At 60.2% G+C, this 229114-nt stretch carries 212 protein-coding genes, 7 tRNA genes, 1 rRNA gene and 2 pseudogenes (1 of these 222 cut by a window edge); 113 read left to right on the plus strand and 109 right to left on the minus strand.

Going from position 1 to position 229114, the window contains the following annotated elements:
* The first annotated feature begins 2 nt into the window (after positions 1 to 2).
* From rrf to JFT58_RS13205, 4 genes are all read left to right on the plus strand, one after another.
* Positions 3 to 118: ribosomal RNA gene (gene rrf / locus JFT58_RS13190) — 5S ribosomal RNA — on the plus strand.
* Between the two features lie 191 nt (positions 119 to 309).
* On the plus strand, positions 310 to 969 hold the full coding sequence (locus JFT58_RS13195) for a paraquat-inducible protein A (protein ID WP_034128130.1): 660 nt from the start codon (positions 310 to 312) through the stop codon (positions 967 to 969).
* Entirely contained in the window at positions 956 to 1579 is a 624-nt protein-coding gene (locus tag JFT58_RS13200) for a paraquat-inducible protein A (protein WP_054897181.1), read from the plus strand. Before JFT58_RS13195 ends, JFT58_RS13200 begins: the two co-directional genes overlap by 14 nt.
* Positions 1572 to 3875 (plus strand): PqiB family protein, encoded by a 2304-nt coding sequence (locus tag JFT58_RS13205; RefSeq protein ID WP_054897180.1) that lies wholly within the window; start codon positions 1572 to 1574, stop codon positions 3873 to 3875. Before JFT58_RS13200 ends, JFT58_RS13205 begins: the two co-directional genes overlap by 8 nt.
* Positions 3876 to 4062: 187 nt before the next feature.
* On the opposite strand, the gene mksF is transcribed toward JFT58_RS13205, so the two are convergent.
* The 3 genes from mksF to mksB are packed head-to-tail and all read right to left on the minus strand — an operon-like array spanning position 4063 to position 8874.
* Positions 4063 to 6903, minus strand: a complete 2841-nt coding sequence (gene mksF / locus JFT58_RS13210; RefSeq protein ID WP_057977435.1) for an Mks condensin complex protein MksF — start codon at positions 6901 to 6903, stop codon at positions 4063 to 4065.
* Entirely contained in the window at positions 6900 to 7607 is a 708-nt protein-coding gene (gene mksE / locus JFT58_RS13215; protein WP_003188281.1) for an Mks condensin complex protein MksE, read from the minus strand. Before mksE ends, mksF begins: the two co-directional genes overlap by 4 nt.
* Positions 7597 to 8874, minus strand: coding sequence for an Mks condensin complex protein MksB (mksB, locus tag JFT58_RS13220; protein ID WP_032893713.1), 1278 nt, complete (start codon positions 8872 to 8874; stop codon positions 7597 to 7599). The genes mksE and mksB overlap by 11 nt, the downstream gene beginning before the upstream one ends.
* 187 nt (positions 8875 to 9061) lie before the next feature.
* Here mksB and JFT58_RS13225 point away from each other — a divergent pair, with 187 nt between their 5' ends.
* Positions 9062 to 9808 carry a hypothetical protein gene (locus tag JFT58_RS13225; RefSeq protein WP_054897178.1) on the plus strand — a complete coding sequence of 249 codons (747 nt, stop codon included), beginning with the start codon at positions 9062 to 9064 and terminating at the stop codon, positions 9806 to 9808.
* Positions 9801 to 10253 carry a ribosomal protein S18-alanine N-acetyltransferase gene (gene rimI, locus JFT58_RS13230; protein ID WP_054897177.1) on the plus strand — a complete coding sequence of 151 codons (453 nt, stop codon included), beginning with the start codon at positions 9801 to 9803 and terminating at the stop codon, positions 10251 to 10253. Before JFT58_RS13225 ends, rimI begins: the two co-directional genes overlap by 8 nt.
* A 119-nt stretch (positions 10254 to 10372) precedes the next feature.
* Here rimI and JFT58_RS13235 read toward each other — a convergent pair whose 3' ends face one another.
* Positions 10373 to 10777 carry a hypothetical protein gene (locus tag JFT58_RS13235; protein ID WP_054897176.1) on the minus strand — a complete coding sequence of 135 codons (405 nt, stop codon included), beginning with the start codon at positions 10775 to 10777 and terminating at the stop codon, positions 10373 to 10375.
* A gap of 138 nt (positions 10778 to 10915) precedes the next feature.
* Between JFT58_RS13235 and can the strand changes: the two genes are divergently transcribed.
* Positions 10916 to 11560: a carbonate dehydratase gene (gene can, locus JFT58_RS13240; protein WP_003188288.1), complete on the plus strand. Its 645-nt coding sequence runs from the start codon at positions 10916 to 10918 to the stop codon at positions 11558 to 11560.
* Here the strand turns inward: can and JFT58_RS13245 are convergent.
* From JFT58_RS13245 to acpA, 3 genes are all read right to left on the minus strand, one after another.
* Positions 11557 to 12081, minus strand: coding sequence for a hypothetical protein (locus JFT58_RS13245; protein WP_034128124.1), 525 nt, complete (start codon positions 12079 to 12081; stop codon positions 11557 to 11559). The two genes, can and JFT58_RS13245, sit on opposite strands and share 4 nt — an antisense overlap.
* Before the next feature lie 135 nt (positions 12082 to 12216).
* Positions 12217 to 13386 (minus strand): hypothetical protein, encoded by a 1170-nt coding sequence (locus tag JFT58_RS13250; protein ID WP_054897175.1) that lies wholly within the window; start codon positions 13384 to 13386, stop codon positions 12217 to 12219.
* 119 nt (positions 13387 to 13505) lie between these two features.
* Entirely contained in the window at positions 13506 to 15206 is a 1701-nt protein-coding gene (acpA, locus tag JFT58_RS13255) for an acid phosphatase (protein WP_103299329.1), read from the minus strand.
* Between the two features lie 155 nt (positions 15207 to 15361).
* Here acpA and JFT58_RS13260 point away from each other — a divergent pair, with 155 nt between their 5' ends.
* Both JFT58_RS13260 and JFT58_RS13265 read left to right on the plus strand, forming a co-directional pair.
* A complete protein-coding gene (locus tag JFT58_RS13260; protein WP_032893707.1) occupies positions 15362 to 15652 on the plus strand; it encodes a nucleotidyltransferase family protein in 291 nt (96 codons plus the stop codon).
* An 81-nt stretch (positions 15653 to 15733) separates the two neighbouring features.
* On the plus strand, positions 15734 to 15979 hold the full coding sequence (locus JFT58_RS13265; RefSeq protein WP_435531706.1) for a HepT-like ribonuclease domain-containing protein: 246 nt from the start codon (positions 15734 to 15736) through the stop codon (positions 15977 to 15979).
* A gap of 38 nt (positions 15980 to 16017) precedes the next feature.
* Here the strand turns inward: JFT58_RS13265 and JFT58_RS13270 are convergent, their stop codons facing one another.
* On the minus strand, positions 16018 to 17436 hold the full coding sequence (locus tag JFT58_RS13270; RefSeq protein ID WP_003188294.1) for a short-chain fatty acid transporter: 1419 nt from the start codon (positions 17434 to 17436) through the stop codon (positions 16018 to 16020).
* Between the two features lie 186 nt (positions 17437 to 17622).
* Here JFT58_RS13270 and JFT58_RS13275 point away from each other — a divergent pair, with 186 nt between their 5' ends.
* Positions 17623 to 18912 (plus strand): MFS transporter, encoded by a 1290-nt coding sequence (locus JFT58_RS13275; RefSeq protein ID WP_054897172.1) that lies wholly within the window; start codon positions 17623 to 17625, stop codon positions 18910 to 18912.
* Between the two features lie 3 nt (positions 18913 to 18915).
* Here the strand turns inward: JFT58_RS13275 and JFT58_RS13280 are convergent, their stop codons facing one another.
* Positions 18916 to 20286, minus strand: a complete 1371-nt coding sequence (locus tag JFT58_RS13280) for a GntT/GntP/DsdX family permease (RefSeq protein WP_060764118.1) — start codon at positions 20284 to 20286, stop codon at positions 18916 to 18918.
* A gap of 217 nt (positions 20287 to 20503) precedes the next feature.
* Here JFT58_RS13280 and JFT58_RS13285 point away from each other — a divergent pair, with 217 nt between their 5' ends.
* From JFT58_RS13285 to JFT58_RS13300, 4 genes are all read left to right on the plus strand, one after another.
* On the plus strand, positions 20504 to 21409 hold the full coding sequence (locus JFT58_RS13285; RefSeq protein WP_054897170.1) for a cation diffusion facilitator family transporter: 906 nt from the start codon (positions 20504 to 20506) through the stop codon (positions 21407 to 21409).
* A 109-nt stretch (positions 21410 to 21518) separates the two neighbouring features.
* On the plus strand, positions 21519 to 22745 hold the full coding sequence (locus JFT58_RS13290; protein ID WP_054897169.1) for a TolC family protein: 1227 nt from the start codon (positions 21519 to 21521) through the stop codon (positions 22743 to 22745).
* Between the two features lie 19 nt (positions 22746 to 22764).
* A complete protein-coding gene (locus tag JFT58_RS13295; protein ID WP_054897168.1) occupies positions 22765 to 23871 on the plus strand; it encodes an efflux RND transporter periplasmic adaptor subunit in 1107 nt (368 codons plus the stop codon).
* Between the two features lie 18 nt (positions 23872 to 23889).
* Entirely contained in the window at positions 23890 to 27033 is a 3144-nt protein-coding gene (locus JFT58_RS13300; protein ID WP_054897167.1) for a CusA/CzcA family heavy metal efflux RND transporter, read from the plus strand.
* 143 nt (positions 27034 to 27176) lie between these two features.
* Here JFT58_RS13300 and JFT58_RS13305 read toward each other — a convergent pair whose 3' ends face one another.
* The 3 genes from JFT58_RS13305 to JFT58_RS13315 form a co-directional block, all read right to left on the minus strand.
* Positions 27177 to 28568, minus strand: a complete 1392-nt coding sequence (locus JFT58_RS13305; RefSeq protein ID WP_054897166.1) for a heavy metal sensor histidine kinase — start codon at positions 28566 to 28568, stop codon at positions 27177 to 27179.
* A complete protein-coding gene (locus tag JFT58_RS13310; RefSeq protein ID WP_014716797.1) occupies positions 28565 to 29239 on the minus strand; it encodes a heavy metal response regulator transcription factor in 675 nt (224 codons plus the stop codon). The genes JFT58_RS13305 and JFT58_RS13310 overlap by 4 nt, the downstream gene beginning before the upstream one ends.
* Positions 29240 to 29575: 336 nt before the next feature.
* Positions 29576 to 30895, minus strand: coding sequence for an OprD family porin (locus JFT58_RS13315; RefSeq protein WP_054897183.1), 1320 nt, complete (start codon positions 30893 to 30895; stop codon positions 29576 to 29578).
* Between the two features lie 226 nt (positions 30896 to 31121).
* On the opposite strand from JFT58_RS13315, the gene JFT58_RS13320 reads away from it, so the two are divergent.
* The 4 genes and pseudogenes from JFT58_RS13320 (at position 31122) to JFT58_RS13330 (ending at position 33503) form a co-directional block, all read left to right on the plus strand.
* Positions 31122 to 31454, plus strand: coding sequence for a DUF2790 domain-containing protein (locus tag JFT58_RS13320; protein ID WP_014716799.1), 333 nt, complete (start codon positions 31122 to 31124; stop codon positions 31452 to 31454).
* A 186-nt stretch (positions 31455 to 31640) separates the two neighbouring features.
* Positions 31641 to 32327, plus strand: a pseudogene (locus JFT58_RS30755) (PAS domain-containing protein); the annotation flags it as partial.
* 108 nt (positions 32328 to 32435) lie between these two features.
* Positions 32436 to 32867, plus strand: a pseudogene (locus tag JFT58_RS30760) (methyl-accepting chemotaxis protein); the annotation flags it as partial.
* A gap of 60 nt (positions 32868 to 32927) precedes the next feature.
* Complete coding sequence (locus JFT58_RS13330; RefSeq protein ID WP_034128112.1) at positions 32928 to 33503, plus strand: flavin reductase family protein; 576 nt, start codon at positions 32928 to 32930, stop codon at positions 33501 to 33503.
* Between the two features lie 167 nt (positions 33504 to 33670).
* Here the strand turns inward: JFT58_RS13330 and JFT58_RS13335 are convergent, their stop codons facing one another.
* Positions 33671 to 34480 (minus strand): AraC family transcriptional regulator, encoded by an 810-nt coding sequence (locus JFT58_RS13335; protein ID WP_034128111.1) that lies wholly within the window; start codon positions 34478 to 34480, stop codon positions 33671 to 33673.
* Between the two features lie 162 nt (positions 34481 to 34642).
* Here JFT58_RS13335 and ddlA point away from each other — a divergent pair, with 162 nt between their 5' ends.
* Complete coding sequence (ddlA, locus tag JFT58_RS13340) at positions 34643 to 35740, plus strand: D-alanine--D-alanine ligase (RefSeq protein ID WP_054897164.1); 1098 nt, start codon at positions 34643 to 34645, stop codon at positions 35738 to 35740.
* A 22-nt stretch (positions 35741 to 35762) separates the two neighbouring features.
* Here the strand turns inward: ddlA and JFT58_RS13345 are convergent, their stop codons facing one another.
* From JFT58_RS13345 to JFT58_RS13370, 6 genes are all read right to left on the minus strand, one after another.
* A complete protein-coding gene (locus JFT58_RS13345) occupies positions 35763 to 36077 on the minus strand; it encodes a helix-turn-helix domain-containing protein (RefSeq protein WP_019817027.1) in 315 nt (104 codons plus the stop codon).
* Positions 36064 to 36306, minus strand: coding sequence for a hypothetical protein (locus tag JFT58_RS13350; protein ID WP_197986766.1), 243 nt, complete (start codon positions 36304 to 36306; stop codon positions 36064 to 36066). Before JFT58_RS13350 ends, JFT58_RS13345 begins: the two co-directional genes overlap by 14 nt.
* Positions 36307 to 36577: 271 nt before the next feature.
* Complete coding sequence (gene ggt / locus JFT58_RS13355) at positions 36578 to 38407, minus strand: gamma-glutamyltransferase (RefSeq protein WP_054897162.1); 1830 nt, start codon at positions 38405 to 38407, stop codon at positions 36578 to 36580.
* A gap of 38 nt (positions 38408 to 38445) precedes the next feature.
* A complete protein-coding gene (locus JFT58_RS13360) occupies positions 38446 to 39225 on the minus strand; it encodes a PhzF family phenazine biosynthesis protein (protein WP_054897161.1) in 780 nt (259 codons plus the stop codon).
* Positions 39226 to 39353: 128 nt separating this feature from the next.
* Positions 39354 to 39430, minus strand: a tRNA-Met gene (locus JFT58_RS13365).
* A gap of 235 nt (positions 39431 to 39665) precedes the next feature.
* Positions 39666 to 40217: an RNA polymerase sigma factor gene (locus tag JFT58_RS13370; RefSeq protein WP_054897146.1), complete on the minus strand. Its 552-nt coding sequence runs from the start codon at positions 40215 to 40217 to the stop codon at positions 39666 to 39668.
* Positions 40218 to 40480: 263 nt separating this feature from the next.
* Here JFT58_RS13370 and JFT58_RS13375 point away from each other — a divergent pair, with 263 nt between their 5' ends.
* Genes JFT58_RS13375 through sctU form a run of 11 tightly spaced genes read left to right on the plus strand, consistent with a single transcriptional unit; the run spans position 40481 to position 50623 of the window.
* Positions 40481 to 41536: a TyeA family type III secretion system gatekeeper subunit gene (locus JFT58_RS13375; protein ID WP_054897145.1), complete on the plus strand. Its 1056-nt coding sequence runs from the start codon at positions 40481 to 40483 to the stop codon at positions 41534 to 41536.
* Entirely contained in the window at positions 41533 to 43626 is a 2094-nt protein-coding gene (gene sctV / locus JFT58_RS13380) for a type III secretion system export apparatus subunit SctV (protein ID WP_054921797.1), read from the plus strand. Before JFT58_RS13375 ends, sctV begins: the two co-directional genes overlap by 4 nt.
* Positions 43627 to 43663: 37 nt before the next feature.
* Positions 43664 to 44569 (plus strand): FHA domain-containing protein, encoded by a 906-nt coding sequence (locus JFT58_RS13385; protein WP_054897143.1) that lies wholly within the window; start codon positions 43664 to 43666, stop codon positions 44567 to 44569.
* The gene (locus JFT58_RS13390) at positions 44566 to 45924 is read left to right on the plus strand and encodes a FliI/YscN family ATPase (protein ID WP_034128102.1); all 1359 of its coding nucleotides are present in this window, start codon (positions 44566 to 44568) and stop codon (positions 45922 to 45924) included. The genes JFT58_RS13385 and JFT58_RS13390 overlap by 4 nt, the downstream gene beginning before the upstream one ends.
* Entirely contained in the window at positions 45911 to 46339 is a 429-nt protein-coding gene (gene sctO, locus JFT58_RS13395) for a type III secretion system stalk subunit SctO (RefSeq protein ID WP_054897142.1), read from the plus strand. The genes JFT58_RS13390 and sctO overlap by 14 nt, the downstream gene beginning before the upstream one ends.
* Positions 46336 to 46791 carry a type III secretion system HrpP C-terminal domain-containing protein gene (locus JFT58_RS13400; RefSeq protein WP_054897141.1) on the plus strand — a complete coding sequence of 152 codons (456 nt, stop codon included), beginning with the start codon at positions 46336 to 46338 and terminating at the stop codon, positions 46789 to 46791. The genes sctO and JFT58_RS13400 overlap by 4 nt, the downstream gene beginning before the upstream one ends.
* Before the next feature lie 2 nt (positions 46792 to 46793).
* Entirely contained in the window at positions 46794 to 47807 is a 1014-nt protein-coding gene (locus JFT58_RS13405; RefSeq protein WP_034128099.1) for a FliM/FliN family flagellar motor switch protein, read from the plus strand.
* On the plus strand, positions 47804 to 48460 hold the full coding sequence (gene sctR / locus JFT58_RS13410; protein WP_034128098.1) for a type III secretion system export apparatus subunit SctR: 657 nt from the start codon (positions 47804 to 47806) through the stop codon (positions 48458 to 48460). The genes JFT58_RS13405 and sctR overlap by 4 nt, the downstream gene beginning before the upstream one ends.
* A 7-nt stretch (positions 48461 to 48467) precedes the next feature.
* Positions 48468 to 48731 carry a type III secretion system export apparatus subunit SctS gene (gene sctS / locus JFT58_RS13415; RefSeq protein WP_034128097.1) on the plus strand — a complete coding sequence of 88 codons (264 nt, stop codon included), beginning with the start codon at positions 48468 to 48470 and terminating at the stop codon, positions 48729 to 48731.
* A gap of 9 nt (positions 48732 to 48740) precedes the next feature.
* Complete coding sequence (sctT, locus tag JFT58_RS13420) at positions 48741 to 49529, plus strand: type III secretion system export apparatus subunit SctT (protein WP_054897140.1); 789 nt, start codon at positions 48741 to 48743, stop codon at positions 49527 to 49529.
* Complete coding sequence (gene sctU / locus JFT58_RS13425) at positions 49526 to 50623, plus strand: type III secretion system export apparatus subunit SctU (RefSeq protein WP_034128095.1); 1098 nt, start codon at positions 49526 to 49528, stop codon at positions 50621 to 50623. Before sctT ends, sctU begins: the two co-directional genes overlap by 4 nt.
* On the opposite strand, the gene JFT58_RS13430 is transcribed toward sctU, so the two are convergent.
* The 19 genes from JFT58_RS13430 to JFT58_RS13520 form a co-directional block, all read right to left on the minus strand.
* Positions 50624 to 50989: a hypothetical protein gene (locus JFT58_RS13430; RefSeq protein WP_034128094.1), complete on the minus strand. Its 366-nt coding sequence runs from the start codon at positions 50987 to 50989 to the stop codon at positions 50624 to 50626.
* Positions 50986 to 51189 (minus strand): HrpT family type III secretion system protein, encoded by a 204-nt coding sequence (gene hrpT, locus JFT58_RS13435; RefSeq protein WP_054897139.1) that lies wholly within the window; start codon positions 51187 to 51189, stop codon positions 50986 to 50988. The genes JFT58_RS13430 and hrpT overlap by 4 nt, the downstream gene beginning before the upstream one ends.
* On the minus strand, positions 51186 to 53324 hold the full coding sequence (gene sctC, locus JFT58_RS13440) for a type III secretion system outer membrane ring subunit SctC (RefSeq protein ID WP_054897138.1): 2139 nt from the start codon (positions 53322 to 53324) through the stop codon (positions 51186 to 51188). The genes hrpT and sctC overlap by 4 nt, the downstream gene beginning before the upstream one ends.
* A 14-nt stretch (positions 53325 to 53338) precedes the next feature.
* Positions 53339 to 53728 carry a type III secretion system chaperone gene (locus JFT58_RS13445; RefSeq protein ID WP_034128091.1) on the minus strand — a complete coding sequence of 130 codons (390 nt, stop codon included), beginning with the start codon at positions 53726 to 53728 and terminating at the stop codon, positions 53339 to 53341.
* A 1-nt stretch (position 53729) separates the two neighbouring features.
* On the minus strand, positions 53730 to 53948 hold the full coding sequence (locus tag JFT58_RS13450; RefSeq protein WP_034128090.1) for a hypothetical protein: 219 nt from the start codon (positions 53946 to 53948) through the stop codon (positions 53730 to 53732).
* A 104-nt stretch (positions 53949 to 54052) separates the two neighbouring features.
* Entirely contained in the window at positions 54053 to 54625 is a 573-nt protein-coding gene (gene sctL / locus JFT58_RS13455; protein WP_054897137.1) for a type III secretion system stator protein SctL, read from the minus strand.
* Between the two features lie 24 nt (positions 54626 to 54649).
* Positions 54650 to 55192 carry a hypothetical protein gene (locus JFT58_RS13460; protein ID WP_054897136.1) on the minus strand — a complete coding sequence of 181 codons (543 nt, stop codon included), beginning with the start codon at positions 55190 to 55192 and terminating at the stop codon, positions 54650 to 54652.
* Positions 55185 to 55973, minus strand: coding sequence for a type III secretion system inner membrane ring lipoprotein SctJ (gene sctJ / locus JFT58_RS13465; RefSeq protein ID WP_054897135.1), 789 nt, complete (start codon positions 55971 to 55973; stop codon positions 55185 to 55187). Before sctJ ends, JFT58_RS13460 begins: the two co-directional genes overlap by 8 nt.
* Before the next feature lie 6 nt (positions 55974 to 55979).
* Positions 55980 to 56342 carry a hypothetical protein gene (locus JFT58_RS13470; RefSeq protein ID WP_054897134.1) on the minus strand — a complete coding sequence of 121 codons (363 nt, stop codon included), beginning with the start codon at positions 56340 to 56342 and terminating at the stop codon, positions 55980 to 55982.
* Between the two features lie 53 nt (positions 56343 to 56395).
* Positions 56396 to 56563, minus strand: a complete 168-nt coding sequence (locus JFT58_RS13475; RefSeq protein ID WP_034128085.1) for a hypothetical protein — start codon at positions 56561 to 56563, stop codon at positions 56396 to 56398.
* 181 nt (positions 56564 to 56744) lie between these two features.
* A complete protein-coding gene (locus JFT58_RS13480; protein WP_054897133.1) occupies positions 56745 to 57662 on the minus strand; it encodes a sigma 54-interacting transcriptional regulator in 918 nt (305 codons plus the stop codon).
* A gap of 370 nt (positions 57663 to 58032) precedes the next feature.
* On the minus strand, positions 58033 to 59133 hold the full coding sequence (ychF, locus tag JFT58_RS13485; protein WP_014716830.1) for a redox-regulated ATPase YchF: 1101 nt from the start codon (positions 59131 to 59133) through the stop codon (positions 58033 to 58035).
* 22 nt (positions 59134 to 59155) lie between these two features.
* On the minus strand, positions 59156 to 59740 hold the full coding sequence (pth, locus tag JFT58_RS13490; RefSeq protein ID WP_003188350.1) for an aminoacyl-tRNA hydrolase: 585 nt from the start codon (positions 59738 to 59740) through the stop codon (positions 59156 to 59158).
* A gap of 167 nt (positions 59741 to 59907) precedes the next feature.
* Entirely contained in the window at positions 59908 to 60507 is a 600-nt protein-coding gene (locus JFT58_RS13495; RefSeq protein ID WP_003188351.1) for a 50S ribosomal protein L25/general stress protein Ctc, read from the minus strand.
* A gap of 137 nt (positions 60508 to 60644) precedes the next feature.
* The gene (locus JFT58_RS13500; protein WP_003171603.1) at positions 60645 to 61586 is read right to left on the minus strand and encodes a ribose-phosphate pyrophosphokinase; all 942 of its coding nucleotides are present in this window, start codon (positions 61584 to 61586) and stop codon (positions 60645 to 60647) included.
* Positions 61587 to 61632: 46 nt separating this feature from the next.
* A tRNA-Gln gene (locus JFT58_RS13505) sits at positions 61633 to 61707 on the minus strand.
* Positions 61708 to 61744: 37 nt separating this feature from the next.
* Positions 61745 to 62548: a 4-(cytidine 5'-diphospho)-2-C-methyl-D-erythritol kinase gene (ispE, locus tag JFT58_RS13510; RefSeq protein ID WP_186353529.1), complete on the minus strand. Its 804-nt coding sequence runs from the start codon at positions 62546 to 62548 to the stop codon at positions 61745 to 61747.
* A 49-nt stretch (positions 62549 to 62597) separates the two neighbouring features.
* Positions 62598 to 63215, minus strand: coding sequence for a lipoprotein insertase outer membrane protein LolB (gene lolB / locus JFT58_RS13515; protein ID WP_032893661.1), 618 nt, complete (start codon positions 63213 to 63215; stop codon positions 62598 to 62600).
* A 4-nt stretch (positions 63216 to 63219) separates the two neighbouring features.
* A complete protein-coding gene (locus tag JFT58_RS13520) occupies positions 63220 to 64944 on the minus strand; it encodes a tetratricopeptide repeat protein (protein ID WP_034128082.1) in 1725 nt (574 codons plus the stop codon).
* Between the two features lie 316 nt (positions 64945 to 65260).
* Here JFT58_RS13520 and hemA point away from each other — a divergent pair, with 316 nt between their 5' ends.
* From hemA to JFT58_RS13550, 6 genes are all read left to right on the plus strand, one after another.
* A complete protein-coding gene (gene hemA / locus JFT58_RS13525) occupies positions 65261 to 66550 on the plus strand; it encodes a glutamyl-tRNA reductase (RefSeq protein WP_003188356.1) in 1290 nt (429 codons plus the stop codon).
* Positions 66547 to 67629, plus strand: a complete 1083-nt coding sequence (gene prfA / locus JFT58_RS13530) for a peptide chain release factor 1 (protein ID WP_054896862.1) — start codon at positions 66547 to 66549, stop codon at positions 67627 to 67629. The genes hemA and prfA overlap by 4 nt, the downstream gene beginning before the upstream one ends.
* Entirely contained in the window at positions 67630 to 68460 is an 831-nt protein-coding gene (gene prmC / locus JFT58_RS13535) for a peptide chain release factor N(5)-glutamine methyltransferase (RefSeq protein WP_054896863.1), read from the plus strand.
* The gene (locus tag JFT58_RS13540; RefSeq protein WP_054896864.1) at positions 68454 to 69209 is read left to right on the plus strand and encodes a molybdopterin-synthase adenylyltransferase MoeB; all 756 of its coding nucleotides are present in this window, start codon (positions 68454 to 68456) and stop codon (positions 69207 to 69209) included. The genes prmC and JFT58_RS13540 overlap by 7 nt, the downstream gene beginning before the upstream one ends.
* Positions 69202 to 69996: a glutamate racemase gene (gene murI / locus JFT58_RS13545; protein WP_034128078.1), complete on the plus strand. Its 795-nt coding sequence runs from the start codon at positions 69202 to 69204 to the stop codon at positions 69994 to 69996. The genes JFT58_RS13540 and murI overlap by 8 nt, the downstream gene beginning before the upstream one ends.
* Before the next feature lie 111 nt (positions 69997 to 70107).
* On the plus strand, positions 70108 to 70626 hold the full coding sequence (locus tag JFT58_RS13550) for an acyloxyacyl hydrolase (protein ID WP_014716838.1): 519 nt from the start codon (positions 70108 to 70110) through the stop codon (positions 70624 to 70626).
* Positions 70627 to 70733: 107 nt separating this feature from the next.
* Here JFT58_RS13550 and JFT58_RS13555 read toward each other — a convergent pair whose 3' ends face one another.
* The 12 genes from JFT58_RS13555 to JFT58_RS13610 all read right to left on the minus strand — a co-directional run bounded on the left by JFT58_RS13555 (position 70734) and on the right by JFT58_RS13610 (position 80723).
* Positions 70734 to 71036, minus strand: coding sequence for a YkgJ family cysteine cluster protein (locus tag JFT58_RS13555; RefSeq protein ID WP_003188364.1), 303 nt, complete (start codon positions 71034 to 71036; stop codon positions 70734 to 70736).
* 54 nt (positions 71037 to 71090) lie between these two features.
* A complete protein-coding gene (locus JFT58_RS13560; RefSeq protein WP_054896865.1) occupies positions 71091 to 71582 on the minus strand; it encodes a DUF2878 domain-containing protein in 492 nt (163 codons plus the stop codon).
* Positions 71575 to 72846 carry an SAM-dependent methyltransferase gene (locus tag JFT58_RS13565; RefSeq protein ID WP_054896866.1) on the minus strand — a complete coding sequence of 424 codons (1272 nt, stop codon included), beginning with the start codon at positions 72844 to 72846 and terminating at the stop codon, positions 71575 to 71577. The genes JFT58_RS13560 and JFT58_RS13565 overlap by 8 nt, the downstream gene beginning before the upstream one ends.
* A complete protein-coding gene (locus JFT58_RS13570) occupies positions 72833 to 73642 on the minus strand; it encodes a DUF1365 domain-containing protein (RefSeq protein ID WP_054896867.1) in 810 nt (269 codons plus the stop codon). The genes JFT58_RS13565 and JFT58_RS13570 overlap by 14 nt, the downstream gene beginning before the upstream one ends.
* Complete coding sequence (locus tag JFT58_RS13575) at positions 73639 to 74886, minus strand: NAD(P)/FAD-dependent oxidoreductase (protein WP_054896868.1); 1248 nt, start codon at positions 74884 to 74886, stop codon at positions 73639 to 73641. The genes JFT58_RS13570 and JFT58_RS13575 overlap by 4 nt, the downstream gene beginning before the upstream one ends.
* On the minus strand, positions 74883 to 75665 hold the full coding sequence (locus JFT58_RS13580; RefSeq protein WP_054896869.1) for an SDR family NAD(P)-dependent oxidoreductase: 783 nt from the start codon (positions 75663 to 75665) through the stop codon (positions 74883 to 74885). Before JFT58_RS13580 ends, JFT58_RS13575 begins: the two co-directional genes overlap by 4 nt.
* A complete protein-coding gene (locus JFT58_RS13585; RefSeq protein ID WP_054896870.1) occupies positions 75662 to 76084 on the minus strand; it encodes a nuclear transport factor 2 family protein in 423 nt (140 codons plus the stop codon). Before JFT58_RS13585 ends, JFT58_RS13580 begins: the two co-directional genes overlap by 4 nt.
* Entirely contained in the window at positions 76077 to 77519 is a 1443-nt protein-coding gene (phrB, locus tag JFT58_RS13590) for a deoxyribodipyrimidine photo-lyase (RefSeq protein WP_054896871.1), read from the minus strand. Before phrB ends, JFT58_RS13585 begins: the two co-directional genes overlap by 8 nt.
* Positions 77520 to 78449 carry a MerR family transcriptional regulator gene (locus JFT58_RS13595; RefSeq protein ID WP_034128070.1) on the minus strand — a complete coding sequence of 310 codons (930 nt, stop codon included), beginning with the start codon at positions 78447 to 78449 and terminating at the stop codon, positions 77520 to 77522. It abuts the gene before it with no gap.
* A 3-nt stretch (positions 78450 to 78452) separates the two neighbouring features.
* On the minus strand, positions 78453 to 79412 hold the full coding sequence (locus tag JFT58_RS13600) for a YbgA family protein (RefSeq protein WP_054896872.1): 960 nt from the start codon (positions 79410 to 79412) through the stop codon (positions 78453 to 78455).
* A gap of 112 nt (positions 79413 to 79524) precedes the next feature.
* A complete protein-coding gene (locus JFT58_RS13605) occupies positions 79525 to 79740 on the minus strand; it encodes a TIGR02450 family Trp-rich protein (protein WP_054896873.1) in 216 nt (71 codons plus the stop codon).
* Positions 79737 to 80723, minus strand: a complete 987-nt coding sequence (locus JFT58_RS13610; RefSeq protein WP_014716849.1) for an NAD(P)/FAD-dependent oxidoreductase — start codon at positions 80721 to 80723, stop codon at positions 79737 to 79739. The genes JFT58_RS13605 and JFT58_RS13610 overlap by 4 nt, the downstream gene beginning before the upstream one ends.
* Positions 80724 to 80935: 212 nt before the next feature.
* On the opposite strand from JFT58_RS13610, the gene JFT58_RS13615 reads away from it, so the two are divergent.
* Complete coding sequence (locus JFT58_RS13615; protein WP_054896874.1) at positions 80936 to 81835, plus strand: TIGR01777 family oxidoreductase; 900 nt, start codon at positions 80936 to 80938, stop codon at positions 81833 to 81835.
* A gap of 14 nt (positions 81836 to 81849) precedes the next feature.
* On the plus strand, positions 81850 to 82875 hold the full coding sequence (gene hemH / locus JFT58_RS13620; RefSeq protein WP_054896875.1) for a ferrochelatase: 1026 nt from the start codon (positions 81850 to 81852) through the stop codon (positions 82873 to 82875).
* A gap of 524 nt (positions 82876 to 83399) precedes the next feature.
* Here hemH and JFT58_RS13625 read toward each other — a convergent pair.
* Positions 83400 to 85493, minus strand: coding sequence for a TonB-dependent siderophore receptor (locus tag JFT58_RS13625; RefSeq protein WP_054896876.1), 2094 nt, complete (start codon positions 85491 to 85493; stop codon positions 83400 to 83402).
* Between the two features lie 112 nt (positions 85494 to 85605).
* Positions 85606 to 86766, minus strand: coding sequence for a Do family serine endopeptidase AlgW (gene algW, locus JFT58_RS13630; RefSeq protein ID WP_054896877.1), 1161 nt, complete (start codon positions 86764 to 86766; stop codon positions 85606 to 85608).
* Positions 86767 to 86867: 101 nt separating this feature from the next.
* On the opposite strand from algW, the gene JFT58_RS13635 reads away from it, so the two are divergent.
* The 3 genes from JFT58_RS13635 to cysN all read left to right on the plus strand — a co-directional run bounded on the left by JFT58_RS13635 (position 86868) and on the right by cysN (position 90705).
* Positions 86868 to 87626 carry a Nif3-like dinuclear metal center hexameric protein gene (locus JFT58_RS13635; RefSeq protein WP_054896878.1) on the plus strand — a complete coding sequence of 253 codons (759 nt, stop codon included), beginning with the start codon at positions 86868 to 86870 and terminating at the stop codon, positions 87624 to 87626.
* 253 nt (positions 87627 to 87879) lie between these two features.
* Complete coding sequence (cysD, locus tag JFT58_RS13640; protein ID WP_054896879.1) at positions 87880 to 88797, plus strand: sulfate adenylyltransferase subunit CysD; 918 nt, start codon at positions 87880 to 87882, stop codon at positions 88795 to 88797.
* Between the two features lie 9 nt (positions 88798 to 88806).
* Positions 88807 to 90705 (plus strand): sulfate adenylyltransferase subunit CysN, encoded by a 1899-nt coding sequence (gene cysN, locus JFT58_RS13645; RefSeq protein ID WP_054896880.1) that lies wholly within the window; start codon positions 88807 to 88809, stop codon positions 90703 to 90705.
* A 192-nt stretch (positions 90706 to 90897) separates the two neighbouring features.
* On the opposite strand, the gene JFT58_RS13650 is transcribed toward cysN, so the two are convergent.
* The 3 genes from JFT58_RS13650 to JFT58_RS13660 form a co-directional block, all read right to left on the minus strand.
* Positions 90898 to 91797 (minus strand): acyltransferase, encoded by a 900-nt coding sequence (locus tag JFT58_RS13650; RefSeq protein WP_034128062.1) that lies wholly within the window; start codon positions 91795 to 91797, stop codon positions 90898 to 90900.
* Entirely contained in the window at positions 91798 to 93897 is a 2100-nt protein-coding gene (pta, locus tag JFT58_RS13655; RefSeq protein ID WP_003188396.1) for a phosphate acetyltransferase, read from the minus strand.
* Between the two features lie 79 nt (positions 93898 to 93976).
* The gene (locus tag JFT58_RS13660; protein WP_102666761.1) at positions 93977 to 94264 is read right to left on the minus strand and encodes a DUF3565 domain-containing protein; all 288 of its coding nucleotides are present in this window, start codon (positions 94262 to 94264) and stop codon (positions 93977 to 93979) included.
* Here JFT58_RS13660 and JFT58_RS13665 point away from each other — a divergent pair.
* Complete coding sequence (locus JFT58_RS13665; RefSeq protein ID WP_003188398.1) at positions 94263 to 94748, plus strand: FKBP-type peptidyl-prolyl cis-trans isomerase; 486 nt, start codon at positions 94263 to 94265, stop codon at positions 94746 to 94748. The two genes, JFT58_RS13660 and JFT58_RS13665, sit on opposite strands and share 2 nt — an antisense overlap.
* Before the next feature lie 279 nt (positions 94749 to 95027).
* On the opposite strand, the gene rpsT is transcribed toward JFT58_RS13665, so the two are convergent.
* The gene (gene rpsT / locus JFT58_RS13670; RefSeq protein WP_003188401.1) at positions 95028 to 95306 is read right to left on the minus strand and encodes a 30S ribosomal protein S20; all 279 of its coding nucleotides are present in this window, start codon (positions 95304 to 95306) and stop codon (positions 95028 to 95030) included.
* A gap of 253 nt (positions 95307 to 95559) precedes the next feature.
* Between rpsT and murJ the strand changes: the two genes are divergently transcribed.
* From murJ to ispH, 6 genes are all read left to right on the plus strand, one after another.
* The gene (gene murJ, locus JFT58_RS13675; RefSeq protein WP_034128060.1) at positions 95560 to 97098 is read left to right on the plus strand and encodes a murein biosynthesis integral membrane protein MurJ; all 1539 of its coding nucleotides are present in this window, start codon (positions 95560 to 95562) and stop codon (positions 97096 to 97098) included.
* A gap of 119 nt (positions 97099 to 97217) precedes the next feature.
* Positions 97218 to 98156 carry a bifunctional riboflavin kinase/FAD synthetase gene (gene ribF / locus JFT58_RS13680; protein ID WP_003188404.1) on the plus strand — a complete coding sequence of 313 codons (939 nt, stop codon included), beginning with the start codon at positions 97218 to 97220 and terminating at the stop codon, positions 98154 to 98156.
* A gap of 14 nt (positions 98157 to 98170) precedes the next feature.
* A complete protein-coding gene (gene ileS / locus JFT58_RS13685) occupies positions 98171 to 101002 on the plus strand; it encodes an isoleucine--tRNA ligase (RefSeq protein ID WP_054896881.1) in 2832 nt (943 codons plus the stop codon).
* Positions 100995 to 101507, plus strand: a complete 513-nt coding sequence (gene lspA, locus JFT58_RS13690) for a signal peptidase II (RefSeq protein WP_003188406.1) — start codon at positions 100995 to 100997, stop codon at positions 101505 to 101507. Before ileS ends, lspA begins: the two co-directional genes overlap by 8 nt.
* 7 nt (positions 101508 to 101514) lie before the next feature.
* Positions 101515 to 101952, plus strand: coding sequence for an FKBP-type peptidyl-prolyl cis-trans isomerase (locus tag JFT58_RS13695; RefSeq protein ID WP_169918885.1), 438 nt, complete (start codon positions 101515 to 101517; stop codon positions 101950 to 101952).
* A gap of 181 nt (positions 101953 to 102133) precedes the next feature.
* Positions 102134 to 103081 (plus strand): 4-hydroxy-3-methylbut-2-enyl diphosphate reductase, encoded by a 948-nt coding sequence (gene ispH, locus JFT58_RS13700; RefSeq protein ID WP_032893637.1) that lies wholly within the window; start codon positions 102134 to 102136, stop codon positions 103079 to 103081.
* On the opposite strand, the gene JFT58_RS13705 is transcribed toward ispH, so the two are convergent.
* Positions 103035 to 103616 (minus strand): GspH/FimT family pseudopilin, encoded by a 582-nt coding sequence (locus JFT58_RS13705; protein WP_054896883.1) that lies wholly within the window; start codon positions 103614 to 103616, stop codon positions 103035 to 103037. The genes ispH and JFT58_RS13705 overlap by 47 nt on opposite strands.
* A gap of 197 nt (positions 103617 to 103813) precedes the next feature.
* Between JFT58_RS13705 and pilV the strand changes: the two genes are divergently transcribed.
* Genes pilV through thiO form a run of 5 tightly spaced genes read left to right on the plus strand, consistent with a single transcriptional unit; the run spans position 103814 to position 107121 of the window.
* Complete coding sequence (pilV, locus tag JFT58_RS13710; protein WP_034128056.1) at positions 103814 to 104296, plus strand: type IV pilus modification protein PilV; 483 nt, start codon at positions 103814 to 103816, stop codon at positions 104294 to 104296.
* Complete coding sequence (locus JFT58_RS13715; protein WP_054896884.1) at positions 104293 to 105000, plus strand: PilW family protein; 708 nt, start codon at positions 104293 to 104295, stop codon at positions 104998 to 105000. Before pilV ends, JFT58_RS13715 begins: the two co-directional genes overlap by 4 nt.
* A gap of 5 nt (positions 105001 to 105005) precedes the next feature.
* Positions 105006 to 105536 carry a pilus assembly PilX family protein gene (locus tag JFT58_RS13720; RefSeq protein ID WP_034128054.1) on the plus strand — a complete coding sequence of 177 codons (531 nt, stop codon included), beginning with the start codon at positions 105006 to 105008 and terminating at the stop codon, positions 105534 to 105536.
* A gap of 11 nt (positions 105537 to 105547) precedes the next feature.
* Complete coding sequence (locus JFT58_RS13725) at positions 105548 to 105952, plus strand: type IV pilin protein (protein WP_054896885.1); 405 nt, start codon at positions 105548 to 105550, stop codon at positions 105950 to 105952.
* Positions 105953 to 106011: 59 nt separating this feature from the next.
* The gene (gene thiO, locus JFT58_RS13730; RefSeq protein WP_054896886.1) at positions 106012 to 107121 is read left to right on the plus strand and encodes a glycine oxidase ThiO; all 1110 of its coding nucleotides are present in this window, start codon (positions 106012 to 106014) and stop codon (positions 107119 to 107121) included.
* Here thiO and JFT58_RS13735 read toward each other — a convergent pair.
* Together JFT58_RS13735 and JFT58_RS13740 are read right to left on the minus strand one after the other, a co-directional pair.
* Positions 107108 to 107341 carry a PP0621 family protein gene (locus JFT58_RS13735; RefSeq protein WP_054896887.1) on the minus strand — a complete coding sequence of 78 codons (234 nt, stop codon included), beginning with the start codon at positions 107339 to 107341 and terminating at the stop codon, positions 107108 to 107110. The two genes, thiO and JFT58_RS13735, sit on opposite strands and share 14 nt — an antisense overlap.
* A gap of 127 nt (positions 107342 to 107468) precedes the next feature.
* On the minus strand, positions 107469 to 108494 hold the full coding sequence (locus JFT58_RS13740; protein WP_034128050.1) for an outer membrane protein assembly factor BamD: 1026 nt from the start codon (positions 108492 to 108494) through the stop codon (positions 107469 to 107471).
* Between the two features lie 149 nt (positions 108495 to 108643).
* On the opposite strand from JFT58_RS13740, the gene rluD reads away from it, so the two are divergent.
* The 7 genes from rluD (at position 108644) to JFT58_RS13775 (ending at position 113737) form a co-directional block, all read left to right on the plus strand.
* Entirely contained in the window at positions 108644 to 109606 is a 963-nt protein-coding gene (gene rluD, locus JFT58_RS13745) for a 23S rRNA pseudouridine(1911/1915/1917) synthase RluD (RefSeq protein WP_003188422.1), read from the plus strand.
* Positions 109603 to 110328 (plus strand): peptidoglycan editing factor PgeF, encoded by a 726-nt coding sequence (gene pgeF / locus JFT58_RS13750; protein WP_034128049.1) that lies wholly within the window; start codon positions 109603 to 109605, stop codon positions 110326 to 110328. The genes rluD and pgeF overlap by 4 nt, the downstream gene beginning before the upstream one ends.
* 135 nt (positions 110329 to 110463) lie before the next feature.
* Positions 110464 to 113028 (plus strand): ATP-dependent chaperone ClpB, encoded by a 2565-nt coding sequence (clpB, locus tag JFT58_RS13755; RefSeq protein ID WP_003188426.1) that lies wholly within the window; start codon positions 110464 to 110466, stop codon positions 113026 to 113028.
* A 295-nt stretch (positions 113029 to 113323) separates the two neighbouring features.
* A tRNA-Asn gene (locus tag JFT58_RS13760) sits at positions 113324 to 113399 on the plus strand.
* A gap of 9 nt (positions 113400 to 113408) precedes the next feature.
* Positions 113409 to 113485, plus strand: a tRNA-Pro gene (locus tag JFT58_RS13765).
* 5 nt (positions 113486 to 113490) lie between these two features.
* Positions 113491 to 113566: transfer RNA gene (locus JFT58_RS13770), tRNA-Lys, on the plus strand.
* A 94-nt stretch (positions 113567 to 113660) separates the two neighbouring features.
* Positions 113661 to 113737: transfer RNA gene (locus JFT58_RS13775), tRNA-Pro, on the plus strand.
* A gap of 128 nt (positions 113738 to 113865) precedes the next feature.
* Here the strand turns inward: JFT58_RS13775 and JFT58_RS13780 are convergent.
* The 3 genes from JFT58_RS13780 to JFT58_RS13790 are packed head-to-tail and all read right to left on the minus strand — an operon-like array spanning position 113866 to position 116082.
* On the minus strand, positions 113866 to 115164 hold the full coding sequence (locus JFT58_RS13780; RefSeq protein WP_054896888.1) for an NAD(P)/FAD-dependent oxidoreductase: 1299 nt from the start codon (positions 115162 to 115164) through the stop codon (positions 113866 to 113868).
* A 60-nt stretch (positions 115165 to 115224) separates the two neighbouring features.
* Positions 115225 to 115398, minus strand: a complete 174-nt coding sequence (locus JFT58_RS13785; RefSeq protein WP_034126248.1) for a DUF3094 family protein — start codon at positions 115396 to 115398, stop codon at positions 115225 to 115227.
* A 54-nt stretch (positions 115399 to 115452) separates the two neighbouring features.
* A complete protein-coding gene (locus tag JFT58_RS13790) occupies positions 115453 to 116082 on the minus strand; it encodes a DUF1780 domain-containing protein (protein ID WP_003188431.1) in 630 nt (209 codons plus the stop codon).
* A 128-nt stretch (positions 116083 to 116210) separates the two neighbouring features.
* Between JFT58_RS13790 and JFT58_RS13795 the strand changes: the two genes are divergently transcribed.
* Together JFT58_RS13795 and JFT58_RS13800 are read left to right on the plus strand one after the other, a co-directional pair.
* Positions 116211 to 116900, plus strand: a complete 690-nt coding sequence (locus JFT58_RS13795; protein ID WP_038448869.1) for an energy-coupling factor ABC transporter permease — start codon at positions 116211 to 116213, stop codon at positions 116898 to 116900.
* A gap of 64 nt (positions 116901 to 116964) precedes the next feature.
* Positions 116965 to 117180 carry a hypothetical protein gene (locus tag JFT58_RS13800; RefSeq protein ID WP_034126250.1) on the plus strand — a complete coding sequence of 72 codons (216 nt, stop codon included), beginning with the start codon at positions 116965 to 116967 and terminating at the stop codon, positions 117178 to 117180.
* Here the strand turns inward: JFT58_RS13800 and yacG are convergent.
* From yacG to JFT58_RS13820, 4 genes are read right to left on the minus strand one after another with little or no spacing between them, the layout of a single operon-like run.
* Positions 117177 to 117377 (minus strand): DNA gyrase inhibitor YacG, encoded by a 201-nt coding sequence (gene yacG, locus JFT58_RS13805; RefSeq protein WP_003188437.1) that lies wholly within the window; start codon positions 117375 to 117377, stop codon positions 117177 to 117179. The two genes, JFT58_RS13800 and yacG, sit on opposite strands and share 4 nt — an antisense overlap.
* A complete protein-coding gene (gene coaE, locus JFT58_RS13810) occupies positions 117374 to 117997 on the minus strand; it encodes a dephospho-CoA kinase (RefSeq protein ID WP_054896889.1) in 624 nt (207 codons plus the stop codon). The genes yacG and coaE overlap by 4 nt, the downstream gene beginning before the upstream one ends.
* Entirely contained in the window at positions 117994 to 118860 is an 867-nt protein-coding gene (locus JFT58_RS13815) for a prepilin peptidase (protein WP_198834394.1), read from the minus strand. Before JFT58_RS13815 ends, coaE begins: the two co-directional genes overlap by 4 nt.
* Positions 118857 to 120065, minus strand: a complete 1209-nt coding sequence (locus JFT58_RS13820; protein ID WP_054896891.1) for a type II secretion system F family protein — start codon at positions 120063 to 120065, stop codon at positions 118857 to 118859. The genes JFT58_RS13815 and JFT58_RS13820 overlap by 4 nt, the downstream gene beginning before the upstream one ends.
* A gap of 201 nt (positions 120066 to 120266) precedes the next feature.
* Between JFT58_RS13820 and JFT58_RS13825 the strand changes: the two genes are divergently transcribed.
* The 3 genes from JFT58_RS13825 (at position 120267) to JFT58_RS13835 (ending at position 121275) form a co-directional block, all read left to right on the plus strand.
* Positions 120267 to 120680, plus strand: a complete 414-nt coding sequence (locus JFT58_RS13825) for a pilin (RefSeq protein ID WP_054896892.1) — start codon at positions 120267 to 120269, stop codon at positions 120678 to 120680.
* A gap of 64 nt (positions 120681 to 120744) precedes the next feature.
* A tRNA-Thr gene (locus tag JFT58_RS13830) sits at positions 120745 to 120820 on the plus strand.
* 149 nt (positions 120821 to 120969) lie between these two features.
* On the plus strand, positions 120970 to 121275 hold the full coding sequence (locus tag JFT58_RS13835; RefSeq protein WP_034126255.1) for a DUF6388 family protein: 306 nt from the start codon (positions 120970 to 120972) through the stop codon (positions 121273 to 121275).
* A gap of 170 nt (positions 121276 to 121445) precedes the next feature.
* Here JFT58_RS13835 and nadC read toward each other — a convergent pair whose 3' ends face one another.
* Positions 121446 to 122294: a carboxylating nicotinate-nucleotide diphosphorylase gene (gene nadC / locus JFT58_RS13840; protein WP_034126256.1), complete on the minus strand. Its 849-nt coding sequence runs from the start codon at positions 122292 to 122294 to the stop codon at positions 121446 to 121448.
* Positions 122295 to 122539: 245 nt separating this feature from the next.
* Here nadC and JFT58_RS13845 point away from each other — a divergent pair, with 245 nt between their 5' ends.
* The 5 genes from JFT58_RS13845 (at position 122540) to JFT58_RS13865 (ending at position 128994) form a co-directional block, all read left to right on the plus strand.
* On the plus strand, positions 122540 to 124687 hold the full coding sequence (locus JFT58_RS13845) for a DUF1631 domain-containing protein (protein WP_054896893.1): 2148 nt from the start codon (positions 122540 to 122542) through the stop codon (positions 124685 to 124687).
* A 61-nt stretch (positions 124688 to 124748) separates the two neighbouring features.
* Positions 124749 to 125312 carry a 1,6-anhydro-N-acetylmuramyl-L-alanine amidase AmpD gene (gene ampD / locus JFT58_RS13850; RefSeq protein ID WP_054896894.1) on the plus strand — a complete coding sequence of 188 codons (564 nt, stop codon included), beginning with the start codon at positions 124749 to 124751 and terminating at the stop codon, positions 125310 to 125312.
* Complete coding sequence (gene ampE / locus JFT58_RS13855; RefSeq protein ID WP_034126259.1) at positions 125309 to 126145, plus strand: regulatory signaling modulator protein AmpE; 837 nt, start codon at positions 125309 to 125311, stop codon at positions 126143 to 126145. The genes ampD and ampE overlap by 4 nt, the downstream gene beginning before the upstream one ends.
* Before the next feature lie 1590 nt (positions 126146 to 127735).
* A complete protein-coding gene (locus JFT58_RS30765) occupies positions 127736 to 128440 on the plus strand; it encodes a methyl-accepting chemotaxis protein (RefSeq protein WP_371264140.1) in 705 nt (234 codons plus the stop codon).
* A gap of 125 nt (positions 128441 to 128565) precedes the next feature.
* On the plus strand, positions 128566 to 128994 hold the full coding sequence (locus JFT58_RS13865; protein ID WP_054896896.1) for a hypothetical protein: 429 nt from the start codon (positions 128566 to 128568) through the stop codon (positions 128992 to 128994).
* Here JFT58_RS13865 and JFT58_RS13870 read toward each other — a convergent pair.
* Both JFT58_RS13870 and cra read right to left on the minus strand, forming a co-directional pair.
* Positions 128941 to 129717: a TatD family hydrolase gene (locus JFT58_RS13870; RefSeq protein ID WP_034126262.1), complete on the minus strand. Its 777-nt coding sequence runs from the start codon at positions 129715 to 129717 to the stop codon at positions 128941 to 128943. The two genes, JFT58_RS13865 and JFT58_RS13870, sit on opposite strands and share 54 nt — an antisense overlap.
* Positions 129718 to 129719: 2 nt before the next feature.
* Entirely contained in the window at positions 129720 to 130715 is a 996-nt protein-coding gene (cra, locus tag JFT58_RS13875; RefSeq protein ID WP_034126263.1) for a catabolite repressor/activator, read from the minus strand.
* Between the two features lie 284 nt (positions 130716 to 130999).
* Here cra and ptsP point away from each other — a divergent pair, with 284 nt between their 5' ends.
* The 4 genes from ptsP to JFT58_RS13895 all read left to right on the plus strand — a co-directional run bounded on the left by ptsP (position 131000) and on the right by JFT58_RS13895 (position 138247).
* The gene (gene ptsP, locus JFT58_RS13880; RefSeq protein ID WP_054896897.1) at positions 131000 to 133858 is read left to right on the plus strand and encodes a phosphoenolpyruvate--protein phosphotransferase; all 2859 of its coding nucleotides are present in this window, start codon (positions 131000 to 131002) and stop codon (positions 133856 to 133858) included.
* Entirely contained in the window at positions 133859 to 134779 is a 921-nt protein-coding gene (gene pfkB / locus JFT58_RS13885; protein ID WP_054896898.1) for a 1-phosphofructokinase, read from the plus strand.
* A gap of 11 nt (positions 134780 to 134790) precedes the next feature.
* On the plus strand, positions 134791 to 136500 hold the full coding sequence (locus JFT58_RS13890) for a fructose-specific PTS transporter subunit EIIC (RefSeq protein ID WP_198834395.1): 1710 nt from the start codon (positions 134791 to 134793) through the stop codon (positions 136498 to 136500).
* Between the two features lie 205 nt (positions 136501 to 136705).
* The gene (locus tag JFT58_RS13895) at positions 136706 to 138247 is read left to right on the plus strand and encodes an alkaline phosphatase D family protein (RefSeq protein WP_054896900.1); all 1542 of its coding nucleotides are present in this window, start codon (positions 136706 to 136708) and stop codon (positions 138245 to 138247) included.
* A gap of 116 nt (positions 138248 to 138363) precedes the next feature.
* On the opposite strand, the gene JFT58_RS13900 is transcribed toward JFT58_RS13895, so the two are convergent.
* Together JFT58_RS13900 and JFT58_RS13905 are read right to left on the minus strand one after the other, a co-directional pair.
* Positions 138364 to 140889 carry a PepSY domain-containing protein gene (locus JFT58_RS13900; protein ID WP_054896901.1) on the minus strand — a complete coding sequence of 842 codons (2526 nt, stop codon included), beginning with the start codon at positions 140887 to 140889 and terminating at the stop codon, positions 138364 to 138366.
* Between the two features lie 123 nt (positions 140890 to 141012).
* Complete coding sequence (locus JFT58_RS13905) at positions 141013 to 143298, minus strand: TonB-dependent receptor (RefSeq protein WP_054896902.1); 2286 nt, start codon at positions 143296 to 143298, stop codon at positions 141013 to 141015.
* Positions 143299 to 143503: 205 nt separating this feature from the next.
* Here JFT58_RS13905 and JFT58_RS13910 point away from each other — a divergent pair, with 205 nt between their 5' ends.
* Together JFT58_RS13910 and JFT58_RS13915 are read left to right on the plus strand one after the other, a co-directional pair.
* Positions 143504 to 144184: a Fe2+-dependent dioxygenase gene (locus JFT58_RS13910; protein WP_054896903.1), complete on the plus strand. Its 681-nt coding sequence runs from the start codon at positions 143504 to 143506 to the stop codon at positions 144182 to 144184.
* A gap of 2 nt (positions 144185 to 144186) precedes the next feature.
* Positions 144187 to 144930, plus strand: coding sequence for a tetratricopeptide repeat protein (locus JFT58_RS13915; RefSeq protein ID WP_054896904.1), 744 nt, complete (start codon positions 144187 to 144189; stop codon positions 144928 to 144930).
* Between the two features lie 121 nt (positions 144931 to 145051).
* Here JFT58_RS13915 and JFT58_RS13920 read toward each other — a convergent pair whose 3' ends face one another.
* From JFT58_RS13920 to JFT58_RS13940, 5 genes are all read right to left on the minus strand, one after another.
* Positions 145052 to 146215, minus strand: a complete 1164-nt coding sequence (locus JFT58_RS13920) for a type III PLP-dependent enzyme (protein ID WP_014716890.1) — start codon at positions 146213 to 146215, stop codon at positions 145052 to 145054.
* A 444-nt stretch (positions 146216 to 146659) separates the two neighbouring features.
* Positions 146660 to 147817 (minus strand): osmoprotectant ABC transporter ATP-binding protein OsmV, encoded by a 1158-nt coding sequence (locus tag JFT58_RS13925; RefSeq protein ID WP_198834396.1) that lies wholly within the window; start codon positions 147815 to 147817, stop codon positions 146660 to 146662.
* Complete coding sequence (locus tag JFT58_RS13930; RefSeq protein WP_003188473.1) at positions 147814 to 148467, minus strand: ABC transporter permease; 654 nt, start codon at positions 148465 to 148467, stop codon at positions 147814 to 147816. The genes JFT58_RS13925 and JFT58_RS13930 overlap by 4 nt, the downstream gene beginning before the upstream one ends.
* A 12-nt stretch (positions 148468 to 148479) precedes the next feature.
* Positions 148480 to 149373: a glycine betaine ABC transporter substrate-binding protein gene (locus JFT58_RS13935; RefSeq protein ID WP_054896906.1), complete on the minus strand. Its 894-nt coding sequence runs from the start codon at positions 149371 to 149373 to the stop codon at positions 148480 to 148482.
* 20 nt (positions 149374 to 149393) lie between these two features.
* The gene (locus tag JFT58_RS13940) at positions 149394 to 150110 is read right to left on the minus strand and encodes an ABC transporter permease (protein ID WP_003188475.1); all 717 of its coding nucleotides are present in this window, start codon (positions 150108 to 150110) and stop codon (positions 149394 to 149396) included.
* A 331-nt stretch (positions 150111 to 150441) separates the two neighbouring features.
* Between JFT58_RS13940 and JFT58_RS13945 the strand changes: the two genes are divergently transcribed.
* The 3 genes from JFT58_RS13945 to JFT58_RS13955 all read left to right on the plus strand — a co-directional run bounded on the left by JFT58_RS13945 (position 150442) and on the right by JFT58_RS13955 (position 152774).
* Positions 150442 to 152025 carry a peptide chain release factor 3 gene (locus JFT58_RS13945; RefSeq protein ID WP_034126275.1) on the plus strand — a complete coding sequence of 528 codons (1584 nt, stop codon included), beginning with the start codon at positions 150442 to 150444 and terminating at the stop codon, positions 152023 to 152025.
* A gap of 153 nt (positions 152026 to 152178) precedes the next feature.
* Positions 152179 to 152424 carry a hypothetical protein gene (locus JFT58_RS13950; protein ID WP_034126276.1) on the plus strand — a complete coding sequence of 82 codons (246 nt, stop codon included), beginning with the start codon at positions 152179 to 152181 and terminating at the stop codon, positions 152422 to 152424.
* Positions 152425 to 152519: 95 nt separating this feature from the next.
* Positions 152520 to 152774, plus strand: coding sequence for a hypothetical protein (locus JFT58_RS13955; RefSeq protein ID WP_034126277.1), 255 nt, complete (start codon positions 152520 to 152522; stop codon positions 152772 to 152774).
* A gap of 79 nt (positions 152775 to 152853) precedes the next feature.
* Here the strand turns inward: JFT58_RS13955 and JFT58_RS13960 are convergent, their stop codons facing one another.
* The 13 genes from JFT58_RS13960 to JFT58_RS14020 form a co-directional block, all read right to left on the minus strand.
* Positions 152854 to 155112 (minus strand): TonB-dependent siderophore receptor, encoded by a 2259-nt coding sequence (locus JFT58_RS13960; RefSeq protein WP_054896907.1) that lies wholly within the window; start codon positions 155110 to 155112, stop codon positions 152854 to 152856.
* A gap of 317 nt (positions 155113 to 155429) precedes the next feature.
* Positions 155430 to 156401 carry a peptide ABC transporter ATP-binding protein gene (locus JFT58_RS13965; RefSeq protein ID WP_003188483.1) on the minus strand — a complete coding sequence of 324 codons (972 nt, stop codon included), beginning with the start codon at positions 156399 to 156401 and terminating at the stop codon, positions 155430 to 155432.
* A complete protein-coding gene (locus JFT58_RS13970) occupies positions 156401 to 157369 on the minus strand; it encodes an ABC transporter ATP-binding protein (RefSeq protein WP_034126279.1) in 969 nt (322 codons plus the stop codon). The genes JFT58_RS13965 and JFT58_RS13970 overlap by 1 nt, the downstream gene beginning before the upstream one ends.
* Positions 157370 to 157379: 10 nt before the next feature.
* Positions 157380 to 158291, minus strand: coding sequence for an ABC transporter permease subunit (locus JFT58_RS13975; RefSeq protein ID WP_003188486.1), 912 nt, complete (start codon positions 158289 to 158291; stop codon positions 157380 to 157382).
* 10 nt (positions 158292 to 158301) lie between these two features.
* Positions 158302 to 159312: an ABC transporter permease subunit gene (locus JFT58_RS13980; RefSeq protein WP_054896910.1), complete on the minus strand. Its 1011-nt coding sequence runs from the start codon at positions 159310 to 159312 to the stop codon at positions 158302 to 158304.
* Positions 159313 to 159388: 76 nt separating this feature from the next.
* On the minus strand, positions 159389 to 160987 hold the full coding sequence (locus JFT58_RS13985; RefSeq protein WP_032893592.1) for an ABC transporter substrate-binding protein: 1599 nt from the start codon (positions 160985 to 160987) through the stop codon (positions 159389 to 159391).
* Between the two features lie 80 nt (positions 160988 to 161067).
* Positions 161068 to 162462: an OprD family outer membrane porin gene (locus tag JFT58_RS13990; protein ID WP_003188488.1), complete on the minus strand. Its 1395-nt coding sequence runs from the start codon at positions 162460 to 162462 to the stop codon at positions 161068 to 161070.
* A gap of 171 nt (positions 162463 to 162633) precedes the next feature.
* Positions 162634 to 164187 (minus strand): ABC transporter substrate-binding protein, encoded by a 1554-nt coding sequence (locus JFT58_RS13995; RefSeq protein WP_371262624.1) that lies wholly within the window; start codon positions 164185 to 164187, stop codon positions 162634 to 162636.
* A 356-nt stretch (positions 164188 to 164543) separates the two neighbouring features.
* Complete coding sequence (locus tag JFT58_RS14000; protein WP_034126282.1) at positions 164544 to 166172, minus strand: ABC transporter substrate-binding protein; 1629 nt, start codon at positions 166170 to 166172, stop codon at positions 164544 to 164546.
* 258 nt (positions 166173 to 166430) lie between these two features.
* Positions 166431 to 168032: an ABC transporter substrate-binding protein gene (locus JFT58_RS14005; RefSeq protein WP_054896908.1), complete on the minus strand. Its 1602-nt coding sequence runs from the start codon at positions 168030 to 168032 to the stop codon at positions 166431 to 166433.
* 97 nt (positions 168033 to 168129) lie between these two features.
* Positions 168130 to 171474 (minus strand): dermonecrotic toxin domain-containing protein, encoded by a 3345-nt coding sequence (locus tag JFT58_RS14010; protein ID WP_054896909.1) that lies wholly within the window; start codon positions 171472 to 171474, stop codon positions 168130 to 168132.
* Positions 171475 to 171658: 184 nt separating this feature from the next.
* Positions 171659 to 172372, minus strand: a complete 714-nt coding sequence (locus JFT58_RS14015; protein ID WP_034126285.1) for an SIMPL domain-containing protein — start codon at positions 172370 to 172372, stop codon at positions 171659 to 171661.
* 125 nt (positions 172373 to 172497) lie between these two features.
* Positions 172498 to 174945, minus strand: a complete 2448-nt coding sequence (locus JFT58_RS14020) for a dermonecrotic toxin domain-containing protein (RefSeq protein WP_140915332.1) — start codon at positions 174943 to 174945, stop codon at positions 172498 to 172500.
* A gap of 214 nt (positions 174946 to 175159) precedes the next feature.
* Here JFT58_RS14020 and JFT58_RS14025 point away from each other — a divergent pair, with 214 nt between their 5' ends.
* The 3 genes from JFT58_RS14025 (at position 175160) to JFT58_RS14035 (ending at position 178799) form a co-directional block, all read left to right on the plus strand.
* Positions 175160 to 176422: an ATP-binding protein gene (locus JFT58_RS14025; protein ID WP_003188495.1), complete on the plus strand. Its 1263-nt coding sequence runs from the start codon at positions 175160 to 175162 to the stop codon at positions 176420 to 176422.
* Entirely contained in the window at positions 176415 to 176975 is a 561-nt protein-coding gene (locus tag JFT58_RS14030; RefSeq protein WP_003171731.1) for a response regulator transcription factor, read from the plus strand. Before JFT58_RS14025 ends, JFT58_RS14030 begins: the two co-directional genes overlap by 8 nt.
* A gap of 99 nt (positions 176976 to 177074) precedes the next feature.
* Positions 177075 to 178799 (plus strand): ABC transporter ATP-binding protein/permease, encoded by a 1725-nt coding sequence (locus tag JFT58_RS14035; RefSeq protein WP_054897034.1) that lies wholly within the window; start codon positions 177075 to 177077, stop codon positions 178797 to 178799.
* Positions 178800 to 178994: 195 nt separating this feature from the next.
* Here JFT58_RS14035 and JFT58_RS14040 read toward each other — a convergent pair whose 3' ends face one another.
* Positions 178995 to 179432 carry a YhcB family protein gene (locus JFT58_RS14040; protein WP_003171734.1) on the minus strand — a complete coding sequence of 146 codons (438 nt, stop codon included), beginning with the start codon at positions 179430 to 179432 and terminating at the stop codon, positions 178995 to 178997.
* A 145-nt stretch (positions 179433 to 179577) separates the two neighbouring features.
* On the opposite strand from JFT58_RS14040, the gene JFT58_RS14045 reads away from it, so the two are divergent.
* The 3 genes from JFT58_RS14045 (at position 179578) to zapE (ending at position 182753) form a co-directional block, all read left to right on the plus strand.
* Entirely contained in the window at positions 179578 to 180207 is a 630-nt protein-coding gene (locus JFT58_RS14045) for an alpha/beta hydrolase (RefSeq protein WP_054897033.1), read from the plus strand.
* A 16-nt stretch (positions 180208 to 180223) separates the two neighbouring features.
* Positions 180224 to 181579 carry a tryptophan--tRNA ligase gene (locus tag JFT58_RS14050; RefSeq protein WP_054897032.1) on the plus strand — a complete coding sequence of 452 codons (1356 nt, stop codon included), beginning with the start codon at positions 180224 to 180226 and terminating at the stop codon, positions 181577 to 181579.
* Positions 181580 to 181658: 79 nt separating this feature from the next.
* Positions 181659 to 182753, plus strand: a complete 1095-nt coding sequence (zapE, locus tag JFT58_RS14055) for a cell division protein ZapE (RefSeq protein ID WP_003188500.1) — start codon at positions 181659 to 181661, stop codon at positions 182751 to 182753.
* A 139-nt stretch (positions 182754 to 182892) separates the two neighbouring features.
* On the opposite strand, the gene JFT58_RS14060 is transcribed toward zapE, so the two are convergent.
* Entirely contained in the window at positions 182893 to 183813 is a 921-nt protein-coding gene (locus JFT58_RS14060) for a GlxA family transcriptional regulator (protein ID WP_169918830.1), read from the minus strand.
* A gap of 220 nt (positions 183814 to 184033) precedes the next feature.
* On the opposite strand from JFT58_RS14060, the gene JFT58_RS14065 reads away from it, so the two are divergent.
* Positions 184034 to 185170 carry an acyl-CoA dehydrogenase family protein gene (locus JFT58_RS14065; RefSeq protein WP_054897031.1) on the plus strand — a complete coding sequence of 379 codons (1137 nt, stop codon included), beginning with the start codon at positions 184034 to 184036 and terminating at the stop codon, positions 185168 to 185170.
* A 144-nt stretch (positions 185171 to 185314) separates the two neighbouring features.
* Here the strand turns inward: JFT58_RS14065 and JFT58_RS14070 are convergent, their stop codons facing one another.
* On the minus strand, positions 185315 to 186355 hold the full coding sequence (locus JFT58_RS14070) for an NADP(H)-dependent aldo-keto reductase (RefSeq protein ID WP_054919333.1): 1041 nt from the start codon (positions 186353 to 186355) through the stop codon (positions 185315 to 185317).
* Positions 186356 to 186605: 250 nt separating this feature from the next.
* On the opposite strand from JFT58_RS14070, the gene rplM reads away from it, so the two are divergent.
* From rplM to JFT58_RS14110, 8 genes are all read left to right on the plus strand, one after another.
* Positions 186606 to 187034, plus strand: coding sequence for a 50S ribosomal protein L13 (gene rplM, locus JFT58_RS14075; protein ID WP_003188508.1), 429 nt, complete (start codon positions 186606 to 186608; stop codon positions 187032 to 187034).
* Positions 187035 to 187048: 14 nt separating this feature from the next.
* Positions 187049 to 187441 (plus strand): 30S ribosomal protein S9, encoded by a 393-nt coding sequence (rpsI, locus tag JFT58_RS14080; protein WP_002555064.1) that lies wholly within the window; start codon positions 187049 to 187051, stop codon positions 187439 to 187441.
* A 266-nt stretch (positions 187442 to 187707) separates the two neighbouring features.
* Positions 187708 to 188301: a ubiquinol-cytochrome c reductase iron-sulfur subunit gene (gene petA, locus JFT58_RS14085; protein WP_003188524.1), complete on the plus strand. Its 594-nt coding sequence runs from the start codon at positions 187708 to 187710 to the stop codon at positions 188299 to 188301.
* The gene (locus tag JFT58_RS14090) at positions 188301 to 189512 is read left to right on the plus strand and encodes a cytochrome b (protein WP_003188526.1); all 1212 of its coding nucleotides are present in this window, start codon (positions 188301 to 188303) and stop codon (positions 189510 to 189512) included. The genes petA and JFT58_RS14090 overlap by 1 nt, the downstream gene beginning before the upstream one ends.
* Positions 189512 to 190291 carry a cytochrome c1 gene (locus JFT58_RS14095; protein ID WP_014716911.1) on the plus strand — a complete coding sequence of 260 codons (780 nt, stop codon included), beginning with the start codon at positions 189512 to 189514 and terminating at the stop codon, positions 190289 to 190291. Before JFT58_RS14090 ends, JFT58_RS14095 begins: the two co-directional genes overlap by 1 nt.
* A gap of 148 nt (positions 190292 to 190439) precedes the next feature.
* Positions 190440 to 191057, plus strand: a complete 618-nt coding sequence (locus tag JFT58_RS14100) for a glutathione S-transferase N-terminal domain-containing protein (protein WP_003188529.1) — start codon at positions 190440 to 190442, stop codon at positions 191055 to 191057.
* Positions 191058 to 191074: 17 nt separating this feature from the next.
* Positions 191075 to 191494, plus strand: a complete 420-nt coding sequence (locus tag JFT58_RS14105) for a ClpXP protease specificity-enhancing factor (protein ID WP_014716912.1) — start codon at positions 191075 to 191077, stop codon at positions 191492 to 191494.
* Positions 191495 to 191653: 159 nt separating this feature from the next.
* On the plus strand, positions 191654 to 192403 hold the full coding sequence (locus tag JFT58_RS14110; RefSeq protein WP_054897029.1) for a FadR/GntR family transcriptional regulator: 750 nt from the start codon (positions 191654 to 191656) through the stop codon (positions 192401 to 192403).
* Between the two features lie 141 nt (positions 192404 to 192544).
* Here JFT58_RS14110 and JFT58_RS14115 read toward each other — a convergent pair whose 3' ends face one another.
* The gene (locus JFT58_RS14115) at positions 192545 to 193702 is read right to left on the minus strand and encodes a hypothetical protein (protein ID WP_054897028.1); all 1158 of its coding nucleotides are present in this window, start codon (positions 193700 to 193702) and stop codon (positions 192545 to 192547) included.
* 233 nt (positions 193703 to 193935) lie between these two features.
* Between JFT58_RS14115 and kdgD the strand changes: the two genes are divergently transcribed.
* The 5 genes from kdgD to JFT58_RS14140 all read left to right on the plus strand — a co-directional run bounded on the left by kdgD (position 193936) and on the right by JFT58_RS14140 (position 200620).
* Positions 193936 to 194847, plus strand: coding sequence for a 5-dehydro-4-deoxyglucarate dehydratase (gene kdgD / locus JFT58_RS14120; RefSeq protein WP_003188537.1), 912 nt, complete (start codon positions 193936 to 193938; stop codon positions 194845 to 194847).
* Between the two features lie 54 nt (positions 194848 to 194901).
* Positions 194902 to 196347 carry an aldehyde dehydrogenase family protein gene (locus JFT58_RS14125; protein WP_054897027.1) on the plus strand — a complete coding sequence of 482 codons (1446 nt, stop codon included), beginning with the start codon at positions 194902 to 194904 and terminating at the stop codon, positions 196345 to 196347.
* Between the two features lie 183 nt (positions 196348 to 196530).
* Positions 196531 to 197895: an MFS transporter gene (locus JFT58_RS14130; RefSeq protein ID WP_003188541.1), complete on the plus strand. Its 1365-nt coding sequence runs from the start codon at positions 196531 to 196533 to the stop codon at positions 197893 to 197895.
* 10 nt (positions 197896 to 197905) lie between these two features.
* Complete coding sequence (gene garD, locus JFT58_RS14135; protein ID WP_054897026.1) at positions 197906 to 199459, plus strand: galactarate dehydratase; 1554 nt, start codon at positions 197906 to 197908, stop codon at positions 199457 to 199459.
* A 219-nt stretch (positions 199460 to 199678) separates the two neighbouring features.
* Complete coding sequence (locus JFT58_RS14140; protein WP_034126295.1) at positions 199679 to 200620, plus strand: AEC family transporter; 942 nt, start codon at positions 199679 to 199681, stop codon at positions 200618 to 200620.
* A 124-nt stretch (positions 200621 to 200744) separates the two neighbouring features.
* On the opposite strand, the gene JFT58_RS14145 is transcribed toward JFT58_RS14140, so the two are convergent.
* The 6 genes from JFT58_RS14145 to gatC all read right to left on the minus strand — a co-directional run bounded on the left by JFT58_RS14145 (position 200745) and on the right by gatC (position 205944).
* Positions 200745 to 201128 carry a carboxymuconolactone decarboxylase family protein gene (locus JFT58_RS14145; RefSeq protein ID WP_034126296.1) on the minus strand — a complete coding sequence of 128 codons (384 nt, stop codon included), beginning with the start codon at positions 201126 to 201128 and terminating at the stop codon, positions 200745 to 200747.
* The gene (locus JFT58_RS14150; RefSeq protein ID WP_054897025.1) at positions 201125 to 202204 is read right to left on the minus strand and encodes a calcium/sodium antiporter; all 1080 of its coding nucleotides are present in this window, start codon (positions 202202 to 202204) and stop codon (positions 201125 to 201127) included. Before JFT58_RS14150 ends, JFT58_RS14145 begins: the two co-directional genes overlap by 4 nt.
* Positions 202205 to 202230: 26 nt before the next feature.
* Positions 202231 to 202602 (minus strand): septal ring lytic transglycosylase RlpA family protein, encoded by a 372-nt coding sequence (locus tag JFT58_RS14155; RefSeq protein ID WP_054897024.1) that lies wholly within the window; start codon positions 202600 to 202602, stop codon positions 202231 to 202233.
* Positions 202603 to 202732: 130 nt separating this feature from the next.
* On the minus strand, positions 202733 to 204178 hold the full coding sequence (gene gatB, locus JFT58_RS14160; protein WP_054897023.1) for an Asp-tRNA(Asn)/Glu-tRNA(Gln) amidotransferase subunit GatB: 1446 nt from the start codon (positions 204176 to 204178) through the stop codon (positions 202733 to 202735).
* 10 nt (positions 204179 to 204188) lie between these two features.
* Positions 204189 to 205640, minus strand: a complete 1452-nt coding sequence (gatA, locus tag JFT58_RS14165) for an Asp-tRNA(Asn)/Glu-tRNA(Gln) amidotransferase subunit GatA (RefSeq protein ID WP_014716920.1) — start codon at positions 205638 to 205640, stop codon at positions 204189 to 204191.
* A gap of 16 nt (positions 205641 to 205656) precedes the next feature.
* A complete protein-coding gene (gene gatC, locus JFT58_RS14170) occupies positions 205657 to 205944 on the minus strand; it encodes an Asp-tRNA(Asn)/Glu-tRNA(Gln) amidotransferase subunit GatC (protein ID WP_003188556.1) in 288 nt (95 codons plus the stop codon).
* 210 nt (positions 205945 to 206154) lie between these two features.
* Here gatC and mreB point away from each other — a divergent pair, with 210 nt between their 5' ends.
* From mreB to tldD, 8 genes are all read left to right on the plus strand, one after another.
* On the plus strand, positions 206155 to 207192 hold the full coding sequence (gene mreB / locus JFT58_RS14175; RefSeq protein ID WP_002555108.1) for a rod shape-determining protein MreB: 1038 nt from the start codon (positions 206155 to 206157) through the stop codon (positions 207190 to 207192).
* A gap of 139 nt (positions 207193 to 207331) precedes the next feature.
* Complete coding sequence (mreC, locus tag JFT58_RS14180) at positions 207332 to 208405, plus strand: rod shape-determining protein MreC (RefSeq protein WP_072447076.1); 1074 nt, start codon at positions 207332 to 207334, stop codon at positions 208403 to 208405.
* The gene (mreD, locus tag JFT58_RS14185; protein ID WP_003188558.1) at positions 208405 to 208893 is read left to right on the plus strand and encodes a rod shape-determining protein MreD; all 489 of its coding nucleotides are present in this window, start codon (positions 208405 to 208407) and stop codon (positions 208891 to 208893) included. Before mreC ends, mreD begins: the two co-directional genes overlap by 1 nt.
* Positions 208894 to 208944: 51 nt before the next feature.
* Positions 208945 to 209541 carry a Maf family protein gene (locus JFT58_RS14190; RefSeq protein WP_054897022.1) on the plus strand — a complete coding sequence of 199 codons (597 nt, stop codon included), beginning with the start codon at positions 208945 to 208947 and terminating at the stop codon, positions 209539 to 209541.
* Positions 209542 to 209611: 70 nt separating this feature from the next.
* Positions 209612 to 211069, plus strand: coding sequence for a ribonuclease G (gene rng / locus JFT58_RS14195; protein ID WP_003188562.1), 1458 nt, complete (start codon positions 209612 to 209614; stop codon positions 211067 to 211069).
* Between the two features lie 78 nt (positions 211070 to 211147).
* A complete protein-coding gene (locus JFT58_RS14200) occupies positions 211148 to 214963 on the plus strand; it encodes a YhdP family protein (protein WP_054897021.1) in 3816 nt (1271 codons plus the stop codon).
* 48 nt (positions 214964 to 215011) lie between these two features.
* A complete protein-coding gene (locus JFT58_RS14205) occupies positions 215012 to 215860 on the plus strand; it encodes a carbon-nitrogen hydrolase family protein (protein ID WP_054897020.1) in 849 nt (282 codons plus the stop codon).
* Between the two features lie 16 nt (positions 215861 to 215876).
* Positions 215877 to 217319, plus strand: coding sequence for a metalloprotease TldD (gene tldD, locus JFT58_RS14210; protein WP_003188566.1), 1443 nt, complete (start codon positions 215877 to 215879; stop codon positions 217317 to 217319).
* Between the two features lie 45 nt (positions 217320 to 217364).
* Here the strand turns inward: tldD and yjgA are convergent, their stop codons facing one another.
* Positions 217365 to 217886: a ribosome biogenesis factor YjgA gene (yjgA, locus tag JFT58_RS14215; RefSeq protein WP_003188568.1), complete on the minus strand. Its 522-nt coding sequence runs from the start codon at positions 217884 to 217886 to the stop codon at positions 217365 to 217367.
* A 108-nt stretch (positions 217887 to 217994) separates the two neighbouring features.
* Between yjgA and pmbA the strand changes: the two genes are divergently transcribed.
* The 6 genes from pmbA (at position 217995) to JFT58_RS14245 (ending at position 223247) form a co-directional block, all read left to right on the plus strand.
* A complete protein-coding gene (pmbA, locus tag JFT58_RS14220) occupies positions 217995 to 219341 on the plus strand; it encodes a metalloprotease PmbA (RefSeq protein WP_034126305.1) in 1347 nt (448 codons plus the stop codon).
* 146 nt (positions 219342 to 219487) lie between these two features.
* The gene (locus JFT58_RS14225; protein WP_003188570.1) at positions 219488 to 219883 is read left to right on the plus strand and encodes a hypothetical protein; all 396 of its coding nucleotides are present in this window, start codon (positions 219488 to 219490) and stop codon (positions 219881 to 219883) included.
* Entirely contained in the window at positions 219876 to 221252 is a 1377-nt protein-coding gene (locus JFT58_RS14230; protein ID WP_198834397.1) for a class II fumarate hydratase, read from the plus strand. Before JFT58_RS14225 ends, JFT58_RS14230 begins: the two co-directional genes overlap by 8 nt.
* Before the next feature lie 27 nt (positions 221253 to 221279).
* Positions 221280 to 221708: a hypothetical protein gene (locus tag JFT58_RS14235; protein WP_054897018.1), complete on the plus strand. Its 429-nt coding sequence runs from the start codon at positions 221280 to 221282 to the stop codon at positions 221706 to 221708.
* A gap of 1 nt (position 221709) precedes the next feature.
* Positions 221710 to 222321 (plus strand): superoxide dismutase, encoded by a 612-nt coding sequence (locus JFT58_RS14240; RefSeq protein WP_054897017.1) that lies wholly within the window; start codon positions 221710 to 221712, stop codon positions 222319 to 222321.
* A 32-nt stretch (positions 222322 to 222353) separates the two neighbouring features.
* Positions 222354 to 223247 (plus strand): ZIP family metal transporter, encoded by an 894-nt coding sequence (locus JFT58_RS14245; RefSeq protein WP_054897016.1) that lies wholly within the window; start codon positions 222354 to 222356, stop codon positions 223245 to 223247.
* Positions 223248 to 223364: 117 nt separating this feature from the next.
* Here the strand turns inward: JFT58_RS14245 and JFT58_RS14250 are convergent, their stop codons facing one another.
* From JFT58_RS14250 to JFT58_RS14290, 9 genes are all read right to left on the minus strand, one after another.
* A complete protein-coding gene (locus tag JFT58_RS14250) occupies positions 223365 to 223637 on the minus strand; it encodes an HPr family phosphocarrier protein (protein WP_003188577.1) in 273 nt (90 codons plus the stop codon).
* A gap of 16 nt (positions 223638 to 223653) precedes the next feature.
* Positions 223654 to 224511, minus strand: coding sequence for an RNase adapter RapZ (gene rapZ, locus JFT58_RS14255; protein WP_034126310.1), 858 nt, complete (start codon positions 224509 to 224511; stop codon positions 223654 to 223656).
* 2 nt (positions 224512 to 224513) lie between these two features.
* Positions 224514 to 224978: a PTS IIA-like nitrogen regulatory protein PtsN gene (gene ptsN, locus JFT58_RS14260; RefSeq protein ID WP_034126311.1), complete on the minus strand. Its 465-nt coding sequence runs from the start codon at positions 224976 to 224978 to the stop codon at positions 224514 to 224516.
* A 10-nt stretch (positions 224979 to 224988) separates the two neighbouring features.
* Positions 224989 to 225294 (minus strand): ribosome hibernation-promoting factor, HPF/YfiA family, encoded by a 306-nt coding sequence (gene hpf / locus JFT58_RS14265; RefSeq protein ID WP_003171804.1) that lies wholly within the window; start codon positions 225292 to 225294, stop codon positions 224989 to 224991.
* Positions 225295 to 225369: 75 nt separating this feature from the next.
* On the minus strand, positions 225370 to 226863 hold the full coding sequence (locus tag JFT58_RS14270; protein WP_034126312.1) for an RNA polymerase factor sigma-54: 1494 nt from the start codon (positions 226861 to 226863) through the stop codon (positions 225370 to 225372).
* Between the two features lie 184 nt (positions 226864 to 227047).
* On the minus strand, positions 227048 to 227773 hold the full coding sequence (lptB, locus tag JFT58_RS14275) for an LPS export ABC transporter ATP-binding protein (protein WP_003188582.1): 726 nt from the start codon (positions 227771 to 227773) through the stop codon (positions 227048 to 227050).
* Positions 227773 to 228306 (minus strand): lipopolysaccharide transport periplasmic protein LptA, encoded by a 534-nt coding sequence (gene lptA, locus JFT58_RS14280; RefSeq protein ID WP_032893554.1) that lies wholly within the window; start codon positions 228304 to 228306, stop codon positions 227773 to 227775. The genes lptB and lptA overlap by 1 nt, the downstream gene beginning before the upstream one ends.
* Positions 228293 to 228865: an LPS export ABC transporter periplasmic protein LptC gene (gene lptC, locus JFT58_RS14285; RefSeq protein WP_014716937.1), complete on the minus strand. Its 573-nt coding sequence runs from the start codon at positions 228863 to 228865 to the stop codon at positions 228293 to 228295. The genes lptA and lptC overlap by 14 nt, the downstream gene beginning before the upstream one ends.
* Before the next feature lie 8 nt (positions 228866 to 228873).
* Positions 228874 to 229114: the 3' portion of a KdsC family phosphatase gene (locus JFT58_RS14290; protein ID WP_054897015.1), read on the minus strand. It continues 284 nt past the right edge of the window; 241 of the gene's 525 nt are visible here — the last part of the coding sequence; its start codon lies beyond the right edge, outside the window; it ends in the stop codon at positions 228874 to 228876.

Genomic DNA, 229114 nt, shown 5'->3' on the forward strand with positions numbered 1-229114 from the left:
TTCTTGACGACCATAGAGCATTGGAACCACCTGATCCCATCCCGAACTCAGCAGTGAAACGATGCATCGCCGATGGTAGTGTGGGGTTTCCCCATGTGAGAGTAGGTCATCGTCAAGATTAAATTCCAAAACCCCAATTGCGAAAGCAGTTGGGGTTTTGTTTTGGGCGCTCGAAAAGTGTCCACCTTGTCCCCGTACACCTGTGCGCCCCAACCTCCGACTTGACTGCCCCGACAAATTTGCACAGTTATTTCTGAGCGACACCACTAGAATAGCCACCTAATCATTTTTAGAGTCAGAGCCCTATCTATGCCCGATCCGGTTGATGCCCACGAGGTATCGGATTTACCGCTAGACGATCTGGTGGCATGCCATGAGTGCGACTTGCTGATGCGCAAACCAACGCTCGCCCTCGGCGAAAAAGCTCAATGCCCACGCTGCGGCTACGAGCTATACGCTCACCGTCACAATGTGGTCGAGCGCAGTCTCGCCTTGGTACTGGCAGCCCTGCTGCTGTACGTCCCCGCGAACTTTTTGCCCATCATGCAGCTCAATCTACTCGGGCAGTCTTCGGAGGACACCGTGTGGAGCGGCGTTGTTGGCCTGTTCGATACGGGTATGCAAGGCGTTGCCGCCGTGGTGTTCCTGTGCAGCATGGGCATCCCCTTGCTCAAGCTTCTGTGCCAGTTGGCAGTGCTGCTCAGTATTCGCTGGAACATAGGGCGCAATTACGGGCTGCTGCTATATCGCATCTACCACCACATGAAGGACTGGGGGATGTTGGAGGTCTACTTGATGGGTGTGCTGGTGGCGATCGTAAAGCTCGCCGACATGGCCTCCATCACAATTGGCCTGGGTCTGGTCTGCTTCGTGAGTCTATTAATGGTTCAAGTTCTGCTTGAGGTGGTGATGTCGCCCCATCAGATCTGGCAAGCGCTGTCAGGAGAGGATGACCATGCGGGCGATTGATGCAGGTATTCTGATTTGTACCGAATGCCATGAGTTGAACAAGCAGGAAGCGGATAGCGAGGAGCAGCTCTGCACACGTTGTGGCGCGTTGATCCATGCCCGTCGCCCCAATAGCCTTACACGTACCTGGGCGCTATTGATCACCGCGGCGATCCTGTATATCCCCGCTAACCTGTTACCCATCATGACGGTCAGCTCCCTTGGCCAAGGCGACCCCAGCACCATCATGTCGGGTGTCATCCAACTGGTGCAGCACGGGATGTTTCCTATCGCTGCCGTGGTGTTCATCGCCAGTATCCTGGTACCTACCTTCAAGTTGGTCGGCATTGGCCTGCTGCTGTTCTCGGTGCAGCGTCACCAACCGCTGTCCGCGCAACAACGCATTGTGATGTATCGCTTTATCGAGTTCATTGGGCGTTGGTCCATGCTGGATATCTTCGTGATCGCCATCCTGGTGGCGCTCGTTAACTTTGGGCGGCTAGCCAGTATCGAGGCCAACCTCGGCGCTGCGGCGTTCGCCAGTGTGGTGATCTTGACGATGTTTGCCGCAGTAACTTTCGATCCCCGACTGATTTGGGATAACACGGAGTCGGACGACGACCATGAGTGATTTGCCTAAAGCTAAAACCCGCCCAGCCTCTAACTGGTCGGCCATTTGGGTGCTGCCCCTGATTGCCCTGATCATCGGTGGCTGGCTGGGGTGGCGTGCCTATTCCCAGCAAGGTATCGAGATTCAAGTTCGCTTTGAAAGCGGCGAAGGTATTCAGGTCAACAAGACCGAAGTGGTCTACAAAGGCATGACCGTGGGCAAGGTCAAAACCCTGGCCCTGGATGACGAAGGCAGCAATCGCGGGGTGATCGCCACCATCGAGATGAACAAGGACGTGGAGCAGTACCTCAAGACCAACACCCGCTTCTGGTTGGTCAAGCCCAGCGTCAGCCTTGCCGGTATCACCGGCCTGGAAACCCTGGTTTCAGGTAACTACATCGCCGCCAGCCCCGGTGATGGCGAGCCCACGCGCAAGTTCAAGGCGCTCTCCGAAGAGCCGCCGTTATCCGACGCCAAGCCCGGCTTGCACCTGACCCTCAAGGCCGATCGCCTGGGCTCGTTGAACCGTGGCAGTCCGGTGTTCTACAAGCAGATCCAGGTCGGTCAGGTCAAAAGCTACCTGCTGTCTGAAGACCAGAGCACCGTCGAGGTCAAGGTCTATATCGAGCCGACCTATGCCAACCTGGTGCGCAAACACACGCGTTTCTGGAATGCCAGCGGCATCAGTATCGACGCCAACCTTTCCGGCTTGAAAGTGCGCAGCGAATCCCTCTCCAGCATTGTCGCCGGTGGTATCGCTTTCGCCACGCCGGAAAACCGCAAAGACAGCCCGCCCACCGACCCGAGCCTGCCTTTCCGCCTATACGAAGATTTCGATGCCGCCGCAGCGGGGATCAAGGTCAAGGTCAAGCTCACCGACTTTGAAGGCCTGCAGGCCGGGCGTACGCCGGTCATGTACAAAGGCATCCAGGTCGGTAGCCTGAAAACCCTGAAGATCGACGCGGACCTGTCCAGCGCCAGCGCCGAGCTGACCCTCGATCCGTTGGCTGAAGACTACCTGGTCGAAGACACGCAATTCTGGGTGGTCAAACCGTCCATCTCCCTGGCGGGCATCACCGGCCTGGAGGCCTTGGTCAAGGGCAACTACATCGCGATTCGCCCAGGCGACAAAGGCACCCCGCCACAACGCGAATACGTAGCCCGCGCCAAGGCGCCACCTTTGGACCTACGTTCCCCGGGCCTGCACATGGTGTTGCTCACCGACAGCCTGGGCTCGTTGGATGTCGGCAGCCCGATTCTGTACAAACAGGTCAAAGTCGGTTCGGTGCAGAGCTACCAGTTTTCACGCAAGAAAAAACAACTGGTGATCGGCGTTCATATCGAGAAGGAATACGAAAGCCTGGTCAACGGCTCGACGCGCTTCTGGAATGCCAGCGGCGTCACCCTCACGGGCGGGCTCACCGGCGGTATCCAGGTCAAAAGCGAATCCCTGGCCAGCCTGATGGCGGGCGGTATCGCCTTCGAAACGCCGGAACCGAACGTGCCATTGAAACATCGCATCCCGCGCTTTCGCCTGTATGCCGACCGAGATGCCGCCAACCAGCACGGCACTCTGGTGACCATCAAAGTCGACCGCGCCGACGGCCTGAGCGCCGGCACACCGGTGCGCTTCAAGGGGCTGGATGTGGGCAAGATCGAGAGTGTCGAACTCAGTGCCGACATGCAGTCGGTGCTGCTCAAGGCGCGTATCACTCAGGTTGCGGACCGCATTGCGCGTACGGGCAGCCAGTTCTGGGTGGTCAAGCCGGAACTGGGGCTGATGAAGACGGCTAACCTGGAGACCCTGGTCACTGGCCAATACATCGAGGTGCAACCGGCCGCGAAAAACGCCGGCCCGCAGAAGAGCTTTGTCGCCCTGACCCAGCCGCCTGAAACCGTGCATCAGGAAGCTGGCCTGAGCCTCACACTCAGCGCCGCCCGCCGTGGTTCGTTGAAGGAAGGGGTACCGGTCACCTACCGTGAAGTGACGGTCGGCAAAGTCACCGGCTATGAGCTGGGCCAGACCGCCGACCGTGTGTTGGTGCACATCCTGATCGAGCCCAAGTACGCACCTCTGGTACGCAGTGGCAGCCGCTTCTGGAACACCAGCGGCTTTGGCCTCGACTTCGGCTTGTTCAAGGGCGCGACCGTGCGTACCGAGTCCCTTGAAACGCTGGTGGCCGGCGGCATCGCCTTTGCCACCCCGGATGGCGAGCGCATGGGTAACCCGGCACGGCCGCAGCAGACGTTCCCGTTGTTCGACAAGTTTGAGGATGAATGGCTGACCTGGGCGCCTAAGATTCCACTCGGTAAATAAACCGAGGCGCGGCTATCGCGGGCAAGCCCGGCTCCCACAGGGATATGCATTTTCAGCAAGTATGCATTCCAACTGTGGGAGCCGGGCTTGCCCGCGATGAGGCCCACAAACACACCGCAAATCCCAAGCCGAAAAAAAGGCCGCGATCCCAAAAGATCGCGGCCTTTTTGCCTTTCAGTACAGCCCGTCAGACTTCATCCAGCTCCGGCTCGTCCGCCTGCACATTCATCGTCGCCTTCACCACATCATGGCGACGGATGTACTTCCAGTCCGCCTCATCAATGTAGATCCCGTTCGGCCCGCTGCCGCCCTCCAGGTCAATCGCCACCTGGGCGGACACCTGCGGCTTCACACTCGCCAGGATCGGTACAAAGCCCAATTGCAGGCTGGTTTCCAGCAGTGCTGCCTGGTTCTTCTCATCGATGTCTGCCGCTTCATCGAGGTAGTACGGCAAGCGCACGCGACCGGCCTGGTCGCGGTCCATCAGGTGCAGCAACAAGTACATGTTGGTCAGCGCCTTGATGGTCATGGTAGTGCCGTTGGACGCAGCGCCGTCGATGTCGGTATGGATCACCGGCTGGCCGTTGACCTTGGTGATTTCGAACGCCAATTCGAACAAGTCCTTGAGGCCCAACTGGTTATGGTTGGCGGCTACCAGGCGAGCCAGGTATTCCTTGGCTTCTTCGTTCTTGTTGTCCTGTTCGGCGCTCTGGCTGAGGTCGAACACCGAGAGGGTCTCGCCTTCTTCATACTGACCGGCACTGTGGATGATCTGGTCGATATGCTTGAGCGCTTCCTTGTTCGGCGCCAGTACGATGCGGAAGCTTTGCAGGTTGGAGACCTGGCGCTTGTTGATCTCACGGTTGAACAGCGCCAACTGGTGTTCCAGGCTGTCGTAGTCACTACGGATGTTGCGCAGGGTACGGGCGATGTCGGTGACCGCTGCACGGCGCGCCTTGCCGAGGGTCAGCGCCTCGTCGGTACGGTGCGCATAGGCGTTGATCAGCAGTTGCAGACGACGCTCGACATCATCCTCACTGTCGAACTTGGCCACGCCCTTGAGACGCACCTGGGCGTACAGCGCTTCGATCTGGCCATCGGCGCGCAGCAAACCCTGCCAGCTGTCCTGATAGTCATTGAGCAGCGGCAGCAGGTTGTCCATGGAGTCGTCGACCGGGTCCATGAACGGCGTGCCGAACGGCAGGTCCGCCGGCAACAGCTGACGACGGCGCAATGCGTCATCCAGCGTGCGTTGCTTGGCTTCCATATCGCCGATCTGACGGCCGACCAGTTGCAGCTTGGCCGACAGTTGCTGGACGCGCTCGGTAAAGGCATCGCTGGAACGCTTCAACTCGTCCTGGGCCGCTTCCATCTGCGCCAGGTTTTCCAGCTTCTCGCCTTCTTCGGCGCTCAGGGTCTGGGTGCGGCGGAAGTCTTCCAGGGCCTTTTGGGCATCCAGTACCTGCTGGTACAGCGCTTCGGTCTGGGTCTTGCTTGCGGCGCGGTCGGACGCCACGGCCTGCTGGGTTTTCAGTTGCTTGAGCTCTTTTTCCAGGCGCTCTTTCTGGTCACGCAACGCGGCGCGATCCGCCAGGGCTTGCAGTGCCGGCGGCTCGATGTGCGAGATGTCGATGGACAGCCCCGGCACCTCAAAGCGCTCGCCCTTGAAGCCATCGAGAATCTGCTCCAGGGATTTGACCCACTGGCCGTCCTCGTCCAGCGTGATGCCATGTTCGCCCAGCGGCAGGCTGAACAGCGAGCTGTTGAACAGGCGCATCAGGCGCTCGACATCCTGCTGCGAAAATTCTTCGCGCAGCTTGGCGTAGCTGTTGTTGTCCGCGTGATCGAGTTGCTGCTTGACCGACTTCAAGCGCTTTTCCAGGTCGCGCAGGCGTTCTTCCAAGTCCTCGGCGCTGAACTGTCGCGACTGCGCCAAGGCGCCCGCCAGTTCATCGTGGGCATCCTTGGCGGCGAGCAATTGCTGCTCCAGCATCTTGACGTCATCCACCAGGGCAAAGCGGTGCTTGAGCACCGACAACTCGCCCAACCAACGCTGGATGCCACTGATTTCCCGCTCCAGGCGCATCAGCTCCTGTGTGCCGCCGCGCTGGTCGTTTTGCAGCGCGTCCTGCTCGTTGCGGTAGTGTTCGGCCTGGATGGTCAGCTCTTCCTTGCGCGCACTGGCGTAGTCCGACCAGGTGCCCAGCAACGAATCCAGCAGCGGTGACAGGCGATGCAGTTTGCCGCGCAGGGCGTCGCGCTGTTTCACGCCATTGGCCAGGGCTTCAACCAAGGGGCCGGCAGCCACCAGCGAGTTGTAGTCCTGCTCCATGCGTCGCACATCACGGAAGGCTTCTTCACAGGCCGCGATGTAGTCGACACTGCCCGAACGCAGGCTGTGTTCGAAGGCATCAAGGAACAGTTGCTTGAGCTTGGCCGCGGTGATTTCGCGCATGTGCAGCAGGTTGATAAACAGCGCGCGGAACGTCTTCAGGCTCTGCTCGCTCGTGGAGCGCAGCGGAATCAGCGTCAGGTCCAGCGGGACCGACGTATGCCCGCCCACCAGCAAGCGCCGCAGTTCATCGGGCTTGAGCTCGTAGGCTTTCAGGCCCTCGCGCTCAAGGTTGGTGAACAGCTCTTTCTGGCGCAGGCAGGTGTCGTTTTTCTGGTAGTGGGCCAGGTCCAGCTTGCCGGCGTAGGCAAAGAACTGGTGACCAAAGCCACCGCCCGGGCCGCGGCCGACCACGCCGATAACGTGCGGGCCGTGGGGCAGAGAGACTTCTACCAGGATGTAGCTGGTGTCGGTGGCAAAGTAGAAACGCCGCGATTGTTCCAGGGTGTACTTGCCGAAGCTCATGTCCGACATGCGTGCCAGGATCGGGAATTGCAAGGCGTTGATCGAGGCGGATTTACCCAGGTTGTTGGCGCCGTACACCGACAGCGGTTCTTCCAGCGGGAACAAGCCCAGGCTGTAACCGGCGGTGTTCAATAGGGCGAAGCGGCGGATGCCGTAGCGTTCCTTACTCATGCGTCGGTCTCCTGTTCTTCGGCAATGGCACGGGCCAGGGCATCTTCTTCGCTTTCTTCGGTGAAGGCGCTCAGATCCAGCGGGTCATCGGTCTTCAGCAGTTTCTCGTCGCTGTCCTCGTCGATAATCACCGGTGCCGGCAGCGGCAGTACGCTGTGTACGCTGGCGGCAAGGTCGCGGTCCTGCTGCACCGACAGGCACACATCCAGGAAGCGGTGCATCGGCGGCAGGAAGCGGTAGATACCGTTGTCTTCGCTGGCAAAACCCAGTTGGGTCATGCGGCGCATGATTTTTTCTTCGAGCTCTTCCTGGGTCTGTACCTCGGCCTGGATAAACAGGTCACGGTATTTCTCCAGCAACGAAGGCAATTCATCGCGGCCCAGGCTGCCGCCGTCGAGCACAGCAATCGGGTCGCGACCCTGGTCGGCCAGGTGTTCGACGATGATGAAGGTGAACAGGGCCAGGCGCTGGGCGGTTTTGTTCACCTGCGCGGCAGCCACGGCAGTGTCCGGCACGAAGTAATAGAAGCCGCGGGTATCGCACACCAGCTCAAAGCCCAGGGCCTTGAACAGCGTGCGGTACTGGTCCTGGAAGTTCGACAATTGCGCGTACAGCTCCGGGTCGCGACGGCTGACGTGGTAACCCTTGAACAGCTCGCGAAAGATCGGCGCCAGCTGGGACAGTTCGGATAGATCAAGATGCATAAGGCGTGCTCGCAGAATTCTCGGTGGCATCGACGCCGGCCGGGAGCAGGGCGAAGGAGCGCAGGCTGACCTGGTGCTCGTGGGTGTGGTAATCGCGACGTTCCAGGCGCTCGCGCTTGAAGCGTTTTTCCCGGGACAGGCGCGAGAACCAGTACAGCAATTCATCGGTGGCGCCGTCCGGTTCCTGCTCCAGCAGCCAGGTCATTAGGTCGGGCATCGGCAGCGCGTCTTCGCAGCGTTCGAGCATTTCCTTGACCGTACGCGGTGCGCGCTGGGCTTCGCCTTTGTGGGACTTGTGCGCCTTGGGGAAACGCGCCGGCTTGGGTTCGAAATTGGCCAGGGCATACACATAGGCCTCGACCTGGCTCGCACTGCCCAAAAAGGTGCTTTGCGGCCGGGTGAACATCGGCATCGCCGCTTGCGGCACCGCGTCCAGGCCTTTGCGGCGAATCGCCGACAGGGCCAGCGCCGCACCGCGAGTCACGGCGTTATGCCGGCGTGCTTCTTCACGCAGCGGCAGCAGCAACTCCCGCGCATGGCGCAAGGTCAGCTGGGCGCTGGTTTGCATCTCGAGGATGCGCGCATGGGTGCGCAGCAGCATGTCGTCATCTACCAGGTGGCCAAGACGCTGTTGCTCGGTGAGCATGCGCAGCAGCACGTTTTCCACCTTGCGTACGCCTTGCTCGAAGGCGCCGTCGGCGTTCACCAGTTGGATCATCGGCTCGACGTATTCGTCCCAGGTCGCCAATACCTCGGCGTAACGCTGGCGCAACGGGATCTGGCGGTCGCTGGTCTTGGCGCGGTCGGCCACGGCGGCGAGGGCCTGTTCGTCGTTGGCGAGTTTTTTGAGCACATCGCGCACGCGCATATCCAGCAGGCGCAGTTGCCGGGCCAGGTCGTGGCCGTCACGGATGTCGAAGGCGTCCTGGATGTAACCGGCCAGACGCTCCAGGTGGCGCAGGTAGGCTTCGATTTCCAGGCACAGGCCAAGCCGGTGCTCCTTGCGAAGATAGGCGAGGAAGTCGTGGATCTGCGCGTTGAGCTCGAAACGGTTCGGGCTCTTGGCGACAGGTACCAGGATATCCAGGCGAATCCACACGTCCAGTAGGCTGGTGATGTCCTGGGGCGTGCTGTCCAGTTGTTGGGCGGCCAACTGTGCGCGCAGCTCGGCCAGGCTCAGGGTGCCTTGGTCGAAGTGTTCGCACAGAGGCTCAAGTAAGGCCCAGTGTTCGGCGAGGGCGCGCAGGACGCGCTTGGGTTCGATCATGGGAATGGCCGGCTGGTTGGCGATTAAAAGTCGCGATTGTACTGCATCAGGCGCGGGATTTATCCACAGCCGGTCAGTGCGCAGTGGGCGATTGTTGCCGAACAGCGGTAGAATCCCCGCTCTTTACTTATCCACAAGTGGCCGAGCTGTGCTTATCGAGTCCCGACGTCGCGCTTACTTGACCGCCATGCAGGTGGTCAACTGGCTGCCCCGCACCGAACTGCCGTTTGCCGCGCCGTCGCGGCCCGAGTTGTTGCAGGCGCTTGAGCCTTATGAGGCGTTCGAGTCGTCGGGGGAAGAAGCGGCCGCGCCCGTGGCGGTGGTCAAGCCCACCCCTGAGACGCGCCCGGTGGTCGAACGGGCCAAGATCGAAGTGCCGCGCCCTGCGCCGGTGACCAAAGCTGCCAAGGTGGTGGAGGAGGCTGCGCCGGTGGCCAAGGCGCCGGTCGTGCCGCCGCCACGCTTTGCCCTGCAATTGCTGCGGGCCGGGCGTTGCCTGTTGCTGGTGGAACTGCCGACCGGCGAACGTTTCCAGTCCCGCGACCCGGCCTACCTTTTGCTCAAGGACATGCTGCGCGCCGCCGGCCTGCCCGACAGCCCGCAAATCGTCGGTGAGCCGGTGCGCTGGCCGCTGCTGGTGCGCGGCACCATGGACCAGGGCCCCGAGGCCGCACGAGATTTCGTCCAGGGGTTTGTCTCGGCACGCCTGGAAGACGAGCCTTGCGTGTGCCTGTGGCTGATCGGCCTGCCCGCTGTGCGGTTTGCCGGTGAAGCAAACGCCGAGGCCTGGTACCGCGAGCTGCAGGTTGAAGGCCTGGGTTCGGTGTGGGCCCTGCCGGGCCTGGAATTATTAATGGAAGAGCCACAGCGTAAGGCTGATGTCTGGCAAGCCATGCGCCGGCTGATGGCGCGCTGGAAAACAACTGATGAGTGAGGCTTTATCCTTTCGCCCGATGACCGAGGCCGACCTCGAGGCCGTGCTGAAAATCGAATACGCGGCGTTCAGCCACCCCTGGACCCGCGGGATTTTTCTCGACGGGCTGGGCAAGTACCAGATCTGGCTGATGTTCGAAGGCGAGCAGCAAGTGGGGCACGGGGTGGTGCAGATCATTCTCGATGAAGCGCACTTGCTGAACATTACTGTGAAGCCGGAAAACCAGGGCCGTGGTTTGGGCCTGGCGCTGCTGGAGCATTTGATGTCGCGTGCTTATGCCGCCAATGCGCGAGAATGCTTCCTCGAAGTGCGGGACAGCAATACCGGCGCGTTTCGCCTGTATGAGCGTTATGGCTTCAACGAGATCGGCCGTCGCCGGGATTACTACCCCGCTGTGGGTGGCCGCGAAGATGCAGTCGTGATGGCGTGCACCCTGGTCGATTAAATACAGAGCCCCCTATGTGCAGAACCTCTGTGGGAGCCGGGCTTGCCCGCGATGCAGGCACCTCGGTCTTCAAGTAACACCGCGGTGATACCATCGCAGGCAAGCCAGCTCCCACAGGGTCAGCGCTTGCCGTTCAGCGGGTCCAGATCAGCCAGTTCCGCCTCATCCAACCCATTCCCGCCACCAATGTCATTTTCTCCCACGACGCTCAAGTCATAGTCGGCGGCATTGTCTTCGCCTTCCTCCTGGGCATCCCGCGCGCCGTCCTCACGGATCAGCGTCTCCGGGCTCATATCGTCGTCAGTGGATTCATGATCATCCGTCGATGCGCCGGTCAGCCCGGCTTCGCGCACCCGTTCGTCGGGCATCAGATGGTCGCGCTCACGGCGGGGCAGCTCGTCGCCGATTTCCGCAGTCTGGTCCTGCTCGTCAAAATCCAGCTCGCGCATCTCACCCATGCGGTCTTCGTTGTCATCGATCGGTTCCGGCTGCGTTGCGCCGTAGGGACGTCGTGATTCAGTCATGGCCAATCCTCATACTGTGGGGCTTATAGTGTGTGGACAGGCATGGCAGCCAAAAAATTCAAGCTAATTAGCGCCTGGCGTGACCCGGACGAGGGCTTGTCAGTCACAAACCTGCGCATCATTCCTGAGGCTTCCCTGATGAACGAACTACAAGACCTGCTTGATAACAACGAACGCTGGGCGGACGCGATCAAACAGGAAGATCCCGAATTCTTCGCCAAGCTCGCCCGCCAGCAGACCCCGGAATACCTGTGGATCGGCTGCTCCGATGCCCGTGTACCGGCCAACGAGATCGTCGGCATGTTGCCCGGTGATCTGTTTGTGCATCGCAACGTGGCCAACGTGGTGCTGCACACTGACCTCAACTGCCTGTCGGTGATCCAGTACGCGGTGGACGTGCTCAAGGTCAAACACATCCTCGTCACCGGTCACTACGGCTGTGGCGGCGTGCGTGCGTCGATGCAGGACCGTCAGTTCGGCCTGATCGACGGCTGGCTACGCACCATTCGCGACCTTTACTACGAAAACCGCGATGTGCTGGCCCAGTTGCCGACCGAAGAAGAGCGTGTGGACCGCATGTGCGAGCTCAACGTGATCCAGCAGGTGGCCAACGTCGGCCACACCAGCATTGTGCAAAATGCCTGGCATCGTGGGCAGAGCCTGTCGATCCATGGCTGCATCTATGGCATCAAGGACGGTCGCTGGAAGAGTTTGAACACCACCATCAGTGGCTTCGAGCAACTGCCGCCGCAATACCGCCTGCGTCCGTTGGGCGAAGCCTAAGGTCGTTTGTGCTCACGCCACCAGGCCATGAAGGCCTGGCCTTCGGCGTTCAGCGGCTCCTTGCTGCCGGTGATCCAGCCCCGGCAGTTCAGCTCGCCGCAATGGCAAGCGAACTGCCGGGCCAGTGTGTCTTCGGTGGTGGCGTAATCCAGCGTCAGCAAGCTGCCGGCGCCGATGGGTTGCACCGTCCATAGCTCCAGGTACGTCGTGTCTAGAAACACGTTCGGGTTGCAGGAGTGCTGTAACAGGCCGCAGAGCCAACAATCGTACAAGTGGATGCGGGGTGACAGTTGCAGCGTGTACGGGCGCCGTTCGCTCACGGCATAACCGGAAACCTTAGCAATGCGCGTGCGACTCTCAAAGGCCACGCGCGCCGTGACCCTGGCCGCAACCCCTTCAGCCTCTTGCTTGACCTCAAAGTGCTCGGTCGAGGGGTAACCCTGTTCCACGAGCAGCGTCTTGAAGGGATAGAGGCAGTCATTCACAGCCGTTTCAGCCTTATCCATGGCTCGAGTTTTCATCACTCTCCTGAGCGGGGCTGCATGGACCTGCGGGTCTGACGGCCAGTCTTGCAGCAAATGGGCGCGGCCCTAGATTCGCCGAAGTGGGATCCGGTTTCTACTGTCAAAGTTGACAGTAGAAACGGTTTCTTCGCCTTAAAGCGCGGGGGCTATGACGGTGGGCGTGGGAGCGGCATTTCTCAACAGTTTCAACTGCGCTTTGATAGGCGCTGTGGCGCACTTGGCGTTGGCCTGCTCGGGCGTCAGGTGGCGCACCGAGGTGTAGAACAATTCACACGTCTGCTCCTTGCGCGTGACTTGCCAAGTGTTCAGGCAGGCCTTGAGCAATACGTTCGCATCGCTGGCGGGTTTCTGGCCCATGCCTGCTTGCCAGCAGGCGGCGCTCAAGTCCTGGCCCATCACTTTCAAACCGGCGTCATCAGCCTTTTGTTCATCACCGTCATAGCTGTCGGGGCTGGCCGCATACCAAATGTAACTTGGGTGGTTGGCGCCCAATACCGCGACGGTTTTGCCAGGCTCCGGGCTGATCTGCGCCAGGCTCAGCACGCCCACGGTTTGCCCGTATTGTTGCTTGATCCAGCTACGCACTGGCGCGCCGAAGGCCACCATGGGTAATGCGCCGCCAGGGCGCAGGCTCAGTTCCTTGACCATGCGGGTCTGGTAGTCGGTGAAATACCCGTAGACGGTTTCCAGGTCTTTGCCGGCATTGGACGGCGCAGCGATGGGCGCGATATCGATGATGGTCTGGTACGCCGGCGTTTCCGTGGCCGGTACGCCATTTTCGCTTAACAAGGTGGCCCAGCGGTCGGTGGTGGCCGATTCCAGGTAATCCTGGGCCTGGGTCAGCGAGTAATCCGGAGGGAAGTGCAACAGCTCGATGCTTTTGCGGTTTTCCAGGGCCATGCCCAACGGCAGGAACAGGTACCAGTTGTAGGCCCATTTGCCATCGCTGTTGAGCTGGCTGGCGCCTTGGTAAGCCAGGTCGGCGGTATTGAGCAGCGTGGTCAGTGGCTGGCCGTAACTGTCGGGCACGCCGCTGAAGGACGCCGTGACCTGACCGTCGTGGGTCTTCACACTGACCTTGGCCCGGCTGTAACCGTCACGTTGCAGGCTCTGGTTCAAATAGTGTTCGGCGGTCTGCTCCAGTGACCATGGCCGGAAGCAGATCACATTGCAGTTGTTGGGGTACGCGAACAACTGGGTGACGCGCTGCGTGCTGCCCAGTGGCACCTCGATGTCGGCCTGTACGACCGCACTCGCCAGTAGTGCGGCGAGGGTGAAGGACAGCCTGGTCGGTTTAAACATAGTCGATTCCTTGTCAGCGAAGCCCGTCTGCGCGGGATGGAAGCCCACCTGCACACAGTAGCGGCTGACCGGGAAAATCGCGTGTTAAATCGCCCGGCATGTCGTTATTGGATAAGCCCCTACAGGCTGAACTGCAAGGCATTGCTCAGATCGCCCATGGGTTTCTGGCCGCGCGCGATCATCGCGTCATCGCGCTGCTTGAGGCCGTCCAGGGTTTCCAACTGGAACACCCGGGTGATCAAACGCAGGATCGATGCCGTGTCGTACACCGTATGGTCCACCGTGCCTTTGCGGGCAAACGGCGACACCACCAGCGCCGGAACCCGCGAGCCCGGGCCCCAGCGGTCACCCTGGGGCGGCGCCACGTGGTCCCACCAGCCGCCGTTTTCATCCACGGTCACCACCACCACCATGTTTTTCCACTGCGGGCTTTCTTGCAGCACCTTCAAGGCGCGGGCGATATGGCGGTCGCCCGAGGCCACGTCGGCATAACCGGCGTGCATGTTCAAGTTGCCCTGGGGTTTGTAGAAGCTCACGGCGGGCAGCTTGCCGGCCTGGGCGTCGGCGAAGAACCGGTTGGTGCTTGACTCATCGCCCAAACCGCCGTCACGCAGACGCCTGGCACGTTCTGCCGGGTTTTGCGGGCCTTGCTGCTTGAAGTAATTGAACGGCTGGTGGTGGTACTGGAAATTCGGAATCTTGGGGATGCCGCCGGAGTCCTTGAACTGCTCCAGGGTGGCTTGCCACGCACCGGCGTACCAGGCCCAGTCGATGTTCTTCTTCGACAGCTTGTCGCCAATATGCTCGTGGGTTTGCGGCACCAGCACATTGGGCAGGTCTGGCTTGGAATAATCCGGGTTTTGCGGGTCGCGGATCCAGGTGGGCCAGTAGGGTGGGGCCAGGGTGTTTACGCCGTAACCATCGGGTGTCAATGCGCTGGGGCCGAATTGTGGTGGGCCGGTCATGGCGCTGGCCGGTGACGTGTCCAAGGGCTTTAGGCGCGTGCCGCTGGGGTCATCGCTTTGCAGCGTGGCGATCTGCGCCTTGGCCACCGACTGCGCGGCATTGGGATAAAACGGCGCGGTGGCGCTGATCAGGTACTGGTGGTTAAGGAACGAGCCACCAAACGCGCCCTGGAAGAAGTTATCGCACAGCACAAACTCCTTGGCCACGTCCCACAGGCGCAGGGCATAACGGCTTTGGGCGTAATGGCCCATCACCAGCCCACCGGAATCGCCCCAGGCGACAAAACCATCATTCTTGCCGCCGTTGATCTGCATCTGGTTCTGGTAGAACACGTGCCATAGGTCGCGGGTCACCAGGCTCAATGGCAGGTCTTCGCCCTGCGGGCCTTTGAGGGCGAACGGCGCGTTGGGCAGGTTTTGCTGGAATTGCACTTCGCTGGGGTAAGTCACCCCGTCCACCGTTTGTGGGCCGACCTGCAACACACCGCCCCAGCTCGGTGGCAGGGCAGGCAATACGCTGCCATCGCGGTCGCGCTGCTGGAAGTCCTTGGCGGTTAACGCCGACAGCGGTTTCTCCACCCCGGGGAAATCTGCGAACAGGTTGTTGAAGCTGCGGTTCTCGGCATAAATCACCACCACGGTTTTCACCTGCTCGCGCAGCGCCTTGTCCAGTTCCTGGGGCGTGAGCGGCCGCGCCACGGGTGGGCTCGGTGCTTCGCTGGTATTGCCGCAGGCACTCAAGGTCGCCCCCACCCCCAACACCGCCGCACCGCCGAGGAAGCGCCGACGGCTGGTGTCTACCCGCGTTTTGGGGGCGCAGTCGTGCGCAGGGTGGTCGTTGTGCTCGTCACTCATTGCGAGGAATCCTTGGCGGGATGTTGCAAGATATTTCGCAGGACGGTAGCAATGGAATGTGACGGAACAAAGACACGCGTGTGATGGGCGGGGCGTGTCTACACGGCTCAAGCGCTGCTAGACTGCCCTTCTAATGCACATCACTGAGGTGAGTCGTGAGACCTTCAACTGCACTTGATCTGCAACGAACGGCTGTACGAGAAGTGGTCGGACGTTTCCGTATTTCCAATCCCAGAGTATTTGGGTCGGTACTGATGGGGACTGACCAAGAAGGCAGTGATCTTGATTTGCTGGTAGACGCGCCGCCGGGCACAACGCTCTTTGATCTCGGTGGGTTGCAGGTCGAGCTTGAGGACTTGCTCGGCGTTAATGTCGACCTGCTTACGCCTGGCGACTTGCCTTTGAAGTTTCGCGATAAAGTGCTAGCGGAGGCCCGGCCAGTATGACGGAAAGTCGGCTAGGGGATTATCTGGCAAGCTGCCACTGACGCGATCACTTTTGTAGAGGGCTTGAGCAAAGAAGAGTTTTTGGAGGACCGGCGAACACAACAAGCTGTGGTCATGAGCCTGATCATCATTGGTGAAGTGTCGACGAAAATCATGGATCAGCATCCGGACTTCGCGGCACGCCATTCACATATTCCTTGGCGCAATATGCGAGCGATGCGCAACCGAATCGCTCATGGTTACTTCGATATCAACTTGGATGTTGTTTGGGACACGATACAGAGTGCATTACCTGATCTATTGGCACGCCTTCCTGTAAATCCTTGACCGCAACTGTTCTACCAACAGTTGCGGTCACTCGTTATTCAGGGCATCACAGGCGGCAGATACTTTAACGTCGTCCCCAACGCCCACAGCAAAAACAACACCAGCGGCGTGTGCACCAGCAACTGCACAAACGAAAACCCGATCAAATCCCGCGCCTTCAGCCCCAGCACACCCAGCAACGGCAACATATAAAACGGGTTGATCAAGTTCGGCAGCGCCTCGGCGGCGTTGTAGATCTGCACCGCCCAGCCCAGGTGGTATTGCAGATCATTGGCCACTTGCATCACATACGGCGCTTCGATGATCCACTTGCCGCCACCTGAGGGGATGAAGAAGCCCAGCACTGCTGAGTAAACGCCCATCAGCAGGGCGTAGGTGTCGTGGGAGGCGATGGAGGTGAAGAACGTCGAGATATGGTGCGCCAGAGTCTGGCCGTCGCCGCCCTTGACCACCGTCATCAGTGCGGCAATCGAGCCGTACAGCGGGAACTGGATCAGCACGCCGGTGGTGGTCGGCACCGCACGGGCCACGGCATCGAGGAAGCTGCGCGGGCGCCAGTGCAGCAGCGCGCCAACCATGATGAACAGGAAGTTATAGGTATTGAGCCCCGAGATGGCGCTGATCGCCGGCTTGGTCGAGAACTCATGGAACAGCCAGCCGGCCGCCAGCAACGCCAGCAGAATCGTCAACAACGGGCTGTGTTCCAGCCATTCACCGGGGCGCGTCGGCGCCTGCGGCTTGGGCAGGTTGAAGGCCGGGTCAATGCCGCAGGCCTTGGCATCCCGGGCGCTGTTGGGGCCAGGCGCGGTGGCGTAGGCGATGATCAGCGACACTACGATCAGCGCCAGCAACAGCACGCCGGATTGCCACAAAAAAATGGTCTCGGTGAACGGGATCATCCCAGTGATCGACAGAATCGACGGCGGCAAGCTGGCCGGGTTGGCCTGCAACTGCGCGGCCGACGACGACAGCCCCAGCGCCCATACGGCCCCCAGGCCCAGGTACGCTGCAGCGCCAGCGGCACGGTAGTCCATGCGCAAATCCGTGCGCCGGGCCAATGCCCGCACCAGCAAACCGCCGAACACCAGGGACAGGCCCCAGTTAAGCAACGACGCCACCATGGAAATCAACGCCACCCAGGCCACAGCCGAACGGCCATTCTTGGGAATGCGCGCCAGGCGGTCGATCAACTTCACTGCCGGCGGTGAGCTGGCGACCACGTAACCGCCGATCACCACAAAGGCCATCTGCATGGTGAACGGGATCAGGCTCCAGAACCCATCGCCAAATGCCTTGGCCGCTTCGGCCGGTGCGGCGCCCATGCCCAGGGTCGCGACGGCGACGATGATCACGGCGAGGGCGGCAAACACCCAGGAGTCAGGAAACCAGCGCTCGGCGAAGTTGGAGCAACGCAGGGCAAATCGGGCATAGCGGCTGTCTTCGATAGCATCGGCCACGAGTCTTTCCTCTTGTAGTTATTATGGGGTTTGGCAGTTTTACGGCATGTTCCTCTACGGCCATTGATTTGGGAATGTTGTTATCTTCAACGATCAATGAGTAAAACAAATATATCCGTCACGATTGCCATCGATGGGCTCAGCTCATAACCTGCACGCCATTTTGTTTGCCTGCCGAGCCTGCACATGACTGCCACCTTTTCCCCACGGGCGCAGCGTTTTTCCCGCTCCGACTACAAAACCCTGGGCCTGGCCGCCCTCGGCGGCGCCCTGGAAATCTACGACTTCATTATCTTCGTGTTCTTTGCGCTGACCCTCAGCCAACTGTTCTTCCCGCCGGAAATGCCCGAGTGGCTGCGCCTGTTGCAAAGCTTCGGCATTTTCGTGACCGGCTACCTCGCCCGCCCACTGGGCGGCATCCTGATGGCGCACTTTGCCGACCACCTGGGGCGCAAGCGCGTCTTCAGCCTGAGCATCCTGATGATGGCCTTGCCCTGCCTGTTGATCGGCGTCATGCCGACCTACGCGCAAATCGGCTATTTCGCCCCGCTGATCCTGCTGGCGTTGCGCGTGCTGCAAGGCGCAGCAGTGGGCGGCGAAGTGCCCAGCGCCTGGACTTTCGTCGCCGAGCACGCACCGCGTCACCATCGTGGCTATGCCTTGGGGTTTTTGCAGGCCGGCCTGACCTTCGGTTACCTGCTGGGGGCGCTGACCGCCACCTTGCTCGCGCAAGTCTTCACCCCTGCCGAAATCCTCGACTACGCCTGGCGGTTCCCCTTCCTGCTCGGCGGCGTATTCGGTGTGATCGGCGTATGGCTGCGCCGCTGGCTCAGTGAAACCCCGGTGTTCCTGGAGATGCAGGCGCGTCGCCAGGCCGCCGCCGAAATGCCCTTGCGCACCGTGCTGCGCGACCATCGCGCCGTGCTGCTGCCGGCGATGATCCTTACCTGCGTGCTGACGTCTGCCGTGGTAGTGCTGGTGGTCATTACCCCGACCATGATGCAGAAAACCTTCGGCATGAGCCCCAGCCACACCTTCGCCCTCAGCGCCCTGGGCATCGTCTTCCTGAATATTGGCTGCGTGCTCGCCGGCCTGCTGGTGGACCGCATCGGCGCATGGCGCGCGGTATTGGTCTACAGCCTGTTGCTGCCGGTGGGCATTGCGCTGCTGTACGCCAGCCTGATCGCCGGCGGTGTGTGGCTCGGCGCGGCGTATGCCGTGGCGGGCCTGAGTTGCGGCGTGGTGGGCGCGGTGCCGTCGGTGATGGTCGGGCTGTTTCCGGCGCAGGTGCGGGTGTCGGGCATTTCCTTCACCTACAACATTGCCTATGCACTCTGGGCAAGTACTACACCGTTGTTATTGATCGCGCTGATGCCGACCAGCCCGTGGATCTGCGTGGGGTATTGCGTGGTGATGGGGGCGGTGGGGGTGGCGAGTGTGGCGTTGTTTGGCAAACGCCACAGCCTGGCCGCCTGAGGATCAGGTCAGGAAGTGCCAGAGCAACAAGGTCCCCACCAACCCGACCACCGAAACAATCGTCTGCAACACCGACCACACCCAGATCGTCTGTTTCAACTGCAAGCCAAAGTACTCACGCACCATCCAGAACCCGGCGTCGTTGACGTGGCAGAAGAACACCGAGCCGGCGCCGATGGCCAGGGCGACCAATGAGCTTTGCGTTGCCGCCAACCCGGCCATCATCGGCGCGAGGATGCCGGCGGTCGTGGTGGTGGCCACGGTGGCCGAACCGGTGGCCTGGCGCAGGGCCACGGCGATCAGCCAGGCCAGCAGCAAGTAGGGCATGTGCGCGCCTTCGGCGACTTTGCTGATGGTCTGGCTGACGCCGGCGTCCAGCAGGGTTTGCTTGAGGCCGCCGCCGGCGCCGATAGTCAGCAGTAGTACGGCGATGGGCGCCAGGGCTTTGCGCAGGGTGTTGCCGACGTCGGCGCGTGGCATGCCCGCCGCCCAACCCAGGCAGACGACCGCGGCGATTACGGCCAGGCCGAGGGCGACCAGCGGTTCACCGAGGAATTTCAAGGTCAGGGCGAGGGTGCTTTCCGGCGCCAACGCGACTTTAGCCAAGGTGCTGCCGAGCATCAGGATTACCGGCAACAGAATGATCAGCAGCGACACACCGAAGCTCGGCTGGCGCGGGGCCTTGGGCGGTGCGCTGAACAAGGCGCCGATATCGGCCGGCTCATCCACGTGCAGGCGCTTGGACAGCCAGTTGCCATACAGCGGCCCGGCCAGGATCACTGCCGGCACCGCCAGGCAAAAGCCCAGCAACATGGTCAGGCCCAGGTCGGCGTGCAATGCGCCTACGGCAATCAGCGGCCCAGGGTGAGGTGGCATCAAGGCATGCAAGGTGGTCATGCCCGCCAGTGCAGGGATGGCGATCTTCAGCAACGGCTGGTTCGAACGCTTGGCCATCACAAAGATGATCGGCACCATCATCACCAGGCCCACTTCGAAGAACAGCGGCAGGCCGATCACCATGGCGACCAACGCCATCACCCAGGGCAATGACTTGCCTTTGCCCAGCCCGAGCAACGTGGTGGCAATACGGTCGGCCGCGCCGGATTCGGCCATCAGCGCGCCGAGCATCGCACCCAGGGCAATGATGATCCCGGCTTCCCCGAGAATCGTCCCGGCGCCTTTGCTGAAAGCCTTTGCCACTTCTTCCGGTGGCAGGCCGGCGCCGACCCCGGCGATAAAGGTGCCGATCAGAATCGACAGGAACGGCGGCAGTTTGGTCGCGCTGATTAGCACAATGATGCTGGCGATCGCCAACAGCACGCAGAGCATGAGGCGGGTGTCGTGAACCATCCACGCGGCAGTCGATAACTCCAAAACGGGACTCCTTATCGAGCAGGTTGGCTAATATGTTTCTTTTTGTTTCAGCCTGAAAAGCATACCTGATAGCGCTCCCCCAACGCGTGCATGAACGATTTTGGTGCGCCCGAAGCTAACGACCCTCTGGCGCTCAGATGACAATTTTGCAAACCATGCCAGTGGATCTGGCCTATAGCTCTATGATCCGCCCCATCCCAACCCACGAGGACATTTCATGAGCGCAGGACACAGCCACGCCCAGGTACGCGCCGGCCACGAACGCAAGTTATGGATCGCCCTAGGGCTGACCGGCAGCTTCATGCTGGCCGAAGTCATCGGCGCTTTTATCACCGGCAGCCTGGCGCTGTTGTCGGACGCGGCGCACATGATGACCGACGCGCTGGCCCTGGCGATTTCCCTGGTGGCGATCCAGGTTGCCAAGCGCCCGGCAGACCGCAAGCGTACCTTCGGTTATGCGCGCTTCGAGATCCTGGCGGCCGCCTTCAACGCATTGCTGTTGTTCGTTGTGGCGTTCTACATCTTGTACGAGGCTTACCAGCGGCTGCAGGCGCCCGCCGAAATCCAGTCCACCGGCATGCTGGTGATTGCGCTGCTGGGGCTGGTGGTCAACCTGATCTCCATGCGTCTGCTCAGCGCTGCCAGTGGCGAGAGCCTTAACGTCAAGGGTGCCTACCTGGAAGTCTGGAGCGACATGCTGGGCTCCGTCGGCGTGATCATTGCCGCGCTGGTGATCATGTTCACCGGTTGGGGTTGGGTTGACTCCGTGGTCGCGGCCGCCATCGGCTTTTGGGTATTGCCGCGCACCTGGACGTTGCTCAAGGCGAGCATGAACATCCTGCTGCAAGGTGTGCCAGAAGGTGTGGATATCGAGCAGGTGGAGCAGGGCATTCGCAGCGTGCCTGGGGTCAAGGACGTACACGACCTGCATATCTGGGCCCTCACCAGTGGCAAGAACGTGCTGAGTACGCATCTGGTCGCGGATGCGTCCCAAGGCAGCGAGCAACAGATCCTCAGCCGAGTGACGGAGTTACTGCACGAACAATTCGATATTTCCCATGCCACGATCCAGGTCGAGGGCGAGGGATTTGAGCACGACGAGCATGACGAAGTGCATGCCTGAGTTTGGCTAACGGATTTGTAATCTTTCGCCCACGGCCCTGATAAGTACCGAAAGCTACATTGCCCCCGCTGGGAAACCTCAGCGACTTCATGGGCGTGGAACTCTCGTTATGGCAATTTTCGTTAGAACACTGTTGGGGGCGGCGGCACTGGTAGTGTGGATATCCGCAAACGCCGCCCAGGCACAACCCCTCACCCTCGATGCAGCCTTGCAAACCGCCTTCGCCAACAACCCGGACCTGGCGGCCGCACAATGGGAAATCGACATCGCCCAAGGCGGCCGGCAACAGGCCGGCCTAATCCCCAACCCGGTGGCCTCCTGGGACGCCGAAGACACCCGCCGCAACAGCCGCACCACCAGCATCAAACTCAGCCAGACCCTTGAACTGGGCGGCAAGCGCGGTGCACGCATCGAGGTGGCCACCCGCGCCCAGGATGCCGCCGCGCTGACCCTGGAGCAGCGTCGCAACCAGTTGCGTGCCGAGGTCATCGACAGCTACTACGGCGCCCTGCGCGCCCAGGAACGCCTTGACCTGGCGCAACGCTCCATGACGCTTGCCGAGCGCGGCCTGGTGGTCGCCAATGGGCGCGTCACCGCTGGCAAGTCGTCGCCGGTGGAAGCCACTCGCGCCCAGGTGCAGGTGTCGCAAATCCGTCTGGAATTGAACCGCGCACAGATTGGCCTCACTGACGCCTACCGTCGCCTCGCCACCAGTACCGGCAGCGCCGCCACCGACTTCCAGGCCGTCGCCACGCCAAGCACCTCGGTACCGGCGTTACCCGCCGCCGCGCCATTGCTGGCACGTCTTGAGCAAACTGCCGAATTGCGCCTGGCCGAACTCAGCATTGTGCAGAACGAAGCCAGCGTGGGCCTGGAAAAAGCCCAGCGCATTCCTGACCTGGACGTGTCGATCGGCAGCCAATACGACGCCAGTGTGCGCGAACGGGTGAACCTGGTGGGCGTGTCGATGCCGATCCCGCTGTTCAACCGCAACCAGGGCAACATTCTCGCGGCCACCCGACGCGCCGACCAGGCCCGCGACCTGCGCAACGCCGCCGAGCTGCGCCTGCGCACCGAAACCCGCCAGGCCCTGGACCTATGGCAAACGGCAAATACCGAAGTGCGCGCGTTCAACCAGCAGATCCTGCCCGCCGCACAAAGTGCGGTAGACAGCGCCACCCGTGGCTTCGAGATGGGCAAGTTCAACTTCCTCGACGTGCTCGACGCCCAGCGCACCTTGATCGCGGCCCGCACCCAATACCTTGCGGCCACCGCCCAGGCCACCGAGGCCTGGGTACGCATCGAACGCATTTACGGCGACCTCGCCCGCTTTTGATTTTTCCTGGAGTCTCCTGATGAACAAAAAACATGGCATGGCGCTCGCCGTCGCCCTGGGCCTGATGCTTTCCGGCTTCGCCCACGCCGAGGAAGAAGAAGGCAAGCTCGAACTCACCGAGCAGCAGATTCAAGCCGCCGGCATCCAGTTGGCCCAGGCGCAACCGCGTGCCATCAGCACCGTGCTGACGCTGCCGGGCGAAGTGCGTTTTGATGAAGACCGTACCTCCCATATCGTGCCCCGTGCGGCAGGCGTGGTGGAGGCGGTGAAGGTCAACCTGGGCCAGTCGGTGAAGAAGGGTGAGCTGTTGGCGGTGATCGCCAGCCAGCAGATTTCCGACCAGCGCAGCGAATTGGCCGCCAGCGAGCGCCGAGTCGAACTGGCGCGCACCACCTTCCAGCGCGAGCGTCAGTTGTGGCAGGACAAAATTTCTGCCGAACAGGATTACCTGCTGGCGCGGCAAACTCTGCAAGAAGCCGAAATCGCCCTGAACAATGCGCGGCAAAAAATGACTGCGCTCAGCGGCAGCGCGGTACTGGCCGGCGGCAATCGTTATGAACTGCGTGCGCCCTTCGCCGGTGTGGTGGTGGAAAAACACCTGGGGGTGGGCGAGGTGGTCAGTGAAACCAGCAATGCCTTTACCCTCTCGGATCTGTCCCAGGTGTGGGTCACCTTCGGCGTATTTCCCAAGGACTTGAACAAGGTTCGCGTGGGCAAACCAGTGAAAGTCAGCTCGACGGAAATGGGCACCGAAGTGCTGGGCACCGTGGCCTATGTGGGCAACTTGCTCGGTGAGCAGACGCGCACCGCCACCGTGCGCGTAACGGTCCCCAACCCTGACGACGCCTGGCGCCCGGGCTTGTTTGTGGCCGTGCAAGTGGCCACCGACACCTACCAGGCCAAGGTCACCGTGCCGCAAACCGCTGTCCAGACCGTCGAGGACAAACCCTCGGTGTTTGTGCGTACCGAGGACGGCTTTATCACCCGCCATCTTGAACTGGGCGTCAGTGAAAACGGCTACGTCGAAGTGCGCAAAGGCCTGGAGGCCGGCGCGCAGGTGGCGACGGCTGGCAGCTTCATCCTCAAGTCCGAACTGGGCAAAGGCTCGGCCGAACACGCCCATTGATCCTGCGAGTGATTCCCCATGTTTGAGCGCCTTATCCAATTCGCCATCGAGCAGCGCATCATCGTGTTGCTGGCGGTGCTGTTGATGGCCTGTGTCGGCATCGCCAGCTATCAGAAACTGCCCATCGACGCAGTGCCTGACATCACCAACGTACAGGTGCAGATCAACTCGGCGGCGGCCGGTTTTTCGCCGCTGGAAACCGAGCAGCGCGTCACCTTTCCCATCGAAACCGCCATGGCCGGCCTACCGGGCCTGCAGCAGACGCGATCGCTGTCGCGTTCCGGTTTGTCCCAGGTCACGGTGATTTTCAAGGACGGCACCGACCTGTTCTTCGCCCGCCAATTGGTCAACGAACGCCTGCAAGTGGCCCGTGAGCAATTGCCTGACGGCATCGAAACCGCCATGGGGCCGATTTCCACTGGCCTTGGGGAAATTTTCCTGTGGACCGTCGAAGCCGAGGACGGTGTGCGCAAAGAGGACGGTACGCCTTACACCCCCACCGACCTGCGGGTGATCCAGGACTGGATCATCAAACCGCAACTGCGCAACGTGCCAGGCGTGGCCGAGATCAATACCATCGGCGGCTTCGCCAAGGAATATCAGATTGCGCCAGACCCCAAGCGCCTGGCCGCTTACAACCTGACCCTCAACGATCTGGTCACGGCGCTGGAGCGCAACAACGCCAACGTCGGCGCCGGCTATATCGAGCGCAGCGGCGAACAGTTGTTGATCCGCGCGCCGGGCCAGGTGGCGTCTATCGACGACATCGCCAACATTGTCATCACCACCTCGGACGGCACACCGATCCGCGTGCGCAATGTGGCCCAGGTCGACATTGGTCGTGAGCTGCGTACCGGCGCCGCCACCGAAAATGGCCGTGAGGTGGTGCTGGGCACGGTGTTCATGTTGATCGGCGAGAACAGCCGCAGCGTGTCCCAGGCGGTGGCGAAAAAGCTTGAGGAGATCAACCGCTCGCTGCCCGAAGGCGTGGTGGCGGTCACTGTTTACGACCGCACCAACCTGGTGGAAAAAGCCATCGCCACGGTGAAGAAAAACCTCTTCGAAGGTGCGTTGCTGGTGGTGGCGGTGTTGTTTCTGTTCCTGGGTAATATCCGTGCAGCGCTGATCACTGCGATGGTGATTCCGCTGGCGATGCTGTTCACCTTCACCGGCATGTTCACCAACAAAGTCAGCGCCAACCTGATGAGCCTGGGCGCGCTGGACTTCGGCATTATCGTTGACGGTGCGGTGGTGATCGTCGAGAACGCCATCCGCCGTCTGGCCCACGCACAGCAGCGCCACGGCCGGTTGCTGACCCGCAGTGAACGCCTGCACGAAGTGTTCGCCGCGGCCAAGGAGGCACGACGCGCGCTGATCTTCGGGCAGTTGATCATCATGGTGGTGTACCTGCCGATCTTCGCTCTCACGGGCGTGGCCGGGAAGATGTTCCACCCCATGGCATTCACCGTGGTGATTGCCTTGCTCGGCGCGATGATTCTGTCGGTGACCTTCGTACCGGCGGCGATTGCGTTGTTCGTCACCGGCAAGGTCAAGGAAGAAGAAAACTTCGTCATGCGCAGTGCGCGTCGGGTGTATGGCCCGGTGCTCAACTGGGTGATGGTGCGTCGGCCCCTGGTGTTCGGCCTGGCCGCACTGACCATCGTCGTGTCGGGGTTGGTCGCCAGCCGCATGGGCAGTGAATTTATCCCCAGCCTCAGCGAAGGTGACTTTGCCCAACAGGCGCTGCGTGTGCCTGGCACCAGCCTGACCCAATCAGTGCAGATGCAGCAGCAACTGGAAAAAACCTTACTGGCCCAAGTGCCGGAAATCGAGCGGGTGTTTGCGCGCACCGGTACGGCGGAAATCGCCTCCGACCCGATGCCGCCGAATATTTCCGACAGCTACGTGATGCTCAAACCCAAGGACCAATGGCCGAACCCGAAGAAGTCCCGCGAGGCAATCATCGCCGATATCCAACGGGCCAGCGCGATTGTGCCGGGCAGCGTGTATGAGCTCTCGCAGCCGATCCAGTTGCGCTTCAACGAGCTGATTTCCGGAGTGCGCAGCGATGTGGCGGTGAAGGTGTTCGGCGATGATATGGCGGTGCTCAACCAGACTGCCGGGGAAATCGCCGAGACCTTGCAGAAGCTCAACGGCGCCTCGGAAGTGAAGGTGGAACAGACCTCCGGCCTGCCGGTGCTGACCATCAATATCGACCGCGACAAGGCCGCTCGCTTCGGCCTGAATGTGGGTGATGTGCAGGACACCATCGCCGTCGCTGTCGGTGGGCGCCAGGCCGGTACGCTGTACGAGGGTGATCGGCGTTTTGACATGGTGGTGCGCTTGTCCGACACGTTGCGCACCGATATCGACGGCTTGTCACGGCTGTTGATCCCGGTGCCGGCGCTGGCGAGTAGTACCTCGGGGCAGTTGGGCTTTATCGCCTTGTCCCAGGTTGCCAGCCTCGACCTGGTGCTGGGCCCCAACCAGATCAGCCGCGAGAACGGCAAGCGCCTGGTGATCGTCAGCGCCAACGTGCGCGGGCGCGATATCGGCTCGTTTGTCGAGGAGGCCGAAGCCGCCATCACTACCCAGGTGAAAGTCCCTGCCGGTTACTGGACCACCTGGGGCGGCCAGTTCGAACAGTTGAAGGAGGCTTCCGAACGCTTGCGCATCGTGGTGCCGGTAGCGTTGCTGTTGGTGTTCGGGTTGCTGTTCATGATGTTCAACAACCTCAAGGACGGCCTGCTGGTGTTTACCGGCATCCCCTTCGCGCTTACCGGCGGGATCATGGCCTTGTGGCTGCGTGATATTCCTCTGTCGATTTCAGCGGGTGTGGGCTTTATCGCCTTGTCGGGCGTGGCGGTGCTTAATGGCCTGGTGATGATCGCGTTCATCCGAAACCTGCGCGAGGAAGGCCGCTCGTTATCGGTGGCGATCCACGAAGGCGCGTTGACCCGCTTGCGCCCGGTACTGATGACCGCGCTGGTGGCGTCCCTCGGGTTTATCCCCATGGCACTCGCCACCGGCACCGGCGCCGAAGTGCAGCGTCCATTGGCGACGGTGGTGATTGGCGGGATTATTTCTTCGACTTTGCTGACCTTGCTGGTGCTGCCGGCGTTGTACCAATGGGCTCATCGCCGCGATGAAGAGACCGCCTGACAACCGTGAAAACGCCGCAATGTGCGGGCTTACCCTCTGTCGGAGCGAGCTTGCTCGCGAAAAACCCACAGGCGCCGCGTTTATTCAGGAAACACGCGTTATCGTTGACGTTTTTCGCGAGCAAGCTCGCTCCTACATTGGGCCTAGGCTGGCTTTGAAGGAAACACCAGGCTGAACCGCGTAAAACGCCCAAGCTGGCTGGTGACATGCGCATGGCCCTGATGCAAATGCATGATCGACTTCACAATGGCCAACCCCAACCCGGTGCCGCCCTCGGCGCGGGTACGACTGCTATCGGCGCGGTAGAAACGTTCGAACAGGTGCGGCAGGTGGTGCGCTTCAATGCCTCGCCCCGGGTTGCCCACCGACAGCGATACGCTCTGCTCGTAGGTCTCCACCAACAGCAACACGGTAGAGGCCTCGGGTGTGTGGCGAATGGCATTGGAGAGCAAGTTGGAAATCGCCCGCTGGATCATCAGTCGGTCGCCGGTCACCCAGGCATCGCCGCGCAGGCTCAGGGTGACGCCTTTATCTTCGGCGCTCAGGGCAAACAACTCCATTACCCGCTGGGCTTCCTGCGCCAGGGACACCTCGGTGAATGAGGCCCGCGCCGCCGGATGGCTGACCTGCGCCAGAAACAGCATGTCGCTGACAATTCGCGCCAGGCGTTCGAGTTCTTCGGTGTTGGATTCCAGCACCGCCTTGTATTCCTGCGGCGGGCGCTGGCGCGACAGGGTCAACTGGGCCTTGCCCATCAGGTTGGTCAAGGGGGCGCGCAGTTCGTGGGCCAGGTCATCGGAGAATTGCGAGAGTTGCTGCACACCGGCATCCAGGCGGTCGAGCATCACGTTGATGCCGTGGGCGAGTTCACCCAGTTCGTGGGGCAGGTTGTCCACGGACAAGCGATGGGTGAGGTCCTGGGTGGTGACTTTCGCCGCCACCTGGCTGAACTGCTTCAACGGCGCCAGGCCCCGTTGAACCAGCCACCAGGCGCCCATGCCAATCAGTATCAGCAGTAGCGGCAGCGCAATCAGCGTGGCGCGCAGGTAGGCACTGAGCAATGCCTGGTCGTCCATGCGGTCCAGGGACAGCAGCACCCGCACACGTTCACCGTTGGCCAGGCGCATCAAGCTGGAGGCACTGAGTACCTGGTTGCCGTAGCTGTCGACCCAATTGAGGTAGCCCAGGGTTTCCCGTGGCTTGAAGTCGGTGAGCAGTGGTTCCTGGGGCTTGCTGCCGACGTTCAGCAGCACGCTGTTATCGGGCGCGGTGCCGACGATGGTCAGGTGGAAATTGTCGTGGCCGATCACCAGGTCCATCAGCGAGTGCGGGCGGGCGCGGATGGCATGGGCGTCCAGGCCCAGGGCCAGGCTGTGCTGGATCTGTTCCATCTTGCTTTCCAGGTTTTTTCGCGCGAGTTTTTCCAGCTCATGGGTGAGGGCCAGGTAGGCCAGGGTCGCCAGCAGCAACACCAGGCCCGCGCCCATCAGGCTGACCGTCAGGCCCAGGCGCATCGACAGGCTGCCGGTCTTCATGGGCGCGCTTCCAGCACGTAGCCTACGCCGCGAATAGTGTGGATCAGCTTGACCTCGCTCTGGTCATCCACCTTGGCGCGCAGGCGGCTGATGGAGACTTCGACCACGTTGGTGTCGCAGTCGAAATTCATGTCCCAGACCAAGGAAATAATCTGTGTGCGGGTCAGCACTTCGCCGGCCTGGCGCATGAGCACTTGCAACAGCGCGAACTCCTTGGTGGTCAGGTCGATGCGCCGGGTGCCGCGATAAGCGCGGTGGCGGCGCGGGTCCAGTTCCAGGTCCGAGACGCGGAACACTTCCGGCTGTGGAATGTGTTCGCTGCGACGCATCAGGGTGCGCACGCGGGCCAGCAGTTCGGGAAACTCGAACGGCTTGACCAGATAATCGTCGGCGCCCATGTCCAGGCCCTTGATCTTGTCAGCCAGCCGGCCACGGGCGGTGAGCATCATCACGCGCTGGGTGCCGTTGCGGCGCAATTCTTCCAGTACTTGCCAGCCATCCTTGCCCGGCAGGTTCACGTCCAGAATCACCAGTTCATAGGCGTGTTGCCCGGCCAGGTGCAGGCCGTCGACGCCATTGGCGGCGCAGTCGACCACGTAGCCACTTTCGTTCAGGCCCTGTTGCAGGTAGTCGGCGGTTTTCTGCTCGTCTTCAACCACAAGAATACGCATGGGGGTTACCTCTTGAATTAGGGGAGAGAAGGCGCCCATGTCCCTATGGCGGCGGGTTCGGAAGTGGGAAAAGTCTGAAGGCTAAAGTAGCTTTAGGGTCAACTGCGACCGTCGGTCGCATGTGTCGCAGGCAAAAAAAACGCCCCAAGCGGGGCGTTAAAAATTCATCTCTTTCCAAAGGAGCTACACAAAAGCTTCAGAGATGAATGTGCTCGGGTGAATAAGTTGAAGCGAGTATAGAAAGTTCCACTTAACGAGAAGCTGAGGCCAATATTACAATTTTGATAACTGGCTATTTGTGAACAGATGTTAGTTAATCGCGAGCGAATGTAAGGGCTACAGCACGACCAATGGGTATTCGGCAATCAGACGAACTTCTTCCAGGTCTGATTCAAACGCACTGGAGCGCACGGTGGCCTGGCGCAAGCGCAGGGACAAATCCTTCAAACGCCCACTTTGCACCACGTATTTGGCCTCGATATCCCGTTCCCAGCGGCGTTGATCGGTCAAGGGGTTACCCGCTGCATCGCGGCGCATATACACGGCATTGGCGTTGCTATAGTCGGCGCCGGTGCCTTTGCCGTAGCGGGTCATGAACGACAGGCCGGGAATGCCGAACGCTTGCATGTCCAGGTCGTAGCGCACCATCCATGAGCGCTCCTTGGGCGCGTTGAAGTCGCTGTACTGGATCGAGTTATTGAGGAAGATCGAGTCTGATTGGCGCAGGTAGTCGAAGTCATCGTCGCCGTTGTTACGCTGGTGCGACACGGCCACGCTGTGGGCACCGACCTTGACCCCGAGCCTGGCGCTCCAGATGTTGTTGTCGAACTCGCCGAGCCGTTTCTGGCCTTCGTCCACGGCCTTGTAGTAGTTGAAGTCGCCGAACAATGACACGTCGTCGGTCAATGCGTAATTGGCATTGCTGCCGAAGTAGTACTGATCCCAGGCGTCCTTCAAGCGGCTGCTGTACAGGCTAAAGCCCAGATGGCTGTTGAGCTGGTAGTCACCGCCGAAGTAGGCGATCCAGGGCGAGCCGACCTTGCCTGCATAGAAGGTGGCAAAGCCTTTGTTCATGCCGCTTTCGCTGGGCTGGCTCATGCCGCTCAGGCGCCCGCCTTGCAGGCTCAAGCCTTCCAGACTGGTGTTTTGCAGGGTGACGCCGCGAAAGCTCTCGGGCAACAGGCGAGAGTCGCCGTAGGCCACCACCGGCGTAAGTGGGAACACGTCGCCGGCCTTGATCACGGTGTCCAGCACGCGCAGTTTCGCCGCGCCGCCGATTTTGCTGTAGCTGTTTTCCGGCTGGTTGTCGCTGTTCACCGGCAGCACGCCGAACGAGCCTTTGCCGCCGCTGCGGCCGCTGCCCGAGTCAAGTGTGAGGCCGTACATGGCGAATGCGTCCAGGCCAAAACCCACGGTGCCCTGGGTAAAACCGGATTCGAATTTGCCGATGAAGCCCTGGGCCCAGGCTTCGGAGTAACCATTGCCAGTGGGGCTGGACTGGCCTTTGCGGTCATCGCGGTTGAAGTAGAAGTTGCGTGCCAGCACGTTGATGCGGCTGCCCTCTATAAAACCCTCGGGCTTGTCCTCCACTGCCATGGCGGCCATGGGCAGTGCAGCCATCAGTGAAAAGGGAAGGGTGTAATGACGAATGCTCATGATGCGCTCCTCGGTGATGGCAGTTATCGGCTTCTTATAGAGGCGGGCGTTTTTATTGATCTGGCCCTGGCTGATAGTTGCAAATGGCGGATAACAACTGCATGGCTTGCACATTACAATTCTGGAAACTAACGACCATCTAACAAATAAGTAATGTTCTGGTGAACCTGCCGTCAGGGTGGGTTGGTTAATCTCGACACTGAACTTTTCAGTCGAGGAAACCGCGATGAACTTTTATAAAGCAGGTTTGGCTGTATTAACGGCTGTGTTGTCATTTGGCGCACTGGCCGAAGGGGGTGGGGACCGCACCTTTGCCCTGATGATGGAGCGCAATGAGAAAGCCATGGCCGCGTACGCCATCAAAAAAGGCAAGCCGGTGCCTGAGGTCCAGGCGTACCGCTATGGCATGGACCTGGACATTGCCAAGGTCGTCAACGTGACGCCGCCGATCCGCTCGTGCAACGCCGTACCGTCGCGCATGACCTACGAAGACTCCAGCGGCAAGCTCAATACCCTGGAATATCAGGTCATGGGCGTATGCCGTAACAATGGCGGTTGAAAATATAGTTCGGCCCAGGGCTCAAGCGCTCTTCAGAAAACCCCGGCAGCGCCGATGCAAGTGAGTACACCTACCTCACTTGCCTAACGGTGCCCCATGTTCAATACCCGCCTGAAGCAGGAGCTGACCGCTCTGCGCGAAGAATTGTCGAGCTTGCTCCAGGTGAAAGAGAGCCTGGAAAGCGAAATGCTCTGCCTGACACTGGACCCTGAAGGCCGTGTGGAGTGGGCCAATGCCAACTTCCTGCAGGAACTGGCTTATTCGCTGGGCGAGATTGTCGGGCGTGCTATCGAAGACCTGGTGCCGGCACATGTGCGCCAGGACGAGTTCCAACTGCGCTTCAAGCACGCGCTGGCCCGCGGCGAACACTTTGCCGGCGCCGTACGCCTGATGCGCGGCAATGGCAAGGAAGCCTGGTTGCGCTCAATCGTGCAGCCGGTGCGCAGTTCGGAGGGGCGCATCAAGCAGTTTTCGATTTTTTCCAGCGACCTTACCCGCACCATCGAGAGCTCGCGTGAACATGAAAACCTGATCACTGCACTGATGCGTTCCACCGCGTTGATCGAGTTCGACCTGGAGGGGCATGTACTCACCGCCAATGACCGCTTCCTCGGCGCCATGGGATACAGCCTGGCGCAGATCGAAGGCAAGCATCACCGTATGTTCTGTGAGCCACAGGAATACAACAGTGCCGAATACCAACAGTTCTGGAAGCGCCTGAACGCCGGTGAGTTCGTCGCCGCGCGCTTCAAACGTGTGGACAGCCACGGCCGCCTGGTGTGGTTGGAGGCCACCTACAACCCGGTGCTGGACGCCAATGAGCGGCTGTACAAAGTGGTCAAGTTCGCCACGGTCATTACCGACCAGGTCAACCGCGAGCAGGCAGTGGCCGAGGCCGCCAATATTGCCTACAGCACCTCGTTGCAAACCGACGACAGCGCCCAGCGCGGCACCACCGTGGTCACCCAGGCCGTGGACGTTATGCGCGACCTGGCCCAGCACATGCAACAGGCCGGTGAAGGCATCGAGGCGTTGAATGCCCAGTCCCAAGTGATCGGCAGCATCGTCAAGACCATCAGCGGCATTGCCGAGCAAACCAACCTGCTGGCGCTCAACGCCGCCATCGAAGCGGCGCGTGCCGGTGAGCAGGGGCGTGGCTTTGCGGTGGTGGCCGATGAAGTACGGCAATTGGCGTCACGTACCAGCAAAGCCACCGAGGAAATTGTTGGTGTGGTGCGCCAGAACCAGGACATGGCCCGCGACGCGGTGGCCTTGATGGCCGACGGTCGTGCGCAAGCCGAGCAGGGCCTGGCCCTGGCGGCGGAGGCGGGTACCGTGATCGTCGAGATTCAGGACGGTGCGCAAAAAGTAGTGAGTGCGGTCGGGCAGTTTGCCAATCAGCTGTCGAGCTGACCTGTCGGGCTTGTGCTTGAGGTATCGTAGGTCTTTTCTCGCTTGCAGAGCTGATCGACCATGAGCCCTACGTTCCGTCGCCCCGTCCCATTGTCCAAGGCTTACCGTTTGCTCAACCACGGGCCGACCGTGTTGGTGAGTGCAGCCCACAACGGCCAGCGCAATATCATGGCCGCTGCCTGGGCCATGCCGTTGGATTTCGAACCACCGAAAGTCGCGGTGGTGCTCGACAAGGCCACCTGGACCCGCCAGCTACTTGAAGGCGCCGGCACCTTCGTACTGCAAGTGCCTTGTGCCGCACAGGCTGATCTGGTGCAAACGGTGGGCAATACCCGCGGTGCTGAAACCGACAAATTCGCAGCCTACGGCCTGCACACTTTCAGCGGTGAGCACACCGAGGCGCCGATGCTGGAAGGCTGCGTGGCTTGGCTGGAATGCCGCCTGCTGCCCGAGCCGCATAATCAGCAGGCCTATGACCTGTTTCTGGGCGAAGTGGTGGCGGCCTATGCTGATGAGCGGGTATTCAGCGAGGGCCGCTGGCATTTTGAAGGGCATGATGAACTGCGCACGTTGCACCATGTGGCGGGCGGGAATTTCCTGGCCATTGGCCAACCGATTGTCGGGCGCCAGCTCTGACAGAGGCGGCATGCCCGAGTTAAGCGAACGCATGCTCAAGGCAACGAAGATCAAATGTGGGAGCTGACTTGCCTGCGATGGCATCACCTCGGTGTATCTGATGTACCGAGGCGTCTGCATCGCAGGCAAGCCAGCTCCCACAGTTTGAACGTATTCCAACCCAGTACTCAGCGTCCGAGCATTTTCACCCAACGTGATGGCGGCATGCCGTAGGTGCTGCGAAATTGGCGGGTCATGTGGCTTTGGTCGGTGAAGCCTGCGGTCATCGCCGCATCCACCAACGATTGGCCCTGGGCCAACAAGTGGCGCACCAGGTCCAGTCGGCGCATGGTCAGGTAGCGGTAGGGGCTGGTGCCGAATAACAAACGAAAATCCCGCGATAACGCCCACCGGTCGCGGCCGGCGTGGTCGGCAATTTCATCCAGGGTGATGCTGCGGCCCAGGGCGCTGTGGATGAATTCACGGGCGCGTTCGGCCGCGATGTAGTCGAAGGATTTACGGCGGATGATGGCCCCGGACGCAGCGCTCAGCGCGTGGGCCAGGTCGAACAGGGCATCTTGCTCTTGCATCGGGTCAATCGGGCAATCCAGGCTTTGCAGCAACACTTCGCTGGCGCGGTGCAGCCGTGGGTCGGTGGACAAGCCGCCGGGGATAAACGGCAACGGCTGCCCACCGAGGATCTGCTGGATCAGCGCCGGCTCCACATAGATCATCCGGTACTTGAAGCCTTCATCGCTGCCGGCACGGCCGTCATGGGTTTCATCGGGGTGGATCACCATGGTGGTGCCGGGCAGGCTGTGGGTTGTGCCGCCGCGATAATGAAAACTCTGTACGCCGAACAACGTGCGCCCGATGGCGTACGTGTCATGGCGATGAGGGTCGAAGGCGAAGCCGGCAAAGTACGCCTCGATACGGTCAAGGCCACTGGCGTGGGGTGCGCGGTGCAGCCAGTCGAGGGAGTGGATGGGGTTGCCCATGGTGACTTGTCACAAAAGGAAGTGGAAACACGTTAACTGAGTCTGCACCGGTTGTCTGCTGGGGTCTTGTACGATTGTGCAGGTGTGGGGCAATGCACATCTGGTAGCGAATCGCTAACCACCCATGGTAAGAAGCCTTACTTTCAACAGTGAGGCCGGGTCATGAGCAAGGTGCGGGTAGGGATTATTTTTGGTGGCCGTTCGGCTGAGCATGAGGTCTCGCTGCAATCGGCGCGCAACATTATCGATGCCCTTGATCGCTCACGCTTCGAGCCGGTTTTGATCGGTATCGACAAGGCCGGTCACTGGCACCTTAATGACACCTCGAACTTCCTGCTCAACCAGGAAAACCCGGCACTCATCGCCCTCAACCAATCCAACCGTGAATTGGCCGTGGTGCCCGGCAAGGCCAGCCAGCAAGTGGTGGAAACCTCCGGCCAGGGCTTGCTGGAACACATCGATGTGATCTTCCCGATTGTCCACGGCACCCTCGGTGAAGACGGTTGCCTGCAAGGCTTGCTGCGCATGGCGGACTTGCCCTTCGTCGGTTCCGACGTGCTCGGCTCGGCGGTGTGCATGGACAAAGACATCAGCAAGCGCTTGCTGCGCGACGCGGGTATTGCGGTCACGCCGTTCATCACCCTTACGCGAGCTAATGCGGCGCGCACCTCATTTGAAACGGCCGCTGGCAAGCTCGGTGTGCCGATGTTCGTCAAGCCCGCCAACCAGGGTTCGTCGGTGGGGGTAAGCAAAGTCGGCAGCGAAGCCGAGTACCGCGCTGCCGTTGAACTGGCGTTGGGGTTTGATGAGAAGGTGCTGGTGGAGTCCGCCGTCCAGGGCCGTGAGATCGAATGCGCCGTGCTGGGCAATGACGAGCCCATCGCCAGTGGTTGTGGCGAGATCGTGGTGAGCAGTGGTTTCTATTCCTACGACAGCAAATACATCGATGGCCAGGCCGCCCAGGTGGTGGTGCCGGCGGCGATCAGTCATGACGCCAGCGAGCGGATCCGCAGCCTGGCCATTGAGGCGTTTGAAGTGTTGGGCTGCGCCGGGTTGGCGCGGGTGGATGTGTTCCTGACGCAGGACGGCGAAGTGCTGATCAACGAGATCAACTCACTGCCCGGTTTTACCCGCATCAGCATGTACCCCAAGCTGTGGCAGGCGGCAGGCATGAGCTACAGCGAGCTGGTGAGCCGGTTGATCGAGCTGGCGCTGGAGCGGCATGCGGGGCGCAAGGGCTTGAAGATCAACCGCCAGTGATTGGCCCGAAGCAGTAACGCGATCAGGCGTTACTGAGTACTTCGCGAAAAACGTCCGGCCTTATGGCCGCAATATGCAGTAGCGAACGTGCTGCTCCGGAAGGTGCGCGACGCCCTTGCTCCCATTCTTGAAGGGTTCTTACTGACACGCCCAGAAGCTCGGCAAATTTGGGTTGTGAGAGCCCTGTCTTGCTTCTTGCTTCGGCAGCCTGAGTGACCTCAACGTGCTGCACGGCACCGTAACGTCCCGCTTTGACATCCTGAATGGCTGTGAGTAGTTCTTCGCCTATATTGCGTTTGGCGTCACGTTCCTTCAGTTCTTTATCAGTGAGTGGCATGGTTCATTTCCTTTGCGATTTTGTACAGGATATGTGCCGGAATATTCTCCGTGGCGCTCTTGCCATAAATCAGTAGCGCGACGACTGCTCCGCACTCCAGTTGTGTGGTGTAGATGACCCGCACTGATCCACTTTTACCCCGGCCCTCCATGCTCCAGCGTATCTTTCGGCAACCTCCCGAGCGCGGGATGACATTTCCAGCATCAGGATGGCTGGCGAGAAACGCCATGAAGATACCTTTTTCATCTTCAGTCCAATAGTCAGGCCATTGCCTGCTGAATAGAGGGGATTCTATGAGAGTGAGCACGCGAAATTCTACGTCTTTGACGTAGCCTCTGGCAAGAAAGGGCGGGCCAGAAAATCGCAGGTGAGAAGGGGCTGCTCAAGAAGGTTTCTATCGCAAAAAATGACATGGCACTTTGAGTTCTGGCGCTCTGCGTAGGATTTAAGGCGTAAGGTTGCAGGTCTTTTTTATAAGCCTGTACGAATAGATCAACACCTTAATCACCCAACGCCTCACCTTCACGCCGAGGGTCAGCACCGCCACTGAGCGTCACCTTGCCCTGGGCATCCCGCGTGCGCACGATGGCCTGCACGCCGCTGGTCATCTCGATCTCGCTCAGGGCGTGGCCCTTGTCCTTGAGCGCCTGTTTCAGCGCCGGGCTGAACAGCCCAGCTTCCAACTCGGTAGCACCATTGCGACTGCCGAAGTTAGGCAGGCTGATGGCCGCCTGCGGGTCGAGCTTCCAGTCGAGCATGGCCACCAGGGATTTACTCACGTACTCGATGATCTGCGAGCCGCCGGGGGAGCCGACGGTAGCCAGCAGTTCGCCTGTCTTGCGGTCGAACACCAGGGTCGGCGCCATGGCCGAGCGTGGGCGTTTACCCGGTTGTACGCGGTTGGCCACAGGCTGGCCGTTTTCTGCGGGGATGAACGAGAAGTCGGTCATCTGGTTGTTGAGCAAAAAGCCCTGGACCATCACGTGAGAGCCGAATGCCGCTTCAACCGTGGTGGTCATCGACACGGCGCCGCCCTGGTCGTCCACCGCCACTACCTGTGAGGTGGAGATGCGCAGCGGCGAGCGGTCTGGTGCGTACGCCACCTGAATACCGGCGGGTTGGCCGGGCTTGGCGATGCCCATGCTGCGCTCGCCGATCAGCGTGGCGCGTTGTGCCAGGTAACCTGGCGCGACGAGGCCGGCGACCGGGACGGGGGTGAAGTCTGCATCGGCCACGTACAGCGCGCGGTCGGCAAAGGCCAGGCGCCCGGCTTCGGCGAGCAGGTGCACGGCCTCGGGTGTCGGCTCAAGCCCGGCCGGCGAAACACTCTTGACCGGTGTCATGGGGGCGATGGCCAGGCGTGGGTCGCGGGTTTCCAGCGCCTGCAATGTCCCCAGGATCTGCGCCACGGCAATCCCGCCCGAGGACGGCGGTGGCATGCCGCAGACCTTCCATTGTTTGTAGTCGGTGCACAGCGGTGCGCGCTGCTTGGCGGTGTAGCCCTTGAGGTCGGCCTGGGACAGGCTGCCGGCATTGCGATGGCCCTGTACCTTGCGTGCGATTTCATCGGCAATCGGGCCTTGGTATAGCGCATCCGGCCCTTCCTTGGCGATGCGCTTGAACACCGCGGCCAGTGCCGGGTTTTTCAATCGTGTACCGGTGGCTTTTGGCGAGCCGTCGGCATTCAGGAAGTACGCCGCCATGTCGGGTGATTGCGCGATAAAGCGGTCAGCGGCGATCAAGCTGTGCAAGCGTGGGGAAATGGCAAAGCCTTGCTCCGACAGACGAATTGCCGGCTCGAACAGCTTGGCCCATTGCAGGTGGCCGCTCTTTTTGTGCGCCATCTCCAGGGCGCGCAGTACGCCCGGCGTACCCACCGAGCGCCCGCCAATCTGCGCATCCGTGAACGCCATCGGCGTACCGTCGGCCTTCAGGAACAGACGCTCTGTCGCCCCGGCCGGTGCTGTTTCACGGCCGTCATAAGCCTGCACCTGTTGTCCATCCCACAGCATGATGAATGCACCGCCGCCGATGCCGGACGATTGCGGTTCCACCAGAGTCAATACCGCTTGCATGGCAATCGCCGCATCAATGGCTGAGCCGCCTTGACGCAGCATTTCACGCCCGGCTTCAGCGGCCAGTGGGTTGGCGGCGGCGGCCATATGGCGCTCGGCGTGGCGGGTGCTCAGGTCGGTGCGATAGCCCGAACCCAGCTCTGGCGCCGCAGGCTGTTCGTTGACGGGCGTGTGGCAGGCTGCGAGGGCCAGGGTTGCGGCGATGACTGTCAGGCTGCGGCGGGAAATCAAAAACACGCGCTGAACTCCGTTCATGTTGAGAAGGTGCTGTGGTCCTTGGGCTACTGCGTTTTTTACAGGTAAATTGTGCCTTGCATGTACAGCACGGCCTTGCCGGAAATAATCACCCGGTCACCCTGGAGTTCACAGCGCAACTGGCCCTTACGCTGGCCGCCTTGTTCGGCGCTCAATTGCGACTTGCCCAGGCGCTCGGCCCAGAACGGTGCCAGCGAGGTGTGCGCCGAGCCGGTAACCGGGTCTTCATTGACGCCCACATTCGGGCCGAACCAGCGCGAGACAAAATCAAACCGCGTGCTCTTGGCGGTCACCGCAATGCCGCGTTTAGGCAGGCCCTTGAGTCGCGCAAAGTCCGGTGCCAGGGCCGCTACCTGCGCTTCATCCTCCACCAGCACAATATAGTCGTCGGTGCCAAACACCTCGGCGGTTTCAAGCCCCAGGGCACTCAACATGCCGTGGGGCGGCTCGCAGCGTTCGGGTTTCTTTGCCGGAAAATCCATCGCCAGCTCATCGCCGTTGCGCGTTACCCGCAACTCGCCGCTACGGGTGGCAAAGCGAAGAACCTGCGGGGCGTCCGCCAATTTGTGGATCAATACCCACGCGGCTGCCAACGTGGCATGGCCGCACAGGTCCACCTCAACTTCCGGCGTGAGCCAGCGCAACTCATAGAACTCGCCACGGGGTACAAAGAACGCGGTTTCCGAAAGATTATTCTCGGCCGCGATCTGCTGCAGTTGCTCGTCGGGCAGCCACTCGGTGAGCGGGCACACTGCTGCCGGGTTGCCGCCGAAGGGATGGTGGCTGAAAGCGTCGACTTGGTAGATGTCCAGTTGCATCGGGGGCACTCCGTGTTCAGGGGAGGCTGGACACTAACAGTGGGGTAGGGGGGCGTCAAAATACAGTTAGGGAGTTTTTTGCGCGCATAAAAAAACGGCCTACCTTTCGGTAAGCCGTTTTTAGTACTTGGTGGCTACACAGGGACTTGAACCCCGGACCCCAGCATTATGAATGCTATGCTCTAACCAACTGAGCTATGTAGCCAAGTGGCGCGCATTATTCGCTTGGAACGGCAATGCGTCAAGCGTTTTTGTAGAATTTTTTTCTACGCTTTCAACTGTTTAAGCCAAAGCGCTGGTTTTGGCGACGGGCGGTGACGAATGCGTTGTGGATGAGGGGAGTGGAAGCGCTTGGCGTCTTCGAAGGTTTACTCGCAGGCCATGTCCGACAATGTTGGGCAGATATCCCTGTCGCCCAACACGTGACTGGCTAACTCAACTTACCGATGCAGTGGGGGGTGGGTGACGCGCTTGAGCTGTTCGCGGGCCCGTGACAAGCGCGAGCGCACGGTGCCGATAGGAATGTCCAGTACATCGGCGGTGTCCTGGTAACTGCCGTCGGTTTCCAGCGAGGCGTACAGTGTTCTGCGCATCTCGGTCGGCAAGTGGTCAATCGCACTCAGGGTATTTTCCAAGCGCCGGTTGACTTCGAACTCCCAGTCCAGGCTGTGGTTTTCTTCATGGCCATGCCACAGCGACTCGTCGAATTCGCAATGTGCAGGCTTGGCATACAGGCGCCGGAAGTGATTGCGGATCAGGTTCTGCGCGATGCCGCACATCCAGGTACTGAGTGTCGCGGTACCACTGAAACGTTCGCGATTGCGCCAGGCCTCCAGGTAAGTCAATTGCAAAAGATCATCCGCGTCTTCCGGGTTCAGGACCCGTTTGTGAATGAAACGGCGAAGTTTTTTCTGTTGATCGTCTGTCAGATGGAGCATGAATTGAGGCGAACTGCCACCAAGGTGAACGAGGGCTTCAATAGGGATATTCATGATTTTTCCTTAAGGTAGACGCAGTCGAAATAGTTTCGGCGGTTACCTCTTTTGCACTGCCTGTGCCAAAGGAGAATCATTGTGTAACCATATGATTTATATAAATAAATACGTTATGGTCGTGGTGGTTTTGTGCAGTAATTTGCAAAAGGCACCAGGGACCTGTGCGGGTTTTTTCATCTTGTTGGATGAGTGAGTTTCAGTGGAACCATCTGGGCGGGCCTGACCACATATGGACACTCTCTTCCTGTACTGGCCTGCCCATGAAAGTCGAATCTACCAACGAAGTGCCAATGACCCCGCGGGTGGAACTCCCCACCGCTAGCCCGGCCGCCAAACCTGAGCCAGGCCAAGGTGTCGATGATCTTTCTCTGCACTTCAGTCAGGAGGTGGAATCCAGCAGTCGTACGTTGGATAAGCGTGTAATTGACGTGCGTGTGCCTCCTGTCCAGGTGCTCGCGCAGCTCTATGAGCAGTTGGGGCATCCGGCCCAGGAAAGCTTTGCCGCGGTAGTACGTCGAATCAGGCAGAAATTACTCACGCAACCCAGCATCGATACATTGCTGGAGCTCACTGGCGGTGATCCGGCGCGCACCTTCGTGGTACTCAAGGCGGTGTGCGGGCAGGCCGAGGCCGACGTGCGCAACTCCGAAGCCGACCTGGCGCGGGATGCAATTGCCAAGCTGGAGATCCGCTTCAAAGGGGAGATTCAGGCGGGCCTGAATATTGCCATGGCCTTGCATAAGAAGAGTGGCGATCCAGAAGAGCTCCAGGCGCTGCGCGCGCTCTATTACGCCAGTGTGGTGACACGGCAATCCCTGGCGACCATGATGCACGCGCTGCTCGGCATCTACAGTGACGACCGTTTTGCACATGGGTTGAAAATGATGTCCAGCGCCCTGACGGCCGACATTGCCGCCCATGTGTCTTCCGTCCCTACGGCAATGTTGCGCACCTTGCTGACAGGACTGGGCAAATGCGGCGCATTGAGCGGGGTGTTATGCAGCTGTCGTGAGCTGATTCAGAACCTTGCGATCGAAATGCATGCGGTAAGCCTGCTGCGACGCATGCTGGGTTATGCCGACACCGGCATCGTGACAAATGAAGTCATGCGCCTGGCTGAAGATATGGGGGGCAGCACATCAAAACTCGTGTCTCTCAATGCGCTTTATAAGCTGTTTCAAAAGTTGCCCGAGGCCTTGTGGCCGGATAGCAAATCACGCCAAGAGGCGCTGCACAATTTTCTGCTGGTGATGGACGAGCTTGCCCGCCTCGAACGCATACGCCCTGGTTTTCCTAATTCGACTATCCTGGCGTGAGCGTGCTGTCCACCCTCAACGGTGTACTGCTCAAGGTGGCGCAGCGTGCCGAGGTCTTGGGCGCGGTGGTGATCATGGCCATTGTGTTCATTTTCATCGTGCCGCTGCCTACCTGGCTGGTGGACATTCTGATTGCGCTGAATATCTGTATTGCCTGCCTGTTGATCATGCTCGCGCTTTACTTGCCCGGGCCTTTGGCGTTCTCTTCCTTCCCGTCGATTTTGTTGCTGACCACCATGTTCCGCCTGGCGTTGTCGATCGCAACGACGCGCTTGATCCTGCTCGAACAGGACGCCGGCGATATCGTTGAGGCCTTCGGCAATTTCGTAGTGGGCGGCAACCTGGCTGTTGGGATGGTGATCTTTCTGATCCTGACCCTGGTCAACTTTCTGGTGATCACCAAGGGCTCTGAGCGGGTTGCCGAAGTGGCGGCGCGCTTCAGCCTGGACGCAATGCCGGGCAAGCAGATGTCCATCGACAGTGACTTGCGTGCCGGCTTGATTGACGGCGTGCAAGCGCGGGACAAGCGTGAGCAGTTGTCCCGCGAGAGTCAGCTGTTCGGGGCCATGGATGGTGCCATGAAATTCGTCAAGGGGGATGCCATCGCGGGGTTGATCATCGTTGTGGTCAACCTGTTGGGCGGCTTCTCCACAGGTATGTTCCAACATGGCTTGAGCGCCGCCGACTCAATGGCGCTGTATTCGGTGCTGACGATTGGCGATGGTCTGATTGCGCAGATACCGGCGCTGTTGATCTCTCTCACCGCCGGCATGATCATTACCCGCGTGGCACCGGAAGGGCGCAAGGGCATCACGAACATGGGCGCCGAGATCGCACGCCAGATGACCAGTGAGCCCAAGAGCTGGATGATCGCCTCGGTGGCCATGCTTGTGTTTGCGATCGTGCCTGGCATGCCGACCCTGGTGTTTATTCTGCTGGCGATGATGACCGGCGCCTTGGGTTATTACCTCGACCGTCGGCGCCGACGTGAAGCGCAGCCAGAAGCCGAAGCCGTCGAAGCCGTGCGGCCTGAAGAAAATGGCAAAGAGGATCTGCGCGGGTTTGATCCGTCCCGGCCCTATCTGCTGCAGTTTCCCTCGGCTTTGCGCGGCACGCCTGAGGTGACCGATCTTATTCACGGAATCCGTCAGGTTCGAAATTCCCTGGTTGCCAATATTGGCCTGACGTTGCCGCCGTTTGAAGTCGAGATCGATGACTCGCTGGACGATGATGAAATGCGCTTCTGCGTCCATGAGGTACCCATGGTCAAGGCGTCGGTGGTCCAGCACGTTGCCGTGGAGCGCAGCGCCCTGACGGTTGAGCCTGAGCATGGCGTACCGGGATTGGCCGAGCGCAATGAACAGGATTGGCTCTGGCTGCCACCCGACGACCCACTGCTCAATGACGCGCAGTTGGAGCGCTTCACGGCGACGAGCCTGATCGTCGACCGCATGAAGAAGGCGATGATGCTCAGTGGGCCGCAGTTCCTGGGGATTCAAGAGAGCAAGTCGATCCTCAGTTGGCTTGAGAACAACCAACCCGAGCTGGTGCAGGAACTGCAACGCATCATGCCGATCTCGCGCTTTTCGGCGGTGCTGCAACGCCTGGCCAGCGAAGGGGTTCCGCTGCGCGCCGTGAGGTTGATTGTCGAATCGCTGATCGAATATGGCCAGCACGAACGCGAGCCGGAAGCACTGGCTGACTATGCGCGCATTGCCCTCAAGTCGCAGATCTACCACCAGTACAGCGAGGCCGATGGGCTGCATGCCTGGCTGTTGTCACCGCATACCGAAAACATCCTGCGCGAGGCGCTGCGCCAGACCCAGACCGGGGTGTTCTTTGCACTCGACGGCGATAATAGCGCTGCGCTGGTCAACCTGCTCAACCAGGCCTTCAGCGCACGGGCAAAAATAAAAAGTGTGTTGTTGGTGGCGCAGGATTTGCGCAGCCCCTTGCGCACCTTGTTGCTTGAGGAGTTCAACCATGTGCCGGTGTTGTCTTTCGCCGAGCTGGGGAGCACTTCCAAGGTCAAGGTGCTGGGGCGTTTTGACCTTGGCCAGGATGAGTTGATGCACGGGACATTGGCATGAACACAGCGCTACTTGCAGAGTACGGGGGGACGTACTGATGTTCGAACTCCGAGTGTTGGATGGTTTGCATCAAGGGGCCGCGCTGCCTCTGTTTGGTGAGCAGTGGAGCCTTGGCGCCAACGCGGACGCTGATCTCTTGCTGGATGATCCCGGTATCGCCGAGCACCACGCGCGCCTGCTATTGCTCGAAGGGCGCTGGTCGGTGCAGGCTGAAGCGGGGCTGCTAAAAAACGGCGATGGGCAAATGTTGGCGCAGATCGGCGATCTGGCACTCAACACGCCGTTTATGATTGGCCCCGTCAGCTTGTGTGTCTGCCCTGCCGATCATCCTTGGCGGCAGGCATCGGTGCTCAAGCCGCCCCGGCCGGCAACGGAGCCCTTTCCCCAGGCGCCATTGCCGCTGACGCTGTCTTCCATTCCCTTGTTGCAGCAAAAACGCTTGGTCAGCCTGGTTCTGCTATGCGCCGTGATCATCGCTGCGGTCGGCATTATCTTCAGCGGTGAGCGTGAGGCCCAGGCATCGCTGATGCCGGCGGTCATTCAGAAACCCGGGTTGGACTCACCCGCTGAGGTGCGTCAGCAACTCATGAAGATGCTCAACGAACGTGAATTGCTCCAGCGCGTCAGCTTGCAGATCGTCAATGGTCAGATTGCCCTCAATGGTGTTGTTTCCCAGGATGAAGTGGAACTGATTGCGCGCATGCTCGACCGTTTTGCCGAGCAATTCGACACTGTGGTGCCGGTGCTCAGTCGCGTACGGGTACGCGAAGGCAGGTTACCGTTCAAGATCTCGCAGATAGTGGGTGGCCCGAATGGCCACGTGGTGCTGGAGGAAGGAAGCCGCTTATTCGTGGGTGATGAAGTGGATGGCCTGCGCCTGGTTCTGATCGATAACAGCAAAGTGGTTTTTGACGGCGAGCAACGCTATGAGGTGGGCTGGTGAAGGGGTCGCTGCAGGAGCGTCTGGAGGCCTGGCAACTGAACCAGTCACAGGCGTTGAGCAGTTTCGCGCCGGTGACAATGCTCGGTCGTATCCAGCGCGTGAACGGCATGCTGCTGCAGTGCCGGTTGCCGCAGGCACGTATTGGTGACCTATGCAAAGTCGAAAAAGGGCCGGGCGACTACATGCTCGCCGAGATCATCGGGTTCGATCAGCGCGATGCGGTGCTCAGTGCCCTGGGCAACCTTGAAGGCGTGCGCGTAGGCGCCAGCGTCGAGCGGTTGGGGGTTCCGCATCAGGTCCGGGTCGGTGATGAGTTGTTGGGGCAGGTGCTGGATGGTTTTGGCCGCCCGATTGCGGGCGATGGTGTGAGCGCGTTCGTGGAAGCGGACACCCCTGGGGCGACCACAGTGTTATGCGAGGCGCCTCTTCCTACCGAACGGCCGCGGATCAACCGCGCACTGGCTACGGGGGTGCGCTCGATTGATGGCCTGATGACTCTGGGGGAGGGCCAGCGTGTCGGGCTGTTTGCCGGAGCCGGTTGTGGCAAGACCACCTTGTTGGCCGAAATCGCCCGTAACGTGGAGTGCGATGTGATCGTATTCGGTCTCATCGGGGAGCGGGGCCGGGAACTGCGCGAGTTTCTCGATCATGAACTGGATGAGCAGTTGCGTGCCAAGGCCGTGTTGGTGTGTGCAACCTCCGACCGCTCAAGCATGGAGCGCGCGCGTGCTGCGTTCACGGCAACTGCGCTGGCCGAAGGTTTCCGGCGCAAGGGCCAGAGGGTGCTGTTGCTGATCGACTCTCTGACCCGTTTTGCCAGGGCCCAACGTGAAATCGGCTTGGCTGCCGGTGAACCCTTGGGGCGCGGTGGTCTGCCGCCGTCGGTCTACAGTTTGCTGCCACGTCTGGTGGAGCGTGCCGGCTTGACCCGTGAAGGCGTGATCACGGCCATCTATACAGTGTTGATCGAACAGGACTCCATGAACGATCCGGTAGCGGATGAGGTGCGCTCTCTGCTCGACGGTCATATCGTCCTGTCGCGCAAGCTGGCCGAGCGCGGCCATTACCCGGCGGTCGATGTCCTGGCCAGCCTTTCGCGGATTCTAAGCAATGTTGCCGAGCCCGTGCATATCCGTGCCGGCACGGCGCTACGACGCTTGCTGTCGGCTTACCAGCAGATCGAGCTGATGCTCAAGTTGGGGGAATATCAGCCCGGCAACGATGCACTCACCGACCTGGCTGTTGACAGTCGGCAGGCGGTAGATGGCTTTCTGCGCCAGGACTTGCGCGAACCTTCGCCGCTTGCCGCCACCATGGACCAATTGGCTGAGCTGACCGCCCATGTCCCATTCTGAAGTGTTACCGGCTGAAATCGATACCCTGCGACGTTTGCGCCGACACCGTGCAGACCGCGCCGAGCGTGCGCTGCGTGAGGCAAAAAGGGCGCAGCAAGCGCTGGTCGCGCATATCCGGGAAGCGCAGGAAATCCTCGAGCAAACCCGCCTGGAAGAGGCCCGGCAATGCGCGCAGCTGTTGAGTCAGCACCAGGGGCAGGTGGTGACGTTCAAGGCGCTGAAAAACTGGAGTGCCAAGGAGCGGCAATTATCGGCGGGTACCCGGCGTGAAGAAGGCCACTTGTTGCAACTCCAAGAGCAGCAGCAAGAGCGGGCTGCACGGGTCGGCCAGGCGCAGAAACACGTCACCTTGTGCTTGCGCCAGGTAGAAAAAATACAAGAGTTATCTGAGTTACTGAGGCAGGAGCCGATATGAAACAGGTTTCAGTTAGTCCGCCTGAACGTCAGCGTCCGCGCGAGTCTCGCGATGATCGTGCACCTGAATTCGGTACCCTGGTGCCTTGGGAGCAAGGGCGATTGTTCGCCCGGTTGTTTGACGATGGGGGCCAGGACAGCGGGGGATATGGAGCGTCTCTGAATGGAATCAAAGCCTCGGGCGATGTCGCCATGATCGGGGCACTGACCGAGCAGTTGGCGCCGCGAATGCTCGTTGGTTCGCAATGGCCGTTGATGGCTGTTTTTCACCTGGGCCGCCTGGGGCGGATCAACGCCAGTATCCGCCGGGAGCAGGGGGGCTGGAACGTCGAGCTGCATGCAGAGCAAGACAATACGGTGCACTGGCTCAGTGGTGTACGCCAACAATGTGAGCAACGGTTGGCGCAGAGCCTGCGCCAGCCTGTCAGTTTGTATCTGGCAAAATCGACGTAGGCATGATGCTGCCACCTTTGATACTTCCCAGATTCAAAACCGATATTGCGGTTGCCCGGCAGCGCTTGGGGCAAGGGTTGTGTATGCCGTTCGAGGTCGCTGGGTCGAGTGGCGAGTTGAGAATGGAGCCTGGTACTGCTCCTGTGGGCATCCAGCCGCTCTGCTTCGAAACCGCCTGTGGCGTCTTGGCCTTCAGTGAGCCAGGACCACAGTTCAGCTTGATGGGTGAATGCCCCGTGACGCTCGAGCAGGCCGGGAATGATCCGGACGCCTGGTTCTGGGAGTTGTTCCAGCATCATCTGAGCCCTCAGGTGCAGGCGTTGTTTGGGTACCTGCGTTTGCTGCCAGGCGCTCGCCCCATGAACTTTGGTTGTCGACTCTGCGTGACGCTTGGGGCCTCTCGCGTGGCGGGCTATCTGTGGCTGTCTGTCGAGAGCTTTCTGGCGCTATGCAAGGCGGGGCCGTGGCGATCCAGGGCTGAGCCGATGCCGGCGCAGTTTCGGCTGGCGGTTGACGTAACGCTTGGGCACCTGCGGTTGTCCATGCACCAGTTGCGCGGCTTGCGGACTGGTGACGTGCTGGTGCTTGAGCGAGCCTTTTTCAGTGCGTCGGGAACCGGCCACGTGCAGGTTGGCAAACAGCGCCTGGTGGGCTGGATCGACGCTGAATCCGGGCCGATGCGCCTGACCCTTACTTCTATCGAGGATATGTTTGTGGATGAGGATTTTGCAACACAGCCCTACTCAGAGCATGAGGATGAAACAGCGGTGATGGATGTGTTCGGGCATGAACCATTCGACGAGCTGAGCATGGCGCTCAATGTACGGTGCGGTACGCTGAACCTGACCCTCGGCGAATTACGCAACCTTGCGCCCGGCGCGGTGTTGGGGGTTGCCGGCTATGCCCCCGGCACTGCCGGTCTCTATTACGGCGACCGCCCCCTCGGCCTGGGCCAGTTGGTTGAAGTGGACGGGCGACTGGGGCTGCAGATGTCTCGCGTGATCTTTTCTCGATGAATAGTTTCCAGGGAATAGATCCGGTCGTCCTGGCAATATTTCTTGGGGCACTGTCGTTGATGCCCATGCTGTTGGTCGTCTGCACGGCGTTCCTGAAGATCGTGATTGTGCTGATGATCACCCGCAATGCCATCGGTGTGCAGCAGGTGCCTCCGGGCATGGCCATCAATGGTATTGCCCTGGCGGCAACCCTGTTCATCATGGCGCCTGTAGGCTATGAGATGGCCGAGATCGTCAAGGTGTCGCCCCTGGACCTGACCAGCGTAGGCGCACTCCAACAGACGGGAATGGAGGCGATCAAACCATTGCGCACCTTCATGCTGCGCAACAGTGACCCGGATATTCTTACCCACCTGTTGGAAAATGCCATGCGCATGTGGCCGGCGCAGATGGCGCAGGAGGTCCAACGTGAGGACCTGATCCTGCTGGCGCCGGCCTTTGTGCTGTCACAGTTGCAGGCGGGGTTCGAAATCGGCTTCCTGATCTATATCCCTTTCATCGTGATTGACCTGATCGTTTCCAATCTCCTCTTGGCTTTGGGTATGCAAATGGTCTCGCCCATGACCATTTCCCTGCCGCTCAAATTGCTCTTGTTCGTGATGGTCTCCGGGTGGTCGCGGTTGCTCGACAGCCTGTTCTTTTCCTATCTCTGAGTGACCTATGGAACCCATCGTACTGTTCAAGCAGGGCATGTTGCTGGTAGTCATGCTGACGGCGCCGCCGCTGATCGTGGCGGTGGTGGTGGGGGTCATGACCTCCCTGGTGCAGGCGCTGATGCAGGTACAGGACCAGACGTTGCCCTTCGGTATCAAGCTGGTGGCAGTGGGGATCACCCTGATCATGACCGGTCGCTGGATCGGTGTGGAGTTGATCCAGTTGATGAACTTGACCTTTGACATGATCGGTCGATCGGCCCTGCACTGAGGTCTGCCTGTGCTGTTATATCTTGAGTATTTGCCCTCCCTGCTGGTCGCCATGGCGCGTATCTACCCCTGCGCTTTCCTCGTGGCGGCATTCTGTTTTCAACATATACGCGGCATGCTGCGGCATACCATTGTGGTGGTCATGGCACTGCTGCCTGCACCTGCCATTCATGTCATGCTGGAGGGCCAGGAACACTCGGCGCTGATGCTCGGAGGGCTGGTCCTCAAAGAGTTGGCCCTGGGGTTATTGCTGGGCGTGTTGCTGTCGATGCCGTTCTGGCTGTTCGAGTCGGTCGGGGCGTTGTTGGATAACCAGCGGGGAGCTTTGGCCGGTGGTCAGCTCAACCCCTCGCTTGGGCCAGACGCGACGCCGGCCGGGCATCTGTTCAAACAATTGGCGATTTTTTTGCTGATGGCCAGTATGGGCCTCGGGGCGTTGACGCAGGTGATCTGGGACAGCTATCTGCTCTGGCCACCGACGGTGTGGTTTCCACTGCCCGCTGCCGATGGGTTCGATGTATTTGTCGGCCTGCTTGGCGATACCTTCACGCACATGATGCTCTACGCTGCCCCCTTTATTGCGGTGCTGCTGTTGCTGGAGTTCGGCATCGCGCTGCTGGGGGTCTACAGTCAGCAATTGCAAGTGAGTACGCTGGCGCCGCCCCTCAAGAGCCTGGCGGGTATCGGTGTGCTGTTGTTGTATTTTGCGTTGCTGCAGGACCTGATCGTCGGGCGCATGGGCTTGCTTAAAGACCTCAAGCACTCCCTGGGCGTGTTCTTCAAGGTCTCGCTGTCATGAGTGATTCGGGGGAAAAGAAGCACCCCGCATCAGCCAAGAAGCTGCGTGATCAGCGTAAGAAAGGCCAAGTCGCCCAAAGCCAGGATGTGGGTAAGCTACTGGTGCTGACAGCCATCAGCGAAATCGCCTTGTTCACCGCCGAGAGCAGCCTGCAACGTTTCCAGCAGTTGATGCTGCTGCCGATCACGCGTCTGTCCTTGCCTTTCCCGCAGGCGCTGGAAGAAGTGATGGTCGAAGGTTTGATGTTGTTTTTCTCCTTCGCCCTGTTGATGGCCGCGGTGGCGATTATCACGAAGCTGGTCAGCAGTTGGATGCAGTTCGGGATTCTGTTCGCGCCGGACGCCTTGAAGCTCGACTTCAATCGTCTCAACCCGCTCAGCCAACTCAAGCAAATGTTTTCTGCCCAGTCGGTAATGAACCTGTTGATGAGCATCGTCAAGGCCACACTGCTGGGCCTGATCCTGTACGTGGTGATCTGGCCTTCCCTGGGGGCGTTGATCAATATGGCCACCAGCGATCTGCAAAGCTACCTCCTGGGATTGATCGCCCTGTTCCGCTATCTGCTGCATGCCTGTCTCGGGTTATTGCTGGTGCTGGCGCTTATCGACCTGGCGATGCAGAAATACTTCTTTGCCAAGCGCATGCGCATGACCCAGGTCGAGGTCATGAAAGAGTACAAGGACATGGAGGGCGATCCCCACGTGAAGGGGCAGCGCCGCGCCCTGGCGCAGCAATTGGCCCAGGAGGAGCCGAAGGTCAAGCTGCCCAAGCTGGAGGAGTCCGATATGCTGGTGGTCAACCCGACGCACTTTGCCGTGGCCTTGTATTACCGCCCCGGCAAAACGCCGCTGCCCCTGCTGGTGAGCAAAGGGACTGATGATGACGCCCGTGCGTTGATCGCTCGCGCCAAAGCGGCTGATGTACCGGTGATCCAGTGCGTGTGGCTGGCCCGTACGCTGTATACGAACAAGCTGGGGGCGACAATTCCTCGTGAAACCCTGCAGGCCGTGGCATTGATCTACCGCACCCTGCGCGAGCTTGATGATGAGGCCAAGCGTGAAACCCTGGAATTGCCGGAGCTTGATCTGCGTTGATCAGCGCCGGGTACGCGCATCCAGGGTTTCAAGGTTGGCCAACGACAACATTCGGCTGAGGAGCCTGTCGAGCAGGTTGGGCTGTGGGGGCAGTGCATGCCAGATCACCAGCGCGTCCTGGGCGTCAATGTAGATAAAGCAGCCATCGAATGCCACGGCCTGCTCGAAACGCCGCTCCAGCGCGTTCTGCAATTGTGAAGCTTGCAGCGCCTCGCGAGCCACGTGCAGGGCCAGACCCTGACGGGTTCCGGCTTGCATGTTGCTGGCTGTTACCCCCGGGCCAAGCGTCAGGTGGGCGGCAGAGCCGCCCACCAGGCTGTCGAGGAAGACCTGGCGTTCATCGGCCGGGGTTCCCTGGGCGCTCATCGTTCCAGCGACACCGTCTGATAGTCCGGACGCTCTCCGGCAGGGCCGGGTTCGACGCGCGTTTGTGAAGGCCACCAAATCACCAGCTTGTCCTTGGACGATTGCGGACGTGAGCAGGAGTCGCCCTTGCAGGTGGGCGTACAACCGGCGACGAGCAGCGCCGCGCCGATCAGGGTGACGTACAGCGAGCGATGTTTCATGGTTTGGCCTTTTGAGTTGGAGTGATCAGGGAGGGACGGGGCACGCTGATGTGTTCATCCTTGACCACCGGGCGCATGGCGATAAACACTTCTGCTTCCTCGCCCGGCTTGAGCCAGGCGCGGGGCCAGACACTCACGGCCAGGGTTTGCGAAGTACTGCATTCCTTTTCGTCGATGCGCACATTGCGATTGAACTGGTTGCGCAGCACCACCACGGCTACGTTGTACTGCGGGCCGGCGTACCACTGGCTGCGCTCGGTGTTCAGCGCCAGCAAGTTGCGGGTACTGCACAAGGTGTTCAGCCCCAGGGGCATCGGCGCTACCTTGAAGGCTTTGGGCACTTGCCCGGTGACCAGGTGCGCCAGGGTACTGATAATGTCGCTGCGCTTGATCACTGGCTGGTGAGGGTCGTAGCGCCTGGCCAGGGGGGTGAGAGCGGCTTGCAATTCGACCTGGTCTGCCTGGGGCAGGTAGCGTGACGGGTCGGTCTGGTCGCCGATAACGCGTGGCGTGAGGATAAATAGACGTTCGCGCCGATTGTTCTGTCGTTCAGTGGAGGAAAACAACGCCTTGCCCAACAGCGGAATATCCCCCAGCAGGGGTACTTTGCTGTGCTTGTCGGTGCTTTCGGTGACGTGGAAACCACCGACCACGAGCGAACGTTTTTCGGCCATGATGGCTTGGGTGCTGACTTTGCCTCGGCGTACATCGAAGCTACCGGGAGTAGGGTTGGCCTCTTCGAAGTTACCGTCCTCGATATCTACCAACAGCTGAATCTGATGGCCACCACGGCTCGTGATGACGCGGGGCACGACCTGGAAGCTGGTACCCACGGTGATCGGTAAAATCGTAGCGTTCTGCCGACCGCGAGTCAGGTATTGGGTCCGGTTGAAATCAATTACCGCTGGCTGGTTTTCCAGTGTCAGGACTGACGGATTGGACACCATGGTTGCCAGGCCCTTGGCTTCCAGCGCGCGTATCTCCGCGTCGAAACGACCGCGGTTTTCAATTGTCAGCTGAGCGTTGCCGGAAATCATGTTGGCTGCGCCACTGAAGCGACTGTTCTGAAAGCCCCATCTCACCCCGAATTCGCGCAGTTGCGTGCGCTCGATGTCGAGGATGATGGCATCGATTTCCACCAGTTTGCGTGCCACGTCGAGCTGGGTGATCAGTTCGCGATACATTGCCTGCCGTTCCGGCACGTCATAAATCAGGATGGCGTTATTGCGCAAGTCGGCTTCGACGCGGATACGGGCAGGGCTGAGGGGGACCCGCCGGGTGATTGACATGCCCGTATCGGTCGAGTCGTTCAACCCGGTTGTCGGCGTGGAGCCGAGCATTTGCCCCAGCAACGGGTTGCTCAAGCGTGGCACCACCGGTGTGATGAACAGGGGCTGGGTGATGGAGCGTTGAGACTGCGCCGAAGACGATGAGGGTGAGCGCGGTTCCAGGAGCCCTCTTAGCATGGTGGCTACACCGGGGATGATGATTTTTTCGTTGCGATATTCCATTTGGCGATCCGCCGCGCTGGCGAATTTCAGTGGATAGCTCAGCACGCTCTGTTTTTCATCCGTAGAACGGCGCTGGCTGCTGAAGCGTTTGATCTGTTCGATATAAACCTTCGGGCCGGAGACCAGCACAACACCGTCTTCCGGCAACTCGCCCCAGCCGAAACGACTGTCGAGCAAGCCTATATCGGTCAGCGCTTGTTTGAGGTCCGCGATGGTCTCGGAGGAGACTTCCAGGCGCGCGGATTCTTGCTGGTCCAAGGTGCTGATATAGAGGGTGTTGTTATACATATACCATTGGAAACGGTGTTCGACCCCCAACCGGTCGAGCAATGATTGCGGCGTATTTGCGCGTATCTTGCCGTTGACGTTACCTTCGAGCAGGCCCTCGACCTGGAGCTGAGTACCAAATGTCTGGGCAAAATCCTCCAGCACTTCGCGCACTGGCTTGTGCTGGGCTTCATAAGCGTAGGCCGTGTTCTTCCACTCAGGAGGTATTGCGGCCAGCGCGCTATCCAGTGGTAGCAGCCACCCAGGCAGCATAATGAGCCAACACCAGGCGGCGCGGGGAGTAAAAGCAGGTACGTGAGGGCGCAAGCGTTTGTGCTTGTCGTTTTTATCAGGCATGGGAAAGTCTCTGGTTAGTACGGTGTCGAGCGCAGCGACGTGGATATGAATGTGCGTACAGGCCGCGCCTGGCGCGCGACGACGGCGCGCCAGGTGTCGCGTTGGTTGAGGAGGGACTCGAGACACTTCGCCAGCGCTTCGCCGTGCCCCCTCTCCACGCATTGAATAAGCCAAAGCGCACCGGTGGTCGGCGCCAATGCAACTGCACCGTGAAAATAGCTCAGGCTAGGGCCTCCCAGGCGCATCCAGGTGCGCAACTGGGCTTTGTGATCGCCCGCCTGGGTCAACTGGACCTTTACCAGCAGTCTGTTCGAAACGCGTTGAAAGATGATTTCGTCGTCGCTCTCAAACAAGGTGAGCTGCTCTTCGTGGCCATTCAGCCAACCGGCAAGGAGTGCTTGCAACTTATTGCACGCCATCCAGCGCTGTTTTGAGCAGTGTATGTCTGGAGCGCGTGTGTTCGTTGAACGCGATGACTGAGAGCTTCTGTTGTTTCATGAGGTTGCTGAAGTAATCGATATCTGCATCGAGCGCTTCCGGATCTTTATAGGCCGTATTCACCCGCTTGATATCAGCCTGAACTTGCCTCAATAGATGGTTTTTCAGGTTTCCGTGAAAGTCCATGATTTTTACTCCAGATGTGTCTGAACTGTGTGGCGGGTTGTTTGCCACCAGTTCCATCGGAAGAAATTTTTTTAAAGATATCGCCCGCCTCTACCGCTATGTCCCTACAAGTTTGTAAACAATATTTCTCGCATCGAGGCCCAGTCGATCCGAAAATCGCCTTCATCTGTTTCCAGTAGCAGCGATTGAGGTTTGACCTGGTCATCGGGGCGAAGCTTCCAAGGTGTAGAGCCCAGCTGGACCAAGGCTTGGGCTATCTGCTCATGCTCGAGCGGGTTGCAAACCAGGGTGGCCTTCATAGGTGGAATTTGCGTCGTTACCAACTGTTTGACCAATGCCGAAAGGCGCTTTGGGGGAGGCACTTCCTCCAACAGGCAGTGGAAGGCTCGGTTGGCGATGGATGTTGCGTAGTGTTCGAGGTTGTCACACATCGCCTTGCGTTGGCGCTCCCACGCACTGAGTTGCGCGTGGGCGCGTGACCAGAAGTCGAGGCGGGCCTGCTCAAGCATTTCTTCACGATGCTCAACCGCCTGGCGCAGCAGCTCTTCAGCTTGGGCCCGTGCGCTATCTAGCAACTGCGCGGACTGAAAGCAATCGGCGAGCATCTCCCGGGTAATCAGTACTTTTGGCTGCCCGGAAGCGCCGTCGTGCAATTCGATTTTGCGTTGGGTCAACATAGACAATGCTCTGGTGTGTTGCCGTTAACGACGAGTTGTTTCACTACCCGTTGCGTCGATACGCCAGACAATCGCCTGCCACAGCGTATTGAGCCGGCCATGCGCATCGTCAAATGGCAGGTGTGTGGTTTCAAGTGCCTGCACCCGGTCAGGCGGCAAGCGCAGACGAAGGCGTTGCCAGACAGCAGGCTCGACCCAGGCCCTCAGCAATTGCATTGGATCATCCTCCGGCTGCAACAGGGCGTCAGGGTGTAGCGCCTTGGCAAGGCGCTCACACCACTTGCGGTGTTCATCGCACAAGGGGCTGTCGAGGTTGGGATGGCACGTAAGCTCCAGCAGTGCTATCGCCAGATCGAACTGCTCCCGTGAAGCCAGGGCCAAACCAAGCACCGTTGCACAGGGAGGGGGAGGCAGGCATGGCTCGATGCCCAACGCTGCGCACGCCAGCGCGGGTTGGCTGCGGCACAAGGCGGGTACTGCGTGGTAGGCGTGAGCGCTGGGCGCGTCCGGGTGCGAAAACTGCCACGGACTGGCCCACCATTGGGCCCAGGCCAGATGATCACTCATTCGCTAGAGGCGCTGGGGCGACAGGTTCCTGCCTGGATCGTTGGCTTCGTATGCGCCAGAACAGCGCCAAGGCGAGTGTCAGTATCGCGCCGATAACCAGAGCGCTCATAGCGGTACGCCAAAAACCGACGTCTTCCTCAGGGATCAGGAACGGACCGAAGTAGCTCAGGCGTTGTTGTTCCTGGTAAGCCGTTGCCGGTACAAAAACCACCGTGAGCTTCTGCGCGTTATCCAGTGCAGTGGTCATGCCAGGAATACTACTGGATACCATCCTGCGTACGCGCGCGCGGATGCTGTCGGGCTCCAGTCGTGGGTCATGTTTGATGAACACTGAGGCGGAGGCGGGTTGGACGGGCTCACCGGGAGCCACGCGTTCGGGCAGCACCACGTGCACACGAGCGACGATGACCCCATCGATGTTTGACAGGGTCGCCTCCAACTCCTGGGACAGGGCATAGATATACCGGGCACGCTCTTCCAGTGGCGTAGAGATGACGCCCTCCTTGCGGAAGGTGTCCCCCATCGTGGCACGGGCGACCTTGGGCAATCCGACCGCTTCCAGTGTGCGAACGGCGCGGCTGATATCGGCTGCATTGACACGCACCACGACGCCGTCCTTGGCAGGCACTTTTTGTGCGCGTATGTGTTTGTCAGCCAGTTCCGCGATGACCTCATTGGCATCCTGCTCGGAGAGTTGGCGATGCAGTTCGACACTTTCGCCGCAGCCGCCCAGCATCAGCGCCAGCGAGAAAACTAATCCGACGGATAGAAAACGAGTCATTTTTTCCTACTGCAGGTTGCTGATTTTTTCTAGGCATTGCGCGCCCTTGCCGACGCACTTCACCAGGGTTTGGGTCAGTAGAATGGAGTCTGAAAGATTGGGGGTGTAGTTGAGCCGATTTTTTTCTTTGAACTCATTGTTGAAGTCCTTGAGACCTCGACTCATACCACTTTTAGCCTTGTCCAAATACTGCAAAGCGTCGGTCAGTGCGTTCGAGGATGGCGTGGCGGTAACCCGTTGCATCGAGGGGGCCAATAACGCGCTGAAAAAGCTCGCATCTTCGCTGTGGTGCGTAGGTTGGGTAGGGGACCTGTGGGCTGTAAGGCCGTTTTGATATTCGCGTAATACGTCGACTTCTTCTATTTGCATATGGACCTCTAAGGGGAAACCCGCCCTTTGATGACCAAGGGCGGTGAAGCTATTTAACGCAGCGCGTCGTTGTTCTTTTTCTGCTCACTGATCCTGAACGCCTCATTGCTTTCTTTCATGGATTCGCGAAGCAGTTGCTTCCTTTCTGCCTTAAGGTCTGCGTTTTCGCCACCGGTGACCGGGGGGTGGTAGCTTTGCGGGTTGATGCCAGAAATACTCATAGTGATGCTCCGCTATCTAAGAAATGACATTTGAGCCTTGATGCGTAGTTGCAATAGTGTTGCTGCCGATAGGCACTAAATATATCAGGCTCATCCTTGTGTGGTTCAGGCTCGAATATGGTTCCCGCTTTTACTTAAAGGGTGTGTCTGAAGGTGTCTTCGGTGTGGGCTGAGCAGCGGGCTACTGTATATCTAGTTGTTTCATTCGGTAGTAAAGCGTTCTCTTTGCCATGCCCAACTCTACAGCCACCTCGTCCACACAGTAGGTATGACGCCGCAGCGACTCTTCAATCAGAGCTTTCTCGATTTGTTGCAGGCGTTCTTTCAGGTTGGTGGGTTGGTTTGTAGCGTTCGAGGGCGAGCTTGATAATGGCGCCAGACCCAGCACGAAACGTTTGGCAGTCGAGCGCAGTTCACGCACATTCCCCAGCCATGGATGGCACAGCAACTGTTGGACTAGCTCGCTGCAAGGGTTTGGGGCGAGACACTTATAGTGCTCGGCTTCCTCTTGAATCATACTCAGGAACAACGGGACGATTCGGTCACGGCGATTGCGCAGCGCAGGCAGATTGATATTTACGACGTTCAGGCGGAAATACAGGTCGCGCCTGAACTTTCCCTGCTCGACCATCTCATGCAGGGATTGTTGCGCAGAGGCGATGACTCGCATGTCCACCGGGATAAACCGGGTTGAGCCCAGGCGTTCGACGCCACGTGACTCCAGCACACGTAGCAGTTTGGCCTGCATGGAAAGCGGCATGCTGTCGATTTCATCCAGATACAAGGTGCCCAGGTGTGCGGTTTCGATAAAACCCGCACGTGATTGCACTGCTCCTGTATAGGCGCCGCTGTTGACGCCGAACAGTTGGCTCTCTGCGAGGCTTTCCGGGATGGCGGCGCAGTTCACTGCGACAAAATGACCTCGTCGCCCCGACAAACGATGGATTCGTTGGGCCAGGGTATCCTTGCCAGTACCCGTCTCCCCCAATAACAAAATATCGATATCGAGCGCTGCAGTACTCTTGAGCGTACGTTCGATATCCAAGGTTTCAACAGAAGGGAAGTATGTCTCATTTGTTGTCTTGTAAGAGGCTGACATAGTCAGGGTGCTCCACTATCGCTATCACTTCACTGTTGATAGAACGCTGTTGGCGTGCGGTCAGTAGAGCGCAAATAATCAAAAATGTCATCGTGCTTATTAGTATGAAAATACTGCGCGAGAGCGTGTCAAATATTAACTATGTCAGGGCGCTGTATTGTTCAAGTGCATTCTTGATGGTTGTTGAATCTTTAGTGTAGGAGAAGACTTAAGGCTTGAAGGATTCATCGTTTAAATCGATCAAGGGTTATGAGTGATTAAGTTTTCTATGTGTGGGGCTTTTAGTTGGGTGGCAGGTAGAAACAGGAGGCAATAAAAAACCGACGCAATGCGTCGGTTTTTTTGTATCGGGCAGAGGTTCAGCTAACGCTTACACGTTGAAACGGAAGTGCATCACATCGCCATCTTTGACAATGTAATCCTTACCTTCCAGGCGCCACTTACCGGCTTCCTTGGCACCGGCTTCACCCTTGAACTGGATGAAGTCGTTGTAAGCGATCACCTCAGCGCGGATAAAGCCTTTCTCAAAGTCGGTGTGGATCACGCCAGCCGCCTGTGGCGCGGTAGCACCGACCTTGACGGTCCAGGCGCGGACTTCTTCGACACCGGCGGTGAAGTAGGTCTGCAGGTTGAGCATTTCGTAGCCGGCGCGGATTACGCGGTTCAGGCCAGGCTCTTCCAGGCCCAGGGCCTCGAGGAACATGTCCTTTTCTTCGCCGTCATCGAGCTCGGCGATTTCCGCTTCGATCTTGTTGCATACCGGAACAACGATGGCGCCTTCTTCGTCGGCAATGGCCTTGACCACGTCGAGCAGCGGGTTGTTCTCGAAGCCGTCTTCGGCAACGTTGGCGATGTACATCACAGGCTTGGTGGTCAGCAGGTGGAAGCCCTTGATCACGGCCTTCTCATCGGCCCCCATATTCTTCATCAGGCTGCGCGCCGGTTTGCCTTCGGTAAAGTGCGCGATCAACTGCTCCAGCAGGCCCTTCTGGACCACTGCATCCTTGTCGCCGCCCTTGGCGTTACGCGCGACTTTCTGCAGTTGCTTTTCGCAGCTGTCGAGGTCGGCGAAGATCAGTTCCAGGTCGATGATCTCGATGTCGCGCTTGGGGTCTACGCTGTTGGAGACGTGAATCACGTTCTCGTCTTCAAAGCAGCGGACCACGTGGGCGATAGCATCGGTTTCGCGGATGTTGGCCAGGAACTTGTTGCCCAGGCCTTCACCTTTCGAGGCGCCGGCGACGAGGCCCGCGATGTCGACGAACTCCATGGTGGTCGGCAGGATGCGCTTGGGATTGACGATGGCCGCCAGTGCGTCAAGACGCGGGTCCGGCATTGGTACGATGCCGCTGTTGGGTTCGATGGTGCAGAAGGGGAAGTTCTCCGCCGCAATACCGGACTTGGTCAGGGCGTTGAACAGGGTGGACTTGCCGACGTTGGGCAGGCCGACGATGCCGCAGTTGAATCCCATGGTGTTTCCCCTCGGATAAGAGTCAAGCCTTCTGGCTGTGCAGGTTTTTCATCGCACGGTTCCATTCACCGGCGAAGATATCCGGCAGCACGCCGAGGGCAAAATCGATGCTGGCATCGAGTTTTTCCTGTTCGGCGCGTGGCGCACGACCCAGGACGAAATTTGAAACCATACTGGCAACGCCTGGGTGGCCAATGCCGAGCCGCAGACGGTAAAAATTATTCTGATTGCCCAACTGCGCGATGATGTCACGCAGGCCATTGTGCCCACCATGCCCGCCGCCGAGCTTGAGCTTGGCTACGCCGGGTGGCAGGTCCAGTTCGTCATGGGCCACCAGGATTTCTTCGGGTTTGATCCGGAAGAAGCCCGCAAGCGCCGCGACAGCCTGGCCGCTGCGGTTCATGTAGGTGGTGGGAATCAACAGACGAACATCCTGACCCTGATGCGAGAAGCGCCCGGTCAGGCCAAAATATTTGCGATCGGCCACCAGATTGATGCCTTGGGCGTGGGCGATACGCTCAACAAAAAGGGCCCCCGCGTTATGCCGGGTCTGTTCGTATTCGGCGCCTGGATTTCCCAGGCCAACGATCAGTTTAATGGCAGTCACGACAGGGGCCCTTCCTTTGGAGTTGTGGATAACATCGCCGTACCCAGGTGCGGCGAAAGTGGACGACACTACATCATTTACTCAAGAGTAAACGCCGCGTTATCGCCCGCTTTCTCGCTACGTTTCGGTCCGCGATGTTTCCTCAAGCTCCGGCAATACAGAGTGAATTACTCTGCAGCGCCTTCTTCAGCTTCTTCTGGAGCAACGCGTGGAGCGTGAACGTTGGCAACAGCTTTGTCATCACCGTGAGCCAGTGCAACAAACTCAACGCCTTTAGGGGCCTTGAGGTCGGACAGGTGAACGATGGCGCCGATTTCCAGAGCCGACAGGTCGACTTCGATGAACTCAGGCAGGTCTTTCGGCAGGCAGGTCACTTCGATTTCGTTCAGGACGTGAGAGATCTCGCCGCCTTTCTTGACCGGAGCTTCTTCACCCACAAAGTGCACAGGCACGATGGCGGTCAGTTTCTGGCCAGCTACAACGCGAACGAAGTCAGCGTGCATGATGAACTGCTTGGAAGGGTGACGCTGCATTGCTTTAACGATGACGTTCTGCTTGGCGCCGTCGACGTTCAGCTCGATAACGTGGCTGTAGGCAGCTTCGTTTTCGAACAGCTTGGCGATTTCCTTGGCCAGGATGGTCACGGATTCAGCAGGCTTGTTACCACCGTAGACAACGGCTGGGATGTTGGCGGCGTGACGCAGGCGGCGGCTCGCACCTTTCCCCAGGTCAGTACGCGCTTGGGCGTTCAGAGTAAATTCGTTCATGTTGTATCTCCAAAATAGCCATCATCGAGGGGCGTTTGCGACCAGCGCCGAACTCGATATGGGCAAAAAAGCCCCGCCCCAGCGGAATGCTGGGGCGGGGCGCTTTTCGTCAGTGAGGTGATCCGTTGGTTTGACCCTTAACGGAACATCGCGCTGATCGATTCTTCATTGCTGATGCGGCGAACCGCTTCGGCAACGACCGGTGCAATATCCAGTTGGCGGATACGTGCACAGGCTTGAGCTGCGGCGGACAACGGGATGGTGTTGGTCACCACCAGTTCGTCCAGCACGGAGTTCTCGATGTTCTCGATCGCTCGGCCCGACAGCACAGGGTGTGTGCAGTAGGCGAAGACTTTTGCTGCACCGTGCTCTTTCAAGGCTTTCGCCGCGTGGCACAGGGTGCCGGCGGTGTCGACCATGTCATCAACCAGAATACAGGTGCGCCCTTCGACATCACCGATGATATGCATCACTTCAGAGTGATTGGCTTTCTCACGGCGTTTGTCGATGATCCCGAGGTCCACGCCCAGGGATTTGGCAACAGCCCGTGCACGCACGACGCCACCAATGTCCGGGGACACGATCATCAGGTTTTCAAAGCGCTGGTCTTCGATGTCATCCACCAGGACGGGGGAGCCGTAGATGTTATCTACCGGAATATCGAAGAACCCCTGGATTTGGTCAGCGTGCAGGTCAACCGTGAGCACACGGTCGATACCTACCACGGTCAGCATGTCAGCAACGACTTTCGCGCTGATAGCTACACGTGCGGAGCGCGGACGGCGATCCTGACGGGCATAACCAAAGTAAGGGATTACAGCTGTGATTCGAGTCGCTGAGGAGCGGCGGAAGGCATCAGCCATCACGACGAGTTCCATCAGGTTATCGTTGGTCGGAGCGCAGGTCGGCTGAATAATGAAGACGTCTTTACCGCGGACATTTTCATTGATCTCGGCTGTAATTTCGCCGTCGGAGAATTTACCGACAGAGATGTCACCGAGAGGGATATGCAGCTGACGTACGACACGTCGAGCCAGATCGGGGTTGGCATTCCCCGTAAAGACCATCATCTTGGACACGCGCAGTACCTAGAGGCTGAGGGTAACCTGGATGAGTATTAGAAAATGGCAGGGGCGGCTGGATTCGAACCAACGCATGGCAGGATCAAAACCTGCTGCCTTACCGCTTGGCGACGCCCCTGTATCTGTTGCAACGAGTGCCTAACACTCGGTTCCTTTTAGAGCAGACTTTGCAGCTTGCGATGCAACATCGAAACGTTGCTTCCTTTTGCTACAAACCCTGTAAGGGTCTCTGTAAGAAGGGCCGAGACTTTATCAGCTTCAGCTTTGCTTGGGAAGCCCCCAAACACACAACTTCCAGTTCCGGTTAATTTTGCTTCGGTAAATTTACCTAACAAATTCAAAGCGTTACGTACCTCTGGATAACGCCTTGCTACAACCGGTAAGCAGTCATTTCGACTGTTTCCCTTGGGAACGGGGCGCACTTTAATGGGAGAAGAGTTACGTGTCAACAACGGATCTGAAAAAATTTCTGCTGTACTTACAGATACTTGCGGCACCAGCACGACATACCAAGGTTCTTCGGGCTCTACAGGGGTGAGTTTTTCCCCGACGCCTTCAGCAAATGCGGCGTGCCCCCGCACGAAAACCGGGACGTCGGCGCCCAGCGTGAGGCCCAGCGCAGCAAGGCGATCGTGGTCCCAGCCCAGTTGCCATAAGTGATTGAGGCCCAACAAAGTGGTCGCGGCATTTGAGCTGCCGCCACCGATACCACCGCCCATGGGCAGGATTTTGTCGATCCAGATATCAATGCCAAGTGGGCAGCCGGATTGTTCCTGAAGTTTTTTGGCCGCCCGCACAATCAGATTGCTGTCGTGGGGCACACCGTCGAATTCGGTGTGCAACTGAACCACGCCATCGTCACGCACGGCAAAGGTGAGCTCATCGCCGTAGTCGAGAAACTGAAACAGCGTCTGCAACTCGTGGTAGCCATCTTCACGGCGGCCAAGGATGTGCAGCATCAGGTTGAGCTTGGCCGGGGAGGGCAGGGTCAATTTTTGTGCGGACACGTTATTGCCCCAGTTTGCGCGGTTGCCAGTCCTTGATCACCAGCGTGACATCAAGGTCGGTGCCATGCAGCTTGATACGTTCGGGAAGCCAATAACCGCTTTGCTCCACGTAGCTCAAATATTCGACCTGCCAGCCATCCTGCTCCAGGGTGGCGAGGCGGCTGTCGCCATTGAGGCTCAGACGGCTCTTGCTGTCCGGCGCCGGCAGACCGCGCACCCACCAGACCAGATGCGAGACGGGCAACTTCCAGCCAATTTGCTGCTCCAGCAATTCTTCCGGGGAGGTTGCCTCGTAGCGGCCCTGGTTGGCCACTTCCAGGCTCACTTGCCCTGGCCGGCCAGTCAGGCGGGCCGCGCCACGGCCCAGGGGGCCCGAGAGGCGAATGTCGTAATAGTCCTGGCGCTGCAGCCAGAACAGCGTGCCGCTGCCAGAGTCTTTCGGCGCACGTACTCCGACCTTGCCCTCGATCTGCCAGCCATCAATGCTGCTGAGCTGGTCCTTGTGTTGTTTCCATTGTGCCGGGTTGCCCTGGCCTTCAACGGATTCACGGCTGCCGATGCCCGCGCAACCGGCGAGCAGGGCGATGAAGCTGAAAACGATAACGTGGCGCAAGAACATAAGCTTAAAGGGTCTCGGATCCGGTCAGGCGCTTGATGGTGCTGCGCAGGATGGGGCTGTCGGGTTGTTCCTTGAGGAATTTTTCCCAGATTTGTCGGGCTTCGCGCTGCTTGCCATTGGCCCAGAGCACTTCGCCCAAGTGTGCGGCAACTTCCTGGTCCGGGAAACGCTCCAGGGCCTGGCGCAGCAAGCGCTCGGCCTCGTCGAGGTTGCCCAGGCGGTAATTCACCCAGCCCAGACTGTCGAGCACGGCAGGGTCTTCCGGGTTGAGCGCATGGGCTTGTTCAATCAGCGCCTTGGCTTCGGCGTAGCGCGTGGTGCGGTCGGACAAGGTGTAGCCCAGGGCGTTAAGTGCCATGGCGTTGTCCGGGTCGCGCTTGATGATCAGCCGCAGGTCTTTTTCCAACTGCGCCAGGTCATTGCGTTTTTCTGCCTGCATGGCGCGGGTGTACAGCAGGTTCAAATCGTCGGGGTATTGCAGCAACGCCTGTTGCAACAGTTTCCAGGCGCGTTCGCCCTGTTTGTTGGCCGATAAGGTCTCGGCCTGGATCAGGTACAGCTGGATGGCGTAATCCGGCTCGGCATCGCGGGCCGCGGCCAGGCGTTTTTCCGCTTCGTCGGTGCGGCCGTTGCTCATCAGGATATCGGCCTGGCGCAATTGCGCTGGCAGATAATCATTGCCGGGGCCGACCTGGGCGTATTCAAGCAGAGCCGCCTGCGGGTCGTTGCGCTCTTCAGCGATGCGGCCCAGGTTCAGGTGCGCCGAGTCCACGTGGCTGTCACGTTCGATCAGCTCTTGCAGGTAGCCCTTGGCCTCGTCCCAGGCTTTGGCTTCCAGGCACACCAATGCCAGGGAATAACGCAGTTCGTCGTCGTCCGGGTATTGCTGGACCAGGTTGGCGAACTGCACTTTGGCGTCTTCCATACGGTCCTGCTCAACCAGCATACGTGCATAGGTCAGGAGCAGGCGCTTGTCGCCGGGGTATTTCTTGATGCTTTTTTCCAGCAGCGGAATCGCTTCCTTGCCGCGGTTAAGGCTTTGCAGCAGGCGTGCACGCAACAGGATGGGCGCGATTTCACCTTCTTCCGGCGGGTTCTGCTCCAGCAGCTTGAGCGCGGCGTCGGCTTCATCGTCCTGTTGCAGCAGCAGGGCCTTGCCGAAAATCAACTGGCTGTTCTTCGGGTGCTTTTGCAGCAGGCGATCGAAACTCTTCATCAGGCCGTTGCGCGTGTCCTGGTCGGTGTCGGCGGCCGACAGCGCAAGAAAGTCAAAATGTGTGTCGCCTTTGCCCTGCAGGACCTTCTCCATATAAACCATGGAGTCGTCATAGCGCCCGGCACGCGCCAGTTGCACGGCTGCGGCGCGCTGGGCTTCCAGATCATCCGGGGCATTTTTGGCCCAGATCAGCGAGGTGTCCAGCGCTGCCTGATCGGCGCCCAGGTATTCGGCGATGCGAAACGCTCGCTCGGAAATCCCCGGGTCCTGGGTGTTGATGGCCTGGGTCACGTAATTATCCAGCGCAATATCAAAGCGATTGCGTTGGCCGGCCAGCTCAGCTGTCAGCAGGCTGTAGATCGTTTCTTCACTGAACGAGGAATAAACCTTGGGTTTTTCAGGGGCGGGAGTGCTGTCTTCCACCGGCGACGTAGCGTCCGGCGACACGGGTGCCATGGCCTGGCAGCCGCTGAGGAAGACAAAAGCGAGGAGCAACGCGGAAGATCTATTCATATAGGAAGAGGACGACTAACCTGCGGTCGGATCATCATGACACAAGCCTTCGGCCAAACATAACCGGGGCACTCGGAATACGACTATTGCTGCCTTTTGCCTTTCCTTTGTAGGAGCGAGCTTGCTGGCGAAAAACCTGAGAGCGCCGCTGGGCGCCCGGCTTGCCGCGTTATCGTTGACGATTTTCGCGAGCAAGCTCGCTCCTGCAAAAGTGCATTGATAAGCATAAGGTATAGGGACAATAGACGACGGTGGTTGTTCTGAATCTTTCGAAGTAGGACAATTGTCGGCTTCCCGACATCATCAGCGATATTGAATGGCCTTCCTCGCACTCGGTATTAACCACAAGACTGCCTCCGTAGACGTGCGCGAGCGCGTGGCGTTTACGCCAGAGCAGTTGGTTGAGGCCTTGCAGCAGCTCTGCCGGCTTACCGACAGCCGCGAAGCTGCGATCCTTTCGACCTGCAATCGCAGCGAGCTCTATATAGAGCAGGAACATCTCTCGGCGGATGTGGTGCTGCGCTGGCTGGCCGATTATCACCATTTGAGCCTCGATGACCTGCGTGCCAGCGCTTATGTGCATGAAGAGGATGCGGCAGTTCGTCACATGATGCGCGTGGCGGCCGGTCTCGACTCGCTGGTGTTGGGTGAACCGCAGATTCTCGGCCAGATGAAGTCTGCCTACGCCGTGGCGCGTGAGGCCGGCACCGTCGGCCCATTGCTGGGCCGCCTGTTCCAGGCCACCTTTAATTCCGCCAAGCAAGTGCGTACCGATACGGCCATCGGCGAAAACCCGGTGTCCGTGGCCTTTGCCGCAGTGAGCCTGGCCAAGCAGATTTTCAGCGACTTGCAGCGCAGCCAGGCCCTGCTGATCGGCGCTGGTGAAACCATCACCCTGGTGGCCCGTCACCTGCACGATCTTGGCGTGAAGCGCATCGTGGTCGCCAACCGCACCTTGGAGCGCGCCAGCATTCTGGCCGAGCAGTTCGGTGCCCATGCGGTGCTGCTGTCGGACATTCCCGCTGAACTGGTGCGCAGTGATATCGTCATCAGTTCCACCGCCAGCCAATTGCCGATTCTGGGCAAGGGCGCGGTCGAGAGCGCGTTGAAGCTGCGCAAGCACAAGCCGATCTTCATGGTAGATATCGCCGTTCCACGGGATATCGAGCCCGAAGTCGGCGAGTTGGACGACGTTTACCTTTATAGCGTCGATGATCTGCATGAAGTGGTCGCTGAAAACCTCAAGAGTCGTCAGGGTGCCGCCCAGGCCGCCGAGGAAATGGTCAGCACCGGCGCTGAAGATTTCATGGTGCGCCTGCGTGAACTGGCGGCAGTGGATGTGCTCAAGGCGTATCGTCAGCAGGGCGAACGCCTGCGTGATGAAGAGTTGCTCAAGGCCCAGCGCATGCTGGCCAACGGCAGCGGCGCCGAAGAAGTGCTGATGCAATTGGCCCGTGGCCTGACCAATAAACTGCTCCACGCTCCTAGTGTCCAGTTGAAAAAGCTTACCGCCGAAGGCCGCCTCGATGCGCTGGCCATGGCCCAGGAACTCTTTGCCCTCGGTGAGGGCGCGTCAGACAGCTCTTCGGATAAAAAACCGCAATGAAAGCGTCACTGCTCAATAAACTGGATGTGCTCCAGGACCGTTTCGAAGAACTGACCGCCTTGCTCGGCGATGGCGAGGTCATTTCCGATCAAACCAAATTCCGTGCTTATTCCAAGGAATACGCCGAAGTTGAGCCCATTGTGGCCACTTATAAACACCTGCTGAAAGTCCAGGCCGACCTCGAAGGCGCCCAGGCCCTGCTCAAGGACAGCGACCCGGACATGCGCGAAATGGCCGTGGAAGAAGTCCGCGAAGCCAAGGAAAAACTCGCTGAGCTTGAGGGTGACCTGCAACGCATGCTGCTGCCCAAGGACCCTAACGACGGACGCAACGTTTTCCTCGAAATCCGCGCTGGTACCGGTGGCGACGAGGCGGCGATTTTTTCCGGTGATCTGTTCCGCATGTATTCGCGCTATGCCGAGCGTCGCGGCTGGCGCGTGGAGATCCTCTCCGAGAACGAGGGCGAGCACGGCGGTTATAAAGAAGTCATCGCCCGGGTTGAAGGCGACAACGTCTACGGCAAGCTGAAGTTCGAATCCGGTGCGCACCGCGTACAGCGGGTGCCTGCGACGGAATCCCAGGGCCGCATCCACACCTCGGCGTGCACCGTCGCCGTGTTGCCTGAGCCGGACGAACAGGAAGCCATCGAGATCAACCCGGCGGATTTGCGCGTGGACACTTACCGCTCATCCGGCGCGGGTGGCCAGCACGTTAACAAGACCGACTCGGCGATCCGTATCACACACTTGCCGTCGGGCATTGTGGTGGAGTGCCAGGAAGAACGTTCCCAGCACAAGAACCGTGCGCGGGCCATGTCCTGGTTGTCGGCCAAGTTGAACGACCAGCAGACCAGCGCCGCGGCCAACGCAATTGCCAGCGAACGCAAGCTGCTGGTGGGCTCCGGCGACCGCTCCGAGCGTATCCGTACCTACAACTTTGCCCAGGGCCGGGTCACGGACCATCGGGTCAACCTCACCCTGTATTCCCTCGACGAAATTCTCGCCGGGGGCGTGGATGCGGTGATCGAGCCGTTGCTCGCCGAATACCAGGCCGACCAACTGGCGGCGATAGGTGACTAAATGACCATCATCGCCAGCCTGCTGCGCGCCGCTGACCTGCCCGACTCGCCGACGGCGCGCCTGGACGTGGAGTTGCTGCTGGCCGCTGCCCTGGGCAAATCACGCAGCTATCTGCATACCTGGCCGGAAAAGATCGTCAGCAGCGAAGACGCGCTGACCTTTTCCGGCTACCTGCAGCGCCGCCGCAGCGGCGAGCCGGTGGCCTATATCCTCGGCCAGCAAGGCTTCTGGAAACTCGACCTGGAAGTAGCACCGCACACTTTGATCCCCCGCCCGGAAACTGAGTTGCTGGTGGAAGCTGCCCTGGAATTGCTGCCCGCCACGCCCGCCCAGGTCCTGGACCTGGGCACCGGTAGCGGCGCCATCGCCTTGGCCTTGGCCAGCGAACGTCCGGCCTGGCAGGTCACGGCGGTCGACCGTGTGCTGGAGGCCGTGACCCTGGCCGAGCGCAATCGTCAACGCCTGCACCTCACTAACGCCACGGTGCTCAACAGTCACTGGTTCAGCGCCCTGCAAGGCCAGCGCTTCGACCTGATCATCAGCAACCCGCCCTACATTGCCGACAATGACCCGCACCTGGTGGCCGGCGATGTGCGCTTCGAACCGGCCAGTGCGCTGGTGGCGGGGCACGATGGCCTGGACGATTTGCGCCTGATCATTGCAAAGTCTCCTGCTCACCTGAACGACGGCGGCTGGCTGTTGCTCGAACACGGTTACGACCAGGCCCAGGCCGTGCGCGACTTGTTGCTGAACCAGGGCTTTGACGGCGTACACAGCCGCATCGACCTTGGCGGTCACGAACGCATCACCTTGGGGCGCCGCCCGTGCTGACCGACCAGGAGCTGTTGCGCTATAGCCGGCAGATTCTGTTGCAGCATGTCGACATTGATGGCCAATTACGCCTGAAACAGAGCCGCGCGTTGATCGTCGGCCTGGGTGGCCTGGGCGCTCCGGTGGCGCTTTACTTGGCCGCTGCTGGGGTGGGCGAATTGCACCTGGCTGATTTCGATACGGTCGATTTGACCAACCTGCAACGCCAGATCATCCATGACACTAACAGCGTGGGGCAGACCAAGGTCGATTCGGCCATGGGGCGCCTGAGAGCGATCAACCCTGAAGTCGCCCTGGTCGCCCATCGTGCTGCGCTGGATGCCGACTCGCTGGCTGCTGCGGTCAACGCAGTGGATCTGGTGCTCGATTGCAGCGATAACTTCTCTACCCGCGAGGCGGTCAACGTAGCCTGCGTTGCCGCCGGCAAACCGTTGGTCAGTGGCGCGGCCATTCGCCTTGAGGGGCAATTGTCGGTATTCGACCCCCGCCGCGCTGACAGTCCCTGCTACCAATGTTTGTATGGGCACGGCAGCGACACTGAACTGACCTGCAGCGAAGCCGGCGTTGTCGGGCCGTTGGTCGGTGTGGTTGGCAGCCTGCAAGCGCTGGAAGCCTTGAAGCTGCTGGCCGGTTTTGGTGAGTCGTTGGTAGGGCGCCTGTTGTTGATCGATGCGCTGACCACGCGTTTTCGCGAGTTGCGCGTCAAGCGTGACCCAGGCTGCAGCGTCTGCGGGGCAAAGCATGGTTAAGGGCGCGCCTGTTGGTGTGTTCGATTCCGGTATCGGCGGCCTGACGGTGCTGGAAGAAATCCAGCAGTTGTTGCCCCACGAGTCACTGCTGTACGTGGCGGACTGCGGGCACATTCCCTATGGTGAGAAAACGCCGGCGTTCATTCTTGAACGTTCTCGCTCGGTCGCTGAGTTTTTCCGCGAGCGGGGCGCCAAGGCCTTTGTGATTGCCTGCAACACGGCGACGGTCGCCGCGGTGGCCGATTTGCGCCAGGACTACCCCGACTGGCCGCTGGTAGGCATGGAGCCTGCGGTCAAACCTGCTGCCGCGGCCACGCGCAGTGGTGTGGTGGGTGTGCTCGCCACTACGGGCACACTGCAAAGCGCCAAGTTCGCCGCCTTGCTCGACCGTTTTGCCACCGATGTGCGGGTGATTACCCAGCCGTGCCCGGGCCTGGTGGAGCTGATTGAAGCCGGCGACCTCAACAGCCCCGCCTTGCACTCCCTGCTGCAAGGCTATATTGAGCCGCTGCTTAGCGCCGGTTGCGACACCATCATCCTGGGTTGCACTCATTATCCCTTCCTCAAGCCACTCCTGGCGCAGATGCTGCCCCCCAGCATCATCCTCATTGATACCGGCGCCGCCGTGGCGCGCCAGCTCAAGCGCTTGCTGGGTGAGCGCGACCTGCTGGCCATTGGCGAACCTGAACCTGCACAGTTCTGGACCAGCGGCGATCTGTGTCACCTAAGAAATATCCTACCGACACTTTGGAAACATCCTGGAGTTGTGCGAAGCTTTGGCTCGTGAAAATTTCGTGAAATCAGCCTGAAAAAAGCTGAACTTCTGGCTATGCGTCGGCTTCTATAGCCCGTTAGCCTGTACACAACCCAATTATTCCGTTTGCAAAGGATGTTTCACATGAAGCGCTTGTTCTGTTTGGCTGCGATTGCGGCCGCTATGTTGGGACACTCTGTTTCAGCCCAGGCCGCCGGCCTGGAGTTCGGCTTGGGGAGCACCAGCGATTCGACGCTGACCTACCGCCTGGGCCTGACCTCCGATTGGGACAAGAGCTGGATGCAGAGCAATGTCGGCCGACTGACCGGCTACTGGAGCGGCGCCTATACCTATTGGGAAGGGGATGATCGTGCGGGCGCCAGCAGCCTGTCGTTCTCGCCGGTGTTTGTGTATGAGTTTGCCGGCGAGTCGGTCAAACCCTACATCGAAGCCGGTATCGGCGTGGCGTTGTTCTCTCGCACTCGGCTGGAAGACAACAACATCGGCCAGTCCTTCCAGTTCGAAGACCGCCTGGGTTTCGGCCTGCGGTTCAACGGCGGGCATGAAGTGGGCATTCGTGCCACGCATTATTCCAACGCCGGCATTAGCAGCAATAACGATGGTGTAGAGAGTTACTCGCTGCACTACACCATGCCGCTGTAATGCACTGTAGGAGCGAGCTTGCTCGCGAAGAACCTCAACGATAACGCAGCGAATCAGGTTTAACGCGGCGTTCTCAGGTTTTCGCGAGCAAGCTCGCTCCTACAGAATCAGCGGTAGGCCGTGGTAATGCCTTCACGCTCTTCAAGGCATTCCGGCGCCCCCATCTCGAACTCCCGGCAAATCAACGGCCGAAGCTCATAGATCGTGCACATCATCGTGTCGCGGTCCAGCGCTGCGCACCAGCCGTCGTCCAGGCGCAGCATCACCTCGCCCCCCCAATCGTCGGTATCGATAAAGCGTTGTGGTACGCCGGTGTCGGTGATCAGCATGACTTCCAGCTGGCAGCAACAAGCCGCGCACGTCGAGCACGTGACGGGTTCGGTGATTTGAATGTGAGGGATGTTGGTCATAGGCGCGCAGTGTAAGGCAAGTGCGTCAGATGCGTATGAATGCTCGGACGGGCGTCAGTGTTCCAGCCTCTGCGCAACCCCGTGTAACAGCGGAAAGAGCATGGCCCATAACAGCGCCAGGCCGATCAGTGTTGGGGCGGTGCCGTACGCAAAACTCACGCCTGCCAATTGACTGCCGGCGTAATAAGACAACGGCCCGCCCACCGCGCCTAGCAGGCTGGCGAGCCACCAGGGCCGTGCGCTCCAGGCCAGGCAATGGCGCAAGGTGGTGGCCAGCAAGGCCCATAACAGTATCAGCCACAGCGGAATCAGTGGCCCCGGCGTATTGAACTCAAACACGCCGAGCCCACGCAGTGCCGTATCGACCAGTGTTCCCAGCACCGTCACGGCCAGAATCACTTGCCCCTCTCTTGCCCAAGAACTTATCCACAGCAAGTGTGCGCCCAGTACCGCGACGCCGATCAGCAACCAACGGCTATCGCCGCCGAGTACGCAGGCAAACCAGCCGCACTGAAACAGCACGGCGTTGGCCAGGGATTTAAGCACTGAAACGCCCGAGCAGCGGCGGATTGATGGCCGCCGGTTTGGCCAGCAGCAACTGCGCGGTGCCGATGGTGCGCTCCATAAAGCCACCTTCGCAGTAGCACAGGTAAAACTCCCACAGGCGCAGGAAGTATTCGTCATAACCGAGTTCGGCAAGACGGCCATGGGCGCGGCGAAAGTTTTCATGCCACAGGCGCAGGGTGCGGGCGTAGTGCAGGCCGAAGTCTTCCATGTGCAGCAGGTTCATGTCGGTGTCACGGCTGACGATCTGCAGCATGTTTTGTACACAGGGCAGCGCGCCACCAGGGAAGATGTAGCGCTGGATAAAGTCGACGCTGCGTTTGGCCTGCTCAAAGCGTTGTTCACGAATAGTGATGGCTTGCAGCAGCATCAGGCCGTCGGGCTTGAGCAACTGGGCGCATTGTTTGAAATAGGTGGGCAGGAAACGATGGCCCACCGCTTCAATCATTTCGATCGACACCAGCTTGTCGTACTCACCGGTGAGGTCGCGGTAATCGCTCAGCAGCACGGTCACACGATCTTGCAGGCCCGCCGCCTGGATACGCTGCGCGGTGTAGGCGAACTGCTCCTTGGACAGGGTCGTGGTGGTGACCCGACAGCCGTAATGCTGCGCCGCATACAGCGCCATGCTGCCCCAGCCGGTACCGATTTCCAGCAGATGGTCGCTGGGCTTGAGCGCCAGTTTCTGGCAGATGCGCGCTAATTTGTTCAGTTGTGCCTGTTCCAGGGTGTCATCGGGGGTCAGGAACTGCGCCGCCGAGTACATCATGGTGGGGTCGAGAAATTCTTCGAACAGGTCGTTGCCCAGGTCGTAATGGGCGGCGATGTTTTTTTGCGAGCCTTTGCGTGTGTTGCGGTTGAGCCAGTGCAGTCCCTGAGTGAACGGCCGGGCCAGGCGAGCCAAGCCACCCTCCATGGCGTCGAGCACCTCCAGGTTGCTGACCATCACCCGCACCACGGCGGTGAGGTCGGGGCTGGTCCAATAACCATGGATAAACGCTTCGCCGGCGCCGATCGAGCCATTGGCCGCCACCAGCCCCCATACCGCCGCGTCGAGAATCTGGATCTCGCCCAGCAGGTGTGCTTCCCGCGCGCCGAAGACTTGCCGCTCGCCATCCTCGATGATCACCAACTGGCCGTGGCGCAATTGGCTGAGCTGGCGCAACACGCCTTTGCGCAATAGCGCAGCGGTCATGCCGTTGACGTTCAGGCGGTTAGCCTTGACCGATAAGCTAGGGGATTTCATGGTGGCGATCCTTGGTATACCCGACTGCGGTGCGAGAGGCGCCATCGGCGGCCTGGTGGGAAAAAATCGGTGTGCGTTTGAGCAGCAGGCGCAAGGCTTGCCAGTAGATCGCAAGGCCGGTCTTGGCGGTCATCCAGGGAAAGCGCCACAAATAGCGATGCAGGCTGGCGCGGTTCAGTGCCTGTTTTTCCAGGCTCAAGGTGGCGTCGAAGACTTTTTGCGTGCCTTGCCAATCGGCCATGTGCACGCCGAGCCTGGCGGCGGGTGGGCTGAAACTCATGCGGTATTCCAGCTCGCGAGGCAAAAACGGCGACACATGGAAGGCCTTGGCCACGGCGAAATGCTGGTGCTCATCGGCGCCCAGTGCCTGGGCGGGCAGCACGTAGTGATAGCGCTCGCGCCATGGGGTGTTGGTCACTTCACACAGGATCGCGGCCAGTTGCCCGTCAGCCTCGAAGCAGTAGAAGAAACTCACCGGGTTAAAAGCCAGGCCCCAACTGCGGGCCTGGGTCAGCAGGCAGATAGCGCCCTGGGGTGTTTGCCCCAGGGCCTTGCCGACTTCCTGGCGCACGGCATCGCTCAGGCTCATGCCGTGGCGCGTGAATTCACGCAGGTAATCCTGCTGGCGGAAACCGAAAGGCGCCAGGCGACCCGTGCCGGCCAGCGGCGAGAGCCCCAGTACTTCATCCTCTTCACTGAGGTCCAGATACAACAGGCCGATGCGGTAGCGAAAGGCGTGGGCCTTGGGCGTAAACCGGCGATGGGCGATCCAGCCGCTGTAGAGGGCGCTGTTCACAGGGTTTCCCCAAACGCCTGGGCCACGCGCAGAGCGCTGACCACGCCGTCTTCGTGAAAGCCGTTGGCCCAGTAGGCCCCGCAGTAAAAGGTATTGCGCACGCCGTTCAATTCTTCCCAGCGTGCCTGTGCGGCGACTGCGGCCAGGCTGTATTGCGGATGGGCGTAGGTGTAGCGCGCCAGGATCTTCAGTGGGTTGATCATCGGCGTCTGGTTGAGGCTGACGCAAAAGGTAGTGGCGCTGTCGATGCCTTGCAGGATGTTCATGTCATAGGTGACGGCGGCCTGTTGTTGCACGTTGCCCGTCAGCCGATAGTTCCAGCTGGCCCAGGCCAGTTTGCGGTCGGGCAGCAGGCGTGTGTCGGTGTGCAGCACCACGTCGTTTTCGGCGTAGGGCAGGGCGCCGAGGATCTGCTGTTCGGCCTGGCTGGGGTCATCGAGCAAGGCCAGGGCCTGATCGCTGTGGCAGGCGAATACCACGCGGTCGAAGGTTTCGCTGCCGGCCGGGCTGTGGATAACCACACCCTCGTCGTTGCGTTGCACCTTATGCACAGGGCAGTTGAGCCGTATCTGTTCGCGAAAGCTGCGGGTCAGCGGCTCGATATAACAGCTGGAGCCGCCCTCGATCACACACCATTGCGGGCGGTTGCTCACCGAGAGCAAGCCGTGATTCTTGAAGAAGCGCACAAAAAACTGCAGCGGAAACTTGAGCATATCGGCCAGGGACATCGACCAGATGGCAGCGCCCATCGGCACGATGTAATGCCGGATAAACCTGGGGCCATAGCCGCCAGCGGTGAGGTAATCGCCCAGGGTCATGTCGGCGCTGATGCGCTGTTCTTGCAAGTCCAGGGGCGCCTGGCGATTGAAGCGCAGGATATCGCGCAACATGCCCCAGAATCCCGGCGACAGAATATTGCGGCGCTGGGCAAACAGGCTGTTGAGGTTGTTGCCGTTGTACTCGAAGCCTGTGCTTTGGTCGCACACCGAAAAACTCATCTCGGTGGGTTTGAACCTGACCCCGATCTGCTCCAGCAGACGGATGAAGTTCGGGTAGGTCCAGTCGTTGAACACAATGAAGCCCGTGTCCACCGCATAGTTTTTGCCGTCGACCGTCACGTTGGCCGTGTGTGTATGCCCGCCAATGCAGTCATTGGCCTCGAACAGCGTAATGTCGTGGCGACGGCTGAGCAGGTAGGCGCTGGTCAGCCCGGCGATGCCGCTGCCGATAATGGCGATCTTCACAGGTCGTCCTTCTTCGGTGGCGGGCTGCGCAGCATGCGTTTGCCGATGATCAGTTGCGCGCGGTTGGGCAGCTTCGACAGCGGCCACAAGGTGGCAATGAACAGGGCCGGAAAGGCGATTTCCAGCGGGCGTTTTTCCAGCTTGGCGAAAATGTGTTTCGCGGCTTTGTCGGCCGGCCAGCTCAGGGGCATCGGGAAATCATTGCGCTCGGTCAGCGGCGTGTCGACGAAGCCTGGGCTGATCACAGTGACATCGATGTTTTCCGGCGATAGGCCGATACGCAGGGATTCGAACAAGTAACGCAGGCCGGCCTTGGACGCGCCGTAGGCTTCGGCGCGGGGCATGGGCAGGTAGGTCACGGCACTGGCCACGCCCACCAGGTGCGGGGTGCGCCCTGCGCGCAACAGTGGCAGCGCGGCCTCGATGCAATAACTGCTGGCCAGCAGATTGGTACGCACCACGTGCTCGATGATCGAGGCGTCAAATTGCCGGGCGTCGACGTATTCACAAGTGCCGGCGTTGAGGATCACCGTGTCCAGCGAACCCCAGACCTCGCTGATACGCTCGCCGATCTCGCGCACGGTCTGGCTGTTGGTCAGGTCGCCGGCCACCACCAGAACCTGGCCTGGATATCGAAGGGCGAGGGCATCCAGCGGGCCTTGGGTGCGGGAACTCAGGGCCACTTGGGCGCCGCTCTCGAGCAACTCCACGGCCAGCGACGCACCGATACCACTGCTGGCGCCGGTCAGCCAATAACGACGGGGCGGTGTAAGGCTCATCCCATTCTCCTTTTCAGCCAACGAATAACGCGACCCAGTAGGGGGACATGTTCATAGAGCAGGGCGCCGGCATCGAAATAGTCGCGATGGCGGTAAACCTTGTCGTGCCACATCAAATGAGAACAGCCTGGCACCTCGATCACCTGGCCGCTGGCCAAGCGTGGGTGACGAAAACGCATAGTCCAGCGCAGGTAGCCCTCGCCTTCGGCCACGGTATCGAAGCCGTGGAAGTCAAAATGCAGCTCGCTGACGTTGCTGTACAAGTCGGCAAAGTAACGCCGCAACGCTGGCAGGCCCTGGACTTCATGCAGGGGGTCGGCAAAGGCGGTGTCCTCGCTGTACAGGCGGCCGAGCAGGTGCAGGTTGTGCTTGTCCAGCGTGGCGAAGGTGTGGGCAAACTGGTGCAGGAAGTCACTCATGTTCGGCCATCTCCTGACGCGAAGGCAGCCGGCGAAATGCGGCCAAGGCGCGCTCGCGAGACTGTTTCAAATCGACGATGGCACGCGGGTAATCCGCCACGCCGAACAGGCCCCCAGCCGCTTCGGGGTTGTGCACTTGTTTTTTATTCAGCGCGGCCAGTTCCGGGAGCCAGCGTTTGATGAATACGCCGTCACCGTCGAATTTTTCCGATTGGCTCAGCGGGCTGAATATCCGGAAATACGGCGCCGAGTCGGTGCCCGTGGACGAACTCCATTGCCAGCCGCCGTTGTTGGCCGCCAGATCACCGTCGATCAGGTGGCGCATAAAGAAGCGCTCGCCCTCGCGCCAGTCGATCAGCAGGTTCTTCGTCAGGAACATCGCCACCACCATGCGCAGGCGGTTGTGCATCCAGCCGGTTTCCAGCAATTGGCGCATGGCCGCGTCGATGATCGGCAAGCCGGTGCGCGCCTGTTGCCAGGCGGCCAGGTCTTCGGGCGCCTTGCGCCAAGCCAGCGCTTCGGTTTCCGGGCGAAACGCGCGGTGGCGGGAAACCCGTGGGTAGCCGACCAGGATGTGCTTGTAGAACTCGCGCCACAGCAGCTCGTTGATCCAGGTGATGGCGCCGATGTCGCCGCTTTCGAACTCGCCCTGGTTGGCTTGCAGCGCGGCGTGCAAGCACTGGCGCGGCGAAACCACTCCGGCGGCCAGGTAGGCAGAAAGCTGACTGGTGCCGGGCTTGGCCGGGAAGTCGCGTTCGTCCTTGTAATAGCTGATCTGCTGATCAACGAAGGCATCGAGGCGACGGCGCGCCTCGTCTTCGCCAGCGGGCCAGAGCGCACGCAAGGTTTCGCTGGGTGTCGGGAACCCTTCGACTGCCGTCGGCACAGGGTCGCTTTTCACGCCAGGCTCGGCCTGGGCCTTTGGCGTCGGCACCACGCGGGGCAGGGCGCTGTGCAGGCGGCTGTAGCAGACCTTGCGGAACTGGCTGAACACCTGGAAGTAGGTGCCGGTCTTGGTCAGCACACTACCCGGCTGGAAAAACAGTTGGTCCAGGTAGCTGTGGAAGGTCACGCCGTCAGCTTCCAGGGCCTGGGCCACGGCGCGGTCGCGGCGGCTCTCGTGAACGCCATATTCCTCGTTGACGTGTACCGACTCCACCGACAGCTCGCGGCACAGTTGGCTCAGTACCGTCGGCGCCTGGTCCCAGGTCGCGGCGTGGCGGATTAACAGCGGAATGTTGAGGTTGCCCAGTGCCTGGCTCAGGTGCTGCAAGTTGCGCAGCCAGAAATCGACTTTGCACGGCGCGTCATCATGCGCCTGCCATTGCTCGGGCGTGATCAGGTAAACAGCCGCGACGGGGCCGCGCTGGCACGCGGCCGCCAGGGCAGTGTTGTCGTGCAGGCGCAAGTCGGTGCGCAGCCAGATCAGATGCATTTAGACAATTCCACGCTGGATCAATAATTGATGGGCCGCCAACAGGTCCTCGGCCACGAACAACTCAGGGATGTCCTGGGTTAATACGCCCAACTCGGCGTGGTGGATGCACACCGTTGGTCCGGCAATCACCGTTGGGCAATGGATGCCGCCCAGCAGTTTGCTGAGTGCCGACACTTGCAACGCCTTGCTTGAGTACAGCAGCACCGCACGGGGTTGCAGGTGTTCCACCGCCAGGGCCAGTTCGCCGACAGGCAGTGGCCAATCGAATACTTCCACCGGGCAATCGGCACTGCTGGCCAGCCAGGCGCTGAGCCACAGGTGCGGTTCCAGGGGCAGGTCGGAATGATTGACCAGCAACAGGGGCGCGCCGTGGAGTTGACGATTGTTGTGATAGATCCGTGCGCCAAACTTGCTGCGCAGCCAGGACAGGAAGAACACCCGCTCCATCTGCGCGCCGAACTGGCCCTGCCAGCGTTGTTCCAGCTCGTTGAGCAGCGGTAGCATCAATTGCTCGCACAAGGTGCGTGGCGGGTAAAGCGCCATGGCCTGGTTGAAGGCGTCATCGACCCGGCGCTCGGCCAGTTCACTGATGGCACTCACCAAATGCTGGCGCAGGCTCTGCCACTCGTTTTCCATCGGCTCCGGGCTACCTTGGGCGGAGTCGATCAGCCCTTTGACCTGGCTGACCGGCACGCCGCGATTGAGCCAGGTGAGGATGGCCTGGATGCGTTGCACATGTTCGGCGCTGAACAACCGATGCCCTTTGGGCGTGCGCTGGGGCACGATGAGGCCGTAGCGGCGCTCCCACGCGCGCAGCGTCACCGCATTCACGCCGGTCTGGCGCGCCACCTCGCGGATCGGCAGCCAGCCGTTTTCCAGGGCCAGGGCGAGGTCTTCGCCGGGTTCGTCGAGCAGGGCAGGTTTCATGGGTTAGATCGCATTACGCAGGCTGAGGTTTTCCGGGTGCGGTTGCAAGTAGGCCTGCTGCGCGATGTAGCGGTCCGGATGTTGGCGAAAGTGGTGTTTGAGCAGGGTCAGCGGCACCACCAGTGGCACGATGCCGTGGCGGTATTGGCCGATGACGGTCTGCATTTCCTGTTTGTCATCGGCACTGATGGCTTGCTTGAGATAGCCACTGATGTGTTGCAGCACATTGGTATGGGTAGCGCGAGTCGCGCATTTTTTCAGGCCCGCCATCAGTTCGCTGAAATAGCCGTCGGCCAAAGCTTGCAGGTCAATGCCCTTGCCCATGCTGCCGAGCAAGTGGCCCAGGCTTTTGTAATGCGCCGGGCTGTGGGCCATCAGCAGGTACTTGTAGCGCGAGTGAAACGTCAGCAAGCGGTGACGGGTAAGGCCGTCGGCCAACAGTTGCTGCCAACTGGCGTACACGAATACGCGGGTGAGGAAGTTTTCCCGCAGCACCGGGTCGTTCAGGCGACCGTCTTCCTCCACCGGCAGGTTGGGGTGTCGAGCACAAAACGCCTGGGCGTAAATGCCGCGCCCGCCACCGTCGACGGGCGTGCCGTTGTCGCGGTACACCTTGACCCGCTCCAGGCCGCAGGACGGTGACTTTTGCATGAAGATGTAGCCGCACAGGTCGGTATGTTCCCGGGCCATTTGCTGGCCGTAATCATCCAGTGGCTGAGTGACATTGAGCGCAGGGTTTACGCTGCCCACGGCCTGCGGGTGGTTGGGGTCCCCGACCAGGCGGATCGCTTGCCGAGGAATGCCCAGGCCGATGGCAACTTCAGGGCACAACGGGACGAAATCGAAATAGTCACTGAGGGTCTGACTGCATAGCAGGGACTGTTTATGACCGCCATTGAAGCGCACGTTCTCACCCAGAAGGCAGGCGCTGATGGCGATCTTCGGTTTCACACGGCTGGACATAAGCAAACCTCTGCAAGAATCCTGTACAAGCTACAAAACTTGTACAACTAAATCTCATCATAGGCTCGATGTTGTACAAGTCAAATATTTTGTACAGGGTTGTGCCGCCGCTTTATTTCCAGCCGATTGTCCAGTCCTCAGCGTTTTTCAGGGTCTGCCAGGGCAGGCGTTCGGCGCGCCGAGTAAGGATGGCCTGCAGTTCGATGTCCAGCACCGTGCCCTCGTCGTCACGGAACAATTCGGTGACCAGGAAGTGTTTTTCCTTGTGGCGGGGATGAGCTGCCGTCCATTTTGACAGCAGCAGTTTGGCGGGGTTGATGCGGTTCATTGCAAGTGCTCGATCAAGCGTCGCGCCGCTTCCTGGCCACTCAACCAGGCACCTTCCACCCGGCCGGAGAGGCACCAGTCACCACAGACGAACAGGCCCAGGTCGGCGTCGGCCAGCACGCCGAATTCATGGCTGCTCGATGGGCGCGCGTAGAGCCAACGGTGCGCCAGGCTGAACGACGGCGCAGGCATGGCGCTGTGCAGCAATTCGGCAAAGGCGCCGTGCAGGTGTTCGATCACCGCTTCCTTGGGCAGGTCCAGGTGGGCCTTGCTCCAGGCGCTGGTGGCGTGCAGCACCCAGGTGTCGAGGGTGGTATCGCGCCCGGGCTTGCTGCGGTTGCGCGCCAGCCAGTCGAGGGGGCTGTCTTGCACGAAGCAGCCCTCCATCGGCGTATCCAGGGGCTTGTCGAACGCCAGGGCGATGGCCCAGGTCGGGTCCATTTTTACCCCGGCGGCGGCGCTCGCCAGCTTGGGCGCGGCGGCCAGCAGGGCGGTGGCTTGGGGCGCCGGCGTGGCAATGATCACGTGACTGAAAGGGCCGTGATTGCCGCCGTCCGCGTCGAGCAGGTTCCAGTGCTGCGTGCCCTGGAAGACTTCGGTGATGCGGCAACCGAACTCCACCGGCAAGTCGTCGAGCAGGGCGCGAGTGATGGCGCTCATGCGCGGCGTGCCCACCCAGCGGATCTGCTCATCGGGGGAGGGCGTCAATTGCCCGGACTTGAAGTTATACAGCTGGGGCTTCCACTGCTCGGCCCAGCCGTTGCTTTGCCAGCGCTGCACTTCGTTGACGAAGCGCCGGTCGCGAGCGGTGAAGTATTGCGCGCCCATATCCAGCGCGCCGGCGTCGCTGCGCTTGCTGGACATGCGGCCACCGCTGCCGCGGCTTTTATCGAAGAGTTGCACTGCATGCCCAGCGTCTTGTAACGCTCGGGCGGCGGAGAGACCGGCGATGCCGGTACCAATGATCGCGATGGGAACAGTCATGGGAGGCCTCGTTTTACCGTTGGGTACAGACTACGCCGACACCAATAGCTGTACAATATTGTTTTTTGGTATAAGTTTTGGCGTGCCTGATTGTGTGGCGTGACCTATGGTTAAGCTAAGGCTTGAACCCCCGTCACGCTCAATTATCAAATTGATCCCTGCTTATAAAATAGACCAGTGAGCGGCGGCGAACGTTACATGAGGAGAGTCCCATGCATATTTTGCTGACCGGCGGTACCGGCTTGATCGGCCGTCAACTCTGCAAGCACTGGCTCGCGCAAGGCCACCGCCTGACGGTGTGGAGCCGGCAACCGGAAACGGTCGCCCGGGTGTGCGGTGCGCAGGTGCTCGGAGTGGCTCGCCTACAAGAGGTGATTGGCACGGTGGACGCGGTGGTCAACCTGGCAGGCGCGCCTATCGCGGACCGGCCTTGGACCCACAAGCGCAAGGCATTGCTGTGGAACAGTCGCATTCACCTCACCGAAACCTTGCTGGCCTGGATGGAAAGCCTGGAGCAAAAACCGGCGGTGCTGATCTCCGGCTCTGCGGTGGGTTGGTACGGCGACGGCGGCGAGCGCGAACTGACCGAAGCCAGCGGCCCGGTGCTGGATGACTTCCCCAGCCAGTTGTGTATCGCCTGGGAGGAAACCGCCCAGCGTGCCGAAGCCTTGGGCATTCGCGTGGTGCTGGTGCGTACGGGGTTGGTGCTGTCTGCCGAGGGCGGCTTTTTGTCGCGCCTGCTGCTGCCGTTCAAACTGGCGCTGGGCGGGCCGATTGGCAATGGACGGCAGTGGATGCCCTGGGTGCATATCAAGGATCAAATCGCCCTGATTGATTTTCTTCTGCACAAGCAAGACGCCAACGGTCCTTATAATGCCTGCGCGCCGCACCCGGTGCGCAACCGCGAATTTGCCAAGACCCTGGGCCAGGTGCTGCACCGCCCGGCGTTCATGCCGATGCCGGCATTTGCGTTGAAGGTTGGCCTGGGTGAGTTGTCCGGCTTGTTGCTGGGCGGGCAAAAGGCTTTGCCTGAACGGCTGCAGGCCGCAGGTTTCACTTTCCAGTTCACTGAGTTGCGTGCGGCTCTGGACGACTTGTCCAGCCGCCTCTAAAGATAGGATGTTGCATGACCGATCACGCGTTGTTACTGGTCAACCTGGGTTCGCCAAAGTCCACTTCAGTGGCCGATGTGCGCAGCTACCTCAATCAGTTCCTGATGGACCCTTATGTGATCGACTTGCCGTGGCCGGTGCGGCGCTTGCTGGTATCGCTGATCCTGATCAAGCGCCCCGAGCAATCGGCCCATGCCTATGCGTCGATCTGGTGGGATGAGGGCTCGCCGTTGGTGGTGCTGAGCCGCCGCCTGCAGCAGCAGATGACCGCGCAGTGGACCCAGGGCCCGGTGGAACTGGCGATGCGTTATGGCGAGCCGTCCCTGGAAACGGTCCTGACACGCCTGGCCGCCCAGGGTATTCAAAAAATCACACTGGCGCCGTTGTACCCGCAGTTTGCCAACAGCACCGTCACCACGGTGATAGAGGAAGCCAAGCGAGTGGTGCGCGACAAGCAACTGAATGTGCAGTTTTCGATCCTGCAACCGTTCTACGATCAGCCTGAGTACCTCGATGCGCTGGCGGCGAGTGTGCGCTCTTATGTGGAGCAGGAATACGATCACTTGCTGCTCAGTTTCCATGGCTTGCCTGAGCGTCATCTGACCAAGCTCGACCCCACGGGCCAGCACTGCTTCAAGGATGCCGACTGCTGCAAGAACGCATCCCCTGAAGTGCTTGCCACCTGTTACCGCGCGCAGTGCTTCAGCGTGGCGCGGGATGTGGCCGAGCGGCTGGGTTTGCCGGAGGGCAAATGGTCGGTGGCGTTCCAGTCCCGCCTGGGCCGGGCCAAGTGGATCGAACCCTACACCGAGGCACGCCTTGAGGCATTGGCCCAGCAAGGGGTGAAGAAGCTGCTGGTGATGTGCCCGGCGTTCGTCGCCGACTGTATTGAGACGTTGGAGGAAATTGGCGATCGCGGTCGCGAGCAATTTCGTGAAGCGGGGGGCGAGGAGTTGGTGTTGGTGCCTTGCCTGAATGATGAGCCGCAGTGGGCGGCAGCGCTTAATACCCTGTGCGAACGAGCGCCGGTTGCCTTGTAATCGAGCCCTGCGGTGATCCAATTGTGGGAGCTGGCTTGCCTGCGATGGTGGCCTAACCGCGACGCTTCCCTACTTGACCCCCCCGCGGACCAATTGTGGGAGCGGGCTTGCTCGCGAAGGCGGCATGGCAGTCAACACAGTTGGATTGTGTACATATCCATTCCTGCGGTAACGGCTGCTTAGGGTTCCGCTTTTACAGCGGGTCACTTTGGAAAAGAGCCGGAATGCCGGCCCAGCCCAAAGTAACCAAAGGGCTCTTGCCCCACCACTCGGCACCTCGCCTAGGCTCGGTGTGCCCGAACACAGGCTTGAATCCGTGGGCCGCCGCCACGCGCCATCCATGGCGCGGGGCGGCTAACCCGGCGTCCTGCCGGGTTACCCACGAATTCAAGCCTGCGTTCGGCCAGCGTGGTTTAACGGGGCGCCTGAGATCAAGATCACAAGCAGATCAAGATCAAGAGCGGCTCGCTTCGCATCGTGATTACCTATGGTCATCGCAGGCAAGCCACACATTTTGACTGTATCTACAGATTAAGGGTCAGGCTAACTGTGAAGTTGCGCGGCTCACCCGGGTTGACCCAATAGTTGCTGTAGGACCGCTCGTAGTACTTTTCATTGAACAGGTTGTTGAGGTTCAGCCCCACCGTCACATTCTGCGTAGCCTTGTAATGTGCCAGCAAATCCACGGTGTGGTAGGCGGGCAGTTCGAAACCCGTGCCGGCTTCGCCTGAGCGGTCACCTACATAGGTGAACGCTGCGCCCAGGTCTGAGCCACGCAACGCGCCTTCCTGGAACTCATACACGCCCAACACACTGCCACTGCGCTTGGCCACGCCCAGAATGCGGCTGCCCGTAGGAATGGTTTTGTCGCCCTTGGTCACTTCAGCGTCGATGTAGGCCAAGGCGCCGATCACGCGGACTGCGTCGGTCACTTGCCCGGTTACTTGCAGGTCGAACCCCTGGCTGCGGGCCTTGCCCATGGCGCGGTTGAGGTTGGTCGCCGGGTCCAGGGTCAGCACGTTTTCCTTTTCGATATGAAAGGCCGCCAAGGTAGCGCTGAGGCGGTCATCAAACAGCTCGCTCTTGACCCCCACCTCATAACCCACGCCTTCTTCAGGCTTGAAGGACTTGCCAGCGGCATCCAGGCCACTATTGGGCTTGAACGACGTGGAGGCGTTGGCAAACACGCCGACTTCCGGCGTGAGCTGGTAGAGCAGGCCGGCGCGCTGAGTGAAGGCGTCGTGGGTTTGGCGGCCCTTGGCGTGGTTGCGGGTGAAGTCGTCGGTGCTTTGTTCGAAGTGTTCGAAGCGCGCACCGATCATGCCGCGCAGGCGGTCTGTGAAGATGATCTGGTCTTGCAGGTTCAGTGCGTGGCTTTTGGTCTGCTCGAAGAAGTCGGTACCGGAGCGTTTGCCGTTGGGTTTGGGCTGGCCGTACACCGGCTTGTAGATGTCGATGGGATAGTCGCCTGCGATCGCCGTCACGCGCTCTTTCTTGCGGTAATCCTCGTACTCGGTACCGATCAACAGTTCATGTTGCCAACTGCCGATATCGAACACCCCGCGTAGTTCCAGCTGGGTGATGCTGTCATGCCAACCGGTGGAGCGTTCACGGTAGCGGCGATTGACGCTGTGGCCGTCTGCGTTCAACGCTCGGCTTTCCGAAGCATCGCCCCACAGGCTGCCTTGCTTGTAATGGCTGGCCAGGCGCAGTTTCCAGGCGTCGTTGAGGTGGTGTTCCAACGCCGCCTGAATGCGGTTGTTGTGGTTGCGGATATTGCCGTCGTTGGGCTCGCCGAGGAAGGTGGAATGGGACATGCCGGTATTGGCGACGATGCCTCGGTCGAAGGTGGAGCTGTGGCGCACGAACTCACTTTCCACCAGCAGGGTGGTGTCCGGGTCCAGTTGCCAACTGAAGGAGGGCGCGACAAACACACGCTTGGCGTCCACGTGATCGCGAAAGCTGTGGTTGTCTTCAACGGCCAGGTTCACTCGCGTCAGCACGCGCCCCTCGCTGTCCAGCGGCGTATTCACATCCAGCGCCGTGCGGTAGCGGTCCCAACTGCCGGCGCTGGTTTGCAGCGTGGTGAAGGCCTCGGGCTGGGGTTTCTTGGTGACGATATTTACCGTGCCGCCGGGATCGCCACGCCCATACAGGCTGGCGGCGGGGCCCTTGAGCACTTCAATGCGCTCGATATTCGCCGCGTCCGGGGTACTGGGGTAACCACGGTTGGCGCTGAAACCATCCTGGTAGAACTCGGACGTGGTGAAGCCGCGCACGCTGTATTCGTAGAGGGTCAGGCCGCCGAAGTTGTTTTGCTTGGATACGCCGCCAGCGAATTCCAGGGCGCGCTCCACGCTGGTACTGCCCAGGTCTTTGAGTACCGTGGCAGGAATCACGCTGATCGATTGCGGGATGTCGCGCAAGGCCGTGTCGGTCTTGGTCGCACTGGCAGAGCGGGTGGCGCGGTAGCCGTCGACCGGGCCGGTGGCGGATTCATAGGCGTCGGAAGTGACGCTGATGGTGTCCAGTTCCAGGGTGTTTTCTTCGGCGTAGGCAGGGTCGAGCAGCAAACCCAGGGCCAGGCCGGCCAAGGGCATAAACTTTCGAGACGGCATGATTGAGCGTTCCAATAGCGATATTGAAACAATATAACATGCCTAATGAGAATGAATCGCTAAGAAATGTAGCCTTACCAGCGCCCGCGAACGGGCGCTAGGATCGCGACGGTTATTGCTCTTCTTTCAATGGTGCGGTCGCCGGTGGTGGGCGCAGGCCGATTTCCGCCGACAGTTTGATCTCCTTGCCGTTGCGCATCACCAGGATCGCCACCTTGTCGGTCGGCTTGATCCGCGCCACCTGGTTCATCGACTTGCGGCCATCACCCGCCGGGGCGCCGTCGATGCTGAGGATCACATCGCCCAGTTGCAGGCCGGCTTTCTGCGCCGGGCCGTCGCGGAAGATCCCCGCTACCACGATGCCTGGACGCCCGGTCAGGCCAAATGACTCGGCCAGTTCCTTGGTCAAGGGCTGTACCTCAATGCCCAGCCAGCCGCGAATCACTTGGCCGTGCTCGATGATCGACTTCATCACTTCCATCGCCAGCTTCACTGGGATGGCAAAACCAATGCCCTGTGAACCGCCAGACTTGGAAAAAATCGCGGTGTTGATGCCAGTCAGGTTGCCATTGGCGTCCACCAGCGCACCGCCCGAGTTGCCGGGGTTGATCGCGGCGTCGGTCTGGATGAAATCTTCGTAGCTGTTAAGGCCCAACTGGTTACGCCCGGTGGCGCTGATGATGCCCATGGTCACCGTTTGCCCCACCCCGAAAGGGTTGCCGATGGCCAGCGCTACATCGCCCACGCGCAAACCGTCGGAGCGGCCGAGGGTGATGGCCGGCAGGTTCTTCAGATCAATTTTGAGTACCGCAAGATCAGTTTCCGGGTCGCTGCCCACCACGCGGGCCAGGGTTTCGCGGCCGTCACGCAGGGCCACCACGATCTGGTCGGCGCCCGTGGTCACGTGGTTGTTGGTGAGGATGTAGCCCTCGGGGCTCATGATCACGCCGGAGCCGAGGCTGGATTCCATGCGGCGCTGCTTGGGGCCGTTGTCACCGAAGTAGCGGCGAAATTGCGGGTCTTCAAACAACGGATGCGCGGGCTTGTTGATGACCTTGGTGGTGTACAGGTTGACCACCGCCGGAGCGGCGATGACCACGGCATCGGCATAGGTCACCGGCCCTTGCACCACTGTGTTGGTCTGCGGCGCCTGTTGCAGGTTCACATCCAGTGTGGGCAGGCCCACCCACTGGGGATAACGCTGGATAATCAGCATCGCGATCAGCACGCCAGCCAACAATGGCCATCCAAAAAAACGCAGTGCCTTGAGCATCAAGTAAGTCCTGACAGGTTGCAGGGGGCGGGAGAGCGCCCATAATGTCGCGCATTATACGAGGCTGTGACGCCTGCGAACGGGATATTTAGGAGTCTTTTATGGCCGTGCCCCTTACTACCCTCGTCGAGGAAGCCGACCGCTACCTCGGCAGCGCCAAAATTGCCGATTACTGCCCCAATGGCCTGCAGGTCGAGGGCCGGCCCCAAGTGATGCGCATCGTCAGCGGCGTGACCGCCAGCCAAGCCCTGCTGGACGCCGCCATCGAAGCCAAGGCCGACCTGGTGCTGGTGCACCACGGTTACTTCTGGAAGGGCGAAAACCCGTGCATCACCGGCATGAAGCAACGCCGTCTCAAAACCCTGCTCAAGCATGACATCAGCCTGCTGGCCTACCACTTGCCCCTGGACCTGCACGCCGATGTCGGCAACAACGTGCAACTGGCTCGCCACCTGGACATCACCGTCGAAGGCCCGCTGGACCCGGGCAACCCAAAAATCGTCGGGCTGGTCGGCTCCCTGGCCGAGCCCTTGTCACCTCGTGACTTCGCCCGTCGCGTGCAGGACGTGATGGGCCGCGAACCGCTGCTGATCGAAGGCAGCGAGATGATTCGCCGCGTCGGCTGGTGTACCGGTGGCGGCCAGGGCTACATCGACCAGGCGATTGCCGCGGGTGTCGATTTGTACCTGAGCGGTGAAGCGTCTGAACAGACCTTCCACAGCGCCCGGGAAAACGACATCAGCTTCATCGCCGCCGGCCATCACGCCACCGAACGCTACGGCGTGCAGGCCTTGGGCGACTACCTGGCGCGGCGCTTTGCCCTGGAGCATCTGTTCATAGACTGCCCCAATCCGATCTAAAGCACAGCATTGAACACTGTGGGAGCTGGCTTGCCTGCGATGGCATCACCTCGGTCAGCCTGAATGAGCGGGGCGCCTGTATCGCAGGCAAGCCAGCTCCCCCATTGACCGAGTTGAGCGCCAAACTCGGCGGCATATTCATATATCGTTTCGGTCTAGCTGGCGCCCTAAATAGAAGAAGTTGCTGTGCTAGCATGCCTCGCTCGAACACGGCCCGCTGGCCGTCCATAAGATCGTTTTTCCGTGAGTAACCATGGTCGACAAACTGACGCATCTGAAACAGCTGGAGGCGGAAAGCATCCACATCATCCGCGAGGTCGCCGCCGAGTTCGATAACCCGGTGATGCTCTACTCGATCGGTAAAGACTCCGCCGTGATGCTGCACCTGGCACGCAAGGCCTTCTTCCCGGGCAAACTGCCATTTCCGGTGATGCACGTCGACACTCGCTGGAAATTCCAGGAGATGTACAAGTTCCGCGACAAGATGGTCGAGGAGCTGGGCCTGGACCTGATTACCCACATCAACCCCGATGGCGTGGCGCAGAACATCAACCCGTTCACCCACGGCAGTGCCAAGCACACCGATATCATGAAGACCGAGGGCCTCAAGCAGGCGCTGGACAAGCATGGTTTCGACGCAGCATTCGGCGGCGCCCGTCGCGATGAAGAGAAATCCCGTGCCAAAGAGCGCGTGTACTCGTTCCGCGACAGCAAGCACCGTTGGGACCCGAAGAACCAACGCCCGGAGCTGTGGAACGTCTACAACGGCAACGTCAACAAGGGCGAGTCGATCCGCGTGTTCCCGCTGTCCAACTGGACCGAGCTGGACATCTGGCAGTACATCTACCTGGAAGGCATCCCGATCGTGCCGCTGTACTTCGCCGCCGAGCGCGACGTGATCGAGAAGAACGGCACGTTGATCATGATCGACGACGATCGCATCCTCGAGCACCTGTCCGAGGAAGACAAAGCCCGCATCGTCAAAAAGAAAGTACGTTTCCGCACCCTTGGCTGCTACCCGTTGACGGGCGCGGTGGAGTCCGAAGCCGAGACGCTGACGGACATCATTCAGGAAATGCTCCTGACGCGAACTTCCGAGCGCCAGGGCCGTGTCATCGACCACGATGGTGCAGGCTCGATGGAAGATAAAAAACGTCAAGGCTATTTCTAAGGGGCTGTCATGTCGCATCAATCTGATTTGATCAGCGAGGACATCCTCGCCTACCTGGGCCAGCACGAGCGCAAAGAAATGTTGCGCTTCCTGACCTGCGGCAACGTCGACGACGGCAAGAGCACCCTGATCGGGCGCCTGCTGCACGACTCCAAGATGATCTACGAGGATCACCTGGAAGCCATTACCCGCGACTCGAAAAAGTCCGGCACCACCGGTGACGATATCGATCTGGCGTTGCTGGTCGATGGCCTGCAGGCCGAGCGTGAGCAGGGCATCACTATTGATGTTGCCTATCGCTATTTCTCCACCGCCAAGCGCAAATTCATCATCGCCGACACCCCCGGCCATGAGCAGTACACCCGCAACATGGCCACTGGTGCGTCCACCTGTGACCTGGCGATCATCCTGATCGACGCCCGCTACGGCGTGCAGACCCAGACCCGTCGCCACAGCTATATCGCCTCGTTGCTGGGTATCAAACACATCGTTGTGGCCATCAACAAGATGGACATCAACGGCTTTGACCAAAGCGTATTCGAGTCGATCAAAGCCGATTACCTGAAGTTCGCCGAAGGTATCGCATTCAAGCCAAGCACCCTGGCCTTTGTGCCGATGTCGGCGCTCAAGGGCGACAACGTGGTGAACAAGAGCGAGCGTTCGCCCTGGTACACCGGGCAGTCGCTGATGGAGATCTTAGAGACTGTCGAGATCGCCAATGATCGCAACTACACCGACCTGCGTTTCCCGGTGCAGTACGTCAACCGCCCGAACCTGAACTTCCGTGGGTTTGCCGGCACCCTGGCGAGTGGCATCGTGCACAAGGGCGACGAAGTGGTGGTATTGCCGTCGGGCAAGAGCAGCCGCGTCAAATCCATCGTCACCTTTGAAGGTGAGCTGGAACACGCAGGCCCAGGCCAGGCCGTGACCTTGACCATGGAAGACGAGATCGACATCTCCCGTGGCGACCTGTTGGTGCATGCTGACAACGTGCCGCAAGTGACCGACGCCTTCGACGCCATGCTGGTGTGGATGGGCGAAGAACCGATGCTGCCGGGCAAGAAATACGACATCAAGCGCGCCACCAGCTACGTGCCGGGTTCCATCACCAGCATCGTGCACCGCGTGGACGTAAACACCCTGGCCGAAGGCCCGGCGAGTTCGCTGCAGCTCAACGAGATTGGCCGGGTCAAGGTCAGCCTGGACGCCGCCATCGCCCTGGACGGTTACGACAGCAACCGCACCACTGGCGCGTTCATCGTGATCGACCGCTTGACCAACGGCACGGTGGCCGCGGGCATGATCATCGCGCCACCGGTGGGTCATGGCGGCGCTGCGCAGCACGGCAGCCTGGCGCATGTGGCCACCGAAGAGCGCGCCCTGCGTTTCGGCCAGCAGCCGGCCACGGTGTTGTTCAGCGGCTTGTCGGGCGCTGGCAAGAGCACTCTGGCCTATGCGGTCGAGCGCAAGCTGTTCGACATGGGCCGGGCGGTGTTCGTGCTGGACGGCCAGAACCTGCGTCACGATCTGAACAAAGGGTTGCCGCAAGACCGTGCCGGGCGTACCGAGAACTGGCGTCGTGCGGCTCATGTGGCGCGTCAGTTCAACGAAGCCGGCCTGCTGACCCTGGCGGCTTTCGTTGCGCCGGATGCCGAAGGCCGTGAACAGGCCAAGGCGCTGATTGGTGCGGACCGACTGCTGACCGTCTACGTGCAGGCATCGCCGTTGGTGTGCGCCGAGCGTGACCCGCAAGGTTTGTACGCGGCCGGTGGGGATAACATCCCTGGCGAATCCTTCCCCTATGACGTGCCGTTGAATGCCGACCTTGTGATCGACACCCAGGCGTTGTCGCTGGAAGACAGCGTCAAGCAAGTGCTGGAGCTGTTGCGTCAGCGCGGCGCGATCTAAGCTTTATAACCGCACAAAAAAGCCCGCCACCGAGTGATCGGTGGCGGGCTTTTTACATATTCTCAAATGTGAACTCGGTCAATGTGGGAGCTGGCTTGCCTGCGATGGCGGACTGTCAGTTTATTTATCCTTAGCTGATCCACCGCTATCGTAGGCAAGCCAACTCCCACATTAACTTGCTTCCACATGTGATCAGCGGCTGGCCGGAAAGTCTTTGTGAAGCTGCTCCAGCAATGCATCCTTGTCTTGCCACAACTGGTTGATCCAGCCCTGGAACGCTAACCGATATTCCCCATCCTGCTCATAATTCTTGCCGATGAACTCGGCCGGGATCTGCACCTCTTCAAAGTGCACCACCACGTCCTTCACGTTGCCGCACAGCAAGTCCCAATAACCTGGGCGCCCGCCGGGGTAGTGGATGGTCACATTGATCAGTGATTTGAGCTGCTCGCCCATGGCATCCAGTACAAACGCAATGCCGCCCGCCTTGGGTTTAAGCAGGTAGCGAAACGGTGATTGCTGCTGCGCATGCTTGCTCGGCGTAAAGCGTGTGCCTTCAGCAAAGTTGAAAATTCCCACGGGGTTGTCGCGAAACTTCGCACAGGTCTTGCGCGTGGTTTCCAGGTCTTTGCCTTTCTTCTCCGGGTGCTTCTCCAAATATGCCTTGCTGTAGCGCTTCATGAAGGGAAAGCCCAGTGCCCACCACGCCAGGCCAATCACCGGGACCCAGATCAGCTCTTGCTTGAGGAAGAACTTCAGGGGGCGAATGCGCCGATTGAGCACGTACTGCAACACCATGATGTCGACCCAGCTCTGATGGTTGCTGGTCACCAGGTACGAGTGCTGGTAGTCCAGGCCCTCAAGGCCAGTCAGGTGCCAGCGCGTACGGCGCACCAGGTTCATCCAGCCCTTGTTGTTGGTAACCCAGGCTTCGTGGGTGTGGTTCATCAGCCATTCGCTCAGGCGCTTGGCGAACGGCAGCGCCTTGAACAGCGCCACGATAAACAGGAACGAACACAGCAGGATCGTGTTCAGCGCCAGCAACAGCGAAGCGATCACCCCGCGCACGGCGGCAGGTAGAAAATCCAGCATTTAGATATCCATGGGTCGGTTGGCGGCTTGGATCGCCGTCAGGGCGATGGTGTACACGATGTCGTCCACCTGGGCGCCACGTGGCAGGTCATTGACCGGTTTGCGCAGGCCCTGAAGCATCGGCCCCAGGCTCACGCAATCGGCGCTGCGTTGTACGGCTTTGTGGGTGGTGTTGCCGGTGTTCAGGTCCGGGAATACAAAGACGGTGGCCTTGCCCGCCACCTGGCTGTTGGGCGCCAGTTGTCGGGCGACGTTTTCGTTGGCGGCGGCGTCGTATTGCAACGGGCCGTCGATCAGCAACGAACTTTGTTGTTCGTGGGCGAGCAGGGTGGCTTCGCGGACTTTTTCCACCTCCTCGCCGCTGGCCGAGTCACCGCTGGAGTAGCTGATCATCGCCACCCGTGGCGTGATGCCGAACGCCGCCGCCGAGTCGGCGCTTTGCAGGGCGATTTCCGCCAGTTCCGCAGCGCTTGGGTGCGGGTTCATCACGCAGTCGCCGTACACCAGCACCTGCTCGGGGAACAGCATGAAGAACACCGACGACACCAGGGTGCAGCCCGGCGCGGTCTTGATCAGCTGCAGCGCCGGGCGAATGGTGTTGGCGGTGGAGTGAATCACGCCGGAGACCAGGCCATCCACTTCGTCGAGGGCGAGCATCATGGTGGCGATCACCACGGTGTCTTCCAGTTGCTGCTCGGCCATGGGCGCGTTGAGGCTTTTGCTCTTGCGCAAGGCGACCATTGGCTCCACGTAGCGTTGGCGAATCAGGTCGGGGTCGAGAATCTCCAGGCCTTCGGGCAGGTCGATACCCTGGGCGCGGGCGACTGCCTCCACATCCGCAGGCTTGGCCAACAGCACGCAACGGGCAATGCCGCGGGCCTGGCAGATCGCGGCGGCCTGTACGGTCAGCGGCTCGCTACCTTCGGGCAACACGATGCGTTTGTTGGCGGCCTGGGCGCGTTGGATCAACTGGTAACGGAACACTGCCGGCGACAGGCGCATCTCCCTTGGCGTGCCGCAGCGCTGGTGCAGCCAGCGCGCATCGAGGTGGCTGGCGACGAAGTCGGTGATGATTTCCGCACGCTCGCGGTCATCGATAGGGATTTCCTTGTTGAGGCTATTGAGCTGGTTGGCGGTGTCATAGGAGCCGGTGCTCACCGACAACACCGGCAACCCGGCCTGGAAGGCGCCTCGGCACAGATCCATGATGCGTGGGTCGGGCAGGGTGTCGCTGGTCAGCAGCAGCCCGGCCAGCGGCACGCCATTGATGGCGGCCAGGCTGACGGCGAGGATGATGTCATCGCGATCTCCCGGGGTTACCACCAACACACCGGGTTTGAGCAGCTCGACAGTGTTACGCATGGTGCGCGCGCAAATGATGATCTTGGTCATGCGCCGGCTTTCGTAGTCGCCGGCGTTGAGGATCTGCGCGCCCATCAGGTCGGCCACGTCGCGGGTGCGCGGGGCATTCAGCTCGGGTTGGTAGGGGATGCAGCCGAGCAGCCGGAAATCACCGCTGCGCAACAGCGGCGAATGCTCTTTGAGGCGCGCCGAGAAGGCTTCCATGCTTTCGTCGGTGCGTACCTTGTTGAGAATTACGCCCAGCACTTTCGGGTCTTTGGGGCCGCCAAACAGTTGGGCCTGCAATTCCACACGGCCGGAAAGCTCGGTGAGCACTTCATTTTCCGGCGCCGAGACCAGGATCACTTCCGCGTCCAGGCTCTTGGCCAGGTGCAGGTTGACCCGTGCCGCGTAGCTGGCGCTGCGGGTCGGCACCATCCCTTCGACGATCAGCACGTCTTTGCCTACGGCTGCCTGTTGGTAAAGGGTGATGATCTCTTCGAGCAACTCATCGAGCTGGCCGTCGCCGAGCATGCGCTCTACGTGAGCCAGGCCCAGGGGCTGCGGCGGTTTCAGGCCGTGGGTGCGCGCCACCAGCTCGGTAGAGCGTTCCGGCCCGGTATCGCCAGGGTGTGGCTGGGCAATGGGTTTGAAAAAGCCGACTTTCAGGCCGGCCCGTTCCAGTGTGCGCACCAGCCCAAGGCTGATGGAGGTCAGACCCACACCAAAATCGGTGGGCGCGATAAAAAAAGTCTGCATGCGAATTCTCTGGAGGTGCATGGCTTGGGTGGCGCTCCATGGGTGAGTGCCTACCGCGAATCAGGCGCCAAGGTTATCGTTATTCGTGCCCTTGCGCACACCAGCCGCACGCAAAGGCCTGGCCTATTTTTTCAAGGCGTTGCGCGGGGTCGAGCACCCAGGCGCGTGACTGCCAGGGCGGCTGGTGGCGCAGGTGCTGGGTGTGGCCGCAAGACAGCTCGGCCACCCAGTGCCCATCGTCGTCCTGATGAAAACCTGTGATCGTGACCGTTGATCGGCCCCGTCCGTCCGGGTTCCGTTCGCTTTCGGGCAAATCCTTGTTTAGACTTGTCCGTTCTTCATTCTTATGCAAAAGGTCTCGCCCCATGACGATCGCCGCTAACAAGGCTGTCTCCATCGACTATACCCTGACCAACGACGCTGGTGAGGTCATCGACAGCTCCGCCGGCGGCGCGCCGCTGGTTTACCTGCAAGGCGCAGGTAACATCATCCCGGGCCTGGAAAAGGCTCTGGAAGGCAAGAACGTCGGTGACGAACTGACTGTCGCCGTAGAACCTGAAGATGCCTACGGCGAATACTCCGCCGAACTGGTCAGCACCTTGAGCCGCAGCATGTTCGAAGGTGTCGATGAGCTGGAAGTGGGCATGCAGTTCCACGCTTCCGCGCCGGACGGCCAAATGCAGATCGTCACCATCCGCGACCTGGACGGCGACGACGTTACCGTTGACGGCAACCACCCTCTGGCTGGCCAGCGCCTGAACTTCCAAGTGAAGATCGTGGCCATCCGCGACGCTTCCCAGGAAGAAGTGGCTCACGGCCACGTCCACGGTGAAGGCGGTCATCACCATTGATTGATGTTTTGATCAGGTGGTAGCAAAAACGCCCCGACTGGTTCGGGGCGTTTTTTTTGCCTTGAGAATATTCCCGGTCAACTTTCTGTAGGAGCGAGCTTGCTCGCGAAAAACCTGAGAGCCCCGCCGGGCGCCAGGCTTCCCGCGTCATCGTTAACGATCTTCGCGAGCAAGCTCGCTCCTACAGTTTTCAGGGGCAAACAAAAATGCCCCGGACCTTTCGGTACGGGGCATTTCTTAACTGTTACACAGCCTGGGCTGCGTTGCAGTTGTTACCACTTAGGCTGCAGCAGGAACGCTCAGAGCCTTGATGTGGCCATTCAGGCGGCTCTTATGGCGAGCGGCCTTGTTCTTGTGGATGATGCCTTTATCGGCCATACGGTCGATAACAGGCACAGCCAGAACGTAAGCTGCTTGAGCTTTTTCAGCGTCTTTGGTGTCGATGGCTTTGACTACATTCTTGATGTAGGTGCGAACCATGGAACGCAGGCTGGCGTTGTGGCTGCGACGCTTCTCAGCCTGTTTTGCACGTTTTTTGGCGGAAGGTGTGTTGGCCACCGTCGAGCTCCTCGAAAGACTTTTTAGGAAATAGCAAACAAAATAGGCCGCGAATCATGCCGATGACTTGACGGGTTGTCAAGGGCGGCTGATGCGAACTGCTGAGTGGTCGATCTGAAGAGGCGGGTGATTTATTTCCGGCGCTTGACCTGTAAACTCGCGAGCTTTGGCTCTGTGCTGTTGCAGGCGCGCAGTATCGCATAAGTGGGCGCGTAGTTCGCCTGCTCTTTATCTATAGGCGCAAACTCTTTCAATGAATCTGCTCAAATCGTTGGCTGCCGTCAGCTCTATCACGATGATTTCCCGGGTATTGGGGTTCGTGCGCGACACCCTGCTGGCCCGCATCTTTGGCGCCAGCATGGCCACGGATGCGTTCTTTATTGCCTTTAAACTGCCCAACCTGTTGCGGCGGATCTTTGCCGAAGGCGCGTTTTCCCAGGCGTTCGTGCCGATTCTGGCCGAATACAAGACCCAGCATGGCGAGGAGGCGACTCGTACGTTCATCGCCTACGTCTCGGGTTTGCTGACGCTGGTGCTGATGCTGGTAACCATCGTCGGGATGCTCGCCGCTCCCTGGGTGATCTGGGCCACGGCGCCCGGTTTTGCCAACACGCCGGAAAAGTTCGCGCTGACCACTGATCTGCTGCGGGTGACCTTTCCTTATATATTGCTGATTTCCCTGTCTTCGCTCGCCGGGGCGATCCTCAATACCTGGAATCGTTTCTCGGTACCGGCCTTTGTGCCGACCTTGCTGAACGTCAGCATGATTATTTTTGCGCTGTTCCTCACGCCGTATTTCGACCCTCCGGTCATGGCCCTGGGTTGGGCGGTGCTGGCCGGCGGCCTGGCGCAGTTGTTGTACCAACTGCCGCACCTGAAAAAAATCGGCATGCTCGTACTGCCGCGCCTGAACCTCAAGGACACCGGCGTCTGGCGCGTGATGCGCAATATGCTGCCGGCGATCCTCGGGGTGTCGGTCAGTCAGATTTCGCTGATCATCAACACCGCGTTTGCCTCGTTGCTGGTGTCCGGGTCGGTATCGTGGATGTATTACGCCGACCGTCTGATGGAGTTGCCATCCGGTGTGCTTGGCGTGGCATTGGGCACGATCCTGCTGCCGACCCTGGCGCGCACCTATGCCAGCAAGGATCGTCAGGAGTATTCGCGCATTCTCGATTGGGGCCTGCGTCTGTGCTTTCTATTGGTGTTGCCATGCGCGCTGGCCTTGGGAATCCTCGCCGAACCGCTGACGGTCTCGCTGTTTCAATACGGGCAATTCGATGCACATGACGCCTTGATGACTCAGCACGCGCTGGTTGCCTACTCTGTCGGCCTGCTCGGTATTATCGTGATCAAGGTGCTGGCGCCGGGCTTCTACGCACAGCAAAACATCCGCACGCCGGTGAAGATCGCGATTTTCACGCTGATCGTCACACAGTTGCTCAACCTGCTGTTTATCGGTCCGTTGGCCCATGCCGGGCTGGCGCTGGCGATCAGTGCCGGTGCCTGTATCAATGCCGGCCTGTTGTTTTATCAGCTGCGCAAGCAGCAGATGTACCAGCCGCAGCCGGGTTGGGGAATGTTCACGCTCAAGTTGCTTGTGGCGGTGGCCGCAATGTCCGCGGTGCTGGTGGGGCTGATGCAGGTGATGCCGGCCTGGGGTGATGGCGATATGCTGGAGCGCTTCATGCGCCTGGGCGCGTTGGTAGTGGCGGGCGTGGTGGTGTACTTCGGGATGTTGCTGTTGCAGGGCTTCCGCCTGCGCGATTTCAATCGCAAGTCGCTGGGATAGCGAGTTTGCCGCGATAAAACAGTTGTTTTATCGATTCGACCCATTTGGCCTGCGCTGTTGCCTGTCGTCCGGGGCTGGGTGTGGTTATAATCGACCACTTTATGAGCAAGAAGCGCGTTATGCAGCTGGTTCGAGGTCTCCACAACCTGCGCCCCGAGCATCGGGGCTGCGTCGCCACTATTGGCAACTTTGACGGTGTTCACCGTGGCCACCAGGCTATCCTGGCTCGGCTGCGCGAGCGTGCGGTCGAGTTGGGCGTGCCCAGCTGCGTGGTGATTTTTGAGCCACAACCGCGGGAGTTCTTTACCCCGGAAACGGCGCCGGCACGCTTGGCGCGCTTGCGGGACAAGTTGCAGCTGTTGGCGGAGGAGGGCGTGGACCGTGTCCTCTGCCTGGCATTCAACCAGCGTTTGCGCAGCCTCAGCGCCGCCGAGTTCGTCGACCGCATCCTGGTGGACGGCTTGGGTGTGCAGCACCTGGAGGTCGGCGACGACTTCCATTTCGGTTGTGACCGGGTCGGGGATTTCGATTTCCTGCAACATGCCGGTGTGAATCAGGGTTTCACTGTCGAGGCCGCGCAAACCGTCGAACTGGACGGCCTGCGCGTGAGCAGCACCCAGGTGCGTAACGCCCTGGCCGCCGCCGACTTCGACCTGGCCGAGCGTTTGCTCGGCCGCCCGTTCCGCATTGCCGGACGGGTATTGCACGGCCAGAAGCTGGCGCGCCAATTGGGCACGCCAACCGCAAACGTGCAACTCAAGCGCCGTCGTGTGCCGCTGACCGGGGTTTACCTGGTAAGTGTCGACATCGATGGCCAATCGTGGCCGGGAGTCGCCAATATAGGCGTCAGACCCACGGTTGCAGGTGATGGCAAGGCCCACCTGGAAGTTCACCTTTTGGATTTTGCCGGTGATTTATACGACCGGCGTTTGACGGTGGTTTTCCACCAGAAGCTGCGTGAAGAGCAGCGTTTCGCCTCCCTGGAGGCGTTGAAAACGGCGATCAATGCGGATGTCGCCGCCGCCCGTGCACTAGCCGCACCTAGCGCCCATCGCTAACCGAAGAGCCTTAAATGACCGACTATAAAGCCACGCTAAACCTTCCGGACACCGCCTTCCCAATGAAGGCCGGCCTGCCACAGCGCGAACCGCAGATCCTGCAGCGCTGGGACAGTATTGGCCTGTACGGAAAGTTGCGCGAAATTGGCAAGGATCGTCCGAAGTTCGTCCTGCACGACGGCCCTCCTTATGCCAACGGCACGATTCACATCGGTCACGCGCTGAACAAGATTCTCAAGGACATGATCCTGCGCTCCAAGACCCTGTCGGGCTTCGACGCGCCGTATGTCCCGGGTTGGGACTGCCACGGCCTGCCGATCGAGCACAAAGTCGAAGTGACTTATGGCAAGAACCTGGGCGCGGACAAGACCCGCGAACTGTGCCGTGCCTACGCCGCCGAGCAGATCGAAGGGCAGAAATCCGAATTCATCCGCCTGGGTGTACTGGGCGAGTGGGACAATCCCTACAAGACCATGAACTTCAAGAACGAGGCCGGTGAAATCCGCGCCTTGGCTGAAATCGTCAAGGGCGGTTTCGTGTTCAAGGGCCTCAAGCCCGTGAACTGGTGCTTCGACTGCGGTTCGGCCCTGGCCGAAGCGGAAGTGGAGTACGAAGACAAGAAGTCCTCGACCATCGACGTAGCCTTCCCGATCGCCGACGACGCCAAGCTGGCCGAGGCTTTCGGCCTGGCAAGCCTGAGCAAGCCAGCGGCCATCGTGATCTGGACCACCACCCCGTGGACCATCCCGGCCAACCAGGCGCTGAACGTGCACCCGGAATTCACCTACGCCCTGGTGGACGTTGGTGATCGCCTGCTGGTGCTGGCCGAGGAAATGGTCGAGTCGTGCCTGGCGCGTTACGAGCTGCAAGGTTCGGTGATCGCTACCACCACGGGTTCTGCGCTGGAGCTGATCAACTTCCGTCACCCGTTCTATGACCGTCTGTCGCCGGTGTACCTGGCGGACTACGTGGAGCTAGGCGCCGGCACTGGCATCGTTCACTCTGCGCCCGCCTATGGCGTAGACGACTTCGTGACCTGCAAAGCCTATGGCATGGTCAACGACGACATTCTGAATCCAGTACAAAGCAATGGCGTGTACGCGCCGTCCCTGGAGTTCTTCGGCGGCCAGTTCATCTTCAAGGCCAACCAGCCGATCATCGACAAGCTCTCGGAAGTCGGCGCGCTGTTGCACACCGAAACCATCAAGCACAGCTACATGCACTGCTGGCGCCACAAGACCCCGCTGATCTACCGCGCCACTGCGCAGTGGTTTATCGGTATGGACAAAGAGCCGACCAGCGGCGATACCCTGCGTAACCGCGCGATCAAGGCCATCGAAGACACCACGTTCGTTCCGGCCTGGGGCCAGGCGCGCCTGCATTCGATGATCGCCAATCGTCCGGACTGGTGCATCTCCCGCCAACGTAACTGGGGCGTGCCGATTCCGTTCTTCCTGAACAAGGAAAGCGGCGAGCTGCACCCTCGCACCGTCGAACTGATGGAGCTTGTGGCCCAGCGTGTCGAGCAGGAAGGTATCGAAGCCTGGTTCAAGCTGGACGCCGCCGAGCTGTTGGGCGATGAAGCGCCGCTGTACGACAAGATCAGCGACACCCTCGACGTGTGGTTCGATTCGGGCACCACCCACTGGCACGTGCTGCGTGGCTCGCACCCGATGGGCCACGAGACCGGCCCGCGTGCCGACCTGTACCTTGAAGGTTCGGACCAACACCGTGGCTGGTTCCACTCGTCGCTGCTGACCGGTTGCGCCATCGACGACCACGCACCGTACCGCGAACTGCTGACCCACGGTTTCACCGTCGACGAGAACGGCCGCAAAATGTCCAAATCCCTGGGCAACGTGATTGCGCCGCAAAAGGTCAATGACACCCTGGGCGCCGACATCATGCGTCTGTGGGTGGCCTCGACTGACTATTCGGGTGAGATGGCTGTTTCGGAGCAGATCCTGCAACGCAGCGCCGACGCCTATCGTCGTATCCGCAATACCGCGCGCTTCATGCTGTCGAACCTGACCGGTTTCAACCCGGCCACCGACCTGCTGCCGGCCGAAGACATGCTCGCGCTGGACCGTTGGGCCGTGGACCGTACCCTGTTGCTGCAGCGTGAGTTGCAAGAGCACTACGGCGAATACCGCTTCTGGAATGTCTACTCCAAGATCCACAACTTCTGCGTGCAGGAGCTGGGCGGTTTCTACCTCGACATCATCAAGGACCGCCAGTACACCACCGGCGCCAACAGCAAAGCTCGCCGTTCGGCGCAGACCGCGCTGTACCACATCAGCGAAGCGCTGGTGCGCTGGATCGCACCGATCCTGGCGTTCACCGCCGACGAGCTGTGGGAATACCTGCCGGGCGAGCGTAACGAGTCCGTCATGCTCAACACCTGGTACGAAGGCTTGACCGAACTGCCGGCCGACTTCGAACTGGGCCGCGAGTACTGGGCGGGCGTCATGGCCGTCAAGGTTGCGGTGAACAAGGAACTGGAAGTCCAGCGTGCGGCCAAGGCCGTGGGTGGCAACCTGCAAGCCGAAGTCACCCTGTTTGCCGAGGATGGCCTGACTGCCGACCTGGCCAAGCTGAGCAACGAACTGCGCTTCGTGCTGATCACCTCCACCGCGAGCCTGGCACCTTTCGCCCAGGCCCCGGCAGATGCCGTGGTCACCGAGGTACCGGGCCTGAAGCTCAAGGTGGTGAAATCGGCCTTCCCTAAATGCGCCCGTTGCTGGCACTGCCGTGAAGATGTCGGTGTGAACCCTGAGCACCCGGAAATCTGCGGTCGTTGTGTCGACAATATCAGCGGTGAAGGCGAGGTTCGCCACTATGCCTAATGCAGCCAGTCGTTTCGGACGTCTGGGCTGGCTCGTACTGAGCCTGCTGGTGCTGGTTATTGACCAGGTCAGCAAGGCTCACTTCGAGGGCTCCCTGGAAATGTTCCAGCAAATCGTGGTGATTCCGGATTACTTCAGCTGGACCCTGGCCTACAACACTGGCGCCGCCTTCAGCTTCCTCGCTGACGGCGGCGGCTGGCAGCGCTGGCTGTTCGCGGTGATCGCCGTGGTGGTCAGTGCCGTGCTGGTGGTGTGGCTAAAGCGCCTGGGTCGCGACGACACCTGGCTGGCTATCGCGCTGGCCCTGGTGTTGGGCGGCGCGCTGGGTAACCTGTATGACCGCATCGCCCTGGGCCATGTGATCGACTTCATCCTGGTGCACTGGCAGAACCGCCACTACTTCCCGGCGTTCAACTTTGCCGACAGCGCCATCACCGTTGGTGCAATCATGCTGGCGCTGGATATGTTCAAGAGCAAGAAAACCGGAGAAACCGTCAATGACTGATCAGGTATTGGCTGAGCAACGCATCGGCCAGAACACGGAAGTCACTTTGCATTTCGCATTGCGCCTGGAGAATGGCGACACGGTAGACAGCACCTTCGACAAAGCCCCGGCGACCTTCAAGGTTGGTGACGGTAACCTGCTGCCTGGTTTTGAAGCGGCATTGTTCGGGTTCAAGGCGGGCGACAAGCGCAACCTGCAGATCCTGCCGGAAAACGCCTTCGGCCAACCCAACCCGCAAAACGTGCAGATCATCCCGCGTTCGCAGTTCGAGGGTATGGACCTGTCGGAAGGTTTGCTGGTGATCTTCAATGATGCGGCGAATACTGAACTGCCCGGCGTGGTAAAAGCTTTCGATGACACGCAAGTGACCATCGACTTCAACCATCCGTTGGCCGGTAAAACCTTGACGTTTGATGTTGAAATCATCGACGTTAAAGCGCTCTAACTGACGAAACCGGTTCCTGTGGGGCTGGCTTGTGTGGGAGCTGGCTTGCCTGCGATAGCATCACCTCGGTGTACCTGATACATCGAGACGTTTGCATCGCGGGCAAGCCCGCTCATACAGACGCTTATTCTATAGAGCTGAGTTGATCCAATTTCTTGGCCTGCAAGGCACGAGGCACAGCATGCAAATCAAACTCGCCAACCCCCGTGGCTTCTGCGCTGGCGTGGACCGGGCGATCGAAATCGTCAACCGCGCCCTGGAAGTCTTCGGGCCGCCGATTTATGTGCGCCACGAAGTCGTGCATAACAAGTTCGTGGTCGAAGACCTGCGCGCACGCGGTGCGATCTTTGTCGAAGAACTCGACCAGGTACCCGACGACGTTATCGTCATCTTCAGTGCCCATGGCGTGTCCCAGGCCGTACGTACCGAAGCGGCCGGCCGTGGCCTAAAAGTGTTCGATGCCACTTGCCCGCTGGTAACCAAGGTGCACATCGAAGTGGCGCGTTATAGCCGCGACGGTCGCGAATGCATCCTGATCGGCCATGCCGGTCACCCGGAAGTCGAAGGCACCATGGGCCAGTACGACGCCAGCAACGGCGGCGCCATCTACCTGGTTGAAGACGAAAAAGACGTCGCCAACTTGCAGGTGCACAATCCCGACCGCCTGGCTTTCGTTACCCAGACCACCTTGTCCATGGACGATACCAGCCGCGTCATCGATGCCCTGCGCACGCGTTTCCCGGCCATTGGCGGCCCACGCAAGGATGACATCTGCTACGCCACGCAAAACCGTCAGGATGCGGTCAAGCAACTGGCGAATGAGTGTGATGTTGTGCTGGTGGTCGGCAGCCCTAACAGTTCCAACTCCAACCGCTTGCGTGAGCTGGCCGAACGCATGGCCACGCCGGCGTACTTGATCGACGGTGCCGAAGACATGCAGCGCAGCTGGTTCGATGGCGTTGAGCGTATCGGCATCACGGCGGGTGCCTCCGCTCCGGAAGTGCTGGTGCGCGGTGTGATCCAACAGTTGCAAGCCTGGGGTGCTACCGGCGCCGATGAGCTGGCGGGTCGTGAAGAAAACATCACGTTCTCGATGCCCAAGGAACTGCGGGTCCGCTCGTTGCTCTGACGGCCAGGGTGCTGGAATAGCCTCGGCATAATGCCTGTTCGGTCTTGTCATTGCGCAGGCTGACGCGCCCGCTGGGGGCCAGCACGATCTGATACAGGCTTTGTGCCTGGTCCTTGCCACACACATGCACGGTGCCGGCACGAAATCCCCCGCCGGCGAACACTGGCTCCCCCAGGCCGCTGAAGCGCACCTGGCTCGTAACCGGGCCATTACCGGCGACCGGCACGCGCCCATTGCTCTCGCGCTCCAGCAATACCGGATTGTCGTCATCCAGGTGGCCGCGCCCACTCACATCCAGTATCACGCGCCATCCCAGGCTCCAGTCCTCGTCCTTTGCATGAATGACCACCGCCCGGTTACGCGCGATGGCCTCGGTGCGTGCGTAGCGCAGCCCGGAGGCAAGTGCTTGGGCCGCGCTTTGTCGTTGCTGCGATTCAAGCAAACCCTTGAAACCGGGTACGGCCAGTTGCGCGAGAAAACTGGTGACGATCAGCCCCAGCAACATCTCAATCAGGGTGAAACCTTGTTGTTTCATGTGCGTTCCCTCCTTGGGCACGAGTAGGTTTTCTAGGTATAGCGCTTGGTCGTTGGCGCTGGATGATGGCCTTTATGTCCAAAGTATTTCCCTTTGTTCCGGGAGCAGCGCCGCTCGAAAACCGACGCTAGTCTTGGGTCGCACAGCAGGTCTTGCCTGCTTTTTTTCACCGGCCTTCGACATGGATGACGACGGAAATGCCAGCCTGCCAGAACCGATTCCTGCGCGTTGCGCACTCGCGCCAATCCGGCATGACGCTGGTCGAGGTGCTGGTAGCGCTGTTGATTTTGGCGATCGGCCTGATGGGCGCTGCGGTGCTGCAACTCAACGCGCTCAAGTACACCAACAGCGCCAGGATGACCAGCCAAGCCAGTTTTATTGCCTATGACATGCTCGACCGCATTCGCACCAATGCTGGCGCCGATTACACATGGGGCAGGGCGGAGCTGGCGCCGCCCAACACTGCCACCGCCAGCGTGCGTGACCTCGACCTGCACGATTTCGAGGCCAATATCACGGGTTTTGCCGGCGAGGATGCCAAAGGTTCAGTGGTGGTGAACGGGCAAGAGGTCACCATCAGCATCAGTTGGGCGGATGCCCGAGCAGCAAACCGCCCAGGGGCGCGGGAAACCTTCACCCTGACCAGTCGAATCAGTAATGAACAGGGAGTGTCGCAATGAAGCGTCTTGGGCGAGGTTTCAGTCTGGTGGAAGTGTTGCTGGCGCTTGCCATCGGGTTGATCTTGATACTGGGGGCGAGCCAGATACTGATCAGTTCGCGGTTGACCCATGCCAGCCAGCAGGCCGCCATGCTGCTGCAGGATGATGCGCGGTTTGTGCTGAGCAAGATCACCCAGGATATTCGCCAGGCAGGCATGCTGGGGTGTTTGGCCGTGGCCGCTATCGACAATGCTCCGGCTGCCTTTGATCGGCCGATAAGCTGGGAAGCTGCGGGGAGTGCGAAGTCACTGACGCTGGTGACCGCGAATGTCGGCGATGGCGTCGGCAAGACTGACTGGACAGTGTTGTCCGACTGCAAGGAGGCGGCCAGGGCTTATGCAGGCACACCACCCGGAGCCGAACCCGGCCAACTTCGCTTTGGCATACGCCAACTTACCTACACCTACGAATCGGGTCAGTTGAAGATCAGTACCCCGGCAGCACCGGCCAAGGCAGTATTGATGGATAACTTGCGGGCATTCGACGTCAGCTTCGGCATGGCGGCCACCTCGGTATCGACAGTTGTGGTGCGCTATGACAGCCATCCGGCCGATGAGTCGCTGATACGCAGCGTGCGCATTCTCATGACCCTTCAAGATCCCTCTGGGCGGGTGAAGGACCAGACCTACAGTGTCGTGGCGGCACTGCGAAATCGGCTGGGGTAGGGGCAATGACCATGCAGGGCGGTATCCAAATGCGGCAGGCCGGGACGGTGCTGCTGATCAGTCTGGTGTTCCTGTTGGTGCTGTCGCAGGTGGGGCTGTCCTCGATACAGGCTGCGGTCTCCCAGCAAAAAGTCGCGAGCAGCCTCTGGCATCGCAATCAATCGTTTCAATCTGCCGAAAGCGGCCTGAGGTTGGGGGAATCGGCCGTGCAAAAGGTTGGCCAGGCGATGCCTGTCTGCCACTCGATCACCCGTTGTGCGCCGCCTGCTGAAGCGTTTTCCTTGACGGCGGCCGGGACGAACCCTGTCTCGGCGATCACCTGGCTTGCCTTGAAGAATGGGTTTTATGGCATTCAATCCCTCGGCGAGGGTGAAGGGCTGGCTCATTTGCCGTCCCATTCCCTGGCCACGCTTTTTCGAGTCACTTCGGTCGGTCTCGCGGGGCAATCGCGCACGGTGCTGGAGACGGTCTATGCCCGTGTAGAGGAGGGCGGCCGCGTCAGGTTTCGACGGGTCTTATGGCGGCAACTTCAATAAGGAGCAATCGGATGGGCAAGGAGAGCCAGGGTTTTACCCTGATTGAGTTACTGATCGTCGTGGCGATCATCGCGTTGCTGGCCGGGATTGCGTATCCCGGGTACCTCAGCCAGGTGAAGAAGGCGTATCGGGCGCAGATCGTCGCGTTGTTGAGCGAACAGGCCCAGCAACTGGAGCGTTCTTATACGAGGAATGGCACTTTTATTGATGCAGGCGACGTCAGCGCGGGCAATGATCATTATAGAATCAGTGCCGTCCTCAACCCTCAGGATTTTGACCTGCTCGCCACACCCGCTGCGGACTCGGTCATGGCGAACGACGCGTGCGCAGCATTCAGCTTGACCAGCACCGGTATGCGCGGCAACCCGGGAGCAGGGCCTGAAATGTCGCCCAAGGTCTGCTGGGGGCAAGGATGAGCGTACTTGAAGCGTGGGCGCCGGGCGCGCCTTTCCCTGTTTATCGGCTGGATCAAATGATGGCTAAGCAACAGCAAGTGGTGATTGTCGGCGGCGGAGTAATCGGGCTGTTGACGGCGTACAACCTCGCCAGTGAGGGCCAGGCGGTCACGCTGCTGGAGCGCGGTGGGCTTGGGCAAGAGGCTTCCTGGGCGGGCGGTGGGATTGTCTCGCCGTTGTACCCGTGGCGCTATAGCCAGGCGGTCACTGCCTTGGCCCATTGGTCCCAGGATTTTTACCCTCAACTGGCGCAACGGCTATTTGCTGCTACCGGCGTCGATCCGGAGGTACATACCACGGGTTTGTATTGGCTCGACCTGGATGACGAAGCGCAAGCACTGGCCTGGGCTGCCCGTGAAGGGCGACCGTTGAGCAAGGTGGATGTATCGGCGGCCCATGACGCGGTGCCGGTGCTGGGGGGCGGCTACTCCCAGGCGATCTACATGGCCAACGTGGCCAATATTCGCAACCCGCGCCTGGTCAAATCATTGAAGGCGGCGCTGCTGGCGTTGCCGAACGTGACGATTCGCGAGCAATGCGATGTGTCGGGCTTTGTACTCGGCGGCGGCAGGGTGGTGGGTGTGAATACCGCTACGGGCCACGTTTTGGGGGATCACGTGGTGCTCGCGGCCGGCGCCTGGAGCGGGCAACTGCTGGATACGCTGGGCTTGGGGCTACCCGTGGAGCCGGTTAAAGGCCAGATGATCCTGTACAAATGCGCGTCCGATTTTTTATCCAGCATGGTCCTGGCCAAGGGGCGTTATGCGATCCCGCGGCGGGATGGGCACATCCTGATCGGCAGCACGTTGGAGTATGAGGGATTCGACAAGACGCCGACCGACACCGCGCTTGAAAGCCTCAAGGCATCTGCGCAGGAACTGATTCCCGCCTTGACGGACGCCGAAGTGGTCGGGCATTGGGCCGGTTTGCGGCCTGGCTCACCCGAAGGTATACCGTTTATCGGTGAGGTCCCTGGCTTCAGGGGGCTGTGGCTCAATTGCGGGCATTACCGCAATGGTCTGGTACTCGCACCGGCATCTTGCCAGTTGTTCACCGACTTGCTGCTGGCGCGGGCTCCGATCATCGATCCAGCGCCTTACGCCCCCGCAGGTCGCCTCAACGCTGGATAGACTTTGGCCCTTGTTCCAGGTGCGCCTGGGTGCAGTACCATTCCTGAGGTGAGCTCAGTGCGCGATCCTGCGGCAGGTGCACGCCACAGTGAGCGCAACGCACCATCAGGGCTGCATCCGGCTCGGCAGGCCGTTGCTGACGGGAGGCAGGGTTTTTGAATTTGCGCCAGAACCATACCGCGGCAGCAATGACGGCAATCCAGAACAGTAGACGAAGCATGATGGGCAGTTTCTCGCAAAGGAATGCGCCAGTTTAGCCAAGGTGGTCACGGGCGCACAGGGCAATAAATACTCGCTCATAAAAAAGGGAGCTCCTTCAGAGCTCCCTTTTGCGTTGCGTCGAACAATCAGTCGAACACACCGAAGGTCATGTAGCTGAACCACGAACGGTCCTGGTTGTCGCCCAGGGCTTGCGGCTCTTCTTCTTCGATCACATCGCCGTTCTCGTCGTGCGGCTTGAGCTCCGAAGGAATGGCGTCCTTGGCGTCCTGGTACTGCTTGATCACGTCCTGGTTGGCGCGGGTTTCACCCGGCGGCAGCGGTGGACGGGACTCGATCAGGCCCAGGGTGTACTTGCTCAGCCACGAACGGTTGTCCGCTTCGTCAACCTGAGGCACGAACTGGCCGTCTTTCAGGCTAGGGTGGTCAGGGTAGTTGAGCTTCAGGGTTTCCAGGCTGGTAGTCGCGAGGGTGTCCAGGTGCAGACGCTGGTAAGCCTCGGTCATCACGGCCAGGCCGTCACCCACGGACGGGGTTTCCTGGAAGTTTTCCACCACGTAGCGGCCACGGTTGGCTGCGGCCACATAAGCCTGACGGGTCAGGTAGTAGTGGGCCACGTGGATCTCGTACGAAGCCAGCAGGTTGCGCAGGTAGATCATGCGCTGCTTGGCGTCCGGCGCATAGCGGCTGTTGGGGTAGCGGCTGGTCAGCTGGGCGAACTCGTTATAGGAGTCGCGGGCAGCCCCCGGGTCGCGCTTGGTCATGTCCAGCGGCAGGAAGCGCGCCAGCAGGCCAACATCCTGGTCGAACGAGGTCAGGCCCTTCATGTAGTAGGCGTAATCCACGTTCGGGTGCTGCGGGTGCAGGCGGATGAAACGCTCGGCAGCGGACTTGGCAGCTTCCGGCTCGGCGTTCTTGTAGTTGGCGTAGATCAGCTCAAGCTGGGCCTGGTCGGCATAGCGGCCGAACGGGTAACGCGACTCCAATGCCTTCAGCTTCGCTGTGGCGCTGGTGAAGCTATTATTGTCCAAGTCTGTCTGAGCTTGCTGGTACAGCTCGACTTCGCTCAGGTTTTCGTCGACGACGTCCTTTGTTGACGAGCAAGCAGCAGTCATGGCGAGGATGGCGATCAGCAGCAGGTGTTTCACTTGCATGGCGGCTTGCGTCCCTATGACGGCCGCTGTCTTGGGCGGGGCCGTCCTGTTATGATGAGCGCCCCGTTGAAAGCCTCGGGGCAAAAGACGCCGTATTTAACCACAAGCGCGCAGCCGAAACCAAAGGCTACGCCACGCCTAGTCTGAGCATGTCCGATAAAATTGAACTTCGCGCAGAGGTGCCGTCCGAATTGGGCGGCCAACGCCTCGATCAAGTCGCCGCACAATTATTCGCTGAGCACTCGCGCTCGCGCCTTTCCGCCTGGATCAAAGACGGCCGCCTGACTGTGGATGGAGCGGTTATCCGCCCGCGAGACATAGTCCATGGCGGTGCGATTCTTGAGCTGACTGCCGAGCAGGAAGCCCAGGGAGAATGGGTTGCCCAGGACATCGAGCTGGATATCGTCTATGAAGACGACGACATCCTGGTCATCAACAAACCCGCGGGCCTGGTGGTTCACCCGGCCGCCGGGCACGCTGATGGCACCTTGCTCAATGCCCTGTTGCACCACGTGCCGGACATCATCAATGTGCCGCGCTGCGGCATCGTGCACCGTCTGGACAAGGACACCACCGGCCTTATGGTGGTAGCCAAGACCATTCAGGCGCAGACGCAACTGGTTACGCAATTGCAGAGCCGTAGCGTCAGCCGCATCTATGAGTGCATTGTGATCGGCGTCGTTGTGGCCGGTGGCAAAATCAACGCGCCCATTGGTCGTCACGGCCAGCAGCGCCAGCGTATGGCGGTGATGGAGGGCGGCAAGCAGGCCGTCAGCCACTACCGTGTGCTGGAGCGTTTCCGCTCCCACACCCATGTGCGGGTCAAGCTGGAAACCGGGCGTACCCACCAGATTCGCGTGCACATGGCGCACATCAACTTTCCGTTGGTCGGCGACCCAGCCTACGGTGGCCGCTTCCGTATTCCGCCGGCGGCCAGCCAGACCATGGTTGAGTCGCTCAAGACGTTCCCGCGCCAGGCACTGCATGCACGCTTCCTGGAACTGGATCATCCGACGAGCGGTAAGCGCATGAGCTGGGAATCGCCACTTCCAGACGATCTGGTCTGGCTGCTTTCGCTGCTCAAGCAGGATCGCGAGGCGTTTGTCGGATGAATGACTGGCTGATACCTGACTGGCCCGCGCCGGCCCGGGTAAAAGCCTGCGTCACCACCCGTGCGGGCGGCGTCAGCCTGGCGCCGTTCGACAGCCTCAACCTGGGCGATCATGTCGAGGACAGCCTTGAGGCCGTCCTTGAAAATCGTCGTCGCCTGAGTGACGCCTTCGATATCCAGCCTGCCTGGTTGCGTCAAGTCCATGGCACTCAGGTGGTTGAGGCCGATCCGGGCCGTACTGTCGAGGCAGACGGCAGTTGGACCAGCACCGCTGGCATCGCCTGCACATCCATGACCGCCGATTGCCTGCCTGCGCTGTTCTGTAATCGAGCGGGCACCCGCGTTGCTGCAGCCCATGCCGGTTGGCGTGGCTTGGCCGCTGGGGTGCTGGAGGCCGCGTTCGAAAGCCTGGATAGCGCTCCCGCAGACGTTCTGGTCTGGCTCGGCCCTGCCATTGGCCCGCAAGCCTTCGAAGTTGGCCCGGAGGTGCGTGAAGTGTTCATGCAGCAACTGCCGGCCACCGCTGAAGCCTTTGTTCCCAGCCACAACGCTGGCAAGTTCATGGCCGACATCTACCAGCTGGCGCGTCTGCGTCTGGGAGTGCGCGGTGTTTCCGCTGTGTATGGTGGCGGTTTGTGCACTGTGACCGACCCGCGTTTCTTTTCTTATCGCCGCAGCCCGCGTACGGGCCGATTCGCCTCCCTTATCTGGCTTGAACGCTAGACTGTCCTGATCTGTATCAACCGTCCGCCGCTTGAAACGCCCAGAATCCACCCCATCTATAAGGGTATCTGGCAGGTTTCTTCATTCAGGATGTGTTTGTTCATAGCTCCGGCCTGCTCAAAAGGAAGGTGACTAATGCGTATTGATCGTTTAACCAGCAAATTACAGTTGGCCTTGTCCGACTCTCAATCCTTGGCGGTGGGCCTCGACCACCCGGCCATTGAACCTGCGCACTTGATGCAGGCACTCCTGGAACAGCAGGGTGGTTCTATCAAACCCTTGCTGATGCAGGTGGGCTTTGACGTTAACAGCCTGCGCAAGGAGTTGAGCAAAGAGCTCGACCAACTGCCGAAAATCCAGAATCCCACCGGTGACGTGAATATGTCCCAGGATCTGGCGCGCCTGCTCAACCAGGCCGACCGCCTGGCCCAGCAGAAAGGTGACCAGTTCATCTCCAGCGAACTGGTGCTGCTCGCCGCCATGGACGACAACAGCAAGCTCGGCAAATTGTTGCTGGGCCAGGGCGTGAGCAAGAAAGCCCTGGAAAACGCCATCAACAACCTGCGTGGCGGCGAGGCGGTGAACGACCCTAACCATGAGGAGTCGCGCCAGGCCTTGGACAAATACACCGTAGACCTGACCAAGCGTGCCGAAGAAGGCAAGCTGGACCCGGTGATCGGCCGTGACGACGAGATTCGTCGCACCATCCAGGTGTTGCAACGTCGCACCAAGAACAACCCGGTGTTGATCGGTGAACCTGGCGTGGGTAAAACCGCGATTGCCGAGGGCTTGGCCCAGCGCATCATTAATGGTGAAGTGCCAGACGGCCTCAAAGGCAAGCGCCTGCTGTCTCTGGATATGGGCTCGCTGATTGCCGGTGCCAAGTTCCGGGGTGAGTTCGAAGAGCGCCTCAAATCCTTGCTTAACGAATTGTCGAAGCAGGAAGGGCAGATCATTCTGTTTATCGACGAATTGCACACCATGGTCGGTGCCGGTAAAGGCGAAGGCTCCATGGACGCCGGCAATATGCTCAAGCCTGCCTTGGCGCGGGGTGAGTTGCACTGCGTCGGTGCAACTACGCTTAACGAATACCGTCAGTACATCGAAAAGGACGCAGCCCTTGAGCGTCGCTTCCAGAAAGTTCTGGTGGAAGAACCCAGCGAAGAAGACACCATCGCGATCCTGCGTGGCCTGAAAGAGCGCTATGAGGTCCACCATAAGGTGGCTATTACCGACGGCGCGATCATCGCGGCGGCCAAGTTGAGCCATCGCTATATCACTGATCGTCAGTTGCCGGACAAGGCTATCGACCTGATCGACGAAGCGGCCAGCCGCATCCGTATGGAGATCGATTCCAAGCCGGAAGTGCTTGATCGCCTGGATCGGCGCCTGATTCAACTGAAAGTCGAATCCCAGGCGTTGAAGAAAGAAGAAGACGAAGCGGCCAAGAAGCGTCTGGAAAAACTCCAGGAAGAAATTGTTCGCCTGGAACGCGAGTATTCGGACCTCGAAGAAATCTGGACCTCGGAAAAAGCCGAAGTACAGGGTTCGGCGCAGATCCAGCAAAAGATCGAGCAGTCCCGTCAGGAACTGGAAGCGGCGCGCCGTAAAGGCGACCTGAACCGCATGGCCGAGTTGCAGTACGGGGTGATCCCGGACCTGGAGCGCAGCCTGCAGATGGTCGATCAGCACGGCAAGCCTGAGAACCAGTTGCTGCGCAGCAAGGTGACCGAGGAAGAAATTGCCGAAGTGGTCTCCAAGTGGACCGGTATTCCTGTGTCGAAGATGCTCGAAGGCGAGCGCGACAAGTTGCTGAAGATGGAAAGCCTGTTGCATCAGCGCGTCATCGGCCAGGAAGAGGCAGTGGTGGCGGTGTCCAACGCGGTACGGCGTTCCCGGGCAGGTTTGTCCGACCCGAACCGTCCAAGCGGCTCGTTCATGTTCCTCGGCCCAACCGGTGTGGGTAAGACCGAGTTGTGCAAGGCCCTGGCCGAGTTCCTCTTTGATACTGAAGAGGCCATGGTGCGGATCGATATGTCCGAATTCATGGAGAAACACTCGGTGGCTCGCCTTATCGGTGCACCGCCAGGCTATGTAGGCTATGAAGAGGGCGGTTATCTGACCGAAGCCGTGCGGCGCAAGCCTTACTCGGTGATCCTGCTGGATGAGGTCGAGAAGGCGCACCCGGATGTGTTCAACATCTTGCTGCAGGTGCTGGAGGATGGTCGCTTGACGGACAGCCACGGGCGTACGGTGGACTTCCGCAATACGGTGATCGTGATGACTTCCAACCTGGGCTCGGCACAGATCCAGGAATTGGTGGGTGATCGTGAAGCTCAGCGTGCGGCGGTGATGGACGCGTTGACCACGCACTTCCGTCCGGAATTCATCAACCGGGTCGATGAAGTGGTGATCTTCGAGCCTCTGGCGCGGGATCAGATCGCGGGCATCACCGAGATCCAGTTGGGCCGCCTGCGTAGCCGTCTGGCTGAGCGCGAGCTGGACCTTGAGCTGAGCGGCGAAGCGTTGGACAAGCTGATCGCGGTCGGTTACGACCCGGTGTATGGCGCACGGCCACTCAAACGTGCGATCCAGCGCTGGATCGAGAACCCACTGGCGCAGCTGATTCTGTCGGGCAGCTTTATGCCTGGCACCCGCGTCACGGCGACGGTGAAAGACGACGAAATCGTCTTCCATTAAGCCCTGCGCTTGGCGCAACCATAGAAGGCCCCGCATTGCGGGGCCTTTTTTTTCGATAGGGCGTTGAACTGTAAGGCAAAGGCTTGTAAAGTGCGCCCCGCAGCAACGTCAGCCCACGGGTTTCTTCTCCCCAAGAAGAAATCAGAAAGAAGCGCAAATCATTGTCTTAAAAGCAATTTAAAGGGTTGACAGGGGTTTTTAAGATTGTAGAATAGCGCGCCTCAGAGACGCTAACGTAGCGATACGGACAGGGTCGAAGAGGAAGCAACACAGCAGTAACTTTGAAATATGTAGTTCCGTGATAGCTCAGTCGGTAGAGCAAATGACTGTTAATCATTGGGTCCCAGGTTCGAGTCCTGGTCACGGAGCCAATTTCAAACCGGGGTATAGCGCAGTCCGGTAGCGCGCCTGCTTTGGGAGCAGGATGTCGGGAGTTCGAATCCCCCTACCCCGACCATATTTGGGTCGTTAGCTCAGTTGGTAGAGCAGTTGGCTTTTAACCAATTGGTCGTAGGTTCGAATCCCACACGACCCACCATTTTTGAGACCAGTTAACGCTGGAATCGAATCTTAAGATCAGAGGCCAAAAGCGCTGATCGAAGAAGGCGACTGAAAGGTCGCCTTTTTATTACCGGGGTATAGCGCAGTCCGGTAGCGCGCCTGCTTTGGGAGCAGGATGTCGGGAGTTCGAATCCCCCTACCCCGACCATATTAAAAATCCTCGTATCGAAAGATACGGGGATTTTTTTTGTGCGCGCGAATCCTGAATTCTCCGCAAAACAAATGTGGGAGCAAGCCCGCTCCCACATTTGCCAGGCCTCCTTCGAGACCAGGTTGTTAATGCAATTTAAGGCGTGGCTCGGTGCCGCGGCCGATCTTGCTGCCCAGCATCAGCATCGCCGTGCGGAAGAACCCATACAGCGCCATCTGGTGCATGCGGTACAGCGACACGTAGAACATCCGCGCCAGCCAGCCTTCCAGCATCACACTGCCCGTCAAATTGCCCATCAGGTTACCCACCGCGGAAAAGCGCGACAGCGAGATCAGCGAGCCGTAGTCGGTGTACGTGTAGGTCGGCAGCTCCTTGCCTTCAATCCGCAGCTTGAGCGATTTGGCCAGCAACGACGCCTGTTGGTGAGCCGCTTGGGCCCGTGGCGGCACATTGTGGTCGGTGCCCGGTTGCGGGCAGGCGGCGCAATCACCAAAGGCGAAGATATTTTCGTCGCGGGTGGTTTGCAGAGTTTGCAGGACTTGCAGTTGGTTGATGCGGTTGGTTTCCAGACCGTCGATGTCCTTGAGGAAACCGGGTGCGCGGATACCGGCCGCCCAGACCTTGAGGCTGGCCGGAATCACCTGGCCGCTGCTGGTGATCAAGGCATCGGCAGTTACTTCACTGACCGCCGAGTTGGTCAGTACCGTCACCCCTAGTTTTTCCAGGGTCTTGTGCACTGGCCCACCGATCCGCTCCGGCAGTGCAGGCAATACCCGCGGGCCGGCTTCGATCAGGGTGATGTGCATGTTTTCCGGCTTGATACGATCCAGGCCATAGGCGGCCAGTTCATGGGCGGCGTTATGCAGCTCGGCGGCCAGCTCGACCCCGGTGGCACCGGCACCCACGATGGCGACGCTAATCTGTTCAACGGCGTCGGTCTGCCCGGCATGGGCGCGCAGGTAGTGGTTGAGCAGTTGCTGATGGAAGCGCTCGGCCTGCTTGCGGGTATCGAGGAACAGGCAGTGTTGCGCTGCGCCCTCAGTGCCGAAGTCGTTGGTAGTGCTGCCTACCGCAATTACCAGGCTGTCATAGCCCAGCACGCGGGCAGGCACCAGTTCGCGGCCTTCTTCGTCGAGGGTGGCGGCCAGCTGGATTTTCTTCTGCTCACGGTCAAGCCCGCTCATGCGCCCCAGCTGGAACTCGAAGTGGTTCCATTTCGCCTGGGCAACATAGTTGAGTTCGTCTTCAGATGAGTTCAGTGAGCCGGCCGCGACTTCGTGCAGTAACGGCTTCCAGATGTGGGTCAGGTTAGTGTCGACCAGCGTGATGCTGGCCTTGCCACGCTTGCCCAGGGTCTTACCCAGGCGGGTAGCCAACTCCAGGCCGCCGGCACCGCCGCCGACGATAATAATACGATGGGTCATGGGGATATCTCGCAAGGCTAAAAGAAATCGGAGCAGTTACCCTCGCGAGCGCCAGGCGGCTCATAGCGTCAGGTAACTCAATAGGCGGCTCAGCGCACCGAGCCCGATTACCACGACCAACACCACGCAGAGGAGCAGCCACGGCCGGAAAGGCTTGCGCTCGACTCTGTGCTGGGAAAGTCGCAGGTACTCTTCGACACGCTCTTGGTCATCGGGTTTCAGGCGGCTGGTCATAAAGGCCTCGTCAGGTAGACGTTGCAAAGGGGCGCCACGTTACAGCCAGGGGCATCAAAGGCTGATGCCGACATCAAACACTATGCTGCGGCCAAGGTTGTTGCGCAAGAAATCCGGTGCGTCCGGGTGCGCGAACAACACCCGGGCGAAGGTTGGACCCACCAGTGACAGCGAGCGCCAGCCCTGGCGCAGGTATTCGGTCGGCGGCGGAAAATGGCTGTTGAGGTCCAGTACTTCGCGCTTGAGGCTGGTAAACGCAATAAGGTCCAGCTCCCCCAAGTCCATCCCGCGTTCTTTATAGTTGTGGGCTTTTTTACGCAGTGTGGGGGCCAGGCGCAGGAGGAATTCATGGGCGGGGATTCGCCGTGGCTTGGCTTCGCGCCGTACCAGTTGGCTCAAGGAGAAAGCACTGCGCCTGCGCAGCAACTCATCGCGCCACTCGTCGTTCAGGCGGCGGCCCTCATCCAACACAAAAAAGACCTCGAAGCTGGCGTCGCGAAACAACACGTCGGGCGGCTCCTGGCCCGCTGCGTGGAATTCTTCGACACGGTAGGGCACATTCAAGCCTTGTAACAGGCGCTGGCAGACCCAACGCTCACGCTCCCACTTGCGGGCATTGGACAGAAACGCATTGGCTTGTTCGGCTGCTACGGTGAGCAGGCGCAAATAATCTGAGTCATCCATAGTCGCAGCTTAGCGTTCAAATGATGACCACAGGAAGTCTTGCCTTAAAACCCGGGTGTAGAATGCTTGCGTGAAACAGGCCCAGGGACGAGGTGTGTGATGAGGTTTTTGGTAAAGGCAGAGCATCCGTGATCAGTGCAGCGGTTCTGGCACCCCAGACGCTCGGCCTCGGCTGGCTGGTGTATGCGCCCGTGTTGATGTGGGCGATGCTGCGCTCGCCATGGGTGGAGTTGTTTGCCGACCGTCGGCGCCAGCACTTGCTGTTCGGCACGGTGTTCGCGCTGTTCATGCTGTGGCTCGTGCGACGGGATTTCGATACCGGCGTGTCCTACCACTTTATCGGCATGACCGCCGTGACCTTGCTGCTGGATTGGCCGCTGGCAATCGTCGGTGGCTTTGCCGCCCAGCTTGGCTTGATGCTGTTGGGGCGCCAGGATCTGGCCGCGCTTGGCGTCAATGGCCTGCTGCTGATCGTGCTGCCGGTGCTGGTTACCGAAGGGTGCGCGCTGTTTGTAGAGCGGGCGCAGCCGCGAAACCCCTTTGTGTATATCTTCTGTTCGGGCTTTTTTGCTGCCGCCCTCTCGGCATTGCTATGCCTGTTGGCCGGCTTGGGCTTGTTGTGGTTCGACGGTCTTTTTGCGATGCCTGAGTGGTTGGAAGATTTTGTCGGTTACCTGTGGCTGATCATCTTTCCCGAAGCCTTTATCAACGGCATGGTCATCAGCGCGCTGGTGGTGTTTTGCCCGGAATGGCTGGAGACGTTCAACCGCACTCGCTACCTCTCGGCGCCGTGGAAGGACGACGATTCGCGGCGTTGATCCAGGTCAAATGCCAGGCCGCGGCGCGGGTCCATGCTCTGCAAAATTTTCAGGAGCACGGACAATGAGTGTGTACGAGTGGGCACGGCAGGAGTTGCGCAGAAGCCAGGATGCAGCGCAGGAAATCGGTTTTGACCCCGGGTTGACCTTGCGCGCCATGCTCAGTGCGGTGGTGCAGCAAAGCAAGGGGGTACGCAGTTTTGAAGACCTGGCCGACGAGTTGCAATACCTTGCAGAAAACCTCGACGACCAGCAGGATTATGCCTTTATGCGGCCTTAGTGGCGCGGCGGCAGGTCTTCGGAAAACAGTTCATCTTCGGCGTCAGGGGCCACGGGAATCTTGTGTTCTTCAGCGGCCCAGGCGCCCAGGTCGATAAGCTTGCAACGGTCCGAGCAGAACGGTCGGTTGAGGTTGGTCGCTTTCCATTCCACGGGTGCACCGCAGGTTGGGCAGTCGACGGTCAAGGGTTGGCTCATGATCGGCCTCCACGCAAAGTAAGGTAAAAGTGGTGCAGTCGCTCGACCTCGCCGTGCAGCCAGGCGAGGTCCTTATCGTTGACCAGCACGTCATCGGCATGGTTCAGGCGGTCTTCGCGGCTGGACTGGGCCTTGAGAATCGCCTGCACCTGTTGTTCGCTGATGCCGTCGCGCTGCAGGGTACGCTGAATCTGCAGCGATTGCGGCACGTCGATCACCAGGATGCGCTGGGTCATGCTGTACTGTCCGGACTCGATCAGCAGCGGCGACACCAGGATCGCGTAGGGCGATCGGGCGCGTGCCAGGTGGCTGCGAATTTCCTCGGCGATCAGCGGGTGCAGCAAGGCTTCCAGCCACAGGCGCTCTTGTGGGATCTCAAAGATCAGTTTGCGCAGCGCGGCACGGTCCAGCTGGCCGTCGGGTTGCAGCACGCTGGCGCCGAAATGTTCGGCGATGCGTGCCAGGGCAGGGCGGCCAGGCTCGACCACCCAGCGCGCGGCATGATCGGCATCCACCAGGTCGATGCCCAGCTTGATAAAGTGCTCGGCCGCAGCGCTTTTGCCGCTGCCAATGCCGCCCGTGAGCCCAAGAATCCAGGGTGTTGCAACAGAAGTGGTCATCTGAAACCGACAGACTGCAAATAGAAGTCGGTTATTTGACCACCCCAGAGCAATGCAATCCAGCCGGCAATTGCCAGGCAGGGGCCAAACGGCATTGGCGCTGACACCTGGGCCTTACGCAAATGCAGCAGGATCAGCCCGGCAAATACGCCCAGCAGCGAGGCCATCAGCAGGGTCATCGGCAGAATCTGCCAGCCGCCCCAGGCTCCCAGCAAGGCCAATAACTTGAAGTCGCCATGGCCCATGCCGTCTTTGCCGGTGGCCAGCTTGAACAGCCAGAACAGGCACCACAAGCTCATGTAGCCGATGACCGCGCCCCACAGTGCATCGGGCAGTGGCGTCAGCAGGTCAGCACTGTTGAGGATCAGCCCCAGCCATAGCAGCGGCAGCACCAGCACATCCGGCAGCAGTTGGTGATCCAGATCAATCAGGCTCATGCCCAGCAAGCCCCAACTCAACAGCATCACCGCGCCGGCTTGCCAGCCGAAGCCGAAGTGCCAGGCGACAGCGGTTGAGATCAGCGCGCACGCGAGTTCGGTGAGGGGGTAACGCAGGCCGATAGGGTCGCGGCAGTGGGCACAACGCCCGCGGAGCAGCAGGTAGCTGAGCACCGGGATATTTTCCCAAGGCCGAATCGGTTGATTGCAGTGCGGGCAGCAGGAGTTCGGGTGCATCAGGTTATAGGCCGGCCCACCGGGCTCGGCTGGCAAGTCGAGAATCTCATGGGCCTGGGCACGCCATTCCCGCTCGAGCATTTTGGGCAGGCGCCACGCCAGCACATTGAGGAAGCTGCCGACGATCAGGCCCAACACCAGCGCCATGCCAACAAACGCCCAGGGATGTTCGCTCAGCAGCAGGCTCAAAACGCCGTCCCCAATTGAAACACCGGCAGGTACATGGCGACTACCAGCGCGCCGACAATCCCCCCCAATACGACCATGATCAGCGGCTCCATCAGGCTGGTGAGGTTGTCGACCAAGGTATCCACGTCTGACTCGTAGTGGTTCGCGACTTTTTCCAGCATGCGGTCCAGGGTGCCGGACTCCTCCCCGATTGCGGTCATCTGGATCGCCATGCCTGGGAACAGGCCGCTGTTATGCATCGATTGATTCAACTGCATGCCTGTGGATACATCGTGGCGCATACGTTCGATTGCCTGTTTGAAGGGGCCATTGCCGACGGCGCCGGCCACCGAACCCAATGCCTGTACCAGAGGGACGCCCGCCGCAAAGGTGGTGGAAAGTGTGCGAGCGTAGCGAGCAACCGCAGATTTGTGCAGCAGTTTGCCTGCCACGGGTACTTTCAACAAACCTGCCGCCAACCAATGGCGAAAGCCCGGGTAAGTTCGATAGGCGTGATGCCCAGCGACCATTATGGCGCCCACGGCCAGCGCCAGCATCCACCACGCGTGTTGCAACAGTTCCGACAGTGCAATGACCGCCAGGGTAAACCCGGGCAATTGGCCGTTGACCCCGGCGAACAAGTTCTGGAACTGCGGCACAACGTGAATCAACAGGACTGTGCTCACCCCTGTGGCAATTACCAGTACCGCGACAGGGTAGGTCATGGCTTTCTTGATCCTGGTTTTGAGCCGTTGGCTTTTTTCCAGATGAATCGCCACGCGCTCGAGCAAGGTTTCCAGGGCGCCGGCTATTTCGCCAGCTGCTACCAGATTGCAATACAACTCATCGAAGTAGCGGGGATATTGACGCAGGGCAGCGGCCAAGGGGTGGCCGCTGGCAATGTGCTGTTTCAACGCCTTCACCAGTTCGCGCAGCTGTAGGTTTTCGACGCCTTCGCTGATGATGTCGAAGGCTTGCAGCAGCGGGATGCCGGCTTTGAGCAAGGTGGCTAACTGGCGAGTGAACAGGGCAATATCTGCGGGCGTTATTCGCGTCTTGAAGATGTGTAAACCGCAAGATTTCTTGCGCACACGCTCAGGGCAGATCCCTTGCTGGCGCAGTTGTACCTTGATCAGCGCAAGGTTATGCCCGGCGATTTGCCCGGAAACCCGGCGGCCTTTGCGGTTGATGCCTTCCCAGGCATAGATTGTTGGAGTGTCGTTCATGTGAGGTTGGCGCACCCAGGTCGTGAAGAGTTTATAGCTTAGTCAGGTGGCGAATTCGGGCAGGCTGGCGCTTGGCGATAAAATGTCAGATTGTGCGTCTTGCAGGCGAACGGCTGCGTGGGGATGAGTACACTGGCGCCGTTGCACACTACGGGGCGCAGGATGCGCCTTGTCATGGTTCTATTCTGGAGAGTGAAAGAGATGCGTCAAAAAGGTTTTACCTTGATCGAATTATTGATCGTCGTGGCAATCATCGGCATTTTGGCCACCATCGGTCTGCCCATGTACACCAAGCACCAGGCCAAGGCCAAGTTCACGGCGGGGTTGGCTGAAATCAGCGCGCTAAAGGCCGGCTACGAGGACGCCATCAACCAGGGCACCGTGCCAACCCTGGCCCTCATCGGGGGCACAAGCCCTACCGCCAACTGCACCATCGAAGTGACAGGCGATGTGGCCTCGGGCGCAGGCTCCATCCGTTGTGAAATCTTGGACGCGCCCGCGCCCGTGCTCGGCAAGACCATCGCCTTGACCCGCAGCGCCACCACCGGCTGGAGCTGTGCCACCACGGTAGAGCCGCAGTACGCTGCCAAGGGCTGCGGCGCCAACGGCGCGTGACAGTCGCCGGGCGGTGAGCGAGTTGGTTGCTGCATGCCCAATGCAGTGCTAGCTTTAGCCCACCGCCCGTGTAGCTCAGCCGGTAGAGCAGCGCACTCGTAACGCGAAGGTCGCAGGTTCGATTCCTGTCTCGGGCACCACAGGCACCACTGTTTCAACGGCAATGTTTTCAGATGATCCCAGAATGGTTCTGAAGGCCAGGTGAGCCGGGCATTTGCCCCCGCTCTTTTGTATCTGCGCAACCTTGAAGACCCAGATGCATTCCCATTCCTCGATCTAAGAGAACGACATGACCACGACTGAGATGACCCAGGAAGCACGGCACGAACAAGCGCTCAAGCATTACCTTGAAGCGACGCCGCAGCTTAAAGAAGAGATCAAGGACCTGAGTGCCGACGATCAGCGCGACCAGATTCAGTGGGCATTCGAAGATGAGGCCGAGAGTCAGGGCTACCAGCCTTGGGAGTTGACCCTCAAGTACACCTCGACGCCGGAAGAGTTCGAAGCCGCGCGGTTGGCCTTGCACAAAGAGGCGGCCGAGGTGCTGGGTGTCGATTGGGACGAGTACTGCGAGATGAATAATCTGGTGGTCTAGGCACGGCGGGCTTGTTGTGGCGAGGGAGCTTGCTCCCGCTGGGCTGCGAAGCAGCCCCAAATTGGATAATCGAAATACATCAGGTGTACGTCGATGAACGGTTTGGGAGCGCTGCGCACTCCAGCGGGAGCAAGCTCCCTCGCCACAATCGCCCGGCCCTGCATGGTTTCTCAGATGCTCAGGCGCATCGACAGATCCACCGCCTTCACATCCTTGGTCATCGCGCCGATGGAGATGTAGTCCACGCCGGTTTCAGCGATAGGCAGCAAGGTGGTTTCATTGATCCCGCCGCTGGCTTCCAGCTTGGCCTTGCCTGCGTTCAGGCGCACGGCTTCGCGCATGTCTTCCAGGCTCAGTTCATCCAGCATGATGATGTCGGCACCCGCCGCCAGGGCCTCGCGTAATTCCTCCAGGCTTTCCACTTCGATTTCCACCGGCTTGCCCGGGGCAATCTTGTGGGCGGCGGTGATCGCTTGGGCAATACCACCGCAGGCGGCGATGTGGTTTTCCTTGATCAGGAACGCGTCATACAGCCCGATACGGTGGTTGTGGCAACCGCCGCAGGTCACCGCATATTTCTGCGCTAAACGCAGGCCGGGCAATGTCTTGCGGGTGTCCAGCAGCTTGACCTGGGTGCTGGCGACAAAGTCCGCCAAAAATTGCGCACGGGTGGCAACCCCTGACAGCAATTGCAGAAAATTCAACGCGCTACGTTCACCACTGAGCAGCGAGCGGGCCGGGCCCTCAAGGTGGAACAACGCCTGGTTGGGGCTCACCCGTTCACCATCAGCCACCTGCCAGTGCACAGCAACCCGTGGGTCCAGTTGACGAAACACCGCATCCACCCACGCCGTGCCGGCGATAACAGCCGCCTCACGGGTAATGATCGTGGCCTTGGCCAGCCGTTCGGCCGGGATCAACTGCGCGGTGATGTCGCCACTGCCGATGTCTTCCAGCAGTGCGCGGCGCACGTTGGCTTCGATTTCGGCGGTGAGGTCGGCAAGACGGAGGTTCGGCATAACAGGCTCCACAAACAAAGTGCCTCGATTATAGGGCCAGCGTGCGTTCTAACCCAGGCTAGCCACTCATTTACCGCACAAAGTCAGAGTGTGCTGGCGCAACTGCCCTCGTTTGCAAGATAATCTCGCGCCTTGCAATTGGCGTCATAGCTTTGACGTCCTGGTGGTGATCGGGTGTTTGCAGTGCCTGCCGGGCCTGCGCTCCGTCTCTCCACCGCTCAAAACCGCCGTTTCAGGAGGCCAGGATGCACAATGACGGGAAGGTGGTGCCTATCAACAGGGCACAGGCCACGCCATCGCCGCTCGCGCGCCTGCCGGTGGTGTTGCTGCAGGTGCGTGACAAGGCTGCGCAACAGCTGCAGCAAGGCTTGCAGGAACTGTTCGATAACGCCGACGACACCCTGTTCGAAATGGCCGAAAAGGCCCGTAGCACCGTCGACCATCATATTTTTTTCGAGGCCATGCGCGACCTGCGCCTCAAGCGCAAGAACTTCGAGCGCGTGTTCATGGAGCAGCTGTTTGTGGCGTTCGCCAACCTGGGCCAGGCCCGGTGCAGCGGTGCACACCTGGTGCCGCTGGTGTCTTATGAGGCGGCACCCGGCACCAGCGCGGATGACGTGGAAAAAGCCGTGGCTCTGGAGGCGATGCTCGGTCGGGTGCGGCATCGTGATGGCTTGGCCCTGGGGCAGTTGGACGCACGCTTGAGTGAACTGCTCGGCAGGCGCCTGGAGGACCCTGAAAACCCCTTGGGCCCTGCGCGGCTTTGTGAGTTTTTCCTGCAAGCAGGGCGCAGCCTGGGGGTGGAGATTCGCGTCAAGCTGGTCATGCTCAAGCTGTTTGAGAAATACGTGCTCAGTGATGCCGACCTGTTGTATGGCGAGGCCAACCAATTGCTGATCGCCACCGGCGTATTGCCGCAACTCAAGACGGTCCCGTCCCGTCGAGCTGGCGGGCGCGAGGCCCGGGAGCACCAGCATTACACCAGCCAAGCGATGGTCGCCCCGCCGCTGGATAAAAGCGGCCAGCAAGCGTTCAGTGCCTTGCAAAAGTTACTGGTAGCCGTGCGTGGCAGCGTGGCCCCGACCCTTGAAGCCAGTGCCGAGCCGCAGCCGATTGCCACCCGCGATCTGCTACGGCTGTTGTCGCATTTGCAGCAATATGTCCCGGAGCCCGGTGGCGAGGACGATTTCGACCTGCGCAACCAGCTGGAACAGTTGCTGACCCGGGGCAGCGTCAAAAGCGGCAAGTCGAGGGTGTTAGAAGAGGCAGACGAAGATGTGACCAATCTGGTCGCCATGCTGTTTGAGTTCATGTTCGATGACAGCGGTGTGCCGGACGCTTTCAAGGCGCTGATCGCTCGCTTGCAGATCCCGCTGCTGAAAGTGGCGGTGCTGGACAAGAGCCTGTTCAGTTGCGCAGAGCATCCGGCGCGGCGCTTGCTCAATGACATCGCGAGTGCCGTCATCGGCTGGAGCCCGCCCTATGACCACCCACGGGACAACCTCTATCTGTGTATCGAGCAACTCGTACAGCGTGTGCTGAATGAGTTCGTCGAAGACCCGGCGATTTTCTCCCAGTTGCTCACCACGTTCAGCGCATTCATAGCCCAGGAGCGCAAGCGCAGCGAGCGACTTGAGCGACATACCCGTGACGCCGAGCAAGAGCGCCTGCAGGTCGAGGTGGCGCGCCAGCGTGTGGCGCACGTGCTCAATCGGCGGCTCGTGGGCAAAACCTTGCCGCCATCGGTGCTGCAATTTGTGCAGCAGGCCTGGAGCCAGGTGTTGTTAGTGGCCGTTCTCAAGCACGGTGAACAATCGCTGCAGTGGCAGGCGGCGCTGCGCACCGTGGATGAATTGATCTGGAGCGTCGGCCTGCGTGAAGACACCGAAGCGGGCCGGCGTTTGCTCGAGCAATTACCCGGGCTGCTCAAGGCCTTGCGTGACGGGTTGGCCGGTGCGGCCTTCGATCCTTTCAGTACCCGCGAGTTCTTCCTGCGGTTGCAGGCCATGCATGTTCAGCCGCTCGACGACGAGGTGCTGGTTGAAGTCCGTGAGCCTTTTATCCTGGGGGCTGGCCCGCCGGGTGCCGACGAACCACTGCCCCATGATGACCCCGACCTGCTCAAAGCCAAGCAGTTGCGAGCCGGTACCTGGGTAGCGCTGCAGCAAAATGAAGCCGGTACCCTGCGCTGCAAATTGACCGCCATCATGCCGCCCGCCGATACCTATGTTTTTGTCAGCCGCGCCGGCCTCAAGGTGTTGGAGAAAAGCGCGGGCCAGTTAGCGCTGGCGTTCAAGCAGGGCGTCCTGCACGCCTTGGATGATGGCCCGCTGTTCGAGCGTGCGCTGGCAGCGGTGGTGGACAACCTGCGGCAACTCAATCGCGGCAAGTGATCGCAACCGCAGGGTGGAACGCGGCATACTGGTCACACCTCTTATCATTCAAGGAGCCTGTATGCAGTTGGACCCCGCCAGCGGTTGGTGCCAGGGCATTCGTCATTGCCCTTCGCCCAACTTCAACGAGCGCCCTGAAGGCGAAATCTCGCTGTTGGTGGTGCATAACATCAGTTTGCCCCCGGCGCAGTTCAACACCGGCAAGGTGCAGGAGTTTTTCCAGAACCGTCTGGATATCTCAGAACATCCCTATTTTGAAGGGATTGCGAGCCTACGAGTGTCTGCGCATTTTCTGATTGAACGTGACGGCACTGTGACGCAATTTGTTTCGTGCCGCGACCGTGCCTGGCATGCCGGTATTTCCGTCTTTGAAGGGCGCGAGGTCTGCAACGATTTTTCTCTGGGAATCGAGCTGGAAGGCACGGATGACCTACCGTTTACCAATGCCCAGTATGCGGCGTTGATCGACCTGACACGCCAACTGCTGGCCGCATACCCAGATATCACCCGCCAACGTATTTGTGGTCACAGCGACATCGCTCCGGGGCGCAAGACCGACCCGGGCCCCGCTTTTGATTGGGCGCGCTTTCGCAGCGCCCTGCAGGATGGAGGACACGAACGATGAGTTTCCTGGTGTTGGTGCTGGCCGTGTGGATCGAGAAATTCTCGGCCTTGCGCCTGCGGTTGCAGCGCGACGGTGGATGGCTGCGTGAGCTGGCCAAGCTGGAATCGAGCCCGCGCATGGGCAAGCGCCCCTGGTTGATCCTGCTGATATTGGTGCTGCTGCCGGTGGCATTGCTGGCATTGTTGTTGCTGGTCCTGGAGCCGGTGGCCTATGGCCTGTTGGCATTGCCGGTGCACTTGCTGGTCGTGATCTACAGCTTGGGCCGTGGCGATCTATTGGCGGGGCTGGGGCCGTTTCGCGATGCCTGGCGGCGCGGTGACCTGCAAGCGGCCGAGCATGTGGCCGAACGCGACCTCAAACTTGGTGCCGACAGTGGCGAGCAATTGCTGGAGCGCGTCCAGGGCTACCTGCTGTGGCAGGCGTATCAAAGCTTTTTCGCGGTGATTTTCTGGTATTTCCTGCTGGGCCCGGTGGCCGCCCTGGCCTACCGCCTGTTGGCGCTGGCCAGCGAAAACAGCCAGAACCCGTTGGTGGCCGAGCGCGCCACGCAACTGCGCCACGCGTTTGACTGGTTGCCGGTACGCCTGCTGGCGGCCAGCTTTGCCTTGGTGGGTAATTTCGTCGGGGTCAGCCGTGTGATGCTCCACGAACTGTTGAGCTGGGACATCAGCGCGGCACAGTTGGTGGAAAGAGTCGGCCTGGCCGCCGCGGAAATTCCTGCGCCCGTGGTGGGGGCCGATGGCATCAACAGCCTGGATCGCTTGTGGGAACTGCTGCTGCGTGCGGCGGTGCTGTGGTATGCCGGGTTTGCGATCTGGACGGTGTTGCCCTGATGGTAGGAGCGAGCTTGCTCGCGAAAAACGTCAACGATAACGCGTGCTTCCTGAATAAACGCGGCGTCTGTGAGTCTTTCGCGAGCAAGCTCGCTCCTACATGGCGTTAGGGCTTTCCCCTTGCCACATTTGGCCTCCAGACACGCCGTTAACCTTACGTTACAAAACTCCCTTTCGAATTGAGCTATACAGATAGAGCGCCAAATAGTGGCTATCTGCCGCCGCCCTGCGCCTCAATAAAAATAAAAGAAGGGGAGGTCACCTGTGAAGAGCTTGCTCTATCCCGCCGTCGCGCTGATGAACCGCCTGAGTTTCGGCATGAAGTTCAGCCTGATCAGCGTGCTGTTCCTGCTGCCGATGCTGGCGACCAACTATTACCTGGTGCGCGACTCGTGGCGTGAATACCAGGGCACCCGGGTCGAACTGCAGAGTCTCGACCTGCTCGGCAGCAGCCTGGCGTTGCGCCGCGATCTGGAAACCCTCAACAACCAGGTAGAGATCAATGCCACCCTCGGCCAGTCCGGTAAAGCGGCAGACCTGGAGACCAGGATCAGCGCCTTGGAAGCGAGTGTAGTGGGGCGCTTGCAAGGCTTGCGCGCCATCGCGACCCAGCCCGAGCAAGTTGCCGTCTTCGACAGTAAGCGCGATGAGCTGATCGCTGCGTTCAAGGCCCAGCAACAGGAAACTTCGTTGCTCAACAAAGCGGCGTTGATCGGCAAGTTACTCAACCAGGCCCAGATGTTCAGCCAGATCATTGCCAGCCAAGCCGGCTTGAGCCGTGATCCGCAAAGTGATCTGCGCCAGCTCAGCGACCTGGTCACCACCGTCACCCCTCAAGTCACCCAGGCCTTGGGCGAAGGCCGTGCGATGGGCGCGTACTCCCTGGGGCAGGGCTTTATCAATTCATCCTCCAGCACCCGTTTTGACGAACTGCTGCAGCAGCTGGAAAAACTCCACGGGGAATATGGCTTGAAGCTGCAGGACGCGTTGGGCGCCAGCCAGGCCGCGCATGCAGCCCTCGACGTTTCGGCGCAAGCCAGCCGGGCCAGCCTCAAGCAAGGCAGCGAGTTTTTTGAAGAGCAGGTGGTGATGGCCGAGACCCTCGATACGTCTTGGCAGGGTTTTTATGACGGCGTCAGCCAGTTGATGGCCAAGACCTATCAATTGGATGACGCCACCCTGGCATTCCTCGGGCAGCAGTTGCAGCAACGCCTGGCGCAAAACCGCCTGCACATGGTGTTGCTGGTCACGGCCCTGGCGGCGGTGTTTGCGTTGATTTTCTATCTCTATGCCGGTTTTTTTGTCTCCACTCGCACCACCTTGCGCCGCCTGGGGGCGATGATGGACAAAGTGGCGGCAGGTGACATGACGGTCACCTTCGTTGCTCAAAGCCGCGACGAGCTGGGCGACTTGGGCCAGGTGTTCAATGGCACCGTGGCCAAGATTCATGACCTGATCGAACGTGTTGGGCATACGGTCAGCCAGGTGGAGCTGCAGGCCGGCCAGGTGCAGGCGGTGTCGGCACAGAGTAACCAGGCGGTGTCCGGCCAGCGCAGCCAGATCGAACAAGTGGCGACCGCGATGAACCAGATGTCCGCCACTGCCCAAGAGGTGGCGCGCAGCGCGGCGGCGGCGGTCAGTAGTGCCCAGAGCGTCAATGATGAAACGGTCACCGGGCGTGCGCTGGTGCAATCCCAGCAAGGCGGCATCGCCCGCCTGGCGGCGGAGATTGACGAATCGGTGCGGGTGATCAACCAACTGGCTGCCGACAGCCAGTCCATCAGCAGCGTCCTGGAAGTGATCAAGAGCATTGCCGAGCAGACCAACCTGCTGGCGCTCAACGCGGCCATCGAAGCCGCGCGCGCCGGTGACCAAGGGCGTGGTTTTGCGGTGGTGGCCGACGAGGTGCGCACCCTGGCTCGGCGCACCCAGCACTCCACCGAGGAAATCGAGCAGATGATCAGCCGCTTGCACAGCGGCGTGGGCGCGGCGGTGAAGGCCATGGGCAGCAGCCATGAAATGGCGAATGGCACGGTGGGGCAGTCGGAAAAAGTCCAGCAAGCCTTGGAAAATATCCTGGGGGCAGTTGGGATGATCGTCGATCAGAACCAGCAAATCGCCGCCGCCGTGGAGCAGCAAACGGCGGTCGCCCACGACATCGACCAGAACATTGTCGAAATCAACCGTGCTGGCGAGCATGCAGCGCAAGGCGCCCAGCACACGGAAGCGGCCAGTCGACAACTGGCAACCCAGGTGGTTGAGTTGAAGCAATTGATTGGTGCGTTTCGGGTGTAGGGAGGTTCTGAAGGGCGGAGCCACGGGCCCTGTGGCCCATGTCTTGATTTACCGATGCGTCTTTTATCGGGGCGTGAATAGGTGAAAATTTATTTCATCCGTCACGGTCACGAGGGGACAAAACGATGGCCGCCGCAATCGGTATCAGGGGGCACTGCGCCCAGTGCAACATGACGTTTGAACTCAAGCCTTGGCAACTGAACGCCATCGCCATCGATGTGCCGTTTGACTGTATGTATTGCCACTGCGGGTTGCAGTTGGGCTGCGTCAAGCAGTTGCGCCAATTCAGGGCCCTGGACCAATGGGCGCTGGTGCGGCCGAGCATGATCATGCTGACGTGCGCGACCTTGCTGGTGGCCTTGGTCGCCGAGTGGCTGGGGCTGCTCAGTGTCATCGCGCAGTTCAACATTTCACTGGTCGCGGTGTTGATCCATTTGCTGGTGGTGCGCTACGCCCGTCATCGCCAGACAATGACCTTGAACTTGCAGGCCATCAGTGCGCTACCAGTTGAACAGCTCGCACGCATTGCGTGTGCTCGCCTCAGCCAGCAATAGAGGGCTGATACCCATGCGCTCGGCCAGGGCCGTGCAGATGTCTGGCAGGTGCTGCGGGCTATTGCGCTGGTTGGGGTACATGGCCGGGGCCATATCCGGCGAGTCGGTCTCCAGCACCACGGCGTCGAGGGGCAATTGGGCCAGTACCCGGTGCATGCGCAGGGCCTGGGGCCAGGTGGCAGCGCCACCCAGGCCCAGTTTGAACCCGAGCTTGATGTACTCGCGTGCCTCTTCAACGCTGCCGGCGAACGCATGGATGATGCCGCCTCTGGGCAGGCGGATACGCTTTAAGGTGGCAATTACCGCGGCGTGGCTGCGGCGAACGTGGAGCAGGGCCGGCAGCTGGAAATCCACCGCGAGTTTCAGCTGGGTTTCAAATAGCGGTTGCTGGCGCTCGTGGTCCAACTGTTCAAGAAAGTAATCCAGGCCAATTTCGCCCACGGCGCACAGTTGCCGGTGGCCATGCAGGCGCGTCAACCAGTCGCCCAGCTCCAGCAGGTCGGCGGGGCGATGCTCATCGAGATACACCGGGTGCAAGCCGAAGGCGGCGAACAAGCCTTCGTCCTGTTGCACCAAGTCCCATAGCCGCTGCCAATTTTTCTGGTACACCCCCAGCACCACCAGGCGCCGCACGCCGAGGTCACGGCTGTGGGCGAGGACGTGCGTGCGATCCTGGTCGAAGTCCTCGAAGTCCAGGTGCGTGTGGGTGTCGATCAGCTCCACGCTCAGGCCTCGAGGATACGCTGCTTGAAGGTCCGGCCAATCGCATGCACGCCGGGTTGGTACTGTTCTTCTTCAACGGCGGCCAGGGCCAGGCGCAGGGCGGTCTCGGCAATCAACTGATGTTGTTGGGCCATGGCGTTGACCGGCAGCGGGAGGAAATCCAGCAACTGGGTATCGCCGAAGGTGCCCAGGCGCAGGGGGCGTGACTTGAGAGGGAAGTCATGCAGCGCATCAAACACCCCTTGGAGCAGTACGTAGGAGGTGGTTACCAGCGCGTCCGGCAGATGCCCCAGGCGTTGCAGCAATTGCTCCATCAGCTCTCGGCCGCAGTCACGACTGAAGGCTTCGCCCTGTTCGATGATCACTTCGCCCGTAAAGCCTTGCAGCGCATCGCGGAAACCGGCGGTACGCGCCTGGCTGATGCTCAGCTCGGGCCGTGCGCCGATCAGCGCGATCTGCTTGGGCAACGGTTGCAGCAGGCTGCTAGTGAGTTGCTGGCAGGCCTGGTGGTCGTCGCTGACCACGGAGCAGAACTGGTTCGGCTCCATCTCCCGGTCGATGGCAATCACCGGCAGCCCCTTGGCCTGCAGCTCGCGATAGCTGTCATCGCTGGCCGGCAGGCAACTGGCGACGAACAACGCATCGCAACGCCGCGCCCGGAACAGTTGCAGCAGTTGGCGCTCGCTGTCCGCTTCGTCATCGGAGCTGGCGATCAGTAACTGATAGCCGCGCGCCCGTGCACCTTGTTCCAGCAGTTTGGCGATGCGTGCGTAGCTGGGGTTTTCCAGGTCTGGCAGGATGAACCCCAAGGTCCGCGTATGCCGGCTGCGCAGCCCCGCGGCTTGAGGGTTGGGGGTAAAGCCATGGGCTTGGACCACGGCACGCACACGCTCAACGGTGGCGTTGCTGATGCGCTGCTGTTCGGCCTTGCCATTGATGACATAGCTGGCGGTGGTAACGGACACACCGGCCAGACGTGCGATATCACTGAGTTTCAAACCGGGATTTCCTTGTTTTTTGGCGCTCGCCCCGACATTTTGTCCAATCGTAACCGATTCCAGCATTCGACCAATGTCCCACAGCAAGCGCCGAGTGGCCCTTCAAGCTTGCGTAATTAACGCGTAATCTGCCATAAATTCTAGATTAAACGTTTCAGCAAGCGTATTTTTACGATGTTCGCTACTGAGTGACCACTGCCAATTGACCGCTCAGTCAGTTAATTTTGATCATATTTACCTACAACAATACCTAGTGCGCCTGTCGCACTAACTAGGAGAACGGCATGCTTGAGCTCACTGTAGAGCAGATATCCATGGGCCAGGTGGCTGTGGATAAATCTGCTGCCTTGCACCTGCTCGCTGACAAATTAGTGGCCGATGGCCTGGTTGCCGAAGGTTATCTCAGTGGCTTGCAAGCCCGTGAAGCCCAAGGTTCGACCTTTCTCGGCCAAGGCATTGCTATCCCCCATGGCACGCCAGAAACCCGCGACCAAGTGTTTTCCACCGGTGTGCGCCTGCTGCAGTTCCCCGAAGGGGTGGACTGGGGCGATGGCCAGATCGTCTATCTGGCGATTGGCATCGCGGCTAAATCCGATGAACACCTGCGCCTGTTGCAACTGCTCACCCGTGCCCTCGGTGAAACCGACCTGGGCCAGGCGTTGCGCCGTGCCGGCAGTGCCGAAGCGCTGTTGAAACTGTTGCAAGGCGCGCCCCAGGAACTGGCGCTGGATGCGCAGATGATCAGCCTGGGCGTGTCGGCCGATGATTTTGAAGAGTTGGTGTGGCGCGGTGCGCGCCTGCTGCGCCAGGCCGACTGCGTGAGCAATGGCTTTGCCGCCGTATTGCAGCAAGTCGACGCGCTGCCCCTGGGCGATGGCCTGTGGTGGTTGCACAGCGAGCAGACGGTCAAGCGTCCGGGCCTGGCCTTTGTGACGCCGGACAAACCTATGCGTTACCTAGGCCAGCCCTTGCACGGCCTGTTCTGCCTGGCGAGCCTCGGTGAAGCGCACCAGACCCTGCTTGAACGCCTGTGTGCCTTGCTGATTGAAGGGCGCGGCCACGAGTTGGGACGCGCCACCAGCAGCCGCGCGGTGCTGGAAGTGCTGGGCGGTGAACTGCCGCCGGACTGGCCCAGCGCCCGTATTACCCTGGCCAACGCCCACGGCCTGCACGCGCGCCCGGCCAAGATCCTGGCGCAATTGGCGAAAAGTTTTGACGGCGATATCCGCGTACGTATCGTCGATGGCGCGGTGGGCGCCGTGTCGGTCAAAAGCCTGAGCAAGTTACTCAGCCTCGGCGCACGTCGTGGCCAGGTGCTGGAGTTTGTGGCCGAGCCGACGGTGGCCGGCGATGCACTGCCCGCCCTCTTGGCCGCCGTGCAAGAGGGCCTTGGCGAAGAGGTCGAGCCCTTGCCCACGGTGAGCGCACAGCCCGCACAGGTCGATATCGAACCGGTGCTCAGCGCGCCACTGAGCGGTAGCCAACTCCAGGCCATTGCCGCCGCGCCGGGTATCGCGATCGGCCCGGCTCATATCCAGGTGCCGCAGGTGTTCGATTACCCGCTACGGGGCGAATCCGCCGCCGCCGAACGCCAGCGCCTGCACACCGCCTTGAGCGACGTGCGCACGGATATCCAGGGCTTGATCGAGCGTAGCCAGGCCAAGGCCATCCGCGAGATTTTCATTACCCACCAGGAAATGCTCGACGACCCGGAACTGACCGACGAAGTCGACACCCGCCTCAAGCAGGGCGAAAGCGCCGAAGCCGCCTGGATGAGCGTGATCGAAGCCGCCGCCAAGCAACAGGAAGCTTTGCAGGATGCCTTGCTGGCCGAGCGTGCTGCCGACTTGCGTGACATCGGCCGGCGCGTGCTGGCCCAGTTGTGCGGCGTCCAGAGCGTGCAGGAACCGAGCGAGCCCTACATCCTGGTGATGGAAGAGGTCGGCCCTTCGGACGTGGCGCGCCTGGACCCGGCCCGCGTTGCCGGCATTCTCACCGCCCGGGGCGGCGCCACCGCTCACAGCGCCATTGTTGCCCGCGCCCTGGGCATTCCGGCCTTGGTCGGCGCTGGCGCTGCGGTGTTATTGCTCAACGCCGGCACGCCACTGTTGCTCGATGGACAGCGTGGTCGCCTGCATGTGGACCCCGACGCCGCTATCCTGCAACGGGCCACCGTGGAGCGCGACAGCCGCGAACAGCGCTTGCAAGCCGCATCGGCCCAGCGCCATGAAGCGGCGCTGACCCGTGACGGCCACGCCGTGGAAGTGTTCGCCAATATTGGCGAAAGCGCCGGGGTGGCCAGCGCAGTGGAGCAGGGCGCCGAAGGCATTGGCCTGCTGCGCACCGAACTGATTTTCATGGCTCACTCCCAGGCGCCAGACGAGGCCACTCAGGAGGCCGAATACCGTCGCGTACTCGACGGCCTCAATGGTCGCCCGTTGGTGGTGCGCACCCTGGATGTGGGCGGCGACAAGCCTTTGCCCTATTGGCCGATCGCCGAAGAGGAAAACCCCTTTCTGGGTGTGCGCGGCATTCGCCTGACGTTACAACGCCCGCAGATCATGGAAGCGCAACTGCGCGCATTGCTGCGTGCAGCAGACAACCGCCCGCTGCGCATCATGTTCCCCATGGTCGGCAGCGTGGATGAGTGGCGCGCCGCCCGGGACATGACCGAGCGCCTGCGCCTGGAGATCCCAGTGGCAGACCTGCAACTGGGGATCATGATCGAAGTGCCCTCAGCCGCGCTGCTGGCGCCGGTCCTCGCCAAGGAAGTCGACTTCTTCAGCGTCGGCACCAACGACCTGACCCAATACACCCTGGCCATCGACCGCGGCCACCCGACCCTGTCGGCCCAGGCCGATGGCTTGCACCCGGCAGTCCTGCAACTGATCGACATCACCGTGCGCGCCGCCCATGCCCACGGCAAATGGGTAGGCGTGTGCGGCGAGTTGGCGGCGGACCCGCTGGCGGTGCCGGTGCTGGTCGGCCTGGGCGTGGATGAGTTGAGCGTGTCGGCCCGCAGCATTCCTGAAGTGAAGGCGCGGGTGCGTGAATTCAGTCTGAGCGAGGCCCAGGGCCTGGCGCAACAAGCACTGGCGGTGGGTTCGCCCGCCGAAGTGCGTGCCCTAGTGGAGGCCGTGTAGATGGCGAATATTCTGACCCTGACGCTGAACCCGGCGTTGGACCTCACGGTACGCCTGGCGCACCTGCAACCCGGTGAGGTCAATCGCAGTGAAGCGATGCTCACCCACGCCGCGGGCAAGGGCGTGAATGTGGCGCAAGTGCTGGCGGACCTAGGCCATTACGTCAGCGTGGGCGGGTTTCTCGGCAGTGCCAACCCCCAGGCTTTCAATGCGCTGATCAAGCGCCGTGGGTTTGGCGATGCCTTCATCCGGGTTCCCGGCGAAACCCGGAGCAACATCAAGATTGCCGAACAGGATGGGCGTGTCACCGACATCAATGCACCGGGGCCGCTGGTGACTGAAGAGGCGCTAAAAGCGCTGCTCAAGATGGTCGCGATCATTGGCCCGGAGTTCGATGCGGTCGTGGTGGCCGGTAGCTTGCCGCGCGGCGTCAGCCCGCAATGGTTTAAAGGTTTGCTGGAGGCGTTGAAGGACCTCGGTTTGAAAGTCGCCCTGGACACCAGCGGCGAAGCGCTGCGCCTGGGGTTGGAGGTTGGCCCGTGGCTGGTCAAACCCAATACCGAAGAGTTGGCCGAGGCCTTGGGTAACGCCACCGATGCCATCAGCCGCCTGCATCAGCAAGGCGTCGAACATGTGGTGGTCTCCGACGGGGCCGCAGGCGTGACCTGGTACCGCCCGGGTGCGGCGCTGCACGCCACGCCGCCCAAGGTGGCAGTGGCCAGTACCGTGGGCGCCGGCGACTCGCTGCTGGCCGGGATGCTCCACGGTTTGCTCAGTGGCGATACGCCGGAGCACACCTTGCGCCGGGCCACGGCGATTGCCGCGATGGCGGTGACACAGATCGGTTTTGGCATCAGCGATGACGCGCAGTTGGCGCATCTCGAAAGCGGCGTCGATGTGCGCACGCTGACAGAACAATAAGAGGGTTTGTGATGAAGTTAGCCATTGTTACCGCCTGCCCGAACGGCATGGTCACCAGTGTGCTGTGCGCCCGCTTGTTGGACGCCGCCGCCCAGCGCATGGGCTTGCACACCAGTGTTGAAGTCGTCGATGTACAGCGCCCGGAGCGCCAGTTATTCCAGGCGACGATTGATGATGCCGAGTGGGTGCTGCTGGTCAGCAGTACCCCGGTGGAGATGCAGCGGTTTGTCGGCAAGCGTGTGTTCCAGAGCACACCGGCCCAGGCGTTGGCGGATGTCGAAGGCGTGCTGCGCCGGGGCGCCGAAGAAGCCCGGGTGTATGTCGCCGACGCCGCCCCGGTGGCGGCCAAGGCTGCGCCGCGTATCGTCGCGATTACCGCGTGCCCCACCGGTGTGGCCCACACGTTCATGGCCGCCGAAGCCTTGCAGCAGACTGCTCAGCGCCTGGGTTATGACCTGCAGGTCGAGACCCAAGGTTCGGTGGGCGCCCGCACGCCGTTGAGCCCGCAAGCGATTGCCGATGCCGATGTGGTGTTGCTGGCGGCCGATATCGAAGTGGCCACCGAGCGTTTCGCCGGCAAGAAGATTTACCGCTGTGGCACCGGCATTGCCCTCAAGCAATCCGAAGTCATCCTCAACAAAGCCCTGGCCGAAGGCGCGGTGGAAAGCGCGGCCGGCGGTGCACCGGCCAAGGCGGAGAAAACCGGCGTCTACAAACACCTGCTCACCGGCGTGTCGTATATGTTGCCGATGGTGGTGGCGGGGGGCTTGCTGATCGCCTTGTCGTTTGTGTTCGGCATCCATGCTTTCGAGCAGCCCGGCACCTTGGCGGCGGCGCTCAAATCCGTGGGTGACCAGGCGTTCCTGTTGATGGTGCCGTTGCTGGCGGGCTACATCGCCTACTCGATTGCCGACCGTCCTGGCCTTGCGCCCGGCATGATCGGCGGTCTGCTGGCGGGGACGCTGGGGGCTGGGTTTATCGGCGGCATCCTGGCCGGCTTCGTCGCCGGGTATTGCGTCAAGCTGATCAGCCGCGCAGTGCAACTGCCCCAGAGCCTGGAAGCGCTCAAGCCGATCCTGATTATCCCGTTACTGGCGAGCCTGTTTACCGGCTTGGTGATGATCTACCTGGTGGGCCCACCGGTCGCCCGCTTGCTCACGGGCCTGACGGATTTCCTCAGCACCATGGGCACCACCAACGCGGTGCTGCTGGGCATTCTGCTCGGCGGCATGATGTGCGTGGACTTGGGCGGGCCGATCAACAAGGCGGCCTATGCGTTCTCGGTTGGCCTGCTGGCCGCGTCGAGCGGCGCGCCGATGGCCGCGACCATGGCCGCCGGCATGGTGCCGCCAATTGGCATGGGCATCGCCACGTTGCTGGCCCGGCGCAAGTTCGCCCAGACCGAGCGCGAGGCCGGCAAGGCGGCGATGATCCTGGGGCTGTGCTTTATCTCCGAAGGCGCGATTCCCTTCGCCGCCAAAGACCCGCTGCGCGTCATCCCGGCCAGCATCGCCGGTGGCGCGTTGACCGGTGCGCTGTCGATGTACTTCGGCTGCAAACTCGCCGCGCCCCATGGCGGGTTGTTTGTGTTGGTGATTCCGAATGCGATGAACCATGCGTTGTTGTATTTGTTGGCGATTGTGGCGGGCAGTGTGTTGACCGGCTTGGTGTATGCCGTGCTCAAGCGACCGGAAGCGGCCGAGCTGGCCGTGACTGCCTGACCAGTAAAAGTGTGGGGGCAAGCCCAAATACCCTGTAGGAGCGAGCTTGCTCGCGAAGAACTCGCAGGCGCCGCGTTCATTCAGCAAGCCCGCGTGATCGTTGACGTTTTTCGCGAGCAAGCTCGCTCCTACAGTTGTAGCCTGTCATCTGCGCTTCATCCCGTCGTGCTTTAGTGGCCCTTTTGATACTCAAGAGGGCACCTGCATGAGCCACTTCGATCTCGGTCGCCGCCGTGTGATGCAAGCTGTGGGCGCTGGCCTGCTGTTGCCGGGCCTGGCGCCGGCGGTGATCGCTTCGGTGAAGGACCGACCGCAACTCACTGACGGCGTGCAATCGGGCGACCTGCAGGGCGATCGCGCAATGATCTGGAGCCGCAGTGACCGCCCGGCGAAGATGGTGGTGGAGTGGGATACCCGCAGCGTGTTCAGCAACCCGCGCCGATTCGTCTCGCCCCTGGCCGACAGCCGCACCGACTTTACCGCCCGTGTCGAGCTCACCGGGCTGCCGGTCGACCAGGCGATTTTCTACCGCGTGCATTTCGAAGACGCCCAGACCGGCATTGCCAGTGAACCCTGGTTCGGGCACCTGCGTAGCGTGCCGCAACAGCGGCGTGATATCCGTTTTGTGTGGAGCGGCGACACCGTCGGCCAAGGCTTCGGCATCAACCCGGACATCGGTGGCATGCGCATCTATGAAGCCATGCGCCTGCGCCTGCCGGACTTTTTTATCCACAGCGGCGACACCATCTACGCCGACGGCCCGGTCCCCGCGCAGCTCACCACTGAAGGCGGGCGCATCTGGCGCAACATCACCACTGAAGCCAAAAGCAAAGTCGCGGAAACCCTCGATGAATATCGCGGCAATTACCGTTACAACCTGCTGGATGAAAACGTACGCCGCTTCAATGCCGAGGTGCCGCAGATCTGGCAGTGGGACGATCACGAGGTGATCAACAACTGGTCATCGAGCAAGCAGTTGGATGAGCGTTACCAGACCCGTGACATCAACACCCTGGTGGGCCGCGCCCGCCAGGCCTGGCTGGAATATTCGCCCATGCGCCGACAGAGCGCCGACGGTGGCGGGCGCATTTATCGCAAGCTCAGTTATGGGCCGCTGCTGGATGTGTTTGTGTTGGATATGCGCAGCTATCGCGGGCCGAATGACGACAACCTGGGCGCTGAAAAACCCTTTCTTGGGCGTGAACAGTTGGACTGGCTCAAGCGCGGGCTCAAGGCATCGCAAGCGCAGTGGAAGGTGGTAGCCGCAGACATGCCTATCGGCCTGGGCGTGCCCGACGGTGAGGTCAGCCCCGGCGTGGCGCGTTGGGAAGCGATCGCCAATGGCGACCCTGGCCCGGCGCAAGGGCGTGAGCTGGAGATCGCCGAACTGCTGGGGTTCCTGCATGAGCACAAGGTGCGCAACCACCTGTGGCTGACGGCCGATGTGCATTACTGTGCGGCGCATCACTATCACCCTGACGGCGCGGCGTTCCAGGATTTCGAGCCGTTCTGGGAGTTTGTGGCGGGGCCGTTGAATGCCGGGAGTTTCGGGCCCAACCCACTGGATAAAACCTTTGGCCCGCAGGTGGTATTCCAGAAGGCGCCACCGGCACAGAACACCTCGCCGTTTGCGGGCTTTCAGTTTTTTGGTGAAGTACAGATTGATGGGCAGACGGCGGAGTTGACGGTGATGCTGCGCGATCTCGATGGAGTCTCGGTGTTCGAGCAAAAGCTGCAACCGGCCTGATCGTTCCCACGCTCTGCGTGGGAACGCATCCTGTGACGCTCCGCGTCACGCCGTCAAGAGCGGACGCGGAGCGTCCAGGGCGGCATTCCCACGCGGAGCGTGGGAACGATCAAATATCAATAGACATCCCTGCGATAGCGACCCTGTTCGATCAGGCGCTCCAGCGCCTCATTGCCCAAGATGTCTTTCAGTGCCTGATCCACCCCCGTCGCCATCCCCTGCAAGCTGCCACACACATAAATCGCTGCGCCGTCCGCGAGCCATTTGCGCAGCACATCCGCTGACTCGCGCAGGCGATCCTGTACGTAGATCTTCTCCTCTTGATCGCGGGAAAATGCCAGGTCCAGCAGGGCCAGGTCTCCACTGGCGAGCCAGCCTTGCAGTTCGTCCTGGCACAGGTAGTCGTGGGCGATATTGCGCTCGCCGAACAGCAGCCAGTTTCGCTGCTGGCCGTCGGCAATGCGTGCTTTGAGCAAGCTGCGCAGGCCCGCAAGCCCGGTGCCGTTGCCCAGCAGAATCAGTGGCACAGGCGCGTCGGGCAAATGGAAGCCGCTGTTGCGCCGCAGGCGCAGGCTGATGGCCGAGCCGAGGGCGGCGTGTTCAGTCAGCCAGCCGGAGCCAAGCCCCAGGCTGCCGTCGGGGTGGCGTTCCTGGCGCACAATCAACTCCAGCACGCCGTCGCTGGCAATCGAGGCGATGGAGTATTCGCGCATGCCCAGGGGGACCAGCGCGTCCACCAATGCCTGGGCGTGCAGGCCGACCAGGTGCGTGCGGTTTTCCGGCAGTTGGCGCGTGGCCAGGGCTTGATCAAGGGTGTGGGCCACGCCGTCGATCACCACACCGTCGCTGCCGACCAAGCCCAGGCCGGCCAGGAAGTGTTCGATGGCCCAGGGGCAATTGCGCGGCAGGACTTCCACCAGGTCGCCGGCCAGCCAGCTGTGCGCAGACGTGGATGTGAGGCCCAGCAGGTAGACGGGCGAGCCGACACTGTCGGGGTTGAGCAGGGTGCGTTGGCTCAGGGTCCAGTTTTCGTACTGGGCCGTCGGCCAGGCCGCTGCCGGCGCATGCCCGGTGAGCTGGCCCAGTTGCTGTTGCCAGGTCTGCAGCGCCAGTGTATCGCCGCTGTCGACTTCCACCGGGGCAAACAGCGGGGTGCCGCCCTGGTTGGTCAGCCAGAAATGCAGGCGCCGGGCAAAGCCGCAAAAATGTTCGTACTGCCGGTCACCCAGGGCCAGCACCGAGTAGTTCAAGCCTTTGAGGGATAGCGCCTGGCCGAGCACGCTACGCTCGAAACCTCGGGCGCTGTCGGGCGCTTCGCCGTCGCCAAAAGTACTGACCACGAACAGCGCGTTCTGCGATTGGCTGAGGTCGTCGCGGCTGACACTGCCCAGGGGCTGCACCTTCACCGCCAGGCCCGCAGCCTGCAGTTGCCCGGCCGTTTGCCAGGCCAGTTGTTCGGCAAAGCCGCTCTGGCTGGCGAAGCCGATCAGCCAGGCCGGGGCATCGCTGTGGTTATCTGTCAGGCCTTTGCGGGCATCGCGGACCTGGCGCTTTTTGCGGCGTCGGTCCAGGTACAGCAGCCAACCCGTGATGAAAAACAGCGGCATAAGCAGTGAGCTGACGGTGAGGACGATGCGCCCGACCAGGCCGAAATAGCTGCCGGTGTGCAGCGCATACACGCTCGTCAGCAACTGCGCCTTGAGGCTTTTGCTGGCGTAGCGCTCGTGAGATTTGACCTCGCCTGTGGCCGGGTCCAGGTTGATCTGGTTCAGCGCACGGTCATGGGGCGATGAAGTGAGCAGGTAATACACGGTGGCCGGTTGCCCGGCGACCGCGGGCATCCGAATGTTGTAGGCGCTCAAGTCGGGGCCGGCGTTGCTGTAGATGCTGCTCCAGATTGCGTCATAGTTGGCCACCGGAGCCGGGCCTGCGGGAGCCGGGCCGCGCTTGCGCATGCGTTCGTTCTGCGGCGCGTCGGACAGCAGTTTGGTCACGCCACGGTTGTACCAGTCGTAGGACCAATACAGCCCGGTCAACGCCGCCAAAAGATAAAACAACAGGCACCAGGTGCCGAATACCGAGTGCAGGTCCCAATTGAAGCTGCGGCCCTTTTTGCGCCAGTCCAGGGTCAGCCAGACGCGCCAGCTTTTCACCTGGCGCGGCCAGCGCAGGTACAGGCCGGAGAGGCAGAAAAACAGCAGGATCAGGGTGCAGGCGCCGGTGATATTGCGCCCGGTATCGCCGATGGCGAGGAAGCGGTGCAGTTGCAGGATAAAACCGAACAGGTCCTGGCCGACCGCGTCGCCCATGTAGTCGCCGGTGTACGGGTCAAAGTAGCGCATTTGGCCACGGCGCTCGCCAGGCGGCGGAGTGAAGGACACGCGGCCGGCGTTGCCGCTTTCGCTTTCTACCCACAGCATGGCCACGGTCTTGCCTTCGGCCGCTTCCAATTTGCGTACCAGCTCGGCGGGCGGCAGTACACCGGCCTCGCGTTTCTGCACGCTCAACACGGTGGGGTTGAGCGCCCGCAGGATCTCGTCCTGGAACGAGTACGCGGCCCCGGTGACCCCCATCAAGGCCAGCACCAGCCCGGCCGTGATGCCGAAGAACCAATGCAACTGGAACAGGGTTTTCTTCAACACGTCGGAGCGCCTCGCTTAGCTGGATATCTGATCACGGCGCGCATTATGCCGTGAGTTGCCGGGAAACACGCAAAAGCCCCACGCATCCGATGTGTGGGGCTCCTGGCTGAACCTTGACCGCTTTTAGAAGTGGAAGCTGGTGGTCAACAACGCCGTACGACCGGCCGCCTGGTTGGCGAAATGCGTGGAGAAGGCCTTGTCGTAGTAGGTCTTGTCGGTCAGGTTCTGCACGTTCAGTTGCAGGTCGACGTTCTTGGTCAGCTTGTAGCTGGCCATGGCGTCGTAGCGGGTGTAGGAGGGTACATACACCGTGTTGCCGACATCACCGTAAACCTCATCGACGTAGAAGGCGCCGCCGCCGATGGTCAGCTTGGGCGTGATCTCGTAGGTGGTCCACAGGCTGAAGGAGTTCTTCGGCGTGTTGGGCATTTGGTTGCCTTTGTTGGAGCCGGCACTGACTACGCCGTTACGCCCGTTGAGGCCGGATTTGACCAGTTCGCTGTCCAGATAGCTGTAGCCCGCAAACACCTGCCATTGTTCGGTGATTTTGCCGCTGGCAGACAACTCGATGCCGTCGACCTGAGATTCCCCGGCGTTCTGGTAGGTGAGCGCATCCACCAGGATGCGGGTGTTTTTCTTCTCGGTGCGGAACACGGCTGCGGTCAGGGACAGGCGGTCGTGGAACAGGTCCCACTTGGTGCCCAGTTCGTAGTTGACGGTTTCTTCTGGCTGCAAGTCGCTGGTGGCGGCACCGGCAGACAGCGGGTTGCCGTCGGATCCTTCGCCTACCAGGCCACCGGCTGGCGTGGCCGATGTGGCATAAGAGGCGTAGATGCTGGCGTTCTCCACCGGCTTCCACACCAGGCCGGCCTGCCAGTTGAAGAACTGACTGTCGTCCTTGATCTTGGTGCGCCCGGCGACGGCGTTGGTGTTGGCTTCGGTGTCAAAGGTGTCGTAGCGCAACCCCACGTTCAGCAGCCATTTAGGATCGAGCTCAATGGTGTCGAACACGTACGCGGCGCGGCTGGTGGCCTTGGTGTTGGTACCGTTGTAGTTGCGCGCGATGCTGCCGTTCCAGGCGTCGTCCGGGTTCGGGTTGCTCAGCGACGTGCACTGGCCGCCCAGGCTGCCCTTGGCCGTTGTGCACACCGGGTTGGCGTTAGGGCTGACGGTGTAGCCGCTGACACGGGTTTCTTCGCCGGTAAATTCCAGGCCGGTGGAGTAAGTGTGCTTGAAGCCCAAGGCCTGGAAGCTGCCAAACAGATCGGTCTGGTTGGTGGTTGTGGTCGTGGTGGAGACACGGCTGTTGGCGCGACGCCAGACGGTGCCGTAGCGGTTGACGTTGAACTTGCTGTCATCCGGCTGAGTGAGCACATAGTCCTGGCCGGTGCTGCCGTGGCGCAGGGTGTTCTTGAGCGTGATGTTGTCGTTCAAGTCGTGTTCGATGGAGAACGTGCTGATGTCCGCACGGGTCTTGCGGAAGTCACGGCTTTTCAAACCGTAGAAGTTGTTGCTGTCGCCGCCGTCGTTGGGTTTGTCATGCACGTGGGCTGTAGCGGTCGACGAACCGTAGCCGTAGGGAATCCCCGAATCCGGCAGGTCATCACTTTCCATATGGTAGTAGCTGAGGTTGACACGGGTCGGTGTGCCCAAGCCAAAAGTCAGCGACGGCGCAACGCCCCAACGGTCGTAATTCACCGCGTCGCGGCCGGCCACGTTTTGTTCATGGCTCATCAGGTTCAGGCGGAATGCCGCGCTGTCGTCCAGGAACTGGCGGTTCACGTCGAGCACGTAGCGGCGGGTCTGGTCGGAGCCGTAGGTAAAGCCGCCGTTGGTGAAGTCCCGCGCTTGTGGGGTCTTGCTCACCAGGTTGAGGCTGCCACCGGCTGAGCCACGGCCGCCGAACGAAGAGTTCGGGCCTTTGCTGACTTCGATGGACTCGATGTCGAAGATCTCGCGGCTCTGGCCACCGGTATCGCGTACGCCATCGAGGTAGGTATCGCCCTGGGCGTCGAAACCACGGATGAACGGGCGGTCGCCCTGAGGATTGCCACCTTCACCGGCGCCGAAGGTGATACCCGGTACGGTGCGCAACGCGTCCTGCAGCGAGGTGGCGGCGGTGTCCTTGAGTACTTGTTGCGGCACCACAGTGACCGAGCGCGGCGTGTCCACCAGCGGCGCGGTGTACTTCTGCGACGAGGCTTTCTCCACCTGGTAGGAGGTGTTGTCCTGCTCCTGGCCGGTGATGTTGGTGGCGCCGAGGGAGATAGGGTTGCGCTCGCCTGTTGGCTCGGTATTTTCAGCGGCCTGTGCCAGGTGGGCGGCGGAGCCGGCACTCAGGGCAACGCCAATGGCGGAGGCCAGCATGCGTGGCGAACGGGCCGGTATTTTTAGAGTAGTGCGCGACATGACGTGTCCCTTCCCCAAGGATGTGAGGCCGCGGAATATAGGGCCAACAAGACTTTGTATCAATTGCGAGATATTGCTATTCGCATCAAATTTACATTCTTTACACTTTTTTGTTACGGATTTTGCGCTCTCGTTCGTCCCCGTGTTTTACAGAGAGGATAAGAATCAATACCATTGACGCCTCTCTGATCCCAGGTATTGCCCCATGTTGCTGCACATTCCCGGCCTGTTCTCTCGCGAGGAGGTGCTGCGCATTCGCCAGGCTCTGGAAGAGACCGAATGGGCTGACGGCAAAATCACCGCCGGTCACCAGTCGGCCAAGGCCAAGCACAACCTGCAATTGCCTGAAAGTCACCCGTTGGCCAAGGAAATTGGCGCAGCCATGCTGGAGCGGTTGTGGAGCAACCCGCTGTTCATGTCGGCCGCGCTGCCGCATAAAATCTTCCCGCCACTGCTGAACTGCTACACCGCTGGCGGCAGTTTTGACTTTCATATCGACAATGCGGTGCGCCAGCCCAAAGGCAGCCACGAGCGCGTGCGCACCGACCTGTCGTCCACGCTGTTCTTCAGCGACCCCGACGACTATGACGGTGGGGAACTGGAGATTCAGGATACGTTCGGCCTGCAGCGGGTCAAGCTACCCGCCGGCGACATGGTGCTGTACCCCGGCTCCAGCCTGCACAAAGTCAACGCGGTGACCCGTGGCGCGCGCTATGCCTCGTTCTTCTGGACCCAAAGCCTGGTGCGCGAAGACAGCCAGCGCACCCTGCTGTTCGAGATGGACGGCGCGATCCAGCAACTGACCCGCGACGTCCCCGACCACCCTGCGCTGATCCAGCTCACCGGCACCTACCACAACCTGTTGCGCCGCTGGGTCGAGGTCTGAGCATGGGTTTTTTATTGCGCCGCGAAGAAGTGCTCAATGTCGAACAATTGCAGAGCATGCTCGATGACTCCCCGGTGCGCGCCGCCCAGGCCATTCTGATCGCGGCCAAGGCAGGTGTGGTCGAGGCCCAGGCCCTGCTCGGTCAAATCCTGCTGGAAGGGCGCGGCATTGCCCGCGATGAGGCCCTGGCGCTGCGCTGGTTCCAGATTGCCGCGCAGGGCGGGCACCTGATGGCGCGCAATATGATCGGGCGTTGCCGGGAGCATGGCTGGGGCTGCGCTGTCGATGAAGCCGCCGCAGCACGGGAATATCGCCTGGCGGCACACGCCGGGTTGGATTGGGGGCAGTACAACTACGCCAACCTCTTGGCTACCGGCCGTGGCGTTGTTGAAGACCAGGCGCAAGCACTGGCGCTGTATCGCCAGGCTGCCGAACAGGGCCATGCCAAGTCGATGAACCTGCTCGGGCGTTACCTGGAAGACGGGCAGCATTGCCCCAAGGATGTTGAGGCGGCCGTTGAGTGGTACTGCCGCTCAGCCGAGGCAGGTGATTTTCGTGGGCAGTTCAGCCATGCGGCGGTGCTGGCCGACAGCGGCCAGATCGACGCGGCGCTGGAATGGTTGCACAAGGCGCTGGCAGGCGGGAATCTCAAGTTTCTGCAAACGGCACACAAGGCGCTGGCACGGGCGGATGACCCGCGAATTCGCGCCATGGCCGAGTTGTACCGGCAACGAGCTACGAGCTGATCGTTCCCACGCTCCGCGTGGGAATGCCGCCCTGGACGCTCCGCGTCCGCACTTGAGCGCGTAACGCAGAGCGTCACAGGAGGCGTTCCCACGCAGAGCGTGGGAACGATCGGGGGTGGGGTTAAACGTAGAAGGATTTCAGCGGCGGAAACCCATTGAACTCAACCGCGCTGTAGCTGGTGGTGTAGGCACCGGTCGACAACCAGTACAGACGATCACCAATGGCCAGGTTCAACGGCAGGCCGTACTTGTAGTTTTCGTACATGATATCGGCGCTGTCGCAGGTCGGGCCGGCGATGACCACTTCTTCCATCTCGCCTTTCTTCTCGGTCCAGATCGGGAACTTGATGGCTTCGTCCATGGTTTCGATCAGGCCGGAGAACTTGCCCACATCCGTGTACACCCAGCGCTCGACGGCGGTACGGGACTTGCGCGCCACCAGCACCACTTCGCTGACCAGGATACCGGCGTTGGCGATCAACGAACGGCCAGGTTCCAGGATGATTTCCGGCAGGTCGTCACCGAAGTCTTCTTTAAGGAAACGGATGATTTCTTCGGCGTAGGTTTCCAGGCTGTTGGTGCGGGTGATGTAGTTGGCCGGGAAGCCGCCGCCCATGTTGATCAGCTTCAGGTGGATGCCGTCTTCTTCTTTGAGGCGTTCGAAGATCACCTTGACCTTGGCGATGGCTGCGTCCCACACGCTTATGTCGCGCTGTTGCGAGCCGACGTGGAACGAGATGCCGTAAGGCACCAGGCCCAGGTCGCGGGCGAGGATCAGCAGGTCCATGGCCATGTCGGTCTGGCAGCCGAATTTACGCGACAACGGCCAGTCAGCAGTGGTCGAGCCTTCGGTGAGGATACGCACATACACTTTCGAACCCGGCGCAGCCTTGGCGATGTTGCGCAGGTCGGCTTCGGAGTCGGTAGAGAACAGGCGCACGCCCTTCTCATAGAAGTAGCGGATGTCCTTGGATTTCTTGATGGTGTTGCCGTAGCTGATACGGTCGGCGCTGACGCCGCGGTCCATGACCTTGTCCAGCTCGTAGATCGAAGCGATGTCGAAGCTCGAACCCTTGTCTTTCAACAGGTCGATGATCTCGACGGCCGGGTTGGCCTTGACCGCGTAATACACCTTGGCGAATTCGAAACCGGCGCGCAGGTCATCGTAGGCCTGGCTGATCATCGCGGTGTCGATCACCACGAACGGGGTTTCTTGCTTGTCGGCGAACGCCTTCATTTTGTCAAAAGTGGCGCGCGCGAAATAATCTTCGACGTTGATCGACATGCTGGGAACTCCTAAGGGCAAACTAATTTGATCAATGGGTGCAAATGAACGTCCTCCGTATCCCCACTTTGGTTCGCCTACTTCCCAAGGCATGTCGCCGAAAGCAAAAAGGCCATGGGGTAAGCTGCCCTTGGCCTTGCTGTCTCGTCGTCAGTACTTGAGCCGGATGGATCGTTTCCAGCATGGACGTTCGGCGCGAACTTTAGGGCTTGGCGGGCGTGGGATCAACTAAAAATGTCGCGTTTTTGCACGCGTTCGTCGCGCGGCCGCGTGCAGCTACTTATGTAACCGACCGGTGTGACGGATTGATGTTCCCCGGATGGGGCCAATCAGATGGATTTGCGGTGTATTCATCGCAGGCAAGCCAGCTCCCACATTTGAACTGCATTCTTATGCTGGAATGCATTCCCCTGTGGGAGCTGGCTTGCCTGCGATAGCGATCTATCAATCCAAAGCAGTTTCGGCAGGCGAGACAATGCTGGTCTTGCCGCCACGGGATTTACCGGAACTCAGGTACTCGGCAATCGACTCCTGGGTCACTTCCCCGAGGAACACCCTCTCCGCATCCATCACCGGCAACCACGAACGGTTGAACTCGTACATGCGCGACAGCAGGATGCGCAAATGCTCGTCATACGCTGCCGTGGCGTTGAACTCGCGCAGGTACTGGCCGCAGGTGCCGGCCTGGCGGTGCAGGTCGCGACGGCGTACGTAGCCCAGCGCCTTGTTCTCCGAACAGGTGACCACTACATAGCGGCGGTCGTGCTCGTCCATCAATTCCAGCGCATCGGCCACGGGTGTTTCCGGGCTCACCGACGGGGCGTTGTCCGCCGCGTCTTCGGCTTTTACCAGCAGCAGGCGCTTGAGGGTGCTGTCCTGGCCCACGAAATTGCTGACGAACTCGTCGGCCGGGTGCGCCAGCAGCGTGTCCGGGTGGTCGATCTGCAGCAGCTTGCCGGCGCGGAAGATGGCGATCTTGTCACCCAGCTTGATGGCTTCGTCGATGTCGTGGCTGACCATGATCACGGTCTTGTTCAGCGCGCGCTGCATCTCGAAGAATTCGTTCTGGATCATCTCGCGGTTGATCGGGTCGACCGCGCCGAACGGCTCGTCCATCAGTAGCAGCGGCGCATCCGCCGCCAGGGCGCGGATCACACCGATGCGCTGTTGCTGGCCACCGGACAGTTCACGCGGATAGCGATGCAGGTACTGCTTGGGCTCCAGCTTGATCATGCTCATCAACTCGCGGGCGCGGTCGTGGCATTTCTGCTTGTCCCACCCGAGCAGCTTGGGCACCACCACGATGTTCTCTTCGATGGTCATGTTGGGGAACAGGCCGATCTGCTGGATCACGTAGCCGATGTTGCGACGCAAGGTCACCTCGTCGAGGTCGGTGGTGTCTTCGCCGTTGATCAAAATCTTGCCCGAGGAGGGCTTGATCAGTCGGTTGATCATTTTCAGCGTAGTGCTCTTACCGCAGCCCGAGGGCCCCAGGAACACGCAAATCTCGCCTTCGTTGACGGTCAGGCTCACATCGTTGACGGCGGTGACCGTCTTGCCGTTGCTTTGAAAAGTCTTGGACAGGTTTTGAAGTTCGATCATTTGAGCAATCCTTTTGGAGTCAGCGAGCGTTGCAGCCATTGCAGAAGCAGGTCGGCGAAGATGGCCAGGAGACTGACCAGCACGGCGCCGACGATCAGCATCGACATATCGCTGCGGCTGATGGAAGCCAGAATAAGTACACCCAGGCCACCGGCACCGATGGTGGCGGCGATGGTCATCACACCGATATTCATCACCACGGCGGTACGCACGCCAGCGAGAATCACCGGCACCGCAATCGGCAGTTCGACCATGCGCAGGCGCTGGCCGAAGGTCATGCCGATGCCGCGTGCGGCTTCGCGAATGCCTGGCTCAACGCCGGTGAGGGCCAGGTAGGTGTTACGCATGATTGGCAGCAGGGAGTAAAGGAACACGGCGGTGATCGCCGGCATTGGCCCCAGGCCCTGGCCGAACTTGGAGTAGAACGGCAGCAGCAGGCCGAACAGCGCGATGGATGGCACGGTCAGCAACACTGTGGCGCTGGCTTGCAACGGGCCGGCCAGGGTCGGGAAGCGCGTCATCAGAATGCCCAAGGGCACGCCGATGAAGATCGCGAGGATCACGGCGATGCCGACCAGGGTGATGTGCTGCCAGGTCAGATGCAGGACCTGGGCCCAATCAAGATGGGAAAAGGCGTTCAAAAATTCCATGTCTTCTCCTTTTTAGTTGATTGGATGTTGGCGCAGGAAATCGGCGGCAACGGCGGACGGGCTTTCATGGTCGACGTCGACCCGTGCATTGAGCTGACGCATGGTTTCATCGTCGAACAGGTTGGCCAAAGGCTTGAGTTCGGCGGCCAGCTGCGGGTGTTTGTCGAGGTATTCCTGGCGGATCACCGGGGCTGCGGTGTAGTCAGGGAAGTAGTGCTTGTCGTCTTCGAGCAGCTTCAACTTAAAGGCGTTGAGGCGCCCGTCGGTGGTGTAGACCAGACCAGCGAACACCTGGCCGTTACGCAGCGCGGTGTAGACCAGGCCTGCGTCCATCTGCCGGGTGTTGTTGCGCGTCAGGTTCATGTCGTACAGCTTGACCATGCCCGCCAGGCCGTCGGAGCGGTTGGCGAACTCGGTGTCCAGTGCGACCAGGCGGTGCTCTTTGGTGTCTTCGGCCATGGCTTTGGTGAGATCGCTGATGCTGTTGATCTCGGGATGTTCCTCGGCAACTTTCTCCGGCAGCGCCAGTGCGTAGGTGTTGCTGAAACGCGACGGCGACAGCCAGACCAAGCCTTTTTTCGCATCGAGTTCTTTGACCCGAGCGTAGGACTGTTCGCTGTCGAGTTTCTCGTCGATATGGTTGTAGGCCACCAGCGACACGCCGGTGTATTCCCAGATCAGGTCCAGTTGCCCGCTTTCCTGGGCGCTACGCGCCAGGTTGCTGCCCAGGCCGCCGGTCACACGGGCGTCGTAGCCCTTGGTGCGCAGGTACTGGGAGGTGATTTCGGCGAGCAGGGTCTGCTCGGTGAACACCCTGGCGCCAATGCGGATCACAGGTTTTTCAGCGGCTTGCGCAATACCTGCAAACAGCAGGACGCAGCCTAATATCAAGCTCAGTTTTTTCATGTGAATTCCTTTACCGGGCCTTAAGACGGGCGCAACCCGCGTTCCAGCCAGAGGCGGCTGGCCATGGTCACCAGGCCATCAAGCAGCAATGCCAGCAGCGCGGTACACGCGGCGCCGAGCAACAGTTGCGGCTGGTTGTTCAGGGCGATGCCAGGGAAAATCAGGCTGCCCAGGCTGTTGGCGCCAATCAGGAACGCCAGCGGTGCGGTACCGACGTTGATCGCCAGGGCCACGCGCACACCGCCGATGATGATCGGCACGGCGTTGGGCAGCTCCACGCGAAACAGCACCTGGCGCGGGGTCATGCCGATGCCGGTGGCGGCTTCCTTGAGGGAGCCCTGAACGTTTTTCAGGCCTTCGTAGGTGTTACGCACGATGGGCAGGAGCGAGGCGAGGAACAGCGCGAAGATGGCCGGGCCGCTGCCGATGCCGAGGACGCCGAGGGCGATGGCCAGTACGGCCAGGGGAGGGACGGTGTTGCCGATGTTGAAGATCTGCATGAAACGTTCTGCGCGTCCGACCATGTTGGGTCGGCTGAGCAGGATACCGGCGGGGATGCCCACAATCAGGGCCGCCAGCATGGAGACTAAAACCAGAATCAGATGAGCTTGCAGGTAAAACAACAAATCGTCGCGGTACAGTTCGATCGTGTTGATGCCGATCCAGTGGACCAGCAGGGCCAGGAGAGCGACGACAACCACTGCTCCTATCAGCCCTTTGCCATAGCGAATAGCCACAGGCGGACTCCTTTTTTTCTTTTGTCGGCGAACACATTTCCGAGCGGCAATGCCATTCCTGGCTGCCTCTGATGAGTTCGCGAAAAGCAGCTCGCCGATACTGGCAATGCAGTATGCGATCGAGCCATAAGCGCAGCCTCGTCAGGCTAACTTGCTGATTTTTCAGCCCCTGTTCCGAGTGCGGTAGCAGGGGAGTGGACGTCTCGACCTTTTAAAAGGTTCCACACTTGGGCGCATTTAGCCACCCCCAATGGGCTCAACGGTGGTCCGTACCCTCGCGTTTGCGCTATACTCGCCGCCCTTTTTTGACTCACCTGCCAGGCGATTTCCCATGACCCACCAGGCCGCCGAAGTCGCGAAACGCCGCACTTTCGCCATTATTTCCCACCCCGATGCCGGTAAAACCACCATCACCGAAAAGCTGTTGCTGATGGGCAAGGCGATCGCGGTAGCCGGCACGGTGAAATCGCGCAAATCCGACCGCCATGCCACCTCCGACTGGATGGAAATGGAAAAGCAACGGGGTATTTCCATTACCACGTCGGTCATGCAGTTCCCCTATCGCGAGCACATGATCAACCTGCTCGACACCCCAGGGCACGAAGACTTCTCCGAAGATACCTACCGCACCCTCACCGCGGTGGACTCGGCGCTGATGGTCCTCGACGGCGGTAAAGGCGTCGAGCCACGTACCATCGCGCTGATGGACGTGTGCCGTCTGCGTGACACGCCGATTGTCAGTTTCATCAACAAACTCGACCGCGATATCCGCGACCCCATCGAGCTGCTGGATGAAATCGAAGCCGTCCTGAAGATCAAGGCCGCGCCGATCACCTGGCCGATTGGTTGCTACCGCGACTTCAAGGGCGTGTACCACCTGGCCGACGACTACATCATTGTCTACACCGCCGGCCACGGCCATGAACGCACCGAAACCAAGATCATTGAAAAACTCGACTCCGACGAAGCCCGCGCCCACTTGGGTGACGAGTACGACCGTTTCGTCGACCAACTGGAACTGGTGCAGGGCGCCTGCCATGAGTTCAACCAGCAGGAGTTCCTCGACGGCCAGTTGACCCCGGTGTTCTTCGGTACCGCCCTGGGCAACTTCGGCGTCGACCACGTACTCGACGCCGTCGTGGACTGGGCCCCGCGCCCGCTGGCCCGCGTCGCCAACGAGCGCACCGTGGAGCCGGTGGAAGAGAAATTCACCGGCTTCGTGTTCAAGATCCAGGCGAACATGGACCCCAAGCACCGCGACCGTATCGCCTTCATGCGTATCTGCTCCGGCCGCTACGAAAAAGGCATGAAGATGCGCCACGTGCGCACCGGCAAGGACGTACGCATCGGCGACGCCCTGACGTTCTTCTCCTCCGAGCGTGAACAGCTCGAAGAAGCCTACGCCGGCGACATCATCGGTTTGCATAACCACGGCACCATCCAGATCGGCGACACCTTCACCGAAGGCGAAGCGCTGGGCTTCACCGGTATCCCGCACTTCGCCCCGGAATTGTTCCGCCGCGTGCGCCTGCGTGACCCGCTCAAATCCAAGCAACTGCGCCAGGGCTTGCAGCAATTGGCCGAAGAGGGCGCCACCCAGGTGTTCTTCCCCGAGCGCAGCAACGACATCATCCTCGGCGCCGTGGGTGTGCTGCAGTTCGACGTGGTCGCCAGCCGCTTGAAAGAGGAATACAAGGTGGAGTGCTCCTACGAGCCGATCACCGTGTATTCGGCGCGCTGGATTGATTGCAGCGATAAGAAGAAGTTGGAAGAGTTCTCCAACAAGGCCGTGGAAAACCTGGCGATCGACGGCGGTGGTCACCTGACCTACCTGGCCCCGACCCGGGTCAACCTGGCGCTGATGGAAGAGCGTTGGCCGGATGTGAAATTCCGCGCGACCCGCGAACACCACTAAGGCCTGGGCGGGTGAAAGAGGGGCGAAGCTGTGATGGCTTCGCCCCTTTTTATTGGCTTCAACTACCCTGGGTCTGGTCTCTATAAGGTTGGAAATTGGCGATAACCCTGCATTGGGTCTAGCTTTCACACAGTGACTGTGAAGGAGAGCACCGTGCGAAATGTTCGATTCGCCATCCATCTGGTGTTGCTGGCAAGCCTGGGAGCGACGACCTTTCCGACTTTTGCCGATACCGGCACGCCCCAATGGAAAGACACCGGTCCGGTCAGCAAAAAAAAGGCCAACGAGGTCAACTCCGGCAGTTGGCAGCCCCAGGTCCAACCGGCGCCCAAGGAGGATCAGGAGAACCCCTATAACGAAGGGGAAGCCAGCGATACCTATGACGACGGCGAGACCTGAAGCCTGGCGTAAATCCAGAATCGCGACTAGCGTCAACGCGGGTGGCGGCAAGTTATTGCCGGCAGAATTCATCTATTGACTGGACGGAATCGACCATGGGTATTGTTCAACGCGTAGTGCTATTGATGAAGGTGCTGGTGCTGTTGTGGTTGGGGATGTCGACGGCCTGGGCGCACGCCCCGGTGCATGGCCCAGAGATGGTGGCGAGTAGCCAGATTTCGGACTTGCAGTTGGCCAAGTCCGAAGCGGAGCCAGGCGATAAAGGCCAGGGTGGCAGCGAAGACGATGACGACTCGACCACCGACGAGCCTGACAGCGACGACGCAGACGAAGGCGATAGCCAGACGTAGGCTCACCAAGGGGGAGCGTTTCAAACAATCAATGCCTTGGAAGGGACCCCCAAGGCATTTTTATTGGCCGCCCTTTTCTTCAGAACGAAGTGGTCACCGACGCAAAGTAAGCACGGCCCGGCTCGTTATAAGTCTGCGCGCCCGCATCCTCGGCGTTGCCTTTGCGCGACAGGCGCTTGTCCAGCAGGTTGTTGATGCCCACCCGCACGCTCAGGTTTTTGCTGAACTCATAGCCGCTGCTCAGGCCCATCAACCCGTACGGGTCGACGTCCTGCTGGGCGCTGCGATCGTAACGGCTGGCGCTGCGTGAGTTGAGCGTCGGTGCTTCTTGTTTGCCGTAATAGGTGCCGCTGACCTGGAATGACAGCTTGTCAGTGGCTTGCCAGTCCAGCGTGGTGTTGATGGTGTACTTGGGGATGATGCTCAAGGGCTCGCCGGTGTCTTTGTCCTTGGAGTCGATCATATAGGTCAGGTTGGTGTTCAAGTCCAAATCATCGCGCAGGCTGACGAACAGGTTGCCTTCAACGCCCTGTACCAAGGCTGGGCCGCTGTTTTCCCACTCCAATACACGTCGGCCGTTGCCCAGACGGAACGCCGCCTCGTTACTGGCGTTGATCTTGTTCTTGTAGTCATTACGGAAATACGTCGCACTGGTGCGCCAGGTGCCCTTGTCGAAAGCCAGGCCGATTTCCTTGTTGACACTGATTTCCGGCTTCAGGTCCCGGTTGCCCACCAGATAGCAACCGCCCATGTTGGCTTCGCTGGCGTTGCAGCCATTACCACGGCTGTAGAGCAAATAGTTCGGGTTGGACTGGTACAGGTTGGGGGTTTTGTAGGCGCGGGCAATGCCGCCCTTGATGCTCAGTTCGTCGGTCAACTGGTGCGAGGCATTGAAGCTGGGGCTCCAGTTGCCGCCGTATTCCTCATGATCGTCGAAGCGCATGCCAGGCGTGATGACGGTTTTGCTGCCCAACTCGATGTTGTTCTCGGCAAACAAGGCGTAGCTCGAGGCGGTGGTCTTGGTGCTGTTGCGGCTGACGCCCGGGATGGCGGGTACGCCGCCGGTGCCCGGGTCATAGCTTTGCGGGCGCAACGAGCCTGGGTCGTTCATCGACTCGTAGAGGTATTCGCTGCCCAGGGTCAGCACCTGTTCGGCACCGACGCTCAGGGGCAGGTTGACCTGCGCAGTGGCCCGGGTATTACGCAAGCGCGATTCGAAACGACCAGCGCTGGCGGAGGGCGCGCCTTCGCCGGAACCGGCCAGGCCTTCGTTTAGACGTTCGTTGCGAGTCAGGTCGTGGGTCAACGAGGCCAGGGTCGAACCCCAATCGAATTCGCCGCGGTGCGTGGCTGAAAAGCTGCTGCGCTGAATCACACTGGTTTCCTTGCCCACCAGGCTTTCCACGAATGCGCCACCGCCATTGAGCATGGTGTCACCGGCGAAAATATTGCCCTGGCGGCTGTAGCTGGCCTCCAGGTCGAGGGTTTGCTCAGGAGTGAACTGCCAGCTCAGCAAGCCATTCACGTCTTTGTTGCGCACGCCTTCGCGGCCGGCCACCAGCGAGTCCGGGGTCGCCTGCGCTGCGCGGTTGATGTCGGCGTCATCGGCATCGGTCTTGTTCAGGCCGCCATAGACGCGGAACGCCAGGGTGTCGGTCAACGGGCCGCTGAGGTTGAAGTTGGTGCGTTTGCTCGCGCCTTCGGCATCGTTTTCGGGGAAGGCGGTGTAGGCGGTCAGCGAGCCGTGCAGTTGGTCGGTGGGGCGTTTGGTGATGATGTTGATCACCCCGCCCATGGCGCCGGAGCCATAACGGGCAGCAGCCGGGCCGCGCAGGATTTCAATGCGTTCGACTTCTTCAGCCGGTACCCAGTTGGTTTCGCCACGGGTATCACGGTCGCCACTCCAGCCATAACGCACGGCGTTGCGCGAGGTCGACGGTTTGCCATCGATCAGAATCAGGGTGTTTTCCGGGCCCATGCCCCGCAGGTCGATCTGACGGTTATTGCCACGGCTGCCGCTGGAACTGTTGCCGGTCAGGTTCACGCCCGGCTCGCGACGGATGATCTCCGACAGGTCGTTGGTGGGCGGGCGCTTCTTGATGTCTTCGGCAGTGATGATCGACACGCCGGGCGCTTGCTTGAGTTCTTCGGCGGCGGTGCCCAGCACGTGCGTCTCGCCCAGCACCAGGGCTTGGGGCGTGCCGTCCACAGGCAGGTCTGTCGCTTCGATCGGCACCTTGTCGCGTTCTTTTTCCACACTCTGCGCCAGCAGCGCGGGGGACGAAAGGGTGGCGATAAACGCCAACGATAGATGGCTGAGCCTGAATTGAGACGACATGTCCACAAAGTCCTTTAGGAGGGGCGATTGAACGAGAGTCGTCTGAATTTTTTCGTGCATCCAGCGCTCTTCATGCGCCGTAATGGTATTGATTCTCAAACAGAAGTAAATTGCATTTACAATCTATACACTTTCCTTAAGGCTCTGGCTCAATGTTTTCAAGGCTGTCGGCTGTGAAGGGCGAGGTTTAATCGGTATGTTCTTTGTTACAAACGCGCAAAAAAAAGCCCCTCCGGCCAGACTGATGCGCAATCTGGCGGGAAGGGCGATGGAACTCATTGAAACCGCGGCCCCTGTAGGAGCGAGGTTGTGTTGCTTCAGGCCACGAATTGCTCCGCGTAGTGGCAAGCCACCTGCCGGTTATCCAAAGGACGCAACAGCGGCTCTTCACTGCTGCAACGCGCCGTCGCATACGGGCAACGCTTGTGGAATGCGCAGCCAGGCGGCGGGTTCAGTGGGTTGGGCAGTTCGCCGACGATCTTGATCTTCGGCTTGCTCGGGTCCGGGTGAATGGTCGGCGTGGCCGACAGCAGCGCCTGGGTGTAGGGGTGCAGCGGGCGTGCGTAGATGTCTTCCTTGGGGCCCACTTCCACTGGGCGGCCGAGGTACATCACCATCACATCGTCAGCCACGTGCTGCACCACCGCCAGGTTGTGGGAGATGAACACGTAGGCGGTGTTGAATTCCTGCTGCAAATCCATGAACAGGTTGAGCACCTGCGCCTGGATCGACACGTCCAGTGCCGATGTCGGTTCGTCCGCCACCAGCACTTTGGGTTGCAGCATCATGGCGCGGGCCAACGCGATGCGCTGGCGCTGGCCGCCGGAGAACATGTGCGGGTAGCGCTGATAATGCTCAGGGCGCAGGCCCACTTGCTTCATCATCGCCTGCACTTTCTCGCGGCGTTCGGCGGCGGACAGGTTGGTGTTGATCAGCAGCGGTTCGGCCAGTTGATCACCGACTTTCTGGCGTGGGTTCAGCGAGGCATAGGGGCTCTGGAACACCATCTGCACGTCTTTGCGCAATTGCTTGCGCTGGGCCTTGTCGGCGCCGGCCACTTCTTGCCCGGCGATTTTCAACGAGCCCGACGAGGGCTCTTCAATCAGCGTGAGGGCGCGGGCCAGGGTGGATTTGCCACAGCCCGACTCGCCTACCACGGCGAGGGTTTTGCCGGCTTCCAGCTCAAAAGACACACCATTGAGGGCACGCACGGTGGCATGACCCTTGAACAGGCCGCGGGACACTTCGTAGTGACGGGTGAGGTCGCGGGCGGTAAGTACGACGGCCATTACGCCACCTCCTGGTTCAGCGGGTAGAAGCAGCGGGCAAGGCTGTGGCTTTTCGGATCAAGGCCCGGCCGCTGGGCGCGGCAGGAGTCCTGCACGTACGGGCAGCGCGGCGACAGCAGGCAACCCTGCGGACGGTCGTAGCGGCCGGGCACGATGCCCGGCAACGTGGCCAGGCGCGTTGCGCCGAGGCTGTGCTCGGGAATGGCCTTGAGCAACGCTTCGCTGTACGGGTGTGCCGGAATGTCGAACAGCTGCGGCACCTGGCCGACTTCCACCGCCTGGCCTGCGTACATCACGCACACGCGCTGGGCGGTTTCGGCAACCACCGCGAGGTCGTGAGTGATCAGCACCAGGCCCATGTTCTGCTCTTTTTGCAGGGCCAGCAGCAGTTCCATGATCTGCGCCTGGATGGTCACGTCCAACGCAGTGGTCGGTTCATCGGCAATCAGCAACTTGGGCTCACCGGCAATTGCCATGGCGATTGCCACGCGTTGGCTCATACCGCCGGACAATTGGTGCGGGTAGGCATCCATACGGCTGGCAGCGCCTGGGATCTCAACTTTTTCCAGCAGCTCGATAGCCCGCTTGCGCGCTTGTTTGCCGGACATTTTCAGGTGCAGGCGCAGCACTTCTTCGATCTGGAAACCCACGGTGTAACTGGGGTTCAACGCGGTCATCGGGTCCTGGAACACCATCGCCAGGTCTTTGCCGACAATCTGGCGGCGCTGGCGGTTGCTCAACTTGAGCATGTCCTTGCCGTCGAAGTTCAGGGCGTCGGCGGTGACGATGCCAGGGTGCTCGATCAGGCCCATCAGCGCCATCATGGTCACGGATTTACCCGAGCCCGACTCGCCAACGATCGCCAGGACTTCGCCTTTGTCGACCGAAATGTCGAGGCCATCGACCACCGGCACGGCGGTCTTGTCGCCGAAGCGCACGTTGAGATTCTTGATTTCTAACAGTGACATGGGAATCTCCTCAGGCGGCGTTCTTGAGTTTCGGGTCCAGCGCGTCGCGCAGGCCGTCACCCATCAAGTTGATTGCCAGCACGCTGAGCAAAATGGTCAAGCCAGGCAGGCTCACGACCCACCAGGCGCGTTCGATGTAGTCTCGGGCCGAAGCCAGCATGGTGCCCCACTCAGGGGTTGGCGGTTGTACGCCAAGGCCGAGGAAGCCCAGGGCCGCGGCATCGAGAATCGCCGAGGAAAAGCTCAAGGTCGCTTGTACGATCAGCGGCGCCATGCAGTTAGGCAGCACGGTGATGAACATCAGGCGTGGCAGGCCGGCGCCAGCGAGGCGGGCGGCAGTCACGTAGTCGCGGTTCAGTTCGCCCATCACGGCGGCGCGGGTCAGGCGCACATAGGATGGCAACGACACGATGGCGATGGCGATCACGGTGTTGATCAGGCCAGGGCCGAGGATGGCGACAATCGCCACGGCCAGCAGCAGCGATGGCAGGGCCAGCATGATGTCCATCAGACGCATGATGGTTGGGCCGAGCAAGCGCGGGAAGAACCCGGCGAACAGGCCCAGCAGGATACCCGGGATCAGCGACATCACCACCGACGACAAACCGATCAGCAACGATAGACGCGAGCCCTGGATCAGGCGCGAGAGCAAGTCACGGCCCAGTTCGTCGGTGCCCAGCAGGAACTGCATTTGCCCACCTTCCAGCCACGCCGGTGGTGTGAGCAGGAAGTCGCGGTATTGCTCGCTGGGGTTATGCGGGGCAACCCACGGGGCGAAGATCGCGCAGAACACGATCAGCAACATGAACAGCAGGCCGGCGACCGCGCCTTTGTTCTTGGAGAAGGCTTGCCAGAATTCTTTGTACGGGGACGGGTACAGCAGGCTCTGATCGACTGCTGACACTTGAGTAGGTGTGGTCATGGTCATGATCTCAGCGCTGGTGACGGATGCGAGGGTTGGCGAAGCCGTAGAGGATATCCACCACGAAGTTCACCAGGATCACCAGGCAGGCGATCAGCAGAATGCCGTTTTGCACCACCGGGTAGTCCCGCGCGCCAATGGCTTCGATCAGCCATTTGCCGATGCCGGGCCACGAGAAGATGGTTTCGGTCAGTACCGCACCGGCCAGCAGCGTGCCGACCTGCAGGCCGACCACGGTGAGCACCGGGATCAGTGCGTTACGCAGGCCGTGCACGAACACCACGCGGGCTGGCGACAGGCCCTTGGCCCTGGCGGTACGGATGTAGTCCTCACGCAGCACTTCGAGCATCGACGAACGGGTCATGCGCGCGATCACCGCCAGCGGGATGGTGCCGAGCACGATGGCGGGCAGGATCAGGTGGTGCAACGCATCCCAGAACGCGTCCGGCTCGTCGGCCAGCAGGGTGTCGATCAGCATGAAGCCGGTGCGTGGCTCGATGTCGTAGAGCAGGTCGATACGCCCGGACACCGGGGTCCAGCCCAGGCTCACCGAGAAGAACATGATCAGGATCAGGCCCCACCAGAAGATCGGCATCGAATATCCCGCCAGGGAGATGCCCATCACCCCGTGGTCGAACAGGGATCCTCGTTTGAGTGCCGCGATCACCCCGGCCAACAGGCCCAGGATACCGGCGAACAACAGCGCGGCCATGGACAGCTCCAGGGTCGCGGGGAAGAGAGCGGTGAATTCGGTCCACACGCTGGTGCGTGTGCGCAGCGATTCGCCAAGGTCGCCCTGGGCGAGCTTGCCGACATAATCCAGGTATTGCGCATACAGCGGCTTGTTAAGGCCAAGGCGCTCCATTGCCTGTGCGTGCATTTCGGGGTCAACCCGTCGCTCGCCCATCATGACTTCTACGGGGTCGCCAGGAATCATGCGAATCAACGCAAAGGTCAGCAACGTGATGCCGAAGAACGTGGGGATCAATAACCCCAGTCGGCGGGCAATAAAACTAAACATCTTGGTGTGTACCTCAATCAGCCGGTTAGGCAGGTCCGGCACCGTCAGTGTCGACGGTGCCGAGCGTTTTTCTTATTTACTTCACCTGGGTGGTGGCGAAGTTATTTGTACCCAGAGGGCTTTGGGTAAAGCCTTCTACGTTCTTGCGCATGGCGGTGAACAGTTTCGGGTAAGCCATTGGAAGCCATGGCTGGTCCTTCTCGAAGACATCTTGTGCTTGTTCATAGAGCGCAGCCCGTAAGGCCGGTTCCTTTTCCGCACGAGCCTTGTCGATCAAGTCCTGAAACTCTTTGTTACACCAGCGCGCGTAGTTTTCGCCGTTTTTCGCCGCATCGCAACTCAGGTTCGGGGTGAGGAAGTTATCCGGGTCGCCGTTATCACCGACCCAGCCTGCCGACACCATGTCGTGCTCGCCGTTTTTAGCGCGTTTGAGCATTTCGCCCCATTCCATGACTTTGATATTGACCTTCAGGCCAACCTGCGCCAGATCCGCCTGCATACGCTGGGCGCCGAGCATCGGGTTAGGGTTTGTCGGGCCGCCGCCGTTACGGGTGAACAGCGTGAACTCGGTGCCTTCCGGCACGCCGGCTTCCTTGAGCAGGGCGCGCGCCTTATCCAGGTCGCGCGGTGGGTTTTTCAGCTTTTCACTGAAACCCAGCAAGGTCGGCGGATACGGGCCGGTGCCCACGACTGCATTGCCTTTGCCGAACAGCGCTTCGGTATAACCGGCCTTGTCGAACGCGATGTTGATCGCGTGACGTACTCGGGCATCGCTCATGTATTTGCGAGTGGTGTTCAATGCGGTGTAGCTGGTGGTCATCGCCGCCAGTTCATCGACCTTCAGGTTCGGGTCTTTCTTGATGCTTGGAATGTCATCTGGCTTGGGGAACAACGCGATCTGACATTCGTTGGCCTTGAGCTTTTGCAGGCGCACGTTGTTATCGGTGGTGATCGCCAGAATCAGCGGGTCGACCGCCGGCTTGCCGCGGAAGTAGTCCGGGTTGGCCTTGAAGCGCGCCTGGGCATCTTTCTGATAACGATTGAAGACGAATGGGCCCGTGCCGATAGGCTTGGCGTTGAGGTCTTCAGTTTTACCGGACTTGAGCAACTGGTCGGCGTATTCCTTCGAGTGGATTGAAGAGAATGCCATACCCAGGTCGGCCAGAAACGGAGCTTCCGGACGGGTCAAGGTAAAGACGACGGTGTGATCGTCGGTCTTTTCTACGCTCTTGAGCAGTTCCTTGAACCCCATGCTTTCGAAGTACGGGTAGCCCACGAGGGACTTGTTATGCCACGGGTGATTCGGGTCCAGCTGGCGCTGGAAGCTCCAAAGCACATCATCGGCATTCAGGTTGCGCGTGGGTTTGAAATAGTCGGTGGTGTGGAACTTGATGTCGTCACGCAGATGGAAGGTGTAAGTCAGGCCATCGGCGCTGATTTCCGGCAGGTCTTTGGCCAGGGCAGGGACTACTTCAGTGGTGCCGGGCTTGAAGTCCACCAGGCGGTTGAACATGGTTTCAGCGGCGGCGTCAGCAGTCACAGCAGTGGTGTACAGGACCGGGTCGAAACCTTCCGGGCTGGCTTCGGTGCAGACCACCAGCGGTTTGGCCGAAACGCCGATCGCCACGCTCAACAGCGCAGCGGCCATGGCGGCTTGTAGTGGGAGCATTTTCATTCAGAGCCCTCTGCAATCGATGGAGCCAGAAAAGCGTAGGCGGCGGGCTCGTCCTGAGCTCGCCGCCTGCCTGGCGCTAATTAAAGGATGTTGAACGGGATGGTGGTGACCAGACGGAACTCTTTGATGCTGCCGTCGGACTGGAACTCGCTGCCACGGTGCTCAACATAGGTTGCGCGCACGGTGGTGGCTTTGAGTGGGCCGCTCTGCAGCGCGTAAGAGGCGCCTACACCGTATTCCTGGTGCTTCTCGCCGTCCTGGGACTGGATGCCGTCATAAGCAAACTTGGCCCGGCCATTGTTGCCGGTGTAGTGGGTACCGTCGATGCCCCAGCCGCGTGCCGAGTAGGCGTTGAACTTCAGGCCGGGTACGCCGTATTCAGCCATGTTGATGGCGTAGGCGATCTGGAAGGATTTCTCGTTCGGGCCGTTGAAGTCAGACGTCAGGGAGTTGGCCAGGTAGATACCGTTGGTTTCGTGCAGGTAGTCGAAGTACTCGTTACCGTTCACTTGCTGGTAGCCGAAGGTCAGGCTGTGTGCCTGGTGAGTCAGGCCCAGGGAGAGGGAGAAGGTATCGTTGTCGATTTCCCCCATCTCTTTTTTGCCTTCATCGACAGTCTTGTAGTAGTTGAAGCCGGTGGTCAGGCCCAACTGCTGCGCGTCGCCCAGCTCGTGGGTGGCGCCGAAGTAGTACTGGTTCCAGAAGTCCTTCACGTTGGCGGCGAAGAAGCTGGTTTTCAGGCTTTTCAGCGGCTGGTAGTTCACACCCAGGGTCGACACTTTGTCGGTTTCTGCGCCATTGCCGTATTCGCTACGGAATTTCGACAGGCTCTGCTCGCTACGTGGCGAAACGCGGTCGAACACGCCGCCCTGGAACGACAGGTTGCTGAACTCTTCGCTGTTGAAGCTCACACCCTGGAAGCTCGAAGGCAAAGCACGGTTGCCGATAGTGTCGACGATGCCGCTGCTGAAGTTCTGGCGACCGGCGGTCAGTGTGGTGTTGGACACGCGGAATTGCACGTTGGCCAGGCCCAGTTTGCTCCACTGGTCTACGGCGTCACCGTTGGAGTCGGCCAGGGTACGGTTGGAGCCGCCTTTGATATCACGCTTGCTGCGATCCAGCACCAGGGCGTTGTACACCGCCACTTCAGTCTTGACCCCTACGGTGCCCTGGGTGAAACCCGAGCTGGCGTTGAGGATGGTGCCCTGCACCCAGTTGGTACGGTTGCGATCGGTCAGGGTCTGGCCGTGCTTCTGGTACGAGAAGGTGCCCCCACGGTATTTGCTTTCATGGGAGTACCAGTTACGCGTGGTGCCGCCCAGGCTGAAATCTTCGATAAAGCCTTTGGCCTCGCTTTGGGCGCTGGTGCCGGCCAGGGTGGTAGGAACGAAGTCCTGGCTTTGCGTTTCAGCGTAGGCGGTGGCCGTGATGCTGCTGATGGCCAAGGCCAGAAGCGCTTTGCTGCTCAGTTTCATGGGTGAAGCTCCTTTGGTTCTCTTTTTTAATGCCGGTCTTTTTGGGTGATCCGGCTATTGGGTGTGGAACTCGTTCAAGCTATTGCAAACGTTTGGCGTAGGAAATTTCCCAACAAAAGCCTGCACGTTTGCCGGGGAGCGTATTTCGCTCCCCGCCATCCGATTATTTTCTTATGGGTTGATGCTGACGCCCGAGAACACGTTGCGGCCGAAGGGGCTTACCTTGAAGCCCTCGACTTTGGCGCTTAACGGCTGGTTGACCGTCGAGTGGGCGATGGGCGTGATCGGCACCTGCTGCTTGAGCAATTGCTGCGCCTGTTTGTACAGAACAGTCCTTTGTTCGCGGTCGGTCACGACCTTGGCTTGCTTGATCAGCTTGTCGTACGCCGGGTCGCACCACATGGAGTAGTTGTTCCCGCCGATGGCGTCGCAGCTGTAGAGGGTGCCGAGCCAGTTGTCCGGGTCACCGTTGTCGCCGGTCCAACCGATCAGGCTGACATCGTGCTCACCGTTCTTGGTGCGCTTGATGTACTCACCCCATTCATAGCTGACGATCTTGACCTTGAGGCCGATCTTGGCCCAGTCGTTCTGCAGCATTTCCGCCATCAGCTTGGCGTTGGGGTTGTACGGGCGTTGCACTGGCATGGCCCACAGGGTGATCTCGGTGCCTTCCTTGACCCCGGCGGCCTTGAGCAACTGCTTGGCTTTTTCCGGGTCGTAGGTGGCGTCCTTGATGCTGTCGTCGTAGGACCACTGCGTCGGCGGCATGGCGTTGACCGCCAGTTGCCCGGCGCCCTGGTACACAGCATTGAGGATGCTCTGCTTGTTCACCGCCATGTCCAGCGCCTGGCGTACTTCAAGCTGATCGAATGGCTTGTGGCGCACGTTGTAGGAGATATAGCCCAGGTTAAAGCCTGGCTTGGTCAGCAGTTGCAGGTTCGGGTCGGCCTTGAGGGCCTCGACATCGGCAGGGCGTGGATGCAAGGTCACCTGGCATTCGCCGGCCTTGAGCTTCTGTACGCGTACCGAGGCGTCGGTGTTGATGGCGAAGATCAGTTGGTCCAGCTTGACGCGGCTCGGGTCCCAGTACTGCTTGTTGCCCACGTAGCGGATCTGCGAGTCTTTCTGATAGCGCTGGAACACGAACGGGCCAGTGCCGATCGGCTTCTGGTTGATGTCGCTGGGCCGGCCTTGCTTGAGCAACTGCTCGGCGTATTCCGCCGAAAGGATCGCGGCAAAGCTCATGGCGATGTTCTGCACGAACGCGGCGTCGACCGTGTTCAGCGTCATCACCACGGTGTACGGGTCGGTTTTCTCGACCTTGGCGATGTTCTTGTTCAGGCTCATCCCGTTGAAGTACGGAAACTCGGTGGGGTAGGCCTTGCGGAACGGGTGTTCGGGGTCAAGCATGCGGTTGAAGGTGAACAGCACGTCGTCGGCGTTGAAGTCCCGTGTCGGCTTGAATTCCTTGTTGCTGTGGAACTTCACCCCTTCACGTAGGTGGAAGGTGTAGGTCAGGCCATCCGGGGAAATATCCCACTTGGTTGCCAGCCCAGGGACGACGTCGGTCGCGCCTTTTTCGAACTCCACCAAACGGTTATACAAAGGCTCCGCCGCATCGTTGTCGGTAGCGGTGGTGTATTGCGCAGTGTCAAACCCTGCCGGGCTGCCTTCGGAGCAGAACACCAGGCTCTTTTTTTCGGCGGCTTGGCCCATGGTGGCCATGGCCAGCAGGCTGGTGGCAAACAGAGCGGATACAACGGTGGTATGGCGCATGACGATCCCGGTCCTTGTTTGTAGTTATCAACAGCGAGCCTTCCTGCTGGCTTACAGCCAGGCAGACATCACTGATCCCACACACAGCAAGTGCCCTTCCCAGAGTGATGCCTCTGCTGTCCTACGACCTTATGGGGCGCTGACCTTGCAGTAAATGCGTCAATTCTGACTGACCTTGTAGGCAACGGAGGCACGGGTCGCAGTTCATTGCTGTAAGACGGCAACGCTTGCAAACGTAGTCTGTTTCCTAAGGTCCAGGCGGATGGAATAACGGCGACGTTATGAAACGTCGCCGTTATTGAACCTTACTTGCCGCTGACGCTAACGCCGTAGAAGGAGTTCAAGCCAAACGGGCTGATCTTGAAATCCTGCACGGTATTACGCATGGGTTGATACACCGTCGAGTGCGCGATAGGTGTCATCGGGACTGCATCTTTGAGGATATGTTGCGCCTGCTTATACAGCTCGGTGCGTTTGGCGACATCCGATGTGGCCTTGGCTTCTTTAACGATGCCGTCGAATTTCTTGTCGCACCATTTGGAGAAGTTGTTGCCCGACAGCGAGTCGCAGCCGAACAGCACGTTCAGCCAGTTGTCCGGGTCACCATTGTCGCCGCTCCAGCCAATGATCATGGCCTGGTTCTCGCCGCCTTTGGAGCGCTTGATGTACTCGCCCCACTCGTAGCTGACGATGTTGACCTTCAGGCCGATCTGTTTCCAGTCGTTCTGCAGCATCTCGGCCATCAATTTGGCGTTGGGGTTGTAGGGGCGCTGGACCGGCATGGCCCACAGGGTGATCTCGGTGCCTTCCTTGACGCCAGCGGCCTTGAGCAATTCCTTGGCCTTGGCAGGATCGTACTTGGCATCCTTGATGGTGGTGTCATAGGACCACTGGGTCGGCGGCATGGCGTTGACCGCCAGTTGGCCGGCACCCTGGTACACGGAGTCGATGATCTGCTGCTTGTTCACCGACATGTCCAGGGCTTCACGGACGCGCAGGTCAGCCAGCGGGTTCGCGGCGGTCTGGCCCTTGAGTACAGGCATGACGTTATAGGCGATGTAGCCCAGGTTGAAACCGGCCTGGTGCGGCAGTTTCAGGTCCTTGTCCTCACCCAGCGCCTTGAGGTCGGCCGGACGTGGGAACAGGGTGATCTGGCATTCGTTTTTCTTGAGCTTCTGGATACGCACCGACGGGTCGGTGGTGATAGCGAAGATCAGGTTATCGATCTTCACGTCTTCAGGTTTCCAGTAGTCCTTGTTGCCGGTGTAGCGAATGTTCGAGTCTTTCTGGTAGCTCTTGAACACGAACGGGCCAGTGCCGACCGGCTTCTGGTTGATGTCGGCAGGCTTGCCTTCCTTCAACAACTGCGCAGCGTATTCGGCGGACTGGATCGAGGCGAAGCTCATGGCCAGGTTCTGGATGAACGCGGCGTCCACGGTGCCAAGGGTGAACTTGACGGTGTGGTCATCGATTTTTTCGATGTTCTTGATGTTGGTGTCCATCCCCATGTCCGTGAAGTACGGGAACTCGGTGGGGTAGGCCTTACGGAATGGATCGTCTTTATTGATCATCCGGTTGAAGGTAAACAGTACGTCGTCAGCCGAAAATTCACGAGTTGGCTTGAAGTACGGGGTGGTATGGAACTTGACGCCTTCGCGAAGGTGGAAGGTGTACGTCAGGCCATCCGGGGACACGTCCCAGCTAGTGGCCAGGCCAGGAACGACGGCGGTGCCGCCACGTTCGAACTGGCTCAGGCGGTTGAACATGGTTTCGGCCGAGGCATCGAAGTCTGTTCCGGTGGTGTACTGGCCTGGATCAAAACCGGCCGGGCTCCCTTCGGAGCAGAACACCAGGTTAGTTGCCGCAAGGGCTACGGGGGCTGCGGCCATAAGGCCAGCGCTCACTAATAACGGAAGGACTGCGTGTTTAAGCATGTTGGCCTCATGATTTGTTGTCATTTTTGGTGGTGAGGGCGACCTCGTGAGTCGGCCTGCGGATACTTATGCAGGCGCCATACCCAATGCAAGATGCAGAGCGGTTGCAAAGGGAAAACTGTGGTACGAACGTACAGGAATGTCGCAATTATGAAAGTTTCGACACAAAAGTGCCTGTTTGGAGGGTTTTTTCGGTGCAAATGGCGCACCAAAAAAGCCCAGCCGAGGCGTCTAGCGCACTCGGTTGGGGCGCGGCTGTTACTTATCTAGACCCACACCGTAGAACGGCGTTAGCCCAAACGGGCTGATCTTGAAGTCACGCACTTGCTTGCGCATAGGCTGGAAAACCGTCGAGTTCGCAATAGGCGTTATAGGTACTTGTTCCTTAAGGATTTTCTGTGCCTGTTGATACCACTTGATGCGCTGCTCGCGGTCGCTGCTGACCTTGGCTTGCTGCACCAGCTTGTCATACGCCGGGTTACACCATTTGGCGTAGTTGCTGCCCTTGACCGCAGCACAACTGTAGAGCACGCCCAGCCAGTTATCGGGGTCGCCGTTGTCGCCGGTCCAGCCATAAATCATTGCATCGTGTTCGCCATTTTTGGCGCGCTTGATGTATTCGCCCCACTCATAGCTGACGATGTTGGCCTTGATGCCGACCTTGGCCCAATCCTGTTGAATCATTTGTGCAGACATCCGCGCATTCGGATTTGAGGCGCGTTGTACGGTCATTGCCCACAGGTTGATGGTGGTACCTGGTGCAACCCCTGCTTCTTTTAGTAGCAACCTTGCCTTGGTCGGGTCGTAGGGGGCGTCCTGGATTTTCGGGTCATAAGACCACTGCGCGGGAGGTAGTGCGTTCTGCGCCAATTGCCCGGCGCCCTGGTACACGGCCTTGATGATTGCGGGCTTGTCGATGGCCATGTCCAGTGCCTGGCGAACCTTGAGTTGATCCAGCGGCGGGTGAGTCACGTTATAGGCCAGGAAGCCCAGGTTGAAGCCCGCTTGTTGCAGTACGCGCAGGTTGGGGTCTTGCTTCATCACCTCGATATCGGCGGGGCGCGGGTAACCGCTGACCTGGCATTCGCCCGCCTTGAGTTTCTGCAGGCGCGCGGCGGCGTCCGGGGTGATAGCGAACACCAGGTTATCGAGCTTCACGTCCTCGGGCTTCCAATACTGTTTATTGGCCACATAACGGATCTGCGAGTCTTTCTGGTAGCGCTTGAACACAAACGGCCCGGTGCCGACCGGTTGCTGGTTGATCTGCTCCGCCTTGCCTTGTTTCAACAACTGGGTGGCGTATTCGGCCGATTGCACAGAGGCGAAGCTCATGGCCAGGTTTTGCACGAACGAAGCATCGACCGTGTTCAGGTTGAACCGCACGCTGCGCTCGTCGAGTTTTTCGACGTTCTTGATCGTGGTGTTCAAGCCCATGTCGGTGAAGTAGGGCGACTCTGAGGGGTAGGCCTTGCGAAACGGGCTGTCGGCATCGAGCAGGCGATTAAAAGTGAACAGCACGTCATCGGCGTTGAAGTCACGAGTCGGGGTGAAGAAGTCGGTGGTATGGAACTTGACGCCTTCACGCAGGTGAAAGGTGTAGGTCAGGCCATCCTTGGAAACATCCCAACTGGTGGCCAGGCCAGGTTCGACTTCGGTACCGCCGCGCTTGAACTGGGTCAGGCGGTTGAACACGGTTTCGGCGGACGCATCGAAATCGGTGCCGCTGGTGTACTGGCTGGGGTCGAAGCCGGCGGGGCTGGCTTCGGAGCAGTAGACCAGGGTGGTGGCTGCCTGGGTCATTGGTATAAAGGCCAGAAGGCTTGCGGCGAGGAGCAGTGGCTTGACGGCGATTTTTTCCATGGAGACCCCTGAGGCGGCGGGCATCTTAAAGCAGCCCAAACAAAAACGGCGGTCACCGAGGTTACCGCCGTTCAGCTGGCTTAGGTAGGGGATACCTTTATGCGGGGGATACCTCTATACGGGTGGGAGCCGACTTATCGATTGTAACGGGCGGGCCGTCTATTTCATTACTTTCACGAAGGGTGAAAGTCCGAGTGGCTGTTATGTTCACGTCATCGACGAGGGTGGACTCACCTCTAACATCATATTTCAGGTGCCATTGGGTGACTATTGTGACCTCGGTCTCATTTTTTAGAGGGTTGTAGTCGATGAAGTACTGCCGGTCGCCAACGCTGCTGCTATAGCCGTCTTTCACTCGCGGAGGTTGCAATTCAAACCACGCAGGAGCGGAAGAACCTTGATGAGCAACCTCTGAAATTGCCGCTCGCATGTCAGGATTGGGCACGGTGCGCTCAAATGTATCGATCCCGTCCCTTACCAGACCCTCACGAATTGACCCTTCTAAGTTATCTGGGATGGTCATTCCTGCTAGCCGCCGGGGTATGTTGATCTCAACGTTCTCCAGGCCAGGGCGTCTTATTGTGTAAGGGTCTCGGTCGATGTCTTTGATAAAGTATTCGGAGTAATTGCTGCTACCAAACGAGGAGGGGGAGGCTGTTTCCGATGCAAGTAGGGTGAAATCCGCGCTGTCTGCTGTCCAGGAAAAGACAGGACGATTTTCTAAAATACCGTTATTTTCCCTGAAAGTGACGCCATATTTATAGTTCGCTTGCTCTTCAACGTTGAAATACTTGTCGAATAGGTCAGCGCCTTTCATTTTGGTGCCGTCTAACTCAATAAAATTATCCGATACATGTGCGGGCGTTTTTAAATCGTTACTGGGTGTCGGGGACTCAGGACGTTGCCACGGCCACGGCCATTTTATCCCGCCATCACCCGGTGCCCGCGCCCACTCTCCGTTACGCCCGGGTGTGATGACCATCAGCCCCGCGCCGTTATCGGGGTTGATGACTCTGGCAAATGCATCACCGGTCCGGTAACGCCCCGATATCTCAAATACCTTGCTCGCCCCCGACTCGTCGGTAAGGCGCACTAACTGGCGCAGCACTCCCTGGCTGTCGGTTACTCGATAAACACCCAACGTGTCGCGAGGCGCGTTCTTTATCAGCTGTTCACCCTCCGGGACGGCATATTGCGCCATTGGAATGAGTGAACGGGATCTGGGGAGTGGGGCGTTAACGGAGTCGCTAACCACAGGGGTGCCTGTGGACGTCCCAGGTTGTGGTTCGCGAGCGTTTGCCCTGGGGAGAGGCTGGGGCTTAAGGCGCGGCAGTTCTTTTTCTGCGGGCAGTGCAAAAGGGTCTTCCGGCACAGCACTGGCACCGTAGGAAAACACTGTATTGAGTAAGCCATCGAACGCTTTGGAGGCGCCCTCATCCCGCTCTGTCACGGTGTCGCCAGACGAGGTTTTTTCTGCCCCTAGCGCCACCTCGGTCAACCCGGCCGCCACCGCTGCGGCGGCTACGGGCGCGGCGATGGGCGCGAGTTTGACCAGCAGGCCGGCGGCTACGGTGATGTCGTTCAGCCAAGTATCGCGAATCACCTCGCTGTCGGACTTGATGACTACATCGGCGTCACTGTTCATCCGTTCTTTGGCGGCCGTCGCCAATGTGGAAAAAACGTCGTCTTTAATGGCAGCGTGGCTGCGGTCAATCGCTGACCCCTTCAACTCACCACTGGCCATTTTCGCCAAGAGGGTGTCCAGGCCATCCTTCTTTTCGCCCACATGGGTGAACCACAGAATGGGCATCAGTACTTTTGCCGCGCGTTCAGCAAAGCTCTTGGTCTGGTCCTGGCGATAGATCATCGGGAAGTGAGCCGCCAGTGCTTCGCGTTTTGCAGGGTCCTTGGCCTGCTCGAGCAGCCACTGATCCAGCTTCTCAATAGAATCAAAGCGCAAGAATGCGGGTTCGGCGCCCGGTATATAGAGCACTTGCCGGCCACCGTCCGCAGCGCTGAATCTCACTATATCGCTGGACGTAACCCCGTGGAGGCTCAGGGCATGCGTTTGGACGTTGCCGTTTGCCGGTGCTTTGGCCTTGAGTTGTTCCACGGTGATCGGGGCGTTTTCATCGAGCGTAAGGTTGGACACAGCGCCCATCACCAAACGGTAGTCGTCACGGGTGAACTGGTGCTCGGGCGCTTGCAAGGAACGTTCAAGAGGGGGGCTGCTCTCGGCGCTTTTCAATTGCTTGCGGGCCTGGAAGATGAATTCACCTTTGATCGTCGTCTCATACTCGTCGTTATGCGTGCTCCAGAAGTGGTCAATCTTCTGGGTCATTTGGGTCTGAAAGTCGGTTTTCCAGCTTTCATGCATCACTTGGGACGGCTTGAGGTCGATTTGATTGTGTTTGCCGTAGCCGCCTTTTTCGCTTTGCCCAGCAGGCTGGGTATACAGCCCCGCTTCCAGGTCCAGGTTGCCGGGCACCCAGTCGTGCTCGGAGAAGTTCTTCAGCAAGGCGTCGGGCAAGCGCAGCGAAGACCAGGGTTCTTGAAAGGTGTGTTCCCAGCCGGTCGCCGTGTCTGCGCTTTCGCCACCTTTGAAACGGTTCAAGTACACGGTGTCGGAGTCGATAGGTTTGCCCGTGAGTTTGAGCAGCAGGTCATCCGCCCACTTTTTGGCCTCTGCCCGCGTATTGGGCAGGTTGTCGGCGACGTCAACTGCCATGCGCTTGTAAGCCAAGGCTTGTGGTGCGGTGCTGTAGTAGTTGGCGGCGTTGTGTTTTTGCACCTGCAGCGCCTGTGGCGAGCGGCTGCTGGCAGGGCGCAGGCGGTCATCGGCGGGGATAGGATCGAAGGTGTCTTTGTGTTCCAGGTGCCTTATTTGTGTTCGAGCCTGTGACAGCTTTTGGGGAAGGGGCACACCTTCAAAGTTGGCCACCACTTTTGCGCTGACCTTGATGGAGTCCTTGCGCAGCCTCACACGTAAATCACCGTTATTTCCAGGGGCGATAACTTTTGCGGCGTCCAGCAATGGTCCTGAAATTTGTCCCCAGCCTGATGAATCCGAGAGATGGAAGGTTTTAGTTTTGCCCTCGACCTTGGCGGACAACGTACCTGTAGACGGGTTGATTGAAAGCAAGGTGTCCGGGGCGAAGTGTTGTTCCTGCAGCCAGCCTTGTACCACGGCGTTTTCCAAATGCATGCGATACAGCCCAAGCCACTGGCCCAGAGTGCTCTGGGGCGGCACGGTTATAAGCCCGGCATTGCCGTGTAACACCTTACGTTGTGCGGCCTCGAGATAGGCCTTGAGCAGTGCTGTTTCGTCGGGTTGGGCGGTTTTTGCAGTGGGCGGTGTCGCCTGCGCTTGAATGGCCGACGTCGGTTTGGCGACTACGAGTGGCAGCGATAACCTGTGGGTTGAGTTGAGTGACAGGGACATAAATTCGGCTCTCATTGTATGAATAAATGCCAGCACATCCCTCCCTGGTAGCTATGGCAGTAATGAGTCGTGGAAGCCGGGCACTTGATTCCTGCGAGATGTACTGCTGGATATGACGTGGCGCTAACGCGCAAAAAAAAGGCGCAAGCCCCGTGGGGTTGCGCCGTTGTCCTGTCTAAAAAAGTTACTGTAAAACTTCGATCACGCCGTCGGCGCTCATGTTGACCTGGCTGGTGCCGGCTTCCACTTCAGGCGTCGGTGCTGAATCGGCCATGGCGGCTTTCATCATCATGCCGCCATTGCGGGCGTAGGGCATCGGGTAGCCATTAGTGTTGAAGTTCAGGTTGACGATCTTGTAGCCCTTGCCACCGAGTGCATCGGTAGCCAGTTGCGCACGCGCCTTGAATGCAGCCACGGCATCTTTGAGCAGCGCATCTTCGCTGGCCTTGCGCGTGGCATCGGCGATGGCGAAGTCCATGCTGTCCATCTTCAGAGTGTTGAGCAGCTCGCCGGTAAGTTTGGACAGTGCCGGGAAGTCCGCGCTTTCCATACGCAGTTCTGCACGTTCACGCCAGCCAGTGATCTTCTGGTTCTTGCTGTCGTAGATCGGGTAGCTGTTGCGGCTGCCCTGGCGCAAGGTCACGCCTTTGACTTCGCGAGCCTGGCCCAGCGCCTGGTTCAGGGTGGTGGTGATTTCGGCCGCGAGCTTGGCCGGGTCGGCGTTTTGCGATTCGGTGTAAAGGGTGACGATCATCTTGTCGCGGGCCACTTCCTGGCTGACTTCGGCGCGCAGGGAGATCTGGTTATAATTCAGTGCATCGGCGGCCATGGCCGGCAGGCTGGCCAGGGCGCTGGCGCTGAGGGTGAGAACAACTGCACTGCGAGTGAAACGAGACATGGAAGCTCCTGGGGATATTCGTGTTCGGTAAGACTGTAGACGTAGCCTTGGGGTTCGTCGGGTTTACCCAATACAAATAAATTTCAGCGTGGCGTGCGCTACCCTCACGCCACGCGAGGACCCTGTTACAGGGTGGCCCCTTTTGGAGTAAACGTCACAGGCTTGTAGCTGAAATTCCACCATTTGAACGGGTGATCGAAAATCGAATACGGGTTGGTCTTCACCGGCTTGAATTCTTTACCCGAAACGCCATCGTCGGGACTGGGATGATCGAAGGTTACAGGGGGTTTGCCACTTTCGTAGATTGTCTGGTTATCTCCCAGGATCTCTTCGGGCGAGTACCTGGCAGTCAGTTCACCTACATAGCCTTTCACTGGGCGTCCGGTGAGCCGCTGAAATTGAGCGGCGAAGGAGTTCTCGCCCTGCGCCCCGGAGTAACAGCTCAGAATGCGAATATTGTCATAGCTCTCCGGGAAGATGCCATTGCGCTTGAGCGTGTTGTACAACCCCTGCGGGGTGTGTTTGCCACCTTTGTAATAAATATGGGTGCCATCGCCATGGCCAATGATGTTGAGGCGATGCTCCAGGCCATTTTTATTCATGTCGGTGAAAATGTGCAGGTTGTCTTCGACTTTGACCAGGTTATCCTTGGTGCCCGTGAGGGTGACCAACTTACCGTCCGTCGACAGTGTTTCGGAGACCGGCGCCACAGGTTCCGATTCGGGGAGTAAGGAGGCAAAGTTATTGTCGACGTTAAGGTCGACCGAGGGCTTGCCCGGATGGGCATCAGTCACTGGCTGCCCAACAGGGCGTTGCGAACTGGCCGAGGCCCCTTCTTCCACCACTGTACCGGCCTGGGACACCAGGCGTGTGGCTACAGGCAGCGCGGCATTGAGCACGCCAAAAATCAAATGACCGACGCCGCCGGGTTTGCCCTTGGCCAAATCGTCGGCGCCAATGCCTGCTTCGGTGATACCCGAGGCGATGTACAGCCCATCCAACGCCAAAGCCACTTCGGGCACGGCGATGGCCACCGGGGCAAAGAGCATCGCGATCATGGCTGCCTTGCTGAGGCCCGACAGGATATTGGCTTTGGTGACGTCGGCATCGGAGGTGATCTGCGACTTGGCGTCGTCGAACGACCGATCGTATTGGCGTTGGCCGATCTGTTGAAAGACATCGGCGGTGGCGTCGATATCAGGGCCGGTATTTGAACGCCCGGTGGCGTTGAAGCGCTGGAGGCTCAAGGTCGTTGCAGGAGGCCAGGTACGGTGGTGCGCATATTTGGGCCACACGGCCATCCCTTTGAGCATTTCACGCACGCCGCTTTTGAACGGGCCGCTGTTCAAGTCCTTGAAGGTGAAGTGTCCTTCCAGTGCCTTGAGTTTTTCCGGGTCTGCGGCTTGGCTCGCCAACCACTGCTTCATTTGCTCTACGCTGTCAAAAGCGTGGATTGGCGAAGAGTTGCCCGGGATGACCAGCAGTGTGCGGTTGATCGGTTTGCCATCGGCACCCTGGCGGGTGTTTTTGTCGGTGATCACCATCAGGTCGGTGGATTTGTATTGCCCTACGCTCAACAGGCCTACGTCTAGTCCAGGATCAGGCGGCGTCGGGCGTGTGAGGTCGTTGAACTGCGTATCGGCCCAGGCCAGGGTGTTGCCAGGCAGCCCCGCTGCACGCAGGACCAGTTGTTTGTCTTCCTGCGTCAGGCTGCCCTCCTGATGTTGCGAGTGTGCAGCTTTGACGAGTGCCGCCTTGGCCACAATAGGGTATTGACGGTCGTGCTTGTCCCAGAAGTCGTTAAGGAACTCGATGTAGGGGCGCTGGAAGTCGGTGGCCCAGACTTGCTCCTTGAAGTCCTTTGGCGACACGGACAGCTGGGTTGAAGGCGCATAGACCTGCGGGGTGCCGGGCGTGGAGGCGGTATAAATGCCTTGGTAGGTGTGGGTAATGTGGGCCGACTCGCGATTGGGGTTGAATCGGTCGGCGACGTCGAATACGCCTGGTGCAATATGGGGCAGGTCATTGACCAGCCTCACTGCTGGGCCGCCGACATAATGAGGAACCAGCGCCCCTCTTCCTTCGGGCGTGGTCTGGCTGTTTTTTACCAGGGCGTCCGTCAGTGTAATCTGTTCGACCAGCTTGGCCGGGTAGGGCGGCTTGCCGGTAGTGTTGTAGTTGAACGTCGTCAGATACGTTCTGTCCGGGTCGATGTCCAGGTTCCACTTGTCCTTGAACAGTTGCTTGACCGTCTGCGCGGCATCTTGCGTTACCGACTTGAAGGCCAAGGCCAGGTTCTCGGCATTGCTGGCGCTGTCGATATTGATCCCCACATCCACGGGTACAATTGTTTTGTCATGGGCTCCCACCGTCTTGCCGGGATCGTGGTTCACGCTGACGAGTTCGTAACCGTCACCACCGTTATTGGATAAATCCCTGCGCACGCTTTCCACGAGGTATTGCTCGTTGTTTGGGCTCTGGTCTATCGCACGTCGCTGGCGGCTAAGAGTGGCACCTGATGGCGGTTCAGCGGTGTAGGGCCTTTGAGTGGGGAGTGCGTTATTCATCTGCATGAAAGCGTTCCTGAGTGGCGAGGCATGATGATGCCCATCGGTGGGCGGTAGGCCTCTGGGTGGTCCGATGCTCACCTTGGTTCCTGTAAGTAATGCGCCAAATTATGTGGGCAGGAGAAGGTCGCGCTGTGGCGGTTTGCCGCATAAGCCCTGCCGTCCTCGTGTCTTGGTTATACTCGGTGCGATATACCTGCAGCGCTCATCAGGAGATCTCATGCTCGCCGCCGTAAAACTGACTTCCGCCACCCGCCAGAACCTTTGGCGCCTGACGTTCATTCGCACCCTGGTATTGGCCGCACAGGCCGGTTCCGTCGGGCTTGCCTATTGGTTCGACCTGTTGCCGCTGCCCTGGCTGCAATTGGCCGTGACCCTGGGGTTCTCCACCGTATTGTGTGTGTTCACCGCCATTCGACTGCGCACCACTTGGCCTGTGACCGAGCTGGAATACGCCCTGCAACTGGCCTGCGACCTGTTTATCCACAGCGTGTTGCTGTACTTCTCCGGTGGTTCTACCAACCCCTTCGTCTCCTACTATCTGGTGCCTTTGACCATCGCTGCCGTCACCCTGCCGTGGCGCTATTCGGTGGTGCTGTCGGGCATTGCGCTGACGCTGTACACCCTGCTGTTGGCGCAGTTCTACCCCTTGCAGACATTCCCCATCGCCCGGGAAAACCTGCAGATCTACGGGATGTGGTTGAGCTTCGCTCTGTCTGCGGCAGTCATTACCTTCTTTGCCGCGCGCATGGCCGAAGAATTGCGCCGCCAGGAAGAACTGCGCGCCATTCGCCGTGAAGAGGGCCTGCGTGACCAGCAACTGCTGGCCGTTGCCACCCAGGCCGCTGGCGCCGCCCATGAGTTGGGCACGCCGCTGGCGACCATGAGCGTGCTGCTCAAGGAAATGACCCAGGACCATCACGACCCGGCCCTGCAAGATGATTTGAGCGTACTGCAGGAGCAGGTCAAGCAGTGCAAGTTGACACTCCAGCAACTGGTGCGCGCCGCCGAAGCCAACCGCCGTCTGGCGGTCGAAATGCAAGACGTCACCCAGTGGCTCGATGAGGCGCTCAACCGCTGGCACCTGATGCGCCCCGAAGCCAGTTACCGTTTCAACCTGTTGGGCCAAGGCAGCGTACCGCGCATGGCGCCACCGCCGGACTTGACCCAGGCGCTGCTCAACTTGCTGAACAATGCAGCCGACGCCTGCCCTGAAGGCCTCGGGGTGCAGTTGGACTGGGACGCGGAAAACGTCACCATCAGCATTCGTGACCACGGCGCGGGCGTGCCACTGGCCATTGCCGAGCAAATCGGCAAACCCTTCTTTACCACCAAGGGCAAAGGCTTCGGCCTGGGCCTGTTTTTGAGCAAGGCCAGCGTGACCCGCGCGGGCGGCTCAGTGAAGCTCTATAGTCATGAGGAAGGTGGCACGCTCACCGAGCTGCGCCTGCCCCGTGTCGCACGAGGAGATATCGATGAGTGACGAGATCCAAGTCGAAGGCGAAGAACTGCCGCACCTGTTGCTGGTAGATGACGACGCGACCTTTACCCGCGTGATGGCGCGCGCCATGAGCCGGCGCGGTTTTCGCGTCAGCACCGCAGGTTCTGCTGAAGAGGGCCTGACCATCGCCCAGGCCGACCTGCCGGACTACGCCGCCCTCGACCTTAAAATGGACGGCGACTCGGGCCTGGTGCTGCTGCCAAAGCTGCTGGAACTCGACCCGGAAATGCGCGTGGTGATCCTCACCGGTTACTCCAGCATCGCCACCGCCGTCGAGGCGATCAAGCGCGGCGCCTGCAATTACCTGTGCAAACCCGCGGATGCCGACGACGTGCTGGCCGCCTTGCTGTCCGAGCATGCCGACCTCGACACCCTGGTGCCGGAAAATCCGATGTCGGTGGACCGCCTGCAGTGGGAACACATCCAGCGCGTGTTGACCGAACACGAAGGCAACATCTCCGCCACCGCCCGCGCCCTGGGCATGCACCGCCGCACGCTGCAACGCAAGTTGCAGAAGCGCCCGGTACGACGCTGAACGGCGACTGAACAACTCGCTTCAGGCTGCACGGACGCACGAACCGATCACCTATGATCGGTTCAAACGCCTGTGACTTTTTCCTACCGAGCCTGAACGATGAATCAGAATGCTGAATATCGCGCGGTCAACGACGCGGTGCGTGGGCAATTCTTCCGCCGAACCTGGGCGATGATCACACCCTATTGGCGCAGTGAAGAGAAGGGCAGGGCCTGGCTGCTGCTGGCCGCAGTGATTGGCCTGTCGCTTTTCAGCGTGGCGATCTCCGTGTGGATCAACCACTGGTACAAAGACTTCTACAACGCCCTGGAGAAGAAAGACACCGCGGCCTTCTGGCAACTGATCGGCTATTTCGGCGGGATTGCGGCGGTGGCGATACTCGGCGCGGTGTACCGCCTTTACCTGACCCAGATGCTGACAATCCGCTGGCGCGCCTGGCTCACCGAAAAACACTTCAGCCGTTGGCTGGCCCACAAGAATTATTACCAGCTGGAGCAGGGCGGCTACACCGATAACCCGGACCAGCGGATTTCCGAAGACCTTAACAACTTCACCTCCGGTACCTTGAGCCTGGGCCTTGGGTTGCTGCGTAACGTGGTCAGCCTGGTGTCATTCTCGATCATCCTGTGGGGCGTCTCGGGTAGCATCGAAGTGTTCGGCGTCACCATCCCCGGTTACATGTTCTGGTGTGCACTGCTGTACGCCGCTGTGGGAAGTTGGCTGACGCACTTGATCGGCCGGCGCTTGATCGGCCTGAGCAACCAACAGCAACGCTTCGAAGCGGACCTGCGTTTTTCCATGGTGCGGGTGCGTGAGAATGCCGAAAGTATTGCCCTGTACAACGGCGAGCCGAATGAAAGGCAACGCCTGAGTTCGCGCTTCGGCAAGGTCTGGCAGAACTTCTGGGACATCATGAAAGTGTCAAAGCGCCTGACCTTTTTCACCGCTGGCTACAGCCAGATCGCGATCATCTTCCCCTTTATCGTCGCCGCGCCGCGCTACTTCACCGGCAAGATCGAGCTGGGCGAGCTGATGCAAATCAACTCGGCGTTCGGCAACGTGCAAGAGAACTTCAGCTGGTTTATCAACGCCTATTCGGAGCTGGCGACATGGCGCGCCACCAGCGACCGTCTGCTGAGTTTCCAGCAGGCCATGAGCGACAACGAGCAACGCACGCCGGCGATCGACGTGCGCCCTGAAGGCGAGCGCCTGGTGATCAAGGACCTGGGCATGGACCTGGCCGACGGCCGCCATTTGCTCACCGACGCCGACATGACCGTGGAGCCTGGTCAGCGCGTCATGCTCAGCGGGCGTTCCGGCAGCGGCAAGAGCACTTTGCTGCGGGCGATGGGGCATCTGTGGCCCGCCGGTCATGGCAGCATTCGCTTGCCGGCGACGCGCTACCTGTTCCTGCCGCAAAAGCCTTACCTGCCGATTGGTACGCTCAAGGCCGTGTTGAGTTATCCACAGGACGACAGCGTCTATTCACCAGAACGTTATGCACAGGTGCTGGAAACCTGTCGCCTGCCCCATTTGGTCAGCCGCCTGGATGAAGCCAACCACTGGCAACGCATGCTCTCGCCCGGCGAGCAACAGCGCCTGGCCTTTGCCCGCGCGTTGTTGTTTGCACCGCGATGGCTGTACATGGATGAGGCAACCTCGGCCATGGATGAAGAAGACGAGGCAACCCTGTACCAAGCGTTGATTGATGAGTTGCCGGAGTTGAGCATCGTCAGCGTCGGCCACCGCAGCAGCCTCAAGCGTTTCCATGGGCGGCATGTGCGCATCGACGGTGGGCGGTTGCAGGAACAACAACTCACTTGAGTGCCTGCTCGCTCAATGTGGGAGCCGGGCTTGCCCGCGATGGCGGAGTGCCTGAGGCAGGTGTGTCAACGGGCACACCGCTATCGCAGGCAAGCCAGCTCCCACAGGGGCATGGTGTTGTCTGATGGTTCAGGCACCCAACAAAAAGCCCGGCTGATCATCGATCAGCCGGGCTTTTTGTTGCTCGAAGATGACTTACTTCTTCAAGCCGTAATGCTCATCCAACATGCCTGGAGCGTTCGGCGTCTTTGGCGCGTAGTCCCGTGGTGGCTCCTGGTTTTCCCGAGGCGGGGTCAGGCGTTCCCGTGGGGTTTGCGGTGCATCGGAATGCAGCGCGGCCAGCAGGCGCTGGCGGGTGATGTCGTCGAGGGCCAGGCGGTTAGCGCCATCGGCGAGGTGATCCTGTACTTCCTGGTAGCTCTGGGTGAGCTTCTTGACCAGGGTCGCGGTGCTGTTGAAGTGGGTAACAACCTCGTTCTGATAACTGTCAAAACGTTCCTGAATGTCATCCAGCTGACGCTGCGTGCGGTTAGGCGCGGCATTCGGCAGCAGGCGGGCAACCAGGAAACCAATGGCGACACCGGCAACCAGGGCAAGAGTCGGCAACAACCAAACTAAGAGCGAGTGTTCCACGAGTCCTTCCTCTATAAACGGCTTTGCTTTACGTTAACGGCTCAAACCTGCGCTGTATACCGCGATTAAGCTCGCAATGATGCCATGCACAGACTTTAGCTAGACGAGTCGACCCCTTGAGAGGTCACGGAGTTCATCCTTGCTCATGCGTGAAACCCCCGTTTTGATCGATGGCCCGGTAGGCCAATTGGAAGCCTTGTACCTGGATCACCCCGAACCACGTGGCCTGGCGCTGGTTTGCCACCCTAACCCGGTGCAGGGGGGGACCATGCTCAATAAGGTCGTCTCGACCCTGCAACGCACTGCCCGCGATGCGGGTTTGATTACTTTGCGCTTCAATTACCGTGGCGTGGGTGCCAGTGCCGGTACTCACGATATGGCCAGCGGTGAGGTGGACGATGCTGAAGCGGCCGCCGCCTGGCTGCGGGAAAAGCACCCGGACCTGCCAATCACCTTGCTCGGTTTTTCTTTCGGTGGGTATGTGGCCGCCAGCCTCGGCGGCCGCCTGGAAGCCAAAGGTGAAAAGCTCGCACACCTGTTCATGATCGCCGCTGCGGTGATGCGCCTGCGCGATACCGACGCGTTACCGCTGGGCTGCCCGTTGACCCTGATCCAACCGGAAAGCGACGAAGTGGTTGACCCGCAGCTGGTCTACGACTGGTCCGCCGCCCTCAAACGCCCCCATGAGTTGCTGAAAGTGGCAGAATGCGGACACTTTTTTCACGGCAAGCTGACCGATCTCAAGGATCTGGTGCTGCCACGCCTTTCGAATTGATGACAAGCGATCACCCATGACGACCCGTACCCGTATCCTCACCGGCATCACCACCACCGGCACGCCGCACCTGGGCAACTACGCCGGTGCGATTCGCCCGGCGATCCTCGCCAGCGAAGACGCGAATGCCGATTCCTTCTACTTCCTGGCCGACTACCACGCCCTGATCAAATGCGATGACCCGCAGCGCATCCAGCGCTCGCGTATGGAAATCGCCGCGACCTGGCTGGCCGGTGGCCTGGATGTGAACCGGGTGACCTTCTACCGCCAGTCGGACATCCCGGAAATCCCCGAGCTGACCTGGCTGTTGACCTGCGTTGCCGCCAAGGGCCTGCTCAACCGCGCCCATGCCTACAAGGCCTCGGTGGACAAGAACGTGGAAAACGGTGAAGACCCGGATGCGGGCATCAGCATGGGCCTGTACAGCTACCCGGTGCTGATGGCAGCGGACATCCTGATGTTCAATGCGCACAAGGTGCCGGTGGGCCGCGACCAGATCCAGCACGTGGAAATGGCCCGCGACATCGGCCAGCGCTTCAACCACCTGTTCGGCAACGGTAAAGAATTCTTCACCATGCCCGAGGCGCTGATCGAAGAAAGCGTGGCCACCTTGCCAGGCCTGGATGGTCGCAAGATGTCCAAGAGCTACGACAACACCATCCCGTTGTTCACCAGCGCCAAGGACATGAAGGACGCGATCTCGCGGATCGTCACCGACTCCCGCGCGCCAGGCGAAGCCAAGGATCCGGACAATTCGCACCTGTTCACCCTGTACCAGGCGTTCGCGACCAAGGCCCAGGAAGCCCAATTCCGTGGTGAGCTGCTAGAAGGCCTGGGCTGGGGCGAGGCCAAGAACCGTCTGTTCCAACTGCTCGACGGCCAGCTCGGCGAAGCGCGCGAGCGTTACCATCAACTGATGGCGCGCCCATCGGACATGGAGGACCTGCTGCAGGTCGGCGCCAAGAAGGCCCGCGCTGTGGCGGCACCGTTCCTGGCCGAGCTGCGTGAAGCGGTGGGCCTGCGTTCGTTCGTCAACCAGGCGGCGGCGGCGGTCGCCACCAAGAAAAAAGCAGCGAAGGCTGCACGGTTTGTGAGCTTCCGTGAAGACGATGGCAGCTTCCGCTTCCGCCTGTTGGCGCCTAACGGTGAACAGCTTCTGGTTTCGCGCAAATTTTCTGATGGTAAGTTGGCAGGCGCTGCAACTAAAGATCTTCAGTCGGGTAAGGCACTGGATATTCGCGAAGAAGGAACCACCTTCAGCGTCTGGCTGGAAGGCTACTGCATCGCAGATGGGCCTTTCTTCGAAGAGATTTCATCTCGCGATGCCGCCATCGCCGCTTTGCGCGCTGCGTTAACCCCAATCGAGGATTAACCCGACCAAGGGTTGATTGCCATTATCCAGGGCCGTCGTTACAGTGTCGGCCCGTTTTTGTTGCCTTGCTAACGAAATTATGACGCCCCTAGAACGATATCAAGCTGATCTGAAACGCCCCGAGTTCTTCCACGACGCGGCCCAGGAAAATGCCGTGCGTCATTTGCAGCGCCTGTACGAGGACCTCGTGGCCGCGTCGCAAAGCAAGCCCGGGATGTTCAGCAAGCTGTTTGGCAAGAAAGACCACACGCCGGTCAAGGGCCTGTATTTCTGGGGCGGCGTGGGCCGTGGCAAGACTTACCTGGTAGACACCTTCTTTGAAGCGCTGCCGTTCAAGGAAAAGGTGCGTACGCACTTCCACCGCTTCATGAAGCGCGTGCACGAAGAGATGAAGACCCTGCCGGGCGAGAAAAACCCGCTGACCATCATCGCCAAGCGTTTCTCCCAAGAGGCCCGGGTGATCTGCTTCGATGAATTCTTCGTCTCCGACATCACCGACGCCATGATCCTTGGCACGCTGATGGAAGAACTGTTCAAGAACGGTGTGACCCTGGTGGCCACGTCGAACATCGTGCCCGATGGCCTGTACAAGGATGGCCTGCAACGTGCGCGCTTCCTGCCGGCCATTGCGCTGATCAAGCAGAACACCGATATCGTCAACGTCGACAGCGGCGTCGACTACCGCTTGCGTCATCTGGAGCAAGCCGAGCTGTTCCACTTCCCGCTCAACGAAGCGGCGCACGAAAGCCTGAAGAAAAGCTTCCGTGCGCTGACGCCGGAATGCACGCAAGCGGTGGAAAACGACAAGCTGATGATCGAGAACCGCGAAATCATCGCGCTGCGCACCTGCGATGACGTGGCCTGGTTCGAGTTCCGCCAACTGTGCGATGGGCCACGCAGCCAGAACGATTACATCGAGCTGGGCAAGATCTTCCACGCCGTGATCTTGAGTGGTGTGGAACAGATGGGCGTGACCACCGACGATATCGCCCGACGGTTCATCAACATGGTCGATGAGTTCTACGACCGTAACGTCAAGCTGATCATCTCGGCGGAAGTCGAACTCAAGGATCTCTATACCGGCGGCCGCTTGAATTTCGAATTCCAGCGCACCTTGAGTCGCCTGCTGGAAATGCAGTCCCACGAGTTCCTGTCGCGCGGCCACAAGCCTTAATCAATCTCCGGCTCAATGGAGATCTAATGTGGGAGCCGGGCTTGCCCGCGATGGGGGTGTATCAGCCAACTATAGGCTGGCTGATACACCCCCATCGCAGGCAAGCCTGCTCCCCACAATGGTTTGTGTTGGCCTGGAGTCAGGCGGCCTGCTGAAATTGCTGGCGATACTGGTTGGGCGACAACTCCGTGTGCTGCCTGAACAACCGCGCAAAGAAACTCGCATCGTCGTAACCCACCTCGTAGCTGATGGTCTTGATGCTCTTGCGGCTGCCCGAGAGCAGGCCCTTGGCGGTCTCGATGCGCAGGCGTTGCAGGTAATGCAGCGGCTTGTCACCGGTCGCGGTCTGGAAGCGGCGCATGAAGTTGCGGATGCTCATGCCGTGTTCCCGGGCGACGTCTTCAAAGCGGAATTTGTCGGCAAAGTGCTCTTCAAGCCAATGCTGGATCTGCAGGATGATCACGTCCTGATGCAGCTTTTGCCCGCCAAACCCGATCCGCCCCGGTGAATAGTTGCGCTGCACCTCATAGAGAATGTCGCGGGCCACCGCCTGGGCGATGTTGGCGCCGCAGAAGCGTTCGATCAGGTAGATATAAAGGTCGCAGGCCGACGTGGTGCCACCGGCGCAATACAGGTTATCGGCATCCGTGAGGTGCTTGTCCTGATTGAGCTGCACCTTGGGGAAACGCTCGCTGAAGGCATTGAAGAAGCGCCAGTAGGTGGTCGCCTCCTTGCCATCGAGCAGCCCGGCTTCGGCCAGCCAGAACACCCCGGTGGCCTCGCCGCAGAGTACGGCGCCGCGGGCGTGCTGTTCGCGCAGCCACGGCAGCACTTGCGGGTAGCGCGAGCACAGGGCATCGAAGTCGTCCCAGAAAGCTGGCAGCACAATGATGTCGGCGTCTTCGAGGCCGCCGTCCACCGGCATGATCACATCGCTGAAGCTGCGCACGGACTGGCCGTCGGGGCTGACCAGGCGCGTTTCGAACCCTGGGGTCAGGCCCAGGCCTTGCTGTTTGCCATGGCGCAGGCTGGCGAGATGGAAGAAATCCTTGGCTTGCATGAGGGTTGAAGCGAATACCCGATCAATGGCCAAAATGCTGACGCGCCGCAACGGCGTGGAGATTTGGTTAGACATAATTTCATTTATTCTTATAGGGGAAAGTGGTCACCAGACGGCTGGATCGTCTTATTTTTTGTCGCATGTGTCCAGTGTCCCGTGACGCCTTCGGGGCATAGGCTCTGTGGGCTCGTCCTTGTCCGACAATCCACGCAGGTGACCCATGATCCCCAGAACCTTGTTCAGCTCGGAGCACGAACTCTTCCGTGAGAGCGTGCGCACCTTTCTCGAAAAGCACGCCGTGCCCTTCCATGGGCAATGGGAAAAGCAGGGCTATATCGAACGTAACCTGTGGAACCAGGCGGGGGAGGCGGGCATGTTGTGTTCCCACCTGCCAGAGGAATATGGCGGGCTGGGCGCGGATTTTCTCTACAGCGCGGTGGTGATCGAAGAAGTCAGCCGCCTGGGTTTGACCGGCATCGGCTTTTCCCTGCACTCGGATATCGTCGCGCCTTACATCCTGCATTACGGCAGTGAAGCACTGAAGCACAAGTACCTGCCCAAGTTGATCTCCGGGGAGATGGTCACGGCCATTGCCATGACCGAGCCGGGCGCCGGTTCTGACCTGCAAGGGGTCAAGACCAGCGCAGTGCTGGACGGCGATGAGTATGTGATCAACGGCTCCAAGACCTTTATCACCAACGGCTACCTGGCTGATCTGGTGATTGTCGTCGCCAAGACCGACCCCAAGGCGGGCGCCAAGGGCACCAGCCTGTTCCTGGTGGAAGCCGACACGCCGGGCTTCGACAAGGGCAAGCGCCTGGAGAAGGTCGGCATGAAGGCGCAGGACACCTCGGAGCTGTTCTTCCAGGATGTACGCGTGCCCAAGGAAAATCTGCTGGGCCAGGCGGGCATGGGCTTTGCCTACCTGATGCAGGAACTGCCACAAGAACGCCTGACCGTGGCGATTGGCGCGCTGTCTTCAGCCGAAGCGGCGTTGCAATGGACCCTCGAGTACACGCGAGAGCGCAAGGCGTTCGGCAAGGCGATTGCCGATTTCCAGAACACCCGGTTCAAGCTGGCGGAGATGGCGACCGAGATTCAGATTGGCCGCGTGTTTGTCGATCAGTGCATGGCCTTGCATCTGGAAGGCAAGCTGGACGTGCCCACAGCGGCGATGGCCAAGTACTGGGCCACGGACCTGCAATGCAAGGTGCTTGATGAGTGCGTGCAGTTGCATGGCGGCTACGGCTTCATGTGGGAATACCCGATTGCCCGGGCCTGGGCGGATGCGCGGGTGCAGCGCATTTATGCGGGGACCAATGAGATCATGAAAGAGATCATTGCGCGGGCGCTTTGATTGTTAGGTGCTCTTGATTGATCGTTCCCACGCTCCGCGTGGGAACGCCTCATGTGACGCTCCGCGTCACGACTCTGAAAGCGGACGCAGAGCGTCCGAGGCGGCATTCCCACGCGGAGCGTGGGAACGATCAGTGCGGATCAATCAAGGTGCTGGATTCGGATGATCCTTCTGAATCGCCTCAATCCCTTCAAGCACCTCTTTCGACAATTTCAGTTCGGCACTGGCGATGTTGCTGTCCAGTTGTTCCAGTGATGTGGCCCCAATGATATTGCTGGTCACAAACGGCTGCTGTGTCACAAACGCCAGCGCCATCTGCGCCGGGTCCAGGCCATGTTCCCGCGCAAGAGCCACATACCGGCTGCACGCCGCTTCCGATTGCGGGTTGAAGTAGCGGCTGAAGCGGCTGTACTCGGTCAGGCGCGCCTTGGCCGGGCGAGCGCCATTTTCGTACTTGCCACTGAGCATGCCGAACGCCAAAGGCGAATAAGCCAACAAGCCGCACTGTTCACGAATGGCAACCTCCGCCAGGCCCACTTCAAAGCTGCGGTTGAGCAGGTTGTAGGGGTTCTGGATCGACACGGCGCGCGGCCAACCGCGGGCTTCGGCCAGGGCGAGGAATTTCATGGCGCCCCACGGCGTTTCGTTGGACAGGCCAATGTGGCGGATCTTGCCGGCCTTTACCTGTTCATCCAGGGCTTCGAGCGTTTCCTCCAGTGGGGTGAGGTCGTCTTCGTCCTTGTGCTTGTAGCTCAACTGGCCGAAGAAGTTGGTGCTGCGCTCCGGCCAATGCAGTTGGTAGAGGTCGATCCACTCGGTCTGCAGGCGCTTGAGGCTGGCGTCCAGGGCTGCGGCGATGTGCTTGCGGTTGTGGCGCAGGTGGCCATCGCGGATATAGTCGATGGTGTTGCCGGGGCCGGCGATCTTGCTGGCGAGAATCCAGTCGGCGCGGTCGCCACGGCTTTTGAAGTAGTTGCCGATGTAGCGCTCGGTGGTGGCGTAGGTGTCGGCCTTGGGCGGCACCGGGTACATTTCTGCGGTGTCGAGGAAGTTGATCCCCGCGGCCTTGGCCCTTTCGATCTGCGCGAAGGCCTCTGCCTCGCTGTTCTGCTCGCCCCAGGTCATGGTGCCCAACGCGATCGCGCTGACATTCAGATCGGTGCGGCCCAGCTGTCGGTAATCCATCGGGTACTCCTTCGGGGTAAAACAATCATAAAAGCAGGTTGAATTTTTTTTCGCAATCTGCATAATTGCCCACCTCTTTCTGCAGTGGAAGTGATGCGCCGCCTGCCGAAGAATCTTGCCGTTGAACGGACGCGCCGACCCGAGCCCCCGATAGCGTCTGTATCCGGCTGCCTTTGACCTTGTCAAAGTACGCACTATTCAGTAAGATCCGCCGTCTAAATTTACAGGCGGCCCCTGAGGCTATTAAAGAATGACAACTTTTACTGCAAAACCGGAAACAGTTCAGCGCGACTGGTTTGTCGTCGACGCCGCTGGTCAGACCCTGGGTCGTCTGGCCACTGAAGTCGCCAGCCGTCTGCGTGGCAAGCACAAGCCTGAATACACCCCGCACGTTGATACCGGCGACTACATCGTCATCATCAATGCTGAGCAGGTTCGTGTAACCGGCAACAAAGCAAGCGACAAAATGTACTACCGTCACTCCGGTTTCCCAGGCGGTATCAAGTCTTCCAACTTCGAAGGCCTGATTGCCAAGAAGCCTGAAGCCCCGATCGAAATCGCGGTCAAAGGCATGCTGCCTAAGGGCCCACTGGGTCGCGATATGTTTCGCAAGCTGAAAGTCTATGCGGGCGCTGTACACCCTCATGCTGCTCAGCAGCCCCAAGAACTGAAGTTTTAACGGAATAGTTCATTATGTCGGCGACTCAAAATTACGGCACTGGCCGTCGCAAAACCGCAACCGCACGCGTTTTCCTGCGTCCGGGCACTGGTAACATCTCGATCAACAACCGCTCCCTGGACAACTTCTTCGGCCGCGAAACTGCCCGCATGGTAGTTCGTCAGCCGCTGGAATTGACCGAGACCGTTGAAAAGTTCGACATCTACGTCACCGTTATCGGTGGCGGTGTAAGTGGTCAAGCTGGCGCAATCCGCCACGGTATCACTCGCGCTCTGATGCAGTACGACGAAACCCTGCGTGGCGCTCTGCGCAAAGCTGGCTTCGTGACTCGCGATGCTCGTGAAGTTGAACGTAAGAAAGTCGGTCTGCGTAAAGCGCGTAAGCGTCCGCAGTACTCGAAGCGTTAATTCGCTTTACGTTCCACAAAAACGCCCAGCCTCCTCACGGAGCTGGGCGTTTTTTATTGCCTGCGATTTATGCACATTTTTCGCCGTGACAACTTGCCACATCCGTAGACCCCCTATACTACAAGGCCTGGAGACGGAGCCCCGGGCAATTCCCTTGTCATACGTGGGGCTTTTCATTACCATCCGTCAAAATTTTTATAAGTAAAGATTCAACACTTAGTAGACGCCTGATTTAACAGGCCAAAAAGCTGATGGGAGAGGACTGAATGAGCAATGACGGCGTGAATGCAGGCCGGCGTCGCTTCTTGGTAGCAGCCACATCCGTGGTGGGTGCTGCAGGAGCGGTGGGGGCTGCGGTCCCGTTCGTGGGGTCATGGTTTCCCAGTGCCAAGGCGAAAGCCGCAGGTGCACCGGTGAAGGTGAATGTCAGCAAGATCGAGCCAGGCCAGCAGATGATTGCTGAGTGGCGCGGCCAGCCGGTTTTCATTGTTCGTCGTACCGAGGAAATCCTGGGGAATCTGAAGAAGATCGAAGGCCAGCTGTCTGACCCGACATCCGAAAAGTCCGACCAGCCCGCCTACGCCAAGAACGAAGCACGTTCGATCAAGCCAGAGATTCTGCTGCTGGTTGGTCTTTGTACCCATCTGGGTTGCTCACCTACCTTCCGCCCGGAAGTGGCGCCTGTCGACTTGGGTAAAGACTGGGTCGGCGGTTATTTCTGCCCGTGCCACGGTTCCCACTATGACCTCGCCGGCCGCGTCTACAAATCCCAGCCCGCGCCCCTGAACCTGCCGGTTCCTCCTCACAATTACGAATCTGACGACATCATTGTCATTGGCCTCGACAAGGAGAACGCGTGATGAGCAAGTTCATGGATTGGGTGGATGCGCGCTTCCCCGCCACTAAAATGTGGGAAGACCATCTCAGCAAATATTACGCGCCGAAAAACTTCAACTTCTTCTACTTCTTCGGCTCCCTGGCGCTGTTGGTGCTGGTCAACCAGATCGTCACTGGCGTGTGGTTGACGATGAGCTACACGCCGTCGGCGGAAGAGGCGTTTGCCTCTGTCGAATACATCATGCGTGATGTCGAGTACGGCTCGATCCTGCGCCTGTTGCACTCCACCGGTGCGTCGGCGTTCTTTATCGTCGTCTACCTGCACATGTTCCGCGGCCTGCTCTACGGCTCGTACCAGAAGCCCCGTGAGCTGGTGTGGGTCTTCGGCATGTTGATCTATCTGGCACTGATGGCCGAAGCCTTTATGGGCTACCTGCTACCTTGGGGCCAGATGTCGTACTGGGGCGCCCAGGTGATCATCTCGCTGTTCGGCGCAATCCCGGTGATCGGCAACGACCTGACCCAGTGGATTCGTGGTGACTACCTGATCTCCGGCATTACCCTGAACCGCTTCTTCGCCCTGCACGTGGTTGCCTTGCCGATCGTGATCCTGGGCCTGGTGGTCTTGCATATCCTGGCGCTGCACGAAGTGGGTTCCAACAACCCGGATGGCGTGGACATCAAGAAGCACAAGGACGAGAACGGCATCCCGCTGGATGGCATTCCGTTCCACCCGTACTACACCGTAAAAGACATTGTCGGCGTGGTCGTGTTCCTGTTTGTGTTCTGCTCGATCGTGTTCTTTTTCCCGGAGATGGGTGGTTATTTCCTGGAGAAGCCTAACTTCGAACAAGCTAACGCCTTCAAGACACCTGAGCACATTGCCCCGGTCTGGTACTTCACGCCGTTCTACGCGATCTTGCGCGCGATCCCCGACAAACTCATGGGCGTGATCGCCATGGGCGCGGCCATCGCGGTGCTGTTCGTGCTGCCGTGGCTCGATCGTAGCCCGGTCAAGTCAATGCGCTACAAAGGCTGGCTGAGCAAGATCTGGCTGTGGGTGTTCTGCATTTCGTTCGTGATCCTGGGTGTGTTGGGTGTATTGGCGCCCACCCCTGAACGGACCTTGCTGTCGCAGGTCTGCACCTTCCTGTACTTCGCCTACTTCATTCTGATGCCGTTCTATACCCGGCTCGAGAAGACCAAACCGGTTCCGGAAAGGGTGACTGGCTGATGAAAAAATTACTCGTTGCATTCGTGCTTGCGGCACTGCCGCTACTGTCCTTCGCTGCCGAACATGGTGCGCAGCTGGAAAAAGTCGATATCGATGTGTCTGACAAAGCCGCCATGCAGGATGGGCTGCGTACATTCACCAACTACTGCATGGGTTGCCACAGCGCCAAGTTCCAACGGTACGAGCGCGTTGCCGATGACCTGGGCATTCCCCATGAAGTAATGCTCAGCCACGCGGTGTTCACAGGCGCCAAGATCGGCGACCACATGAACATCGGCATGCAACCGGCCGACGCCAAGACCTGGTTCGGCGCCGCACCGCCCGACCTTACCCTGGTGGCCCGTGTACGCGGTACCGACTGGCTCTACGGTTACCTCAAGTCCTTCTACGAAGACCCTGCACGCCCCTATGGCGTGAACAACAAAGTCTTCCCGAACGTCGGCATGCCGAACGTTCTGGTCGGCCTGCAGGGGCGCCAAGTGGTAGGATGCAAGCAGGTTCAGGTCGTTGAAGACGGCAAGAAGCAATATGATCCGTTGACCGGCACGCCGCTGACCCATGAAGCGTGCGATCAACTGACCATCGTGCCCAAGACCGGTACGCTGAACGAAGAGCAGTTCGACGAGAAGGTCAAGAACCTGGTGACCTTCCTGGCCTACTCGGCCAACCCGGTCAAACTGCAGCATCAGCGCATCGGTACCTACGTCTTGCTGTACCTGGCTTTCTTCTTCGTATTCGCTTATTTGCTCAAGCGTGAATACTGGAAGGATGTGCATTGATCCAACCGTAAGCAATTGCTGTTAATCTTGCGCGCCCAGCGGCATCTCTGAACACGTAGCGTCGGTTTGAACCGGACGTTACAGGGATGCTTTCTGGGCGCGCTCGTTTTTGAGCTTTCGATAATTTCAACAAGCGAGGAGGACCGCCATGGGCGTGACCAACCGGTTGGCCTGTTACTCCGACCCCGCCGACCACTATTCCCACCGAGTACGCATCGTGCTCGCAGAGAAGGGTGTCAGCGCCGAGATCATCAGTGTGGAGGCGGGCCGTCAGCCGCCGAAGCTGATCGAAGTGAACCCTTACGGCAGCTTGCCCACCCTGGTCGATCGTGACCTGGCGTTGTGGGAGTCGACCGTGGTGATGGAATACTTGGATGAGCGTTACCCTCATCCGCCTTTGCTGCCGGTGTACCCGGTGGCGCGTGCCAACAGCCGCCTGCTGATCCATCGGATCCAGCGTGACTGGTGCGGGTTGGTGGATGTGATCCTGGATTCGCGTTCCAAAGAAGCCGCTCGTGTGCAGGCGCGCAAGGAATTGCGCGAGAGCCTCACCGGCGTTTCGCCGTTGTTCGCCGATAAACCTTTTTTCCTCAGTGAGGAACAAAGCTTGGTGGATTGCTGCCTATTACCCATACTCTGGCGCTTGCCGATTCTGGGCATTGAACTGCCACGGCCGGCCAAGCCGTTGCTTGATTACATGGAGCGCCAGTTTGCGCGTGAGGCTTTCCAGGCAAGTCTGTCTGGTGCCGAACGTGATATGCGCTAAGGCTTAAGGAGCCGTTGATGAACTCCAGTCGACCTTACCTGGTCCGCGCGCTCTATGAGTGGATTGTGGACAACGATTGCACCCCGCACATGCTGGTCAATTCCGAATTTCCTGCGGTTCAGGTACCCCAGGGTTTTGCCAGTGACGGACAGATTGTGCTGAACGTATCGCCCAGTGCCGTGCGCCACCTGCACATGGACAACGAAGCGGTGAGCTTCGAAGGGCGTTTCGGCGGTGTGCCCCATACGCTGTTCGTGCCCATCGGTGCCATCCTCGGGATCTACGCCCGGGAAAATGGCCAGGGCATGGTGTTCGATCTGGAGTCGCCTTTGGAGGATGACGAAACGATCGAAGGCGAAGACGGTGATGATGTACCGCCACCGGATACCGAGCCGCCGCGCCCTAGCGGTCGGCCAAGCTTGAAAGTGGTGAAGTAGGCGGATTTCGCTTACAGATCCATCTGAAAAATGCCCCGACGTCGGTCGGGGCATTTTTTTTGCGTGAAGGATATGGATGAAAGTCGCGCCAGAACGGTGATCGTACAACCACCATGGGCTATGATGCGGTCTTTAGTTCGTCGAGAAAGATGGTTCATCATGGAAAACGCCAACGCCGCCCCACGTCTTCCCCGCAAGCGCCGCAGCCTTGCCCAGGAATTGGTCACGGTGTTGTCCGAGCAGATCCGCGATGGCCAGCTCAAACGCGGCGACAAGCTGCCGACCGAGTCGGCGATCATGGACGCCCATGGCGTCAGCCGGACGGTGGTGCGTGAAGCCATCTCGCGCCTGCAAGCGGCGGGGCAGGTCGAGACTCGCCACGGTATCGGCACCTTCGTGCTGGACACGCCAAGCCCCAGCGGTTTTCGCATAGACCCGGCCACCGTGGTGACCTTGCGCGATGTGCTGGCGATTCTGGAGCTGCGTATCAGCCTGGAAGTGGAGTCTGCGGGCCTCGCGGCGCTGCGTCGCAGCGAGGAGCAACTGGCGGCCATGCGTGCGGCCCTCGATGCCTTGAATGAGAGTGCGGCCCACGCCGGCGATGCGGTGGCGTCGGACTTTGCCTTCCACCTGGAAATTGCACTGTCTACCGGCAACCGCTACTTCACCGACATCATGACCCACCTGGGCACCAGCATCATTCCGCGTACCCGCCTGAATTCGGCGCGCCTGGCCCATGATGATCAACAGCACTACATGAGCCGCTTGAGCCGCGAACACGAAGAGATCTACGAGGCGATAGCCCGCCAGGATTCGGATGCGGCGCGGGCTGCGATGCGCTTGCATTTGACCAACAGTCGCGAACGACTGCGCCATGCCCATGAAGAGGCAGAGGCGCAGCGGGTCTGATCGTTCCCACGCTCTGCGTGGTAACGCCTCTATGGACGCTCCGCGTCCCGATGCGCGTGAACTTCTCAAGCCCTCGCAGGGTGACGCGGAGCGTCATAGGCTGTATTCCCACGCAGAGCGTGGGAACGATCATGCCAGCCGTTAGTTGACGGGTTGGTTTGGCTTGTAGTCTTTAAGCCGCAAGTACGTACTCCACCCCCACCAATCATTGGTCCAGTGCTTGTCGTTCAAATCGTTGACGTCCTTGCGCCGCAGCACCTTGTCCCCCTCCATCTTGAACAGCGGCGAGAAGTTATTCGCCGGGTTTTGCGCGGCGTTCAGGTCGGGCACATACAGCGGTGCCTTGAACTCAGCCGGGGAGGGCGCGATACCGCTGATGAAGGTTTCGAAGATTTCATCTGCCGAGGCCTGTACCGCCCGTTTGACCTGCACGCGATTGTCGGCGTCGATGCTGTCGAAGTAGAGCTTGTCGCCGTAGGCATGCCACTGAGCGCCCATGGCATTGCGCACCTTGAGCCCGAATTTGCTGTCTTCATCGTGCATGAAGCGGCTGATCAGCGAGCCGAGTTCTCCAGGCGTCACGACCGCTGCCAGTTGTTTGCGCGGTACCCGCAGGTGGCCGGCGGAAAACAGGTCGGTCAAAAAATGATCGGCAAAGCTGTTCATGGCGTAGGCCAATTCCAGGGCCTGGTCGGTGCCGGTCTGATGGGCCACTACTGCCTGTTGCAAGGCTGCCGTATGGCCGGCCAAGTAGGCGGACAGGGCCCATTCACCGAAGTGGTCGGCGTTGTCCGCTGCCAGCTTCAGGTAGCGGCCCAGCGGCACGAGGGCCGAAACAGCACTGCCCCCACCGGTAATACGGTTCCACTCCTCCGACAACGTATCTCCCAAGGCGTCATAGGCTTCATGAGGCTGTTTGCCGTCCTTGATCGCCTGGTTGACGGCGTTGATCTCCTTTTGCATCACCGCCAGGATCTTCTGCGCTTCTTCCCGTGAAGCAGGCAACACGGCAAGAGAATTGAAGGCCGCGGTGAAGCGTTGCACGCGCTCGGCCGGAGAATTGCCCTCGCTGATCGGTTGGCCGGGGATGCCATAGAAGTCGCCGCCCAGGGCGATCACTTGGCCATAGGTCAGCGCAAGCCCGTTGGGCAGGTGCAGTTCGACTTGGCGCGCAGGAATGGCCGGGGCGTCCTTGACGAAGCGAAGCAGGGTGTCATCGCCGATGGCGGTGTGTTCACCGCCTTCGAAGCGCAGGGTAGGTGGTGTTTTTTCGGGTGCTGCGAGTTCAAGACCTGACATGTTAGCTCCTTGCTATGTCGTAGGAATCTTCCGTGATAACTGTATATGCATACAGCTTTCTGAATCATAGGTGAGAAATTTCCTACGTCAAGAGCCGCGTCTTAAGCCTTCGCGGGATTACGCCGGATGAATTGCAGTTGACGAATCTATTTATAGTTGTACGATGACGTACGACATCATCAAAACCAACAACAACCTTTCGTTAGAAAGTCTTCGCCCAGGGTGTTCGAATAATGAATCCACAAGAACTGAAGTCCATCCTCTCCCACGGTCTGCTGTCTTTCCCGGTGACCGATTTCAACGCCCAGGGTGATTTCCACCAGGCGGGTTACATCAAGCGCCTGGAATGGCTGGCCCCTTATGGCGCCAGCGCCTTGTTCGCCGCAGGTGGCACAGGTGAGTTTTTCTCTCTGGCGGCCAGCGAATATTCCCAAGTAGTGAAAACCGCCGTGGATACCTGTGCGTCCAGCGTGCCGATCCTGGCCGGTGTAGGCGGTGCCACCCGCCAGGCCATCGAGTATGCCCAAGAGGCCGAACGCCTCGGCGCCAAAGGTCTGTTGCTGCTGCCGCACTACCTCACCGAAGCCAGCCAGGACGGGGTTGCCGCCCACGTTGAAGCCGTGTGCAAGTCGGTCAAGATCGGCGTGGTGGTGTACAACCGCAATGTCTGCCGCCTGACCGCACCGCTGCTGGAGCGCCTGGCCGAGCGCTGCCCGAACCTGATCGGCTACAAGGATGGCCTGGGTGATATCGAGCTGATGGTGTCGATCCGCCGTCGCCTGGGCGACCGTTTCAGCTACCTCGGTGGCTTGCCGACCGCAGAGGTTTACGCCGCGGCCTACAAGGCCCTAGGCGTGCCGGTGTACTCCTCGGCGGTGTTCAACTTCATCCCCAAGACGGCGATGGATTTCTACCACGCCATTGCCCGCGAAGATCACGCCACCGTTGGCAAGATCATTGACGACTTCTTCCTGCCATACCTGGATATCCGTAACCGCAAGGCCGGTTACGCGGTGAGCATCGTCAAGGCCGGTGCGAAAATCGTCGGTTATGACGCAGGCCCGGTGCGCACGCCACTGACCGACCTGCTGCCGGAAGAGTACGAAGCCCTCGCCGCGCTGATCGACAAGCAAGGCGCGCAATAAATTATCCACAAGGCCGCTGAGCAATCAGCGGCCTTTTGCGTCAGGAGAAGATTCGTGTCCCAGGCAAAGCGTTTTGAGAACTACATCAATGGCGAATGGGTAACCGGCGCCGACTACTGCACCAACATCAACCCGTCGGATGTGTCCGACGCCATTGGCGAATACGCCAAAGCCGACGTGGCCCAAGTCAACGCGGCCATCGACGCTGCCCGCGCCGCGTTCCCGGCGTGGTCCACCTCCGGTATCCAGGCGCGTCACGATGCGCTGGATAAAGTCGGCAGCGAGATCCTCGCCCGTCGTGAAGAACTCGGCACCCTGCTGGCCCGGGAAGAGGGCAAGACCCTGCCCGAAGCCATTGGCGAGGTGACCCGCGCCGGCAATATCTTCAAATTCTTCGCCGGTGAATGCTTGCGCCTGTCGGGCGATTACGTGCCGTCGGTGCGCCCGGGCGTCAACGTTGAAGTGACCCGCGAAGCCCTCGGTGTGGTGGGTCTGATCACCCCGTGGAACTTCCCGATCGCCATCCCCGCGTGGAAAATCGCCCCGGCCCTGGCCTACGGCAACTGCGTGGTGATCAAGCCTGCCGAGCTGGTGCCGGGCTGCGCCTGGGCCTTGGCCGAAATCATCTCCCGCGCCGGTTTCCCCGCCGGTGTGTTCAACCTGGTGATGGGCAGTGGCCGTGTGGTCGGCGACGTGTTGGTCAACAGCCCGAAAGTCGATGGCATCAGTTTCACCGGGTCGGTGGGCGTTGGGCGTCAGATCGCGGTCAGTTGTGTATCGCGCCAGGCCAAGGTGCAGTTGGAGATGGGTGGCAAGAACCCGCAAATCATTCTCGACGATGCCGACCTCAAGCAGGCTGTCGAGCTGTCGGTACAGAGTGCGTTCTACTCTACCGGCCAGCGTTGCACGGCCTCGAGCCGCTTGATTGTCACCGCGGGGATCCACGACCAGTTTGTCGCCGCCATGGCCGAGCGCATGAAGTCGATCAAGGTGGGCCACGCTTTGAATAGCGGCACCGACATTGGCCCGGTGGTATCCCAGGCCCAGTTGGATCAGGACCTGAAATACATCGACATCGGCCAGAGCGAAGGTGCCCGGCTGGTGAGTGGGGGCGGCCTGGTGACCTGCGACACCGAAGGCTATTACCTGGCGCCCACACTGTTTGCCGACAGTGAAGCGGGCATGCGCATCAGCCGTGAAGAGATCTTCGGCCCGGTGGCCAACGTGGTGCGCGTGGCGGACTACGAGGCGGCGCTGGCCATGGCCAATGACACCGAGTTCGGCTTGTCGGCCGGTATTGCCACCACCTCGCTCAAATATGCCAACCACTTCAAGCGCCACTCCCAGGCCGGGATGGTGATGGTCAACCTGCCGACGGCAGGGGTGGATTACCACGTTCCATTTGGTGGCCGTAAGGGTTCATCCTACGGTTCGCGTGAGCAGGGTCGCTATGCGCAAGAGTTCTACACCGTGGTGAAAACCAGCTACATCGGTTCGTAACACGCAGCACCCTCTCTGTAGGAGCGAGCTTGCTCGCGAAAAACTCAAATTCACCGCGTGCATCCTGAATGCCCGCGTAATCGTTGAAGTTCTTCGCGAGCAAGCTCGCTCCTACAGGGAGGCGCAACCAGGCAATACAAAATCATTACCCGCAAAAAAAATAATTAGTGGGAGTACTTCTACATGCAAGCGACCAAGCCGACCCACGTCCGCTATTTGATCCTGCTCATGCTGTTCCTGGTGACCACGATCAACTACGCCGACCGGGCCACCATCGCTATCGCCGGCTCCAGCCTGCAAAAAGACCTCGGTATCGACGCGGTCACCCTCGGTTATATCTTCTCTGCATTCGGTTGGGCCTACGTGGCCGGACAAATTCCCGGTGGCTGGCTGCTCGACCGTTTCGGCTCGAAAAAAGTCTATGCCCTGAGCATTTTCACTTGGTCGCTGTTCACCGTGCTGCAAGGCTATGTCGGTGAGTTTGGCGTCTCCACTGCGGTGGTCGCGCTGTTCATGCTGCGCTTCATGGTGGGCTTGGCCGAGGCGCCCTCGTTTCCGGGAAATGCCCGTATTGTTGCGGCGTGGTTTCCTACGGCTGAACGCGGCACTGCGTCGGCGATCTTCAACTCGGCCCAGTACTTCGCCACGGTGTTGTTCGCGCCGTTGATGGGCTGGATCGTCTATCGCTTCGGCTGGCAGCACGTGTTTATCGTGATGGGCGTGATCGGCATTGTTTTCTCGCTGATCTGGCTGAAAGTTATCCACAGCCCGCGCCAGCATCCGATGATCAACGAAGCCGAGTTCAATCACATCGCCGCCAATGGCGCGATGGTCGATATGGATCAGGACAAGGGCAAGGGTAAGAAAACCGACGGGCCGAAGTGGGATTACATCCGCCAGCTCCTGACCAACCGCATGATGCTCGGCGTCTACCTGGGCCAGTACTGCATCAACGGCATCACCTACTTCTTCCTGACCTGGTTTCCGGTGTACCTGGTGCAGGAGCGTGGCATGACCATCCTCAAGGCCGGCTTCATTGCCTCGTTACCGGCGATCTGCGGCTTTATCGGCGGAGTGCTCGGCGGGGTGATTTCCGACTACCTGCTGCGCAAAGGCCATTCGCTGACCTTCGCACGCAAGGCGCCGATCATCGGTGGCCTGCTGATTTCCAGCAGCATCGTGGCGTGCAATTACGTAGACATCGAATGGATGGTGGTGGGCTTCATGGCCTTGGCCTTCTTCGGCAAAGGCGTGGGCGCATTGGGTTGGGCGGTGGTATCCGACACCTCACCGAAACAAATCGCCGGCCTCAGTGGCGGCTTGTTCAACACCTTCGGTAACCTGGCCTCGATCACCACGCCGATTGTGATTGGCTACATCATCAGCACCACCGGCTCGTTCAAATGGGCGCTGGTCTTCGTGGGCGCCAACGCGCTGGTGGCGGTGTTCAGTTACTTGGTGATTGTCGGCCCGATCAAGCGCGTGGTGCTCAAGGAGCCGCCTACCCAGGGCCCAGAGTTGACCAACCTTTCTCAAGCGCATTCCTGAGGTTCGTGTGATGCAGTTGATTGAACATGCCGACTCGCCGCGCTCGATCCGTTTGCACGAGCGCGACAATGTGGTGATCGTGGTGAACGATCAAGGGGTACCCGCCGGTACCGAGTTTCCCGACGGCCTGGTCACCGTGGATTTCATCCCGCAGAGCCACAAGGTGACGCTGGAAGACATCCCCGAGGGCGGCCAGATTATTCGCTACGGCCAGACCATCGGTTATGCCCTGGCGCCGATTCCGCGTGGCAGTTGGGTGCAGGAGGACCAGTTGCGCATGCCCACCGCACCGCCGCTGGACAGCTTGCCGCTGTCCACCGAGGTGCCTGAAACCCAGACGCCCCTGGAGGGGTTTACCTTCGAGGGCTATCGCAATGCGGACGGCACCGTGGGCACGCGCAACATCCTCGGCATTACCACCACCGTGCAATGCGTTACCGGCGTGCTGGACCATGCGGTCAAGCGCATCAAGGACGAGTTGCTGCCCCAGTACCCGCATGTCGATGACGTGGTGGCGCTGACCCACAGCTACGGCTGCGGCGTGGCGATTACGGCGACGGATGCCTACATCCCCATCCGCACCGTGCGCAACCTGGCGCGCAACCCCAACCTGGGCGGCGAAGCCTTGGTGATCAGCCTGGGCTGTGAAAAGCTCCAGGCCGGCCAGGTGATGCACGACAACGACAGCTCCGTGGACCTGAGCGAGCCGTGGCTGTATCGCTTGCAGGATTCCAGCCATGGCTTTACCGAAATGATCGAGCAGATCATGGCCCTGGCCGACGTGCGCTTGAAGAAACTCAACCAGCGTCGCCGCGAAACCGTGCCGGCCTCCGAGTTGATCCTGGGCATGCAGTGCGGCGGCAGCGATGCGTTCTCCGGCATCACCGCCAACCCGGCGCTGGGGTATGCCTCGGACCTGTTACTGCGCGCCGGCGCGACGGTGATGTTTTCCGAAGTGACTGAAGTGCGCGATGCGATTTACCTGCTGACCTCACGCGCGAAGAACCCGGACGTTGCCCGCGAGCTGGTCCGGGAAATGGACTGGTATGACCGTTACCTGGCCAAGGGTGAGGCAGACCGCAGCGCCAATACCACGCCGGGTAACAAGAAGGGCGGGCTGTCGAATATTGTCGAGAAGTCGTTGGGTTCCATCGTCAAATCCGGCAGCAGTGCCATCAGCGGCGTACTTGGCCCTGGCGAGCGCTTCAAGGAAAAGGGCCTGATCTTCTGCGCCACACCGGCCAGTGATTTTGTCTGCGGCACCTTGCAACTGGCAGCGGGGATGAACCTGCACGTGTTCACCACCGGGCGCGGCACGCCGTATGGGCTGGCGATGGCGCCGGTGGTGAAGGTCTCCACCCGCACCGAGCTTGCCCAGCGTTGGCCGGACCTGATCGATATCGACGCCGGGCGCATTGCGACGGGGCGTGCGAGTATCGAGGAGCTGGGTTGGGAGCTATTCCACTTCTATCTGGATGTGGCCAGCGGCAAGAAGCAGACCTGGGCAGAGCGGCATAAGCTGCATAACGACATCACGCTGTTCAACCCGGCGCCGATTACCTGAGACCAGGCGCTAACCCTGTAGGAGCGAGCTTGCTCGCGAAAGACGCCAACGATAACGCGTGTTAACTGAATGAACGCGGCGCCTGGGAGTTTCTCGCGAGCAAGCTCGCTCCTACGACGGCAAGCCAGCTCCCACATTTGAATGGCGTTGCCCACACGAACCCGCTCGTACTGGCTTATCATTAGCCAACTAACGACGCCCACCAAGGTTCTCCCCGGCATGCTGGCAATCTTCCTCACCACCCTCACCATCACCGCGCCGGTGTTTGCCATGCTGTTCCTGGGCGTGTTTCTAAAGCGCATCAATTGGATCAACGACAACTTTATCCACACCGCATCGTCCCTGGTGTTCAACGTGGCCATGCCGGCGCTGCTGTTCCTTGGCATTCTGCATGCCGACCTGCACTCGGCGCTCAAGCCGGGCCTGCTCATCTACTTCTGCGTCGCCACCCTGGTGAGCTTTGCCGTGGCCTGGGGTTGGGCGATCTTTCGCTGCAAGCGCGAAGACCGAGGCATCTACGCCCAAGGCGCGTTTCGTGGCAATAACGGGGTCATCGGCCTGGCACTGGCGGCCAGTATGTACGGCGATTACGGCATATCCCTGGGCGCGATCCTCGCCGCGCTGGTGATCCTCTTTTACAACACGCTGTCGACCATTGTGCTGGCGGTCTATAGCCCGGTGATCAAGTCCGACCCGTGGAGCATCTTCAAAAGCGTATTGGCCAACCCGCTGATTATCAGCGTGATCGTCGCTACGCCGTTCGCGTACTTCCAGATCGGCGTGCCCGGTTGGCTTGAGAAATCCTTGCAGTACCTGTCCGATACCACGCTGCCGCTGGCGCTGATTTGCATCGGTGGCACCTTGTCCATGGCCGCGCTGCGCAAGAGCGGCAACATGGCGTTGAGCGCGAGCCTGATGAAGATGATCTGGCTACCGGTGATCGCCACCCTGGGCGCGTGGTTGCTGGGGTTCCGAGGGCCGGAGTTGGGGATTCTGTTTCTGTATTTCGGCGCGCCGACCGCCGCCGCAAGCTTTGTGATGGCCCGGGCGGCGCAGGGTAATCATGAGCTGGCGGCCGCGATTATCGTGATCACCACGCTGATGGCGGCGGTGACCACGAATATCGGGATTTTTGTGTTGCAGGCGGGGGGGTGGATCTGAAATCGGCGGGCAGCTTGAGGCCCCATCGCAGCGATGCGGCGACCCGACAAGCCAGCTCCCACATGTGGACGTGTGAATACCCTCAAGTGTGGGGGCTGGCTTGCCTGCGATAGCTACAGGACAGTCACTGCTGATCGGCCTGATACGCCTCAATCACTTCCTGCGCCGCCCGAAACGCATCAATCGCCGCCGGCACCCCTGCATACACCGCGCAATGCAGCAGCGCTTCGCGGATCTCCTCCACCGTACAGCCATTATTCAGCGCACCGCGCACATGGCCCTTGAGTTCCTGCGGGCACTTGAGGGCGGTGAGGGCGGCGAGGGTGATCAGGCTGCGGGTCTTGAGCGGTAACCCTTCGCGGTTCCAGACGCTGCCCCACGCGTGCTCATTGACGAAGTCCTGCAGCGGTTGGGTGAACGCCGTGGCATTACCCAAGGCGCGGTCGACGAACGCATCGCCCATGACCTGGCGACGTACTTCAACCCCGGGTTTTTTCTGTTCGGTCATTGCGATTCCCTCTTGTGTTGGCGGTGCCAGGCGCGCAGTGAGGTGAACAACAGCAGAGCCCCTAACGCTGGCAGGACGTAATACAGCATCAATTGTTCAAGCTTGTTGGCCAGCGGCATGCCAGTGGTGAAGGCCATGACATGCAGCCCGTACGCCAGGTACAGCCCCAGCAGCACCAGCCCTTCGATACGTGTTACCCGATAGCCGGTATAGAACACCGGCAGGCACAGGATGATGGCGCCGAGCATCACCGGTAAATCGAAGTCCAGGGCGTTGGGCGAGACCGACAGCGGCGTCGGCGCCACCAGTGCGGTAAAGCCCAGCACGCCGAGCAGGTTGAACAGGTTGCTGCCGATCACGTTGCCCACGGCGATCTCCCGTTCGCCACGCAACGCGGCGATCAGCGATGTGGCAAGGCACGGCAGCGAGGTGCCGACGCCGATCAACGTGAGGCCGATGACGCGCTCCGACAATCCGAGATCGCCCGCTACATCCACCGCTGCGCCGAGCAACAAATGCCCGGCCAGCACCAGCACCAGCAAACCGCCGAGCATCAGCAGCACACTGCTCAGCCATGGCGCCTTCGCCACGGTGTCCAGAGTGCGCGGGCGGCGGGAATGACGCGTCTGGTAATGCAATACGCCAAGGTAGGCCACCAGCGCCACCAGCAGCACGGCGCCATCGAAGGGCGTCAGCATTTCGTTAGCCGCCAGGATAAATACCAGCAGGCCGGCGACGATCATCACCGGGATATCTACGCGCACCAGTTGCCGCGAGACCCGCAACGGAATGATCAGTGCGGACAGGCCCAGGGTCACGAGGATATTGAAGATACTACTGCCGATGACACTGCCCACGGCGATATCCGTGTTGCCGGCCAGCGTGGCCTGAAGGCTGACGGTCATCTGCGGCGCACTGCTGCCGAAGGCGACGATGCTCAAGCCGATGATCAGTGGCCGCACCTTGAGGCTCGCCGCCAGGCGTACCGCGGCGCGTACCAGGATTTCAGCGCCGATGATCAGCAAGATCAGGCCACCCACCAGTTCGAGCAGGCTCCAGGGTGAGAGGGCGTTCAATCCGAAAATGCTCAAGGCTGCCTCGATCAGTTGTTCAGGGCTTGCACGCGTACCCGTGCGGTACCGCTGCGCAGCATGCGCAGTTGCTCGGCAGCCTTGCGTGAAAGGTCGATCAGGCGGCCACGGGTATGCGGGCCGCGATCATTGATACGCACCACGACAGAACGGTTGTTGTCGAGGTTGGTCACCTTGACCTGCGTGCCGAAGGGCAGGCGCCGATGGGCGGCGGTCAAGGCGTTCTGGTTGAAAGGTTCACCGCTGGCGGTTTTCTTGCCATGGTGCTTGGCGCCGTAATAGGACGCGGTGCCGGTTTCGTCGTAGCCGTTGGGGTCGATGAGGCCGCTGGCGCAACCGGCCAGCAGGGAGGACAGGGCCAGGAGGCCGAGTAGACGCTTCATTTCAAGATGTCCCCGTTGGATCGTTCCCACGCTCTGCGTGGGAATGCAGCTGGTGACGCTACGCGTCACAAAAGCGGACGCGGAGCGTCCCGTGAGGCGTTCCCACGCAGAGCGTGGGAACGATCATGGATCAGCCTTCGAGCTTGCTTTTGAGCAGTTCGTTCACCTGTTGCGGGTTGGCTTTGCCCTTGGAGGCTTTCATCGCCTGGCCGACAAAGAAGCCGAACATCTTGCCGCGCTTGGCTTCGTCCGCGGCGCGGTATTGCTCGACCTGTTCGGCATTGGCCGCGAGCATTTCATCGAGCACGGCCGAGATCGCGCCGCTGTCGGTGACTTGCTTGAGGCCACGCTTCTCGATGATCTCGTCGGCATTGCCTTCACCGGCGGCCATCGCTTCGAACACGGTCTTGGCAATTTTGCCGGAGATGGTGTTGTCCTTGATGCGCAGCAGCATGCCACCCAGTTGTTCGGCGGTGACCGGCGCGTCGTCGATTTCCAGGCCCTGTTTGTTCAACAGGCTGCCCAGCTCGACCATCACCCAGTTGGCCGCCAGCTTGGCGTCGCCGGCAATGCTCACGACTTTTTCGAAGTAGTTGGCTTGTTCACGGCTGGAGGCCAATACGCTGGCATCGTAGACCGACAGGCCGAACTGCTCCTGGAAGCGCTCGCGTTTTTGCTGCGGCAGTTCCGGCAGGGTGGCGCGGATGTCATTGAGGAACGAATCCTCCAGCACCACCGGCAACAGGTCCGGGTCGGGGAAGTAACGGTAGTCGTTGGCTTCCTCTTTGCTGCGCATGGCGCGGGTTTCGTCTTTGTTCGGGTCGTACAGGCGCGTTTGCTGGATCACCTTGCCGCCGTCTTCGATCAGCTCGATCTGGCGACGTACTTCGCTGTTGATCGCTTTCTCGATGAAGCGGAACGAGTTGACGTTCTTGATCTCGCAGCGGGTGCCGAACTCGACCTGGCCCTTGGGGCGGATCGACACGTTGCAATCGCAACGCAGCGAGCCTTCGGCCATGTTGCCGTCGCAGATGCCCAGGTAGCGCACCAGCGCGTGGATGGTCTTGACGTAGGCCACGGCTTCCTTGGCGCTGCGCATGTCCGGCTCGGACACGATCTCCAGCAGCGGCGTGCCGGCACGGTTCAGGTCGATACCGGTGGCGCCCGGGAATTCTTCGTGCAGGCTTTTGCCGGCGTCTTCCTCCAGGTGTGCACGGGTGACGCCGACGCGCTTGATGGTGCCGTCTTCCAGGGGAATGTCCAGGTGGCCCTTGCCGACAATCGGCAGTTCCATCTGGCTGATCTGGTAGCCCTTGGGCAGGTCCGGGTAGAAGTAGTTCTTGCGCGCAAACACGTTGTGCTGGCCGATTTCGGCGTCAATCGCCAGGCCGAACATCACCGCCATGCGCACCGCTTCCTGGTTCAGCACCGGCAGCACGCCGGGCATGCCCAGGTCTACCAGGCTGGCCTGTGTATTGGGCTCGGAGCCGAACGTGGTGGCGCTACCGGAGAAAATCTTCGATTGGGTGGCGAGCTGGGTATGAATCTCCAGCCCGATCACAACTTCCCATTGCATAGTGTTCTCCTCAGAAGCCGGTAGGGGTGCGGGTGTGCCAGTCGGTGTTCAACTGGTACTGGTGCGCCACATTGAGCAGGCGGCCTTCCTGGAAATATGGGGCGAGCAATTGCACGCCCACCGGCAGGCCATCGACGAAACCTGCGGGCATGGACAAGCCCGGCAAGCCCGCGAGGTTGGCGGTGATGGTGTAGAGGTCTTCCAGGTATTCGGCGATCGGGTCGCCGGTCTTGGCGCCGATCTTCCACGCCAGGTTCGGCGCGGTCGGGCCGAGGATCACATCGACTTCTTCAAAGGCGGCCATGAAGTCGTTCTTGATCAGGCGACGGATTTTTTGCGCCTTGAGGTAGTACGCGTCGTAGTAGCCGGCCGACAGGGCGTAGGCCCCGACCATGATCCGGCGCTGCACTTCACTGCCGAAGCCTTCGCCACGGGAGCGTTTGTACAGGTCGGTGAGGTCTTTTGGGTTCTCGCAGCGGTAGCCGAAGCGCACGCCGTCGAAACGCGACAGGTTGGAAGAGGCCTCTGCTGGCGCGATCACGTAGTAGGCGGGAATCGCGTGCTGGTTGTTCGGCAGGCTGATTTCCTTGATCACGGCGCCAAGCTTTTCCAGCTCTTTGATGCTGTTTTGCACCAGTTCGGCGATACGCGGGTCGAGGCCAGCGCTGAAGTATTCCTTCGGCACGCCGATGCGCAGGCCCTTGATCGAGGTGTTCAGGCTGGCGCTGTAGTCCGGCACTGGCTCGTCGATGCTGGTGGAGTCCTGTTTATCGAAGCCTGCCATGCCTTGTAACAATATTGCGCAGTCTTCAGCCGTGCGTGCCAGAGGGCCGCCCTGATCGAGACTTGAGGCGTAGGCGATCATGCCCCAACGGGAAACGCGACCGTAGGTCGGCTTCAGGCCGGTGAGGTTGGTGAAGGCGGCTGGCTGGCGGATCGAACCGCCGGTATCGGTGGCGGTAGCGGCCGGCAGGAAGCGTGCGGCCACGGCCGCAGCCGAACCACCGGACGAACCACCCGGGACGTGTTCCAGGTTCCACGGGTTTTTCACCGCACCGTAGTAGCTGGACTCGTTGGCCGAACCCATGGCGAATTCGTCCATGTTGGTCTTGCCAAGGGTCACGGCGCCGGCGGCGGCCAGCTTGGCGACCACAGTGGCGTCGTAGGGCGCCTTGAAGTTGTCGAGCATCTTCGAGCCGCAGCTGGTGCGAATGCCCTGGGTGCAGAACAGGTCCTTGTGGGCGATCGGTGCGCCGAGCAGCGCGCCGTTCTCACCGTTGGCGCGACGGGCGTCGGCGGCCTTGGCCTGGCTCAGGGCCAGCTCCTCGGTGAGGCTGATGAAGCTGTTGACCTTCGGATCGAGCGCGGCGATACGCGCCAGCAAGGTCTGGGTCAGCTCTTCGGAAGAAAACGATTTGTCGGCGAGACCGCGGGCGATCTCGGCCAGAGTCATGTGATGCATGAAAGGCTCTTTCCCTTTAGTCGATGACTTTCGGAACCAGGTACAGGCCGTTTTCGACCGCTGGCGCGATGGACTGGTAGGCCTCGCGATTATTGCGTTCGGTCACGACGTCTGCGCGCAGGCGCTGGCTGGCTTCCAGTGGGTGAGCCAGGGGCTCGATGCCGTCGGTATTCACGGCCTGCATTTGGTCGACCAGCCCGAGAATGCTGTTCAGGGCTGCGGTGGTCTGTGGAAGATCGGCATCATTAAGGCCAAGCGAGGCCAAATGTGCGATTTTTTCCACGTCGGAGCGTTCAAGCGCCATGGGATTCTCCAGTGGAAAACAGAACGGAGGGCGTCCGTGTGTTAGATTGTCGGAACACTACCGCATTTCTACGGTCATAAGGCCGCGATTGTGGGGGTTGGTGCACAGAAAGTCGGCCAATTTAGCACATTGGCGCCTTGCCCAAAATCCCTGTCGTTGTTAGAGTTTGCCGCACTTTTTTACCCACGCGTTGCCTAGGGTCCTTTCCCCATGTTCAAGAAACTGCGTGGCATGTTTTCCAGCGATCTCTCCATTGACCTGGGCACTGCCAACACCCTTATTTACGTGCGCGAGCGCGGTATCGTTCTGAATGAGCCATCGGTTGTGGCCATTCGGACCCATGGTAATCAGAAAAGTGTCGTTGCCGTTGGCACCGAGGCCAAGCGCATGCTCGGCCGTACACCAGGCAATATTGCTGCCATTCGTCCGATGAAGGATGGCGTGATCGCCGATTTCAGCGTCTGTGAAAAGATGCTGCAGTACTTCATCAACAAAGTTCACGAAAACAGTTTCCTGCAGCCCAGCCCTCGCGTGCTGATCTGCGTTCCGTGCAAGTCCACCCAGGTGGAGCGTCGCGCCATCCGTGAATCGGCCCTTGGCGCCGGTGCCCGTGAAGTATTCCTGATCGAAGAGCCAATGGCGGCTGCGATCGGTGCCGGCCTGCCGGTGGAAGAAGCGCGCGGTTCGATGGTGGTGGATATCGGTGGTGGTACTACCGAAATCGCCCTGATTTCCCTGAACGGTGTGGTGTATGCCGAATCCGTGCGCGTGGGCGGCGACCGCTTCGACGAAGCGATCATCACTTATGTGCGTCGTAACTACGGCAGCCTGATCGGCGAATCCACCGCCGAGCGCATCAAGCAGGAAATCGGCACCGCTTACCCAGGCGGTGAAGTGCGCGAAGTCGATGTGCGCGGTCGCAACCTGGCCGAAGGCGTTCCACGTGCCTTCACCCTGAACTCCAATGAAGTGCTGGAGGCTCTGCAAGAGTCCCTGGCCACCATCGTTCAGGCGGTGAAAAGTGCCCTGGAACAATCGCCGCCGGAGCTGGCTTCCGATATTGCCGAGCGTGGCCTGGTACTGACCGGTGGTGGCGCCTTGCTGCGCGACCTCGACAAGTTGCTGGCCCAGGAAACCGGCCTGCCAGTGATCGTCGCCGAAGACCCGCTGACCTGCGTTGCCCGTGGCGGTGGTCGTGCGCTGGAAATGATGGATAAACACACCATGGACCTGCTCTCCAGCGAATAAGATTGCCTGGATGGTTCATGCTTCGTCGGCAGGCAGCACTTTGCAGTGCTGCCTGTTGGCGTTTATCTTCTTCAATCTGCATCCAGGCCGGTTTGATGCCGTATGAATAAAGAGAACATTTGCCTGGGAGGAGCGGCTTATTAAACCGCTTTTCGCCAAAGGCCCCTCATTGGGTGTGCGCTTATTGGTGCTGACCGTGCTTTCGGTCGCGCTGATGGTGGTCGATGCCCGCTTTGCACTGCTCAAGCCGGTGCGCAGCCAGATGTCGCTGGTGTTGATGCAGACCTACTGGATCACCGACCTGCCGCAACGTCTCTTCCAGGGCGTGTCCAGCCAATTTGGCAGCCGCACCGAACTGGTCGCCGAGAACGAAAAACTCAAGACTGAAAACCTGCTGTTGCAGGGGCGCATGCAAAAGCTGGCGGCCCTCACCGAGCAGAACGTTCGGCTGCGCGAGTTGCTCAATTCTTCCGCGCTGGTCAACGAAAAGGTCGAAGTGGCCGAGCTGATCGGCATGGACCCCAACCCCTTTACCCACCGCATCATCATCAACAAGGGTGAGCGCGACGGTGTGGTGCTTGGCCAGCCGGTGCTCGATGCCCGTGGCCTGATGGGCCAGGTGGTGGAGTTGATGCCCTACACCTCGCGGGTACTATTGCTGACGGATACGACCCACAGCATTCCGGTGCAGGTCAACCGTAACGGCTTGCGCGCAATCGCCAGCGGCACCGGTAACCCGGAACGCCTGGAGCTGCGCCATGTGGCGGATACCGCTGACATCAAGGAAGGCGACCTGTTGGTCAGCTCTGGCCTGGGCCAGCGCTTCCCGGCGGGTTATCCGGTGGCGACGGTCAAAGAGGTGATCCACGATTCCGGCCAGCCGTTCGCTATCGTTCGGGCGGTACCGACTGCCGCGCTGAACCGCAGCCGTTACCTGCTGCTGGTGTTCAGCGACAACCGCACCCCGGAAGAGCGCGCTAACGACGCTGCCCAGGCCCAGGAAGCGGAGGACCAGCAGAATGGCACCGCGCCTATCGTGCCGGCCACGGTGCCAAAACCTGCTTTTGTTGGCCCACCTGCACCCGCCCCAGCCACGTCACCTGCACCGGCAGCTGCAGCACCTGTGGCAACGCCGGCCAAACCTGCCGCGCATAACGCGCGCCCGGCTAAACCGACCGCCGCTCCGGCCACCACACCGCAGAGGGGGGACTAATGGCGGGTACTCATTCACGCAATGGCTGGATCGTCTGGCTGACCTTCGCCATCGGCTTGCTGCTCAGCGTCTCGCCGCTGCCGCAGTTCATGGAAATCCTTCGCCCGCTCTGGCTGGCCTTGTTGCTGGCGTTCTGGTCATTGAACCTGCCGCACAAGGTGGGCATGGTCACGGCCATGTGCCTGGGGTTGGCCGAAGATGTGCTGTATGGCACCTTGCTAGGCCAGAACGCGTTGATCCTGACCCTGATTACCTTTCTGGTGCTGTCGCTGCAGCAGCGCTTGCGCATGTTCCCGATGTGGCAGCAGTGCCTGGTGATCCTGGTGATCTTCGGCCTGGCGCAGTTGGTGCAGCTATGGCTCAGCGCGTTGACCGGCAACCGCCAGCCGACCCTGGCCTTGGTTCTGCCGGCGCTGGTCAGCGCCTTGTTATGGCCCTGGATCAGTTTTGGCCTGCGTGGGCTGCGTCGTCGCTATAAAATCAATTGAATGGATTGCGAGGCTCTGCCTGGTTATCGAACCCCACAGGGAGAGTCTGCAATGAATTCGCTTTATCTGGCCTCGGGCTCCCCGCGGCGACGTGAACTGCTGGCCCAGATCGGTGTGCCCTTCACCCTGGTCAGCGCCGCTATTGATGAAACTCCCCTGAACGACGAACCTGCCGTTGCCTATGTCGAGCGCCTTGCGCGGGGCAAGGCGACGGCAGGTTTTGTCGCGCTTGGCCACACCTCGGGCACCTGCGTACTGGGGGCCGACACGGCGGTGATTGTCGATGGGCGGATCCTGGGCAAGCCGGTGGACCAGGCTGATGCACTGGCCATGCTGATGGCCCTTTCCGGCCGCGAGCATGAAGTGCTCACCGCCATTGCCCTGACCGACGGCCAGCAATGTGAAACCCGATGTGTCAGCAGCCGTGTACGTTTCCGCGAGGTTTCTGTGCGGGAGGCTACCACCTACTGGCACAGTGGCGAACCGCAGGACAAGGCCGGCGGCTATGCTATCCAAGGGCTGGGCTCGGTGTTTGTGGCCGGGCTGAATGGCAGTTATTCCGCCGTGGTGGGCCTGCCAGTCTGCGAAACCGCGCAACTGCTCGCCCAATTCGGCATACCCTGTTGGCAAAACCTTACCGTGTGCTGAACGCCGTATTCCAGCGCCAAGCCTTAAGCGAACGGTCACTATTGTGAAAACGCCTGAACGAGACCCAGCCATGAGTGAAGAGATTCTGATCAATATCACGCCGATGGAATCGCGCGTGGCGGTGGTAGAGAACGGTGTTCTGCAAGAAGTGCATGTCGAGCGCACCCAGAAGCGCGGGATCGTCGGCAATATCTACAAAGGCAAGGTGGTGCGCGTATTGCCGGGCATGCAGGCGGCCTTCGTCGACATCGGCCTGGACCGTGCAGCGTTTATCCATGCCTCGGAAATTTCCTTGCGCGAGGGCCCTGCGGTGGAAAGCATCAGCGCTCTGGTGCACGAGGGCCAGAGCCTGGTGGTGCAAGTCACCAAGGACCCCATCGGTTCCAAGGGCGCCCGCTTGACCACCCAGCTGTCGATTCCCTCGCGCTACCTGGTGTACATGCCGCGCACCGCCCATGTGGGCATTTCCTTGAAGATCGAAGATGAAGCCGAGCGCGAGCGTCTGAAGAAGGTGGTCAGCGACTGCGTCGCCGCCGAGGGCATCAAGGAAGCGGGCGGGTTTATCCTGCGCACCGCCGCAGAAGGCGCGGGCGCTGACGAGATCCTCATGGATATTCGCTACCTGCGGCGCTTGTGGGACCAAATCGACGCGCAGATCAAGACCATTGGCGCGCCCAGCGTCATTTATGAAGACCTTGGCCTGGCGTTGCGCACGTTGCGCGATCTGGTCAGCCCGAAGATCGAGAAAATTCGCATCGATTCGCGGGAAACCTTCCAGCGCACCACGCAATTTGTTGCTGAGTTGATGCCAGAAATCGCCGATCGCCTGGAACACTACCCCGGCGAGCGGCCGATATTCGACCTGTATGGCGTCGAAGACGAAATCCAGAAAGCCCTGGAGCGCAAGGTGCCACTCAAGTCCGGCGGCTACCTGGTGGTGGACCCGGCAGAAGCCATGACCACCATCGACGTCAACACCGGTGCCTTCGTGGGCCATCGCAACCTTGAAGAGACGATCTTCAAGACCAACCTCGAAGCGGCCACGGCCATCGCTCGTCAACTGCGCCTGCGTAACTTGGGCGGCATCATCATCATCGACTTCATCGACATGGAAGATGAAGAGCACCAGCGCCAGGTGCTGCGTACGCTTGAAAAACAACTGGAGCGCGATCACGCCAAGACCAACATCATCGGCATCACCGAGTTGGGCCTGGTGCAGATGACCCGCAAGCGCACGCGTGAAAGCCTGGAACAGGTACTGTGCGAGCCGTGCAGCAGTTGCCAAGGGCGCGGCAAACTGAAGACCCCGGAAACGGTTTGCTACGAGATTTTCCGCGAGATCCTGCGGGAGGCACGCGCCTATCAGGCGGAAGGTTATAGAGTGCTTGCCAATCAGAAGGTGGTGGATCGCCTGCTAGACGAAGAGTCCGGTAACGTCGCCGAACTGGAAAGTTTTATCGGTCGCACCATTCGCTTCCAGGTCGAAACCATGTATTCCCAGGAACAATACGACGTGGTGTTGCTCTGATCCCCAACTGTGCACTTTCTTCGAGACCGGCAGACCTTGATCTGCCGTCCGCTAACTGTTTTTTGAGGGTCGCCTGACATGGAGCGTCTGATACGCTTTTTTGCCGCTTTGACCCGTTGGAGTCTGGGCCTGTGTGCGTTGTTGCTGGTATTGGCGGCGGTGTACGTGAGCCTGGGGCGCGAACTTACCCCGCTGGTGGCCGAATACCGCGCCGAAGTCGAGGCCAAGGCCCAGGCTGCGCTGGATACGCCGCTGCATATCGGCAGCCTTGAAGGCCGCTGGAGCGGGTTTGCCCCGGTATTGCTGGCCCATGACGTCATGGTGGGCGAGGGCAGCAGTGCCTTGCGCCTGGACCAGGTGGAAGTGGTGCCGGATATGTGGGCCAGCCTGTTGGCCCGCGAAGTGCGTATCGCCCATCTGCAAGTCAGTGGCTTGCAACTGAGTGTCAAGGAAGACCAGGACGGCCGCTGGACCCTGCAAGGCTTGCCGGTGCAGGACGACCAGCCGTTGGACCCGCAACAACTGCTGACGCGCATGCAAATGGTCAAGCGCGTGTCGGTGCTGGACAGCCAGGTGACCCTGCAACCCTTCGACCAGGCACCAGTGACCGTGACCTATGTGGGCCTGAGCCTGCATACCGGCATGAGCCAGCAGCGTCTGGACGCTCGCCTGACATTGCCCGATGGCCAACCGTTGGCGGTCAGCCTGCGTAGCCGCATTCGTGCCAGCCAGTGGCAAGACGCTGAGGTCGATGCCTACCTGAGCCTGCCGCAGAGCGACTGGGCCAAGTGGATTCCCGCCAAACTGACCCAGCAATGGAAGCTGACGCAATTGAAGGCTGGCGGCGAGTTTTGGCTCAGTTGGGCCAAAGGTACGGTGCAAAGCGCTGCCGTGCGCCTCAATTCGCCCCAAGTGAAGGGCAGCTATGCCGACCGTAAGCCGGTACACCTCGAAAACCTGGCCCTGACCGCCTACCTGCAGCGCAGTGACACTGGCCTCAAGGTGCTGTTTGATTCCCTGGCGATGAACATTGGCGAAACCCGCTGGGAGTCGCGCCTGCAATTGCAGCAAAGCCTGGCGACCGACAAGGAACAGGAAGTGTGGAAATTGCAGGCCGACCGCCTCGACCTGACCCCCATTACCCCGTTGCTCAACGCCTTGGCGCCGCTGCCGGACGGTTTCGCCAAGGCCGTCGAACACCTCAAAGCCACTGGCCTGTTACGCAATGTGCTGGTGGACTTCCGACCGCAAGACACCACCGATCGCAAACTCAGTTTTGCCGCCAACCTGGAGCGTGTCGGCTTCGATGCCTACTTTGGCGCGCCGGCCGCACGCAATGTGTCCGGCAGCATCAGTGGCGACCTGGGCCAAGGTGAGTTGCGCATGGACAGCAAGGACTTTTCCTTGCATCTGTATCCGATCTTCGCCAAGCCGTGGCAGTACATCCAGGCCAATGCGCGCCTGACCTGGAAGTTGGACAAGCAAGGCTTCACCCTGATCGCCCCGTATATCAAGGTCCTGGGCGAGGAAGGCAAGGTGGCGGCGGACTTCCTGATTCGTCTGCATTTCGACCACAGCCAGGAAGACTACATGGACCTGCGGGTCGGCATGGTCGATGGCGATGGCCGTTTCACCCCCAAGTATCTACCCGCCGTGTTGAGCCCGGCGCTGGATGAATGGCTGCGCACGGCGATCCTCAAGGGCGCGGTGGACGAAGGCTTCTTCCAGTACCAGGGCTCGCTCAGCCACAATGCGCTGCCCGCATCGCGCAATATCAGCCTGTTCTTCAAGGTGCATGATGCCGAACTCGCCTTCCAGCCGGGCTGGCCTCATGTGAACAAGGTCAATGGCGAAGTGTTTGTCGAGGAGAGCGGCGTACGCATTCTGGCGAGCAAGGGCCAGTTGCTCGACACCCAGGTCAAGGATGTCTACGTCAATATCCCCCACGCCCCAGCGGGCGGGGACAGTCATCTGCTGCTCACGGGCGGGTTCTCCGGCGGTTTGGGCGACGGCCTGAAGATCCTTCAAGAAGCCCCTATCGGCACGGCGTCTACGTTCGCCGGCTGGAAAGGCGAGGGCGACCTGCAAGGTAGCCTGGACCTGGACGTACCGCTGGCCAAAGGCACTGAGCCCAAGATCGTGGTGGACTTCAAGACCGACAAGGCGCGCCTGCAATTGGCCGAGCCGCCGCTGGACCTGACCCAGCTCAAGGGTGATTTTCGCTTCGACAGCGCCAAGGGCCTGAGCGGGCAGAAGATCTCGGCCCAGGCGTTCGACCGCCCCATCACGGCGCAGATCTTTGCCGAAGGCAAACCGGGTAATATCAGCACGCGGGTGACTGCCAATGGCCAGGTCACCGTCAAGCGCCTTACGGACTGGTTGAAAATCAGCCAGCCGTTGCCGGTCTCCGGCGATATTCCGTACCAGTTGCAAGTGATCCTGGACGGCGCGGACAGCCAGTTGATGGTCAACTCCAACCTCAAGGGTGTCGCGGTGGACCTGCCGGCACCGTTCGGCATGCCCGCCAGCCAGGGGCGTGACAGCACCTTTCGCATGACCTTGCAGGGTGCTGAGCGCCGTTACTGGTTTGATTACGGCGAGTTGGCGAATTTCACTTTTGCCGCGCCGCCGGACAAGTTCAATGATGGCCGCGGCGAACTGTTTCTCGGCGACGGTGATGCCATGTTGCCCGGTGCCAAGGGCCTGCGCATTCGTGGCGTGCTGTCGGAACTGGATATCGATCCCTGGAAGAAACTTGTGGATCGCTACGCGGGCAATGATCCAGGTGGCAATGCCAAGCAACTGCTCAGCGGTGCGGACTTCAAGGTGGGCAAACTGACCGGGTTTGGTACCCAGTTTGATCAGGTCAGCTTGCAGCTCGATCGCAAACCAGCGGCCTGGGGCCTGCAACTCGATAGCCAGCAAGCCAAGGGCGCGGTGAACCTGCCGGACGCCAAAGGCGCGCCGATTGCGGTCAATCTCAAGTATGTGAAATTGCCTGCGCCAGACCCGACCGCGCAGGCGGACGAAAACGCGCCGGACCCGCTGGCCGATATCGACCCAAAAAGCATTCCGGCGCTGGATATTGCCGTCGACCAGCTGTTCCAGGGCTCGGACCTGATCGGGGCCTGGTCGCTGAGGATCCGCCCCACCGCCAAAGGGCTGGCCTTCAATAACCTCGACCTTGGCCTCAAGGGCATGCTGCTCAAGGGCGCCGGGGGTTGGGAAGGTGCGCCAGGCGCCAGCAGCAGTTGGTACAAGGGCCGCCTTGATGGCCGCAACATTGCCGACGTGCTCAAGGGCTGGGGTTTTGCGCCTACGGTGACCAGCGAAGACTTTCATCTGGACGTGGATGGCCGCTGGCCGGGGTCGCCGGCCTGGGTCGGGCCCAAGCGGTTTTCCGGCAGCCTGGATGCCGCGTTCCGTAAAGGTCAGTTCGTCGAAGTGGAGGGCGGGGCCCAGGCATTGCGAGTGTTTGGCCTGCTTAACTTCAACTCCATTGGGCGGCGTTTGCGTTTGGACTTTTCCGACTTGTTCGGCAAGGGCTTGAGCTACGACAGGGTCAAAGGCTTGTTGGCCGCCAGTAATGGCGTGTTCGTGACCCGCGAGCCCATCACCATGACCGGGCCTTCCACCAACCTGGAGCTTAACGGCACCCTGGATCTGGTTGCTGATCGCGTCGACGCCAAATTGCTGGTCACCTTGCCTGTGACCAACAACCTGCCGATTGCGGCGCTGATTGTCGGTGCGCCGGCCATTGGTGGTGCGCTGTTTTTGATCGACAAGCTGATCGGTGACCGGGTTTCGCGCTTCGCCAGTGTGCAATACAAGGTGCAAGGCCCCTGGAAGGATCCAAAAATCACCTTCGACAAGCCATTTGAAAAGCCAAACTGAGAGCCTGTGGAGTAGCATGGCCCCATGCCCTGTATGGAGTGTCGGCCCATGTCCTTTGCGGTAATTCAAATGGTCAGCCAGAGTGACGTGCTGGCCAACCTCGCCCAGGCGCGTCGCCTGCTGGAGCAGGCGGCGGCCGATGGCGCGAAACTCGCGGTGCTGCCAGAGAATTTCGCCGCCATGGGCCGCCGCGACTTGGCCGACATTGGCCGCGCCGAGGCGTTGGGCCAAGGGCCTGTGCTGCCCTGGTTGAAACAGGCCGCCCGCGACCTCACCTTATGGATAGTGGCCGGCACATTGCCGCTGCCGCCCAAGGACCAGCCCCACGCCAAACCCAATGCTTGCTCGCTGCTGATCAATGATCAGGGTGAAATCGTCGCTCGCTACGACAAACTCCATCTGTTTGATGTGGACGTGGCGGATGCTCGCGGTCGTTATCGCGAATCTGACGACTATGCTTTCGGTAACCATGTGGTGGTGGCGGATACGCCGGTGGGCCGTGTGGGGTTGACGGTGTGTTACGACCTGCGTTTCCCCGAGCTGTACAGCGAGTTACGTGCGGCGGGGGCTGAACTGATTACCGCGCCCTCGGCCTTCACGGCGGTGACCGGGGCTGCACACTGGGATGTGCTGATTCGCGCACGTGCCATCGAAACCCAGTGCTACCTGCTGGCAGCCGCCCAAGGCGGTGTGCACCCAGGCCCACGGGAAACGTTTGGCCATGCGGCGATTGTCGACCCTTGGGGCCGAGTGCTGGCGCAACAGGATCAAGGCGAAGCGGTGTTACTGGCCGAACGCGATAGCAGTGAACAGGCGTCGATACGGGCGCGCATGCCGGTGGCCAATCACCGGCGCTTTTTCTCGCAGGGCGCGCAGCGGCCTGCTTCAGAACGATGAATTTAAGGCCAAACCTATGAGCGAGTTGTTGTCCTCAGTCAGTGATCACCTCCTGGCACCCGGTGGCGTGACCATCGAAAGCCTGCAAACCGTGCTCGGCGATCTGGCCGGGCCGGGTATCGATGCGGCTGACCTGTATTTCCAGGGGCAGATTTCCGAGTCCTGGGCGTTGGAAGATGGGATCGTCAAGGAAGGCAGTTTCAACCTTGACCAGGGCGTAGGCGTTCGCGCGCAATCGGGTGAGAAGACCGGCTTTGCCTACAGCAATGCGATCACCCTGGAGGCCCTGGGCCTGGCGGCGCGTGCCGCCCGTTCGATCTCCCGTGCCGGGCAGAATGGCACGGTGCAGGCGTTCAGTACCCAGGACGTGGCGCAGTTGTATGCGCCGGATAACCCCTTGGAAGTGATCAGTCGTGCGGAAAAGGTAGAGCTGCTCAAGCGTATCGACGCTGCTACCCGTGCCTTGGACCCGCGTATCCAGCAAGTGACCGTGAGCATGGCTGGCGTGTGGGAGCGCATCCTCGTGGCGTCCACCGACGGTGGGCTGGCGGCGGATGTACGGCCGCTGGTGCGTTTCAATGTGAGTGTGATCGTCGAACAGAACGGGCGCCGCGAGCGCGGCGGACATGGCGGCGGTGGGCGCACCGACTACCGTTATTTCCTTGCTGACGACCGTGCCATGGGCTATGCCCGTGAGGCGCTGCGCCAGGCATTGGTCAACCTGGAAGCGATTCCCGCGCCGGCCGGCACCTTGCCGGTGGTGCTGGGTTCGGGTTGGTCTGGCGTGTTGCTCCACGAAGCCGTGGGCCATGGCCTGGAGGGCGATTTCAACCGCAAGGGCAGTTCCGCCTACAGCGGGCGCATGGGCGAAATGGTTGCGTCCAAGCTGTGCACCATTGTCGATGACGGCACCCTGGCCGGCCGCCGTGGTTCGCTGAGCGTCGATGACGAAGGCACGCCGACCGAATGCACCACCCTGATCGAGAACGGCGTGCTCAAGGGCTACATGCAAGACAAGCTCAACGCCCGCCTGATGGGCGTGGCGCGCACCGGTAACGGTCGTCGTGAGTCCTATGCGCATCTACCGATGCCGCGCATGACCAACACCTACATGCTCGGTGGTCAAAGCGATCCGGCAGAAATCATTGCCTCGGTAAAACGCGGTATCTACTGCGCCAACCTCGGCGGCGGCCAGGTGGATATCACCAGCGGCAAGTTCGTGTTCTCCACCAGCGAGGCGTACCTGATCGAAGACGGCAAGATTACCGCGCCGGTCAAAGGGGCGACGCTGATTGGTAACGGGCCGGAAGCCATGAGCAAGGTGTCGATGGTCGGTAACGACCTGTCGCTGGACAGCGGCGTGGGCACGTGCGGCAAGGATGGGCAGTCGGTGCCGGTAGGTGTCGGCCAGCCAACTTTGAAAATTGATGCGATTACCGTGGGTGGCACGGGATCGTAGGAGCCGGAGCTTCGGGTGGCGAAGACCGCCACCCGGGGAAGAGGATCAGCGCAGACCGCGTTGAGTCTCGTCCAGCTCACGGATGTACTTGAAGATTTTACGGCTGGTGGCCGGCGCCTTGTTATGCGCCAGCTCGTGCTGGGCCTGACGGATCAGGGAGCGCAATTGCTGGCGGTCCGCGTCCGGATAGTCCAGTACGAATTTCTCCAGCACCGCGTCATCGCCCGAGATCAGGCGGTCACGCCAACGTTCCAGGTTGTGGAAGCGTTCGTTGTACTGGCGAGTGGAGGCATCGGTTTGATCGAGCAAAGTCAGAATGGCGTCAATGTCTTGGTCGCGCATCAGTTTGCCGATAAACGAGATGTGCCGTTTACGCGCGATATTCGCGGTGTGCTTGGGCGCATCGGCCAGGGCCCGACGCATTTCGTCGGTCAGTGGCAGTTTGGCAACCAAATCCTTTTTGAGCGTTGTAAGGCGCTCGCCAAGGTCAACCAGAGCATGCAGCTCACGTTTGACCTGGGTTTTGCTTTTCTCCCCATCGAGGGAGTCGTCGTAAGAATCAACCATGGTGGCAGTCCGCAAAGAAACGCCGCCATGATAACCAGTCGGGGGCCGCTTGTCCGGCCCGGTCGCTCGATGGCCATTACCGAAAGCAGAATTTGAGTGGAGAAAACCATGAGTGCAGCCCAAAGCGTCGGTCCACAAGCGTTACCGGCACTGCAGGAACAAGTCGAGCAGATCCTTGCCGAAGCCAAGCGCCAGGGGGCCAGCGCCTGTGAAGTGGCGGTGTCGCTGGAGCAAGGGTTGTCGACTTCGGTGCGCCAGCGGGAAGTGGAAACGGTTGAATTCAATCGCGACCAAGGGTTTGGCATCACCTTGTATGCGGGCCAGCGCAAAGGTTCGGCCAGCACCTCGGCCAGTGGGCCGGAGGCGATTCGCGAGACCGTCGCCGCAGCACTGGCGATTGCCAAGCACACCTCCGAGGATGAAAGCTCGGGCCTGGCCGACAAGGCGCTGATGGCCAAGGATGTGCAGGATTTCGACCTGTTCCATGCCTGGGATATCACCCCTGAGCAAGCCATCGAGCTGGCGCTGACCTGCGAAGCGGCAGCGTTCGATGCCGATGCCCGCATCAAGAATGCGGACGGCACCACCTTGAGCACTCATCAGGGTTGCCGCGTCTACGGCAACAGCCATGGCTTTATCGGTGGTTATGCCTCCACGCGTCACAGCCTCAGTTGCGTGATGATTGCCGAAGCCAATGGGCAGATGCAGCGTGATTACTGGTACGACGTAAACCGCCAAGGCGATTTACTGGCAGACCCTGCAAGCATTGGCCAGCGTGCGGCGCAACGGGCCGCGAGCCGCCTGGGCGCGCGCCCGGTGCCGACCTGCGAAGTGCCTGTGCTGTTTTCCGCAGAGCTGGCTGGTGGTTTATTCGGCAGCTTCCTGGGCGCGATTTCCGGTGGCAACCTGTATCGCAAGTCTTCGTTCCTGGAAGGCGCCATCGGTCAGAAACTGTTCCCTGAGTGGCTGACCATTGACGAGCGCCCGCATCTGATGCGCGCGATGGGCAGTTCGTCGTTCGACGGCGATGGCCTGGCGACCTATGCCAAGCCGTTTGTCGAGAAGGGTGAGCTGGTGTCCTATGTGCTGGGCACTTATGCCGGTCGCAAGCTGGGCCTGCCAAGCACCGCTAACGCGGGCGGTGTGCATAACCTGTTCGTGACCCACGGTGATGAAGACCAGGCGGCGTTGTTGCGGCGGATGGGGCGCGGGTTGCTGGTGACTGAATTGATGGGCCATGGCCTGAACATGGTCACCGGTGACTACTCGCGGGGTGCGGCGGGCTTCTGGGTGGAGAATGGCGAGATTCAGTTCGCCGTCCAGGAAGTGACCATCGCCGGCAATATGCGCGATATGTTCAAGCAGATCGTTGCCGTGGGTAACGACCTGGAACTGCGCAGCAATATTCGCACGGGTTCGGTGCTTATCGAACGCATGACGGTCGCTGGCAGCTAATTCCTCCCGCACGTCCTGAAAGGCGCGCCATCGCAAAGATGGCGCGCCTTTTTTATTGCCTTGTCACGACAGGATTAATGGGCTGCTCTTGTTTTGATTCTCAATATCATTTAATAATAAATATCATTACCGAATGAGTGTGGCTCATGAGTTCTGTCCTGCATGAGGATCCCTATCTGGAAAGCTGGCGTTGGATGAGCCGCCAGATTCGCTGTGGCCTCGATCCCAATGAACCCCGCCTGATTGAGCACTACCTGAACGAAGGTCGGTATCTGGCGTGTTGCACCGCAACCCATCCGTGGACGATCGCTGAAACCTCATTTCGTTTGTTGATCGACACCGCCGCTGATGTCGCCTTGCCCTGGCATTGGCGCTCCCTGTGCCTGGACCAGGCCTGGCGGCCACTGCGCGACCTGGAAAAACTCTCCCACTGTGCCTGCCGCCTCAAGCGCTGGCAGACCTTTGCCTGGCAATTGGCGAGCTGCGAATTACTGCCTTCGATTTCCGTTTCTGACTTGGTGCAAGGATCTAATGATGAGTGACACCCGTATCGAACGCGACAGCATGGGCGAACTGCATGTGCCGCAAGAAGCTTTGTATGGCGCACAAACACAGCGTGCGGTGAACAACTTTCCCATCAGTCATCAACCCATGCCGGCGCAATTCATCCGCGCCCTGATCCTGGCCAAGACAGCCGCGGCCAAGGTCAACGTCGAGCTCAAGCAAATCAGCGAAGGGCAGGGCAAGGCCATTGTCGATGCCGCCCAAGGCTTGCTGGAAGGCGACTACATGCAGCACTTCCCGGTGGATATCTTCCAGACCGGCTCCGGCACCAGTTCCAACATGAACGCCAACGAAGTGATCGCGACCCTTGCCAGCCGTTTGCTGGGCGAGGCGGTCAACCCCAACGATCATGTGAATTGCGGCCAGAGCAGCAACGACATCATCCCAACCACCATCCACGTCAGTGCCGCGTTGGTGCTGCACGAGCAAACGTTGCCGGCCCTGCTGCATCTGGTGCAAGTCATCGAGCAAAAAGCCGAGGCGGTTCAACCGTTCATCAAGACCGGCCGCACGCATTTGATGGACGCCATGCCGGTGCGCATGAGCCAGGTGCTGAACGGCTGGGCGCAGCAGCTCAAGGCCAATATCGGTCACTTGCAGGACCTGCTACCGGCGCTGCAAGCATTGGCTCAGGGCGGCACGGCGGTCGGTACCGGGGTCAACGCACACCCCGAGTTTGCCAGGCGCTTCAGCCAGCAACTGAGCCTTTTGACCGGGGTGAAATTCACGCCCGGCAAGAACCTGTTCGCGCTGATTGGCTCCCAGGACACCGCCGTTGCAGTCTCTGGCCAGTTGAAAGCCACGGCGGTGTCGCTGATGAAGATCGCCAATGACCTGCGCTGGATGAACTCCGGGCCATTGGCCGGCCTGGGTGAAATCGAACTGGAGGCGCTGCAGCCAGGCTCTTCGATCATGCCGGGCAAGGTCAACCCGGTCATTCCGGAAGCGACCGCCATGGTAGCCGCCCAGGTTATCGGCAATGACACAGTGATCACGGTGGCCGGCCAATCGGGTAACTTCGAGCTGAATGTGATGCTGCCGATCATTGCCCAAAACCTGCTCAGCAGCCTGGAATTGCTGGCCAATGCCAGCCGGTTGCTGGCGGACAAGGCCATTGCCAGCTTCAAGGTCAATGAGCCCAAGCTCAAGGAAGCGCTGTCGCGCAATCCGATTCTGGTCACCGCACTTAACCCGATCATCGGCTACCAGAAAGCCGCTGAAATCGCCAAGAAGGCGTATCAGCAAGGCCGCCCGGTGATCGATGTCGCCCTCGAACACACCGACCTGCCTCGCAGCCAACTGGAAGTCCTGCTGGACCCGGAAAAGCTCACCGCCGGTGGCGTGTAATCAACGACCCTGCTTTGGAGGCTCACCATGGAGCACTGGAAACGCACGATCGATCGGGCCAATCGCTGCTTTATGGCAGGCGAGTTGGTTGACGCTCGCGAGGCCTATCTGCAAGCCCTGGCCCTGGCCCAAGTGTTGTTCGAACGCTGGGCGGATGCCGACGAAGCAGTGGCGGCCTGTGTCATTTCCCATCACAACCTGGCGGACCTGCACTTGCGCCTGAACCAGCCTGAGGAAAGCGCCGAATACCTCTGCGCTATCCATCAGCGCCTCTTGCAGACCATGCAGGACCCACGCCTCAGCCCGCCATTGCGCGAGGCCGCGTTGCGCCAGAGCAGCAAGACCTACGTCGAACTGCTGAATTTCATCAGCGATCACGGCGAATACCCACGCACTCATCGGCTGCTGGGCGGTGCTGCGACGCCAACGTCCACGTCCCACTTTGGAGCACATTGATATGACCTATACCTTGCCGTCCTTGCCTTACGCCTACGACGCCCTCGAGCCGCATATCGACGCGCAAACCATGGAAATTCACTACACCAAACACCACCAGACCTACATCAATAACCTCAATGCCGCGGTCGAGGGCACTGAGTTCGCCGGCTGGCCCGTGGAGAAGCTGGTGTCCAGCGTCGAAACATTGCCGGAGAAATTACGCGCTGCCGTGGTCAACCAAGGAGGCGGGCATGCGAACCACTCGTTGTTCTGGGCGGTCATGTCACCGACAGGGGGCGGCAAACCCGAGGGCGCGCTGGGCAAGGCTATCGACGAGCAATTGGGTGGTTTCGACAGCTTCAAGGAGGCGTTCACCAAGGCGGCCTTGACGCGATTCGGCAGCGGTTGGGCCTGGCTGAGCGTTACGCCACAAAAAACGCTGGTGGTGGAAAGCAGCGGCAACCAGGACAGCCCGCTGATGAGCGGCAATACGCCGGTGCTGGGCCTGGACGTCTGGGAGCACGCTTACTACCTGCAATATCAAAACCGACGACCGGAGTACATCAATGCATTCTATAGCGTCATCAACTGGCCGGAGGTTGCCGCGCGCTATCAGGCCGCTTTGGCCTGACATTCACTCCATAACAAGATCTAAGGCCGACTATGGGCACTCAAACACTGGCGATCGGTAGCGTGCGAATGTTTCGTTATGCGTTTGGCACGCTGCTGCTATTGGCAGGTACTGCGTTATTGGTGGCCCATGGGCTGGCCTGGTTGAACCTGGAACCGCGCATACTGCGTGCTTTGCAGGGTGGGGCGATTTGCGCGCTTGGCACGGCGCTGGGCGCGGTGCCGGTGTTGGTGATTCGGCGCATGCCGATGGCGCTTAGCGACACCCTGCTGGGCTTTGGTGCTGGTGTGATGCTGGCGGCGACTGCGTTTTCTCTGGTGGTGCCGGGTATCGCCGCCGCCGAAAGCCTGGGACTTTCACCTTGGGGCGCCAGTGGCTTGATCAGCTTCGGCATCATGCTCGGGGCGTTCGGCCTGTACCTCGTAGACCGCAAGGTTTCTGGCGCCAGCCCGGAAATGCTGGTGGGTACACCGGATAAACCGGTTATCCCGCCGCGTATTTGGTTGTTTGTGTTTGCCATCATTGCGCACAACATTCCGGAAGGCATGGCTGTGGGGGTTTCTGCGGGCGGAGGCATGGCGGATGCCGACAGCCTCGCCATGGGCATTGCCCTGCAGGATGTGCCTGAAGGGCTGGTGATTGCGCTGGTATTGGCTGGGGCGGGAATGTCGCGGATCAAAGCCTTTTTGATTGGCGCTGCATCAGGCTTGGTTGAGCCGGTATTTGCGGTGCTCTGTGCATGGCTGGTGAGCCTTGCCGAAGTGTTGTTGCCGCTGGGTTTGGCGTTGGCCGCCGGGGCAATGTTGCTGGTCGTGACTCATGAAGTCATCCCCGAGTCGCGCCGCAATGGCCATGAAAAGCTTGCCAGCCTTGGGCTGTGCCTCGGGTTTTGCGTGATGATGGTGATGGATACGGCGTTGGGCTGAGGGTGGTTCCATGTGGGAGCGAGCTTGCTCGCGAAAAACCTGAGAACACTGCGTTAAACCAGGATGCCCGCGTTATCGTTGACGTTTCGCCAGCAAGCTCGCTCCTACATAAGGGGGTTATTCGCCTTCGTCGAAGTAGTTGTTGATCAACTCGACCAGTGCGGCCATTGCTTCGTCTTCTTGCTCGCCCTCGGTGCTCAGATGAATTTTTGTGCCTTTGCCGGCCGCCAACATCATCATCGCCATGATGCTTTTGCCATCTACCATGGACTCTGGCGTACGCCCAGCACGGATCTGGCAGGGGAACTGGCCGGCCACGCCGACGAATTTAGCCGACGCCCGTGCGTGCAGGCCCAGCTTGTTGATGATTTCAATTTCCAGAGCAGGCATCGCGCAGGTGTTCCTTTCAACTCAGGTCGCGGTGGCGAACCTGGACGTTCTTGAGGGTTTGTTGCAGCACCTGGCCCAGGCGCTCAGTCAGATAGACCGAGCGGTGGTGGCCGCCAGTGCAGCCAATGGCAATGGTGACATAGGCTCGATTGCTGGCGGCAAAGCGCGGCAACCATTTGAGCAGGTAGCTGGAGATATCCAGGAACATCTCTTCTACGTCCGGTTGTGCGGCCAGGTAGTCGATCACGGGCTGATCCAGCCCGGACTGGTCGCGTAACTCCGGTTTCCAGTAAGGGTTGGGCAGGCAGCGCACATCGAACACAAGGTCGGCATCTACCGGCATGCCCCGCTTGAAGCCAAACGACTCGACCAGAAACGCTGTGCCCGGCTCAGGCTGGTTCAGCAGGCGCAGCTTGATCGCGTCGCGCAACTGATACAGGTTCAGGTTGGTGGTGTTGATCTTCAGGTCGGCCAGGTCAATGATCGGCCCGAGCAGCTTGGTCTCGTCCTCGATGGCTTCGGCCAGGGAACGGTTGGCGCTGCTGAGGGGGTGGCGTCGACGGGTTTCGGAGAAACGCTTGAGCAGGGTCTCTTCGTCGGCATCCAGGTACAGCACATCGCAATGAATGTGCTTGGCACGCACTTCTTCCAACAGTTCCGGGAAGCGCGAGAGGTGGCTGGGCAGGTTGCGCGCATCAATCGAGACCGCAACGAGCGGCTGCGCCAATTCGGTATGGATCAGTGCACGCTCCGCCAGCTCTGGCAGCAGGCCGGCAGGCAGGTTGTCGATGCAATAGAAGCCGTTGTCCTCAAGCACATTGAGGGCGGTGCTCTTACCGGAGCCGGAGCGACCGCTGACGATGATCAAACGCATGATTACTGCCCGTTTTGTTCATCCAGGACAACTTGGTACAACGCTTCATTGCTGGAAGCGCTGCGCAGTTTGTCGCGTACATCCTTGCGGTCTAGCATGCTGGCGATCTGCCGTAGCAGTTCCAGGTGCGCATCGGTGGCGGCTTCCGGGACCAGCAGCACAAACAGCAGGTCGACCGGGGCGCCGTCGATGGCGTCGAAATCAATCGGAGCGTCCAGGTGCATCAGCGCGCTCACGGGTTTATCACAACCTTTGAGGCGGCAGTGGGGGATCGCGATGCCGTTGCCAAAACCGGTGGAGCCGAGTTTTTCACGGGCAATCAGAGCTTCGAAGACATCTTGCATCTCCAGATCCGGAATTTCCCGGGCGATCAGGTTGGCAATTTGTTCGAGGGCGCGCTTTTTACTGCCGCCCGGCACGTTCACGAGGGAACGGCCGGGGGTCAGGATGTTTTCAAGTCGGATCATGGGGGGAGAGTTAACGACCTGTACCTTGCATCAGGTGCAGATTCTTTTCCTTATGCTTTATGAGTTGGCGGTCGAGCTTGTCGTAGAGGGAGTCAATGGCCGCGTACATATCTTCATGTTCCGCATTGGCGACGAGCTTGGCATTCGGTACGTGCAGGGTGGCCTCGATTTTCTGCTTGAGCTTATCGACCTCCATGATGACCTGCACGTTGGTGATCTTGTCAAAATGCCCCGCAAGCTTGTTCAGTTTGCTCTCGGTGTATTCACGCAGGGGCTTGGTGACTTCCAGCTGGTGTCCACTGATGTTGACTTGCATACAGCTTCTCCTTCGTTGCCAGTGCATAAAGCGGTGGGCAGGAATACCCACCACTGGAACGCTGTGGCCCACCCGTCACATCAACCGCTTACGCTCGCTGGAAGGCGCGATCCCTAGGGACTCGCGGTACTTGGCGACGGTTCGACGGGCGACCTGAATGCCTTGTGCCTCCAGTAAACCAGCGATCTTGCTGTCACTCAACGGCTTTTTCTGATTTTCAGCGGCAACCAGTTTTTTGATGATCGCGCGGATCGCCGTGGACGAGCATTCACCGCCTTCAGAGGTGCTGACGTGGCTGGAGAAAAAGTATTTCAGCTCATAAATACCCCGTGGGGTATGCATGAATTTCTGCGTGGTAACCCGGGAAATCGTCGATTCATGCATGCCGACGGCTTCGGCGATGTCGTGCAGCACGAGAGGCTTCATGGCCTCGTCGCCGTACTCCAGGAAACCGCGCTGGTGTTCGACGATCTGGGTCGCGACTTTCATCAGGGTTTCGTTGCGGCTTTGCAGGCTCTTGATGAACCACCGCGCTTCCTGCAACTGGTTGCGCATGAAGGTGTTATCGGCGCTGGTGTCGGCGCGGCGCACAAAACCTGCGTATTGTGGGTTGACCCGCAGGCGCGGTACTGACTCCTGGTTCAGCTCCACCAGCCAGCGTTCGTTGTCCTTGCGCACAATGACGTCGGGCACCACATATTCGGCTTCGCTGGACTCGATCTGCGAGCCTGGACGCGGGTTGAGGCTTTGCACCAGTTCGATGACCTGGCGCAAGTCATCTTCCTTGAGCTTCATACGGCGCATCAGTTGGCTGTAGTCGCGACTGCCCAACAGGTCGATGTAGTCACTGACCAAGCGTTGCGCTTCGGTGAGCCATGGCGTCTTGGCCGGTAATTGGCGCAGTTGCAGTAACAGGCACTCGCTGAGTGTGCGTGCGCCGATGCCTGCGGGCTCGAATTGCTGGATGCGGTGCAGGACGGCTTCGATTTCGTCCAGTTCGATATCCAGTTCCGGGTCGAAGGCTTCGAGGATCTCGTCGAGGGTTTCGTCCAGGTAACCCTGGTTATTGATGCAATCGATCAGGGTGACCGCGATCAGGCGATCGGTATCGGACATCGGCGCCAGGTTCAGTTGCCACAGCAAGTGGCTCTGAAGGCTCTCGCCCGCCGACGTGCGGGTAGTGAAATCCCACTCGTCATCATCGCTGCTTGGCAGGCTGCTGGCGCTGGTCTGGTAGACGTCTTCCCAGGCGGTGTCCACGGGAAGCTCGTTGGGAATGCGTTCGTTCCAGTCGCCTTCCTCCAGGTTGTCCACCGTCGGGGCGGTTTCCTGATAGGAGGGTTCCTGCACGTCGGAATTGGGTTTTTGCTCGATGTTATCGGCCAGAGGATCTGCGTTATCGAAGTCGTCGCCTTCTTCCTGGCGTTCGAGCATCGGATTGGACTCCAGGGCCTCCTGGATCTCCTGTTGCAGGTCCAGGGTCGACAATTGGAGCAGGCGGATGGCCTGTTGCAGCTGCGGTGTCATCGTCAGCTGCTGGCCCATTCTCAGGACTAGCGATGGTTTCATGGCAGGGGCTTAACACCTTATTCGCCGGCGCAATGCGCCATCCACGACAGGGCGCGTGAGCGCCAAACATAAGCAAATTATATGCCTGATCTCGGGGCCTTTGCCTAGAGCGCGGTAACAATAAAAAAACCGAGGTTTCCATTGACTCCCGCACGCTCCAGGTAAGAGCGCGATACCCCTGTGTTTACAGGCGGAACTCGTGACCCAGGTACACTTCCTTCACCAGCTCGTTGGCCAGGATGGTTTCGGCATCGCCTTCGGCAATCAGCTGACCATCGTTGACGATATACGCGGTTTCGCAGATATCGAGGGTTTCGCGCACGTTGTGATCGGTGATCAGCACGCCAATGCCCTTGGCCTTGAGGTGATGGATGATCTGCTTGATGTCGCCCACCGAAATCGGGTCGACGCCGGCAAAGGGTTCATCCAGCAGGATGAATTTCGGCGCGGTCGCCAGGGCGCGGGCGATTTCCACGCGACGACGTTCACCACCGGACAAGCTCATGCCGAGGTTGTCGCGAATATGGTTGATGTGGAATTCCTGCAGCAGGCTTTCCAGCTCCTGGCGGCGGCCATCGCGATCGAGTTCCTTGCGGGTCTCGAGGATCGCCATGATGTTGTCGGCTACCGACAGTTTACGGAAGATCGACGCCTCCTGCGGAAGATAGCCGATACCTGCCCGTGCACGACCGTGCATGGGTTGGTGGCTGACGTCCAGGTCGTCGATCAATACGCGACCCTGGTCCGCCTGGACCAGCCCGACGATCATATAGAAGCAGGTGGTTTTGCCGGCACCGTTAGGACCGAGCAGGCCGACGATCTGGCCGCTGTCGATCGACAGGCTGACGTCGCGTACCACCTGGCGGCTTTTATAGGCCTTGGCCAGATGCTGGGCTTTCAGGGTTGCCATTACTCGGCCTTCTTCTTCGGCTGGATAACCATGTCGATGCGTGGGCGGGGTGCGGTGACCTTGTTTCCGTTGGCGCGACCGGCGTTAGCGATCTGCTTCACGGTGTCATAGGTGATTTTTTCACCTTCCGTGGAGTTGCCGTCCGGGCTCAGCACCTTGGCCTGGTCAATCAGTACGATGCGGTTCTGCTGGGCGTGATACTGGATAGTCTTGCCGTAGCCTTTCATGGGGCCTGTATCGGTAGCGGACTGCTTCTGCTCGAAATAAGCCAGGTTGCCGACCGAAGTCACCACATCGATATCGCCGGTCTTGGTACGAGTCAGGGTCACCGTGTTGCCGGTAATCTTCATCGAGCCTTGGGTGATGATCACGCCGCCGGTGTAGGTGGCGACACCTTGCTTGTCATCGAGCTGCGCATCGTCAGCCGAGATGTGGATCGGTTGCTGGCTATCGTTCGGCAGAGCCCAGGCGCTCACGCTTCCCAGTGCTGCGCCCAGACCGAGCAAAATAGGGAGAGTTTTAACGAGCCTCATACTGTCCTCTTACGTTCGATAGCAGGTGTATCCTGCTTTCTTTCAAATACGCTTTCATTCCCTTGCCAGTCGATACACCGCCAGCGCCGTCGATTCTAACGTCTTGCTCGGTCTGCGCATATTGCTTCTGTGGGAATACGGTCATGCGACTGCTGGTAATGATGGTGTCGCGGTTCTGCGCGTCTGTACGTGCGACGCGAACCGAGTCGATCAGTTCAACTTCGGTGCCGTCAGGGTTGACTTCGCCACGCTTGCTGGTCACGTGCCAGGGAAATTCGGTGCCGCGATACAGGTTCAGGTCCGGATTCGTCAGCAGGCTGACTTCGGAAGCCTTCAAGTGCTCGACCTTGTCCGATGTCATCTCATACTGCACCTTGCCGTCGGGCAGATACTGAATGCTGTAGGCATTGGTGGCGTAATAGTCGATAAGGCCTTCGTCAACCTGTGCAACAGGCTTGTCGAGAAAGCGCTCCGGGCTGATATTCCAGTAGCCCACCGCCAGGAGCAGCGCGGCGATGACCCCGAATAACAGGAAGTTGCGAATCTTTTTACTCAGCATATAACGCTCTATAGGTAGGCGGCGTGGGCCGCTTCAAGACTGCCTTGGGCACGCAGGATCAACTCGCAGAACTCGCGGGCGGCACCCTCGCCGCCACGGGCGGTGGTGATGCCATGGGCGTGTTCGCGGACAAACGCCGCGGCATTTGCGACGGCCATGCCCAGGCCCACCCGGCGAATCACCGGCAGGTCTGGCAGGTCGTCGCCCAGATAGGCGACTTGTTCATAGCTTAGGTTGAGTTGGCCAAGA

It is taken from the genome of Pseudomonas sp. MF6767 (assembly GCF_016405475.1).
Taxonomy (GTDB): Bacteria; Pseudomonadota; Gammaproteobacteria; order Pseudomonadales; family Pseudomonadaceae; genus Aquipseudomonas; species Aquipseudomonas paracarnis.

Coding starts and splice junctions, on each gene's coding strand:
- gatC (WP_003188556.1), bottom strand. CDS start 205,944: ATGGCGCTTGAACGCTCCGACGTGGAAAAAATCGCACATTTGGCCTCG.
- JFT58_RS13520 (WP_034128082.1), bottom strand. CDS start 64,944: ATGAATAGATCTTCCGCGTTGCTCCTCGCTTTTGTCTTCCTCAGCGGC.
- JFT58_RS13370 (WP_054897146.1), bottom strand. CDS start 40,217: ATGAATATCCCTATTGAAGCCCTCGTTCACCTTGGTGGCAGTTCGCCT.
- JFT58_RS13905 (WP_054896902.1), bottom strand. CDS start 143,298: ATGTCGCGCACTACTCTAAAAATACCGGCCCGTTCGCCACGCATGCTG.
- sctO (WP_054897142.1), top strand. CDS start 45,911: ATGTCCCATTCTGAAGTGTTACCGGCTGAAATCGATACCCTGCGACGT.
- JFT58_RS14245 (WP_054897016.1), top strand. CDS start 222,354: ATGGGCACTCAAACACTGGCGATCGGTAGCGTGCGAATGTTTCGTTAT.
- JFT58_RS13910 (WP_054896903.1), top strand. CDS start 143,504: ATGTTGCTGCACATTCCCGGCCTGTTCTCTCGCGAGGAGGTGCTGCGC.
- JFT58_RS14070 (WP_054919333.1), bottom strand. CDS start 186,355: ATGGATTACCGACAGCTGGGCCGCACCGATCTGAATGTCAGCGCGATC.
- JFT58_RS13550 (WP_014716838.1), top strand. CDS start 70,108: ATGAAGCGCTTGTTCTGTTTGGCTGCGATTGCGGCCGCTATGTTGGGA.
- JFT58_RS14230 (WP_198834397.1), top strand. CDS start 219,876: ATGAGTGACACCCGTATCGAACGCGACAGCATGGGCGAACTGCATGTG.
- ampD (WP_054896894.1), top strand. CDS start 124,749: ATGCAGTTGGACCCCGCCAGCGGTTGGTGCCAGGGCATTCGTCATTGC.
- JFT58_RS14140 (WP_034126295.1), top strand. CDS start 199,679: ATGCTGGCAATCTTCCTCACCACCCTCACCATCACCGCGCCGGTGTTT.
- JFT58_RS14250 (WP_003188577.1), bottom strand. CDS start 223,637: ATGCCTGCTCTGGAAATTGAAATCATCAACAAGCTGGGCCTGCACGCA.
- JFT58_RS13985 (WP_032893592.1), bottom strand. CDS start 160,987: ATGAAAATGCTCCCACTACAAGCCGCCATGGCCGCTGCGCTGTTGAGC.
- JFT58_RS13245 (WP_034128124.1), bottom strand. CDS start 12,081: ATGAAAACTCGAGCCATGGATAAGGCTGAAACGGCTGTGAATGACTGC.
- JFT58_RS13310 (WP_014716797.1), bottom strand. CDS start 29,239: ATGCGTATTCTTGTGGTTGAAGACGAGCAGAAAACCGCCGACTACCTG.
- pfkB (WP_054896898.1), top strand. CDS start 133,859: ATGGCGAATATTCTGACCCTGACGCTGAACCCGGCGTTGGACCTCACG.
- JFT58_RS13375 (WP_054897145.1), top strand. CDS start 40,481: ATGAAAGTCGAATCTACCAACGAAGTGCCAATGACCCCGCGGGTGGAA.
- JFT58_RS13705 (WP_054896883.1), bottom strand. CDS start 103,616: ATGAAACAACAAGGTTTCACCCTGATTGAGATGTTGCTGGGGCTGATC.
- JFT58_RS13290 (WP_054897169.1), top strand. CDS start 21,519: ATGGCAATTTTCGTTAGAACACTGTTGGGGGCGGCGGCACTGGTAGTG.
- mreB (WP_002555108.1), top strand. CDS start 206,155: ATGTTCAAGAAACTGCGTGGCATGTTTTCCAGCGATCTCTCCATTGAC.
- JFT58_RS13360 (WP_054897161.1), bottom strand. CDS start 39,225: ATGCAACTGGACATCTACCAAGTCGACGCTTTCAGCCACCATCCCTTC.
- JFT58_RS13330 (WP_034128112.1), top strand. CDS start 32,928: ATGAGCCCTACGTTCCGTCGCCCCGTCCCATTGTCCAAGGCTTACCGT.
- clpB (WP_003188426.1), top strand. CDS start 110,464: ATGCGTATTGATCGTTTAACCAGCAAATTACAGTTGGCCTTGTCCGAC.
- JFT58_RS14225 (WP_003188570.1), top strand. CDS start 219,488: ATGAGTTCTGTCCTGCATGAGGATCCCTATCTGGAAAGCTGGCGTTGG.
- ptsP (WP_054896897.1), top strand. CDS start 131,000: ATGCTTGAGCTCACTGTAGAGCAGATATCCATGGGCCAGGTGGCTGTG.
- lspA (WP_003188406.1), top strand. CDS start 100,995: ATGCCTAATGCAGCCAGTCGTTTCGGACGTCTGGGCTGGCTCGTACTG.
- tldD (WP_003188566.1), top strand. CDS start 215,877: ATGAGCGAGTTGTTGTCCTCAGTCAGTGATCACCTCCTGGCACCCGGT.
- JFT58_RS13635 (WP_054896878.1), top strand. CDS start 86,868: ATGGCCGTGCCCCTTACTACCCTCGTCGAGGAAGCCGACCGCTACCTC.
- JFT58_RS14095 (WP_014716911.1), top strand. CDS start 189,512: ATGAAAAAATTACTCGTTGCATTCGTGCTTGCGGCACTGCCGCTACTG.
- JFT58_RS14000 (WP_034126282.1), bottom strand. CDS start 166,172: ATGCTTAAACACGCAGTCCTTCCGTTATTAGTGAGCGCTGGCCTTATG.
- JFT58_RS13935 (WP_054896906.1), bottom strand. CDS start 149,373: ATGAAAAAACTGAGCTTGATATTAGGCTGCGTCCTGCTGTTTGCAGGT.
- petA (WP_003188524.1), top strand. CDS start 187,708: ATGAGCAATGACGGCGTGAATGCAGGCCGGCGTCGCTTCTTGGTAGCA.
- JFT58_RS14205 (WP_054897020.1), top strand. CDS start 215,012: ATGTCCTTTGCGGTAATTCAAATGGTCAGCCAGAGTGACGTGCTGGCC.
- JFT58_RS13720 (WP_034128054.1), top strand. CDS start 105,006: ATGACCATGCAGGGCGGTATCCAAATGCGGCAGGCCGGGACGGTGCTG.
- JFT58_RS14240 (WP_054897017.1), top strand. CDS start 221,710: ATGACCTATACCTTGCCGTCCTTGCCTTACGCCTACGACGCCCTCGAG.
- cysD (WP_054896879.1), top strand. CDS start 87,880: ATGGTCGACAAACTGACGCATCTGAAACAGCTGGAGGCGGAAAGCATC.
- JFT58_RS14200 (WP_054897021.1), top strand. CDS start 211,148: ATGGAGCGTCTGATACGCTTTTTTGCCGCTTTGACCCGTTGGAGTCTG.
- JFT58_RS14045 (WP_054897033.1), top strand. CDS start 179,578: ATGCGTGAAACCCCCGTTTTGATCGATGGCCCGGTAGGCCAATTGGAA.
- pilV (WP_034128056.1), top strand. CDS start 103,814: ATGCCAGCCTGCCAGAACCGATTCCTGCGCGTTGCGCACTCGCGCCAA.
- JFT58_RS13250 (WP_054897175.1), bottom strand. CDS start 13,386: ATGTTTAAACCGACCAGGCTGTCCTTCACCCTCGCCGCACTACTGGCG.
- thiO (WP_054896886.1), top strand. CDS start 106,012: ATGGCTAAGCAACAGCAAGTGGTGATTGTCGGCGGCGGAGTAATCGGG.
- JFT58_RS13580 (WP_054896869.1), bottom strand. CDS start 75,665: ATGAGCCTTACACCGCCCCGTCGTTATTGGCTGACCGGCGCCAGCAGT.
- JFT58_RS13725 (WP_054896885.1), top strand. CDS start 105,548: ATGGGCAAGGAGAGCCAGGGTTTTACCCTGATTGAGTTACTGATCGTC.
- JFT58_RS13920 (WP_014716890.1), bottom strand. CDS start 146,215: ATGTCGATCAACGTCGAAGATTATTTCGCGCGCGCCACTTTTGACAAA.
- JFT58_RS13450 (WP_034128090.1), bottom strand. CDS start 53,948: ATGGACTTTCACGGAAACCTGAAAAACCATCTATTGAGGCAAGTTCAG.
- JFT58_RS13235 (WP_054897176.1), bottom strand. CDS start 10,777: ATGACTGAATCACGACGTCCCTACGGCGCAACGCAGCCGGAACCGATC.
- JFT58_RS13980 (WP_054896910.1), bottom strand. CDS start 159,312: ATGTTTAGTTTTATTGCCCGCCGACTGGGGTTATTGATCCCCACGTTC.
- JFT58_RS13970 (WP_034126279.1), bottom strand. CDS start 157,369: ATGTCACTGTTAGAAATCAAGAATCTCAACGTGCGCTTCGGCGACAAG.
- pgeF (WP_034128049.1), top strand. CDS start 109,603: ATGAATGACTGGCTGATACCTGACTGGCCCGCGCCGGCCCGGGTAAAA.
- sctU (WP_034128095.1), top strand. CDS start 49,526: ATGAGTGATTCGGGGGAAAAGAAGCACCCCGCATCAGCCAAGAAGCTG.
- JFT58_RS13275 (WP_054897172.1), top strand. CDS start 17,623: ATGACTGCCACCTTTTCCCCACGGGCGCAGCGTTTTTCCCGCTCCGAC.
- mksB (WP_032893713.1), bottom strand. CDS start 8,874: ATGATCGAACCCAAGCGCGTCCTGCGCGCCCTCGCCGAACACTGGGCC.
- coaE (WP_054896889.1), bottom strand. CDS start 117,997: ATGACCACTTCTGTTGCAACACCCTGGATTCTTGGGCTCACGGGCGGC.
- JFT58_RS14030 (WP_003171731.1), top strand. CDS start 176,415: ATGAGTGACGAGATCCAAGTCGAAGGCGAAGAACTGCCGCACCTGTTG.
- ddlA (WP_054897164.1), top strand. CDS start 34,643: ATGAGCAAGGTGCGGGTAGGGATTATTTTTGGTGGCCGTTCGGCTGAG.
- JFT58_RS14020 (WP_140915332.1), bottom strand. CDS start 174,945: ATGCAGATGAATAACGCACTCCCCACTCAAAGGCCCTACACCGCTGAA.
- JFT58_RS13320 (WP_014716799.1), top strand. CDS start 31,122: ATGAACTTTTATAAAGCAGGTTTGGCTGTATTAACGGCTGTGTTGTCA.
- JFT58_RS13735 (WP_054896887.1), bottom strand. CDS start 107,341: ATGCTTCGTCTACTGTTCTGGATTGCCGTCATTGCTGCCGCGGTATGG.
- JFT58_RS13925 (WP_198834396.1), bottom strand. CDS start 147,817: ATGATCGAACTTCAAAACCTGTCCAAGACTTTTCAAAGCAACGGCAAG.
- JFT58_RS13945 (WP_034126275.1), top strand. CDS start 150,442: ATGACCCACCAGGCCGCCGAAGTCGCGAAACGCCGCACTTTCGCCATT.
- algW (WP_054896877.1), bottom strand. CDS start 86,766: ATGCTCAAGGCACTGCGTTTTTTTGGATGGCCATTGTTGGCTGGCGTG.
- JFT58_RS14005 (WP_054896908.1), bottom strand. CDS start 168,032: ATGGAAAAAATCGCCGTCAAGCCACTGCTCCTCGCCGCAAGCCTTCTG.
- rluD (WP_003188422.1), top strand. CDS start 108,644: ATGTCCGATAAAATTGAACTTCGCGCAGAGGTGCCGTCCGAATTGGGC.
- JFT58_RS14100 (WP_003188529.1), top strand. CDS start 190,440: ATGGGCGTGACCAACCGGTTGGCCTGTTACTCCGACCCCGCCGACCAC.
- JFT58_RS13565 (WP_054896866.1), bottom strand. CDS start 72,846: ATGAAATCCCCTAGCTTATCGGTCAAGGCTAACCGCCTGAACGTCAAC.
- JFT58_RS13335 (WP_034128111.1), bottom strand. CDS start 34,480: ATGGGCAACCCCATCCACTCCCTCGACTGGCTGCACCGCGCACCCCAC.
- lolB (WP_032893661.1), bottom strand. CDS start 63,215: ATGTTCTTGCGCCACGTTATCGTTTTCAGCTTCATCGCCCTGCTCGCC.
- garD (WP_054897026.1), top strand. CDS start 197,906: ATGCAGTTGATTGAACATGCCGACTCGCCGCGCTCGATCCGTTTGCAC.
- mksE (WP_003188281.1), bottom strand. CDS start 7,607: ATGCATCTTGATCTATCCGAACTGTCCCAGCTGGCGCCGATCTTTCGC.
- JFT58_RS14050 (WP_054897032.1), top strand. CDS start 180,224: ATGACGACCCGTACCCGTATCCTCACCGGCATCACCACCACCGGCACG.
- sctL (WP_054897137.1), bottom strand. CDS start 54,625: ATGTTGACCCAACGCAAAATCGAATTGCACGACGGCGCTTCCGGGCAG.
- JFT58_RS13835 (WP_034126255.1), top strand. CDS start 120,970: ATGACCACGACTGAGATGACCCAGGAAGCACGGCACGAACAAGCGCTC.
- JFT58_RS30765 (WP_371264140.1), top strand. CDS start 127,736: ATGTCCGCCACTGCCCAAGAGGTGGCGCGCAGCGCGGCGGCGGCGGTC.
- JFT58_RS13605 (WP_054896873.1), bottom strand. CDS start 79,740: ATGAACCGCATCAACCCCGCCAAACTGCTGCTGTCAAAATGGACGGCA.
- prmC (WP_054896863.1), top strand. CDS start 67,630: ATGACCATCATCGCCAGCCTGCTGCGCGCCGCTGACCTGCCCGACTCG.
- JFT58_RS13975 (WP_003188486.1), bottom strand. CDS start 158,291: ATGACCACACCTACTCAAGTGTCAGCAGTCGATCAGAGCCTGCTGTAC.
- sctS (WP_034128097.1), top strand. CDS start 48,468: ATGGAACCCATCGTACTGTTCAAGCAGGGCATGTTGCTGGTAGTCATG.
- JFT58_RS13895 (WP_054896900.1), top strand. CDS start 136,706: ATGAGCCACTTCGATCTCGGTCGCCGCCGTGTGATGCAAGCTGTGGGC.
- JFT58_RS13295 (WP_054897168.1), top strand. CDS start 22,765: ATGAACAAAAAACATGGCATGGCGCTCGCCGTCGCCCTGGGCCTGATG.
- JFT58_RS13315 (WP_054897183.1), bottom strand. CDS start 30,895: ATGAGCATTCGTCATTACACCCTTCCCTTTTCACTGATGGCTGCACTG.
- JFT58_RS13990 (WP_003188488.1), bottom strand. CDS start 162,462: ATGAAACTGAGCAGCAAAGCGCTTCTGGCCTTGGCCATCAGCAGCATC.
- JFT58_RS13600 (WP_054896872.1), bottom strand. CDS start 79,412: ATGTCCAGCCGTGTGAAACCGAAGATCGCCATCAGCGCCTGCCTTCTG.
- JFT58_RS14065 (WP_054897031.1), top strand. CDS start 184,034: ATGATCCCCAGAACCTTGTTCAGCTCGGAGCACGAACTCTTCCGTGAG.
- JFT58_RS13915 (WP_054896904.1), top strand. CDS start 144,187: ATGGGTTTTTTATTGCGCCGCGAAGAAGTGCTCAATGTCGAACAATTG.
- JFT58_RS13285 (WP_054897170.1), top strand. CDS start 20,504: ATGAGCGCAGGACACAGCCACGCCCAGGTACGCGCCGGCCACGAACGC.
- JFT58_RS13930 (WP_003188473.1), bottom strand. CDS start 148,467: ATGGAATTTTTGAACGCCTTTTCCCATCTTGATTGGGCCCAGGTCCTG.
- rapZ (WP_034126310.1), bottom strand. CDS start 224,511: ATGCGTTTGATCATCGTCAGCGGTCGCTCCGGCTCCGGTAAGAGCACC.
- JFT58_RS14115 (WP_054897028.1), bottom strand. CDS start 193,702: ATGTCAGGTCTTGAACTCGCAGCACCCGAAAAAACACCACCTACCCTG.
- cysN (WP_054896880.1), top strand. CDS start 88,807: ATGTCGCATCAATCTGATTTGATCAGCGAGGACATCCTCGCCTACCTG.
- JFT58_RS13400 (WP_054897141.1), top strand. CDS start 46,336: ATGAAACAGGTTTCAGTTAGTCCGCCTGAACGTCAGCGTCCGCGCGAG.
- JFT58_RS13405 (WP_034128099.1), top strand. CDS start 46,794: ATGATGCTGCCACCTTTGATACTTCCCAGATTCAAAACCGATATTGCG.
- ispE (WP_186353529.1), bottom strand. CDS start 62,548: ATGCTGCACATCCTTGGCCGCCGTGAAGATGGCTACCACGAGTTGCAG.
- JFT58_RS13470 (WP_054897134.1), bottom strand. CDS start 56,342: ATGCAAATAGAAGAAGTCGACGTATTACGCGAATATCAAAACGGCCTT.
- JFT58_RS13345 (WP_019817027.1), bottom strand. CDS start 36,077: ATGCCACTCACTGATAAAGAACTGAAGGAACGTGACGCCAAACGCAAT.
- hemA (WP_003188356.1), top strand. CDS start 65,261: ATGGCCTTCCTCGCACTCGGTATTAACCACAAGACTGCCTCCGTAGAC.
- murI (WP_034128078.1), top strand. CDS start 69,202: ATGGTTAAGGGCGCGCCTGTTGGTGTGTTCGATTCCGGTATCGGCGGC.
- JFT58_RS14155 (WP_054897024.1), bottom strand. CDS start 202,602: ATGAAGCGTCTACTCGGCCTCCTGGCCCTGTCCTCCCTGCTGGCCGGT.
- JFT58_RS13740 (WP_034128050.1), bottom strand. CDS start 108,494: ATGCAAGTGAAACACCTGCTGCTGATCGCCATCCTCGCCATGACTGCT.
- JFT58_RS13305 (WP_054897166.1), bottom strand. CDS start 28,568: ATGAAGACCGGCAGCCTGTCGATGCGCCTGGGCCTGACGGTCAGCCTG.
- ileS (WP_054896881.1), top strand. CDS start 98,171: ATGACCGACTATAAAGCCACGCTAAACCTTCCGGACACCGCCTTCCCA.
- gatB (WP_054897023.1), bottom strand. CDS start 204,178: ATGCAATGGGAAGTTGTGATCGGGCTGGAGATTCATACCCAGCTCGCC.
- JFT58_RS14105 (WP_014716912.1), top strand. CDS start 191,075: ATGAACTCCAGTCGACCTTACCTGGTCCGCGCGCTCTATGAGTGGATT.
- ribF (WP_003188404.1), top strand. CDS start 97,218: ATGCAGCTGGTTCGAGGTCTCCACAACCTGCGCCCCGAGCATCGGGGC.
- ispH (WP_032893637.1), top strand. CDS start 102,134: ATGCAAATCAAACTCGCCAACCCCCGTGGCTTCTGCGCTGGCGTGGAC.
- phrB (WP_054896871.1), bottom strand. CDS start 77,519: ATGCATCTGATCTGGCTGCGCACCGACTTGCGCCTGCACGACAACACT.
- JFT58_RS13800 (WP_034126250.1), top strand. CDS start 116,965: ATGAGTGTGTACGAGTGGGCACGGCAGGAGTTGCGCAGAAGCCAGGAT.
- hpf (WP_003171804.1), bottom strand. CDS start 225,294: ATGCAAGTCAACATCAGTGGACACCAGCTGGAAGTCACCAAGCCCCTG.
- JFT58_RS13585 (WP_054896870.1), bottom strand. CDS start 76,084: ATGAGTGACTTCCTGCACCAGTTTGCCCACACCTTCGCCACGCTGGAC.
- lptA (WP_032893554.1), bottom strand. CDS start 228,306: ATGAGGCTCGTTAAAACTCTCCCTATTTTGCTCGGTCTGGGCGCAGCA.
- rng (WP_003188562.1), top strand. CDS start 209,612: ATGAGTGAAGAGATTCTGATCAATATCACGCCGATGGAATCGCGCGTG.
- JFT58_RS13965 (WP_003188483.1), bottom strand. CDS start 156,401: ATGGCCGTCGTACTTACCGCCCGCGACCTCACCCGTCACTACGAAGTG.
- JFT58_RS13660 (WP_102666761.1), bottom strand. CDS start 94,264: ATGGGGCGAGACCTTTTGCATAAGAATGAAGAACGGACAAGTCTAAAC.
- JFT58_RS13665 (WP_003188398.1), top strand. CDS start 94,263: ATGACGATCGCCGCTAACAAGGCTGTCTCCATCGACTATACCCTGACC.
- rpsI (WP_002555064.1), top strand. CDS start 187,049: ATGTCGGCGACTCAAAATTACGGCACTGGCCGTCGCAAAACCGCAACC.
- acpA (WP_103299329.1), bottom strand. CDS start 15,206: ATGAGTGACGAGCACAACGACCACCCTGCGCACGACTGCGCCCCCAAA.
- JFT58_RS13495 (WP_003188351.1), bottom strand. CDS start 60,507: ATGAACGAATTTACTCTGAACGCCCAAGCGCGTACTGACCTGGGGAAA.
- JFT58_RS14090 (WP_003188526.1), top strand. CDS start 188,301: ATGAGCAAGTTCATGGATTGGGTGGATGCGCGCTTCCCCGCCACTAAA.
- JFT58_RS14015 (WP_034126285.1), bottom strand. CDS start 172,372: ATGTCTCGTTTCACTCGCAGTGCAGTTGTTCTCACCCTCAGCGCCAGC.
- murJ (WP_034128060.1), top strand. CDS start 95,560: ATGAATCTGCTCAAATCGTTGGCTGCCGTCAGCTCTATCACGATGATT.
- JFT58_RS13480 (WP_054897133.1), bottom strand. CDS start 57,662: ATGTCAGCCTCTTACAAGACAACAAATGAGACATACTTCCCTTCTGTT.
- JFT58_RS14145 (WP_034126296.1), bottom strand. CDS start 201,128: ATGACCGAACAGAAAAAACCCGGGGTTGAAGTACGTCGCCAGGTCATG.
- ychF (WP_014716830.1), bottom strand. CDS start 59,133: ATGGGATTCAACTGCGGCATCGTCGGCCTGCCCAACGTCGGCAAGTCC.
- hrpT (WP_054897139.1), bottom strand. CDS start 51,189: ATGAAACATCGCTCGCTGTACGTCACCCTGATCGGCGCGGCGCTGCTC.
- sctR (WP_034128098.1), top strand. CDS start 47,804: ATGAATAGTTTCCAGGGAATAGATCCGGTCGTCCTGGCAATATTTCTT.
- JFT58_RS13890 (WP_198834395.1), top strand. CDS start 134,791: ATGAAGTTAGCCATTGTTACCGCCTGCCCGAACGGCATGGTCACCAGT.
- ggt (WP_054897162.1), bottom strand. CDS start 38,407: ATGAACGGAGTTCAGCGCGTGTTTTTGATTTCCCGCCGCAGCCTGACA.
- lptB (WP_003188582.1), bottom strand. CDS start 227,773: ATGGCAACCCTGAAAGCCCAGCATCTGGCCAAGGCCTATAAAAGCCGC.
- JFT58_RS13460 (WP_054897136.1), bottom strand. CDS start 55,192: ATGAGTGATCATCTGGCCTGGGCCCAATGGTGGGCCAGTCCGTGGCAG.
- JFT58_RS13205 (WP_054897180.1), top strand. CDS start 1,572: ATGAGTGATTTGCCTAAAGCTAAAACCCGCCCAGCCTCTAACTGGTCG.
- JFT58_RS13780 (WP_054896888.1), bottom strand. CDS start 115,164: ATGACCCATCGTATTATTATCGTCGGCGGCGGTGCCGGCGGCCTGGAG.
- prfA (WP_054896862.1), top strand. CDS start 66,547: ATGAAAGCGTCACTGCTCAATAAACTGGATGTGCTCCAGGACCGTTTC.
- JFT58_RS13820 (WP_054896891.1), bottom strand. CDS start 120,065: ATGAACGACACTCCAACAATCTATGCCTGGGAAGGCATCAACCGCAAA.
- JFT58_RS13625 (WP_054896876.1), bottom strand. CDS start 85,493: ATGCCGTCTCGAAAGTTTATGCCCTTGGCCGGCCTGGCCCTGGGTTTG.
- JFT58_RS13555 (WP_003188364.1), bottom strand. CDS start 71,036: ATGACCAACATCCCTCACATTCAAATCACCGAACCCGTCACGTGCTCG.
- JFT58_RS13610 (WP_014716849.1), bottom strand. CDS start 80,723: ATGACTGTTCCCATCGCGATCATTGGTACCGGCATCGCCGGTCTCTCC.
- JFT58_RS14190 (WP_054897022.1), top strand. CDS start 208,945: ATGAATTCGCTTTATCTGGCCTCGGGCTCCCCGCGGCGACGTGAACTG.
- zapE (WP_003188500.1), top strand. CDS start 181,659: ATGACGCCCCTAGAACGATATCAAGCTGATCTGAAACGCCCCGAGTTC.
- JFT58_RS13300 (WP_054897167.1), top strand. CDS start 23,890: ATGTTTGAGCGCCTTATCCAATTCGCCATCGAGCAGCGCATCATCGTG.
- JFT58_RS14035 (WP_054897034.1), top strand. CDS start 177,075: ATGAATCAGAATGCTGAATATCGCGCGGTCAACGACGCGGTGCGTGGG.
- ampE (WP_034126259.1), top strand. CDS start 125,309: ATGAGTTTCCTGGTGTTGGTGCTGGCCGTGTGGATCGAGAAATTCTCG.
- JFT58_RS13845 (WP_054896893.1), top strand. CDS start 122,540: ATGCACAATGACGGGAAGGTGGTGCCTATCAACAGGGCACAGGCCACG.
- JFT58_RS14010 (WP_054896909.1), bottom strand. CDS start 171,474: ATGTCCCTGTCACTCAACTCAACCCACAGGTTATCGCTGCCACTCGTA.
- pmbA (WP_034126305.1), top strand. CDS start 217,995: ATGAGTGCAGCCCAAAGCGTCGGTCCACAAGCGTTACCGGCACTGCAG.
- sctJ (WP_054897135.1), bottom strand. CDS start 55,973: ATGACTCGTTTTCTATCCGTCGGATTAGTTTTCTCGCTGGCGCTGATG.
- JFT58_RS13595 (WP_034128070.1), bottom strand. CDS start 78,449: ATGAAACCTGCCCTGCTCGACGAACCCGGCGAAGACCTCGCCCTGGCC.
- ptsN (WP_034126311.1), bottom strand. CDS start 224,978: ATGATCCGACTTGAAAACATCCTGACCCCCGGCCGTTCCCTCGTGAAC.
- JFT58_RS14270 (WP_034126312.1), bottom strand. CDS start 226,863: ATGAAACCATCGCTAGTCCTGAGAATGGGCCAGCAGCTGACGATGACA.
- JFT58_RS13615 (WP_054896874.1), top strand. CDS start 80,936: ATGCATATTTTGCTGACCGGCGGTACCGGCTTGATCGGCCGTCAACTC.
- JFT58_RS13195 (WP_034128130.1), top strand. CDS start 310: ATGCCCGATCCGGTTGATGCCCACGAGGTATCGGATTTACCGCTAGAC.
- JFT58_RS13790 (WP_003188431.1), bottom strand. CDS start 116,082: ATGGATGACTCAGATTATTTGCGCCTGCTCACCGTAGCAGCCGAACAA.
- JFT58_RS13475 (WP_034128085.1), bottom strand. CDS start 56,563: ATGAGTATTTCTGGCATCAACCCGCAAAGCTACCACCCCCCGGTCACC.
- JFT58_RS14130 (WP_003188541.1), top strand. CDS start 196,531: ATGCAAGCGACCAAGCCGACCCACGTCCGCTATTTGATCCTGCTCATG.
- JFT58_RS13865 (WP_054896896.1), top strand. CDS start 128,566: ATGGCCGCCGCAATCGGTATCAGGGGGCACTGCGCCCAGTGCAACATG.
- yacG (WP_003188437.1), bottom strand. CDS start 117,377: ATGAGCCAACCCTTGACCGTCGACTGCCCAACCTGCGGTGCACCCGTG.
- JFT58_RS14060 (WP_169918830.1), bottom strand. CDS start 183,813: ATGCAAGCCAAGGATTTCTTCCATCTCGCCAGCCTGCGCCATGGCAAA.
- hemH (WP_054896875.1), top strand. CDS start 81,850: ATGACCGATCACGCGTTGTTACTGGTCAACCTGGGTTCGCCAAAGTCC.
- JFT58_RS13715 (WP_054896884.1), top strand. CDS start 104,293: ATGAAGCGTCTTGGGCGAGGTTTCAGTCTGGTGGAAGTGTTGCTGGCG.
- nadC (WP_034126256.1), bottom strand. CDS start 122,294: ATGCCGAACCTCCGTCTTGCCGACCTCACCGCCGAAATCGAAGCCAAC.
- JFT58_RS13200 (WP_054897181.1), top strand. CDS start 956: ATGCGGGCGATTGATGCAGGTATTCTGATTTGTACCGAATGCCATGAG.
- kdgD (WP_003188537.1), top strand. CDS start 193,936: ATGAATCCACAAGAACTGAAGTCCATCCTCTCCCACGGTCTGCTGTCT.
- rplM (WP_003188508.1), top strand. CDS start 186,606: ATGACAACTTTTACTGCAAAACCGGAAACAGTTCAGCGCGACTGGTTT.
- JFT58_RS13995 (WP_371262624.1), bottom strand. CDS start 164,187: ATGGCCACCATGGGCCAAGCCGCCGAAAAAAAGAGCCTGGTGTTCTGC.
- JFT58_RS14025 (WP_003188495.1), top strand. CDS start 175,160: ATGCTCGCCGCCGTAAAACTGACTTCCGCCACCCGCCAGAACCTTTGG.
- sctC (WP_054897138.1), bottom strand. CDS start 53,324: ATGCCTGATAAAAACGACAAGCACAAACGCTTGCGCCCTCACGTACCT.
- JFT58_RS13350 (WP_197986766.1), bottom strand. CDS start 36,306: ATGGCGTTTCTCGCCAGCCATCCTGATGCTGGAAATGTCATCCCGCGC.
- rimI (WP_054897177.1), top strand. CDS start 9,801: ATGAGTGAGGCTTTATCCTTTCGCCCGATGACCGAGGCCGACCTCGAG.
- gatA (WP_014716920.1), bottom strand. CDS start 205,640: ATGCATCACATGACTCTGGCCGAGATCGCCCGCGGTCTCGCCGACAAA.
- JFT58_RS13650 (WP_034128062.1), bottom strand. CDS start 91,797: ATGCTGGATTTTCTACCTGCCGCCGTGCGCGGGGTGATCGCTTCGCTG.
- JFT58_RS14235 (WP_054897018.1), top strand. CDS start 221,280: ATGGAGCACTGGAAACGCACGATCGATCGGGCCAATCGCTGCTTTATG.
- lptC (WP_014716937.1), bottom strand. CDS start 228,865: ATGCTGAGTAAAAAGATTCGCAACTTCCTGTTATTCGGGGTCATCGCC.
- JFT58_RS13225 (WP_054897178.1), top strand. CDS start 9,062: ATGCAGGTGGTCAACTGGCTGCCCCGCACCGAACTGCCGTTTGCCGCG.
- JFT58_RS13430 (WP_034128094.1), bottom strand. CDS start 50,989: ATGAGCGCCCAGGGAACCCCGGCCGATGAACGCCAGGTCTTCCTCGAC.
- JFT58_RS13385 (WP_054897143.1), top strand. CDS start 43,664: ATGTTCGAACTCCGAGTGTTGGATGGTTTGCATCAAGGGGCCGCGCTG.
- JFT58_RS13785 (WP_034126248.1), bottom strand. CDS start 115,398: ATGACCAGCCGCCTGAAACCCGATGACCAAGAGCGTGTCGAAGAGTAC.
- JFT58_RS13955 (WP_034126277.1), top strand. CDS start 152,520: ATGGGTATTGTTCAACGCGTAGTGCTATTGATGAAGGTGCTGGTGCTG.
- can (WP_003188288.1), top strand. CDS start 10,916: ATGAACGAACTACAAGACCTGCTTGATAACAACGAACGCTGGGCGGAC.
- pta (WP_003188396.1), bottom strand. CDS start 93,897: ATGCAGACTTTTTTTATCGCGCCCACCGATTTTGGTGTGGGTCTGACC.
- yjgA (WP_003188568.1), bottom strand. CDS start 217,886: ATGGTTGATTCTTACGACGACTCCCTCGATGGGGAGAAAAGCAAAACC.
- JFT58_RS14110 (WP_054897029.1), top strand. CDS start 191,654: ATGGAAAACGCCAACGCCGCCCCACGTCTTCCCCGCAAGCGCCGCAGC.
- mreD (WP_003188558.1), top strand. CDS start 208,405: ATGGCGGGTACTCATTCACGCAATGGCTGGATCGTCTGGCTGACCTTC.
- JFT58_RS13960 (WP_054896907.1), bottom strand. CDS start 155,112: ATGTCGTCTCAATTCAGGCTCAGCCATCTATCGTTGGCGTTTATCGCC.
- JFT58_RS13825 (WP_054896892.1), top strand. CDS start 120,267: ATGCGTCAAAAAGGTTTTACCTTGATCGAATTATTGATCGTCGTGGCA.
- mksF (WP_057977435.1), bottom strand. CDS start 6,903: ATGAGTAAGGAACGCTACGGCATCCGCCGCTTCGCCCTATTGAACACC.